The 228123-nt window shown below is 69.5% G+C and carries 216 protein-coding genes, 1 tRNA gene, 1 pseudogene and 4 CRISPR repeat arrays (2 of these 222 running past the window's edge); of the genes and pseudogenes, 101 read left to right on the top strand and 117 right to left on the bottom strand.

Annotated elements, in window-relative coordinates:
- The 8 genes from AB0J97_RS00305 to AB0J97_RS00340 all read right to left on the bottom strand — a co-directional run.
- Positions 1–243 carry the 5' portion of an RNA polymerase sigma factor gene (locus AB0J97_RS00305; protein WP_364082626.1) on the bottom strand. Its footprint begins 339 nt before the window's first position, so the window shows 243 of its 582 coding nt (coding positions 1–243); its start codon is at positions 241–243; its stop codon lies off the left edge, out of view.
- 58 nt (positions 244–301) lie between these two features.
- A complete protein-coding gene (locus AB0J97_RS00310) occupies positions 302–1087 on the bottom strand; it encodes an SDR family oxidoreductase (RefSeq protein ID WP_357692463.1) in 786 nt (261 codons plus the stop codon).
- 71 nt (positions 1088–1158) lie between these two features.
- Positions 1159–2028, bottom strand: coding sequence for a lysophospholipid acyltransferase family protein (locus tag AB0J97_RS00315; protein WP_357693534.1), 870 nt, complete (start codon positions 2026–2028; stop codon positions 1159–1161).
- Between the two features lie 29 nt (positions 2029–2057).
- Complete coding sequence (locus tag AB0J97_RS00320) at positions 2058–3053, bottom strand: NAD-dependent epimerase/dehydratase family protein (protein ID WP_364082629.1); 996 nt, start codon at positions 3051–3053, stop codon at positions 2058–2060.
- A gap of 22 nt (positions 3054–3075) precedes the next feature.
- A complete protein-coding gene (locus AB0J97_RS00325) occupies positions 3076–3174 on the bottom strand; it encodes an AURKAIP1/COX24 domain-containing protein (RefSeq protein ID WP_018654693.1) in 99 nt (32 codons plus the stop codon).
- Between the two features lie 175 nt (positions 3175–3349).
- Positions 3350–3553, bottom strand: coding sequence for a helix-turn-helix domain-containing protein (locus AB0J97_RS00330; protein ID WP_026214222.1), 204 nt, complete (start codon positions 3551–3553; stop codon positions 3350–3352).
- A 312-nt stretch (positions 3554–3865) separates the two neighbouring features.
- A complete protein-coding gene (locus AB0J97_RS00335; RefSeq protein ID WP_357692467.1) occupies positions 3866–4648 on the bottom strand; it encodes a phosphatase in 783 nt (260 codons plus the stop codon).
- Between the two features lie 33 nt (positions 4649–4681).
- Positions 4682–5845 carry an acetoin utilization protein AcuC gene (locus AB0J97_RS00340; RefSeq protein ID WP_357692469.1) on the bottom strand — a complete coding sequence of 388 codons (1164 nt, stop codon included), beginning with the start codon at positions 5843–5845 and terminating at the stop codon, positions 4682–4684.
- A gap of 158 nt (positions 5846–6003) precedes the next feature.
- On the opposite strand from AB0J97_RS00340, the gene AB0J97_RS00345 reads away from it, so the two are divergent.
- The 4 genes from AB0J97_RS00345 to AB0J97_RS00360 all read left to right on the top strand — a co-directional run bounded on the left by AB0J97_RS00345 (position 6004) and on the right by AB0J97_RS00360 (position 9470).
- Positions 6004–7101: a histidine kinase gene (locus AB0J97_RS00345; protein ID WP_364082633.1), complete on the top strand. Its 1098-nt coding sequence runs from the start codon at positions 6004–6006 to the stop codon at positions 7099–7101.
- Positions 7098–7757, top strand: a complete 660-nt coding sequence (locus tag AB0J97_RS00350; RefSeq protein WP_357692474.1) for a response regulator transcription factor — start codon at positions 7098–7100, stop codon at positions 7755–7757. Before AB0J97_RS00345 ends, AB0J97_RS00350 begins: the two co-directional genes overlap by 4 nt.
- An 82-nt stretch (positions 7758–7839) precedes the next feature.
- Positions 7840–8730 (top strand): ABC transporter ATP-binding protein, encoded by an 891-nt coding sequence (locus AB0J97_RS00355; protein WP_357692476.1) that lies wholly within the window; start codon positions 7840–7842, stop codon positions 8728–8730.
- Positions 8727–9470, top strand: coding sequence for an ABC transporter permease subunit (locus tag AB0J97_RS00360; protein ID WP_357692478.1), 744 nt, complete (start codon positions 8727–8729; stop codon positions 9468–9470). Before AB0J97_RS00355 ends, AB0J97_RS00360 begins: the two co-directional genes overlap by 4 nt.
- Positions 9471–9486: 16 nt before the next feature.
- On the opposite strand, the gene proC is transcribed toward AB0J97_RS00360, so the two are convergent.
- Complete coding sequence (proC, locus tag AB0J97_RS00365; RefSeq protein WP_357692480.1) at positions 9487–10281, bottom strand: pyrroline-5-carboxylate reductase; 795 nt, start codon at positions 10279–10281, stop codon at positions 9487–9489.
- Between the two features lie 39 nt (positions 10282–10320).
- Entirely contained in the window at positions 10321–11202 is an 882-nt protein-coding gene (locus tag AB0J97_RS00370; RefSeq protein WP_357692482.1) for a proline dehydrogenase family protein, read from the bottom strand.
- 81 nt (positions 11203–11283) lie between these two features.
- Here AB0J97_RS00370 and AB0J97_RS00375 point away from each other — a divergent pair, with 81 nt between their 5' ends.
- Positions 11284–11727 (top strand): hypothetical protein, encoded by a 444-nt coding sequence (locus AB0J97_RS00375; protein ID WP_357692484.1) that lies wholly within the window; start codon positions 11284–11286, stop codon positions 11725–11727.
- Positions 11728–11797: 70 nt separating this feature from the next.
- On the opposite strand, the gene AB0J97_RS00380 is transcribed toward AB0J97_RS00375, so the two are convergent.
- On the bottom strand, positions 11798–12061 hold the full coding sequence (locus AB0J97_RS00380) for a hypothetical protein (protein ID WP_364082640.1): 264 nt from the start codon (positions 12059–12061) through the stop codon (positions 11798–11800).
- A gap of 334 nt (positions 12062–12395) precedes the next feature.
- Between AB0J97_RS00380 and dnaK the strand changes: the two genes are divergently transcribed.
- The 6 genes and pseudogenes from dnaK (at position 12396) to AB0J97_RS00410 (ending at position 19869) form a co-directional block, all read left to right on the top strand.
- Entirely contained in the window at positions 12396–14267 is a 1872-nt protein-coding gene (dnaK, locus tag AB0J97_RS00385) for a molecular chaperone DnaK (RefSeq protein ID WP_357692488.1), read from the top strand.
- A complete protein-coding gene (grpE, locus tag AB0J97_RS00390) occupies positions 14267–14866 on the top strand; it encodes a nucleotide exchange factor GrpE (RefSeq protein ID WP_357692490.1) in 600 nt (199 codons plus the stop codon). The genes dnaK and grpE overlap by 1 nt, the downstream gene beginning before the upstream one ends.
- Positions 14867–14886: 20 nt before the next feature.
- Positions 14887–16068: a molecular chaperone DnaJ gene (gene dnaJ, locus AB0J97_RS00395; protein WP_364082645.1), complete on the top strand. Its 1182-nt coding sequence runs from the start codon at positions 14887–14889 to the stop codon at positions 16066–16068.
- A gap of 3 nt (positions 16069–16071) precedes the next feature.
- Positions 16072–16353: pseudogene (locus AB0J97_RS00400) on the top strand (helix-turn-helix transcriptional regulator); the annotation flags it as partial.
- A 72-nt stretch (positions 16354–16425) separates the two neighbouring features.
- A complete protein-coding gene (gene clpB / locus AB0J97_RS00405; RefSeq protein ID WP_364082648.1) occupies positions 16426–18996 on the top strand; it encodes an ATP-dependent chaperone ClpB in 2571 nt (856 codons plus the stop codon).
- 186 nt (positions 18997–19182) lie between these two features.
- Positions 19183–19869 carry a hypothetical protein gene (locus AB0J97_RS00410; protein ID WP_364082651.1) on the top strand — a complete coding sequence of 229 codons (687 nt, stop codon included), beginning with the start codon at positions 19183–19185 and terminating at the stop codon, positions 19867–19869.
- A 195-nt stretch (positions 19870–20064) separates the two neighbouring features.
- Here AB0J97_RS00410 and AB0J97_RS00415 read toward each other — a convergent pair whose 3' ends face one another.
- Complete coding sequence (locus AB0J97_RS00415; RefSeq protein ID WP_357692495.1) at positions 20065–20595, bottom strand: tetratricopeptide repeat protein; 531 nt, start codon at positions 20593–20595, stop codon at positions 20065–20067.
- A gap of 172 nt (positions 20596–20767) precedes the next feature.
- Between AB0J97_RS00415 and AB0J97_RS00420 the strand changes: the two genes are divergently transcribed.
- The gene (locus AB0J97_RS00420) at positions 20768–21127 is read left to right on the top strand and encodes a hypothetical protein (protein ID WP_364082654.1); all 360 of its coding nucleotides are present in this window, start codon (positions 20768–20770) and stop codon (positions 21125–21127) included.
- On the opposite strand, the gene AB0J97_RS00425 is transcribed toward AB0J97_RS00420, so the two are convergent.
- The 4 genes from AB0J97_RS00425 to AB0J97_RS00440 form a co-directional block, all read right to left on the bottom strand.
- On the bottom strand, positions 21105–21776 hold the full coding sequence (locus tag AB0J97_RS00425) for a hypothetical protein (protein ID WP_364082657.1): 672 nt from the start codon (positions 21774–21776) through the stop codon (positions 21105–21107). The genes AB0J97_RS00420 and AB0J97_RS00425 overlap by 23 nt on opposite strands.
- Positions 21777–21846: 70 nt before the next feature.
- On the bottom strand, positions 21847–22515 hold the full coding sequence (locus AB0J97_RS00430; protein ID WP_357692501.1) for a TetR family transcriptional regulator: 669 nt from the start codon (positions 22513–22515) through the stop codon (positions 21847–21849).
- Positions 22516–22923: 408 nt separating this feature from the next.
- Positions 22924–23997, bottom strand: a complete 1074-nt coding sequence (locus AB0J97_RS00435) for a CapA family protein (RefSeq protein ID WP_364082661.1) — start codon at positions 23995–23997, stop codon at positions 22924–22926.
- A 59-nt stretch (positions 23998–24056) separates the two neighbouring features.
- A complete protein-coding gene (locus AB0J97_RS00440; RefSeq protein ID WP_364082664.1) occupies positions 24057–24893 on the bottom strand; it encodes a helix-turn-helix transcriptional regulator in 837 nt (278 codons plus the stop codon).
- Positions 24894–25083: 190 nt separating this feature from the next.
- Here AB0J97_RS00440 and AB0J97_RS00445 point away from each other — a divergent pair, with 190 nt between their 5' ends.
- Entirely contained in the window at positions 25084–26406 is a 1323-nt protein-coding gene (locus tag AB0J97_RS00445; protein WP_357692508.1) for an MFS transporter, read from the top strand.
- Positions 26407–26621: 215 nt separating this feature from the next.
- Here the strand turns inward: AB0J97_RS00445 and AB0J97_RS00450 are convergent, their stop codons facing one another.
- Both AB0J97_RS00450 and AB0J97_RS00455 read right to left on the bottom strand, forming a co-directional pair.
- On the bottom strand, positions 26622–26843 hold the full coding sequence (locus AB0J97_RS00450) for a DUF397 domain-containing protein (protein ID WP_357692510.1): 222 nt from the start codon (positions 26841–26843) through the stop codon (positions 26622–26624).
- Between the two features lie 56 nt (positions 26844–26899).
- Complete coding sequence (locus AB0J97_RS00455; RefSeq protein ID WP_357692512.1) at positions 26900–27763, bottom strand: helix-turn-helix transcriptional regulator; 864 nt, start codon at positions 27761–27763, stop codon at positions 26900–26902.
- A 675-nt stretch (positions 27764–28438) separates the two neighbouring features.
- Here AB0J97_RS00455 and AB0J97_RS00460 point away from each other — a divergent pair.
- The 6 genes from AB0J97_RS00460 to AB0J97_RS00485 all read left to right on the top strand — a co-directional run bounded on the left by AB0J97_RS00460 (position 28439) and on the right by AB0J97_RS00485 (position 34047).
- Complete coding sequence (locus AB0J97_RS00460) at positions 28439–28654, top strand: hypothetical protein (protein ID WP_364082669.1); 216 nt, start codon at positions 28439–28441, stop codon at positions 28652–28654.
- Between the two features lies 1 nt (position 28655).
- Positions 28656–29306, top strand: coding sequence for a hypothetical protein (locus AB0J97_RS00465; protein ID WP_364082672.1), 651 nt, complete (start codon positions 28656–28658; stop codon positions 29304–29306).
- A 118-nt stretch (positions 29307–29424) separates the two neighbouring features.
- Positions 29425–31623 carry a molybdopterin-dependent oxidoreductase gene (locus AB0J97_RS00470; protein ID WP_364082675.1) on the top strand — a complete coding sequence of 733 codons (2199 nt, stop codon included), beginning with the start codon at positions 29425–29427 and terminating at the stop codon, positions 31621–31623.
- 1 nt (position 31624) lies between these two features.
- The gene (locus tag AB0J97_RS00475; RefSeq protein ID WP_357692520.1) at positions 31625–32236 is read left to right on the top strand and encodes an HD domain-containing protein; all 612 of its coding nucleotides are present in this window, start codon (positions 31625–31627) and stop codon (positions 32234–32236) included.
- A gap of 120 nt (positions 32237–32356) precedes the next feature.
- Positions 32357–33178, top strand: coding sequence for a Rieske 2Fe-2S domain-containing protein (locus tag AB0J97_RS00480; RefSeq protein WP_357692522.1), 822 nt, complete (start codon positions 32357–32359; stop codon positions 33176–33178).
- A gap of 29 nt (positions 33179–33207) precedes the next feature.
- On the top strand, positions 33208–34047 hold the full coding sequence (locus AB0J97_RS00485; RefSeq protein ID WP_364082679.1) for an NAD(P)H-binding protein: 840 nt from the start codon (positions 33208–33210) through the stop codon (positions 34045–34047).
- On the opposite strand, the gene AB0J97_RS00490 is transcribed toward AB0J97_RS00485, so the two are convergent.
- The 3 genes from AB0J97_RS00490 to AB0J97_RS00500 form a co-directional block, all read right to left on the bottom strand.
- Entirely contained in the window at positions 34044–34274 is a 231-nt protein-coding gene (locus AB0J97_RS00490; RefSeq protein ID WP_352319104.1) for a hypothetical protein, read from the bottom strand. The two genes, AB0J97_RS00485 and AB0J97_RS00490, sit on opposite strands and share 4 nt — an antisense overlap.
- 53 nt (positions 34275–34327) lie before the next feature.
- Positions 34328–35254 carry an SPFH domain-containing protein gene (locus tag AB0J97_RS00495; RefSeq protein ID WP_364082683.1) on the bottom strand — a complete coding sequence of 309 codons (927 nt, stop codon included), beginning with the start codon at positions 35252–35254 and terminating at the stop codon, positions 34328–34330.
- Between the two features lie 95 nt (positions 35255–35349).
- Positions 35350–36138, bottom strand: coding sequence for an ABC transporter ATP-binding protein (locus tag AB0J97_RS00500; RefSeq protein WP_364082686.1), 789 nt, complete (start codon positions 36136–36138; stop codon positions 35350–35352).
- Positions 36139–36206: 68 nt separating this feature from the next.
- Here AB0J97_RS00500 and AB0J97_RS00505 point away from each other — a divergent pair, with 68 nt between their 5' ends.
- Positions 36207–36923, top strand: a complete 717-nt coding sequence (locus tag AB0J97_RS00505; protein WP_364082689.1) for a hypothetical protein — start codon at positions 36207–36209, stop codon at positions 36921–36923.
- A gap of 5 nt (positions 36924–36928) precedes the next feature.
- Here the strand turns inward: AB0J97_RS00505 and AB0J97_RS00510 are convergent, their stop codons facing one another.
- Together AB0J97_RS00510 and AB0J97_RS00515 are read right to left on the bottom strand one after the other, a co-directional pair.
- Positions 36929–39778 (bottom strand): protein kinase, encoded by a 2850-nt coding sequence (locus AB0J97_RS00510; protein WP_364082692.1) that lies wholly within the window; start codon positions 39776–39778, stop codon positions 36929–36931.
- 166 nt (positions 39779–39944) lie between these two features.
- Entirely contained in the window at positions 39945–40139 is a 195-nt protein-coding gene (locus AB0J97_RS00515; protein ID WP_364082695.1) for a hypothetical protein, read from the bottom strand.
- On the opposite strand from AB0J97_RS00515, the gene AB0J97_RS00520 reads away from it, so the two are divergent.
- Positions 40129–40632 carry a hypothetical protein gene (locus AB0J97_RS00520; protein WP_364082698.1) on the top strand — a complete coding sequence of 168 codons (504 nt, stop codon included), beginning with the start codon at positions 40129–40131 and terminating at the stop codon, positions 40630–40632. The two genes, AB0J97_RS00515 and AB0J97_RS00520, sit on opposite strands and share 11 nt — an antisense overlap.
- Before the next feature lie 8 nt (positions 40633–40640).
- On the opposite strand, the gene AB0J97_RS00525 is transcribed toward AB0J97_RS00520, so the two are convergent.
- Positions 40641–41267: a response regulator transcription factor gene (locus AB0J97_RS00525; RefSeq protein WP_364082701.1), complete on the bottom strand. Its 627-nt coding sequence runs from the start codon at positions 41265–41267 to the stop codon at positions 40641–40643.
- Positions 41264–42382 carry a GAF domain-containing sensor histidine kinase gene (locus AB0J97_RS00530; protein ID WP_357692543.1) on the bottom strand — a complete coding sequence of 373 codons (1119 nt, stop codon included), beginning with the start codon at positions 42380–42382 and terminating at the stop codon, positions 41264–41266. The genes AB0J97_RS00525 and AB0J97_RS00530 overlap by 4 nt, the downstream gene beginning before the upstream one ends.
- Before the next feature lie 111 nt (positions 42383–42493).
- Between AB0J97_RS00530 and AB0J97_RS00535 the strand changes: the two genes are divergently transcribed.
- The 4 genes from AB0J97_RS00535 to serB all read left to right on the top strand — a co-directional run bounded on the left by AB0J97_RS00535 (position 42494) and on the right by serB (position 46129).
- Entirely contained in the window at positions 42494–43150 is a 657-nt protein-coding gene (locus tag AB0J97_RS00535; protein ID WP_364082705.1) for an SDR family oxidoreductase, read from the top strand.
- Positions 43147–44157 (top strand): S-adenosylmethionine:tRNA ribosyltransferase-isomerase, encoded by a 1011-nt coding sequence (locus AB0J97_RS00540; RefSeq protein WP_357692548.1) that lies wholly within the window; start codon positions 43147–43149, stop codon positions 44155–44157. Before AB0J97_RS00535 ends, AB0J97_RS00540 begins: the two co-directional genes overlap by 4 nt.
- Positions 44158–44252: 95 nt before the next feature.
- On the top strand, positions 44253–44831 hold the full coding sequence (locus AB0J97_RS00545) for a hypothetical protein (RefSeq protein ID WP_357692551.1): 579 nt from the start codon (positions 44253–44255) through the stop codon (positions 44829–44831).
- A gap of 80 nt (positions 44832–44911) precedes the next feature.
- Positions 44912–46129: a phosphoserine phosphatase SerB gene (gene serB / locus AB0J97_RS00550; protein ID WP_357692554.1), complete on the top strand. Its 1218-nt coding sequence runs from the start codon at positions 44912–44914 to the stop codon at positions 46127–46129.
- On the opposite strand, the gene AB0J97_RS00555 is transcribed toward serB, so the two are convergent.
- From AB0J97_RS00555 to AB0J97_RS00580, 6 genes are all read right to left on the bottom strand, one after another.
- Positions 46119–48377 carry an FUSC family protein gene (locus AB0J97_RS00555; protein ID WP_364082709.1) on the bottom strand — a complete coding sequence of 753 codons (2259 nt, stop codon included), beginning with the start codon at positions 48375–48377 and terminating at the stop codon, positions 46119–46121. The two genes, serB and AB0J97_RS00555, sit on opposite strands and share 11 nt — an antisense overlap.
- Before the next feature lie 15 nt (positions 48378–48392).
- The gene (locus AB0J97_RS00560; protein WP_364082712.1) at positions 48393–48860 is read right to left on the bottom strand and encodes a histidine phosphatase family protein; all 468 of its coding nucleotides are present in this window, start codon (positions 48858–48860) and stop codon (positions 48393–48395) included.
- A 334-nt stretch (positions 48861–49194) separates the two neighbouring features.
- Positions 49195–51507, bottom strand: a complete 2313-nt coding sequence (locus tag AB0J97_RS00565) for a sodium-translocating pyrophosphatase (RefSeq protein WP_364082715.1) — start codon at positions 51505–51507, stop codon at positions 49195–49197.
- 941 nt (positions 51508–52448) lie between these two features.
- Positions 52449–53384 (bottom strand): DUF2332 domain-containing protein, encoded by a 936-nt coding sequence (locus AB0J97_RS00570; RefSeq protein WP_364082718.1) that lies wholly within the window; start codon positions 53382–53384, stop codon positions 52449–52451.
- A gap of 473 nt (positions 53385–53857) precedes the next feature.
- Positions 53858–54283 carry an ATP-binding protein gene (locus AB0J97_RS00575; protein WP_357692567.1) on the bottom strand — a complete coding sequence of 142 codons (426 nt, stop codon included), beginning with the start codon at positions 54281–54283 and terminating at the stop codon, positions 53858–53860.
- Between the two features lies 1 nt (position 54284).
- The gene (locus AB0J97_RS00580) at positions 54285–54635 is read right to left on the bottom strand and encodes an STAS domain-containing protein (protein ID WP_043629845.1); all 351 of its coding nucleotides are present in this window, start codon (positions 54633–54635) and stop codon (positions 54285–54287) included.
- A gap of 259 nt (positions 54636–54894) precedes the next feature.
- Here AB0J97_RS00580 and AB0J97_RS00585 point away from each other — a divergent pair, with 259 nt between their 5' ends.
- The gene (locus tag AB0J97_RS00585) at positions 54895–57384 is read left to right on the top strand and encodes a DEAD/DEAH box helicase (RefSeq protein WP_364082722.1); all 2490 of its coding nucleotides are present in this window, start codon (positions 54895–54897) and stop codon (positions 57382–57384) included.
- 86 nt (positions 57385–57470) lie between these two features.
- On the opposite strand, the gene AB0J97_RS00590 is transcribed toward AB0J97_RS00585, so the two are convergent.
- The 8 genes from AB0J97_RS00590 to AB0J97_RS00625 all read right to left on the bottom strand — a co-directional run bounded on the left by AB0J97_RS00590 (position 57471) and on the right by AB0J97_RS00625 (position 64477).
- On the bottom strand, positions 57471–57854 hold the full coding sequence (locus AB0J97_RS00590; protein ID WP_364082725.1) for an Rv3654c family TadE-like protein: 384 nt from the start codon (positions 57852–57854) through the stop codon (positions 57471–57473).
- A gap of 356 nt (positions 57855–58210) precedes the next feature.
- Complete coding sequence (locus tag AB0J97_RS00595; protein WP_364082728.1) at positions 58211–58591, bottom strand: TadE family type IV pilus minor pilin; 381 nt, start codon at positions 58589–58591, stop codon at positions 58211–58213.
- Positions 58588–58857, bottom strand: coding sequence for a DUF4244 domain-containing protein (locus tag AB0J97_RS00600; RefSeq protein WP_357692576.1), 270 nt, complete (start codon positions 58855–58857; stop codon positions 58588–58590). The genes AB0J97_RS00595 and AB0J97_RS00600 overlap by 4 nt, the downstream gene beginning before the upstream one ends.
- 274 nt (positions 58858–59131) lie before the next feature.
- Positions 59132–59926, bottom strand: a complete 795-nt coding sequence (locus AB0J97_RS00605) for a type II secretion system F family protein (protein WP_364082731.1) — start codon at positions 59924–59926, stop codon at positions 59132–59134.
- 107 nt (positions 59927–60033) lie between these two features.
- The gene (locus AB0J97_RS00610; RefSeq protein WP_364082734.1) at positions 60034–60747 is read right to left on the bottom strand and encodes a type II secretion system F family protein; all 714 of its coding nucleotides are present in this window, start codon (positions 60745–60747) and stop codon (positions 60034–60036) included.
- A gap of 13 nt (positions 60748–60760) precedes the next feature.
- Complete coding sequence (locus AB0J97_RS00615) at positions 60761–61924, bottom strand: TadA family conjugal transfer-associated ATPase (protein WP_357692582.1); 1164 nt, start codon at positions 61922–61924, stop codon at positions 60761–60763.
- Positions 61921–62961, bottom strand: a complete 1041-nt coding sequence (ssd, locus tag AB0J97_RS00620; protein ID WP_364082738.1) for a septum site-determining protein Ssd — start codon at positions 62959–62961, stop codon at positions 61921–61923. The genes AB0J97_RS00615 and ssd overlap by 4 nt, the downstream gene beginning before the upstream one ends.
- 736 nt (positions 62962–63697) lie before the next feature.
- Positions 63698–64477 (bottom strand): oxidoreductase, encoded by a 780-nt coding sequence (locus tag AB0J97_RS00625; protein WP_357692586.1) that lies wholly within the window; start codon positions 64475–64477, stop codon positions 63698–63700.
- Positions 64478–64756: 279 nt separating this feature from the next.
- Here AB0J97_RS00625 and acs point away from each other — a divergent pair, with 279 nt between their 5' ends.
- The 4 genes from acs to AB0J97_RS00645 all read left to right on the top strand — a co-directional run bounded on the left by acs (position 64757) and on the right by AB0J97_RS00645 (position 68723).
- Positions 64757–66730, top strand: coding sequence for an acetate--CoA ligase (acs, locus tag AB0J97_RS00630; RefSeq protein WP_357692588.1), 1974 nt, complete (start codon positions 64757–64759; stop codon positions 66728–66730).
- A gap of 185 nt (positions 66731–66915) precedes the next feature.
- Positions 66916–67356: a phage holin family protein gene (locus AB0J97_RS00635; protein WP_364082742.1), complete on the top strand. Its 441-nt coding sequence runs from the start codon at positions 66916–66918 to the stop codon at positions 67354–67356.
- Positions 67346–68263, top strand: coding sequence for an alpha/beta hydrolase (locus tag AB0J97_RS00640; RefSeq protein WP_364082745.1), 918 nt, complete (start codon positions 67346–67348; stop codon positions 68261–68263). The genes AB0J97_RS00635 and AB0J97_RS00640 overlap by 11 nt, the downstream gene beginning before the upstream one ends.
- A gap of 16 nt (positions 68264–68279) precedes the next feature.
- The gene (locus AB0J97_RS00645) at positions 68280–68723 is read left to right on the top strand and encodes a DUF309 domain-containing protein (RefSeq protein WP_357692594.1); all 444 of its coding nucleotides are present in this window, start codon (positions 68280–68282) and stop codon (positions 68721–68723) included.
- Here the strand turns inward: AB0J97_RS00645 and AB0J97_RS00650 are convergent.
- Complete coding sequence (locus AB0J97_RS00650; protein WP_357692596.1) at positions 68720–69910, bottom strand: MarP family serine protease; 1191 nt, start codon at positions 69908–69910, stop codon at positions 68720–68722. The two genes, AB0J97_RS00645 and AB0J97_RS00650, sit on opposite strands and share 4 nt — an antisense overlap.
- 103 nt (positions 69911–70013) lie before the next feature.
- Between AB0J97_RS00650 and AB0J97_RS00655 the strand changes: the two genes are divergently transcribed.
- Entirely contained in the window at positions 70014–70505 is a 492-nt protein-coding gene (locus AB0J97_RS00655; protein WP_357692598.1) for a HEAT repeat domain-containing protein, read from the top strand.
- A 16-nt stretch (positions 70506–70521) separates the two neighbouring features.
- Here AB0J97_RS00655 and AB0J97_RS00660 read toward each other — a convergent pair whose 3' ends face one another.
- A complete protein-coding gene (locus tag AB0J97_RS00660) occupies positions 70522–71187 on the bottom strand; it encodes a CoA pyrophosphatase (RefSeq protein ID WP_357692600.1) in 666 nt (221 codons plus the stop codon).
- A gap of 49 nt (positions 71188–71236) precedes the next feature.
- Positions 71237–71959, bottom strand: coding sequence for an endonuclease III (nth, locus tag AB0J97_RS00665; RefSeq protein WP_364082750.1), 723 nt, complete (start codon positions 71957–71959; stop codon positions 71237–71239).
- Positions 71960–72035: 76 nt separating this feature from the next.
- On the opposite strand from nth, the gene AB0J97_RS00670 reads away from it, so the two are divergent.
- Together AB0J97_RS00670 and AB0J97_RS00675 are read left to right on the top strand one after the other, a co-directional pair.
- A complete protein-coding gene (locus tag AB0J97_RS00670; RefSeq protein ID WP_357692604.1) occupies positions 72036–72464 on the top strand; it encodes a hypothetical protein in 429 nt (142 codons plus the stop codon).
- 133 nt (positions 72465–72597) lie between these two features.
- On the top strand, positions 72598–73278 hold the full coding sequence (locus AB0J97_RS00675; protein WP_125644033.1) for a Crp/Fnr family transcriptional regulator: 681 nt from the start codon (positions 72598–72600) through the stop codon (positions 73276–73278).
- Here the strand turns inward: AB0J97_RS00675 and AB0J97_RS00680 are convergent.
- The 4 genes from AB0J97_RS00680 to AB0J97_RS00695 form a co-directional block, all read right to left on the bottom strand.
- Entirely contained in the window at positions 73260–74048 is a 789-nt protein-coding gene (locus tag AB0J97_RS00680; RefSeq protein ID WP_364082754.1) for an MBL fold metallo-hydrolase, read from the bottom strand. The two genes, AB0J97_RS00675 and AB0J97_RS00680, sit on opposite strands and share 19 nt — an antisense overlap.
- Entirely contained in the window at positions 74045–74863 is an 819-nt protein-coding gene (locus tag AB0J97_RS00685) for an NUDIX hydrolase (RefSeq protein WP_364082757.1), read from the bottom strand. Before AB0J97_RS00685 ends, AB0J97_RS00680 begins: the two co-directional genes overlap by 4 nt.
- A gap of 109 nt (positions 74864–74972) precedes the next feature.
- Entirely contained in the window at positions 74973–75431 is a 459-nt protein-coding gene (locus AB0J97_RS00690; RefSeq protein WP_357692610.1) for a RidA family protein, read from the bottom strand.
- A complete protein-coding gene (locus AB0J97_RS00695; protein ID WP_357692612.1) occupies positions 75428–75583 on the bottom strand; it encodes a hypothetical protein in 156 nt (51 codons plus the stop codon). The genes AB0J97_RS00690 and AB0J97_RS00695 overlap by 4 nt, the downstream gene beginning before the upstream one ends.
- A 133-nt stretch (positions 75584–75716) precedes the next feature.
- Here AB0J97_RS00695 and AB0J97_RS00700 point away from each other — a divergent pair, with 133 nt between their 5' ends.
- The gene (locus AB0J97_RS00700; protein ID WP_357692614.1) at positions 75717–76721 is read left to right on the top strand and encodes an ArsA-related P-loop ATPase; all 1005 of its coding nucleotides are present in this window, start codon (positions 75717–75719) and stop codon (positions 76719–76721) included.
- On the top strand, positions 76718–77845 hold the full coding sequence (locus AB0J97_RS00705) for an ArsA family ATPase (protein ID WP_364082762.1): 1128 nt from the start codon (positions 76718–76720) through the stop codon (positions 77843–77845). The genes AB0J97_RS00700 and AB0J97_RS00705 overlap by 4 nt, the downstream gene beginning before the upstream one ends.
- A 53-nt stretch (positions 77846–77898) precedes the next feature.
- Here the strand turns inward: AB0J97_RS00705 and AB0J97_RS00710 are convergent, their stop codons facing one another.
- Positions 77899–78195, bottom strand: coding sequence for a WhiB family transcriptional regulator (locus AB0J97_RS00710; RefSeq protein ID WP_090771382.1), 297 nt, complete (start codon positions 78193–78195; stop codon positions 77899–77901).
- A gap of 242 nt (positions 78196–78437) precedes the next feature.
- On the opposite strand from AB0J97_RS00710, the gene AB0J97_RS00715 reads away from it, so the two are divergent.
- On the top strand, positions 78438–80747 hold the full coding sequence (locus AB0J97_RS00715; RefSeq protein WP_364082765.1) for a transglycosylase domain-containing protein: 2310 nt from the start codon (positions 78438–78440) through the stop codon (positions 80745–80747).
- 293 nt (positions 80748–81040) lie between these two features.
- Here AB0J97_RS00715 and AB0J97_RS00720 read toward each other — a convergent pair whose 3' ends face one another.
- On the bottom strand, positions 81041–81496 hold the full coding sequence (locus AB0J97_RS00720; RefSeq protein WP_357692621.1) for a GatB/YqeY domain-containing protein: 456 nt from the start codon (positions 81494–81496) through the stop codon (positions 81041–81043).
- A gap of 89 nt (positions 81497–81585) precedes the next feature.
- Between AB0J97_RS00720 and AB0J97_RS00725 the strand changes: the two genes are divergently transcribed.
- Positions 81586–82449: a metallophosphoesterase gene (locus AB0J97_RS00725; RefSeq protein ID WP_357693535.1), complete on the top strand. Its 864-nt coding sequence runs from the start codon at positions 81586–81588 to the stop codon at positions 82447–82449.
- A gap of 64 nt (positions 82450–82513) precedes the next feature.
- A tRNA-Pro gene (locus AB0J97_RS00730) sits at positions 82514–82587 on the top strand.
- Between the two features lie 430 nt (positions 82588–83017).
- On the opposite strand, the gene AB0J97_RS00735 is transcribed toward AB0J97_RS00730, so the two are convergent.
- The 5 genes from AB0J97_RS00735 to AB0J97_RS00755 form a co-directional block, all read right to left on the bottom strand.
- Positions 83018–83911 carry a hypothetical protein gene (locus AB0J97_RS00735; protein ID WP_364082768.1) on the bottom strand — a complete coding sequence of 298 codons (894 nt, stop codon included), beginning with the start codon at positions 83909–83911 and terminating at the stop codon, positions 83018–83020.
- Between the two features lie 197 nt (positions 83912–84108).
- Positions 84109–86643, bottom strand: coding sequence for an AAA family ATPase (locus AB0J97_RS00740; RefSeq protein ID WP_364082771.1), 2535 nt, complete (start codon positions 86641–86643; stop codon positions 84109–84111).
- Between the two features lie 162 nt (positions 86644–86805).
- Positions 86806–87024: a helix-turn-helix domain-containing protein gene (locus AB0J97_RS00745; protein WP_364082774.1), complete on the bottom strand. Its 219-nt coding sequence runs from the start codon at positions 87022–87024 to the stop codon at positions 86806–86808.
- Entirely contained in the window at positions 87021–88040 is a 1020-nt protein-coding gene (locus AB0J97_RS00750) for a site-specific DNA-methyltransferase (protein WP_364082777.1), read from the bottom strand. The genes AB0J97_RS00745 and AB0J97_RS00750 overlap by 4 nt, the downstream gene beginning before the upstream one ends.
- On the bottom strand, positions 88037–88516 hold the full coding sequence (locus AB0J97_RS00755; RefSeq protein ID WP_364082780.1) for an XF1762 family protein: 480 nt from the start codon (positions 88514–88516) through the stop codon (positions 88037–88039). The genes AB0J97_RS00750 and AB0J97_RS00755 overlap by 4 nt, the downstream gene beginning before the upstream one ends.
- A 276-nt stretch (positions 88517–88792) precedes the next feature.
- On the opposite strand from AB0J97_RS00755, the gene AB0J97_RS00760 reads away from it, so the two are divergent.
- The 7 genes from AB0J97_RS00760 (at position 88793) to AB0J97_RS00790 (ending at position 97958) form a co-directional block, all read left to right on the top strand.
- On the top strand, positions 88793–89986 hold the full coding sequence (locus AB0J97_RS00760; RefSeq protein ID WP_364082783.1) for a hypothetical protein: 1194 nt from the start codon (positions 88793–88795) through the stop codon (positions 89984–89986).
- Between the two features lie 159 nt (positions 89987–90145).
- On the top strand, positions 90146–91495 hold the full coding sequence (locus tag AB0J97_RS00765) for a conjugal transfer protein TrbL family protein (protein WP_364082786.1): 1350 nt from the start codon (positions 90146–90148) through the stop codon (positions 91493–91495).
- On the top strand, positions 91492–92418 hold the full coding sequence (locus tag AB0J97_RS00770) for a PrgI family protein (RefSeq protein WP_364082789.1): 927 nt from the start codon (positions 91492–91494) through the stop codon (positions 92416–92418). The genes AB0J97_RS00765 and AB0J97_RS00770 overlap by 4 nt, the downstream gene beginning before the upstream one ends.
- Positions 92415–94142: a conjugal transfer protein TraC gene (locus tag AB0J97_RS00775; RefSeq protein WP_364082792.1), complete on the top strand. Its 1728-nt coding sequence runs from the start codon at positions 92415–92417 to the stop codon at positions 94140–94142. The genes AB0J97_RS00770 and AB0J97_RS00775 overlap by 4 nt, the downstream gene beginning before the upstream one ends.
- Complete coding sequence (locus AB0J97_RS00780) at positions 94142–96472, top strand: TraM recognition domain-containing protein (RefSeq protein ID WP_364084206.1); 2331 nt, start codon at positions 94142–94144, stop codon at positions 96470–96472. The genes AB0J97_RS00775 and AB0J97_RS00780 overlap by 1 nt, the downstream gene beginning before the upstream one ends.
- Positions 96469–97302 (top strand): replication-relaxation family protein, encoded by an 834-nt coding sequence (locus AB0J97_RS00785; protein WP_364082794.1) that lies wholly within the window; start codon positions 96469–96471, stop codon positions 97300–97302. Before AB0J97_RS00780 ends, AB0J97_RS00785 begins: the two co-directional genes overlap by 4 nt.
- Positions 97299–97958, top strand: coding sequence for an NlpC/P60 family protein (locus AB0J97_RS00790; protein WP_364082797.1), 660 nt, complete (start codon positions 97299–97301; stop codon positions 97956–97958). Before AB0J97_RS00785 ends, AB0J97_RS00790 begins: the two co-directional genes overlap by 4 nt.
- Before the next feature lie 146 nt (positions 97959–98104).
- Here AB0J97_RS00790 and AB0J97_RS00795 read toward each other — a convergent pair whose 3' ends face one another.
- From AB0J97_RS00795 to AB0J97_RS00820, 6 genes are all read right to left on the bottom strand, one after another.
- Positions 98105–98590 carry a hypothetical protein gene (locus AB0J97_RS00795; protein ID WP_364082800.1) on the bottom strand — a complete coding sequence of 162 codons (486 nt, stop codon included), beginning with the start codon at positions 98588–98590 and terminating at the stop codon, positions 98105–98107.
- Positions 98591–98758: 168 nt separating this feature from the next.
- On the bottom strand, positions 98759–99115 hold the full coding sequence (locus AB0J97_RS00800) for a hypothetical protein (protein WP_364082802.1): 357 nt from the start codon (positions 99113–99115) through the stop codon (positions 98759–98761).
- A gap of 337 nt (positions 99116–99452) precedes the next feature.
- Positions 99453–100403, bottom strand: a complete 951-nt coding sequence (locus AB0J97_RS00805) for a DUF932 domain-containing protein (protein WP_364084209.1) — start codon at positions 100401–100403, stop codon at positions 99453–99455.
- 152 nt (positions 100404–100555) lie between these two features.
- Positions 100556–101086, bottom strand: a complete 531-nt coding sequence (locus tag AB0J97_RS00810) for a hypothetical protein (protein ID WP_364082805.1) — start codon at positions 101084–101086, stop codon at positions 100556–100558.
- A gap of 131 nt (positions 101087–101217) precedes the next feature.
- Positions 101218–102276, bottom strand: coding sequence for a DUF4192 domain-containing protein (locus AB0J97_RS00815; RefSeq protein ID WP_364082808.1), 1059 nt, complete (start codon positions 102274–102276; stop codon positions 101218–101220).
- A gap of 420 nt (positions 102277–102696) precedes the next feature.
- Positions 102697–103506: a hypothetical protein gene (locus tag AB0J97_RS00820; RefSeq protein ID WP_364082811.1), complete on the bottom strand. Its 810-nt coding sequence runs from the start codon at positions 103504–103506 to the stop codon at positions 102697–102699.
- Positions 103507–104284: 778 nt separating this feature from the next.
- A CRISPR array of direct repeats spans positions 104285–105902; the repeat unit is 29 nt; unit sequence CCGGTCCCCACGCCCGTGGGGGTGTTCCG.
- Between the two features lie 363 nt (positions 105903–106265).
- On the opposite strand from AB0J97_RS00820, the gene AB0J97_RS00825 reads away from it, so the two are divergent.
- Positions 106266–106505, top strand: a complete 240-nt coding sequence (locus AB0J97_RS00825) for a hypothetical protein (protein WP_364082814.1) — start codon at positions 106266–106268, stop codon at positions 106503–106505.
- 552 nt (positions 106506–107057) lie between these two features.
- Here AB0J97_RS00825 and AB0J97_RS00830 read toward each other — a convergent pair.
- From AB0J97_RS00830 to AB0J97_RS00885, 12 genes are all read right to left on the bottom strand, one after another.
- Positions 107058–107375, bottom strand: a complete 318-nt coding sequence (locus tag AB0J97_RS00830; RefSeq protein ID WP_357692662.1) for a MazG nucleotide pyrophosphohydrolase domain-containing protein — start codon at positions 107373–107375, stop codon at positions 107058–107060.
- 114 nt (positions 107376–107489) lie between these two features.
- A complete protein-coding gene (locus tag AB0J97_RS00835; protein ID WP_364082817.1) occupies positions 107490–107981 on the bottom strand; it encodes an AAA family ATPase in 492 nt (163 codons plus the stop codon).
- Positions 107981–108922 carry a nucleoside 2-deoxyribosyltransferase gene (locus AB0J97_RS00840; protein WP_364082820.1) on the bottom strand — a complete coding sequence of 314 codons (942 nt, stop codon included), beginning with the start codon at positions 108920–108922 and terminating at the stop codon, positions 107981–107983. Before AB0J97_RS00840 ends, AB0J97_RS00835 begins: the two co-directional genes overlap by 1 nt.
- A gap of 19 nt (positions 108923–108941) precedes the next feature.
- A complete protein-coding gene (locus AB0J97_RS00845) occupies positions 108942–109736 on the bottom strand; it encodes a carbohydrate kinase family protein (RefSeq protein ID WP_364082823.1) in 795 nt (264 codons plus the stop codon).
- A 19-nt stretch (positions 109737–109755) separates the two neighbouring features.
- On the bottom strand, positions 109756–110577 hold the full coding sequence (locus AB0J97_RS00850) for a hypothetical protein (protein ID WP_357692670.1): 822 nt from the start codon (positions 110575–110577) through the stop codon (positions 109756–109758).
- Positions 110561–111229, bottom strand: coding sequence for an aspartate/glutamate racemase family protein (locus AB0J97_RS00855; RefSeq protein ID WP_364082827.1), 669 nt, complete (start codon positions 111227–111229; stop codon positions 110561–110563). Before AB0J97_RS00855 ends, AB0J97_RS00850 begins: the two co-directional genes overlap by 17 nt.
- 28 nt (positions 111230–111257) lie before the next feature.
- Complete coding sequence (locus AB0J97_RS00860; protein ID WP_364082830.1) at positions 111258–112802, bottom strand: radical SAM protein; 1545 nt, start codon at positions 112800–112802, stop codon at positions 111258–111260.
- A 311-nt stretch (positions 112803–113113) separates the two neighbouring features.
- Positions 113114–113968, bottom strand: a complete 855-nt coding sequence (locus tag AB0J97_RS00865; protein ID WP_364082833.1) for a helix-turn-helix transcriptional regulator — start codon at positions 113966–113968, stop codon at positions 113114–113116.
- 7 nt (positions 113969–113975) lie between these two features.
- Positions 113976–114494: a DUF6879 family protein gene (locus AB0J97_RS00870; protein ID WP_364082836.1), complete on the bottom strand. Its 519-nt coding sequence runs from the start codon at positions 114492–114494 to the stop codon at positions 113976–113978.
- Positions 114469–114708 carry a hypothetical protein gene (locus AB0J97_RS00875; RefSeq protein WP_357692679.1) on the bottom strand — a complete coding sequence of 80 codons (240 nt, stop codon included), beginning with the start codon at positions 114706–114708 and terminating at the stop codon, positions 114469–114471. Before AB0J97_RS00875 ends, AB0J97_RS00870 begins: the two co-directional genes overlap by 26 nt.
- A 116-nt stretch (positions 114709–114824) precedes the next feature.
- Positions 114825–115316 (bottom strand): hypothetical protein, encoded by a 492-nt coding sequence (locus tag AB0J97_RS00880; RefSeq protein ID WP_364082839.1) that lies wholly within the window; start codon positions 115314–115316, stop codon positions 114825–114827.
- Positions 115317–115455: 139 nt separating this feature from the next.
- Positions 115456–115926: an ATP-binding protein gene (locus AB0J97_RS00885; RefSeq protein ID WP_364082842.1), complete on the bottom strand. Its 471-nt coding sequence runs from the start codon at positions 115924–115926 to the stop codon at positions 115456–115458.
- Between the two features lie 279 nt (positions 115927–116205).
- On the opposite strand from AB0J97_RS00885, the gene AB0J97_RS00890 reads away from it, so the two are divergent.
- The 3 genes from AB0J97_RS00890 (at position 116206) to AB0J97_RS00900 (ending at position 119165) form a co-directional block, all read left to right on the top strand.
- Positions 116206–117591 (top strand): hypothetical protein, encoded by a 1386-nt coding sequence (locus tag AB0J97_RS00890; protein WP_364082845.1) that lies wholly within the window; start codon positions 116206–116208, stop codon positions 117589–117591.
- Between the two features lie 73 nt (positions 117592–117664).
- Positions 117665–118552 carry an aminoglycoside phosphotransferase family protein gene (locus AB0J97_RS00895; RefSeq protein WP_364082848.1) on the top strand — a complete coding sequence of 296 codons (888 nt, stop codon included), beginning with the start codon at positions 117665–117667 and terminating at the stop codon, positions 118550–118552.
- A 4-nt stretch (positions 118553–118556) separates the two neighbouring features.
- A complete protein-coding gene (locus tag AB0J97_RS00900) occupies positions 118557–119165 on the top strand; it encodes a hypothetical protein (protein ID WP_364082851.1) in 609 nt (202 codons plus the stop codon).
- Between the two features lie 165 nt (positions 119166–119330).
- Here AB0J97_RS00900 and AB0J97_RS00905 read toward each other — a convergent pair whose 3' ends face one another.
- The gene (locus AB0J97_RS00905; RefSeq protein WP_364082854.1) at positions 119331–122228 is read right to left on the bottom strand and encodes a hypothetical protein; all 2898 of its coding nucleotides are present in this window, start codon (positions 122226–122228) and stop codon (positions 119331–119333) included.
- Positions 122229–123133: 905 nt separating this feature from the next.
- Between AB0J97_RS00905 and AB0J97_RS00910 the strand changes: the two genes are divergently transcribed.
- The 12 genes from AB0J97_RS00910 to AB0J97_RS00965 all read left to right on the top strand — a co-directional run bounded on the left by AB0J97_RS00910 (position 123134) and on the right by AB0J97_RS00965 (position 133059).
- A complete protein-coding gene (locus AB0J97_RS00910; protein ID WP_364082857.1) occupies positions 123134–123658 on the top strand; it encodes a hypothetical protein in 525 nt (174 codons plus the stop codon).
- On the top strand, positions 123640–124461 hold the full coding sequence (locus tag AB0J97_RS00915) for a hypothetical protein (RefSeq protein WP_364082860.1): 822 nt from the start codon (positions 123640–123642) through the stop codon (positions 124459–124461). Before AB0J97_RS00910 ends, AB0J97_RS00915 begins: the two co-directional genes overlap by 19 nt.
- Positions 124462–124464: 3 nt before the next feature.
- Positions 124465–125109: an SAF domain-containing protein gene (locus AB0J97_RS00920; RefSeq protein WP_364082863.1), complete on the top strand. Its 645-nt coding sequence runs from the start codon at positions 124465–124467 to the stop codon at positions 125107–125109.
- 7 nt (positions 125110–125116) lie between these two features.
- The gene (locus tag AB0J97_RS00925; RefSeq protein ID WP_364082866.1) at positions 125117–125830 is read left to right on the top strand and encodes a hypothetical protein; all 714 of its coding nucleotides are present in this window, start codon (positions 125117–125119) and stop codon (positions 125828–125830) included.
- Positions 125827–127122 carry a CpaF/VirB11 family protein gene (locus AB0J97_RS00930; RefSeq protein ID WP_364082869.1) on the top strand — a complete coding sequence of 432 codons (1296 nt, stop codon included), beginning with the start codon at positions 125827–125829 and terminating at the stop codon, positions 127120–127122. Before AB0J97_RS00925 ends, AB0J97_RS00930 begins: the two co-directional genes overlap by 4 nt.
- A gap of 146 nt (positions 127123–127268) precedes the next feature.
- The gene (locus tag AB0J97_RS00935; RefSeq protein ID WP_364082872.1) at positions 127269–127958 is read left to right on the top strand and encodes a type II secretion system F family protein; all 690 of its coding nucleotides are present in this window, start codon (positions 127269–127271) and stop codon (positions 127956–127958) included.
- Entirely contained in the window at positions 127955–128821 is an 867-nt protein-coding gene (locus tag AB0J97_RS00940) for a type II secretion system F family protein (protein ID WP_364082875.1), read from the top strand. The genes AB0J97_RS00935 and AB0J97_RS00940 overlap by 4 nt, the downstream gene beginning before the upstream one ends.
- A 36-nt stretch (positions 128822–128857) precedes the next feature.
- Positions 128858–129046 carry a hypothetical protein gene (locus tag AB0J97_RS00945; RefSeq protein ID WP_364082877.1) on the top strand — a complete coding sequence of 63 codons (189 nt, stop codon included), beginning with the start codon at positions 128858–128860 and terminating at the stop codon, positions 129044–129046.
- Between the two features lie 26 nt (positions 129047–129072).
- On the top strand, positions 129073–129417 hold the full coding sequence (locus tag AB0J97_RS00950) for a TadE/TadG family type IV pilus assembly protein (protein ID WP_364082880.1): 345 nt from the start codon (positions 129073–129075) through the stop codon (positions 129415–129417).
- Entirely contained in the window at positions 129414–129839 is a 426-nt protein-coding gene (locus tag AB0J97_RS00955; RefSeq protein WP_364082883.1) for a TadE family protein, read from the top strand. The genes AB0J97_RS00950 and AB0J97_RS00955 overlap by 4 nt, the downstream gene beginning before the upstream one ends.
- Entirely contained in the window at positions 129836–130252 is a 417-nt protein-coding gene (locus AB0J97_RS00960; protein WP_364082886.1) for a pilus assembly protein TadG-related protein, read from the top strand. The genes AB0J97_RS00955 and AB0J97_RS00960 overlap by 4 nt, the downstream gene beginning before the upstream one ends.
- Positions 130249–133059 carry a LysM peptidoglycan-binding domain-containing protein gene (locus AB0J97_RS00965; RefSeq protein ID WP_364082889.1) on the top strand — a complete coding sequence of 937 codons (2811 nt, stop codon included), beginning with the start codon at positions 130249–130251 and terminating at the stop codon, positions 133057–133059. Before AB0J97_RS00960 ends, AB0J97_RS00965 begins: the two co-directional genes overlap by 4 nt.
- A 78-nt stretch (positions 133060–133137) precedes the next feature.
- A CRISPR array of direct repeats spans positions 133138–134690; the repeat unit is 29 nt; unit sequence CGGCTCACCCCCACGTGCGTGGGGAGGAC.
- Between the two features lie 18 nt (positions 134691–134708).
- On the opposite strand, the gene cas2e is transcribed toward AB0J97_RS00965, so the two are convergent.
- The 8 genes from cas2e to cas3 form a co-directional block, all read right to left on the bottom strand.
- A complete protein-coding gene (gene cas2e, locus AB0J97_RS00970; RefSeq protein WP_364084212.1) occupies positions 134709–135032 on the bottom strand; it encodes a type I-E CRISPR-associated endoribonuclease Cas2e in 324 nt (107 codons plus the stop codon).
- A gap of 12 nt (positions 135033–135044) precedes the next feature.
- The gene (gene cas1e / locus AB0J97_RS00975) at positions 135045–136028 is read right to left on the bottom strand and encodes a type I-E CRISPR-associated endonuclease Cas1e (protein ID WP_364082892.1); all 984 of its coding nucleotides are present in this window, start codon (positions 136026–136028) and stop codon (positions 135045–135047) included.
- A complete protein-coding gene (gene cas6e / locus AB0J97_RS00980; protein ID WP_364082895.1) occupies positions 136025–136648 on the bottom strand; it encodes a type I-E CRISPR-associated protein Cas6/Cse3/CasE in 624 nt (207 codons plus the stop codon). Before cas6e ends, cas1e begins: the two co-directional genes overlap by 4 nt.
- Entirely contained in the window at positions 136645–137391 is a 747-nt protein-coding gene (gene cas5e / locus AB0J97_RS00985; protein ID WP_364082898.1) for a type I-E CRISPR-associated protein Cas5/CasD, read from the bottom strand. Before cas5e ends, cas6e begins: the two co-directional genes overlap by 4 nt.
- Positions 137388–138509: a type I-E CRISPR-associated protein Cas7/Cse4/CasC gene (gene cas7e / locus AB0J97_RS00990; RefSeq protein ID WP_364082901.1), complete on the bottom strand. Its 1122-nt coding sequence runs from the start codon at positions 138507–138509 to the stop codon at positions 137388–137390. The genes cas5e and cas7e overlap by 4 nt, the downstream gene beginning before the upstream one ends.
- Positions 138506–139153 carry a type I-E CRISPR-associated protein Cse2/CasB gene (gene casB, locus AB0J97_RS00995; RefSeq protein ID WP_364082904.1) on the bottom strand — a complete coding sequence of 216 codons (648 nt, stop codon included), beginning with the start codon at positions 139151–139153 and terminating at the stop codon, positions 138506–138508. The genes cas7e and casB overlap by 4 nt, the downstream gene beginning before the upstream one ends.
- Complete coding sequence (gene casA / locus AB0J97_RS01000; RefSeq protein ID WP_364082907.1) at positions 139153–140751, bottom strand: type I-E CRISPR-associated protein Cse1/CasA; 1599 nt, start codon at positions 140749–140751, stop codon at positions 139153–139155. The genes casB and casA overlap by 1 nt, the downstream gene beginning before the upstream one ends.
- Positions 140752–140853: 102 nt before the next feature.
- Entirely contained in the window at positions 140854–143646 is a 2793-nt protein-coding gene (gene cas3 / locus AB0J97_RS01005; protein ID WP_364082910.1) for a CRISPR-associated helicase Cas3', read from the bottom strand.
- A gap of 318 nt (positions 143647–143964) precedes the next feature.
- Positions 143965–145516: a CRISPR direct-repeat array (repeat unit 24 nt; unit sequence TCCTCCCCACGCCCGTGGGGGTGA).
- Between the two features lie 307 nt (positions 145517–145823).
- On the opposite strand from cas3, the gene AB0J97_RS01010 reads away from it, so the two are divergent.
- The 3 genes from AB0J97_RS01010 to AB0J97_RS01020 are packed head-to-tail and all read left to right on the top strand — an operon-like array spanning position 145824 to position 147757.
- On the top strand, positions 145824–147050 hold the full coding sequence (locus AB0J97_RS01010; protein ID WP_364082913.1) for a hypothetical protein: 1227 nt from the start codon (positions 145824–145826) through the stop codon (positions 147048–147050).
- Positions 147037–147561 carry a hypothetical protein gene (locus AB0J97_RS01015; protein WP_364082916.1) on the top strand — a complete coding sequence of 175 codons (525 nt, stop codon included), beginning with the start codon at positions 147037–147039 and terminating at the stop codon, positions 147559–147561. The genes AB0J97_RS01010 and AB0J97_RS01015 overlap by 14 nt, the downstream gene beginning before the upstream one ends.
- Before the next feature lie 43 nt (positions 147562–147604).
- Complete coding sequence (locus AB0J97_RS01020) at positions 147605–147757, top strand: type I-E CRISPR-associated endoribonuclease Cas2 (RefSeq protein WP_364082919.1); 153 nt, start codon at positions 147605–147607, stop codon at positions 147755–147757.
- Between the two features lie 85 nt (positions 147758–147842).
- Positions 147843–149757: a CRISPR direct-repeat array (repeat unit 29 nt; unit sequence CCGCTCCCCACGCCCGTGGGGGTGATCCG).
- Between the two features lie 87 nt (positions 149758–149844).
- On the opposite strand, the gene AB0J97_RS01025 is transcribed toward AB0J97_RS01020, so the two are convergent.
- Together AB0J97_RS01025 and AB0J97_RS01030 are read right to left on the bottom strand one after the other, a co-directional pair.
- Complete coding sequence (locus AB0J97_RS01025; protein WP_364082922.1) at positions 149845–150522, bottom strand: DUF2637 domain-containing protein; 678 nt, start codon at positions 150520–150522, stop codon at positions 149845–149847.
- Between the two features lie 331 nt (positions 150523–150853).
- Positions 150854–152197: a site-specific integrase gene (locus AB0J97_RS01030; protein ID WP_364082925.1), complete on the bottom strand. Its 1344-nt coding sequence runs from the start codon at positions 152195–152197 to the stop codon at positions 150854–150856.
- 826 nt (positions 152198–153023) lie between these two features.
- Between AB0J97_RS01030 and AB0J97_RS01035 the strand changes: the two genes are divergently transcribed.
- Complete coding sequence (locus AB0J97_RS01035) at positions 153024–153635, top strand: hypothetical protein (protein WP_364082928.1); 612 nt, start codon at positions 153024–153026, stop codon at positions 153633–153635.
- Here AB0J97_RS01035 and AB0J97_RS01040 read toward each other — a convergent pair.
- The 4 genes from AB0J97_RS01040 to AB0J97_RS01055 all read right to left on the bottom strand — a co-directional run bounded on the left by AB0J97_RS01040 (position 153629) and on the right by AB0J97_RS01055 (position 156428).
- Positions 153629–154633, bottom strand: a complete 1005-nt coding sequence (locus AB0J97_RS01040; RefSeq protein ID WP_364082931.1) for a S8 family serine peptidase — start codon at positions 154631–154633, stop codon at positions 153629–153631. The genes AB0J97_RS01035 and AB0J97_RS01040 overlap by 7 nt on opposite strands.
- Positions 154624–155481: a hypothetical protein gene (locus AB0J97_RS01045; protein WP_364082934.1), complete on the bottom strand. Its 858-nt coding sequence runs from the start codon at positions 155479–155481 to the stop codon at positions 154624–154626. The genes AB0J97_RS01040 and AB0J97_RS01045 overlap by 10 nt, the downstream gene beginning before the upstream one ends.
- The gene (locus AB0J97_RS01050) at positions 155478–156029 is read right to left on the bottom strand and encodes an RNA polymerase sigma factor (RefSeq protein WP_364082937.1); all 552 of its coding nucleotides are present in this window, start codon (positions 156027–156029) and stop codon (positions 155478–155480) included. The genes AB0J97_RS01045 and AB0J97_RS01050 overlap by 4 nt, the downstream gene beginning before the upstream one ends.
- 108 nt (positions 156030–156137) lie before the next feature.
- Entirely contained in the window at positions 156138–156428 is a 291-nt protein-coding gene (locus AB0J97_RS01055; protein ID WP_364082940.1) for an SRPBCC family protein, read from the bottom strand.
- A 207-nt stretch (positions 156429–156635) separates the two neighbouring features.
- On the opposite strand from AB0J97_RS01055, the gene AB0J97_RS01060 reads away from it, so the two are divergent.
- A complete protein-coding gene (locus tag AB0J97_RS01060; protein WP_364082943.1) occupies positions 156636–157544 on the top strand; it encodes a hypothetical protein in 909 nt (302 codons plus the stop codon).
- Positions 157545–157559: 15 nt separating this feature from the next.
- On the opposite strand, the gene AB0J97_RS01065 is transcribed toward AB0J97_RS01060, so the two are convergent.
- The 4 genes from AB0J97_RS01065 to AB0J97_RS01080 form a co-directional block, all read right to left on the bottom strand.
- Positions 157560–157913 carry a YbaB/EbfC family nucleoid-associated protein gene (locus AB0J97_RS01065; protein WP_357692743.1) on the bottom strand — a complete coding sequence of 118 codons (354 nt, stop codon included), beginning with the start codon at positions 157911–157913 and terminating at the stop codon, positions 157560–157562.
- 17 nt (positions 157914–157930) lie between these two features.
- A complete protein-coding gene (locus AB0J97_RS01070) occupies positions 157931–158266 on the bottom strand; it encodes a hypothetical protein (RefSeq protein ID WP_357692745.1) in 336 nt (111 codons plus the stop codon).
- A 246-nt stretch (positions 158267–158512) separates the two neighbouring features.
- A complete protein-coding gene (locus AB0J97_RS01075; RefSeq protein WP_364082947.1) occupies positions 158513–158875 on the bottom strand; it encodes a nuclear transport factor 2 family protein in 363 nt (120 codons plus the stop codon).
- An 88-nt stretch (positions 158876–158963) separates the two neighbouring features.
- The gene (locus AB0J97_RS01080; protein ID WP_357692749.1) at positions 158964–159242 is read right to left on the bottom strand and encodes a hypothetical protein; all 279 of its coding nucleotides are present in this window, start codon (positions 159240–159242) and stop codon (positions 158964–158966) included.
- A gap of 228 nt (positions 159243–159470) precedes the next feature.
- On the opposite strand from AB0J97_RS01080, the gene AB0J97_RS01085 reads away from it, so the two are divergent.
- Positions 159471–160751 (top strand): esterase-like activity of phytase family protein, encoded by a 1281-nt coding sequence (locus AB0J97_RS01085; protein WP_364082950.1) that lies wholly within the window; start codon positions 159471–159473, stop codon positions 160749–160751.
- A 4-nt stretch (positions 160752–160755) separates the two neighbouring features.
- Here the strand turns inward: AB0J97_RS01085 and AB0J97_RS01090 are convergent, their stop codons facing one another.
- Genes AB0J97_RS01090 through xylA form a run of 3 tightly spaced genes read right to left on the bottom strand, consistent with a single transcriptional unit; the run spans position 160756 to position 163788 of the window.
- The gene (locus tag AB0J97_RS01090) at positions 160756–161859 is read right to left on the bottom strand and encodes a Gfo/Idh/MocA family oxidoreductase (RefSeq protein WP_364082953.1); all 1104 of its coding nucleotides are present in this window, start codon (positions 161857–161859) and stop codon (positions 160756–160758) included.
- A 37-nt stretch (positions 161860–161896) separates the two neighbouring features.
- Positions 161897–162640 (bottom strand): sugar phosphate isomerase/epimerase, encoded by a 744-nt coding sequence (locus AB0J97_RS01095; RefSeq protein WP_357692755.1) that lies wholly within the window; start codon positions 162638–162640, stop codon positions 161897–161899.
- Positions 162637–163788, bottom strand: a complete 1152-nt coding sequence (xylA, locus tag AB0J97_RS01100; RefSeq protein WP_357692757.1) for a xylose isomerase — start codon at positions 163786–163788, stop codon at positions 162637–162639. Before xylA ends, AB0J97_RS01095 begins: the two co-directional genes overlap by 4 nt.
- Before the next feature lie 90 nt (positions 163789–163878).
- Between xylA and AB0J97_RS01105 the strand changes: the two genes are divergently transcribed.
- On the top strand, positions 163879–164991 hold the full coding sequence (locus AB0J97_RS01105; protein WP_364082958.1) for an ROK family transcriptional regulator: 1113 nt from the start codon (positions 163879–163881) through the stop codon (positions 164989–164991).
- A gap of 3 nt (positions 164992–164994) precedes the next feature.
- On the opposite strand, the gene AB0J97_RS01110 is transcribed toward AB0J97_RS01105, so the two are convergent.
- Positions 164995–165510 (bottom strand): DinB family protein, encoded by a 516-nt coding sequence (locus tag AB0J97_RS01110; protein WP_364082961.1) that lies wholly within the window; start codon positions 165508–165510, stop codon positions 164995–164997.
- An 89-nt stretch (positions 165511–165599) separates the two neighbouring features.
- Between AB0J97_RS01110 and lysS the strand changes: the two genes are divergently transcribed.
- From lysS to AB0J97_RS01130, 4 genes are read left to right on the top strand one after another with little or no spacing between them, the layout of a single operon-like run.
- Entirely contained in the window at positions 165600–167213 is a 1614-nt protein-coding gene (gene lysS / locus AB0J97_RS01115; protein WP_364082964.1) for a lysine--tRNA ligase, read from the top strand.
- Positions 167210–167770, top strand: a complete 561-nt coding sequence (locus tag AB0J97_RS01120; protein WP_364082967.1) for an AAA family ATPase — start codon at positions 167210–167212, stop codon at positions 167768–167770. Before lysS ends, AB0J97_RS01120 begins: the two co-directional genes overlap by 4 nt.
- 60 nt (positions 167771–167830) lie before the next feature.
- Positions 167831–168559: a glycosyltransferase family 2 protein gene (locus AB0J97_RS01125; RefSeq protein ID WP_364082970.1), complete on the top strand. Its 729-nt coding sequence runs from the start codon at positions 167831–167833 to the stop codon at positions 168557–168559.
- 19 nt (positions 168560–168578) lie between these two features.
- Positions 168579–169541 (top strand): 2-dehydropantoate 2-reductase N-terminal domain-containing protein, encoded by a 963-nt coding sequence (locus AB0J97_RS01130; RefSeq protein WP_364082973.1) that lies wholly within the window; start codon positions 168579–168581, stop codon positions 169539–169541.
- On the opposite strand, the gene AB0J97_RS01135 is transcribed toward AB0J97_RS01130, so the two are convergent.
- Entirely contained in the window at positions 169516–170043 is a 528-nt protein-coding gene (locus AB0J97_RS01135) for a DUF6886 family protein (RefSeq protein WP_364082976.1), read from the bottom strand. The genes AB0J97_RS01130 and AB0J97_RS01135 overlap by 26 nt on opposite strands.
- 74 nt (positions 170044–170117) lie before the next feature.
- Between AB0J97_RS01135 and AB0J97_RS01140 the strand changes: the two genes are divergently transcribed.
- On the top strand, positions 170118–170552 hold the full coding sequence (locus tag AB0J97_RS01140) for a hypothetical protein (protein WP_357692773.1): 435 nt from the start codon (positions 170118–170120) through the stop codon (positions 170550–170552).
- A gap of 2 nt (positions 170553–170554) precedes the next feature.
- Here the strand turns inward: AB0J97_RS01140 and AB0J97_RS01145 are convergent, their stop codons facing one another.
- Positions 170555–170968: a hypothetical protein gene (locus tag AB0J97_RS01145; protein ID WP_364082979.1), complete on the bottom strand. Its 414-nt coding sequence runs from the start codon at positions 170966–170968 to the stop codon at positions 170555–170557.
- A gap of 62 nt (positions 170969–171030) precedes the next feature.
- On the opposite strand from AB0J97_RS01145, the gene AB0J97_RS01150 reads away from it, so the two are divergent.
- On the top strand, positions 171031–172932 hold the full coding sequence (locus AB0J97_RS01150; RefSeq protein WP_364082982.1) for a nitrate- and nitrite sensing domain-containing protein: 1902 nt from the start codon (positions 171031–171033) through the stop codon (positions 172930–172932).
- 79 nt (positions 172933–173011) lie between these two features.
- Here AB0J97_RS01150 and AB0J97_RS01155 read toward each other — a convergent pair whose 3' ends face one another.
- The 3 genes from AB0J97_RS01155 to AB0J97_RS01165 are packed head-to-tail and all read right to left on the bottom strand — an operon-like array spanning position 173012 to position 174794.
- Positions 173012–173878 (bottom strand): hypothetical protein, encoded by an 867-nt coding sequence (locus AB0J97_RS01155; protein ID WP_364082985.1) that lies wholly within the window; start codon positions 173876–173878, stop codon positions 173012–173014.
- A 24-nt stretch (positions 173879–173902) separates the two neighbouring features.
- Positions 173903–174643, bottom strand: a complete 741-nt coding sequence (locus tag AB0J97_RS01160) for an MBL fold metallo-hydrolase (protein ID WP_357692781.1) — start codon at positions 174641–174643, stop codon at positions 173903–173905.
- A 10-nt stretch (positions 174644–174653) separates the two neighbouring features.
- Entirely contained in the window at positions 174654–174794 is a 141-nt protein-coding gene (locus AB0J97_RS01165) for a hypothetical protein (RefSeq protein WP_357692783.1), read from the bottom strand.
- Between the two features lie 394 nt (positions 174795–175188).
- Here AB0J97_RS01165 and rho point away from each other — a divergent pair, with 394 nt between their 5' ends.
- The 3 genes from rho (at position 175189) to AB0J97_RS01180 (ending at position 179244) form a co-directional block, all read left to right on the top strand.
- Positions 175189–176301: a transcription termination factor Rho gene (rho, locus tag AB0J97_RS01170; RefSeq protein ID WP_364082989.1), complete on the top strand. Its 1113-nt coding sequence runs from the start codon at positions 175189–175191 to the stop codon at positions 176299–176301.
- A 20-nt stretch (positions 176302–176321) separates the two neighbouring features.
- The gene (locus AB0J97_RS01175) at positions 176322–177332 is read left to right on the top strand and encodes a putative RNA methyltransferase (protein WP_364082992.1); all 1011 of its coding nucleotides are present in this window, start codon (positions 176322–176324) and stop codon (positions 177330–177332) included.
- A 145-nt stretch (positions 177333–177477) separates the two neighbouring features.
- Positions 177478–179244 carry a prolyl oligopeptidase family serine peptidase gene (locus AB0J97_RS01180; RefSeq protein ID WP_357692789.1) on the top strand — a complete coding sequence of 589 codons (1767 nt, stop codon included), beginning with the start codon at positions 177478–177480 and terminating at the stop codon, positions 179242–179244.
- A 49-nt stretch (positions 179245–179293) separates the two neighbouring features.
- Here the strand turns inward: AB0J97_RS01180 and AB0J97_RS01185 are convergent, their stop codons facing one another.
- Complete coding sequence (locus tag AB0J97_RS01185) at positions 179294–180496, bottom strand: SpoIIE family protein phosphatase (protein ID WP_357692791.1); 1203 nt, start codon at positions 180494–180496, stop codon at positions 179294–179296.
- Positions 180497–180958: 462 nt separating this feature from the next.
- On the opposite strand from AB0J97_RS01185, the gene AB0J97_RS01190 reads away from it, so the two are divergent.
- On the top strand, positions 180959–185152 hold the full coding sequence (locus tag AB0J97_RS01190) for a HAMP domain-containing protein (RefSeq protein WP_357692793.1): 4194 nt from the start codon (positions 180959–180961) through the stop codon (positions 185150–185152).
- Between the two features lie 3 nt (positions 185153–185155).
- Positions 185156–185785, top strand: a complete 630-nt coding sequence (locus tag AB0J97_RS01195; RefSeq protein ID WP_357692795.1) for a response regulator — start codon at positions 185156–185158, stop codon at positions 185783–185785.
- Positions 185786–185837: 52 nt separating this feature from the next.
- Here AB0J97_RS01195 and AB0J97_RS01200 read toward each other — a convergent pair whose 3' ends face one another.
- Together AB0J97_RS01200 and AB0J97_RS01205 are read right to left on the bottom strand one after the other, a co-directional pair.
- Entirely contained in the window at positions 185838–187088 is a 1251-nt protein-coding gene (locus AB0J97_RS01200) for an NYN domain-containing protein (protein ID WP_357693539.1), read from the bottom strand.
- Between the two features lie 186 nt (positions 187089–187274).
- Positions 187275–189611, bottom strand: coding sequence for a sigma-70 family RNA polymerase sigma factor (locus AB0J97_RS01205; RefSeq protein ID WP_364082998.1), 2337 nt, complete (start codon positions 189609–189611; stop codon positions 187275–187277).
- 113 nt (positions 189612–189724) lie between these two features.
- On the opposite strand from AB0J97_RS01205, the gene AB0J97_RS01210 reads away from it, so the two are divergent.
- Both AB0J97_RS01210 and pyrE read left to right on the top strand, forming a co-directional pair.
- On the top strand, positions 189725–190423 hold the full coding sequence (locus tag AB0J97_RS01210) for a hypothetical protein (RefSeq protein WP_364083001.1): 699 nt from the start codon (positions 189725–189727) through the stop codon (positions 190421–190423).
- A gap of 10 nt (positions 190424–190433) precedes the next feature.
- Complete coding sequence (gene pyrE / locus AB0J97_RS01215; protein WP_364083004.1) at positions 190434–190967, top strand: orotate phosphoribosyltransferase; 534 nt, start codon at positions 190434–190436, stop codon at positions 190965–190967.
- A 54-nt stretch (positions 190968–191021) separates the two neighbouring features.
- Here the strand turns inward: pyrE and AB0J97_RS01220 are convergent, their stop codons facing one another.
- Positions 191022–191732: a DedA family protein gene (locus AB0J97_RS01220; RefSeq protein ID WP_357692803.1), complete on the bottom strand. Its 711-nt coding sequence runs from the start codon at positions 191730–191732 to the stop codon at positions 191022–191024.
- Positions 191733–191858: 126 nt separating this feature from the next.
- On the opposite strand from AB0J97_RS01220, the gene fbaA reads away from it, so the two are divergent.
- The 6 genes from fbaA to AB0J97_RS01250 all read left to right on the top strand — a co-directional run bounded on the left by fbaA (position 191859) and on the right by AB0J97_RS01250 (position 197900).
- The gene (fbaA, locus tag AB0J97_RS01225) at positions 191859–192881 is read left to right on the top strand and encodes a class II fructose-bisphosphate aldolase (RefSeq protein ID WP_364083007.1); all 1023 of its coding nucleotides are present in this window, start codon (positions 191859–191861) and stop codon (positions 192879–192881) included.
- Positions 192882–192915: 34 nt separating this feature from the next.
- Positions 192916–193326, top strand: a complete 411-nt coding sequence (locus AB0J97_RS01230; protein WP_364083010.1) for a DUF3151 domain-containing protein — start codon at positions 192916–192918, stop codon at positions 193324–193326.
- Between the two features lie 117 nt (positions 193327–193443).
- Positions 193444–194727: an adenylosuccinate synthase gene (locus AB0J97_RS01235; protein WP_357692806.1), complete on the top strand. Its 1284-nt coding sequence runs from the start codon at positions 193444–193446 to the stop codon at positions 194725–194727.
- A gap of 265 nt (positions 194728–194992) precedes the next feature.
- The gene (locus tag AB0J97_RS01240) at positions 194993–195634 is read left to right on the top strand and encodes a hypothetical protein (protein WP_364083013.1); all 642 of its coding nucleotides are present in this window, start codon (positions 194993–194995) and stop codon (positions 195632–195634) included.
- Entirely contained in the window at positions 195631–197271 is a 1641-nt protein-coding gene (locus AB0J97_RS01245) for an N-6 DNA methylase (protein ID WP_364083016.1), read from the top strand. Before AB0J97_RS01240 ends, AB0J97_RS01245 begins: the two co-directional genes overlap by 4 nt.
- Positions 197265–197900, top strand: coding sequence for a restriction endonuclease subunit S (locus tag AB0J97_RS01250; protein WP_357692811.1), 636 nt, complete (start codon positions 197265–197267; stop codon positions 197898–197900). Before AB0J97_RS01245 ends, AB0J97_RS01250 begins: the two co-directional genes overlap by 7 nt.
- On the opposite strand, the gene AB0J97_RS01255 is transcribed toward AB0J97_RS01250, so the two are convergent.
- A complete protein-coding gene (locus AB0J97_RS01255; RefSeq protein ID WP_364083020.1) occupies positions 197893–198429 on the bottom strand; it encodes a GNAT family N-acetyltransferase in 537 nt (178 codons plus the stop codon). The genes AB0J97_RS01250 and AB0J97_RS01255 overlap by 8 nt on opposite strands.
- 268 nt (positions 198430–198697) lie before the next feature.
- Here AB0J97_RS01255 and AB0J97_RS01260 point away from each other — a divergent pair, with 268 nt between their 5' ends.
- Positions 198698–199606 (top strand): glycerophosphodiester phosphodiesterase family protein, encoded by a 909-nt coding sequence (locus tag AB0J97_RS01260; protein WP_364083023.1) that lies wholly within the window; start codon positions 198698–198700, stop codon positions 199604–199606.
- Positions 199607–199672: 66 nt separating this feature from the next.
- Here the strand turns inward: AB0J97_RS01260 and corA are convergent, their stop codons facing one another.
- Positions 199673–200689, bottom strand: a complete 1017-nt coding sequence (corA, locus tag AB0J97_RS01265) for a magnesium/cobalt transporter CorA (RefSeq protein WP_357692817.1) — start codon at positions 200687–200689, stop codon at positions 199673–199675.
- 473 nt (positions 200690–201162) lie between these two features.
- On the opposite strand from corA, the gene purD reads away from it, so the two are divergent.
- From purD to AB0J97_RS01285, 4 genes are all read left to right on the top strand, one after another.
- Positions 201163–202380: a phosphoribosylamine--glycine ligase gene (gene purD / locus AB0J97_RS01270; protein WP_364083027.1), complete on the top strand. Its 1218-nt coding sequence runs from the start codon at positions 201163–201165 to the stop codon at positions 202378–202380.
- Positions 202377–203213, top strand: a complete 837-nt coding sequence (locus tag AB0J97_RS01275; RefSeq protein WP_364083030.1) for a phosphoribosylaminoimidazolesuccinocarboxamide synthase — start codon at positions 202377–202379, stop codon at positions 203211–203213. The genes purD and AB0J97_RS01275 overlap by 4 nt, the downstream gene beginning before the upstream one ends.
- 77 nt (positions 203214–203290) lie before the next feature.
- Positions 203291–204556, top strand: coding sequence for a UDP-N-acetylglucosamine 1-carboxyvinyltransferase (gene murA / locus AB0J97_RS01280; protein ID WP_364083033.1), 1266 nt, complete (start codon positions 203291–203293; stop codon positions 204554–204556).
- Between the two features lie 201 nt (positions 204557–204757).
- A complete protein-coding gene (locus AB0J97_RS01285; RefSeq protein WP_357692825.1) occupies positions 204758–206047 on the top strand; it encodes a GTP cyclohydrolase IIa in 1290 nt (429 codons plus the stop codon).
- A gap of 292 nt (positions 206048–206339) precedes the next feature.
- Here AB0J97_RS01285 and AB0J97_RS01290 read toward each other — a convergent pair whose 3' ends face one another.
- Entirely contained in the window at positions 206340–206798 is a 459-nt protein-coding gene (locus AB0J97_RS01290; protein ID WP_364083036.1) for a rhodanese-like domain-containing protein, read from the bottom strand.
- A 160-nt stretch (positions 206799–206958) separates the two neighbouring features.
- Here AB0J97_RS01290 and AB0J97_RS01295 point away from each other — a divergent pair, with 160 nt between their 5' ends.
- On the top strand, positions 206959–207897 hold the full coding sequence (locus tag AB0J97_RS01295; RefSeq protein ID WP_357692829.1) for an EamA family transporter: 939 nt from the start codon (positions 206959–206961) through the stop codon (positions 207895–207897).
- Here the strand turns inward: AB0J97_RS01295 and hisC are convergent.
- The 7 genes from hisC to AB0J97_RS01330 form a co-directional block, all read right to left on the bottom strand.
- Entirely contained in the window at positions 207894–208952 is a 1059-nt protein-coding gene (gene hisC, locus AB0J97_RS01300; RefSeq protein WP_364083039.1) for a histidinol-phosphate transaminase, read from the bottom strand. The genes AB0J97_RS01295 and hisC overlap by 4 nt on opposite strands.
- 26 nt (positions 208953–208978) lie before the next feature.
- Positions 208979–209494 carry a GNAT family N-acetyltransferase gene (locus AB0J97_RS01305; protein ID WP_364083042.1) on the bottom strand — a complete coding sequence of 172 codons (516 nt, stop codon included), beginning with the start codon at positions 209492–209494 and terminating at the stop codon, positions 208979–208981.
- A complete protein-coding gene (locus tag AB0J97_RS01310) occupies positions 209491–210147 on the bottom strand; it encodes an NUDIX domain-containing protein (protein WP_357692835.1) in 657 nt (218 codons plus the stop codon). The genes AB0J97_RS01305 and AB0J97_RS01310 overlap by 4 nt, the downstream gene beginning before the upstream one ends.
- A gap of 31 nt (positions 210148–210178) precedes the next feature.
- Positions 210179–211975: a DUF4434 domain-containing protein gene (locus AB0J97_RS01315; RefSeq protein WP_364083046.1), complete on the bottom strand. Its 1797-nt coding sequence runs from the start codon at positions 211973–211975 to the stop codon at positions 210179–210181.
- A 43-nt stretch (positions 211976–212018) separates the two neighbouring features.
- Positions 212019–213107 (bottom strand): glycosyltransferase, encoded by a 1089-nt coding sequence (locus AB0J97_RS01320; protein ID WP_357692839.1) that lies wholly within the window; start codon positions 213105–213107, stop codon positions 212019–212021.
- A gap of 19 nt (positions 213108–213126) precedes the next feature.
- The gene (locus AB0J97_RS01325) at positions 213127–214389 is read right to left on the bottom strand and encodes a nucleotide sugar dehydrogenase (protein WP_357692841.1); all 1263 of its coding nucleotides are present in this window, start codon (positions 214387–214389) and stop codon (positions 213127–213129) included.
- A 115-nt stretch (positions 214390–214504) separates the two neighbouring features.
- Positions 214505–216058, bottom strand: a complete 1554-nt coding sequence (locus AB0J97_RS01330; protein ID WP_357692843.1) for a glycosyltransferase family 4 protein — start codon at positions 216056–216058, stop codon at positions 214505–214507.
- 176 nt (positions 216059–216234) lie between these two features.
- Here AB0J97_RS01330 and wecB point away from each other — a divergent pair, with 176 nt between their 5' ends.
- Together wecB and AB0J97_RS01340 are read left to right on the top strand one after the other, a co-directional pair.
- Positions 216235–217365 (top strand): UDP-N-acetylglucosamine 2-epimerase (non-hydrolyzing), encoded by a 1131-nt coding sequence (gene wecB / locus AB0J97_RS01335; RefSeq protein WP_364083051.1) that lies wholly within the window; start codon positions 216235–216237, stop codon positions 217363–217365.
- Positions 217366–217419: 54 nt separating this feature from the next.
- Positions 217420–219456 carry a glycosyltransferase gene (locus AB0J97_RS01340; RefSeq protein ID WP_357692847.1) on the top strand — a complete coding sequence of 679 codons (2037 nt, stop codon included), beginning with the start codon at positions 217420–217422 and terminating at the stop codon, positions 219454–219456.
- A gap of 3 nt (positions 219457–219459) precedes the next feature.
- On the opposite strand, the gene AB0J97_RS01345 is transcribed toward AB0J97_RS01340, so the two are convergent.
- The 3 genes from AB0J97_RS01345 to AB0J97_RS01355 form a co-directional block, all read right to left on the bottom strand.
- Positions 219460–220107 carry a hypothetical protein gene (locus AB0J97_RS01345; protein WP_364083054.1) on the bottom strand — a complete coding sequence of 216 codons (648 nt, stop codon included), beginning with the start codon at positions 220105–220107 and terminating at the stop codon, positions 219460–219462.
- A 107-nt stretch (positions 220108–220214) separates the two neighbouring features.
- A complete protein-coding gene (locus tag AB0J97_RS01350; protein WP_357692851.1) occupies positions 220215–221714 on the bottom strand; it encodes an SPFH domain-containing protein in 1500 nt (499 codons plus the stop codon).
- A 9-nt stretch (positions 221715–221723) separates the two neighbouring features.
- Positions 221724–221942 carry a hypothetical protein gene (locus AB0J97_RS01355; protein ID WP_357692853.1) on the bottom strand — a complete coding sequence of 73 codons (219 nt, stop codon included), beginning with the start codon at positions 221940–221942 and terminating at the stop codon, positions 221724–221726.
- Between the two features lie 230 nt (positions 221943–222172).
- Here AB0J97_RS01355 and AB0J97_RS01360 point away from each other — a divergent pair, with 230 nt between their 5' ends.
- The 6 genes from AB0J97_RS01360 to AB0J97_RS01385 all read left to right on the top strand — a co-directional run bounded on the left by AB0J97_RS01360 (position 222173) and on the right by AB0J97_RS01385 (position 227962).
- Entirely contained in the window at positions 222173–223516 is a 1344-nt protein-coding gene (locus AB0J97_RS01360) for a hypothetical protein (protein WP_364083058.1), read from the top strand.
- Positions 223513–224370, top strand: a complete 858-nt coding sequence (locus AB0J97_RS01365; protein WP_364083061.1) for a PrsW family glutamic-type intramembrane protease — start codon at positions 223513–223515, stop codon at positions 224368–224370. The genes AB0J97_RS01360 and AB0J97_RS01365 overlap by 4 nt, the downstream gene beginning before the upstream one ends.
- 164 nt (positions 224371–224534) lie before the next feature.
- Positions 224535–226646: a nitrate- and nitrite sensing domain-containing protein gene (locus AB0J97_RS01370; RefSeq protein ID WP_364083064.1), complete on the top strand. Its 2112-nt coding sequence runs from the start codon at positions 224535–224537 to the stop codon at positions 226644–226646.
- Positions 226643–227050, top strand: coding sequence for a roadblock/LC7 domain-containing protein (locus AB0J97_RS01375; RefSeq protein WP_357692861.1), 408 nt, complete (start codon positions 226643–226645; stop codon positions 227048–227050). The genes AB0J97_RS01370 and AB0J97_RS01375 overlap by 4 nt, the downstream gene beginning before the upstream one ends.
- Positions 227047–227409 (top strand): DUF742 domain-containing protein, encoded by a 363-nt coding sequence (locus tag AB0J97_RS01380; protein ID WP_364083067.1) that lies wholly within the window; start codon positions 227047–227049, stop codon positions 227407–227409. The genes AB0J97_RS01375 and AB0J97_RS01380 overlap by 4 nt, the downstream gene beginning before the upstream one ends.
- On the top strand, positions 227390–227962 hold the full coding sequence (locus AB0J97_RS01385) for an ATP/GTP-binding protein (RefSeq protein WP_357692865.1): 573 nt from the start codon (positions 227390–227392) through the stop codon (positions 227960–227962). The genes AB0J97_RS01380 and AB0J97_RS01385 overlap by 20 nt, the downstream gene beginning before the upstream one ends.
- Positions 227963–227981: 19 nt before the next feature.
- Here AB0J97_RS01385 and AB0J97_RS01390 read toward each other — a convergent pair whose 3' ends face one another.
- On the bottom strand, positions 227982–228123 hold the end of the coding sequence (locus AB0J97_RS01390) for a DUF742 domain-containing protein (RefSeq protein ID WP_357692867.1). 233 nt of this gene lie beyond the right edge of the window; 142 of the gene's 375 nt are visible here — the last part of the coding sequence; the start codon falls outside the window, past its right edge; its stop codon occupies positions 227982–227984.

The raw sequence follows: 228123 nt of genomic DNA on the forward strand, positions 1-228123 counted from the left end.
AATCCCGAAGAGCCACGGCCTGGCGTCGGGGTACGACAGGTCGTAGCTCTTCCTGCGGGAGAAGGCGACAAGGAACGTCTCACCGACGAGATCCTCGGCGGGCTCGGGGCCGAGGCGTTTGGAGACGTACCGGTAGAGCATGGCGGAGTAGCGGTCGAACAGCTCGGCGAACGCCTCCGGTTCCGTCAAGGAGGCGCTCACCAGCTCCGAGTCCGCCCCTCTGGTGGCGGGTTGCGTGATCATCTCCGCCCTTCTGTGGGGAATCGGTCACGGATGTCTTGCCACAACCCGCCAGGAGGGTTCAGATCTCCTTGAGGAAGCCGCCGTCCACGGCGATGTCGGCGCCGGTCGTGCTGCCCGAACGCGGCGAGACCAGCAGGGCGACCATGTCGGCGATCTCCTGCGGGCTCACCAGACGCCCGGTGGCCAGCTTCATCATGCCGGGGGCGACCTGGGCGATCACGTCGTCCTTCGACGCCCCGGCCATCCCGGCGATGACGTCGGCGGCGCCGCCGTCCTTGGTCCACCAGTCGGTGAGCACCGGGCCGGGCGAGATCGTGTTCACCCGGACGCCCTGCGGGCCGTACTCCTCGGAGACGGCCTTGCTCACGTGGTTCATGGCGGCCTTGGCCGCGCCGTAGTCCACGTTCATGGCGCCGGGCTGGCGGGCCGAGCCGGAGGAGATGTTCACGATCGAGCCGCCGCCGCGCTCCACCAGGTGGGGCACGGCCGCGCGGATCATGCGTACGGCCGAGAACAGGTTGAACTCGAACATGGCCTGCCAGTCGTCGTCGCCCGGCGTCAGGAAGCCGATCCGGGGCAGCGTCACACCGGGGGGCGGCCCGCCGGCGTTGTTGACCAGGATGTCCACGCCGCCGAACTCCTCGACGGCGCGGGCGATCACCTGGGCGGGTGCCTGCGGGTCCATCAGGTCCACCGCGACGTGCGTCACCTTGGCGTCGGGCGCGGTACGCGAGGCCGCCACGACGTGCACGCCCTCCTCCGCCAAGGTGCGCGCCACGGCCAGGCCGATGCCCTTGGACGCGCCGGTGACGACGGCCACACGGCCGGAAAGCTGGAGATCCATCGAAGAGGTTCCTCTCGGGTGTCAATGACTACACCGGGAAGAACACCGGCCATGCGCGACCGGTTGCACTCTCACAGAAGCGGCGGGAAGGCCGGCCCTCTGCGCAGCCGCAACTCGTTGAGCATCTGCTGGATGACCTCGCGCACGTGGTCGGTCAGGTTGAACACCAGCATCGGGTCGTCCGCCGCGGCGGGCTCGTACTCGTCGGTGCGGATCGGCTCGCCGAACTCGATCATCCACTTCGACGGCAGCGGCACCAGCCCGAGCGGCCCGAGCAGCGGGAAGAACGGCGTGATCGGCAGGTAGGGGACGCCGAGCAGGCGGGCCAGGAACTTCAGGTCGCCGATCTTCGGATAGATCTCCTCGGCCCCCACGATGGCCGTGGGGACGATCGGCACGCCCGCGCGGATCGCCGAGGCCACGAACCCGCCCCGGCCGAACCGCTGCAGCTTGTAGCGCTCGGAGAACGGCTTGCCGACCCCCTTGAACCCCTCGGGGAACACCCCGACCAGCTCGCCCTTGCGCAGCAGCCGGTCGGCGTCCTCGGGGCAGGCCAGGGTGTGGCCGGTCTTGCGGGACAGATGGCCGAGCAGCGGAAGCTGGTAGACCAGGTCGGCCCCGAGCAGGCGGACGGCCCGCCCCGCCTCGTCGTGCAGCGCGACCTGCATCATGAGCGCGTCGACCGGCAGCGTGCCCGAGTGGTTGGCCACCACCAGCGCGCCGCCCTCGGCGGGCACGTTCTTCAGCTCGGCCGTCTCCACCCTGAACCAGTGGTGGTAGAGCGGCCTGATCAGTTCGAGCAGCACCTTGTCGGTCAGCTCGGGGTCGTAGCCGAACTCGTCGACGTCGTACTCGCCGGTGATGCGCCGGCGGACGAACGCCAGCACCCGGGCCAGCGGATCGGGCTCCTCGAAGGAGGGCGCGGCGCGGATCGGGATCACGCGGCCCTCCTCTTCGTCGTGCGGCACGCTCACGGACGCACACCTCCGAACGGATGCATACCCCGCGAACGCACGAAGTCGTCGAAGGCCGCCGCGGTGGTGTACTTGGGCCGCCAGCCCAGCTCGGCCTCCAGCTTGGAGGTGTCGACCGCCCGGCCGTAACTCATCAGCCGGAGCTGCTCGGGCGAGTACTCGACGAGGCCCACCCGGCGCACGGTGTTGCCGAGCGCGCGGAAGACCGGCGAGAACAGCGGCAGCGACGCCCGCCCCGCCCGGCGCGCGCACTGCGACAGCAGCAACACGCCTGCCCCGGCCACGTTGAACGTGCCGGGGTGGTCTTCGTTCGCCATCCTGCGCAGCACCTCGACCGCGTCGTCCTCATGGACGAACTGCAACCGCGGATCGAAGCCGAACACCGTCGGCAGGACGGGCTGGGTGAAGTAACGCGTGAGCGGCGAGTCGACGCCCGGACCCATGAAGTTGGCGAAGCGCAGCAGCGACACCGTGACGTCGGGCCGGCGGCGCGCGAACCCGCGCACGTAGCCCTCGACCTCGGCCGCGTCCTTGGCGTAGCCGTGGACGGGGCCTTCGTGCGGCTCCAGGTCCTCGGTGAACACCGCCGGATCGCGCGGGGACGAGCCGTAGACGGCGGTGGTGGAGCGCACCACCACGCGCCGCACGGTCGACGACCGCTGGCAGGCACCGAGCAGTTGCATGGTGCCTATGACGTTGTGCTCCTTCATGGCAGCCCTGCCGTCGCCCTTGGACGGGGCGCTGACCAGGCTCATGTGCACAACGGTGTCGATGTCCGCGGCCGCGATCACCTGAGCGATGTCGGGGCTGCGCAGATCGACCCGGACGAACTCCGTCCGGCCCAGAGTGATGCCGCCGTCCCGCGTCAGCGAGGGGGGCGGCACGGTGTCCACTCCGATGACGCGGCTGATCTCCGGGTCAGCCGCGAGGACGCTCGCCACCCGGGCGCCTATGTGGCGCGAGACCCCGGTGACAAGCACGGTGTGGGTCATCAGCGCCTCGCAGCTGCGTCGGTTACTTCTTGTTACGCCGCTGGATGCGCGTCTTCTTGAGCAGCTTGCGGTGCTTCTTCTTGGCCATCCGCTTGCGGCGCTTCTTGATCACAGAGCCCACGGGACCCCCAGGTACTGATAGCAAGTCTGAATCGATGTGCGAGCGCACACCGGGTGACAGACTACCGGCGATCCGAGGTGGATCGCCCCTTGGGGGGCGAAAGCCCGGCCTCGTGGTGCGCAGGCCGGGCCTCTCCCGCGACCGAATTCACGGCGCGTTCGGGCGCGCCGCTACTTCAACCTGCCTCGATGTAGGCCTCCCGCAGATAGTCGTGGACCGCCTGCTCGGGCACTCTGAACGACCGGCCTACTCGGATGGCCGGCAGCTCACCTGAGTGGACGAGCCGGTACACCGTCATCTTGGACACCCTCATGACCGTCGCCACTTCTGCCACGGTCAGGAACTTCACCTCGCTGAGAGGTCTTTCGCCTGCACCCATCGGACGCCTCTTCCGCACGTGTTTCCGGGTTATCCCCACTGGTGCCATTGCTCACGCACGTGTACTGCCGTCAGCGTAAGTCGGGACTCCGGGTGCGCAAACCCCCTATTTTCTCAGTCCACGGAGCCACCTGTCAGCCGGACCAGTAAAGTCGCTGGTTAGCAGCCAGGCCGAGCACCTCGCCTGGACCTTGGAACTGTCCAAGTTGCCACACATAAGAGTCGCCCAAGCACCATCAAAAGTTGGCAAAGGGACAGCGAGCCTCTTGGAATGCAGGCGCGAAAAGACGGTATGGGGAGGGCCGTTTTCGACTCAAAGGGCTCGTGAGACCAGAGTGACCAACCGCTCGGTCAGCGGAGCGTAATAGCGCGGTAGCACATTGTCGTCGAGTGGCACGACCACGTCGATCTTTCCCTCGGCCTCGCCGAGGAACAGTCCGGGGTCGTTGCTGTCGGCGAAGGCCACCGTCGGCACCCCCGCCTCGCCCGCCGCTCCCGCCCAGCCGTGGTCGGCGATCACCAGGTCGGGCAGCTCGCCTTCGAGCTCGTCGAGCATGTGCCGCATCGGGGCCGAGTCGTGGGTGTGCACGAAGCCGCCGCGGTCGTCCAGCATGGCGACGTCCTGGAGGTAGCGCAGGCGGCGCGGACGGCCGAAGTCGGAGCCGGCGTACGTCCAGCCCTCGGCCGGGGTGAGCAGGGTCGCGCCGCGCTCGACGGCGAACCTGGCCAGCGGCAGGTGGACGGCGAGCAGCCCGGTCGGGTGCCCGGTGGCGAACAGCACGCGCGGGGCCGGCCGCGCCAGCACGGACGCGATCCGATCGGCCATGGCGTCGATCGCGTCGATCGTCAGGTCGGCGTCGATGGTGTCCTGGCCCCGGCGGTGACCGGGATCGGCGACCACGCCCGCCGACTTGGCCATCAGGGCGAGGACGTCCCGGAAGGACCACGGCTGCTCGAACGTCAGACCGAGCATGTAGTAGGGGTCGCGGTTGGCCAGCGAGCTGTAGTGGTCGAGATTGTTCTCGCGCGACGTCGCGACGTCACCGGCGATGCGGGTTCGGATCAGGTGTCGGCGGAGTTCGTCGCGGCTCAGCACAGGTCTTCCTCATCAGGGGCACGTCAAGCGTCGTCAGGGCATCGGGTCGAGGCCGTGCAGGGGGAACACCGCGCGCCGGGTCGCCATGACCGCACGGTCGATGGGGTCCGCTGGGTCATAACCGTCGGAGAAGTCGTGAAATTCCGGGTGTCGTCCATCGGTCATGGTCAGCGGGGGCACCTCGCCGGTGCGCTCTCTGACGTACTGACGCCAGCTCTCGGGGGTGGGCGTGGCCGGATCGACGGGATGGCCGGCGGCCTCGGCGATGAGGTGCGTCCAGATGCGCGGCACGACCTGGACGAGCTCGTAACCGCCGCCGCCCACCGCGATCCACCGGCCGCCCGCCGTCTCGTGCGCCAGCTCGTGCAGGGCGGCGTAGGCGGCGCGCTGGCCGTCGATGCTGAGCATGAGGTTGGCGAGGGGGTCGAGGGCGTGGCTGTCGCAGCCGTGCTGGGTGACCAGGATCTCAGGGTCGAACTCGCGCAGCAGCGGCGGCACGACCGCGTGGAAGGCGCGCAGCCAGCCGGAGTCGCCGCAGCCGGCCGGGAGCGCCACGTTGACGGCCGTTCCGTCCGCGCCGGTCTCGTGGGGGAAGCCGGTGCCGGGGAACAGCGTGCGGGGGCTCTCGTGCAGGCTGATCGTCAGCACGCGCGGGTCGTCGTAGAAGACGGCCTGCACGCCGTCGCCGTGGTGGACGTCGACGTCCACGTACGCCACCCGCGTGGCCCCCTGCTCCAGCAGCCAGGCGATGGCCAGGGCGGGGTCGTTGTAGACGCAGAAGCCGCTGGCGGCGGCCGGCATGGCGTGGTGGAGCCCGCCCGCGACGTTGACCGCGTGCTCGGCCGCGCCCTCCCAGACCGCGCGCGCCGCCGCCAGGGACGCCCCCGCGATCAGCGCGGACGCCTCGTGCACGCCCTTGAAGGCGGGGTTGTCGGTGGTGCCGAGCCCGGCCCGCAGGTCGGGCACGCCGGCGACCGAGACGCCTTTGACCGCCTCGATGTAGCCGCGGTCGTGGACCAGGGCCAGCTCGTCGTCGTCGGCGGGCGCGCAGCCGGCCATCTCGACCTTGTCGAGGACGCCGAGCGCGCGGGCGAGCGCGATCGTCAGCTCGACCCTGATGGGTGCCAATGGGTGGCTTGGGCCGAAATTGTAGGAGGTGAGAGCTTCGTCCCAGATGACCCGTGCCGTTCGGCTCATGCCTCGCCCTTCGCGCGCTCCCTCACCTTGCGCCGACGTTACCGCAGCGCCCTCTTCTGGTTGTAGCCCGGGTGATCGTCGCGGACGCCTTCGGTCGCATCAGCAATTTCGTGACTTAGTGTTTTATGGTGCGCTGGGCGCGACCTTTCCTCAGAATCTTGAATTTCTTCCGACGACCCCGGGTTTTCGACACCACGATCGTGGTCGTGCTCGCCGTGCTCGCGGGCCTCGGGCTGCTCCTCTCGTCCTTCCAGACGGGGATGGCGGGGGCTTTGGGGTCGGCGCACTTCCTGCTGACCAGCGTGCTGCTGCTGGTCCGCCGGAGCAGGCCGGTGCCGGTGGCGGCGGCCGTCACGGCGCTCGACGTGATCGGCATCGCGGCGGGGATGGTGACGTCGGCCACAGTTCCGGAGGCCATCGCCTTCTACAGCCTGGCGCGCTACTCCTCCGGCCGTCCGTCGCTGGTCACGACCGTCGCGGGGATGGTCGCCTACGGCGCGGTGATGGAGATCAAGGGGCCGGGCCTCGGCCAGTTCCTGGCCGGCGCCTTCGTCGTCGCGATCCCGGCCGGGATCGGCGCGCTGGTCAAGGCCAGGGCCGAGCTGAACGAACGCGGCAGGCGGGAGGCCGCCGACGCGGCCGTACAGACCGAGCGGCGGCGCATCGCGAGGGAGCTGCACGACGTCGTCGCGCACCACATCACGGTGATCAACGCCCTGGTCGGCGGCGCGCGGGCCACACTCGCACCCGAGCAGGAGGTCACCCGCGAGGCGCTGGAGAGCGCCCAGCAGACCGCCCGCCAGGCGATGTCGGAGATGCGCCGGCTGCTGCACGTCCTGCGCGCGGACGGCAACGACGGCCCGGACGCCGCGACCGGCGTGGGCGCCGACCGGCTGCCCGCGCTCATCGGCGAGGCCAGGAGCGCCGGGCTGCCCGCCAGCCTGACCGTCACGGGCGAGCCGGTGACCCTGCCCTCGGCCGTGGACCACGCCGTCTACCGGATCGTGCAGGAGGCCCTGACCAACACCCGCAAGCACGCGAGCGGCGCGCGGGCCAGCGTGCTCCTGGCCTACGGGTCCGCGGCGGTCGAGATCGAAGTGCTCGACGACGGGGTGGCCCAGCAGGGCGGCACGCCCGGGTTCGGGCTCGGCGGCATGGCCGAGCGGGTCGCGCTGTGCGGCGGAAGGCTTTCGACCGGCCCGCGTCCCGGGGGAGGATTCCGGGTGCACGCCCGCATCCCCCTGGAGGCAACATGATCACGGTGCTGCTGGTCGACGACCACGAGCTGGTGCGCAAGGGGTTCAGGCTGATGCTCGACGCCCAGCCCGACCTGTCGGTGGTGGGCGAGGCCGCCGACGGCGAGCGGGCCGTCGAGCTGAGCCGGCGGCTGCGGCCCGACGTGGTGCTGATGGACCTGCACATGCCGGGGCTCGACGGCGTGCGGGCGACCGAGCTGATCACCTCGGAGCTGCCGGGCGTGCGGGTGCTCGCGCTGAGCACGTTCGATCTGGACGAGAACGTGGTCGCGGCGCTCAGGGCGGGCGCCGACGGCTTCCTGCCCAAGGACGTCTCCCCCGAGGAGCTGATCGAGGGCGTCCGCGTGGTGCACCGGGGCGAGTCGGCGGTCGCGCCGCGCCTGCTGACCCGGCTGATCGGCACGTTCGTCCGGGCGTCGAGGCCGCCGGCCGCGCCCGTGCCGCGCGTGCTGGAGGCGCTGACCGAGCGCGAGCGGGAGATCCTCGTCCTGATCGCCAGGGGCCGGTCGAACACCGAGATCGCCGGGGAGCTGGCGGTCTCCCCCTCGACCGTCAAGAACCACGTGACCAGCCTGTTCGCCAAGATCGGGGTCAGGGATCGGGCCCAGGCGGTGATCGCCGCGTACGAGGCGGCGCTGATCAAACCTGGAGACTAGGACCAGGCTCCCAGGCGGCGCCCGGCAAGAACGTCCTCACGGCCGAAGAGGAACGCGGGCCGCCGACGGCACGCTTGAGTGCATGACGGCGATTCGCGCAACCAACCTGAGCAAGCGCTACGGCGGCACCCATGCCGTCGCGGACCTGTCATTCGACGTCGAGCCCGGTCAGGTGACCGGGTTCCTCGGGCCGAACGGCGCCGGCAAGTCCACGACCATGCGCATGATCCTGGGCCTCGACCGGCCCTCCGGCGGATCCGTGCTGGTGGACGGGCGGCCGTACCAGGAGCACCGGCACCCGCTGCGCAAGGTGGGCGCGCTGCTGGACGCCAAGGCCGTGCACGGCGGGCGCAGCGCCCGCAACCATCTGCTGGCCATCGCCCAGAGCAACGGCATCCCGGCGAGCCGGGTGAACGAGGTGCTGGAGTCCGTCGGCCTGCGCGAGGTGGCGCGACGACGGATCGGCGGCTTCTCGCTCGGCATGTCGCAGCGCCTCGGCATCGCGGCCGCGCTGCTCGGCGACCCCGAGATCCTGCTCTTCGACGAGCCGGTCAACGGGCTCGACCCCGACGGCATCCTGTGGATCCGCACGTTCATGCGCAAGCTGGCCGCCGAGGGGCGGACGGTGTTCGTCTCCAGCCACCTCATGAGCGAGATGGCCCAGACGGCCGACCACCTGGTCGTCATCGGCCGGGGACGGCTGATCGCCGACACGAGCGTGCAGGAGTTCATCGGACGCAGCTCCCAGGGCTACGTACGGGTGCGCTCCCCGCGCCTGGCCGAGGTCGCGGACCTGGTCAAGGTGGGCGAGCTGTACCCGGACCACCTGCGCGTCACCGCGATGAGCACGCTGGAGATCGGCACCCTGACCGCGCGGGCCGGGATCCCCCTGGAGGAGCTGACGTTCGTGCAGCCCTCGCTCGAAGCGGCCTACATGGAGCTCACCAAGGACAGTGTGGAGTACTCGTCATGACAGACATCCTGAGGTCCGAATGGACCAAGATCCGTTCGGTGCGGTCGACGGTGTGGACGCTCGCCGTCACCGCCCTGCTCATGATCGGCCTGGGCGGGCTCATCTCGTTCGCGTCCAAGGCCACGGCCGACGGGCGGCCCATCCCCGGTGACCAGGCCGTCATGGCGGGCCTCACCGGCATCATGTTCGCCTCGCTGGCCATCGCCACCCTGGGCGTGCTGGTGATCTCCAGCGAGTACCGGACCGGCGGCATCCGCACGTCGATGATGGCGGTGCCGCGGCGGATGAGGCTGCTCGGCGGCAAGGTCGTGGTGTTCACCGCGACGGCGCTGGTCGTCAGCACGATCGCGTCGGCCGCCGCGGTGGCCGTCGGCCTGGCGATCATCCAGCCGGCCTCGGTCGACCTGGGCGCGACGGCGCGGTCCGTGCTCGGGGCCGGGCTCTACCTCACCGCCTGCGGCCTGTTCGGGCTCGGGCTCGGCACGGTGGTCCGGCACACGCCGGGCGCGCTCGTCTCGGCCATCGCGCTGATGCTGGTGCTGCCGCAGCTCACCGGCATGCTGCCCGGCCAGTGGGGCAAGACCGTCTCCCACCACTTCACCACCAACGCCGGCATGGAGGTCGTGATGGACCAGCCCGGCAACCCGCTGGGGCCGTGGAGCGGGCTCGGCGTCTACCTGCTCTGGGTCGCCGTCGCGGTGGTCGCCGGGGCCGTCCTCATGCAGCGGCGGGACGCCTGAGCCGCACGGCCGCCGGTCAGCCCGAGGCGAGCTGGCGCCCCCGGTCGCGGGCGGCCTCGATGGCGGCCAGGAAGGCGGCGCGCACGCTGTGGCGCTCAAGCTCGGCGATGGCCGCGATCGTGGTGCCGCCCGGCGAGGTGACGGCCTCCCGCAGGATCACCGGGTGCTCACCGGAGTCGCGCAGCATCACGGCCGCGCCGACGATCGACTGGGTGACCATGTCGAGCGCGGCCGCCCGCGGCATGCCGAGCAGGATGCCCGCGTCGACCATGGCCTCGACCAGGTAGAAGAAGTAGGCGGGGCCACTGCCGGACAGCGCGGTCGCGGCGTCCTGCTGGGACTCGGGGATGCGCAGCACCTTGCCGACCGGCTTGAGCAGGCCCTCGGTGAGCTTCAGGTGCTCCTCGCCCGCGTGCGCGCCCGCCGAGATCACGCTCATCGCCTCGTCGAACTTGATCGGCGTGTTGGACATGACCCGGACCACCGGCACCTCGACGCCGAGCCGCTGCTCCACGAACGCGGTGGTGATGCCGGCCGCCGCAGAGATGACCAGGCGGTCGGCCGGGACGTAGGGGGCGATCTCGGCCAGCAGGGTCGCCATGTCCTGGGGCTTGACGGCCAGGATCAGGGTGTCGGCCGCCTTGGCCGCCTCGGCGTTGTCGACCGTGCGCACGCCGTAGGTCTCGCGCAGCGCCTGCGCCCGCTCCGGCCTGCGGCTGGTCGCCATGATGTCGCCCGGCTCGAACCCGGCGCGCAGCAGCCCGGACAGCAGGGCCTCGCCCATCTTGCCGGTGCCCAGAATCGCGATCATCTCGACCTCTCGGAGGGGAACGGACGCGGGCCCAGCCTACTAGCCTCTCGACAGCAGCGATCTGAGGAAGAAGGCCAGGTTGCGGGGGCGTTCGGCCAGGCGGCGCATGAGGTAGGCGTACCAGTCGGCGCCGTACGGGACGTACACGCGCACCTGGCCGCCCAGACCGGCCAGGCGGCGCTGCTCGGCGGGGCGCACGCCGTACAACATCTGGTACTCGAAGCCGTTGACGTCGCGGCCGTCGAGCACGGCCAGGGTGGAGGCGATCTGGATCATCCTCGGGTCGTGCGTGGCGATCATGGGGTAGCCGGTGCCCGCCATGAGGATCCTGAGGCAGCGCACGAACGAGCGGTCGATGTCGGCCGGCCTGCTGTACGCGCCGGGGGCGGTGTAGGCCCCCTTGCAGAGCCGTACGCGGGCGCCGACCAGCTTCTCGCAGCGTTCGAGCGCGTCCGGCAGGTACGCCTGGACCACGATCCCGACGTCGGGATGCTCCTTGCGCAGCGTGGCGTGGACGAAGTGCAGGCCGCCGATCGTGTCGTGCTCCTCGGCGTCGAGCGTGACCGTGATGCCGCGGGGCGCGGCCGCCTCGCAGATGGTGGCCGCGTTGTCCAGCGCGACCTGCTCCGACAGCCGCAGCCCGAGCGCGGTCAGCTTGACCGAGGCGTCGCCGCCGGGCGGGAGCCGGTCGAGGAGCGACAGGTACTCGCGCACGGCCTCCTCGGCCTGCCGCCGGTCGGTCACCTCCTCGCCCAGGTGGTCGACGGTCACGAGCAGGCCCTCGTGGGACAGCTCGCGGATGATCCCGCCGACGTCGTCGGCGACGTATCGCTTGACCACGTCCCTGGTCAGCGGCGAAGTGGTGATGACGCGTTCGGCGCGTTCGCTCTTGGAGACGGCCAGCATTGCCTGACGAAGCACGTGACCCACACTAACCGCCCACTTCCTGGGTATATCGCTGAACCGCGGGCCTGCCCTTTTCGTCTTATGGATATGCGCACAATGACGACAGCGACTCTTCTCGCCGGTTCTCTGGTGCTCGCGACGAGTTGTGCCACAGCGCCGCCGGCCGCCCGCCCGTTGCCGCAGGCGCCCGTCGAGCACTCCGTGACACCGGTCACCACCGGCCCGACCAAGGGGCCTGAGCCGGTCAAGCCGGTCGGCGACGCCATCAACGTGCACAAGGTCCGCTGGACCAAGGCCACGCCCGTCTCACGTGGCAAGCAGGTGAGGCTCACCTGGTGGTCGGGCGTCGAGCCGTGCACCGTGCTGGACGAGGTCAAGGTCAAGGAGACCGCCAAGAAGGTCACCATCACCCTGTACGAGGGCACCTCCCCCAAGGCCAAGAGCGTCTCCTGCATCATGCTGGCCGTGGAGAAGACCACGACCGTCAAGCTCAAGCACGCCCTCGGCAAGCGCAAGCTCGTGGACGGCGCGAAGCCCTAGCGTCCGAGGCGCCGGCAGTCCTTGGGAACGGCCGGGCGTGCGTCGGTCCAGCCGTTCCCCGGCAGGTACGTCACGGCCTGTCCCCCGCGGTCGTGGTCGCGTAGGCGGCTGCGGTGAGCGGCTCGCCCGTGCCCTGGTCGAGGAGCAGCACGTTGGGTTGCGGCTCCTCGACGCGCGACGCCTTCGGCTCGATGGCCACCTCCAGTCCCGGCCTGCCCTCGGGGTCACGGACGACGCCGCGCGCGTCGGTGGCGGGCAGGCCCGCCAGGAACCGGAGCACCATGGCCCGCCGGTCGGGACGCAGCGGCAGCCTGGTGAAGCGGGCGGCGTCCACGCGGTCGAGGACGTCCTCCTCGTGACCCGCGTCCTGGCGGCCGGCCGCCCTGCCGAGCGCCCGCCACCGCCTGACGGGGAGGCGGCGGGCGATGTACCGGTGGATCTCGGTGAAGTCGCAGGTCGAACAGGTCCGCCCTGCGATCGGGTGGAACCACCAAGCGTTCGCCCCCGTTACGCGTGTTGTGTGGAATCGCGGTGGTTGTTGCCCGATTGCCGGGAATGCTTTCACGCTCAGAGGGGTTGAGTCGGGTAGGCTCAAGTCGTTTGACAAAGACGACACGCATCCGTAGCTTGAGTCCAACCGACTCAACTTTGACTACAAGGACGTACTCATGGCACGTGCGGTAGGTATCGACCTTGGGACGACCAACTCCGTCGTCTCGATCCTCGAGGGCGGTGAGCCCACCGTCATCGCCAACGCGCAGGGCTCGCGGACCACGCCGTCCGTGGTCGCCTTCGCGAAGAACGGCGAGGTCCTGGTGGGCGAGGTCGCCAAGCGGCAGGCCGTCACCAACGTTGACCGGACGATCCGCTCGGTCAAGCGCGAGATGGGCACCAACTGGTCCCAGGAGATCGACGGCAAGAAGTTCTCCCCCCAGCAGATCAGCGCCTTCGTGCTGCAGAAGCTGAAGCAGGACGCCGAGGCGTACCTGGGCGAGAAGATCACCGACGCGGTGGTCACCGTCCCGGCGTACTTCAACGACGCCCAGCGCCAGGCCACCAAGGAGGCCGGCACGGTCGCGGGCCTCAACGTGCTCCGCATCATCAACGAGCCGACCGCCGCGGCCCTCGCCTACGGGCTCGACAAGGAGCAGGACCAGACGATCCTGGTCTTCGACCTCGGCGGCGGCACCTTCGACGTGTCGCTGCTCGACGTCGGCCAGGAGGACGGCCACGGCTTCGTCGAGGTCAAGGCCACCTCCGGCGACAACCACCTCGGTGGCGACGACTGGGACCAGCGCGTGGTCGACGAGCTCGTCAAACGCTTCCAGAACGCCCACGGCGTCGACCTCGCCAAGGACAAGATGGCCCTCCAGCGCCTGCGTGAGGCGGCGGAGAAGGCCAAGATCGAGCTGTCCAGCCAGGCCGAGACCACCATCAACCTGCCCTACATCACCGCTTCCTCCGAGGGCCCGCTGCACCTCGACGAGAAGCTGACCAGGGCCGAGTTCCAGCGCCTGACGGCCGACCTGCTCGAGCGGACCAAGGGCCCGTTCCACCAGGTCATCAAGGACGCCGGCATCAAGGTCTCCGACATCGCCCACGTGGTGCTCGTCGGCGGCTCGACCCGTATGCCCGCCGTCACCGAGCTCGTCCGCGAGCTGACCGGCGGCAAGGAGCCCAACAAGGGCGTCAACCCCGACGAGGTCGTCGCCATCGGCGCGGCTCTCCAGGCCGGCGTGCTCAAGGGTGAGGTCAAGGACGTCCTCCTGCTCGACGTGACCCCGCTGTCGCTGGGCATCGAGACCAAGGGCGGCATCTTCACCAAGATCATCGAGCGCAACACGACGATCCCGACCAAGCGCTCGGAGGTCTTCACCACGGCCGAGGACAACCAGCCGTCGGTGCAGATCCAGGTCTACCAGGGCGAGCGCGAGATCGCCTCGTACAACAAGAAGCTGGCCACCTTCGAGCTGACCGGCATCGCCCCGGCGCCGCGCGGCATCCCGCAGATCGAGGTCACCTTCGACATCGACGCCAACGGCATCGTCAACGTCTCCGCCAAGGACCTGGGCACGGGCAAGGAGCAGACGATGACGATCACCGGCGGCTCCGCGCTGCCGAAGGACGACATCGCGCGCATGATGCGCGAGGCCGAGTCGTACGCCGAGGAGGACAAGAAGCGCCGCGAGGAGGCCGAGGTCCGCAACAACGCGGACGGTCTGGCCTACCAGACGGAGAAGTTCCTCCGCGAGAACGACGACAAGGTCCCCGGCGACATCAAGACCGAGGTCAACGACGCCCTGGCCGAGCTGAAGAAGGCTCTTGAGGGCACCGACACCGACGTCATCCGCACCTCCGCGGAGAAGCTCGCCACGGTCAGCCAGAAGATGGGCTCGGCGATCTACGCCGCGAGCCAGGGCCAGCAGGCCGGTCCCGAGGGCGCTCCGCAGGACGCCACGGCCGGTCAGGGCGCCAAGGCCGACGACGACGTGGTCGAAGCCGAGATCGTCGACGAAGACCAGCCGAAGAAGGACCAGTGATGCCGGCGCGTGACAACGGGCACGAGGAGCCGGTGATCCGCGACAAGCGCAAGATCGACCCGGAGACGGGTGAGGTTCGGGAGACCTCGGGCGGGCAGCCCGAGGCGCCCGCCGAGCAGGCGCCGGCGGCGGCCCACGACGGTGAGCTGGCGGCCCAGCTCGCCGAGCGGACCGCCGACCTCCAGCGCCTCCAGGCGGAGTACACGAACTACCGCAGAAGGGTCGAGCGCGACCGGGTCGCGGTCCGCGAGCAGGCCGTCGCCGGCGCGCTGACCGAGCTCCTCCCCGTGCTCGACGACATCGGAAGGGCCCGTGACCACGGCGAGCTGACCGGTGGCTTCGCGAAGGTGGCGGAATCGCTGGAATCGGTGCTCACCAAGCTGGGTCTCAGCGCCTACGGCCAGAAGGGCGACCCGTTCGACCCGACGGTCCACGAGGCGCTGATGCACAGCTACTCGCCCGACGTGACGGAGCCCACCGCGATCGAGGTGTTGCAGCCTGGATACCGGATGGGTGAGCGGGTGCTGCGCCCGGCACGGGTCGCGGTGGCCGAGCCCGAGGACGCTCCTCCCGCGTCCAATGACGACGAAGCAAACTGACAAAGGACGAAGGGCCGTAGATGAGCACCAAGGACTACCTGGAAAAGGACTACTACGCCGTCCTTGGTGTGCCCAAGACCGCCACCGCCGATGAGATCAAGAAGGCGTACCGGAAGCTGGCCAGGCAGTACCACCCGGACACCAACCAGGGCGACGCCGCCAAGGAGACCAAGTTCAAGGAGGTCTCCGAGGCGTACGACATCCTGTCCGACGGCAAGCGCCGCAAGGAGTACGACGAGGCGCGCACGCTGTTCGGGTCCGGGGTGGGCGGTCAGCGCCCCGGCGGTGGCGGTTTCCCGTTCGACTTCGGCGACCTGTTCGGCGGAACCGCCGGCCAGCAGGGCGGGGGCGCCGGCGAGCGGCTCGGCGACCTGTTCGGCGGGCTGTTCAACCGGGGCGGGGCGGCGGGCTCCACCCGTACGACGAGCGCGACCAGGCCGCGCCGCGGCCAGGACGTCGAGTCCGAGGTCACGCTCTCGTTCACCGAGGCCGTCGAGGGCACCACGGTGTCGCTCAGGCTGACCAGCTCGGCCGCCTGCACCGGGTGCAGCGGCACCGGCGCCAAGGCGGGCACGACCCCCCGGGTCTGTCCCACCTGCGAGGGCACCGGCGCGGCCAGCCGCAACCTGGGCAACTTCGCCTTCTCCGAGCCCTGCCGCGACTGCAAGGGCCGCGGGCTGCTCGTGGACGACCCCTGCCCCGTGTGCGAGGGCAGCGGCCGGGCCAAGAGCACCCGTACGATCCAGGCCAGGATCCCCGCCGGCGTGGCCGACGGGCAGCGGGTCAAGCTCAAGGCCAAGGGCGCGCCGGGCGAGAACGGCGGCCCGGCCGGCGATCTCTACATCCTGACGCACGTCAAGCCGCACCACGTGTTCGGCAGGGCGGGCGACAACCTCACGATCACCGTCCCCGTGACGTTCACGGAGGCAGCGCTGGGCGCCGAGATCAAGGTGCCGATCCTCAAGGGCATGCCGGTGACCCTGCGCATCCCGGCGGGCACGCCCAACGGCCGCACGTTCCGCGTGCGGGGCAGAGGCGTCACCCGCAAGGACGGCACCAAGGGTGACCTGCTCGCCAGTGTCGAGGTGCTCGTCCCGAAGACGCTCGACGACAAGTCTCGCGAGCTCCTCAACGAGTTCAACACCGCGACCGTGGGCGACGACCCGCGGGCCGATCTCATTCAGCGAGCCAGAAGCGAGTAGCCGATGGACGCCAACTATTTCGACCTGTCCGACGACACTCCTGTTTATGTGATTTCGGTGGCCGCGCAGCTCTCCGGGCTCCATCCGCAGACGCTGCGCCAGTACGACCGGCTCGGCCTGGTCAGCCCCGGCCGCACCGCCGGGCGCGGCCGCCTCTACTCCACAAGAGACATCATCCAGCTCCGCGAGGTCCAGCGGCTCTCCCAGGAGGAGGGCATCAACCTCGCGGGCATCAAGCGGATTCTCGAGCTCGAGAACGAAGCTCTGCGGCTGCGTGAGGAGGTTCACCGCCTGCGCGCCGAGATGCGGATGGTCAGGGCGCTGATCCGCTACGAGCTGCCACCGGGGGCCTAGGTTATGGACTACAAGCTCACCCAGAAGAGCCAGGAAGCGCTCTCGGGTGCCATGCGGCGCGCCGCCGCCGAGGGCAACCCGGAGATCTCACCGGCCCATCTGCTCTCCACGCTGCTCTCCCAGACGGGCGGCACGGCCGTCCCGCTGCTCGAAGCGGTCGGCGCCGACTGGCGCACGCTGCGGGCACGCGTCGAGGAGCAGCTCGCGGCGCTGCCGAAGGCCCAGGGCGCGACAGTGGGCGCGCCTTCGAGCTCCCGGCAGCTCCTCACCGTCATGCACACCGCCGCCCAGCACGCCAACCGGCTCGAAGACCTCTACGTCTCGACCGAGCACCTGCTCGTCGGCCTGGCGGCCGACGGCGGCCCGATGGCCGAGCTGCTGAAGGCGCAGGGCGCGACCCCGCAGGCGCTGCTCGACGCCTTCGAGAAGGTACGCGGCCACGCCCGCGTCACCAGCGAGACGCCCGAGGACACCTACCAGGCGCTGGAGAAGTACGGCGTCGACCTCACCGAGCGGGCCCGCGGGGGCGGCCTCGACCCGGTGATCGGCCGCGACTCGGAGATCCGTCGCGTGGTCCAGGTGCTCAGCCGCCGCACCAAGAACAACCCGGTGCTGATCGGCGAGCCCGGCGTGGGCAAGACCGCCGTCGTCGAGGGCCTGGCCCAGCGCATCGTGGCCGGCGACGTGCCCGAGTCGCTGCGCAACAAGCGGCTGATCTCGCTCGACCTGGGCGCGATGGTGGCCGGCGCGAAGTACCGCGGCGAGTTCGAGGAGCGGCTCAAGGCCGTGCTCTCCGAGATCAAGGAGAGCAACGGGCAGATCGTCACGTTCATCGACGAGCTGCACACCGTCGTCGGCGCGGGGGCCGCCGAGGGCGCCATGGACGCCGGCAACATGCTCAAGCCCATGCTGGCCCGCGGCGAGCTGCGCATGATCGGCGCGACCACGCTCGACGAATACCGCGAGCGCATCGAGAAGGACCCCGCGCTGGAGCGCCGCTTCCAGCAGGTCTACGTGGGCGAGCCCACGGTCGGCGACACGATCGCGATCCTGCGCGGGCTCAAGGGCCGCTACGAGGCCCACCACCAGGTGCAGATCGCCGACGGCGCCCTGGTGGCCGCCGCCGCCCTGTCCGACCGCTACATCACCAACCGCTTCCTCCCCGACAAGGCCATCGACCTGGTCGACGAGGCCGCCTCGCGGCTGCGCATGGAGATCGACTCCCGTCCCGTGGAGATCGACCAGCTCCAGCGGAACGTCGACCGGATGAAGATGGAGGAGCTGGCCCTGACGAAGGAGACCGACGAGGCGTCGGTCCAGCGGCTCGACCGCCTGCGCCAGGAGCTGGCCGACCGCCAGGAGGAGCTCAACGCGCTCGTCGGCCGCTGGGAGCACGAGAAGGCCGGGCTCAACAAGGTCGGCGAGCTGAAGAAGCAGCTCGACGAGGCCAGAGGCGCCGCCGAGCGGGCCCAGCGCGACGGCGACTTCGAGGCCGCCTCCCGGCTCATGTACGCCGACGTGCCCCGGCTGGAGCAGGCCCTCCAGGCCGCCTCCGACGCCGCGCCGCCGGACAACGCCATGGTCAAGGAGGAGGTCGGCGCCGACGACATCGCCGAGGTCATCTCCTCCTGGACGGGCATCCCCGCCGGGCGCCTGCTGGAGGCGGAGACGGCCAAGCTGCTGCGCATGGAGGAGGAGCTGGGCCGGCGGCTCATCGGCCAGCAGCAGGCCGTACAGGCCGTCTCCGACGCCGTACGCCGCAGCCGGGCCGGCATCGCCGACCCCGACCGTCCCACGGGCTCGTTCCTGTTCCTCGGCCCCACGGGGGTGGGCAAGACCGAGCTGGCCAAGGCGCTGGCGGAGTTCCTGTTCGACGACGAGCGGGCGATGACCCGCATCGACATGAGCGAGTACTCCGAGAAGCACAGCGTGGCCAGGCTCGTCGGCGCGCCTCCCGGCTACGTCGGCTACGAGGAGGGCGGCCAGCTCACCGAGGCCGTCCGGCGGCGGCCGTACACGGTGGTGCTGCTGGACGAGGTGGAGAAGGCGCACCCGGAGGTCTTCGACATCCTCCTCCAGGTGCTCGACGACGGACGGCTGACCGACGGCCAGGGCCGCACGGTCGACTTCCGCAACACGATCCTGATCCTGACCTCCAACATCGGCTCGCAGTTCCTGGTCGACCCGAAGCTGGAGAACGACGCCAAGCGCGAGGCCGTCATGGGGGCGGTGCGCGGTTCGTTCAAGCCGGAGTTCCTCAACCGGCTCGACGACGTCATCCTCTTCGACGCGCTCGGCTCCGAAGAGCTGGCCCAGATCGTCGACCTCCAGGTCGACCGCCTGGCCCGGCGCCTGTCCGACCGCCGGCTGACCCTGGAGGTCACCCCGGCCGCCCGCGAATGGCTCTCGCTCACCGGCTACGACCCCCTGTACGGCGCCCGTCCGCTGCGCCGCCTGGTCCAGTCGGCCATCGGCGACAAGCTGGCCAAGGCCGTCCTGTCCGGCGAGATCGCCGACGGCGACAAGGTCGAGGTGGAGCTCGGCGACGACGAGCTGGTCGTCCGGCGCGGCTGAGACCCGCGTCACCGGAGCCCGGGGATCCTCACGATCCCCGGGCTCCCGCATGTCATGGCAGGGTCATCCCGCGTCGCGGCGGGGTAAGGTTCCCGCCACCCTTCGCACAAGCCGCACGCGACCGGTCGGGCAGGTGACTACCTTCGGCGTTCGTCAGATCACCGATTCCGATCAGAGGGACATGCGGTGGCATCTCAGAAGATCCGAAGCATCCTGGCGGTGGCCGCTCTGACCGTGGGCGTCACCTGGCCGGTCGCCGGTCCTTCGGTGGCCGACACCTGCAGGCCGCGGTTCCAGGCGGTCGCCTCGTTCTGCGACGGCCGTACCAGCCTCCAGCTCAACGAGAACAAGACGAACGGCCACCGGGTCGTCACCGAAGAGGTCGGCAAGCTCGCCGTGGCCGCCGGGGCCATGGCCAGGCGGCTCGGTCTGACCGGTCTGGCCGCCGCCAGGTCCGCCATGGGACCGCTGGCCGACCTCGGGGGCGTCGGGGCGACGTGGGGCATGCCGTCGCTGACCAGCGTCTCGCCCGCGCTGTTCCCCATGGCCTCCGGCGAGAGCGGCATGCGGGACCTGGCGACGACGCTCCAGGTGCCCGCTCTGCCCGCGCTCCCCGCGTTGCCGCAGCCGCCCATCGCGGCCCGGGTGCCCGCCGAGATGACGGTCGGCGAGAAGCCGACCGCCCCCGCGTCGGCCCGCTCGGCGCGGTCGGCCGCGGAGGCTCGGCAGCCCGTACGGGAGGTCGGCGGCGACCTCATCTCGAACCTGCTGCCCAAGGCCGTGGAGGGCATCGAGGGCGCCTCCACGCTGCCCGGCGGCTACCCCGCGATCGACGGCTTCAGCCGCCTGCTGCCCAACCTCGACCTGCGCTGAGCCGAAGTGTCCGGGCGCGGGTCGTGCCTGCCGCGCCCGGCTTTCTCAACCGGAGGGGCCGCGTCACACACTGACGCGACCCCTCCGGCCCAGCTCCACAGGCACACGACGGGCAACGCGCTTGCTCCCGCGCGGTTCTTGCGGGCGCGCGACAAGCAGGGCCCCGCGCGGGGCCCACCGGTCCGGCCCCCTCGACTAGGAGACGAGCTCGTCGAGCTCGTCTTCCGGAAGGCCGAGGTCGACCCTGATCCGGTATCGCGTCCGCAGCAGCGCCACCTGCTCGGGGTCGCCCTCGTCACAGCCCAGCACCGCCTGGGTGGCCCATTCGAGGCCGCCCTGGAGATCGCCGTAGGCGACCAGGGTCTCCGCGATGGTGTGGGCGGTCGTCGTGGAGACATCGCCCTCCGCGCGGATGGTCTCGATGAGCTCCCGGGCCTCGTCGGGCCTTTCGAGCTCGAAGAGGGTGTCGGCGATGCCGGCGCGCGCGTCGAAGCCCGCGTCGCCGCCGTCCTCCACGGCGCGCTGGAAACACTCCATCGCGCGTGCGGGCTGTCCCGCCGCTCGCCACTCCTCGGCGGCCAGGACGAGGATGGACGCCCTGGAGACGTCGCCGGACGAATAACCGAGCGCGACGTCGTAAAGCCGACTGGCCAAGGAACTGTGGTCGTCGGCCAGCAGGGCCTGCTCAAGCAGACGATCAAGGTGCTCTCGGGTCACATGCGCCACACCGCGAGACTACCGAGCCGCCAGGCGCTTTGCCCGGTCAATGCGCATCGCCGGTCACATGCAAATTCGGCAACGTCCCGTCAAAGACTGGTTACGCTGCGCGTGTCTGTGCAGGTCATAGGGCATATATCCGATGCTTTGCGTCTCGCGGGCGGAGGGGGCTGTAATGGGCATGTCCAAGCAGATGACCTTCACGCTGGCTTGTGCCGTCGTTCTCTCGGCCCTCGGGCCCGGTGTGGCCGGGTATCTGTCGGCCCGGTTCGAGGCCATCCAGACGGCCGAGCGCAACCTGCACGCGCTGGAGGCCAGGCTCGACGTCAGGCAGGCCCGGGACGTCCGGCCGGTGTCCTTCCCCCTGCCGTGCCTTCGCACGCCGTTGACGCCGCGCATCCAGCAGGTGCCCGCGACGGCGCTGGGCGACCGGGAGCTCATGAGACGCCTGCACCGGGAGGCGGAGGCCCTGGCGCCCGGGTCGTGGCAGCGGACCGAACCGGGCGCTCAGCGGCCGGTCATCGCCGGTACCGGCCGGTGATCCGGTCGATCACCTGTGCGTAGAGGTCGCCGCGCATCTCCTGGACGAGCGCTTCGAGCGGTGAGCGCCCTGGCACGCGGGCGACGTCCAGCTCCCTCAACGCCTCCCTCACCGGCTTCCTGACCGGCACCCTCACCGACGCCCTGACCGGCGCTCGGACCGTAGCCTGCACCTGCGCCTTCACCTGTTCCTTCACCGGGGCCCTGACTGGTGCCTTCACCGGGACCGCCACCGGAGGGGCCACCCGGACGGCGCTCGGGCGGGCGGGCCGCCGGACGCGGGCGCGCTCCCGATGGGCCCGCGCCCCGACGACGACCGCCGGACGCACCCCCGGACGCGCGGGCGCCTTCACGACGACCGCCGGACGCACCCCCGGACGCGCGGGCACCCCCGCGACGGCCTCCGGACGGGCGGGCGCCTCGACCTCGGCGGGCACGGCCACGGGCGGGACGGCGCGGCAGGCGACCACGGGCCGCACGGTCATCACCGCCGGCTCCGTGTCGTCGGCGGCGTACCCGGCCGTGTAACCGATCATCCCGCTGGCGCCCACGGCCAGGACGAGCCCGAGCGTGGCGTAGGCCGGCCCACGCCTGCGACGGGGATCGATGGGAGCACTGCGGTGGAAGGCGGACGGTGGAAGATCGGACATCTTCACCTCCCGAGACCTGTGACGGACAGTGAATGAAAGATCGCTCACTGCTGTCATGCCCAGATCTGCGTCAGCGTCCCACGTCGCCCTCGGTCAGCTCGTGCGGCGACCACGACCTGAGCTGGCGCGACAGGAACCCCCGCACCAGATGCTTGGCGGCGTCGATGATGTCCGGCGCGCCGGCGGGGTCGCGCCGGAAGGCCAGCTTGAGCACCGCGTCGCCGGCCTCGACGGCGACCAGCACGGCCAGGTCGAGCGTCTCGCTGTCGGCCAGCCCGAACCCCTTGAACAGCAGGCCGCGCAGCCTGCCCGCGATGACCGTGTTGTTCTCGGAGTCGGAGTCGAGCAGGTTGAGGTCGACGACGTCGCCGAAGTGCAGGCTCCTGAAGCCGGGGACCGTGCGGTGCATGTCGACGTACTCGTCGATGATCGCGTCGACGGCCTCCCACCAGCCGCGGTACTCCTCCTCCATGAACCGGCGGCCCACCCGCGCCACGAACTGCTCGACGTTGCGCCGGGTGAGCTCCTGGGTGATGGCCCGCTTGTCGGGGAAGAACTGGTAGACCGATCCGATCGCGACGCCTGCCCGCTCGGCTATGCGGGTGGTGGACAGGGCCTCGTAGCCGGTCTCGTCGAGGAGTTCGGCACAGGCGTCGAGCATGCGCTCGACGCGCCGGGCGCTGCGGCGTTGGGCCGGCTGCCGCCGGAGAGCTTTGGGGTGGACGCAGTCATCATCCATTTGCGGCGAGGACACGGATTCATCTTCTCTCGTCGGCACGATCGTTACCTACTCATTTGCGGGATTTCTCGGACGGCTACCGCGCCGCGTCGCCCATGGCGAAATCCGCGACTCGGCATAACCGTATTTCCGCGCTGCTCAACGGGCCGAATGTGCGCTGCGACGCAGGCCCGCAGGGCAGGGTGGACGTCCGTCCGGTCCCCTCGGCGTCCTCGGGACGCCGCTCCGGATAACGTCCCGCGGATCGCCGCCGATGGTGTGTTCGAGAAAGTCCCGGTGGGCGCGACCGTCATATTGTTCGGCACACTATATTGCGAGACGATATTTTGCGAATATTCTTCAATTTGCGGGATATCGGCGACGGCTCTCCCCGGGGTGGCCCGTCGAACCGTCCGGAGGGTGGATCGCTCAGGGGCGCGCGGCCAGCCCCGAGCACGAGCGCAGGGCCTTCCAGTCGTTCACGGCCTGGGTTTTGGCCGTGCCCGTCATGGGGACCGGGATGCCGCCCTGGATCGTGGCCGGGGTCCACTGGTCCTTGAGTACCTTGCGGCCGTTGATGGTCAGCGTCAGCACGCCCGTCCTGCCCGTGGTGCCCGGGGTCGAGTTGTAGAAGACGAAGTTGCCCATGCCGTAGCTGACGTAGGCGTCGTCCAGGTATCCGGCGCCGAGCAGGATGTGCGCGTGCCCGCCGACCACGACGTCGGCGCCCGCCGCGACCAGCTTGGGGGCGAGTGAGCGCTGGGCCTCGTTGGGGCATTTCTGCATCTCGGTGCCCCAGTGCAGGTGCACGATGACGGTGTCGGAGTTCTTGCGCGCCTGGCGTACGGCCTTCAGCAGGCTCGCCTCGTCCTTGGCCGAGGCCAGCCCGCCCTTGTCGGCCGTGGCCGTCCACGACTGGATGAACTCGGCGTCGAGCACCTGCGTCGCGCCGATGATCGACACCCGGTTGCCGTTCACGGTCTTACGGAAGGGTTTGTAGGCCTGCGCCGCGTTCGCGCCGATCCCCACGATCGGGAACTTGCTGCGCTTGATGGCAGCCAGGGAGTCGGTCAGGCCGCTCTCCATGTAGTCCATGCCGTGGTTGTTGGCCATGGAGGCGACGTCCACCCCGGCCGCCTTGAGCGCGGCGAACGCGGTCGCCGGCGCGCGGAAGGTGAACTGCTTGCCCGGCGCGGGCGTCCCGGCCGTGGTGATGGCGGTCTCCAGGTTGACCATCGACAGGTCGGACTTGCGCAGGACGTTCGCGATGGGTCCGAGGGCGGTGCCCGGGTTGGCGAGCCTGCCGCGCAGGACGCCCTCGAAGTGCACGTCGCCGCCGAAGGAGATGGTGAAGGGCTTTCGTACGGGCTTCGGCTTCCGGCTCGGCGACTCGGCCGCCTGCTGGTCGACCTGCTTGCTCTGCGGCTCTTTCTCGGGTGCCGACGAACATGCCGCGAGGGAGGCGGCGACGACCAGCACCGGCAGGACACGGGGGAGTCTCATCTACCGCCATTTCCACTCGATCCAGACTTTTCCGGATCGAGCATTCTATGGGCGGCAGATTAGGACTTGGTATCACCACTTCCCACCAACCATGCCAAAGTGGACCTGGTGGCGTCGTCCTGGGGGCTGTAGACGATCAGTCGCATCTCGGGCGCGGAGGAGGCGTTCAGGCTGGTCGTACTGAAGCGGAGGGCGCCGACGACCTCGTGCTCGAAGTGCTTCACCCGGGGGCCGGGCTCGGCCACGTCCTGCCTGGCCCACATGCGGGCGAACTCGGCGCTCTCGGCGCTCAGCCGCCGGACGAAGTCCTGCCAGCAGGGGTCGTCGGAGTGCCGGCTGTAGGCGCCCCTGAAGACCGCGACCGCGCGCGGCAGCTCCGACTCGCGGTTGACGAGCCTGGTCGGGACCGCGGTGTTGACGAAGGTCTGCCAGAGCGAGTTCCGCTCGCCGTCCGGGGCCTCGACGACGTGCGGGAACAGGGCGGCGTAGGAGGCGTTCCAGGCCAGCACGTCCGAACGGCTGTTGGTGACGGACGCGGGCATGTCGCCGAGCTGGTCGAGGATGCCCTGCATCTCGGCCGGTATGCGGCCGGCGTCGACGACGGCGGGCGCCTCGGCCTGGCCGGTGAGCCGGTAGAGGTGCTGGCGCTCGGCGTTGTCCAGCATGAGCGTACGGGCGACGGCGTCGAGCACCTGGCCGCTGACGTTGATCGGCCGGCCCTGCTCCAGCCACGTGTACCAGGTGACGCCCACCCCGGCGAGCTGGGCGACCTCCTCGCGGCGCAGCCCCGGCGTACGCCTGCGGGGGCCCGGCGCGAGGTCCACCATCTCGGGGGTGATGCGTGCCCGGCGGGTGCGGAGGAACGCCGCCAGATCCGTACGTCTTGCCTCGGTCACGGTCACACCTCCACTATGGGGGCATCGCCGCACACTTATCCAGGTGCCGCCAATACCAGTATAAAGGGACACTCGTTACTGGTACCAGGTACGCACAATAATGAAACACATGACCGAATCCGCCACTGTTTCCTCTCCTGTCCAGGCAACCCCACCGGACAGGGCCAAGGCCAGCGGTCTGCTCCTCGCAGTGATCCTCGTCGGGCAGTTCCTGGCCATCCTCAACGTCAACATCGTCAACGTGGCCACCCCGACCATCGAGGCGGACCTGCACTCCTCCGGCGCGGGGCTGCAGATGATCGTCGCCGGTTACACCATTGTCTATGCCGTCCTCTTGATCACCGGCGCCCGGATCGGCGACCTCTTCGGTTACCGCAACGCCTTCCTCGGCGGGCTGGCCCTGTTCACCGTCACCACGCTCGGCGCCGGCCTCGCGCCCTCGACGGGCTGGCTGATCGGCTTCCGCCTCGCCCAGGGCGCCGGCGCCGCGATGATGATGCCGCAGGTGCTGACCCTGATCCAGCGCAACTACCAGGGCGCGGCCCGGGGCCGGGCGATCGGCCTGTGGTCGCTGGTGATCAGCGGCGGCATCGTCGTCGGCCAGGCGCTCGGCGGCATTCTGCTCGGTTTCGGCGCCGGGTGGCGGGTGGTGTTCCTGGTGCTCGTGCCGGTGGCGGCCGTACTGCTCGGCATCGGGTTCCGCGCGTTGCCCGCCGACGAGGGCGGCGGCAGGACCGGGCTCGACCCGTGGGGCCTGGTGACGCTGTCGGCGGCCGTGCTGCTGTTCGTGGTGCCGCTGGTGCTCGGGCGTGACCTCGGCTGGCCGGTCTGGGGCTGGGTCTCGATGGGGCTCAGTGTCGTGATGTTCGTGGCGTTCGTCCGCGTTGAGCGCTGGGTGACCGGTCGTGGCGGGCGTCCGCTGGTGGACGCCAAGGTGCTGGCGGCGCCGGGCATGCGTCCCGGCCTGGCGATCCTGCTGTTCGGCCCGGCGACCTGGGGCGCGTTCCTGTTCACCTCGGCCCTGCACCTCCAGGGCGACCTGCACTTCTCCCCGCTCGGCTCGGGGATGATGATGGTGCCGTGCGCGCTCGCCTTCGGCATCGTCGGCCTGCTGTGGCCGCGCCTGCCCGCCGGGTTGCAGCGCCCGCTCGTCCCGGTCGGTTATGTGGTGGCCGCGCCGGCCTATCTCGGTCTCGGCCTCGCCGCCGACGGCGGCGTCGTCTACGCGATCATGAGCGCCCTCATCGGCGCCGGTCTCGGCGTGCAGGTGGCGGTGACCAACATGGCGACCGAGCAGGTGGACGGCGCCTACGCGGCGGACGCGAGCGGCGCGCTACTCACCGTGATGCAGCTCGGCCAGGTCATCGGCGTCTCGACCGTGGGCACGCTGTTCATCTCACTGAGCCAGGGCCACGGCACCGTCTCGGCCTCCCTCATGGCCGCCGTCGCGATGGCCGGCCTGGCCGTACTGGCGGGCCTGAGCAGCCTCTTCCTCGTCCGCGCCCGCCGCTGACGCACTCTCCGGCAACGATCCCCTCACGGGACGCGGGCCCGTTCTTCCTCAAGCTGGTCGTCCGCCGCGCTCGGCCTGCCGCGCTGAACGCTGCGGCGGCGGCTGCGGACCGGCTCCGGTGGATACTCCGAGGCGAACCAGGCCGGTGGGCTCCGGCCGGGCCTCGTCATGGGCGGCCCTGAAGGTTGTGTCGTCAACTCGTCAGGGCCGCCTGATCACCCGGCTGCGGCCAAGGTCTGCAGGTCGAACTCCCCGTCGCGGACGCCGGCCGTGAAGGCGGCCCACTCGGACGGCGTGAAGACGAGCACGGGCCCGTCGTCCACCTTGCTGTCCCGCAGGGCGACGTTGCCGTCTCCCAGGGGGGCGACCTCGACACAAGAGGTCGCGCCGTTGCAGAAGGTGCTCTTCCGCCAGTTCTGGATCGTGCTGGTATGCATTTTCTCCCCAAAGGCTATAGACGGGCCCCATTGCCCGCCTCCTGGGACCGCGTGCTCTAGCGTCGCCACATCATGGCTTTGCGTTGGATGAGCACGCGGGATTCGTCCTCGTCGAGCGCCTCTGCCCACATGTGGTCAAAAGCGTTCTCATATCCGGCGACTCGTTCGAGATCGTCCACGAAGTGCGCAGTGTACAAGTGCTCCAGATAGACGACGTCGTCGAAGCCGGTGAATTTCAGGTGAATGAACGCCCCGGTATTGACCGGATGGAGCGAATCCAGCGGCAACACCCGGACGTTGACGTGCGGCAACGTGGAGACCTCGATGAGGTGCTCCATCTGCTCCCGCATGACCGAGGGCTCCCCGAAGCGCCGCATCAGCACCGCTTCGTCGAGCACCACGTTGAGGCGGCAGGGATCGGGCCGGTGCAGGACCCGTTGCTGCCGGTCGAGGCGGGCCTCGACGCGGCTGCGCACGCCGCTGTGCGTGATCCGGACGATTCCGCTCGCGGAGAGAATGACCTCTCGCGCGTAGTCCTCGGTCTGGAGGAGACCGGACACCAACTGGGGTTCCCAGTTGCGCTGAACCGTCGCCTCCGCCTCCAGCCCGAGAAGCCTGATGTACTCCTCGGGCAGGGAGTCTTCATAATCTTCCCACCACCCACGCTGCTCCGCATCTCGCAGCAGGCCGAAGAGTTCGTCAAGTCTGGCGGTGTCGAGGCTGTAGAGCTCGCCGAGCGCCTTGATGTCGGCCGCGCTGGGCATGGTCTTCGCGGCTTCGATGCGGCTGACCTTGCTGGCCGACCAGCCGAGCTCTCTCGCCGCGCGGGCCCCGGTGAACTTCCGTCGTTCGCGAAGGAGGCGCAACTCCTGGCCTAGGCGGAGCCTGCGCACTGTCGGACTGCCCTGCTGCGATGGCACCGTCCACTCTCCTTGTCGGGAATGAAGGCGTGGCGGGAACGGATCGTTTGGCAACCCGGTTTGTGGGCCGTTCACCCGATCTTACACTGCAACTTGCACGAACTCTGCCGCGCGGGGTTGCTCGAAGGCTTTCACGGAGAGAGCGTAGGAGCAAGGCAAGGCTTCACGTAGGTATAGAGGTGGGACGAGGATTTCGGTCGGCGCTGCACCCCTTGAAACCCGTGACAGAATCCGTGCAAGTTGCAGCGCAACTGGAACAGCAATCTGCGAAGAAACTTAAATCTTCCCTTGCTCGATGTATTGCAGCATCCCGGAACCCGGAGGACGATCGAGCCAGGAGGGTTCTCGACCGACGAGGGGAGGCCGGAATGACGAAACGGCCTCGCACGTCGGGCTCTCCGCTCACGATCGGGCGCCCGCGCGAGCGCCGCCTCACCGGCAACGGAGCCGTCCCGGATACGAATGTCCGCCCCAGGGAGGCCGCTTGCCGGAAGGACCGTCCCATCGTCTGAGAGAACGTCGCGACTGTCGCTCGTCTGAGCACGAAAAAAGAATGCCGGGCCGAGACCGGATCCGCGTTCGCCGCATATGGGCTGCCACCCTGCGGCGGGACGGGACCCGACCTGCGACCCGGCGAAGAAGCCACCTCTGGAAATGCCGCGAAAGGGGTCTTCTATGTACTCACAAGGTACCAAGGGGATCGGCCGAATCAAGTCCCGGATCCGGGAATGCATCGCGTATGCCGACCGCGAGATCTGCATGGAGCCGGACGAGTTCGCCATCTACCGGGGCTGGACCGTCACCAGGACGGGCTTTGGCGCCCGCGCCTACCGCGACCCACGCTTCGACCAGCTCACGGTGACGTCGCTGGTGCCCGAGGAGGTGTCCTGAGGTGTCGAGGAACCCGCGCAACCAGATCTACCCGGCCAACGAGGACCTCCCGGGCGCGGGCGGCGGCGGCCTGTTGGTACGGCTCTGGCGCGTCCGCAGCGAGGTCATGGTGCTGGGCGTGGCGGGGCTGTTCGTCCTGGCCCTGCTCGGGGCCACGCGGGACGGGCATTGGGTGCCGTTCGTCCTGCTGAGCAGCGCCGTCTCGGTGCCCGCCGCCACCAGGACGGGCCGCAACTGGGCCGTCGCCCACTTCTGGTGCGTGGTCTCCCGGCACCGCCTGCAGCGGGTCTGCCTGGAGACCACCATGCACACCCGAGCGGGCCGGATCCCGCTGGTGCTCTGGATCACGCCGTCGGCCAGGGGCGAGAAGGCGCTGGTCATGACCAGGGCGGGCATCTCGGCCGAGGAGTTCGAGGCGTACGCCGAGGAGATCGCGGCGGCCTGCTGGGCCAGGAGTGCCACCGTCCACAGGCACCGCGACCGGGCCCAGCTGCTGGTCGTGGAGATCGTCCGGCGGGACGAGCTGCCAGGCGTGACCGCTCCCGGGCTGGAACGCCTGTACGGCCGCCGCTCCTGGACGCCGCTCAGGTCCGACCTCAAGGAGCCGCCCGATCTGCGCACGCCACTGGCGTTGCCGCAAGTCAGCCGGTGATCCAGGAATACCGGGCATCTTCCTGAACCACGCCCCGGGGACCGCGGGGGCTCCCGGGGCTTCCCCATGCGGACGAGACGGTCCAAGATGAGTTCACCCGGCGAACTCAGGAGTCGTGATGACGTCGACCGTCCACCGGACCTGTCCGCTCTGCGAGGCCGTCTGCGGCCTGACGCTCACCCTCGACGACGGCGGCCACGTCACCGATGTCCGCGGCGACAGGGACGATCCCTTCAGCAAGGGGTTCATCTGCCCCAAGGGCGCGAGCCTGGGCCGTCTGGACGAGGACCCCGACCGCCTGCGCAACCCGCTGATCCGCGAGGGCGACCAGTGGCGCGAGGCGAGCTGGGAGGAGGCGTTCACGGCCGTCGAGCGGGGCCTCGGCCGGGTCACCGAGCGGTACGGGCGTCAGGCGGTCGCGATCTACCTGGGCAACCCCAACGCCCACACCATGGCCGGCGCCCTCTACGCCGGGCCGCTGATCAAGGCGCTCGGCACCCGGAACGTCTACACCGCCGCCACCGCCGACCAGATGCCCAAGCACGTCGCCAGCGGCCTGATGTTCGGCCACCCGCTGGCCGTGCCGGTCCCCGACCTGGACAGGACCGACTACCTGCTCATGCTGGGCGCCAACCCGCTGGAGTCGAACGGCTCGCTGTGCACCGCCCCCGACTTCCCCGGCCGGCTGAAGGCCCTGCGCCGGCGCGGCGGCCGGGTCGTCGTGGTGGACCCGCGCCGGACCAGGACGGCCGCGCTGGCCGACGAGCACGTGTTCGTCCGGCCGGGCACGGACGCGTACCTGCTGTTCGGGATCGTCCACACGCTGTTCGCCGAGGAGCTGGCCAGGCCGTGGCAGGAGGTCAACGGGCTGGCGGAGGTGCGCGAGGCGGCCAAGCACTTCCCGCCCGAGGCGGTCGCCCGGCGTACCGGCGTGCCGGCCGCGACGATCGTCCGGCTGGCCAGGGAGCTGGCCGGCGCGCGGACGGCCGCCGTGTACGCCAGGATCGGCACGTGCACGACCGAGTTCGGCACGCTGGCCCAGTGGCTCGTGGACGTGCTCAACGTGCTCACCGGCAACCTCGACCGGCCGGGCGGGGCCATGTTCCCCAAGCCGGCGACCGAGTTCGGGGCGCGGCGGCGGCCGTACACGGTGGGCCGGTGGCGCAGCCGGGTCAGGGAGCTGCCCGAGGCCAACGGCGAGCTGCCCGTGGCCACGCTGGCCGACGAGATCGAGACGCCGGGCGAGGGCCAGGTCAGGATGCTGGTCACGGTCGCGGGCAATCCCGTGCTGTCCGCGCCGCACGGCGACCGGCTGGACGCGGCCTTCGGCGGGCTCGACTTCATGGTGAGCGTCGATCCGTACCTGAACGAGACCACCCGGCACGCGCACGTCGTCCTGCCGCCGCCGCGCGTCCTGCAGTCGGGGCACTACGACTTCGCGCTGCTCGGGTTCGCCGTACGCAACTACGCCCGCTACTCGCGCCCCGCGCTGCCACTGGACGGACGGCCCGGCGAGGCCGAGATCCTGGCCAGGCTCGCCATGATCGCGTCCGGCATGGAAGGGCGTGCGGAGGACCTGGACGAGTTCCTGATCGGCGAGACGCTGCGCAAGGCCGCGCAGACCCCCGGCTCCGGCGTAGAAGGCCGGGACGCGGCCGAGCTGCGGGCCGGGCTGGACGGCGAGACGGGCGGCGAGCGCAGGCTGGACCTCATGCTCAGGCTCGGCCCGTACGGCGAGTGGTCCGGCCAGGGCGACCTGTCGCTGCGCAAGCTGCTCGACCATCCGCACGGCCTGGACCTCGGCGCGCTGGAGCCCCGGCTGCCCGAGGTGCTGAAGACCGCCTCCGGCCTGATCGAGCTGGCTCCCCCGCAGCTCGTCGAGGACGTAGAGCGCCTGCGCGGCAGGCTGGCGGACGAGCCGCCGGAGATCGTCCTGATCGGGCGGCGGCACCTGCGGTCCAACAACAGCTGGCTGCACAACGTGGGCCCGCTGGTCGGCGGGTCGAACACCTGCACGCTCCAGATCAACCCCGCCGACGTGGCCAGGCTCGGCCTGGACGGCAGGGCCGTGGTCACCTCGGCCGCGGGCAGCCTCACGGTGACGCTGGAGCCCACCGACACGATCATGCCGGGCGTCGTCAGCCTGCCGCACGGCTGGGGGCACGCGGGCAGCACGCAGCAGGTGGCGGCGCAACACGCCGGGGTCAACGTGAACGTGCTGACGGACGAATCCGCCCTGGATATCCCAAGTGGTAACGCAGTGTTCAACGGAGTTCCGGTCAGGATTTCACCAACCGGGGTGATCACCGCACATTAGGGTGTCGCGCGTGACTATCGCGCCAGAAGAGGACCGCCTGAACGCCCAGATCGCCTTCGCCGTCGAGATCGACAAGTTGAAGCGGGTCATCCGCCGCAACCATCTGATCGACGGTTCGCGCCGGGAGAACACCGCCGAGCACTCCTGGTACGTGGGCACGCTGGCGATGGTCCTCGGCGAGCACGCCCCGCCGGGAACGGATCTCCAGCGGGTGGTGGCCATGTTACTCGTGCACGACCTGGTCGAGATCGACGCCGGCGACACCTTCGTCTACGACCACGTGGCCGTCGCCGCGCAGGCCGCCGCCGAGACCGCCGCGGCCGACCGCATCTTCGGTCTGCTCCCCGGCGAGCAGGGCGCCCGGTTGCGGGAGCTCTGGGACGAGTTCGAGGCCAGGGTGACGCCGGAGGCCAGGTTCGCCAAGGCGCTCGACCGGTTCGCGCCGATCCTGGCCAACCACCACACCGAGGGCGGCACCTGGCCGCTGTTCAAGGTGACGGCCGGCGAGGTCAGGGAGAAGGTGCGGATCATCCAGGAGGGGTCGGCCTCCCTCGGCGCGTACGCGCTGGAGCTGGTAGAACTCTCCGTGGCCAGGGGACACCTCTCCGAGTGATCCCGTCAAGGCCGGGGTAGGGGACTTGTCGTGAAAGAGACAGTGCGAGCGAGACGTCGGCAATTGCGGGGTTTCGTCGGTCCGGTTGACCTCGCCGATCGACTTGAGAAGTCGAAGGCCATGGACAAACCGATCCGAGGGCTGGCCAAGGTCGTACGCGAGCGCCTGCGTCAGGGCGCCCTGCGCGACCTGCTGCACGGCGTGCCCACGGGCAAACCGCTGCACCCGCCGCTGGCCACGGTCACGCTCGGCTGCTGGCTGTCGGCCGCCGTGCTCGACCTGGCCCACGCCGATCCCCGGGCGAGCAGGCTGCTCCTGGCCACGGGCATCGCCAACGCGCTGCCCACCGCGGCGGCCGGGCTGACCGACTGGTCCTCGCTCCACCGCGAGCAACAGCGCGTGGGGTTCGTCCACATGGCCGCGAACATGGCCGCCCTGGGCCTGATGTCGGCCTCGCTGGTGGCCCGGCTGCGCGGCGCCGAGCGGGCCGGGCGGGTGCTGTCGTACGCGGGGCTCGGGCTGGGCGGGCTGGGCGGCTACCTCGGCGGCCACATGGCCTACCGCCAGGCCGCCGGGGCCAACCACGCCCCGCAGATCACCCATCTCGTCCCGCTGGGCTGGCACGACCTGTGCCCGCTCAAGGACCTGCCGGACGGCCGGCCGGTCGCCCGCAGGCTCGGCTACATCCAGCTCTTCGTGCTGCGCCAGGGCGACGGCGTCACCGTGCTGGCCGACCGCTGCCCGCACCTCGCCGGCCCGCTGCACCAGGGCCGGCTGGTCATGGAGGACGGCGAGGCGTGCGTGGTCTGCCCGTGGCACAGCAGCACGTTCCGGCTGACCGACGGCTCGGTGAAGCACGGTCCCGCGACCGCCCCCGCGCCCATGTTCGAGACCCGCATCCGCCGCGACGGCACGATCCAGGTAAGACCGGGGTTGACCTGAAGTCGACTTGAGGTCTTACCGTCGGGCCCATGAGCAAAATTCTGGTGACCGGCGCGACCGGCAATGTGGGCAGTCATGTGGTCTCCCAGCTCGCGGAGGCGGGCCTTGAGGTGCGAGCGCTGGTCAGGAACCCCGACAGGGCACGGCTGCCCGCGGGCGTGGAGGCGGTGCGCGGCGACCTGACCGTGCCCGAGTCACTCGAACCGGCGCTGCGGGACGTCGAGACCGTCTTCCTGCTGTGGCCCGGCTACTCCGAGGCGGCGACCGCCGGCGCGGTGACGGCGATCGCCAGGCACGCCCGCCGCGTGGTCTACCTGTCCGCCGACGTCGAGGACCTGGCCGACGGCGAGGAGCCGACGCTGTTCCACCAGAGCGTCGAGCGGCTGATCCGGCATTCCACGCTGTCCTGGACGTTCCTGCGCCCCGGCGGCTTCGCGGCCAACACGCTGGGCTGGGCCGGCCAGATCAGGCAGGGGGTCGTGCGCTGGCCGTTCGGGCAGGCGGTCAGGGCGCTGATCCACGAGAAGGACATCGCCGCGGTGGCCGCGCACGTGCTCACCTCCGCCGGGCACACGGGCGGCAAGTACGTGCTCTCCGGCCCCGAGCAGCTCACCCAGGCCGAGCAGGTGCGGATCATCGGCGAGGTGGCCGGGCACGAGGTGCGCTGGGAGGAGCAGCCGCTCGACGAGGCCCGCGAGCACCTGTTGGCCGCCTGGGGCGACCCGGGCTTCGTGGAGGGCGCGCTGAAGGGCTGGGGGGCGGCCGTGCACAACCCCGAGCGGGTGACCGACACTGTCCAGCGGCTGCTCGGCCGGCCCCCGCTGACGTTCCGCCAGTGGGCCGAGGACCACGTGGCGGACTTCCGTTAGTCGTCCCCGGCGGCTTCGTCGGCCGGGTGCTCCACGAGGGCGAGGATCCGGCTGGACATGAAGCGGGCCGTCCGCACGGGCGTGCCGCTGCGGGTGACCTCGCTCACCTCCACCAGTCCGCGCCGGTTGGCCACCTCGACGCGCCGGCCCGCGCGGGTGGCCGTGACTTCGTAGGTTCGCGGGGAGCCGCCCGCGTCGATGACGATCTCCACCCGATCACCCTTCATGTACGGATTTATACCCACTTAGTCCGGTATTTATCCGTACATGTGTTTGAGAATCAGCCGTCGCGGTCCTTCGCGGCGGGCGGGCTGAACAGCCCGCCCAGCCCCTCCAGCACCTTGCCCATCTCCGAGGGCACGATCCAGAGCTTGTTGGCGTCGCCCTTGGCGATCTCGGGCAGGGTCTGGAGGTACTGGTAGGCCAGGAGCCGCTGGTCGGGGTTCCCGTCGTGGATGGCCTTGAACACCATGCCGATTGCGTCCGCCTGACCCTTGGCCCGCATGGCCTGGGCCTCGGCGTCGGCCTGCGCCCGCAGCACGGCGGCCTCCGCCTCGCCCCTGGCGCGCAGCACGGCCGCCTGCTTGTCGCCCTCGGCGGCCAGGATCGCCGCCTGGCGCTGCCCCTCGGCGGCCAGCACGGCGGCGCGCTTGTCCCGGTCGGCGCGCATCTGCTTCTCCATCGAGTCCTGGATGGAGGTGGGCGGGTCGATGGCCTTCAGCTCGACCCGGTTGACCCGGATGCCCCACTTGCCGGTGGCCTCGTCGAGGCTGCCGCGCAGCTCGGTGTTGATCTCCTCGCGGGACGTCAGCGTGCGTTCCAGGTCCATGCCGCCGACCACGTTGCGCAGGGTGGTGACCGTGAGCTGCTCGACGCCGATCAGGAAGCTGGCGATCTCGTACGTGGCCGCCTTCGGGTTGGTGACCTGGAAGTAGATGACCGTGTCGATCGACACGACCAGGTTGTCGGACGTGATCACCGGCTGCGGCGGGAACGAGACCACCTGCTCCCGCAGGTCGATCAGCTCCTTGATGCGGTCGACGAACGGGATCACCACGTTGAGCCCGGGGGTCAGCGTGCGGTGGTAGCGGCCCAGCCGTTCGATGACGGCCGCCGTCGCCTGCGGGATGATCCGGATGCTGCGGGCCACGACGAAGCCCATCGCCGCGACGACGACGAGGGCGACGATGAGCTGCTCGGTCGACATGGCGAAGCTCCGAAGTCGAGGGGACCGACTCGGTGCATGATATTTCGTTTCACCTTTAGGCGACCGATATCCGCATAAATGGCGATACAGCGAGGTCAGTGTGCCCTGGCGTACCAGCGGCCCTCGGCACTCCGGTCGAGCGTCAGCGGCACCCCGAACGTCTGGGACAGGTGGTCGGCCGTCATCACGTGTTCGAGCGGCCCCTGCGCCACGACGGACCCGTGGCGGAGCAGCAGCCCGTGCGTGAACCCGCTGGGCACCTCCTCGACGTGATGCGTCACCAGCACCAGCGTCGGCGAGCGGTAGTCGCCCGCCAGCGCCGACAGGCGGCGCACCAGGTCCTCACGGCCGCCCAGGTCGAGGCCGGCGGCCGGCTCGTCGAGCAGCAGCATCTCGGGGTCGGGCATGAGCGCGCGGGCGATCTGCACCCGCTTGCGCTCCCCCTCCGACAGGGTGCCGAACCGCCGCCGGATCAGGTGGGCCGCGCCCATCATGTCGATCAGCTCGACGGCCCTGGTCACGTCGTTGGAGTCGTACTCCTCCGTCCAGCGGCCCATGATGGCGTACGAGGCGGTCAGGACGAGGTCGATGACCTTCTCCTCCGGCGGGATGCGCTCGGCCAGCGCGGCGCTCGCCAGCCCGATGCGCGGCCGCAGGTCGAACACGTCGGTCTGCCCCAGCCGCTCGCCCAGCACCTCGACCACGCCCTCGGTCGGATAGAGCAACGTCGCGGCGACCTGCAACAACGTGGTCTTGCCCGCGCCGTTGGGACCGATGACGACCCAGCGCTCGTCCTCGTTGACCGTCCAGTCGATGCCGCGCAGCAGGGCCGCTCCGTCACGCCTGACGGCGACGTCCTGGAGCCGCAGCACCTGACCACCCATCCCCGTTCCCTCCTTTGGAGTCTCCCTCGGGACAAACCTATTGCAGGGCGAGCGCTTATCGTGGATCGGTGCGCCCTGAATCACCTGTCTGTCCCTCACTGGTCGCCTGGGGCAACGCGTGGCTCTCCGGTCATGTCGGCCTCGACGAGGCGGCTGACCACGTGGAAGCCGTCGCGGGGCCCGTCGTGGCCGGTGACGTCCCGCTGCGTAAATACCTCGCAAACCTGCGGTCCGACGGACTGCACGAGTTCCGGCTCGCCCTTCCCGCGCCCGGCGACCCGCTGGGGTTGTCGGGGCCCCCGACGTTCAACTCCTCCGCGCTCGACGCCGGGCAGGCCGCGGTCGCCGTGCTGCGCGACCGGCGGCTCGGGCTGGTGCCCGTCCCCGACCGGCGCGGGTCCTCCTACGTGGGGACGCGGCTGGAGGTGCACGACGCCGGGCCGGTACGCCAGGACCTGCCGTCGCTGGCCGAGGCCGAGCACGAGCTGTCGTCCGCCATGCGCGCCGCCACCGAGGCGCTGACCGGCGTCGGCGGGCCCGTCCAGGCCCGTCCCGACCGGCCCGAGAGCGGCGGCGAACTGGCCCCCGGCTATCCCGCCCGCGCCCACCGCGTCTCCACGCTGGCCACCCGGCTGGCCGCCGTGCTCGTCCTGGCCGGCGACCGCGGGCTCACCTCGTCCCAGGTCGCGGCCGGGGCGGCGGCCCTGCGCGACCTCGACCGGGCCGTCCGCCGCGCGCTCGTGGCCGCCCACCACGCCATCTTCGAGCCGGTACGCAACTCGTAGGCGGCTCAGGACCCGGTCTCCTCCTTCGGCCTCCAGACCCGGATGACCTTGTCCTTGCCGGCCGACACGACGACCGGGTCACCGCCCGTGGGGACGATCCCGACCGCGTACACGCCGTGCTTGTGGGCCTTGACCGGTTTGCCCAGCGGCTTGTGGGTGTCGGGGTCCCAGAGGCGGATGGTCCCGTCGGTCGAGCCGGACACCAGGACCGTGCGCCCGCCCAGAGGGCCGAAGGACAAGGAGTAGACGATCTTCTTGTGACCCGACAGGGGTGAGCCGATCGTCTTGCCGGTCTTCGGGTCCCAGATCCGGATCTTCCGGTCCTTCCCGCCGGACGCGATCACGGTCCGGTCGCCGATCCTGCCGACCGCGATCGCGTACACGCCCTTCGTGTGCCCCTTGTACGGCTTTCCGTACGCCTTGTGACGGGCCACGTCCCACATCCGGACGGTGGAATCCTCGCCGGCCGAGATGACGATCTCGCGGTCACCGATGCGGGTGGCGTTGAGCCAGTTCACCGACCTGCTGTGGGCCTTGACGATCCTGCCGGTCGCCTTGCGCTTCTTCACGTCCCAGAACCGCAGCCAGCCCTTGGCGTCCCCGGTCACGGCGATCCACTTGCGGCCCGTCCTCGTCAGCGCGACCGAGTAGACGGCGTCGCCGTGCCAGCCGAGCACCCTGCCCTTGTGGGTCTTGAGGTTCCACAGGCGCACGCTGCCGTCGTAGCCACCGGACACCGCCATGGGGGTCTTGCCGACCATGACGGCGGCCACGGCGTACACCTCCTCGCTGTGGCCCTTCATGGTGGCCAACGGCTTGTGCTTGCCGAGGTCCCACAGGCGGACGCGGCCGTCCTGGCCGCCGGAGACCAGCCAGGTCCGGCCGTCGCCCATGGGCAGGGCCGAGATCGTCTGGACGCCCTTGGTGTGGCCCTTGAGCGACTTGCCGTCCTGCTTGCCGAGGGCGGCGAGCGGGATCGCCTGTGCGGGGGTGGGCGTGGGGGTGGGGGTGAGTGCGGGGCTCGGGGCCGGTGTGGACGGGCTCGCGGACTGGGTCGCGGGCGGGCTCGCGGACTGGGTCGCGGGCGGGCTCGCGGACTGGGTCGCGGGCGGGCTCGCGGACTGGGTCGCGGGCGGGCTCGCGGACCGGGTCGTGGGCAGGACGGTGGGCAGGCCGGGGCTCGGGGCGATCGTGGTGGCTCCGGCCGCGTCGGGGCTCGGCGGGGTTTTCGGGGTGAACATCCTCGGGCCCAGGAACAGCACGCCGCCGGCCAGCGCGAGCGCCACGACGAGCGCGCTGGACACCATGATCGCCCGCCTGCGCCTGGCTTTGGCCTCGTCGGGCGGCACCACGGCGGGGGTGTGCCTGAAGAACGCGTCGTTGCCACTCCCGGGCGGCTGCGGGCGCGGGCCCATGGGGTAGGGCGGCGGAAGCTGCCGGGGCGGGCCGTAGGGCGCGGGGGGCGCCTGCCGTACGTACCGCGTGTCCCCCTCCCGCTCCGGCCCCTCGAACCGCCCCCCGGCACCCCCCGGTCCGGGCACCCACCCCCCTGCCCCGGGCGGCCCCGCCATCGGCCCACCTGGCGCAGGCGAGCCCGCCACCGGCCCGCCAGGCGCGGGCGGGCCCGCCACCGGCCCGCCAGGCGCAGGCGGGCCCGCCACCGGCCCGCCAGGCGCAGGCGGGCCCGCCACCGGCCCGCCAGGCGCGGGCAGGCCCTGGACCGGCGGGCGCCCGGCAGGGGCCACCGGAGGCGGCGGCGAGTAGGACGCCCCCGACGGATTGGCCCACCCGGTCGCCGCCGGCGCAACCTGTGGCGTCCCACCTCCGGGGCCGCCGGGCGCGTGCACAGGAGGCGCAGCCCCCGAAAGCGCGGGCCCCGGAGGCGTTGGGCCTGGAGGCGTGGAACCCGGAGGCGTGGAACCCGGAGGCGTGGGCCCCGGAGGCGTGGAGCCCGGGGGGGTTGGGAGGGCGGGGGTGGGGTGGGGGTGGTCGGCGGCGAGTTGGGAGCCGGTGGTGAGGGCGACCTCGTCGTCCAGATCGGCCGCCCCCTGGTTCTCCAGCAGGGCGAACAGCGCGTCCGCCGCCGTCGGCCGGTCCTCGGCCCGCTTGCGCAGGCACGCCCGCACCAGGGGCCGCAGCTCGTCGGGCAGCACCGACAGGTCCGGCTCCTCGTTCATCACCCGGTAGATGACCGCAGGCAGGCTGTCCTGCCCGAACGCGGGCCGCCCGGTGGCGGCGTACAGCATGGTGAGAGCCCAGCTGAACAGGTCGGCGGCGGGCCCCACGCGCTCGCCCGAGATCTGCTCCGGCGACATGTACGCCGGCGTCCCCACCACCCCGCTGCTGATCGTCATCGCCGAGTCCAACGCCCTGGCGATGCCGAAGTCGATCACGCGCGGCCCGTCGGGCCCGAGCAGCACGTTGCTCGGCTTGAAGTCCCTGTGGACGATCCCGGCCCGGTGGATGGCGGCCAGCGCGGTCACGGTGCCCACGGCCAGCCGGTACAGCGCCCCGCCCTGGCGCGGCCCCTCCCGCTGCACCACGACCTGGAGCGAGACCCCGTCGACCAGCTCGCTCACGATGTACGGCTGCTCGCCGTCCATGTTGGCCCCCAGCACCCGCGCGGTGCAGAACTGGGCGACCCGGCGCGCGGCGGCGACCTCGCGCAGGAAACGTTCGCCGTCGAGCCCTGGCTGGTCGAGCAGCGTGTTCAGCAGCTTGATCGCGACGATCTGCCCGTCGGGCCCCTCCGCCTTGAAGACGACCCCCTGGGCCCCCTTCCCGAGGCGCTCCACCAGCCGGTAGACGCCGAGCGATCGCGGATCGCCGGGCTGTAACGGGTGCGTCTCCGGCACCTGGTCCTCCCCTTGCGCTAAGTCCCCCGATCGCAAGCGTGATGAGCCATGCGAACGCCCGCAAGCCATCCCAAGTCACGAAAGATCATCGCTCTTTGCGAAAAATTTGCCCTACGCAATAATCACGGAGAAGATCGAGGATTTCCAGCACCGTAGGGGGAAGCCGTCACATGCGCAAAAGCTTCAGCCTGTTCTTAGTCAGCGGCCTGGCCGCCGCGCCCTTGGTGGCTCCGGCCCAGGCAGAGGCCGCGACGAACACCACTGTGGCCACCACTGTGACCACGACTACGGCTGCGACTGCGACGACGCAAGCCGTCGCGGCCAAGCCGTTCTCGAACTTCAAAATCTCCTTGAAGTACAACAATCGCACCAAACGTGGCGGAAAGATCACGTACTACCTCAAAGCGAAGAACCTGGGGCCGTACTACGCCGACTATTACTGGATCGGCGGGCAGGTTCCCAAGGGCGTCGTGCCGACGCTGCGCTGGGGGGCGCCGAAGGGCACGAAGTGCACCTGGGAGGACCGCTGGTTCTGGTGCTGGGGCAAGTTCGTCCTGCAGAAGGGCAAGACGGACTGGCTGAACTTCCAGGTCACCATGAAGAAGGGCACCAAGGGCGTGGCCGTCGCCAAGCTCGGCGTCATCGCGTACGACGTCGACCAGGGCATGGAGAACATCGACAAGGAAGAGCTCAAGCGCCTCGGCATCAAGGGCTACTACTGGCTCAGGACCGCCAAGACCACGATCGTGGTGCCGCCGCGCAAGCCCACGAAGCGCTGGACGCCGCCGCCTCCCGTCAAGGAGTTCAACCCGCCGGCCAGCCACGAGGAGTCGAACAAGAAGAAGGACACCTGACCGGCTGATCAGGCCAGGCCGTGCCGTACGGCGTACAGCGCGGCCTGGGTCCGGTCCTGGACGCCCAGCTTCATCAGCACGTTCGACACGTGGGTCTTGACCGTCTTCTCCGCGACGGCGAGACTCCGCGCGATCTCCCTGTTGGACCGCCCGGCCGCGATCAGCGCGAGCACCTCGCGCTCGCGCTCGGTCAGCGGCGCCGGCCCCGGCGCGGCGGCGGACGCGGCCACCGGGGCGGACAACATCGCCTCGGCCGCCTCCGGCGCGAGCAGCACCTGTCCGTTGTGCACCGCGCGCACGGCCTGGACCAGCGCGGACGGATCGACGTCCTTGTAGAGGAAGCCCGAGGCCCCCGCCCGCATCGCCGGGCCGACGTCGGACCGGTCGCTCACCGACGTCAGCACCACCACCCGCGTGGCCGAGCCGGTCAGGCGCTCCAGCGCGCCGAGCCCGTCGAGCACCGGCATCTTCAGGTCGAGCAGCAGCACGTCGGGCGCCAGCTCGCCGGCCAGCTCGACGGCCTGCGCGCCGTCGGCCGCCTCGCCGACGACCGTGATGTCGTCCTGGAGGTCGAGGAACGTCCGCAGCCCCTGCCGGACCACCGGATGATCGTCGGCGATCAGCACCCGGATCACACGCCCACCTCCACGCGTACGGTGGTCCCCTGGCCGGGCGCCGAGGAGACCGTCATGACACCGCCGACCGACTCGGCCCGGTCGCGCATCGACACCAGTCCGAGGCCGCGCGACTCGCCCTGCTCGAAGCCGTCGCCGTCGTCGTGGACGGTCAGCGCCAGCGCCCCGCCCTCGAAGACCAGGCGTACGGAGACCCGCGAGGCCCCCGAGTGCCTGAGCGCGTTGTGCAGCGCCTCCTGGGCCACCCGCAGCACGGCCACCTCCACCGGCGGGTCGAGCGGCGGCAGCTCGTCGCACTCGAACATGACCAGCGAAGGGTGGAGCCGGTCGAGCAGGCGCACGTGCTTGCGCAACGTCTCGGCCAGCCCGTGGCGGTCGAGCTCGGCCGGACGCAGCTCGACGATCACCGCGCGCAGCTCCGACAACGCCTCCCCGGCCAACCGCTGCACGCGCTCCAGCTCGGCCTTGGCCTGCTCGGGGGCCTTGTCCAGCATGGTGGCGGCGGCCTGGGCGGTCAGCCTGAGCGAGAACAGCTTCTGGGTGACCGCGTCGTGCAGCTCGCGGGCCATCCGGTTGCGCTCCTCCAGCATGGCCAGCTCGCGCCCGCGCTCGTAGAGCCTGGCGTTGGTGAGCGCGATGGCGGCGTGCGCGGCGAACAGCGTCAGCAGCTCCTGGTCCTCCTGCGTGAAGCCGCCGGGGGTGCGCTTGTTGGCCAGGAAGATGATGCCGATCACCTGCTCGGCGTCGCGGATCGGCACGCCGAGGAAGTCCTTCATCACCGGATGGGCCTTCGGCCACCACTCGAACCGCGGGTCCTCCCGCAGGTCGGGCAGCCGGGCCGGGGTGCCCTCGCGGAGCATCGCGCCGAGCATGCCGTGCTGCCTGGGCAGCGGGCCGATGGCCTCCCACTGCTTGTCGGTCATGCCCTCGGCGACGAACTCGGCGAACGAGCCGTCGTCGTCGGGCACGCCCAGGGCGGCGTAGCGGGCGTCGAGGAGGCGCTGCGCCGACCGTACGATGACCTGGAGCACCTCGCGGACCGACAGGTGGCGGGTGACCGCGAGCACGGCGGAGCTCACCGCCTGAAGGATCTCGTCTCGGTCCGGTGAGCTCACGGACCCACTCTAGGGTCCCGCTCCGGGAGCGGGGTCCTAGGACGATGTGCCCAGGCGAAGCGGGCCCTGCGCCCGATGCCCGCGCGGCGCGCCGATCCTAGCGTCGAGGGCATGACGAACACCGCTCTCATCACCGGCGCCTCCCGCGGTCTCGGCCTCGCCCTGGCGAGGTCCCTGGCGGAGGCGGGCTGGAACCTCGTGCTCACCGCCCGCGGCGCGGACGAGCTGCGCCGGGTCGCGGACGAGCTGGGCGCCACCGCGATCCCCGGCGACGTGACCGACCCCGAGCACGTCGCCCGGCTGGGACAGGCCGCGCCCGAGCTGGACCTCCTGGTCAACAACGCCGGCGACCTCGGGACGACCCCGCTGCCGCCGCTGGCGGGCTACCCGCTGGAGGCGTTCCGGGTCCTGCTGGAGACGAACGTGACCGCGCCGCTCGCGCTGGTCCAGGCCACGCTGCCGGCCCTGCGCGCGGCGGGCGGGGCCGTGGTCAACATCACCTCCGACGCCGCCACGGGCGCCTATGAGGGCTGGGGCGGCTACGGCGCGACCAAGGCCGCCCTGGAGCAGCTGTCGAACGTGCTGTCCGCCGAGGAGCCCGCCGTACGGGTCTGGTGGGTCGATCCCGGCGAGATGAACACCCGCATGCTCGCCGACGCCGTCGGGGAGCAGGAGGCGTCGTCGGCCGCCGACCCCGCCAAGGTGGCCGCGGCCCTGCGCGACCTGGTCGGCTCCCGGCCGGCCAGCGGGAAGGTGAGCCTGCAATGACGGCGCTGCTGGACTTCGCGCTGCCCGCCGACCTGTCGGCCCACGAGCCGCCCGAGGCGCGCGGGCTGGCCAGGGACGCGGTGCGCCTGATGGTCTCGCGCGGCGAGGCCGAGCCCGTCCACCACCGGTTCGGCGACCTGCCCGGACTGCTCGACCCCGGCGACCTGATCGTGGTCAACAACTCGGCGACGTTGCCCGCGGCGGTCCGGCTCGACCGGCTCGCGGTGCACTTCTCGACCGCCCGCGAGGACGGCACCTGGCTGGTCGAGCTGCGCCGCAGGACCGCCAAGGCGTCCGAGCCGTACGGGGGCGGCGAGCCGGGCGAGTGGCTGCCGCTGCCGGGCCGGGCCACGCTGCGGCTGATCGAACGGGAGACGCCGCGGTTGTGGCGGGCGCGGCTGGACCGGGACGTGCTGCCGTACCTGCGCGAGCACGGCCGGCCGATCCGCTACTCGTACGTGCCGGCCGACTGGCCCATCGACGCCTACCAGACCGTGTTCGCCACCGTGCCGGGCAGCGCGGAGATGCCGAGCGCGGCCCGGCCGTTCACCCCCGAGCTGGTCACCGCGCTGGTCTCGCGGGGCGTGACGATCGCGCCCGTCACGCTGCACACCGGCGTGGCCTCGCCCGAGAAGGACGAGCGTCCCTACGCCGAACGGTACGAGGTGCCCGCCGCCACCGCCCGCCTGGTGAACCTGACCCGGCTGAACGGCGGCCGGGTGATCGCCGCGGGCACGACCGTCGTCCGGGCCCTGGAGACCGCCGTGGGCCCGGACGGCCAGGTCAGCGCCTCCTCCGGCTGGACCCGGCACGTCGTCACCCCGGCCTCCGGCGTACGGGCGGTCACCGGGCTCATCACCGGGCTGCACGAGCCGCGATCCAGTCACCTGCTCATGCTGACGGCGATCGCGGGCGAGAAAGCGCTGGCGCGCGCGTACGAAGAGGCGCTGCGGAAGGGATATCTGTGGCACGAGTTTGGCGACACGCACTTGATTCTGGATAAATAAGCTTTACACGGATTTTGCCCTCGTGATAGGAACAGCCGACATTTACGGGGGCTTGTTCGTGTGCGTCCCCGTGCCACTTCCTCACCGGAGACGTAATGCGCAACTCCCTCACTAAGGTCGCCTCGCTGGCTTTGCTGGCCGGTGCGCTGATTGTTCCGGCGGTGCCCGCCTCCGCCACCACGACGGCCACCGCCGCCCACACCGCCAAGGTCGCCGACGACCCGTTCGCGGTCTTCGACATCAACCTGAAGGCGTCCAAGACGGCCAAGGCGGGCGGCCTGATCAAGTACAGCCTCAAGGCGACCAACACCGGCCCGTACTCGGCCGACGCCTGGTTCGTGGGCGGCCAGTTCCCGAAGGGCGTGGACCTCCGGAAGATCCGCTACAACGCCCCCAAGGGCACCATCTGCGCCCTCGACGGCCGCGCCCTGTACTGCAGCGTCCCCTACGTCCTGGAGAAGGACGACTGGGTCCGTCTGGACTTCTACGCGAAGCTGAAGAAGAGCGCCGCGGGCACGCAGAAGGCGACCCTCGGCGTGATCACGTACGACGTCCAGCAGGGCATGTGGGACCAGGAGAAGGGCACGTGGTCGCTGGCCCAGGAGGAGCTTGAGCGCCTCGGCATCCCCGAGCGCGGCTACGCCAAGACCGCGAAGACCAGGATCGTCCGCTAGTCCTCGCGACCGCTGCGCCCGTGTCCGAATGGCGAGCCTGCTGCGCGGGCACGGGACCGGGCGCAGTACCGTGGCTGGATGTGGACCAGCGCACCCTCCTGATCACCCTGACCGGCCCCGACCGGCCCGGTGTCACCTCCAGGCTCTTCTCCGTGCTGTCCGGGTTCCCGGTGACGGTCGCGGACATCGAACAGGTCGTCATCCGCGGCAGACTCACGCTCGGCGTGCTCGTCGCGTACGCCGGCGGCCCGTCCACCGGCACGGGCACCACCCTCGGCGCGATGTGGACCGCCGTCGAGCGGGTGGCGGAAGACCTCGGCATGGAGGTCGAGCTCTCCACCGGCTCCCAGACCAAGGAACAGCGCCGCCGCGGCCGCCTGTCGGTCAGCGTGCTGGGCGCCACCCTCCAGCCCGCCGCCATCGCGGGCATCGCCGGCCGCATCGCCGCCGCCGGGGCCAACATCGACCGCATCGAACGCCTCGCCCAGTGGCCCGTCACCTGCATCGAGCTGTCGGTCTCCGGCGCCAACCCGACCGCCCTGCGCGTCGAGCTGGCCGCCGAGGCCGCCGCCCAGGAGGTCGACGTCGCCGTCCAGCGCACCGGCCTGTCCCGCCGGGCCAAGCGGCTCATCGTCATGGACGTCGACTCCACCCTCATCCAGGGCGAGGTCATCGAGCTGCTGGCCGCGCACGCCGGCTGCCTCGACGAGGTCGCCAGGGTCACCGAGCAGGCCATGCGCGGCGAGCTCGACTTCGCCGAGTCGCTGCGCCGCCGGGTCGCGCTGCTCGAAGGGCTGCCCGCCGAGGTCTTCGAGCAGGTGCGCCAGGAGGTCGTGCTCACGCCCGGCGCCCGCACCCTCGTCCGTACGCTCAAGCGCCTCGACTACCGCTTCGCCATCGTCAGCGGCGGCTTCACCCAGATCACCGACGCCCTGGTCGAGGAGCTGGGCATCGACTACTCGGCGGCGAACGTCCTGGAGGTCATCGACGGGAAGCTGACCGGCCGCGTCGTCGGCGAGATCGTCGACCGTCCGGGCAAGGCCCGCGCCCTGGAGCGGTTCGCCCGGGAGGCCAAGCTGCCCATCTCCCAGACGGTGGCCATCGGCGACGGCGCCAACGACCTCGACATGATCGCCGCGGCCGGGCTGGGCATCGCCTTCAACGCCAAGCCCGTCGTCCGGCAGGCGGCCGACACCGCGGTCAACACGCCCTACCTCGACTCGATCCTCTACCTGCTGGGCATCTCCAGGGACGAGGTCGAGGCCGCCGACGCCGAGGACGGCGTGCTCACGTCCTGAACCGGGCGGTGACCTCGGCGGCCAGGTCGAGCGCGTCCTTGCAGAGCGACCTGAGCGCCGGGTGGGCGGTCACCGCGTGCCGCAGCCGCCTGCGCACCGCCGTGCCCTCGCCCGCCACCGCCTCCTCCATCAGTGAGCTGACCTCCCGCGCCACGTCGTCGAGCTCCGACTCGAAGGCGTCGGCCGCGGGCGGCGGCTCCCGCTCCCGTACGGCCTGCCCCACGGCGTCCAGCCGGTCGGCCACCGCGTCCAGGACGCCCGCTGTGGCGTCCGAACCCGGCTCGGCCCCGCGCAGCACGGCGCCGAGCAGGATCGCGTCGTCCCTGAGCTTCCTGGCCAGCGTCAGCGCGGCGCGCAGCTCGGCCGGCGCGCTGCCGCCCGGCTCCTTGTCCAGCTTGTCCAGCGACTCGCGCAGCCGGTCGGACGCCGTCCCGGCGGACTCCGTACGGTCGGGCAGCCGGTCCAGGTCGCGTTCGGCCAGCGTGCGGATGAGGTGGCCGTGCTCGCGCAGCAGTTCGGCGGACAGGCCGCGCAGCCGTCCGGCCTGGCCGCGCGGCCACAGCAGCCGCGCCGCCACCAGCGCCAGCACGCCGCCGCCCGCGGTGAGCGCCAGCCTGATCCCCGCCGCCTCCCAGTCGAGCCGGGTCGAGAAGTCGGTGAGCATCATGGCCAGCGGCGTCGCGAAGACCGACCAGTAGCCGTAGCTCACCTCGCGCAGCGCGAACCCGAGCGTGCCGAACACCAGCACCGTCCCCACGATCGTGTACGGCCCCGGCACCGCCGCCAGGATCAGCGCCGCCCCCGCCGCGCCCGCCACGGTGCCCGCCACCCGCAGCACCACCCGCTCGACCGTGTCCCCGTAGGTGGGCCGCACCGCCAGCAGCACGGTGAACACGAACCATTTGCCGTACTGCTCGTGCACCCCCAGCATCAACGCCATCGCCACGGCGGCGGTGATCCCCAACCGCCCGGCATGCTCGGGCCCCGAGCCTCCGGGCGCCGGCTTCCACGCCATCCCCGGCTGCTTCCCCGGCAGCCCGCCGCGGTCCGCCGTGCGTTTCCCGGTCAGCACCCCGCGACCCGCCGCGCTTTTCCAGGTCGGCACCCCACGGCCCGCCGCGTGTTTCCAGGTCGGCACCCCACGGCCCGCCGCGTGTTTCCAGGTCGGCACCCCACGGCCCGCCGTGCGTTTCCAGGGCACGCCGGGCAGGACGCCGCGGCCTGCCGGAGGCGTGTGGCGGGCGGCCAGGGAGCCCACCGTGCGCACTCCCAGCGCGATCCGGTCGAGGCAGCGCCGGGCCTGCCCGAGCACCGCGCCGCTGCGCAGCGCCGCCGGGTCGCCGGCGGGCTCGCGCGCGGCCAGGCGCTCGGCGTAGTCGGCGGTGACGGCCAGCGCCTCCACCGCCCCGGCCCGCCGCCCGTCCGCGGCCACCCGCAGGTCCGCGGCCAGCGTCGTGGCCACGTCGTCGATCCCGTCCTGCTCGTCCGGGGCCGCCGCGCGCAGGGCGCGCAGCGCCACCGTCTCGTGGAAGATGCGGACCAGCGCCTTCACGTACGCGTCGGCGGACCTGCCGGTCGCGTCCATGGTCTCGAACGCCGCCGACGCCGTGGCCGCGGCGCCCAGGGCCTTGGACGCGCGTTCCCTGAGGTCGTCCCAGCCGTCCGGGCCGTCCCGGTCGTCGCGATCGTCCCGGTCGTCGCCGGCCAGCCCGTCGAGCAGCCCGGCCGTCGCCTGGACGGCCTCGTCCAGCGCCGTCGTCAGCGGGTCGAACCGGCGCAGCGGCCACAGGGCCAGGGCCAGCACGGCGTACAGGAGGCCGCCGAGCACCATCAGCTCGGGCGGCCCGAAGCCCGCGGGCACCGCCAGGTAGAACCCGGTGACCAGGGCGAACGCGGGCGGCGTGCCCACCGTACGCCACCTTGCGCCCGCCGCCGCGGCCAGCCCGAGCGCCAGCACCGCCCACCAGGGCCGGTCCGCCAGGAACAGGCCCAGCCAGCACCCGGCCGCGATCAGCACGATCTTGATGGCCATGAACCGCGCCCGCGCCGCGTACGGCTGCCCGTACGTGTCCCCGAACGCCGTCAGGTACGCCCCGAGAGCCAGGAAGGCCCCCGACTGCGGCCGCCCCGCCAGCACCCCGGCCAGCAGCGGCCCCGCCACCGCGAGCCCGCACAGCAGCCCGTAGCCCCAGGGGGGACGCGCGGGCAGCGAGAAGCCGTCACGCAGCGCTCTGGCGGCCCCCCGCATAGGCGTCGCCCCCGGTCAGTGCTCCTTGGGATCCCAGTGGGTGACCAGGCGTCCCTCCCCCGGCCACAGGTCTACCCACGCGGCCTCCACCTGGATCACCGCGAACGCCCCCGGCCGGAAGCCGTAGTCGCCGCCGCCCAGTTGCAGGGCCAGCTCGTGCACTGCGGGATTGTGCCCGCACAACACGACCGTGCCCAGCTCGGGGTCGGTCCTGTGGACCAGTTCGAGCAGTTCCTCCGGATAAGCCTGGTAGATGTCGCGCTCGTAGCTGATCTCCATGCCCGGAAAGGCCAGCTCGGCCGTACGCCTGGTCCGCAGCGCGGGCGAGCAGAGCACCGCGTCGGGGCTCAGCCCGGCCGCCCTGATCTCGTCGCCGGCGCGACCGGCGTCCCGCTCGCCGCGCTCGGTCAGCGGACGTTCGCGGTCGGCGAGACCGGGCACCTGCGCGGCCTTGGCATGGCGGAGCAGTATCAGGGTCCGCATCACGTCATCCCCTCGACGCCCAGATCCCGAGCCCGACGATCACGGCCAGGATGGCCAGCATCGCCAGCAGGATCAGGACCAGCGTCTTGCCCCCCGAGGGCCGGTTGTCGTCTTCCACCCGCCCAGTTTCCCACCGCACCCCCACCCTCACCCGCCCGGGAACCCCCAACCCCCGAGAACCCCCGCCTCGCCCCTCGCCACTCGCCACTCGCCACTCGCCACTCGCCACTCGCGAAAGCGTCGCGTGGCCCTGTGCCCGGAGCCATCCCCTGGATTCCCCCACACGCGAAGACGCCCGCCCCGATGCCGGAGCGGGCGTCTCGTGAAGCGACGGCTACGACGCCACGGGCTCGTGCTCGCGGTCGTTGTTGGCCGGCTCGCTCGTCACCGACCTGCGCTTGGAGACGATGATGGCCACGACGACCACCGCCACCGCCACCACCGTGATGCCGATCCGCAACGGGGCGTTGCCCGCGTACAGGACGACGGCCGGCGCGACCAGCAGCGCGACCAGGTTCATCACCTTGATCAACGGGTTGATGGCCGGCCCCGCGGTGTCCTTGAACGGGTCGCCGACCGTGTCGCCGATGACCGTCGCGGCGTGGGCCTCGGAGCCCTTGCCGCCGTGGTGCCCGTCCTCGACCAGCTTCTTGGCGTTGTCCCACGCGCCACCGGAGTTGGCCAGGAAGACGGCCATCAGGGTGCCGCAGGCGATCGCGCCGGCCAGGAACGCGCCGAGCGGCGCGTAGCCGAGCGCGAACCCGACCGCGATCGGGGTCATCACCGCCAGCAGGCCGGGCGTGGCCAGCTCGCGGAGCGAGTCGCGGGTGCAGATGTCCACGACGCGGCCGTACTCGGGCTTCTCGGTGCCGTCCATGATGCCCGGCTTGTTGCGGAACTGGTCGCGTACCTCGAAGACCACCCGCATGGCCGCGCGGCCGACCGCCGAGATCGCCAGGCCGGAGAACAGGAACACCACCGCGGCGCCGACGATCAGACCCACCAGGACGTTGGGCTGGTCGATGCTGAGGCTGAAGGTCGAGAAGGCGCCCAGCGCGTCCTTGATGTCCTGGCCGGCCCTGGAGAGCTGGTCCTCCACCGCCGTACGGAACGCGCCGAACAACGCCGTCGCCGCGAGCACGGCCGTGGCGATGGCGATGCCCTTGGTGATCGCCTTGGTGGTGTTGCCGACGGCGTCGAGGCTGGTGAGCACCCGCGCGCCCTCGCCCTCGACGTCGCCCGACATCTCGGCGATGCCCTGGGCGTTGTCGGAGACCGGGCCGAAGGTGTCCATGGAGACGATGACGCCGACCGTGGTCAGCAGGCCGGTGCCGGCCAGGGCCACCGCGAACAGCGCGATCGTGACGTTCCCGAACCCGAGCAGGAACGCCCCGTAGACCGCGCCGCCGATGATCAGCGCCGAGTAGACGGCCGACTCCAGGCCGACGCTGATGCCGGCCAGGATGACGGTGGCCGGGCCGGTGGCCGAGCTCTCGCCGATCTCGCGCACCGGACGCCGGTTGGTCTCGGTGAAGTAGCCGGTCAGCAGCTGGATCGCGCTGGCCAGCACCAGCCCGATCAGCACCGCGCCCACCGCGATCAGGCGTGGGTCGGCGTCCGACGTGACGGTCGAGCCCGACAGGGCGCTGAAGCTGCTGGGCAGATACCAGAAGGCCGCCGCGGCGACCAGCACCGCCGAGATGGCGGCCGAGATGAAGAAGCTGCGGTTGATCGCCGCCATGCCGCTGCGGTCGCGGTCGCGCATTCCCGTGACGAAGATCCCGATGATCGCGGTCAGCACGCCGATCATGGGCACGATCAGCGGGAAGATCAGACCCTGCTCGCCGAAGGCCACCTTGCCCAGGATGAGGCTGGCGACCAGCATGACCGCGTACGACTCGAACAGGTCGGCCGCCATGCCCGCGCAGTCGCCGACGTTGTCACCGACGTTGTCGGCGATCGTCGCGGCGTTGCGCGGGTCGTCCTCGGGGATGCCCTGCTCGACCTTGCCCACCAGGTCGGCGCCGACGTCGGCGGCCTTGGTGAAGATGCCGCCGCCGACTCGCATGAACATCGCCAGCAGCGCCGCCCCGAACCCGAACCCTTCGAGAACGTGGGGCGCCTCGCCCTGGTAGATGAAGACGACCACGGCCGCACCGAGCAGCCCGAGGCCGACGGTGAACATTCCGGCGACGCCGCCGGTACGGAACGCGACGCGCATGGCGCGCTTCTCGCCCGACTCGTTGGCCGCGGCGGCGACACGCACGTTTCCGCGCACCGCCAACCACATGCCCATGAATCCGGTCAATGCGGAGAACACCGCACCGACCACGAAGAAGATCGAGCGACCGACGCGTACGTCCATTTCGCCCGGCAGCAAGAGCAACAGGAAGGGAATGACGATCACGAAGATCGCCAGTGTGCGGAATTGGCGCGTGAGATAGGCAGCCGCGCCCTCCTGCACGGCTCGCGCGATGTTCTGCATGCGTTCGGTGCCCTGGCCGGCGGACAGCACCTCGCGTACGAGGCCGCCGGCGACGGCTAGCGCGATCAGCGCGACCGCGGCGACCACGATCACGATGGTGAGATTGTTACCGCTCAGGGACAGATTGGGCGCTGGCTCCAATGCCAGCATGTGCCTGCTCATCGTTCTCCTCGGCAAGACCGGTCGTCCTGCCCGAACGGTGCTGCGGATTTCTCGGCGGGCGGGTGCGGCACCATCCGGGTTGTGGGTGCCGCTTCCGGTTGAATCCGCGGTTCCGCCGGATCACCTTGGCCGGTGCCGGGAGTCTACGCAGGCACTGAACGGATATGAAGGCTCTCGGGGCGGCTATTTGCGCGACCGTTCAGTAATCCCCTGACAGCAGGCCGGTTTGCGATCTGACAGGCGAAATTTCCTCGCGTTTACGGGCATGACAAGCCCCCAAATCGGACCGCCCGAAACCCAGATTTGACCCAGCGACACGCCGACACCCCACCCCGCCCCGCACTCCCACCCGAAACACAGCCGTGCGGCACCACCCGCGCCGGCCTCCTCGATGGCCTTACGCCACCGGGAAGCTACGCAAGCCTCGACGCCGATCCGAAGCTCCCACGCTGGCCACCCTCCCCGACGCCGGCCCGCTTCCCGACGCCGGCTTCGAGACCTGACGCCGGCCACCATGCCTCCGGTTTCAGGGGTTCATGCCCATACACCCCGGCGCCGGCCAAGTGACTCGGCCGGCTATCCCCCGCCTATCCACAGGCTGTGGACAACTATGGGCCATCTTCCACAGGCATCCTGGGACGATCAAGAATCCCGGAGCGCAGACACGCTACCCCCTCAGGCCACGTCAAAGGAGCCCAAGCCGCCAGATATCACGGACCAGCTCCCCGACACCCGGGAAATCCCAGGACCGCCCGGCTCACCAGAACCACGTCGAGTACCACCACGAACCTCCCCCGTCGAGCCCCAGCGCCATGCCTTCACATCAGGCGAGGCCCCAGATCCCTACACACCCGAGCGGTCTGCGGCGCACTGAGCCTCCGCAGCACCACGCCCGATCACACTCGAGACCGTTGAGCTGGACGTCAACCCGTCCCTGCGCATCACGTGAACCAGGTGATCGCCTGGCCGTGCGATCGGGTCCAGGCGAGCGGCCTCCCGTCCAGCGCGAGGACGTTGTACAGCGCCTCGCCCGGCGGCGTCGGGAGCGTGTCGTAGGGCAGCACGTCCGGGGCCTCGTTCGCGATCCAGTGGCCGGGTAGGCCGCGTACCGCCTCGGCGAACGCCACCCGTCGCGGCATCGGCACGTGGTACAGCACCGAGCTGTGGAACACCACCAGCGTCGCATCGGGCGGGGACTGCGCGGCCAGCGCCGGCAGGTCGTCCACCAGATCGCCCCGTACGAGCAGCGGCGGGTCGGCCGCGACCACGGCCGCCGCGGCCCGCAGCCTGGCGCGGCGATGCGTGTGTTCAGGCCAGATGAGGGCGTCAAGCCAGGCGAGATCCGCGGGGACGGTCACGTCAAGCGGGTTCAGATCCAGGCCGGCCCGCCACACCACCTGCGGCAGGCCGGTCGGCGTCGCCATATCGGTGGACGCGCAGGCAAGGACAGGCTCCCCAGAGCCGACCAGGTGATCGCCGTAACGGTAGGCGTACCGGTCGGGGTAGAGGCACAGCCCGGCGGACGCGCCGACCTCCAGCAGCGCGAGCGGCTGCGGTAGCGCGTTGAGCACCGGCAGCAGGACGGCACACCGTCCGGCCTCGTTCGTCTGCGTGGTCCGGGTACGCATCTCCGCTTCGATCACCGGCCAGTTCGCCACCGCGTGATCGTGGAACTCGGCCGGATCCTCCACCGGCCCACCCAGCAGCCGAACTACGCCGAACAGCAGGTTCGGCTGCCGCTTGGCCGGCGGGAGCCCGTCGAGCAACGCCAGGAGCTCGAGATCCCGCGTCACCGCGTATGCCAGCCGCTCGTACGTGGGCGACACACCGTGCGCTTCACGCGCGGCGAAGTCTGCGTAGATCGCTGCGGTCGTCATGTCCCGATGATCGCAGCGAACCCCTTCCACACCCAGCCGACCGCGCTCTCGAACGGATTCATCAGGCCCTCTTCGTCACCCCGAGCCTCGGGCGCCGCATCGGGCCTTCACCCAGCCCGACCCCGGCAACCTGTGACGACTCCCCAAACGGGAGCCCGCCATCTCGCCGCAGCCCATGGCGACCGGGTGTGCCGACTGCGGGCTTCTGGCCCCGATCGGAGGCACCCACCAACATCGCGGCGAGGGCTCTTCGCCCTGCCTTTCACACCGCACCAAGCCATCCAAGGCATGCCGAAAAAGCCCCGGACGCCTGGACCTCGGCGTCCTCATGGGCACAAGAAAGGTGCGATCCGACAGGGAGGAAGGCATGCCATAACCGGACACCCCCTCATCCCCGTCTATCGCCCTCAACAGACCCGACCAGCCCGAACACGACCCTCAGAAAACAAGGGACCGATCCAAGCGCCGTCAGGTCAGGAACCCGCCCCGTTGGAGGCGGGCCAGCTCATCCGGATGTTCGTCCCCTTGGGGCTGGGGAAGACCTCGACGTCATCGGCCAGACCGGTGATCACGGCGAGGCCGAAGCCTGACATGAACGAGTCAGAGAGCATGCCCAGATCGAGCGGCTGCTCCTGCTTGATCTCGTCACTGGGGGCCAGATCGCTGACCGTGACCTCGAAACGCCCGGAGTCGTCACGTAGCTCGATGCGGATGGGCTCGCCCGGACAGTGAAGTCGATGCGCCTCGACCGCCCGGGAACATGCCTCACCCACGGCGAGCCTGACTTCGTCCAGCAGCGATTCCTCGACGCCGGTGCGACGGGCGATCGCCGTGGCCACCAGCCGGGCGGTCCGCACATGCGCGGGGAGAGCGCTGAACGTCAGCTCGACGGTAGCCATGCTACTTGTCTTTGCCGTGAGCTTCCTTGGCCTCGTCGACGGAAGCGTAAATCCCGAAGACCTTGGTCAGACCGGTGATACGGAAGATCTTGAGGATGCGCTCCTGGGTGCACACCAGCTCAAGCGAGCCGTCATGCGCCCGGACCCTCTTGAGCCCTCCGACGAGCACTCCCAACCCCGTGGAGTCGAGGAAGTCGACCTTCTCCATGTTCACCAGAAGGTGGAAGTTGCCCTTGTTCACCAGGTCGATGAGGAGCTCACGCAATCTCGGCGCCGTGTAGACATCGATCTCACCCTCGACCTCCACGATGGTGAGTCGGTCTTCGGTGCGGTGATCCAACTTCAGATCCACAGATCCTCCAGCGCCTCGCCTGCGAAAGTACTCTTGCGGGCCTGGCAATCTGGAGCGTGGCCCCAGACTGTCCGACCCTGACGCGCGGCATTCAACCACGCGTCTGGCTTGTGTCTATACGAAATCACGATTCCCGGCGACTTTGCCCATCGATGCAAGACTGGAAACAGTGACTTCCACGCCATCCTCCCCACAACAAGCAGGTCCACTCCTCGCCCACCTGCTCGGAGTTCCCGCACGTCATGAGCGTGTTACCCATGTGGAGCATGTTCCAGCACGTCAGGCGGGTCAAGCCCGTTGGCCCGACTGGGCGCCGGAAGTCCTCGTTACGCGCTTGGCGAACCGTGGAGTCACAGGACTCTGGCCCCACCAGTACGAGGCCGCCGACCTGGCTTTCCGTGGCCGAAACGTGATCATCAGTACGGGCACGGCCTCGGGCAAGTCCCTGGCGTACCTCACTCCGGCGGTCGCGTCCTGCCTCGACGGCGGCACCGTCCTGTACCTGACGCCGACCAAGGCCCTGGCCGCCGACCAGTTCCGCGGCCTGCGCGAGCTGCGCATCACGCAGGTGCGCGCCGCCTGCTTCGACGGTGACACCCCCTTCGAGGAGCGGACGTGGATCCGCCAGCACGCCAACTACGTCCTGACGAATCCGGACATGCTCCACCGTGGCGTCCTGCCTCGCCACGCGCAGTGGTCTTCGTTCTTCCGCCGTCTCCGCATGGTGGTCGTGGACGAGTGCCACGGATACCGCGGCGTCTTCGGCTCGCACGTGGCCCAGATCCTGCGCCGCCTGCGCCGCGTCTGCGCCCGGTACGGCTCGCGCCCCACGTTCGTGCTCGCCTCGGCCACGGCGAGCGAGCCAGGCGTGTTCGCCATGAGGCTGACGGGGCTTGAGATGGACGAGGTGACCACGGACGCCTCGCCGAAGGGTTCGACCACCATTGCCCTCTGGGAGCCGCCCCTGACGGATCTGCGGGGCGAGGGAGGGGCTCCCGTACGCCGGACGGCGACCGCGGAGACGGCCGACCTCCTCGCGGACCTCGTCCTGGCGAACGTACGGACGCTCGCCTTCGTACGTTCGCGACGCGGCGCGGAGACGGTCGCCCTGTCCGCCCGCGCCAAGCTGGCCGACGTGGCCTTCTCCGTCACCGCTCCCTGGCCTCCGTCCGCCACCTCCGAAACCGCGCCGACCGACGCCTCCGGCTTCCCTGAGGCCACCCCCCACAGCTCCTCTCCCGCTTCCGGAAGCGCCGCTCCCGACGCCATGAGCCCGGTTGCCAACGCCACCAGCGTCGCCGACCCGGGCGCCGACGCGACGGGCCGGCCCGATGCCCTCCAGGACCTCCGTCACCCCACACCCCCGAGCCCTCTCACCTGGGCCATCCCCGACGACGTCGAGGACCTCGCCGCCCTCCCCGACAAGGTCGCCGCCTACCGCGCCGGCTACCTCGCCGAAGACCGCCGCCTCCTGGAGAAGGCCCTGCGCGCCGGCACCCTCATGGGCCTGGCCACCACGAACGCCCTCGAACTCGGTGTGGACGTCTCGGGCCTGGACGCCGTACTGATCGCCGGCTGGCCCGGCACCCGCGCCTCCCTCTGGCAGCAGGCCGGCCGGGCCGGACGCGACGGCCAGGACGCCCTCGCCGTGCTCATCGCCAGGGACGATCCCCTGGACACCTACCTCGTCCACCATCCGCAGGCCCTGTTCGGCCGGCCGGTGGAGGCGATCGTCCTGGACCCGGACAACCCGTACGTCCTGGGCCCCCACCTGTGCGCCGCCGCCGCCGAGATCCCGCTGACCGACGACGATCTGCCCATCTTCGGCACCACCACCCCCGATGTCCTGGACGACCTGGTCGCCCAGAGCCTGCTGAGACGCCGTCCGGCAGGCTGGTTCTGGACCCGCCGCGAACGCGCCACCGACCTCGCCGACATCAGAGGCGGCGGAGGCGCCCCGATCCAGGTGGTCGAGTCGTCGACCGGCCGCCTGCTCGGCAGCGTGGACGAACCCTCGGCCCACACCACGGTCCACACCGGCGCGGTCTACCTCCACCAGGGCGAGACCTTCCTGGTGGAGACCCTCGACCTCGACTCCGGAGTCGCCCTGGTCGAGGCCGCCAACCCCGACTATTCGACGTTCGCCCGCGACATCACCGACATCTCCATCCTCGCCACCCAGCGCTCCCGCCCCCTCGGCCCGGGAACGCTGCACTTCGGCGAGGTGGAGGTGACCAGGCAGGTGGTCTCGTACCTGAAAAGACGTATGCAGTCGGGCGAGATGCTCGGCGACGAACCCCTCGATCTGCCGCCCCGCACCCTCCGCACCCGCGCGGTCTGGTGGACGCTGCCCGCCACGGCGGTGGCCCCGCTCGCGGCGGCCGACATCGACCTGGGCGGTGCCGCACACGCCGCCGAGCACGCCTCGATCGGCCTGCTCCCCCTGTTCGCCACCTGTGACCGATGGGACATCGGCGGCGTCTCCACCGAACTGCACGCCGACACGGGCCTGCTCACGGTCTTCGTGTACGACGGTCACGAAGGCGGCGCCGGCTTCGCCGAACGCGGCTACGCGCGCGCCACCGACTGGCTGACGGCCACGCGCGAGGCGATCGCGTCCTGCGAGTGCGAACGCGGCTGCCCCTCCTGCATCCAGTCCCCGAAGTGCGGCAACGGCAACGAGCCCCTGCACAAACGCGGCGCACTCCAACTCCTGGACATCCTCCTCACCCCTGGCCCTCCGGCTTAGCTCCCGCCCTCCTCCGTCGACGCGGGACATGTCCCGGTTTCGACATATGCCGCAGGTCGACGCGTAGCCCATGCTTCGGCTCGTTGTCATCGGCGGGCCTGTCCGCCCCCGTCAGGCGACATCTCGACCGGCCCCGCACGGGATCTGCCTGTGAGGGTGTGCGTTCCCGCGATCGGCAGGGTGATCGACAGAGAGGTCCGGACGTCCGCGACCTCTCCCGTGATCTCACAGGCGACCAGGCGGACGCCGTTCCTTCTGGCCAACGCGGACGCCCTGCCGCAAGCGCCCTCGGGATCGACGATCGCCGATCTGGCGGCGGCCAGAGCGCTCAGATCGGCCGCGCCGTCAACACGATGGCGAGCCACCCGAACCGCCCCCACGGAGGCCAGCCCGCCGGCAATCGCCATCAGGAGCCCCATGAGGGCCACGCCCCATAAGGTCGCCGACCCTCGTTCCTTGTGTTTGATCATCCTTGTCCTTGGAGTGATTGATCGGCGAGAGTTCATGACAGGTCTGGCGATTCATCATCATTCGCCAGATGCGCCGAACCCCGGTTGCCGTGAGTTTTCGGCACGCGTTTGTGGCTTCCCTGCCGGCGCGTCCACTTCCGCACCAGAAGGTGCCTGCGCGGCGAAGCGTTTTCGCGCCTCGGGGTGCGCCTCCTCGCTCCTTGATGTCGATCTCCGTGCCGTGTCGCGGAGTTGTCGGCTGCTCTTGTGGGTAGGAGACGGCGTAGGGGTTGGAGATTTCGCCCCCCGACTGCCAGGAGGACACGAGGGCTCATGTCCTCCTGGCAGATCTCCTTTCGGCAAGCGACTGTGTGACGTCATGGTTCTGTGGCGGCTGTCGCCGAGGCCGACACACGGATGGCCGGCAGGGAAGTGCCCCAGGCTGGTCGTACATCTACTGCGATCTCTACGTTCGTGATTTCTGCGTCGCGGGCGATCTCTACGTGTGCGTCTGGGCGAGTGGCTGAGCGGGCGAGGTCGCGGACCTGGTCCAGCGGCTCACCTCGGGCTGCGGCACGCGCTGCCGCTCGGGCCGCGTCTACACATTCCAGTTGGACGTTCACCGCTTGTATGGCCCAGAGCGCGGCCGCCAGGACGATCATGAGGGCGGGCAGCATGGCGGCGGTCTCGGCCGTCACCGAGCCGCGTGATGCCGACCGTTGCCCGGTGGTGGCCTTCCGCGTCTGGGGCAGGGTCATCCGGTCGTTTTGAGCGCTCGGTCGATGAGGGACTTCAGCATTTCCTGCACTTCGGGGCTGCTGACCACCTTGAAGAGGAGGGCGGCGAAGGCACAGGCCGCGATGGTTCCTACCGCGTATTCGGCGGTGGACATGCCGCGCTCGCGGTTCGCGACGGCGCAGGCGATCCACTTGCTGGGACGCCATCGGGTGTTGCGGGAGCTGGTCGGCCCGCCGGCGGTCGAGGAGGAGGAAGACTGTGTGCCTTCCGTCTCGACGTTGTCCATGTACGGAGCCGGGCAGGCCGTGATGGGTGGAGCGGGGCTGAGGGGGCCTGGCGTGGTGGCGGGACTTTGCATCGTGCCTCCAGGTGATCGGAGCCGGGTCTTGTCCGGCGGGAGCCCAAGATTCGCCGAGAAGGCGCAGCCGCCGTCTGGCCGAACGGCGTTCTGGGGATTGCCGACCGAGTGACTCCTCGGGCTGTGGACAAGTCCTGCTGCGGACGCGAGAGGGCGGCGAAGGCCCTGCTCGGTGGCCTGTCGGCCCGTTCGCCGGCGAGGGTCACGGCAGGATGATGGTGGACGCGAGGCCGGCGATCACCGGGATGATGCCCAGGAGGACGAAGGCCGGAAGGAAGCACAGGCCCAGAGGGGCCACCGCTTTGACGCCCACGGTTCGGGCGGCGGCCAGTGAGGCGGCTCTGGCTGCGTCCCTTGCGTCGTCGGCCAGGCGGGTCAGGACGTCCGCCAGCGGGGCGCCGGTCTGGGCGGCCCGGCTCATGGCTCTCGACAGCCGGCTCAGGGCCGGGTCCCTCGTCAGGGTTGCCCAGGTCGGTTCGGGGTCGGCGCCCAGGCGGAGCTGGCTGCTCACCCATGCCAAACGCTGACCGAGAGGGCCGCCGATCGTGGTCGCGGCCAGGTCTGTGGCGGCGGTCACCGGTTGTCCGGCGAGGAGGCACGCGGTCATCAGGTCCGCGGCGAAGGGGAGGTCGGCGGTGATCTGTTCGCGTTCCTGGCGGGAGTGAGGGGGTTCCCTTCTGTGCAGGATCAGGGCTGTTGCGGGGGTCAGCAGGAGGGCTACCGCGATTCCTGCGAAACCACCGATCAGGAGGGCGGTGATCACGCCGGTGAGGGCCGCGGTGGTGATGGTTCTGCGGTCCGGGGGACGGTGGAGGGCGTCCTTGTCGAGCCAGTCGGGCTGGGTGGGGGTGTCCGTCGCAGAGGTGGTGGGGCTGGACGGCGGGGCTGAGGGGGTGGGCGGAGGGAGGAGGCGGGTGAGGCGGTCTGCGGGGGTGCGTGGGGCTGACCACAACCAGGTGGCGAGGGCCACGCAGAAGGCGGACAGAAAGGGAAGCATCGGGCAGCGGAATTCCAGTGGTTCGGGTGCGGGAAGGATGCGGCCCGGCGCCCCGCGGGCGACGGCCACGGGGGCGGGGTCGCGGGCGCGGGGTCGCGGGTCGTGGGTCAGGGGTGGGCCTTGGTGGCCATGTGGTGGGTCCACCACAGGCCGCAGGCGTCCAGGGCTGCGCCGGACAGGAGGCAGAGCAGGCCGGGGAAGGTGCCGAGCAGGAAGTTCAGGGGGTGCATGTCGAGCGCTCCCGCCATCAGGAGGCCGAGGATCGGCAGGGCGGCGAGCATTCGCGCCGTGGTACGAGGGCCGGCCAGTTGGGCGGCGACGTCTGCGCGGTGGGTCTGGGCGGCGCGGAGCGTGTTGCCGACTCGTTCGACCAGGGCGGACATGCCTGCGCCCACGGTGATGCTGACGTCCCAGCAGGCAGCGAGGCGGCGGAGGCCCTCGCCGCCCTGAGCCGGGGCCGCTGCCGTGAGGGCTGCGGAGACGTCGCCGCCGTCTCTTGCCGCTGCCAGGGCAGGGCGCAGGGCTTCGGGGTCGGGGAAGTCGACGGCTGTGATGGCCCGGGTCAGGGCTTCGCCCGGGGTGCGGCCCGCGGCGAGCTCGGCCGAGAGCGACTGGCACAGCTCTATGGAGGCGCGGCGCCAGGCGTCGGCGCGGCGGGTGGGGCCGGGGCGGGTGAGGGTGGCTCGGAGCAGGCCCGACCATGGGGGTCGGCGACGAGGTGCGGTCAGGAGCGCGCGCAGGCGGAGGGCGGGCGTGGTCGGGCCGGTCCACAACCAGAGGGCACAGGCTGTGGACAGGGCCGAGATGAGCGCGGCGGTCATCGTCCGGGGGCTTTCATGAGGTCCTTCGCAGGAGGGATTCGTAGCCAGGGCCGGTGTGGGGGCTGCCGTCCGGGGCGAAGGTGAGGGCGGGGACCGATTCGACGAGGCCGGCCGGGGTTCTGGAGAGCAGGCAGATCTCGGCGACGCGCCGTCGGCCGTCGGTGCGGGTGCGGGTCAGGTGGACGACCACGTCGAGGGCCGCCGCCAGCTGGCTGTGCACGGCCTCCCTGGTCAGGCCCGCCGCGCAGCCGAGGGCTTCCAGGCGGGGCGGCACGTCGGCCGCGGCGTTGGCGTGCAGCGTGCCGCACCCGCCCTCGTGGCCGGTGTTGAGGGCGGCGAGCAGGTCGACGACCTCCGCTCCCCTGACCTCGCCCACCACGAGCCGGTCGGGACGCATGCGCAACGCCTGACGCACCAGATCGCGCAGGCCCACTCCGCCCGCCCCTTCGAGGTTGGCCGGACGGGTCTCCAGGCGGACCACGTGAGGGTGGAGAGGGCGCAGCTCGGCGGAGTCCTCCACGAGGAGGAGGCGTTCGGCCGGGTCGGCCCGGGAGAGGAGGGCCGACAGGAGGGTGGTCTTGCCCGTGCCGGTGCCGCCCGTGACGAGGAAGGCGAGCCGGGCGTCGACCATCGCCGTCAGCACCGTGACGGCCGCCGGGGCGATCGTGCCGGCCGACACCAGGTCGGACAGGGTGAAGGTGCGGCGCGGCGGCAGGCGGAGCGACACGCAGGTGCCGCCCGAGGCGATGGGCGGCAGTACGGCGTGCAACCGGACGCCCCCGGCCAGCCTCGCGTCCACGTACGGCGAGGCGTCGTCGAGCCGGCGACCGGCGGCGGCCGCGAGGCGCTGGGCCAGCCTGCGGACCGCTCCGTCGTCGGCGAACGTGACGGAGGTGCGGCGCAGGCCGCCGCCGTCGTCGATCCACACCTCCCGCGGGCCGTTGACCAGGACGTCGGTGACGTCGGGACGGGCCAGGAGCGGTTCCAGCGGACCGGCGCCGATCAGGTCGGCGCAGAGGGCGCGGGCGACCGCCAGGATCTCGGCGTCTCCGTAGACCGAGCGTTCGGCTCTGAGCGCGACGGCCACCTGGGCGGCCGTCGGCTCGACACCGGCGTGGGCCAGGCGGACGCGTACGGCCTCCACCAGCTCCGGCGAGACCTCCCCGGCGGCGCTCATGCCGGAAGGAGGTCTTGGAGCAGGGACGCGCAGAGGGTGCCGAGAACCGTACGCGGGCCGAGCCCGGGGAGCTCGCCCCGGTTGAGGGTGGCGGTGAGCCTCGGATGGTCGGGCAGGTGGGCGGCGACGGGGATGCCGAGTGAGGCCGCGGCCGTCTCCTCGTCGAGGACTCCGGGCCGGAGGATGGCACGCAGGTCGGCGGTGTGCCTGCGGAGCTCGCCCAGCACCTGGACGGTGGACAGGATGCCGCGCAGGTCGGCCGTGGTGACCGTCAGGGTCGTGTCGGCCCTGGTGAGGGCTTCCACGGCGGCCGGGTCGAGATGGCGCGGGAGGTCGACGACGATCAGGTCGAAGCCGCGCCGGCCGGCTTCCAGGACCGAGCGCATGGCCTGGGGCGGGATCGCGGCCACTTCCCCGCGGTGGAAGGACAGGACCGCGAGGTCGCCGAACGACGGGAGCGCCGCCCGCAGGGCGCTGGAGCTGATCCTTCCTTCCCTCGCCACCAGGTCGCCCCAGCGGGCGCCCGCCGCCTCCTCGTGGCCCAGCAGGGCGTCGATGCCGCCGCCCAGGGGGTCGGCGTCGATCAGGAGCGTACGGAGGCGGTCGCCCGAGGCGCGCAGGGCCAGGCAGGCGGACACCACGCTCGCGCCCGCTCCGCCGTGGCCACCGATCACGCAGGTCACCGCGCCGGAGCGGGGCTCGGGCTCCATGGCGTCGGCGAAGCGTTCCACGAGGTGGCGTTCGTCGCCGGGGAGGCGGACGACGGCCTGGGCGCCCACGGCCACGCATTTTCGCCACGTGTCGGGGTCGTCGGGGCCACGGGGCACCAGGAGGACCTGGTCCCGGGTGGGCGGTGAGGTGGCGGCGACGGCGTCGGCCTGGTCGGGGCCGATGGCGACCATGGGGGCGAGGTTCCAGTACGGCCGGGCATGGGCGGGGGTCTGGGCCACGTCGAGCTGGGCGCCGGCGGCGGCTGCGATGCGGACCAGGTCGTCGAGGAGGTCGTGGTCCTCGGTGATGACCAGGGGGCGGTGCACGGGGTCCTCCTCTTGCCGGGGCGTGGGAGGTCAACCCTGCTGGGGAGGAGGCGGCCGGGAGAGGCCGAACGGGATTCTGGGGACGGCGGCCGCGGACATGCCTCACCTGTGGACAACCGGCGGGGTCGGCGAGCCGGACAGAGGCCGGAAATAGGGCGACCCCCGCCGGGGGGGAGAGCGGGGGTCGCCTGATCGGTCCGGCTCCGGGGGGGTAGAGCCGGTCCCGTTTCAGAAGAAAGCTTTCATCACTTCACCAGAGCATGGCAAGAGACTTGCAAACGCATCCCTCACACACACGCTCCAGTTTCGGGCGATACCTCCGTATGCTGCCCGATCCACTCGAGTTTCGTCGAGCAGTAATCTGGCATTTCCGCCAAGTTTTTTCGCTACGCCATAACGATCGCATAAAGACAGTCACTGTCCGTAATCGTCACAGGTAGGTAACGGGTTGGCGCCCGAAGACGGCTCGACGGAACCCTCCCGGCCGCTCCACGTCTGGGTAAAGGTCTTGCTCCAAGGGGTTCCCAGCAGGGCGGATCCGTCGTAGAAAGGTGTTACGGACCTCTTGTCCGGGTGCATCAGCCGGGTACCCACGCGCGACCAGCCGCGGGAGGCGCGTCGTGACGGGCTTGACCCGCTCCGACGGATTTGAGGTGCACGCTTGGTAACCCGGTGTGATGCACCGGCAGACGGCGTCTCGGTCGAGACGCCGTCCGCTATGTGACCAGCCCGTCCGTCAGCCTCGTTGCATCGCTTCGCAGACCGCGGTCGTCTCCCGTACCCCCAGGCTTACCGCCGAGGCACAGTGCTGTACCCACTGGCCGACGCCCTCCGGAGTACCGGTCAGATACGCCCGGAGCGCCTCCGCGTACGGCAGCTCAAGATGCCCGATCTCGACGACGACCAGCGACTTCGGGTCGAGCCCGTACTCGACCAGCGTCAGCCGTTCCGCGGAACGCGCCACGACGCCGTCGCACGTCCCGAACGGACGCAGCACCGCCAGCTCGGCGTGCACCACGGCGGCCAGCACGATCGCGGGCGCCTTGCCCGCCTCTTCCAGCAGCCGGAACAGGGACTCCATGCGCGTCGCGGTCTCCGCCGCCCCCGGGGCGGGACCGAGCCCGAGCGGATCGGGGGCGGAGTCGTCCGTACGGGGACGGCCCAGCGCCGGCTGGTCGGCGAGCCCCGCGGCGGCGACGGTGTGCAGGCGGGCCAGCACCTGCCGCGGCGCCTTCCGCCAGGTGGGACCGAGCCGGCCCATCTCCGCGGACGCCCGCAGCGCCCCCTGTACGAGCGGATCGTGCACCTCGTCGCGGCGCAAGGCGTCCAGTGGCACGTCGACGCCCTCGATCGCGGCCGAGGCCCGCGCGCCGCGCAGGGACGACTCGGTGGACACCGCCGGGCTCGCCCGGCGCAGGACGCGATGCCGATAGAGCCTGTCGACGGCCTGCCGCGCCTCGTCCACTGCCTCGGACACGCCTGGGAACCGCGCGATGACGGCCAATGGGTCACTCACGGAAACCGACCTTACCGGCGGGTACGCCATGCCCCGCCATGGACCGGACCGCCGCCGTATAAGGCGCTACGGCCCCCCCGCTTTTTCCCGCCACGCCGAACCGCATATTCTCCTGATTTCAGGATGACAACAGTTCAATTGCGTTTGTCATGCAAGCTGATAATCATGCGGCCACCCACGCGAATCGGTACAGACCTGTCTAGACCTCTTGTGTGGGGAGGCCGTGAGCTGGTGAAGTGGGACCCGACCTGTCCAACCTGGCCATAGAAGGAGCACGAAGTGGCCCCGGAGACCCCTGGCAACGAGACCCAGGCGCTGTCCAACCTGCTACAGGAGAACCGCCGGTTCGCACCACCGGCCGAGCTGGCCGCGGCCGCGAACGTGACCGCCGCCGCATACGCCGAGGCAGACGCCGACCGTCTCGCCTTCTGGGAGCGCGCGGCCGAGCGGCTGACCTGGGCCAGGCGGTGGGACACGACGCTGGAGTGGAACGCGCCGTTCGCCAAGTGGTTCGTCGGCGGCGAGCTCAACGTCGCCTACAACTGCGTCGACCGGCACGTCGAGGAGGGCCGCGGCGACAAGGTCGCCTACCACTGGGAGGGCGAGCCCGAGGGCGACAGCCGCACGCTCACCTACAACGACCTCAAGAACGAGGTCGGCAAGGCCGCCAACGCGCTGCTGGAGCTCGGCGTGCGCAAGGGCGACCGGGTGGCCATCTACATGCCGATGATCCCCGAGCTGCCGATCGCGATGCTGGCCTGCGCCCGCATCGGCGCGATCCACTCGGTGGTGTTCGGCGGCTTCTCCTCCGCCGCGCTCAAGAGCCGCATCGACGACGCCGACGCCAAGCTCGTGATCACGGCCGACGGCGGCTACCGCCGCGGCAAGCCGAGCGCGCTCAAGCCCACCGTGGACGAGGCCGTCGCCGAGTGCCCGCAGGTGGAGAACGTGCTCGTCGTCCGCCGTACCGGCCAGGACGTCGCCGTGGGCGACAAGGACGTGTGGTGGCACGACCTGGTCGAGCGCCAGAGCGACCAGCACACCGCCGAGCCCCACGACGCCGAGGACCCGCTGTACATCCTCTACACCAGCGGCACCACCGGTAAGCCCAAGGGCATCCTGCACACGACCGGCGGCTACCTCACCCAGACCGCCTACACGCACCACGCGGTCTTCGACCTCAAGCCCGAGACCGACATCTACTGGTGCACGGCCGACATCGGCTGGGTCACCGGCCACTCCTACATCGTCTACGGCCCCCTCGCCAACGGCGCGACCAGCGTCATCTACGAGGGCACCCCGGACACCCCGCACCGCGGCCGGTTCTGGGAGATCGTGCAGAAGTACAAGGTCACAATCCTCTACACCGCCCCCACGGCGATCCGGACGTTCATGAAGTGGGGCGACGACATCCCCGCCAAGTTCGACATGTCCAGCCTGCGCGTCCTGGGCTCGGTCGGCGAGCCGATCAACCCCGAGGCCTACGTCTGGTACCGGGAGCACATCGGCCACGACCGCTGCCCCGTCGTGGACACCTGGTGGCAGACGGAGACCGGCGCGATCATGATCAGCCCGCTGCCGGGCGTCACCTCGGCCAAGCCGGGCGCGGCGATGCGCCCGCTGCCGGGCATCACCGCCGACGTGGTCGACGACCAGGGCAACAGCGTCCCCAACGGGGGCGGCGGCTTCCTCGTCGTGCGCGACCCGTGGCCGTCGATGCTCCGCACGATCTGGGGCGACGACCAGCGCTACATCGACACGTACTGGTCGCGTTTCGAGGGCATGTACTTCCCCGGCGACGGCGCGAAGAAGGACGAGGACGGCGACCTGTGGCTGCTCGGCCGCGTCGACGACGTCATGCTCGTCTCCGGCCACAACATCTCCACCACCGAGGTGGAGAGCGCCCTGGTCAGCCACCCCAAGGTCGCCGAGGCGGCCGTGGTCGGCGCGACCGACCCGGTGACCGGCCAGGCCATCGTGTCGTTCGTGATCCTGCGCGGCAGCGCCGAGGAGAACGACGACATCGCCGCCGAGCTGCGTGACCACGTGGCCAGGACGCTCGGCCCCATCGCCAAGCCGCGGCAGATCCTGGTCGTCCCCGAGCTGCCGAAGACCCGCTCCGGCAAGATCATGCGCCGCCTCCTGCGCGACGTGGCCGAGAACCGCAGCATCGGCGACGTCACCACGCTGGCCGACAGCACGGTGATGAACCTCATCTCCGAGAAGCTGCCGGCGGCCAAGTCCGAGGACTGACCGGCCGTTCAGCCGCTGAGGCGCATGCCCGTACCGGGCATGCGCCTCATCTGTCTGCGGCGGACGGCGTTATCGTGGGCGATCGGGTAGTTCTGGGAGTAGCCGCGTCCTCGGCGTGTTCGGTGGCGCCCAGCAGTTAGTACGGGATGTTTGACACGGCCACCAGGCCTCGATAGGAGACGTTCATGCCGCAGACTCCCGAGGAAGAATCCCTGGGCTCGCTGGTCGCCCAGGCCAGCAGCCACATCTCCGACCTCGTCCGCTCGGAGATCGAGCTGGCCAAGGCCGAGTTCAAGTTCGACGCCAAGCGGGTGGGCATGGCCGCGGGGCTGTTCGCCGCCGCCGCTTTCATGGCGCACCTGTGCCTGATCCTGGCCTCGTTCACCATCGCGTACGTGCTGGCCCAGTGGCTGCCCAACTGGCTGGCCTTCCTCATCGTGACCGTCTTCTACCTGGTGGCCGCGGGCCTGCTGGTGCTGGTCGGCGTGCGCAGGCTGAAGGGCCTGGCCGGGATGAAGCGCACCGCCAGGTCGATCAAGGGCCTCAAGGAGATCGCCACGCCGGAGGAGCAGACGCTCCCCGTGCCGAGCGCCGAGAGTCAGCCGGTGAGCCGTGATGGCACCTGACGAGACGGTCGTCCAGATCGACGGCCCGTGGACACACCGGGCCGTGCACGCCGGCGGCACCCGCTTCCACGTCGTGGAGGCCGGCGAGGGCCCGCTGGTCCTGCTGCTGCACGGGTTCCCGCAATTCTGGTGGACCTGGCGCAACCAGCTCACCTCCCTCGCGCAGGCCGGCTTCCGGGCGGTCGCCGCGGACCTGCGCGGCTACGGCGGCAGCGACAAGCCGCCGCGCGGCTACGACCTGCCCACCCTGGCCGCCGACGCGACCGGCCTGATCCGCGCGCTCGGCGAGACCGGCGCGGTCGTCGTCGGTCACGACTGGGGCGGCCTGCTGGCCTGGACGATGGCCGTGCTCGACCCCAAGTGCGTGCGCCGGCTGGTCGTGGTCTCGGCGCCGCACCCGCTGCGGCTGCGCCAAGCGCTGGCGACCGACCCCGGCCAGCTCAGGGCCGGCCGGCACGCGCTCGGCTACCAGCTCCCGCTGCTGCCCGAACGCAGGCTCACCAGGCACGACGCCGCCCTGGTCGGCAGGATCCTGGCGGGCTGGTCGGCTCCCGGCTGGCCGGACGCCGAGACCGCGCGCACCTACCGGGAGGCGTTCCGGATCCCCGCCGTGGCCCACTCGGCGCTGGAGTACCACCGCTGGTTCGGCCGTTCCCAGCTCCGGCCCGACGGCCGCCGCTATGCCAGGGTCATGCGTACCGAGATCGAGGCGCCGACGCTGCACCTGCACGGCGCGCTCGACCCGTACGCGCTCCCCCGCACCGCCCAGGGCTCCAGCCGGTACGTCGCCGCCCCCTACCGCTGGCGGCTGTTCGAGGGCGCGGGCCATTTCCCCCACGAAGAGATCCCCGACGTGTTCGACACCGAGCTGCTCGGCTGGCTGGCCGATCCCGAACCCGACCGATGAGAGAGCCCCTCGAGCGATGAGAGACCGCGACCCCCAGGGCAAGCCGCGCAACGCCAGGCCACGCGACGCGTACGGCAGGCCGCTCCCCTACGGCTCGCCCGGCGTCGACCGGGTCCCCGACGACTACGCACCCACCTCCGAGCAGGCGCTCGCCGACGCGCGGCACTTCCTGGGAGAGGGGCTGCCGTTCAACGCGCACGAGGTCTTCGAGGGCCGCTGGAAGTGCGCGCCCGAGGAGGAGCGCGAGCTGTGGCAGGGGCTCGCGCAGATCTGCGTCGGGCTGACGCACCTCCAGCGCGGCAACGGCCGCGGCGCGGTCACCCTGTTCAGCCGCGGCGCGGCCAGGGCGCAGGCGTACGGCGGCGACTACGACGCCGTCGGCAGGGCGGCCACCGGCCTGACCCAGGACAGCGACGCCGTCGAGGCGATCGCCCTGATCCTGGCCGCACTGCCCGCCTAGTCGCACTCCTGGGTGCTGGCCGCGGTGGTGTCGTTCCGGCCCTGGCCGGCGTCGGGCGCGACCTCCTCGGCGGTGAGCACGTAGCCGGTGTCCTTCTCGCTGACCGCGGCGGCGAAGATCACGCCGTAGACGCGGCCGTCGACGGTGAGCAGCGGGCCGCCGGAGTTGCCCGGCAGCACCTTGCCGCGGATCGCATAGACCTTCCGCCGGACGTTGCGGTCGTGGTAGATGTCGGGGCCCTCGGCGTCGAGGCGGCCGCCGATGCGGGCGGGCTCGGCGGTGAAGCCCTTGCCCCTGGGGAAGCCGGCGATGATCGCGTTGGCGCCGCGCTTGCCGTCGGCCTCGAAGGTGAGCTGCGGCAGGTCGAGGCCGGGCACGTAGAGGATCGCGATGTCGCGCTGGGGGTTGTAGCGCACGACCTTGGCCGGGTGGCGCACGTTCTTGTAGTCGATGACCTCCAGGTCGCGGGTGACGCCGGCGACGACGTGGGCGTTCGTCATGATCCGGTTGTCGGCGTAGACGAAACCGGTGCCCTCGATGTGCTTGTTGCAGCTCTCGGCGTTGCCCTGGACCTTCACGATGGCCCGCTGGGCCCGGCCCAGCTTGGCGCCCTGCAGCACGCTCTGCGCCGGCGGCGGCACGTCGATCAGCGCGTCGGGGGCGATGGCGTCGAAGACGGGCGGGAACTCCGACCTGTCCACGAACTTCTTGAACGGCTGCTGCCAGTTGCGCGCGGCCTGCGGGATCGCGTCGTCGACCGTGGTCAGCAGCGCGGAGTTCTTGACCTGGTCGACCAGCGGGGTGAACGTCGTCGAGACGATCAGCGACCCGATCAGCCAGGCGATCACCAGCACGGACAGCGCGCTGGCGAACGTGCCGCCCACCGCGTCGGCCATCTTGGCCGGCTCCCACGTGACGTGGCTGCGCACGACCGCGCCGACCGTGGAGGACGCGAACTGGCCGATCGTGGCGGCCAGGAACACGATCACGATCGCGAGCAGGGCCTGCGGGGTGTCGCCGTCGACGACGGCCTTGGCGATCGGCGGCGCGATGAAGATGCCGAGCACGGCGCCGCCCACGAACCCCACGAAGCTCATCGCGCCGATGATGAAGCCCTGCCGGTAGCCGGATACGCCGAAGGCGATCACGAGGCCGATCAATATGAGGTCAAGCAGATCACCGCGCACGCTTCAAAGGTAGCCAGCGATACGGTCAAGTGTGCACGTCTTCCGCCAGGACGGCGTCACCCGGCTGGCTATCTTGGGCGGTATGCCGCCGGCCGAGGGAACAGTGCGCGATCTCATCCGGGCAGCTCTCAGCGACACCGACCCGGACGGGCCGCTGCGCTGGCACGTGATCTGCCTGCTGCGCCAGCGGGCCGACCTGGAGTCGTTCATCGAGGCACGCCGCCTGTGCGCCGCGGACAACGTGGCCGAACGGCTGCTCGGGGTGGACATCATGGGCATGCTGCGGCCGTTCGTGGACCGTACGCTGCCGGTGCTGCGCTACCTGGCGGCCAGCGAGGACGACGCCATGGTCCTGTACGCCGTGCTGATCGCCTTCGGCCACCTGGCCGACCCCCGCTCGCTGCCTTCGGTGATCGACCTTGCCTGTCACGACGACGCCAGAGTGAGGTACGGGGCGGCGTACGCGCTGCAGCACGTGCTGGGCGACCCGCCCGACCGGGCGGGCCTGGAGATGCTGCGCACCCTGGCCGCCGACGACGACGCGGACGTCGCCGACTGGGCCTCGCTCGGCGTCTCGCTCAGAACCCCGGAGTGATCCGCTCGCACAGCCGTCAGGACCCCGGAGTGATCCGTTCGCGCAGGCCCAGTCTGACGACCTCGGCCGGCAGGTCCTCCAGGCGCGCCTGGTCCCAGGGACGTTCGAGGCCGCCCTCGCGCAGCACGGAGTCGAGCACCATCGCGGTGAACCCCCACACCAGCATGCCCCGCACGTGGAAGGCCGGGCCGGCGAGCCCGCTGGGATGCCGCAACATGACTCGGTTGCCCGGATCGACCAGCTCGGCGATCGGCACCCGCTCGACCGACTCGACCTCGTCGGGCGAGGCGGCGTGCACCGCGGAGGGCGTGTGCCACCAGCCGAACACCGGGGTGACCCGGTTGTCGCTGTGGTCGAGGTAGAGCTCGGGCATCGTGCCGAGGACGCGCACGCCGCGCGGATCGACGCCGGTCTCCTCCTCGGCCTCGCGCAGCGCCGCGCCGACCGGGCCGCCGTCTTCGGGATCGACGCCGCCGCCGGGGAAGGCGGGCTGGCCGGCGTGCCTGCGGCCGCGTGAGCTGCGCTGGATGAGCAGCACGTCGGGGCCGAGCGGCCCCTCGCCGAACAGCATCAGCACGGCGGCCAGGCGCCCGCGGCCGGCCGGGGGCCGCAGGTAGCGGGGGACCGTGATCCGCGCGGCCTGCGCCGCGAGCCGTTCGAGCCAGTCGGGCACTTCTGTCACGCAAACCTCCAACACGGCACGGCCTCGATCACTTCCCTGGGCTCGCGGATCAGGAGAAGGGACCGGGCCTGACCAGCTTCTCCGCCTCCGCCTCGCCGGTGGGCCCGGTGCCGAAGGAGGGGCACAGGTTCGCCAGCGGGCACACGCCGCAGGCCGGACGGCGCGCGTGGCACATGCGGCGGCCGTGCCAGATGACCCGGTGGGAGAAGATCGTCCATTCGCGGCGGGGCAGCAGCTCGGCCACGACGTGCTCGATCTTGACCGGGTCGGTCTCCTCGGTCCAGCCGAAGCGGCGCACGAGCCGCTGGAAGTGCGTGTCGACGGTCAGCCCCGGCACGCCGAACGCGTTGCCGAGCACCACGTTCGCGGTCTTGCGGCCCACGCCGGGCAGGGTGACCAGGTCTTGGAGCCGGCCCGGCACCTCGCCGCGGTAGCGCTCGCACACGGCCTGGGCCATGCCGATGATGCTGTTGGTCTTCGCGCGGAAGAAGCCGGTCGAGCGGATGATGTCTTCCATCTCGGCGCGGTCGGCGGCGGCGTAGTCCTCGACGGTGGGGTATTTGGCGAACAGGGTGGGGGTCACCATGTTCACCCGCTTGTCGGTGCACTGGGCCGACAGGATGGTCGCGACCAGCAGCTCCAGCGGGTTGCGGAAGTCGAGCTCGCAGTGGGCGTCGGGGTAGGTCTCGGCGAGGACGCGGTTCATCTTGCGCGCCCGCCGTACCAGGGCTAGCTGGGTCTCCGGCTTGCGCCCCGCCGCGTTCGTGGCCATGCCGCAAGACTATGGGAACCGTTGAACCTTCTACGCCGCGTTCGCGTACAACCTGGCGGCTGGGAGGGCGGCGACCATGGGCGATCAGCACAAGGGCGAGTCACTGACCGACTTCGTACGCAGGGGCGGCCCGTTGCGCGGCGCGGCGCTGCACCGGGTGGCGCTCGGCAGCGCGGCGGCCATGGCCAGGATGCACGCCCACGGCGTGACCGGCCTGCGGCTCACCCCCGACAACGTCGCGCTCGGCACGCGCGGCCAGGTGCTGGTGGGCGTGCAGGGCTCGCCCGGCCGCGGCGGCCCGGCCGACGACGTGCGGGACTGGGCGGAGCTGGTGAGGTTCGCGAGCGGGTCCGGCGCGCTGCCGCATCCGCTGCGCGGCGTCGTCGAGCGGTGCCGCCGTCCGGAGCCCGCCGGCCGCCCCTCGGCGGCCCATGTCGTACGCGTCCTGCTGGGCCACACGATGGCGACGGCGGTCGCCTCGGTGGACGACCTCCTGCGGAAGTAAGCAGGTCACCCGATTTGTTCATACACTTCAGTGCGCCACACACCAGGGCAAGCCACGCCTAACCCGGGCATTCCCATAGCCTGTGTGTGCCGCCCGGAGTGGGGTGAGTCACAATGGCAGCAGAGGAGGCAGAGTGAACACCGAAGATGTGCTGGGCAAGGCCCCCCTGTTCGCCGCGCTCGACCGCGAGAGCGCCGCGGCGCTGCGGACGAGCATCACCGAGGTCCAGTTGTCCAAGGGACAGACCCTCTTCCACGAGAACGAGACCGGCGACCGGCTCTACGTCGTGCTCGAAGGCAAGATCAAGCTCTCCCGCACCTCGCCCGATGGCCGGGAGAACCTGCTGAGCGTGCTCGGCCCGAGCGAGATGTTCGGCGAGCTGTCGCTGTTCGACCCGCGACCGCGCACCGCCACCGCGACGGCGCTGACCGACGTGCGCCTGGCCGGGCTGGGCCACGACGACCTGCGCCCCTGGCTGACCGGCCGCCCCGAGGTGGCGCTGCACCTGCTGCGCGCCCTGGCCCAGCGGCTGCGCCGCACCAACGACGTGCTGGCCGACCTGGTCTTCACCGACGTGCCCGGCCGGGTCGCCAAGCAGCTCCTCGACCTGGCGGAGCGGTTCGGCACCAAGACCGACGACGGCATGCGCGTGCACCACGACCTCACCCAGGAGGAGCTGGCCCAGCTCGTCGGGGCCTCGCGCGAGACGGTGAACAAGGCCCTGGCCGACTTCGCCCAGCGCGGTTGGCTGCGCATCGAGGCCAAGGCCGTGGTCATCCTCGACATGGACCGGCTCTACAACCGTTCCAGGTAGTCGAGCTGGGCCCGCACGGAGACCTCCGCGGCGGGCCAGAGCGACCTGTCGACGTCCGCGTACACGATCTCGACGACCTCCTGCGGCGTGCGCGCGCCCTGTGCCCGCGCCGCCCTGATCTGGTCGAGCCGCTGCCGCCGGTGGGCGATGTAGCCGTCGAGGGCCGCGATCGGGTCGGGCAGCACCGGGCCGTGGCCGGGCAGCAGCGCCCGCGCTCCCAGGCCCTCGGCCGCCGCCCTCAGCCGGTCGAGGCTGCGCAGGTAGTCGCCCAGTCCGCCGTCCTGGGCGATGATCGTGGTGCCCCTGCCGAGGACGGTGTCGCCGGTCAGCATGGCCCGGTCCTGCGGCAGCCAGAAGCAGAGCGAGTCGAACGAGTGGCCGGGCGTGGCGTAGACGTGCAGCTCCAGGCCGTCGACCGTGACCACGTCGCCGTCGCCGAGCCCTTCGTCGCCCAGCCGGTGGCGCGGGTCGAGGGCGCGTACGGGGGCGTCGACCAGCTCGGCGAAGCGTTTGGCGCCGCCGCTGTGGTCGGCGTGGCCGTGCGTGAGCAGGATCTGGGTGACCCGCCGCTCGCCCAGATGGTCGCGTACGCGCAGCAGGTGCGCCTCGTCGTCGGGCCCCGGATCGACCACGATCGCGTCGCGGGTGCCGATGACCCAGGTGTTGGTGCCGTCGAGCGTCATGGCGGACGGATTGGGCACGAGCAGGTTCTCGGCGTGCTCGGTACGGGAGCCGTCAGGCGTGCCGAGCGGGATGTGCAGTCCGCTCACGGCGTCATCAACCTCATCTCCCCCTCGACCTCCACGGCCTCCGGCAGGATGGGCGTGATCTCCCGCTCCTCGGCCAGCACGGAGGCCACGCTGTCGTGCCCGGCCAGCTCGGTGAGCGTGTGGGAGGTGGGCGGCATCAGGAAGATCTCACCCGCGCGCCACAGCTCGATCGCCTCGGCCGGCCGCCGCCACACCACGTGGTCGGCCTCGCCTCCGACGTCACGCGTGCGCTGCCCCTCGGGCAGCACCGCCACGAAGAACCGGGTGTCGAACCTGCGCTGCTCGATCTCCGGCGTGATCCAGTGGGCCCACGGCTTGAGCAGGTCGGACCTGAGCACCAGGCCGCGCCTGTCCAGGAAGTCGGCGAAGGCCAGGCTCCGGTCGATGAGCGCCAGCCGGTCGGCCTCCCAGTCGTCGCCCGTGGTGTCCTCGACCACGCTGTCCGGCCCCGGCCCCGCCAGCAGCACCCCGGACTCCTCGAACGTCTCCCGCACGGCCGCGCACACCAGGCCGCGGGCGACGTTCTCACTGGCGTAGAAGATCTCCCCCCACTCCTTGGGGGACGGCCCGGCCCAGGCCACCGCCTGGTCGGTGTCACGCGGGTCGACGGAACCGCCGGGGAAGACGTAGGCGCCCGCCGCGAAGGCCATCGTGGACTTGCGCCTGAGCAGGTAGACCTCGGGCCCGCCGCGCGGGCCCGAGCCGCGCAGGATCACCACCGTGGCGGCGTCACGCGCCGGGGCGGGAGCGAGCCGCCCGGCGATGATCTCTCTGGCTCGCGCGGCGAGCTCGTCGGGAAGGGGAAGACCGGCCACCTGACCTCCTACTAGAACATCACTCGGTCATGGTGACACATCCTCGCGGTCAGGAAACCTCCGCGATCAGCCCTCTCCGGTCAGGAGACCTCCGCACCCGCCTCTCCGGTCAGGAGACCTCCGCGATCAGCTCCACTTCCACCGGGGCGTCCAGCGGCAGCGCGGCCACGCCCACGGCGCTGCGGGCGTGCTTGCCCGTCTCGCCGAACACCTCGGCCAGGAAGTCGCTGGCGCCGTTGGCCACCTGGGGCTGCTCGGTGAAGCTCGGCGCGCTGGCCACGAAGACCACGACCTTGACGATCCTGCGCACCCTGGACAGCTCGCCCAGCTCGGCCTTCAGCGCGGCCAGCGCGTTGAGCACGCAGATGCGGGCCTGCGCCTTGCCCTCGTCGACACCGAGGTCGACGCCGAGCTTGCCGGTCTGGTGCAGCTTGCCCTCCAGCATGGGCACCTGGCCGGAGGTGTAGACGAGGTCGCCGGTGCGCGCGGTCGGCACGTACGCGGCCAGCGGCGTCACCGGCTGGGGCAGCTCGAACCCGAGCTCGGCGATCCGCTCCTCGGGGGTCACGCCTTCTCCCGCTTGAAGTAGGCGACGAGCTGCTCGGACGAGGCGCCCTGGACGATCTGGACCAGCTCCCAGCCGTCGGACCCGAAGTTGTCGAGGATCATCTTCGTGTTGTGGATCAGCACCGGAGCGGTGAGGTACTCCCATTTCTTCATGCCATGACGATCTCATGGAAAGCCGCTTCCCGGCCTGTCACCCCACCCATCCGGGCGGCGATGACCGCAATGTGAGCAATCTCAAACGGTGGCCGTCGGGTTTCGACAAGTAACCGTTCGGTAGCCTCGAAACGTGGACTCTCCGGACACGGACTGGGACGACGTGCGGCTGCACGTCGTCACCGGCAAGGGCGGCACCGGCAAGACGACCGTCGCCGCCGCCCTCGCCCTCGCACTGGCCGCGGGCGGGCGCAAGGTGCTGCTCGTCGAGGTGGAGGGCAGGCAGGGCATCGCCCAGATCTTCGACCTGCCGCCGCTGCCCTACGAGGAGCGGAAGATCGCCGTGGCGCCCTCCGGCGGCGACGTGTACGCGCTGGCCATCGATCCCGAAGAGGCCATGCTCGAATACATGGAGATGTTCTACGGCATGCGCAGGGCCGGGCGCGCGCTGACCAAGATGGGCATCGTCGACTTCGCCACCACCGTGGCCCCCGGGTTCCGGGACGTGCTGGTCACCGGCAAGACCACCGAGGCCGTGCGCAGGCGCGGCAAGAACGGCCGCCGGGTCTACGACGCCGTCGTCCTCGACGCGCCGCCCACCGGCCGCATCACGCGCTTCCTGAACGTCACCCAGGAGGTCGCCGGCCTGGCCAAGGTCGGGCCCATCAAGAACCACTCCGATCTGGTGAACGGCGTCGTGAAATCCAGGGAGACGATGGTCCACTTCGTGACCCTCCTGGAGGAGATGCCGGTGCAGGAGACCCTCGACGGAGTCGGCGAATTGCGCTCGGCCGGGCTTCCGCCAGGTTGCGTTTTCATCAACATGGTCCGTGAATCACTGCTTCCACAGGCCGCTCTTGACATGGCTGTCAAGGGCCGATTCGACGTGGGCGAGCTCGCGCTCGGGCTCAAGGCGGCCGGGCTCGCCGACACCTCCGACGCCGCCGCCATGGCCGAGGCGCTCGCCGAGGAGGTCGTCGAGCACGCCCGCCGCACCGAGCTGGAGCACGCCGAGCGCGAGTCGCTGGCCGGGGCCGGCCTGCCGCGCGTCGAGCTGCCGCTGCTGGCCGACGGCGTCGACCTGGCCGGCCTGTACGAGCTGGCCGACATCCTCCGCACCCACCGGGGAGCCGCGTGAAGAAGCCCGTCCCCCTGGACATCGACGCCATCCTCGACGACAAGGGCACCCGGATCATCGTCTGCTGCGGCTCCGGCGGCGTCGGCAAGACCACGACCGCCGCGGCCCTCGGCCTGCGCGCCGCCGAACGCGGCCGGTGCGCGGTCGTGCTGACCGTCGACCCGGCCCGCCGCCTGGCGCAGTCGATGGGCCTGACCGAGCTGGACAACACCCCGCGCCTGGTCAGCTCGCCCGAGGGCGGCGGCCAGCTCTACGCCATGATGCTCGACATGAAGCGCACGTTCGACGAGATCATCGAGGCGCACGCCGACCCCGAGCGGGCCCGCCAGATCCTGTCGAACCCCTTCTACCAGTCGCTGTCCTCCAGCTTCGCGGGCACGCAGGAGTACATGGCGATGGAGAAGCTGGGCCAGCTCCGCCGCTCCGACGAGTGGGACCTGATCATCGTGGACACGCCGCCCTCCCGGTCGGCGCTGGACTTCCTCGACGCGCCTGAGCGGCTCGGCCGCTTCCTCGACGGACGGTTCATCCGGCTGCTGACCGCCCCCGCCAAGGCTGGTGGGCGCAGCGCGTTCCGGCTGCTCAACGCCGGGTTCGGGTTGATGGCCGGGGCGATGACCAAGCTGCTCGGCGCGCAGGTGATCAAGGACCTGCAGACGTTCGTGTCCGCGCTGGACGCCGTGTTCGGCGGGTTCCGGCAGCGGGCCGAGATGACGTACAAGCTGTTGCAGGCGCCGGGCACGGCCTTCCTCGTGGTGGCCGCGCCGGAGCGCGACGCGATGAGGGAGGCGTCCTACTTCGTGGAACGGCTCGCCGAGGAGCGCATGCCCCTCGCCGGGCTCGTGGTGAACCGGGTGCACATGTCGCCCGGCTCGGCGCTCTCAGCGGCACGCAGCGCCGCCGCGGCCGAGGACCTGGAGTCCAGGGGCGAACACGAGCTGACGGCCGCTGTGCTGCGGCTGCACACCGGCCGGATGCAACTCGCCACCCGCGAGAGCCGCGAGCAGGAGCATTTCGTCTCGGCTCATCCCACGGTGCCCGTGGCACAGGTACGTGCGATGTCCGGAGATGTCCACGATCTGGCCGGGTTGCGGCAGATCGGGAACCTGTTGGCGAGCGCGTAGAGAAAGCACGGCCGACGGGCGGCGCCGGCCGTGCTCTCCCTCCGCGGGCCCGATCAGCCCGCGATCAGCTCATTGGTCCGTTCGTACTCTTCCTTCGCGGACTCGAGCAGGTCACGCCACGAGTCCACGTCGGGCCGGCGCCTGAGCAGCGCACGGCGTTCGCGTTCGGTCATACCGCCCCACACCCCGAACTCGATGCGGTTGTCCAGCGCATCGGCGAGGCATTCGGTACGGACCGGGCATCCTCGACAGATCAACTTCGCCCTGTTCTGTGCGGCGCCCTGGACGAACAGCGCGTCCGGGTCCGCACCCTTACAGGCGGCACGGGAGGTCCAATCCGTGATCCACATTTTTCGACCCCACTCCCCTTAGGTGGTCAGTCGTCATTTGGGGCCGACGGGCGCGGGCGCCGAGCCTCCGTATTCAGTTGCCGCAGGGAGAACGTACGCAACTTCACGTTCGGGCCGACAGACCCCAGAGGACCAATTTCTCGCCGGACTGTTGACCGGGAATGACTAGTCACCCCTCCCAGTCAAGGCGAAATGGTGTCGTGTTACCGATAAGGACAGTGTTTCGACGTACCCTTAGGAGCGTGCAAGCGAAGGGCAAAGACCGCTCCCACCCGCTCCTCAGCGTCCTGCGTCTGATCATCGCCGGGACGGCGGCGGGTGTGCTGACGGCAGCCGTGGCGCTGCCCGCGGTCGGCGGGGCGGGTGTGTCGGCCAAGAGCGCCATGGACGGGCTCGACCTCAAGCCCAGGGAACTCGACGAGCCGCCCCTGTCCGAGCGCACGAAGCTGGTCGACGCCAACGGCAAGCAGATCGCCCAGTTCTACTACGAGAACCGGCAGTCCGTGACCCTCGACAAGGTCGCGCCCATCATGCAGACCGCGCTGATCGCGATCGAGGACTTCCGCTTCTTCGACCACGGCCCGATCGACGTCGAGGGCACCGCCCGCGCCCTGGTGAAGAACCTCACCGGCGGCGGCGTCATGCAGGGCGGCTCCTCGATCACCCAGCAGTACGTCAAGCAGGTGCTGGTCAACAAGGCCGAGACGCCGGAGGAGCAGCAGGCGGCCATCGCGCCGACGATGTCCCGCAAGCTCCAGGAGCTGCGGTACGCCATGGCGATCGAGGGCAAGTACACCAAGCAGCAGATCCTGGAGAAGTACCTCAACATCGCCTACTTCGGCGCGGGCGCGCACGGCGTCCAGGCCGCGGCCAGGCGTTTCTTCGACAAGCCCGCCTCCGAGCTCAACCTGTCCGAGGCCGCCACGCTGGCCGGCGCCGTCCAGAACCCGGCCCGCACCGACCCCAACGTCGGCCCCGAGGCGCGCGAACGGCTGCTGCTGCGGCGCAACACCGTGCTCGACAGGATGGCCCAGATCGGCAAGATCACCTGGCCCGAGGCCACCGCTGCCAAGGCCAAGAAGCTCGGCTACAAGGACGTCAAGTTCCCCGGCGGCTGCGAGGCCAGCAAGTTCCCGTACTTCTGCCTCTACGTCCAGTACGAGATCCTCGGCAACGAGGACTTCGGCAAGAATGAGGACGAGCGCAGGAAGCTGCTCCAGCGCGGCGGCCTGACGATCAAGACCACGCTCGACCCCAAGATGCAGAAGGCCGCCGAGAAGGCCATCAAGAAGTACGTCAGCCCCAAGGACAAGCCCGTGGCCGCGCAGGCCATGGTCGTGCCCGGCACCGGCGAGATCAAGGCGATGGCGGCCTCGCGCAAGTTCGGCGGCAGCAAGAAGAAGAACGAGATGAGCTACAACATCGTGGCCGACGCGGCGCACGGCGGCGGGCGCGGGTTGCAGCAGGGCTCGACGGCCAAGGCGTACACGCTGGCCACCGCCCTTGAGGAGGGCCTCAAGTACGAGGACGGCTTCCCCGCGCCGGCCGGGTTCACCGCCGGCGGCTACAACTCGTTCAAGGACTGCAAGGGCGACAACGTCGGCGACCCCTCGCACACCGCGCACAACTCCAGCGAGGGCGGCGGCGGTTTCAAGACCCTGCAGAGCGGCACGTGGGGCTCGGTGAACACGTTCTTCCTGAAGCTGGAGCAGGAGGTCGGGCTCTGCAAGGTCGTCAAGCTCGCCAAGCGCCTCGGCGTCAAGCGCGCCGACGGCGGCAAGCTGCGCGAGGTCGAGACGTTCACGCTGGGCGTCAACGAGGTCGACCCGGTGACGATCGCCAACTCCTACGCGGTGTTCGCCTCGCGCGGCCAGTACTGCAAGCCGCTGGCCATCACCGAGATCAAGGACAGGAACGGCAACGCCAAGCAGTACAAGCCGAAGTGCTCGCAGGTCATGGAGGAGGAGGTCGCCGACGCGGTCAGCGGCATCCTGTCAGGTGTGTTCACCAAGGGCACGATGCGCGAAGTGGGCGGAATCGGACGGGACGCGGCCGGCAAGACCGGGACGACCGACGACTACATGTCCGCCTGGTTCGCCGGTTACACGCCGAACCTGGCCTCCGCCGTCAGCCTCGGCGACCCGCGCGGCGCGTCCACCCACAAGCTGATCGGCGTCACGATCGGGGGGCGCTACTTCCCGTACGTGTACGGCGCGTCCATCTCCGGGCCCATCTGGAAGCAGGCCATGATGCAGGCGCTCAAGGGGGTGGAGCCGACGAAGTTCACGTCCGTGGACCACTCGCGCTTCGGCGGCTGCTCCGACAAGTGCGCGCCGAAGCCCAAAAAGAAGAAGAAGCACGAGGAGGACGGGCGGCCGGGCGGCGGCGACCCGTTCGAGGACTTCTTCGGCGACCGCAACGACCGGGGGGACGGCGGCGACGGCGGGCGCGGTGACGGGCCGGGGCCGGGTGACTGGCAGGGGCTGGGCGACGGGCCTGGCGGCCACGCCAACACCGGCCTCACCATCCCGGCGACCCGAACCCGCCCCTGACCCGCCTCCAGCCCGGCCCCTGACCTCACCGTCCCAGGGGCCGGCCGCCGCTCCCGGCCCGGCTCCGACCGCACCCGTCCCAGGGGCCGGCCGCCGCTTCCGGCGCGGCCTCCCATCGCCCCCTAAGGGTGCTACGCGGCTTCTAGACGTCTCCGCCCGCTTCCCGCCCCGGGATGGGCCCCCAGGAGGCCCCACAACCTTCTCGGGGCCCCTCAGCGACGCTCCAGCTTCCGGGGCCCTCAGCCTCAGAGACGCCCACTAACCTTTCGGAGGCGCTCAGCAGGCAGCGGGGGTCAGGCCGTCAGGCGGGCGCGTACGGCGGCGGCGACGCGGCCGCCCTCGGCCTTGCCCGCCACCTTGGGGTTGACCACCTTCATGACCTGCCCCATGGCCTGCGGCCCCGACGCGCCGGTCTCGGCCACGGCGGCGTCGACGATCTGGGCCAGCTCCTCGTCGGAGAGCTGCGCCGGCAGGTACTCCTCCAGCACGGCCTGCTCGTCCAGCTCGGCCTGGGCCTGCTCGGTGCGTCCCGCGTTCTGGAACGCCTCGGCGGCCTCGCGCCGCTTCTTGGCCTCCTTGGTCAGCACCTTGATGACCTCGTCATCGCTGAGCTCCCTGGCCTGCTTGCCCGCCACCTCCTCGACGTTCACGGCCGCCAGAGCCATACGAATCGTCCGGAGACGCACCTCGTCCCGGCTCTTCATCGAGGCCGTGAGATCGGCCTTCAGCTTGTCCTTCATTGCGCTCATGCGGTCCATCTTGCCGTCTGCCGGGACGCCTCGTGCCCGTTGTCAGGCATCATGAGTACGTGAGGAAAGCCGTCGCAGTGCCCCTGTCCATGATCGGTCTCGGCCTGGCCGGGCTGGGCTACGCCTCCGTCGTGGAGCGCAACTGGTTCCGTCTGCGCCGCTTCGACGTGCCGGTGCTGGAGCGCGGCCGGCGTCCCGTACGCGTGCTGCACCTCTCAGACCTGCACCTGACCCCCAACCGCACGATGCTCATCAACTGGGTGCGCTCCCTGGGCGCCCTGGAGCCCGACCTGGTGGTCAACACCGGCGACTCGATCGCCCACCCGGAAGCGGTCCCCGCGCTCCTGCACGCCCTGGAGCCCCTGCTGTCCCGCCCCGGCCTGTTCGTCTACGGGTCCAACGACCTCTACGCCCCCCAGCCCAAGAACCCGGCCCGCTACCTCTGGCGTACGTCCAAGAACGACCGCCGCCAGCACATCCCCAACCTCCCGTGGGAGGAGCTGGGCGCCGGCATGGCCGCCGAGGGCTGGCTGGACATGAACAACACCACCGCCCGCATCAAGATCGGCGACCTCGACGTCGCGGTGGCGGGCATCCACGACTCCCACATCTCCCGCGACCGCTACGACCTGGTCGCCGGCCCGGCCCCCGCCGACGCCGACCTCCGCCTCGGCGTCATGCACTCCCCCGAGCCCCGCAACATGACCCGCTTCGCCGACGACGGCTACCAGCTCCTGCTTGCCGGCCACACCCACGGCGGCCAGCTCTGCGTCCCGTTCTACGGCGCCCTGGTCACCAACTGCGGCATCGACCGCGCCCGCGTGAAGGGCCTGAGCCGGCACGAAAGCGCCTGGTTGCACGTGTCCGCCGGCCTCGGCACCTCGCCGTACGCACCTGCCCGCTTCGCGTGCTTCCCGGAGGCGTCGTTGCTCACGCTGGTCCCGCGACGCTGAGGCGGTCACGAGTACCCGCGAAGTCCGCTAGACTTTCTCAAGCACGCGCAAGACGGGCGTGCATCGGGGTGTAGCGCAGCTTGGCAGCGCGCTTCGTTCGGGACGAAGAGGTCGTGGGTTCAAATCCCGCCACCCCGACACTGTAGTTGCAGGTCAAGGGCCTGATCGCTGGAAACAGCGGTCAGGCCCTTGATCGTTCGTTAGCGTGGCGTTAGTGGTTTGAACCCGATCACGTAACCGTTAGCAGCCCCAGGCAGCCCCAAAAATCACCCGGCCCCGCGCCCAATTGAACTCGGGCCTGGGGTGCCGGAGAGCCAGGGGCTAGGCACCGTCCGCCTAAATAACACTGCGGGCATCACGACCGACGACGGATCCCTTCCAAGAGCTCGCGCGACAACTTTCTCGCGATACGACCGTTTCCGGGCGAGTGCTTGAAATTCCTTCTCATCCATGCAACCCAGGACGAAGCACCCCACGAGTCATGGCCGACCTGGGCGACCAGGGTAAGCTTCTGACTTCCAATCCCGTGATCGCCCGGCTTGCTAGCAGGTCCCCCTGGCCGCCCGGATCACGCGAACTGCGCGAGCGAGGTCGCCAGACTGGACAGTTCTGCCGAGAGAACGAGGCCGTCCTCCTCGACGACCTCACGCACCTTCTGACGGTTGCGGCCCATGCACCGACGAGCCTCGTCGTCGTCCACGCGCTCGATCACCCATTTGCCGCCATCGGGATAGAAGTACGGATGGCCACCGGTGTCGACGACGGCGACACGGCCGACCTTCAGCTTGGAGCCGCCGTCCTGGATGAGCTCCACGTCCGCGACGAAGATCAGGGGAGTCCCTCCGTCTGCGATGAGCTTGGGGCCGATCGTCAGGGTGAACCGCTCGTACTTGTTGCTGGGGAATTCGTAGGCCACGTCCTTCGTTACGACGAACGGCGTGGCCGGTGGAGGTTCGGGGATGGCGATGTCGTAGTTCGCTGACACTCCCAACGGCCCGCCGACCGGCACACACGGTTCCAGATGGAACGCCTGCGAGAACGTGACGGATATCCGTGAGGCGAGAGTCGCCAGGCCGCCAGAATTCTTGATCGTCACGTCGAGGACGGGGCCATATCCCACCGTTTCCTCGCCGTACTCCTTACGGACCTCTTCCTCGGTCCAGGTCGATCTGACGGCCTTGCGGATTCCGACGGACAGCTCCGTCACTTCGAGCCGGGCGGCCGGTGTGGCGGCGGAGTTGTTGTTGCAGACGATGAAACTGTCCGCCCCCTTGACGTTGCAATTGCCGTTCACGACATTGGGCTGCGGGCTCTTGTCCGGAGCCTCGGTCGAGCAGGACACGAGCTGTGCGATCAGCGCGACGCCGGCGATCACTGCGGCGATCCCCTGCCACCAATGGCGTCCGAGGAAATGGAGGAACCGCCCCCATCCCCTGGTCGGCGCACGATCCTTGGAATCCATCGACTCAACCCCATCCATCACCGGGCTCTGTTCCGTGCGACCCTCCGTAGAACCCGGGTTCGGCCCTGACGGCACGACGTCCCAACAGTGTCGGGGGATGGCCGGGTCCGGGCCAGAGCGGTGTGGAAAGGCTGCGGACTCCTTGCGGAATTGCGCATTCACGGGGCAGGCCGGCTGCCGTGGTGAGCGAACGTCGGCTACAGGCGGGCGGCTTTCTCCAGAGCCCGGGCGAGCCCCAGCGATTCGCCCAGCCGATACGCTTCGTCGAATCGCCCGTCCCCGAGCCGCCGCCGGATCTCTGTGACGCTACGGTCACGGCCGTCGACGAGATGGGCGAAGCCCCACAGCTGCGGGGCGCCCGCCGGCTTCCAGGCGATGTGCGCGGCGCCGAGCAGGAGCGCCCCCAAGTACGGCTGACCGCTCTGCGCCAGGGCCCAGGCCAGAGCCTCGCTCACCGTGGCCGCCCCGAGCTTGTCCCCGAGCCGCCGCTTGAGGTCGAGACTCTGCCACAGCAAGGCCATCGCCTCCCCGGTCTCACCGGTCTCGACGCACTCGATGGCGAGCGTCCACAGCAGATAGGAGCGGTGCCAGATCTCACCGCAGCTCTCCGACAGGTCGAGGCCCTCCCGGAAGAAGTCGCGGGCCGCCTGGCGATCGCCGTTCATCGACGCGGCAAGGCCGAGCTGTGCGAGCGCCTGTTGCCTGGTCAGCATGCCGGCACGGCAGGTGCCGGCCAGCAGCGCCGCCCTGGAGTGCTCCTCCACCCCCTCGACATCGCCGACGAACAGTGCGAGGAGCCCGCGGAGCTGGTGGACCCCGGCGCGGATGGCGGTCCACCCGTCACCCGTGCCCTCCAGGCGTGCTTCGATGAGGCTGAGCGAACGCTCGGCGCCTGCCCTGTCGCCATGCAGCATGAGGACGATCGCCGCGCACCAGTGTGCCCGGCACCACACCTGCGACAACTCAGGGCCGGGTGGTTCCGGATGGCGTTCGGCGATTCGGCGCATCCAAAGCGCGCCTTCCCCGACGTTGCCGCTGGCTACCCAGTACAGCCACAGGGCGTAGGCTCCGGCGAAGAATAGGTCGGACTCGACGTCCGCGCCCGGGGCGGCCGCGAACAACTGCCGCAGGTTGCCATGTTCCTCCCCGAGCCGGACAAGCCAGAGCCCTTGCTGAGGGGTGGCGTACAGTTCCTCCGCCTGGCACGCGAGCCACAGGTAACGGTCGTGGTGACGGCGCCGTGCCAGGCCCTCGCCTCCAGAGGAGGCGAGCCGCTCCCGTCCGTAGAGGCGTACGGTCTCCAGCATGTGGAGCCGGGTCCGTCCTCCGGTCTCCATCCGTCCCAGCAACGACTTGTCGACGAGCGCTGTGATCGCCTCGAACACCGCGTACGACCTCGGCGTGCCATCCCCGCAGATCACCTCGGCATCGCCCAGCGACACGCTGCCCGCCGACACAGACAACCGCTCCCACACCCGACGCTCGTCCGGCGTGCACAGCTCATAGCTCCAGTCGAAGACCGCTCGAAGCGTACGGTGACGCGGATGGGCCGTCCGGTCCGCACCTGCCGTACCCAGGAGAAGGAAGCGCTGGTCCAGGCGTTTGAGCAGATCACCGACGGAGAGCGTGCGCAGGCGGCGGGCCGCCAGCTCCAAGGCCAGCGGCAGGCCGTCGAGTAAGCGGCAGACGCGGGCCACTGCCGCCCGGTTCTCCGCCGTCAGGCGGAACTCCGGCGCGACAGCACGCGCGCGTTCACAGAAGAGCTCCACGGCCACCGAGTCCGTACCGCCCTCCGCGGGCAGCGGGAGCGGAGACACCTCCAGGACGTGCTCCCCCACGACCCCCAGCGTCTGACGACTGGTGGCCAGGACGGACAGGCCCGGCACGGCCTGCAGCAACGAACGAGCCAGGTCGGCGGCCTCACCCAGCAGGTGCTCGCAGTTGTCCAGCACCAGTAGCACCTGCTGCCCACTCAATGCCCTGGCGATGCCCGCTCGAGGCTGCTCGTCAGCCCTGAGCGGAACCCCCATGACGGCGGCGACAGCGTGGTCGACCATTGCCCGGTCGGTGACCGCCGCCAACTCCGTCAGCCATACCCCGCCGGGAAACCGGTCGGCGACCTGCTCGGCCAGGCGCAGGGCGAGCCGGGTCTTCCCCACGCCACCGACCCCGGTCAGCGTCACCAGCCGAACCTGCCGCATGAGCCGCCTTCCCTCGGCCAGCTCATGCCGACGCCCCATGAAGCTCATCAGTGCCACCGGTAGGTTGCCGGGGACGTCCGAGAACCCTTCGGCGCCCGGCTCCGGCCGGACGTGCCCGCCGGCGGGCACGTCGTCCGAGATCGACATCTCGCGCCAGCAGGTGGTCCATTCGTCCAGCAGCACCTGGACGTCCCAGCCACGCGCTGCCGCATCGGCTCTGTGCGGATGCTCGCTGGCGAAGGCCACGCAAGCGCGGATGAACATCTCCACGACCTCCCAGGACGGCCTGAACCGTCCGGAGGCGGCGTTGCGGAGCGAGGTCTCGGAGTAGGGAGAGCCCGACCGGGCGGTCTCACGGGCCAGCAATCTGTAGCTCGGATCGCCAGCCTGGTCACGCAGCTCGCGCAGTGACTGGGCAAAGCGCCCGAGAACACTTCCGGGATCGGGGATCGGGGTCTGCCGACGCCCTGGACGCGCCAACCGGCTCATGTGGCCTCCGCCACGTACCACCACGACAAGAAGATCCAGCATAGCTGGAAAGACGGTGGTCGACCCGCGTTTCAGGCCGCTGCGACGAGGCCCGCCAGGCTCAACGCCGGACATCGACCGGCGTGCCGCCAGACCCGGTGAACGTTCCTGATCAGCGAGATGCGGAGGCGCGGCCATGCCTGTCGACATGACCGCGCCCAGAGCTCAACTCGCGCTCTCGCCCGTGTCCATCCCGAGAACCGTCATGAGATCGGCAGTGGAGACACGGTAGAGGTCGCCGATCCGGATGATACGAACGGGAAACTCGCCATCACGCGCGAGCTGGTACGCCTTGGATCGGCCGATGCCAAGGGCACGGGCAGCAGTCATCAGGCCGATCGTGGGCGGCAGATCCTGTAGGTCGCGAACTTTCATCGGCTTCATGAACTGCCTCCCGATGCCGCTCCAGCCTCTCGGAGCCTCCCGACAGCAAGTCGGATGAACGGCTCGTTCAGTTCGATGCCGACGAAGTCTCGGCCGAGTTGTCGGGCGGCGATGCCGGTCGTGCCGCTGACCATGAACGGGTCCAGGACCGTGCCGCCCGAGCGGCAGCCGGCGGCAATCGCCCGTAGCGGGATGTCGATCGGAAAGGCAGCGAAGTGTGCCGCCCGCAGGGGGCGCGTAGGTATCGACCAGACGTCTCCTGGGTTTCGGCCGTTTGGGTGGCAGGCGGCATGCTGCTCCCCTGTAGGGCGCATTGCCGCCCCATGACGCGGGCCTGCCGCGTCGCTGCCGGTCATGCCGTACTTGCCGAGTGGCGGCCACGCGGTGGCAATGCTGTTCGGCTTGTTGCCACCTGAGCGTGCCCTTCTGGTGATCGGGCGGTCTCCTGTGTATGGCTCGCGGATCGGGTCCAGGTCGAACTTGTAGTGGCGCTGTTTGACTAGGAGGAAGATCAGCTCGTACCGGTTGGACAGGCGGTCGCGGACGGACTGGGGCATGGCGTTCGGTTTGTGCCAGACGATCGCGTTGCGCAGGATCCAGTCGTCGTCCTGGAGGGCGAAGGCGACTCGCCACGGCATGCCGAGCAGGTTCTTCGGCGCCACCGACTGGCGGGCCTTGGGGCGTACGAGAGGCTGGCGCGGGTTGTAGTCCGCCCCGCGGGCGCACCCGTCGGAGTTGGCGGCGTAGACGTCGCCAAGGTTGAGCCAGCAGGTACCGTCGTCGGCCAGGACCCGGCGAGCCTCGGCGAAGGTGGAGCTCAGGGTCTCCACGTACGCCTCGGCTGTGGGTTCCTGGCCGTACTGGCCGTCGCAGTAGTGCCGTAGCCCCCAGTACGGCGGGCTGGTGACGATGCAGTCCACCGAACCTGCGGGCATCTCGGCCAGCACCTGCCGAGTGTCGCCGTGGTAGATGGCCGTCTGGCTATCGCTCCAGTACGGATCGCGCAGCGCGGTCATCGGCGGCCTCCCACCGCACTGGCCTCCCACACGACGGAGGCCGTGCGACCACCGACGAGCTGAATGGGGCGGAAGCCGGCAGCGCGCAGACTGGTGCCCGGCTCGGCAAGGCGGGTGCGGGCGATCAGCCGCCGGTAGCCTGCCGCGCGTGCTGCCCGTCGGGCGGCGCCCAGCAGGGCTGAGCAGGCGTTGGGCGTGCTGTCGGTGGACAGGCAGACGATCTCGGCCGTTGCCTCGTCGTCGCAGTGCCAGCCGCTGACGAACACGACGCCCACCAAGGTGCCGTTGCCGGTCTGAACCCCGAGGACGATCTCGGCCTCGGGCGGTGGGGCGAGGTGACGGTGGGTCCAGGCGGCGAATGCCCGCGCGGTCTGAATGGCGACCGGAGAAATCGCCAAGCGCTGGTTTCGTCGCCGAGACGACCTGGTCAGGCAGCCGTTTTCCGTGTCGGCACAGATCTCATTGAAGTTCTCCATTGCTGTTGTCGGGACACGTTTCCGGATGCATGCCGCACAAGGCGCTGAGATGAGCCCTGAACGGCAGGTGACCAGGCAAGCAGCAAGCTCAGAACCCGCTCAGAAGCCATCCGCAAAGCTCCACAAGACCGGCATACCGGAACCGGGAGCCAGCCAGAGAACGTGAGGTTCTGACGAAGTTCTGAGCCGGTTCCCAGCACATTTCTCAGCCGCTTCTGACCAGGTGCGTAGACCGGTTTCGAGACCACAGAGATTCTTCTCGACCCGGAGCACGACATGACCGCGCCTCGCCTCGCCGAATCGCCCTTGGACACCGCCGAGACCTCGTTCCGACTGCTGACCACCGGCCCAGGGAGCCTGTCCCTGAACTGCGCCGCCCTCGCACCCGGCCTGCCCCGAGGCCCGGTCGTGCTGCCGAAGCTGCGCGAGCTGCTGACCAGCTGCGAGATCACCGATGACGCCCGCGATGCCGTCTGGCGAGAACTGGTCGTACGAGCTCGCGGATCAGGCCCGTCCTGGACGGTCGCGGCGGTCGGCATGGCGATGCCCGCACTCCGCCGGATCGCACTCACGCTGACCCGTGACCTGCCCTGCGGGGATCCCATCGATATCGACAGCGCGATCCTGGCGGGCTTCCTGCGGGGCGTGCACCGCGTGGACACACAGCTGCGGGACATCCGTCCCCGCCTGTGCGAAGCGGCGCTCTACTCCGGGGAGAGAGCCCGCCGCTACCTCATCGGCAGAGGCCCGACGGGTGAGTCACCGCCGGTGCCGCGCTCCTGGCACCATCCTGAGCTGGCGCTGATCGACGCGATCGCCGACGGCGTGCTCAGCGAGCACGAAGCCGACCTGATCATCCTGACCCAGCTGGAGCGCGCTCCCCTGCGCCCAGTCCTGGAGCAGGCCAGTTCCCCCGCCCTTGATCTCCCACCCGCTTCCCCGTCCCAAGAGGAAGCGCCCATAGTTTCCGCGCGGAACCAGGCAACACCGGATGCCGACAAGACAACCGACAGCAAAGGAGGCAGGGACACTGACCCTGGTTCCGCGCGGATCTCCCCCAACCACCCGTCCGTTGCAGGCCGTGCCAAACGGCGGCACACGCCGCGGCAATCCCGGCACAGGAAGCGCCACCCGTGTGGCATTGCCGCGTTGCTCGTGGCCGCGGCGGCAATCGCCGCACTGCTCGTTGCCGTGGTGGCAACCAAGGCTCTGGCCACGGTTCTGGCGGCGGACGCTCCCGCGAATCTGAACGCGGTTTTCACCAACCTGAGGAACTGGCTGATCGGGCTGCTGGCCACCCTGGCCACGCTCATGTTGACCGTCGGCGGGCTCCGCTACCTCATCGCGGGCGGCGACCCGGGCGAGGTCCAGAAGGCCAAGGCAGCGCTCAAGGCCGCAGCCTTCGGCTACGCGCTCGCCATCCTGGCGCCGCTGCTCGTGAGCGTCCTCAAGCGAATCGTGGGTGGGTGAACCCCGATGCCGCGCCCTGTCTTGCCGCACTCGGCCACCGTCGTTGCCGTTCGAAGAGGTGTCACACGGCTGGCCGTTACCGCAGCCGTCACTGCCGTCTGTGTTGCCACAACGGCAGCCGCGGCGTCGCCTTCACCCGAGCCATCCCCGTCGCCGTCGGTGGAGGTCGCGCCGCTCGATTCTCCTGGACTCGGGTCCACCATCGGCGACTGGGTCGCGGGCTGGATCAACTCGTGGTTCGCCCAACTGGTGGGGCCGGCCATCGAATCCATCCTGAAGGTCCTGTCGGTGACGCTCCTATCCACCCCGGACGTGACCGCCAACGGCAGGGTTTTCGACCTGTGGAAGGCAAGTGCTCTGATCGCCAACGGCGCGTTCGTGCTGCTGGCCACCATCGGCGCGATTGCGGCCATGGGGCACGAGACGGTCCAGACCCGGTACGCGGTCAAAGAGGTGCTGCCGCGCCTCCTGATAGCCGTCCTGGCCACCAACACGAGCTTCACCATCTGCGGCAAGATCATTGAGCTGGTCAACGCGCTGTCGCAGGCGCTGCTCGGGCAGAACGTCGACGGTCAGCGTGTGTTGACGACACTGCGATTCATGATCTTGCCTCCGACGCAGACTCAGAGCTTCTACATCCTGCTCACGCTGGTCGCGGTCATCCTGCTGATCCTGCTGCTGATCACCTTCGTGATGCGCTCAGCCCTGGTGCTGCTGCTGGTCGTGGCCGCGCCGCTGGCTCTGGCCTGCCTGGCGCTTCCCCACACCGATGGACTAGCCCGGTTCTGGTGGCGTGCCTTCACCGGGCTGTTGATCGTACAAGTGGCTCAGTCACTCACCCTGGTGATGGCGGTACGGGTCTTCCTCAACCAGGACGGGCGGCTTCTCCTGGGGCTCGTACCGTCCGGTCAGCTCATCAACCTGATCCTCAGCCTCTGCATGCTGATCATTTTGGTACGCATTCCCCGCTGGGTCTCACGCCGGATCTTCGCCCAGACGGCGGGGCGTGGCTCGATGGCCACCCGGATCATCAAGTACGCCCTGCTCCACAAGCTCACCTCACCCGTGCTGGGCGCCCTGCACCTAGGCAGGGGCGTCGCTCGCCGCCGAGCTGTCACCAGTGTGCCGACGGCCCACAGGGTCCAGGGTCGGGCGCTGCCCCCACGACGTCCACCCGGCTCAGGAGGTCCCGCCGGTTCGGGCGGCCCGCATCCGCCCACCGGACCGACGCCCCACCGCGGACCAAGCCAGGGGACCGGTGCGCATCAGCCGAACCCGGTCTCGACCGGCCGGTCCTCGGCGCCCGGCCTGCGCATGACACGCCCTCAGCCGCGCCCCGGGACCAATCCCGGCCAAGCACCCCTCGGCCACAACCGGCCTGGCCGCCCTCCGGCTCCGCCTGCGATCTTCCTGCCGCCTGTCTATCCCGGCAGCGTCGTGAGCGACACATCACGGCGACGCACTCCGCCCTCTACCCGCCCGAACGATGCCGGAGGTGAACGCCGATGAGCTGGTCGGTACGTATCCCCGCCGATGTGGAGCAGGACGACCACGTCGTAGGCCGCTTCACAGCACGTCAGATGGCCATTCTCGGCACTACCACCACACTGCTGTACGCCGCATACCTGACCATCGGTGAGCACATCGATTTGCTGGTGTTCGCCGCCGGGGCTCTGCCGGTCGCGGTCGCCGGTTTGCTGTTGGCGATCGGCCAGCGCGAGGGTGTCTCGCTGGACCGGTACTTGCTCACCGTGATGCGCCACGTGGTTTCGCCCAAGGCACTGTCCTCCTCTCCCGAGCAACCACCTGCAGCTCCGGGGTGGGTGGCCTCGCGCTCCGATGCCCGTCCAGCACCACTTCGGCTGCCTGCTCGCGGGGTGACCGGTGACGGGCTGATCGACCTCGGCCCGGATGGCGTCGCTGCGGTGGCTGAGGTGTCCACAGTCAGTTTCGCCCTGCGTACGCCTGACGAGCAGGACGCGCTCGTGGCGACCTTCGGGCGGTGGCTCAACTCGCTGTCCGGCCCAGCACAGATCTTGCTGCGTGCCCAGCGTGTAGACCTAGCTCCGGCGATCAACCACCTGGTGGAGAGCGCCGACGCCCTCGCTCATCCAGCCTTGACGGCGGCAGCGCACGAGCATGCCGCGTTCCTGGCGGATCTGTCCGCTCGCCATGACCTGCTGCGCCGCCAGGTCCTGCTGATCGTCCGCGAGCCCGCCAACGGCGGAGTGGATGCGGCGGCGGCGCGGGCGCTGCGCCGGGTGGAGGAGGCCGCCCGGCTGCTGCCGGCGTGCGGCGTGACGGTCCGGCTCCTGAACGCCGAGGCCACCAACGCCGTGCTCGCATCCTGCTTCGACCCGGCTGCGCCTCCCCTGGCCGCCGATCTGCTCGCCGGCTCGGGTGAGGTCATCACGAGGACGGAGGATCGGTGAAACTCCCACGTAGACGCACGAAGTCCGCTCGGGGCAGGTTCGGGCCGGACGCGGTCCTGGTCCGGCCGTCCCATCTGAGGGTTGGCGATGGGCTGTGCGCGACGCTGGCCGTCAGCGGGTATCCGCGCGAGGTCTCCCCCGGTTGGCTGGAGCCGCTGCTGACCTATCCCGGCCGCCTGGACGTGTCGCTCCACGTGGACCCGGTTCCCTCCATGGTGGCTGCCGATCGGCTGCGCAGGCAGTTGGCCCGGCTGGAGTCCGGGCTGCGCAGCGACCAGCAGCACGGGCGGCTTCTCGATCCGAGCGCCGAGGTGGCCGCCGAGGACGCTCAGGAGCTCGCGTCCCGTATCGCCCGCGGGCAGGCCCGCCTGTTCCGCGTCTCGATCTATCTGACCGTTCACGCGGCCACTCAGGGCGAGCTGGAGGATGCCTGTGGGCAGGTTCGCGCGCTGGCTGCATCCCTGCTCCTGGACGCCCGTCAGGTCACCTTTCGTCAGCTGCAGGGCTGGGTGTCCTCGCTTCCGGTGGCATTCGACAACCTCGACGCCACTCGTACTTTCGACACCCCGGCTCTGGCCGCCGCCTTCCCCTTCACCAGCCCGGACCTGACCGCCCCGACGGGGCCGACTGCGGTCCTGTACGGGGCGAACGCGGCCAGCGCCTCCCTGGTGACGTGGGATCGGTTCGCCCAGCCCAACCACAACTCGGTCATCATCGCCAGCAGCGGTGCAGGCAAGTCATACCTGGCCAAGCTGGAGGCGCTGCGCTCGTTGTACACCGGGGTCGAGGTCGCGGTCATCGACCCCGAGGACGAGTACGCCCGGCTGTGCGAGGCGGTCGGCGGCGCCTACCTTCACCTGGGCGCATCGGACGTCAGACTCAACCCCTTCGACCTGCCCGCCGACGGGCGGGACGCACTGACCCGCAGGGTGCTCTTCCTCCACACGCTGATCGCGGTCATGCTCGGCGAACCGTTGGACAAGTCGGGCAAGGCCGCACTCGACCGGGCCATCCTCGCCACGTACAAGCAGGCGGGGATCACTTTCGATCCGGACACCTGGGACCGGCCCCCGCCTTTGATGCGGGATCTGGTAACCGAACTTGCCGAATGCGCCCCCGAGTTGGCTGCCGGGCTGGCTCCGTACGTGACCGGCAGCCATCGCAGGCTCTTTGACGGCCCGACGACCACGCGACCGGACTCCCACCTGATCGTGTTCTCCCTGCGAGACCTGCCCGACGAACTGAAGACCGTCGGCACCCTGCTCACCTTGGACGCCGTCTGGCGCCGCGTGACCAACCCAGCAGAGCGGCGGCCCCGTCTGATCGTGGTCGATGAGGCATGGCTCCTGATGAAGGATCCCGAAGGCGCGAAGTTCCTCCTGAGGATGGCGAAATCGGCCCGCAAGCACTGGGCGGGGCTGTCGGTCATCACCCAGGACGCCGCCGACCTGCTCGGCTCCGACCTCGGACAGGCGATCGTCGCCAACTCCACCACCCAAATCCTGCTGCGCCAGGCACCCCAGGCCATTGACGCGGTCGCCGAGGCATTCCGCCTGTCTGACGGCGAACGCCAGGTCCTGCTGACCGCAGACAGAGGTTTCGGGCTCCTGACCGCCGATTCCGGGGCTGCCCGTGTGGCCTTTCAGGTGCTGGCCAGCGAACAGGAGGACCGTCTCGTGACCACGTCCCCCGAGGAGCTCGCCCAGTACGAGGAGGATCTGTGATGCCTTACGACCCAGAAGCCCTGTTGGTGTGGCTCGACCGTCACTGCTGGCACATCGCGCTGTCGGGTTCGGCTGTCGCGCTGGTGACGTGCTCGGGCCGGTTCCTGCTTACGCGGCTGCGCCACCGTGCGGCGAGCAAGGGGGCGCGCTGTCTGGAGATCCTGGCTCCACCGATTGCGGACCTGTCCGGGGCCAGTGTCTTGTGGGGCAACCTGCTCGGACTGCTACGCCCGCCGTGGAAACGCGTCGTGTTCGGGCAGCCGCACCTGACATTCGAGTACCTCTTCGGTGCCGGTGGTGTCCGGATCCGCATGTGGGTTCCCGGCTCCGTAGCCCAGCACCTTGTGGACCATGCGATCGAAGCCGCGTGGCCCTCCGCCCGCGCCACCGTCATCGAAGCCGTTCCTCCGCTGCCGCTGACCGGCAGGGCCACGGGCGGCCGGCTGCTGATCGCCCGCCAGGAGCGGCTGCCGATCAGGAGCGACCACGACCACGATCCCCTCCGCGCCCTGCTCGGCACCGGGGTGGGGATGCCCGCCTGGCAGCACGCTGCGGTACAGGTCCTGGCCCGTCCAGCCACCGGACGCCGTCTCTCCCGCTCAGGGAACCCCTTCCCGCTGCTGCGCGCCGCTCTCGATCTCGCCACACCGGATCATCCACGTCAGCACCGGGAGATGGATCACGCGCTACGGCTGGAGCAGTATGCCGAGGCCCGTGCGATTCGCGACAAAGCCCTCCAGCCGCGTTATGAAGTGGCGATCCGCTATGCCGTCCAGGCAGAGGACGGCGGTGAGGTCAGGCTGCGCCGCCGGGCCATTCGGGGGCGGGCACACGCGGTCGCCGCCGCGTTCGCCCTGTACTCGGGGCACAACCGGCTGGAACGGCGTCGGTTGCTCCGACCGACACAGGTGCTGGCGTCCCGCCGTCTTGGGCGAGGCTTCCTGCTGTCCATTCGCGAGCTTGCCGCGCTCGCGCACCTGCCGACCGATCCCGCCGTTCCAGGTCTGCAGCGGGCCGGATCGAACACGGTCGCTCCCACGCCGCAGGTCGCCCAGCAGGGCAAGGTCCTCGGTACGGCGGACGCCGGCCACCAGCGGCCCGTTGCGCTGCGCGTACCCGACTCCTGCCACCACGTGCACGTCCTTGGCCCGAACGGCACCGGAAAGAGCACGTTGCTCGCCCAGATGATCCTGTCCGACATCCGGGCCGGGCGCGGGGTGGCCGTCATCGACGCCAAGGGCGACCTCGTCGCCGACCTGCTCGGGCTCGTCCCCGAAACCACCGGGCAGCGCATCGCGCTCATCGACCCCGATGACCCTCATTCGAGACCCGCACTCAATGTCCTGAGCGGTCCGAACCCGGACACCCTGGTGGACAACCTGGTCGGCATCTTCCACAAGATCTACGCCGACTCATGGGGGCCACGCAGCGACGACATCCTGCGGGGCTGCGCTCTCACGTTGTCCCGCAGCGGCGGAACCCTCGCCGACATCCCCTCCCTGCTCACCGATGCCCACTACCGCCACCAGCTCACCGAGCGCCTCAACGATCCCTTCCTGGCCGGCTTCTGGACCTGGTACGAACGCCTGTCGGAGCAGGCCCAATCTCACGTCACCGCGCCCATCATGAACAAACTCCGCGCGCTCCTGCTCCGCCCGTTCGTCCGCGACGTCCTTGGCTCGGCTCAGTCCACGTTCGACATCGGCGACGTCCTGGACGGCAAGATCCTGCTCGCTCGACTTCCCAAGGGTGTGCTCGGCGACGACACCGTCCGCCTGCTCGGTTCCCTTCTGCTTGCCCAGGTCTGGCAGGCCGCCTCCCACCGCGCCCGCCTCGGCCGCAGCCGTGCCCCTTCCGCCCTGTATGTCGACGAGACCCAGAACTTCCTGAATCTCCCTCGCGCCCTGTCGGAGATGCTCGCCGAAGCCCGGGCCTACGGGCTCTCGATCGTTCTGGCCCACCAGCATCTGGCCCAGCTCCCCCGCGACCTCCATCAGGCCATCAGCTCGGACGCCCGCAACAAGATCTACTTCACGCTCTCCCCCGAAGACGCCCGCGACACCGAACACCACTTCAGCCCTTACCTCACGCGCCACGACCTGGCCAATCTGGGCGCCTACCATGCCGCCGCCCGCCTCATCGTCCGTTCCGGTGAGACTCCGCCCTTCACCCTGCGCACCCGCCCCCTCTCCACCCCGGACCTCGACCTCGCACAACGCATCCGGGCAGCCGCCGCCCAAGCCCACGGCCGTACCCCGGTCCGTCCCAAAGCCCTGCCGCACGACGACCCGCGGCAACAACCCAACGCCGAAGGAGACGTTCACCCATGAACGAGCACTACACGCCCGCCGTCATGGCCTCGCTCGCCACTCAACTCACCAGCCGCGACCGGCGCCTGCTCCGCCTCGTCTGGACCCACAAGGTCCTGACCAGCCACCAGATCACCCGCATCGCCTTCCACGACCCGACCACGGCCCGTCATCGCCTGGTCAAGCTGCATCACATCGGCGTCCTGAACCGCTTCCGCCCCAAACCACCGACCGGTTCCGCCCCCTGGCACTACGTGCTCGGCGAACCCGGGGCTGCCGTGCTGGCCGCCGAAGACGACACCGATCTGGCCGAGTTCGGCTACCGCCGCGACCGTGTCCTCTCCATCGCCTACAGCCAGCGACTTGCCCACACCGTCGGCACCAACGATGTCTTCGCCTACCTGTCCGGCGCTGCCCGCCAGACCAGCGGATGCCAGTTGCACGCCTGGTGGCCAGAAGGGCTCTGCGCCACCCAGTGGGGCACGCACGTCCGCCCCGACGCCTACGGCCGATGGACCGAGAGCGGCCGAACAGTGGACTTCTTCCTTGAATACGACACCGGTTCGGAGACCATCAGCCGAGTGGCGGCCAAACTGGACGGCTACGCCGCCCTCACGGCCGCTACCGGCATCACCACGCCCGTTCTGTTCCTGACCAGCTCTCCGCGCAGAGAAAGCACTCTGCAGGACCGCCTCCGACTGCGCGCCATCCAGACATCGGTGCCGTGCGCAACTGCCGTCATCGGCCCCGGCCCACATGGCCCCGTCTGGCTCCCCCATGACCGCCGAAGCGAACGGCTACGGCTGGCCGAGCTCGCGGGCCACTGGCCCCAGCCGGAGGCTCCCTGTTGATCGCGGAAACCGGACTGGCCTCGATCTTCGCCGCAGCCGCCGGCTTGATGGGCACCGTTGTCCTCCTCACCGTACTCGCAGGAGGCGCCCGCCTCACGGCCACAACGACCGCCACAACCTGCAACGAAACCAGCCCAACCGAACCCCTCTCAGCGGAACCATGTGGACAGTTCCCCGACGTGATGCCTACTGGGGGGTTCGCAGAACGCGGGGTGATCGCCGTGTTGGCCGCGCTGCACATGCGTGGCGTCCCGTACTCCTGGGGCGGCGGCAACGCCAACGGGCCCGGCTTCGGCATTGACCAGGGCGCGCATACCCGCGGGTTCGACTGCTCCGGCCTGGCCGAATACGCCTGGGCAAAGGCCGGAGCCCGAATCGGCGGACAGACCTCCACCCAATGGGACGCGGGCGTCCGCGTCCCCAGAAGCCAGGTCCGCCCAGGAGATCTGATCTTCTTCGCAACCGACCCCGCCCGGCCTGCGACCATTCACCATGTCGGCATCGCAATCGACACGACCCGCATGGTGCACGCCCCCTCCACCGGCAGCACTGTACGCATCGATACCTGGGCGGGCGATCCCTACCGAGAACATGAATTCATCGGCATCATCCGGCCTGCCACCACCCGAACAACCGCAAGCCGTACGACACCGTAGACACGAAGATGAGGACAGCTCTCCGCCCTCCCGCCGACATCCTGGCGGCCCCCACGAGCAGGCAGTAAGCTCGCGTCGACTGACTCCGGTCTGCCTTTGTTCACAGATGTGAAGTCGGTCAAGGGCCGGCTCCTCAGAGTCGGCCCTTACTCTTCGGTCAGGAATCGCTGCAGCAGAGCGAAGCCGGGCATGGTCTCCGCTGGCCGGATGCCGACGTCGAAGATTTCTGGGTCTTCGAACACGGGCTCTTGGTTCGGTCGACGCACGTACGCCACTCGTCCGTAATCGACACCGTCTTCTCTGTCGAAGCTCATCCAAGTGATGGCCTCTTGCTCCCCCTCTCTCAGAGCGTGGTTGGAGACGGCCCGGACGGCGATCGTACTCGGCGGCTTGAACAACCACACTTGCGGAACGGCCAGCACCCATCGAACGGCGCCGATCTCCAGGGCCTTCTCCGCCGCGCTATTCTCGATCTCCTCCGCCGTTTCGACGTCACGCAGGTAGTCGTAGTAGTTCAAGGCAAGCTTGCCTCTGCCCTCTAAGAGGACGATGGCTGGACACTCCCGGGCGATGATGTTCTTCTCCATGCGCTCCACCGCGTCGAACAGCAGATGCGCCGTCGCCTCGTTCATGTCGTCTCCGCCCCACCTTGTCCATAACCTGCTCCCCAGCATCAGTCAGGGTTTCAGAAACGGCCGGAGGCGGGATCAGAACTTGCGAAGCTTTCCGCAGTAGCACCGAACCGGATGCTGACTGGCATGGATGCCCTGTGGCCGGACGGTCGGCGCCTGTAGGCGCCATCACCGCTCCAGGTGGTCGGGCCTGATGGTGGTGCTCGTGGCATGCAGGACCACATCGCGCACATGGAGAAGATCCACGTAGCAACGGGCGCACCGGAGCAGCCGTGTCTGGTGTCCTGACCAGCGGTTGATGTGGGTGGCGTCCGCCCACAGATGGGTGTCCCGCAGACATCCCATGCATGTGATCACGTCGGCGCCGGTCGGCATCGGAGCCAGCCAACGCGCGATCGCGTACTCGCGTTCTGCGTCTGGATCGGCCGCCGAAACCAGCGTCGCCGTGTCGTCCCGAAGTTCCCCGATCGCCACGATGCGCATCACGCGTCCGCCACCGGCCACGGCCAGATCACCGACCGTCATGCTCGTCCTCCTCCTTGATCTGGGTTGGGCGTAGGTACCGTGCAGACGTACGACGGCTCAAGCTGCGGACTTACAGCGGGCGACCTACACCGATGCCTGACATGCCTGATCAGCAACTCAGACCTTGCCGTCGGCCAGAAACCAGCTCTGCCAGGCGCGAAGCGCGCGCTGTTCCGCGCTCCTGCGTCGTTTCTCACGAGGGCGCGGATGGCGCCGCCAGGCATGTCGTACACCAGGCGCGCGAAGGCTCCTTGCAAGGGGGTACGTCCACAACACGGTCTCTCCCTTCGGGAGGCTCCCGGCTGAACCTGGAGCCGCACCACATCATCAGCGGGTTTCAGACAGAGATGGCGAGTGAGCGGTCCAGCACCGTGGAGAGGGTGCTCAGGGTGTCGCGGTCGAGTTCGTCGATGCCGCCGGTGATCGCGCGCAGCATGTTGCGCTCGGCCCGGTCGGCGCCGCGCACCTGCTGCTCGTGGTGGATATAGGTGTTGACCGCCTGGACCACGCCCCAGGCCGTCCCCTTCCAGGGCGACACTCGCAGGTCGTGGTTCCAGAGCCTGGTCAGTGTGTCGCGCTTGTTCTCGGCCATGGTCCGGCTGCGGCCTGGATGGTCTGGCATCGGAAGGTGGGCGTCCAGGAAGGCGTTCCACTGCCATCGGCTGACCGAGATCCGGCACAGGTCACCGACGGCCCGCGAGAATTCGTCGGCCAGGGTATAGACGATGTTGAGCGCCTCGCGTGCCTCGGTGAGCCGGAACTTCGAGTGCCGCGAATGCTTGATCTTGACCTGCTGGCCGCGTTCGGCGAGTCCGGCGGCCATCGTGTTGTCGCACACGATGTTGGTCACCGCCCGTTTGAAGGTGGTGGCCAGGGATCCGTCGAAAGACGTGGCCCCGAACAGATGGGGGCGGAACTCCACCCCTTCAGGCGTGTGGATGTTGTCGGGAACCTCGACCGACACCCAGGCGACCGCGCCGCTCCTCAGCAGACCGGCCGATCCGATCGAGAGATCGGAGTCCAGGAGCCGAGAGATATTGCCGACCAGCCATTCCACGTACGGATGTGGTTCGTAGCCGTCGGAGAAGATTCCCATGACGTGGCCGTTGTCGCTGCGCAGAATCGCCTGCCGTCCGGGAATCTGGGCGAGCCCTCCCCGTGGGTCCTCCGCGTAAATCGGACTGGAGAGCGCCTGCCAGCCGAACAGGCGTCGCTTGACATCATCGACCGGGATCGGGCCCGGTAGTGGTTCGGCTCCTCCCCCTGCATGCTGGCCCGGTGGTGCCAGGCGGTACCGCGTTTGCCGGTGTGGCCTATCAACGTGTTCGCGTTCAGCCGCTCCAGGGACTCACGGGACATGATGCGTTTCCTCTCTGCCGGCCGTGCTGAAACGGGAAAGACACCGGCCCGAACCGGGGCCCGTCGGTTCGTCTGGCACGCTCACTCGGCGCGCTGGCTGATCGCGTAAGCGACTCGTTCGGCGAGTTCGCGGTCCGCGTTGCGGATCTCGATGCTGGCGTCGTGGTCGCGAACCTCGAAGACCCCGTACATACAACCGAGTCGCCACCGGATGACTGCTTCCTGTTCAGCTGCGGTGACGGTGTTGCCAGGCAGGAGAGCCGCCAAGGTTGCCACCAGGCCGGTTCGCTTGGTGTGCAGGGCCGCTCTGGCGTGATGCCGCTTGAGGTCGCGCAGATACTTCGGCAGGAGTCGGCGAACGATCTTCCTAGCGATGTGTTTCGGCCCTCGCCTGGTGGTCACCGTGATGGAGCGGCCTCGCAGATCGGGGGAATTCATGGGGTAGAGCCCCGTCACCACGATCCACTCTGTTCGTCCCATCAACAGATGCACAGCCAGGCGTGCGCCGTCAGGTCCCATCAGGTACGGCGTCCCCCGGAGGGTCTGCGGGGCGAACCCGTCCAGGTGCCTGGCGATCAGGGGTAGCAGGTCATTCACGTTGAGGTTGTCCATCGAAACCCTCTCGCTTCGGTGCATGGTGGACAGCAGTCGTTGATCGCCCGCTGTGCCCCTCCCGGAGCGCAGCGGGCGGCGTCATTGGGCGTGCGTTGTCGGCCCGCTGGTTCAACCCGCCGACGGGGAGGTCACCAGCCCTCGGGAAGCAGCGGCCAGGCAGTCGAAGGGCACTCCCGGACCTGCTCGGTGATCTCGTCGGCCAGCTCGTTCCAGTCACGAGCGAGCACCTCAGACGGCGACAGCCCCACCATGAGCCCCTCGATGAGTAGAAGCGCGAGACTGTAACGAGGGTTGACCGACAGCGCCCGTTCAAGCGCAATGCTCGCCAGCGGCCCATATCCCTGGCACATCGCGGTGAAGGCCAGCAGAGTCGCGGGACCCGCTGCGAACGCGGATGGAACCTTGCGTGTGACCTCGGTCCACAAGCACACGTGCGTCTCGATGCCGTACTGCTGCACGAAGGTCATGGCCATGTCGCGTACGGGCTTCGCGGTCAGGCACACACCGAGCCAGGCCACTCCCTCAAGATCGAGATCATCCCCGGCCTGGACGCGATCCAGAGCAGCGACGACCCGCTGAACACCTTCCGCGAACCACTCACCGCCCGCCTTGCTGACTTCCTTCGCCTGAGAGCACACCTCCCGCGTGACACTCTCTGCATGGTGCTGATCGAACCCCTGGGGCGGATCCAGGCTTGCGACCAGGGCCGCCCGGTCAGGAAAGGCGTGTCTCCCGGCCACCACGGCCGCAGCGGCGGGCGCGCTACAGGACAGGTCCACTGGCACCCCATCCGGAGGACAGCACGCGACATCCCCGCAGATGTAGGACCAATAGCGCCCGTCATCGACGCGGATCGCCTCGGCGAGGACGATCCCAGCTCCACGAACGGCCGCCATGGCCGCGTCCATCATGGGCGTGACGTTGGAGCCCGACCCGTAGCCGAGGAGCAGCGTTTCGCGGATGTCATTGCCCTCCAGGACCTTGACCAGATATGCCGTCCGCTCCGCCATCTCAGCCGAGTCCTGTGTTAGATCGAGTCGCACGACTCCCTTCAGTTTCTCGTCGTCGACCACCACCGCCACCAGACTCTTGGAGGGGTGGAACCCGAGCAGGTAGGGCACTATGGCGACAACATCGGCCAGTTTCCTGATCGTGATTGCATGGGTGTGGTCGGATGCGGTGCTCATGGAACCTCCAGGACATGAGAAAACCCCGGCCGATGACCGGGTGGATCAGCCGGATTCAGCACCGCGCTACGAAGGCGCCTGCTGCACGGGATTGCCGAGTGCGTTACACGCGGTGCCAGCTTCGGGCACCGCGATGTTGCAACCACGCAATGTTGCTCTCACTTAAATACGGTGAGCTAATCAGCTCAACCGTCCGCGATCAGGGATTTCCTTCACGAGAATCTGGCAGTGAAAGCAACGCCGCTCACGCTAGGCGCATGGCAGCAAACTTCGCTCTCATCTAAATACGGTCACACTGCCAGCTCAACCGTCCACCCCGATGACTTCTCTTAGAAACCTCCCGTCCGGCCGTTCATTACATCGAAACCCACAGAAAAGGGCCTCAGAGAAACTCTGAGGCCCTTTTCCATGTCTCTTCGCCTACTCCTCCGAGGATCCGCCGTCGTACACGAGGGCGCCCCTGGCGTCCTCTATGCGCTCGGACAGCTCGCCCCACTCCACGCGAGCCGCGTCACGCGTCCGGATCACGGCCCGCCGGGAACCGTACGCACCGCCGTACCGCTTCTGAGCGACCCTGCTCAGAATCCCCGCCCGCCCCAGATCGTCAGCATGTGCCGCGACCTCCATCACGTCTCGAAGGACCGGGAAGTCCTGACCGTCTCCGAACGCCTGCCGGAAGACAGCCGCACTGTTCTGAGCGGAACAGAAAGCCGTCGCCGCCCTCGTGACGTTCACCGCGCGCGGCACCGGCCGCATGAGCTGAGCACCGGGCGTGGCGTCGAGCTCACTCGGGGGCACATCCATCCGGTAGCCGTTCCGCGCGGCCGCGTCCCGGACCGCCCACCTGTGTAGCGTCGTACGCGAGATCGTCATCTCGCCCCCATCGCGCCGAACGTAGACCCACGCGGGAGCATCCGCCGTGCTCTCAGGAGCCTCACCGCACGAAGCGGAGATGTCCCTGAGCCGCTGCGCGAAGAGAAGAAGCGCATCTTGGGTGACGTCATCCGAAACGTCGTCGGTGCCATACGGCGCGTGCCCCTGCTTGACGATCGTGGCGCTTCCATCCATTCGTTTCCGGGCTCGCGTGGCGTCCACCGTGCGGCAGTAGCCGCGCGCCAGCCGTCGAATCGCCACCCAGTCCTCCGGCGCGACCCGCGCCATGTCTTCCGGCGTGAGATTCTCGCCAGGAACGTTGGCGGGAACGCTCTTACCAGGAGCCGCATGCGACATGATCTGCCTCCATTTTCTGCGACACATTTCGCATCGCACTGCCTTTGTTCGATTCAATTACATCCCGAAACGGGGTCCAGATCAACGACATTCGGTGAGTCTTTACCAATACTCTTGAGGCGAACTTGCGACAGGCTTAATCATCGAGAGCCAGGGAAAACGAAAAAGAGCCATCCATTTATAGCTCCGAAAAGGCGGGAAAGGTAAATCAGGAAAACAATATTAGTGGAGGAGCGATTTGAACTCAGAGCGCCGAGATCCCGCCACCTCTTCTTAATGCTGACGTCCGCCAGCACAGTCGGGGCGGCGACTGGCCGCCCCTCATTCCGCACCGACCTGGGGTTATGCCGCAACCCCGGTCGGCCGCGCTAAAGCGGCCACTCATCGGCCTACGACCGGTCACTCGACTGGCCAAGCCTGGACCAGGGCTGAAGCGTTCTCGGCCGGCGAGACGCGCGAGCAAGAACTCCTAACAGCATGATCTCTCAGCGCGTCGCGACGGTACGGTGTGCCGGTGGGGGACACCTACGAACTCGTGCTGTCTGTGGACATTCGCGCTGACGTTACTGACGACGAGCTTGCCGAGCTGCGGTGGCATGTGGGATACAGGCCACGACCTGAGCGAGCCGTCTAGGCTCAGACCGAACCGGAACATCTGTGCCCTCAGACCTTGATAAGGGACAACCATGGCTGCGGCTAGATCCCATATTGCTCAAGTGCGACAAACCCCGACACCGGAATATCCCCTGGTCGCAGACATATCCCCAGGTCAGTAAGTCCGGTCCCCACGCCCGTGGGGGTGTTCCGATGACGTCGACCACCTGCACGGCATGGCGATGCCGGTCCCCACGCCCGTGGGGGTGTTCCGCTGACGTCCTCGCGGGCGCGCTCGTCGGTGGTCCGGTCCCCACGCCCGTGGGGGTGTTCCTGTGGAAGACCAGCAGCGGCTGGGTGACCTTCGCCCGGTCCCCACGCCCGTGGGGGTGTTCCGCTTCGGCCCCCCAACAACACATGCATGAACTGCCGGTCCCCACGCCCGTGGGGGTGTTCCGGCCCACCAGAAGTAGCCCACCCGACCAAGAACCCGGTCCCCACGCCCGTGGGGGTGTTCCGCTCCGCGCGATCGCACGGGCGGGCAGCGCGGCCCGGTCCCCACGCCCGTGGGGGTGTTCCGCCACCATGGGCCGCACCATGCTCGACCTCCTCCCGGTCCCCACGCCCGTGGGGGTGTTCCGCTGCAGGAGCGCTGGCGGGACAACGCCCGGGACCGGTCCCCACGCCCGTGGGGGTGTTCCTCTCCGCGTGGCGGGGATGGTGCGCAGCATCGTCCGGCCCCCACGCCCGTGGGGGTGTTCCAGCGGCTCGCTGACCTGGACGGACAGACCTCCAGCCGGTCCCCACGCCCGTGGGGGTGTTCCGGTCCTCAGCGAGCCACCTTGGACCACTCAGGTCCCGGTCCCCACGCCCGTGGGGGTGTTCCGCCTATTCACGCCTATTCGCGCTTATGGCTGAACCGGTCCCCACGCCCGTGGGGGTGTTCCCGTGGAGGTGCTGCCCAACAACCAGGTGGCGATCCGGTCCCCACGCCCGTGGGGGTGTTCCGGAAATTCAACGGCGTTGAGCAGCCCGCCGGCACCGGTCCCCACGCCCGTGGGGGTGTTCCGCTCGACGCGCGGATCAAAGCGGCGGTGCGCGCCCGGTCCCCACGCCCGTGGGGGTGTTCCGGTCACCCCCGAGCGGCTGCTGATCAAACTTGGCCGGTCCCCACGCCCGTGGGGGTGTTCCGGCCAGCGCGGCAACGCTCATGAGAGCCCAGAACCGGTCCCCACGCCCGTGGGGGTGTTCCGATCGACATCCAGGCCGACACGTCCGAGCCGGACCGGTCCCCACGCCCGTGGGGGTGTTCCGGCTGATCTCCGAAGGTGTCCGCGTAGTACTGCCCGGTCCCCACGCCCGTGGGGGTGTTCCGGTGCTGGAACGAGAGCACCCCGTCCGCCTCTTCCGGCCCCCACGCCCGTGGGGGTGTTCCGGTTTTGCTCCTCCAGGTGGAGATAGAGCGGACCCGGTCCCCACGCCCGTGGGGGTGTTCCGACCACCGGATTGTCGGCGCCGGTCGCTCCGGTCCGGGCCCCACGCCGTGGGGGTGTTCCGTCGGACCACAATAAGAGAGCGAGAGATCAATGCCGGTCCCCACGCCCGTGGGGGTGTTCCGCCCAGGCCCGCCCGCACCGTTCCCGCCCGTCACCGGTCCCCACGCCCGTGGAGGTGTTCCGGCGTCGTTGCAGTGGAACGTCTTACGCAGGGTCCCGGTCCCCACGCCCGTGAGGGTGTTCCGTAGATCCGGTCAGCCTGCCAGATGGCATCCTCCCGGTCCTCACGCCCATGGGGGGTATTCCGGCTCCCGTGCCCACCAGGGCAAATAAGATGATCCGGTTTCCACCGCCGTGGGGGTGATCGGGGAGTTGGATGCCGGATGCCGGATGCCGGATGCCGACTGATCGCTGCCGCTCCCACGCCCGTTGGGGTGTTCGGTTTCGAGATGCTCGCGCGCGGCTCGCGTGAACTGGTCCCCACGCCCGTGGGGGTGTTCCGCAATGGGAGGAGGGCCCCACCTACTGGGAGATCCGGTCCTCATGCCCGTGGGGATGTTCCGAAGCTCGCGATGCTCGACCCGCTGCCTGGCGGCCTCGTCATGACCGCCTGGGCCGCTGGGCTGCTTGCCGTCGCCGCCTGCCTATTCATTCGGCGGGACGCCTAACATGACCAACGATTTCCGGAACATCGTGGCGGCGGAGCTCGTCAAGCTCCGCACCCTGCCCGCAACGCTGATCACCACCGCCACGACCATGATCGGTACGGCCGTGCTCGCAGCCGTCTTCGCCGCGGGGCAGGAACGGCTCAGCGACTCCCCCTCGGCGGCCGAGGCCGCGCCTCGCGCCGTTGAGTACAGACACATTGGGTTTATCCTGCTCGGAATCCTGGCTGTCGTCTCCGAGTAGGGCGGCAGTACTTCGGGGGTCGCTGGTGGCGGCACTGCCCGGGGCGCGGCCCAGGGCATGCGGAGATAAGCGCAGATCGCATTCACGATGGTCTGCTGGAGAGCGGGGGTGTCCTGGGCAAGGCGTTCAAGGGCGTACAGGCCAGCCAGCTGGACCGGGGCTTGATCGCTGCCGAGTTGTTCGGCGGCGTTGTGCATGGTGTGCGCAGCGGCCAGTTCCTGGTGTCGCTGTGGACGGGCAGACAGCCTGGGAAGTCCCATACACCCAATTCCACCCCTGCAGGACACCGCTCTGGGGCGAGTTGCTCAACTCGCGATGGGACGCTCTCTGGCCTGCGATAATACCTCTACCTTGCGGCTCAGCGAACCGACGCGAGCGAAGGTTTACACAAATTGCGCGGCCAGCGTGTCAGCTCTGGCCTGGTCGGCTGAGTTCACGGCGAAGTTCCAGATTCTCCGCCGGCAAGCACATCTCGACCAGCACGCTGATCACGTTCTACGCCAAGAAGTACGGCGAGCAGTCGCATACGAGGCGGAGCAATGTGGGGAAGCTTTAGCCCTGCTGGTTCTGTTCGCCAATCTTGATCAAGGTCCCATTTGGGCCACGCTCGTACCGGCGGGCCTCGTTCTTCGCCATCTTGGTCTCGACGGCGGAATCGAGGTCGATGCCGGACATCTCCGCGATGCTGGCCAGGAAGATCAGGACATCGGCGAGTTCCTCACCGAGGGTCTCGGGGCGCTTGCGAGCGGCTTCGAAGGCTTCAGAGAGTTCACCATGGGCGAGCGCGAACTCCAGCGGCATGTCAGAGGTGTTGAACCCCTTGGCCAGCTTGTTCTCCCAGGCCCGCTTCTGGACGTCGCGGAGGTGCACCCGATTCTCCCGTGGCAGTGGAGCCTCATGCGCTCCGTGAGGATGACAGACGGCTGCGAGCCTAGCGGCCATCATCCCCGCGGGTCAGGCGAACAGCTTCTCTCGTACGTCGTGTCAGGCCGCCTGTTCGTTGTCCACGGTGAGGACTTCCGTATGCCGAGCCAGGTCCGCGAACACCGTGAAGTATCGGGCGATGAGCGTCCGCAGCTCGTCAAGGGTGGGTGCCGTTCCGTCGCGGGCGAGAAGGCGGGCTTGGATCTGCTCCGGCGTGGCGGTGAGGTGAATGAGGACACCTCGGCGGGCGGCCACCATGCCGAGCAACTCGGTGGTCTGTGACATGGCGAGTCGGCAGCGGCCGTGCAGTAGCGGGCCGTAGACGAGTTCGCTGATGAAGCTGCGGTCCAGGACCAGGCGGCCGGGTCGCGTCAGAATGGCCTGGTGGCGCTGGAAGAGGTCTGCTCCTTCGGGGGTGCGGTCGGCGTGGACTATCCGGTAGCCGTATTTGGTGGCGAGCGCCGTGGCGTAGGTCGTTTTGCCCACGCCGTCGCAGCCTTCCAGGACGATCACCTCGTAGCGGTCAGCCCATATCTCGTGGTCGGTTGCCATCAGGCCTCCAGACGCTTGGTGAGTTCGTCGAGGTCGCTGAAGGTGCCGGTCAGGCCGTACTGGATCATGAGGTTGCGGTGGTTGGGCTCGCGTCCGTGTGCGAAGGTCCACCAGCAACCGGGCTCAGGGGCGAAGACGGGACGGCCGGTGGCCGCGCACGCGCCGATGACCAAGGCCGCGCCAGGAGGTGTCTCGGGTCCTCGGACGTCCACCACGGCCAGGCTCGCCCGCGCCAGGGCGGTCCAATCGGCTGCGGCCTCCGAGGCGTTGCTGAACCGCCCGGCGTGGTGAGTGACGATCCCGTGGGCGCGTAGAGCATCGGAGACCTGAGCCGTCCACCCCTTGTCTCCGTACAGGGGAGGCTCCAGATAGGCCAGCCGCTGGCCATAGACTGGGGCAGGCGGCAGGGCTGGACGTGAGGTGAGTTCGCTTGCCAGAGCGTGAACTGCCTCGGTGACTGCTCGGTTGACGGCGTGCAGGTTCTGGGCGAGGAAGCGCTCGAACCGATCGCCCTCAGCGCCCACGGGACCGAGGTGAGGCACGGAGATCATCCGGCTCACCACATGCTGGAGGAGCGGGTCGGGGAACGGCGAGCGTCGTGTGGTGTCGGCGGCGGGGCCGTAGACCTGGAAATCGGTGGTGACCGCAAGGACGGGAACGCCTCGGCCGGCTGCGTAGCCGATTTCCATGCAGACGCCGTCGTCGAGGCTTGGGCCGTGGAGGATGGCGACCATGGCGTCGATCCGGGCCAGGCGTTCGCTGTCGAGTTCGAACAGGCGTCGGCCCTTGCAGGGGTGGTCGAGGTTTTCCTCGTCTGTGTCGCAGAAGGGTAGGAACACGGCGTCCGGCCCGAAGCGGCGGGCGAGGTGGCGCGCGACGTAGGCGCCTAAGGCGCGGTCATGGGCGGCGAACAGACGGTGGGCCACGTAATAGAGCGCCACGGTGAAGCCTCCCTGTGATCTACGGGGATTCGTATGGCAGACCTGCGTCACGAGCCTGGTGAGTGGCCGCGGTCACGGCCGACGCGAGCGCTTCCCGTTCCGTCGAGCCTTGAAGGATGCCGGCCAGGAAGGCGCCGGCGAGGGTGTCTCCTGCGCCGGTCACCTCCGTCACTGGGCCGCTTTGCGGGGATTCGGTGGTGATCGCGTGGCCGTAGCGCAGCAGGATGACTGCGCCCGGCCCATTGGAGACGACCACGGTGGCCAGCTCGTTCACGGCGATGAAATCGTCCAGGAGCCGGTACTCGGCGGCGTTGACGAACACCGTCCGGGCATGCGGTAAAGCGTTCTTGGCCGCGTGGATCTGCTCGGCGGCGGAGGTGAGGTGAAAGTCCAGGCTGAACGAATGCCCCGCCGTCACGAGCCGCTCCAGGATTGGTCCGATGTCCAAGGGGCGGCGGCAGCATACGTGCCAGTGATCGCAGTCTGATCCGTTCAGCACGTCCAGTGCGTGCGTGGTGAGAGCCGCCGCGCAGCCAAAGGCGGCGATCAGTCCGATGACCTGACCGTCCGTGCCGTAGGTGATGTCGAACCGGCATGATGCTCCGGCGACCGTGGCCACATGGGACAAGCCAAGCTCCTCGGGCCATGGGAGAGCGTGTAAGCGGGTGAGATCCGCGCCGATGACCGCAGCTGGACGGGCGGTCGTTCCGGCTCGGGCGGCGCCCAGGGCGACGTGTAATGCGGCGCCGCCGATCAGGACGTAGGTGCGGCCGTCGGGGTACCGGGTGGTGTCGATCGAGATGTTGCCGATCACGCCGAGACAGGGCACCTGGTCACCTCAACCGTGGTTGGGGCGGATGGCCGCAGTCGAGGACGGTGGAGCAGGCGGGCCGGTCCGCGCACAGCCTCGGGCTGACCGGCGGGTTGAGGAACAGGCGCTTGAAGTAGATCAGGACCAGGTGCAGCCACCATGTGGGCGTTGCCTGGTCAGGAATGGTGACTCGATAGCCGCGGGTGGTGACGAGGTCTCGGTAGCGGGAGCGGTCCGCGGCGGCGCAAGCCTCCAGCAGAAGCCGCATCCGCTCGTGAGCGAACGCCCCGCTGCCCACCTCCATGCCGAGCAGCGGGGCGAGCTTACTGACCATGCCGGAGTCGACGGGGATGATGCCGCAGTGGTAGCCGCGGGCATAGAGGGCGGTGCACTGAGCGACCTTGTACGAGGCGCCGTTCACCTCGGCGGCGAACGCCTCGATGAACTCGTCAACCGGCATGGTGGCAGGGCGCCGGCCGCGAATCTCCGAGGCGACGACGAAGTCCTCCAGCGAGCGGAGGTAACGGACGCGGGCGTCCGCCAGGCCGAGCGGGCGTACGAGCTCGACAACCTCGGAGTCCTGGAAGCCGATGAGTTCTTCCCAGCCATAGGCGTCGGCCTTCTTCACCACCTCGGCGTAGACGCCCACCATCGCGTAGGACACGCGGGTGCTCCATCCGGCCACGAGCATCCGTATCCGCCAGTCGTCCACATGCAGTGGCCACCATTGGTTGTTGTCGTGGTTGGCCTCGACCGCCGCCTTCACCTCCTCCTGCGCGCTGACGACCGAGACCAGGTCGTACAGGCGGGGGGCTAGTTCAGGGGTCTCATCGGTGGTGTTCACGGGCGCTCCCGAGGGCGTGCAGGGCGATGGCGGCGTTCGAGGAGGTCACGAGCCGTCCCAGCCGACGCCGCAGCATCGTGATCGCGGCCTGGGTGGGCCAGCCCGTACAGGACAGTACGATCGCGTCCGCTTGCCGTACCGCCTCCCTTCCCAACTGATCCACGAGCGCAGCCTGTTGGTTGAGGGTGACCTCGGCGTATCCGTCGGCCAGGCCGAGGCTCGCCGAGCCCGTGACAAGGACGCCCCGCTCGGCGAACTGGGTGACCTCTACCTCCGTGATCTCACGCGGGTAGGGCGTGGCCAACGCGATCTTCCGCACGCCGCGCTTCTGAAGCTGGGCCAGGATTGCCTCGAACGCGCTGACCACGCGCACCTGGGAACCGGCCGTGAGTTCGGTGAGGCGGTTGAGCTGGGTGAAGGCTGCCGATGTGCACGCCAGGTAAACCCGGTCGAGCGATAGCCGGGACAGCTGGTGGAGTGCCTGCGGGACAGCTTCGACCAGGCCGGACAGGAAGTCCTCATCCAGCGCCGTACCGCCGTGGGCGGGCACCAGACGCGCATGGTGCCATACCGTTCGCCCACGGCTCCACTCCGGCAGTTCGGTCTCCACGACCGCGTTGGCCCAGGGCACCAGCACCCCGACGTGCGACACGGAGGGACGTAAGGAGGTGCGGCGTTGGTCAGACTCCTGTCGGAGCGTCATCCCGTTCTCCGTAGATGTGGCGGGGCGCGTGGGCGGTGACGGCCATGTCGGCGATCTCGTACAGCGGGCGGACGGCGTCACGTTCCACGATCTGGATCGGGTAGGAGCCGAGACGCCGATGCCAGGTGCCGCGGGTCGTGACGAAGAAGGAGTGCAGGTCAGTGATCTTTCGGCCCTTGGGGTAGACGCGCTGCTTCATCGGCTGGTCGAAGACATGGTCGATGTCCGCCTTCCAGCTCGTGAAGTACTCGGCCGAAGGTGGCGGCTCCTGCTCCTGTATCGCGGCCAGTGGTGTGCCGGGGTAGGCGCGGGCCTGCCGGACGTTGATGCGGTGGCACAACAGCCCGCCGTCCAGGATGCGCGCCAGCCCGGCGAGGTTCTCGTAGTGGGTGCGATGTGTCTCGCCAGGGAGTCCGTAGATCAGGTTGAGGCCGGGGAGCAGGGTGCTCAGTCCGCTGGGGCCGACTTGGGCGCCCGCCTGGTTCACGTGCTCGACGGCTCGGACGAGGATGTCGGGCGTGCAGGTGAGGGTGTTGCGCTTGATGACCGCCGGGTCGAAGGACTCGATGCCCATCGGTGCGCAGTTGCCCTCGGTGCAGTGTGCTGCGACGAGGCGGGCGATCTTCGCTCCAGCCGGTGAGGCGACGGCGAGTGGATCGGCGTTGTCGATGTGCAGTGTCACCAGGTCGGGGGCGGCGGACTCCCGGATGCCGGCCAGCAGCTTCTCGATGGCCCCGGCGTCGCGGTTCAGGTAGGAGAAGAAGCAGGTCTGCTGCCCGAGCCGGAAGTGTCGTACGCCGCCGGCGTGCAGGATGGCCACCTCGGCCAGGACGTCCTCGACCGGCCGGAAGTCCACGACCGGGGCTTTGACGGGCTCGTTGCAGAAGTCGCAGAAGCGGCGCCGGGTACAACCCCGGTAGAGCTCGATCTCGGCGACCGGCGTCCAGCACAACTGGTCGACCAGGTCGCGGTAGTCGACGCGATCGGCGGCCAGCCGTTCGTACGGGGCTGCCTGACGGCTTCCGGCGGTGATGTCGGCCGAGGTGAGCGTGTGCGTGTGGACAGCGTCGAACAGCCCGCCATAGGTAGCCGGGTCGGCCAGTGCGTAGGTGGCCAGTGGGCCGAGCAGCACGCGGCGTCCGCGCGTGCAGGCCAGGGCCCGCGCGATCTCCTCGACCGAACCGTTCTGCGCCTGCAGATGTACCGAAGGCACGGCATCCCCGGCGATCACCACGGTGAGGGCGGCGTCGTGGAGCAGGCGCAGCGCATCCTCCCGGTTGGCGGTGGCCGAGTAGGTGAGCCGATCCGACAGCGGAGGCCGCTCGTACGGCCGGCCGCCGTTCAGGCACCAGCGGACGTCGTCAATCGTGAGGTAGGCGACCCGGGCGCGCGGTTGCGCCGTGCGCAGCGCGCCGTAGGCGGCTCGGGCGTAGGTGGACAGGTACGGCGGAACCCCCAGGCCAGAGGGTTCGACGGTGTAGCAGTCCAAGATCAGCAGGGTGGTGCGCGATGTCGTGCTCATGTGCACTCCAATCGTCAGCTTGCCCGTGTAGGGGCGGGGCTCAACTGCTCTTGGTCCTCGCTCACTGGTAGGTCTTCCCGCTCTGACGCGGTCGGCTTCTCGATATGCGAGGTGGATGAGAAGCATGGCTGGATCATGGCGGCCAGCATGACGCTGTTCATGGGAGGTCCCAACCGCGTCAGGAACCGGCGTGCTCGTGGCGCGCAGTTCGTTGACGGTGTGGGTGTGTGGACCCGTGACGGTTCATGTCTTGGACCGTAGGAGCGCGCGCGGCAACGCCTCAACGAGTGTGCACGAGTTTGCGCGCGAGTTCAGGCCCTGGCGGTGATGGCCTTCGCGATGAGGACGCGCGCGTTGTCGCCGTACGCGGTGACGGCGGCCAGCTCGGCGAAGTAGCGCACATACAGCTCGATCTCCCGCGGCGCGGTGATGGTGACCGCGGCGGAGAGAAGCTCGACGAACACGCGCGACTCGTCATAGATCGAGAACGTTTCCTTCTCGGCGAGGGGCCGGCGTGCGGACATCGGCACGATGCCGAAGGAGAGGTTGACCTGCTGCATACCGGTGAGGAGATGGAGAAGCTGTTCACGCATGACGCCGTCGTCGCCGACCCGGCTGTACAGCACCGACTCCTCCACGATCATGGCGCAGCGGCGGCGGCTGGCCGGTCCCAGGTAGCGTTCCTGCCGGGCCATCCGTGCCTGCACCCCTTCGTCGACATCCGTGGCCCCGGTCCTGCGAAACTCCGTGCCGCTCGCTATCAGCGCCCGCATATACCGGGGTGTCTGCATGGGCCAAGGGATGACGGTGGAGCAGTAGAAGCGGAAGAGCGTGGTCTGCTCGTACAGGTCGAGCCGCAGCTCCTGAAGGCGCTTCACGCTCCGGTTGACCCTGCGCCACTCCACGTAGGCGTTCTCGACCGTACGGCTGGCGGCGATCAGGTTGGGGATCTCCTCCGGCACGCCGCAAATAGTGCACCATGCGCGAATGTCCTCGTCGGAGGGCGCCGTCCGCGCGTGGATGAAACGAGAACACTTCGCTTCGTGCCAGCCGGCCCGCCTGGCGAGTTCGCGATTGTTCAGCCCGGCGTCACGCATGATCTCGCGCAGCCGGGCGGCGATGGCCTGGCGGGCCTGCTGAACACTGGACGACTGCGGCTTGGACACGTGCGGACTAGACGGGCCGGTAATCCTGATGATCGATGGCCCGTTCCCATACGGCCTCGAACGCCGACGCGCACAGGTCGATCACGACGGGATCGTCCGACAGCTCGTTTCCGGCTTTCTCGCCATCGCCGTCCTGGAACGCGAACCGGACCAGGCCGCCGTCGAACTGCCAGAAGTCGCAGCCTGGCAGGGCCAGGTCGCGGGCGCGTGGGCGGGGCAGCCAGCGAACCTGCTCGCCGGCGGCCAGGTTGGCCGACGGGGTTATGCCGTGCTCGTACCGGATGTAGTCACTGACCGGCTCGGACACGATCCGCGCGCGGCGAAAGCCGACGCCGCGAGCGACATGACCGGCGACCAGCTCCACCCACGGCTTGAGATAGTCGTAACGGGAGATCTCCTCGACCGGGACGCCGTCGCGCCACGCCCGGTAACCCCGGCTGACGCCGTAGATGTCGCGCATCTCCAGATGCGTGACCGAGTGCTGAGCCTTCGCGAACAGCTCAGCCAAAGTCGGGATGGTGGCCACCCAGTGCCTCCCAGATCGCCTTGCGCAGCTCTTTGGGGATGAGGAACGCCTGCTCGGTCGAGTAGATGCGGCTGTGCTTCTCGATCTCGGCGATCACGTCGGAATCGTCGATCGGGATACCGACGAAGACGAGGTCGAGGGTGTCCTCGTCCACCGAGACCGAGGGGCACTCGTCCTGCTCGCTGCCGCCCTTGCCGTAGAACCTTAGCTTCATGACGCCTCCATATCGGGAGTCTGTGCACGGCCTTGCACGGCAAACCAGAGCCTGAGTGCGGAACCATGCGGAGTTAAGTTACGAATCGATGCGTCAGTACGAGACATCTGACGTGGTCATGGCTGTATCCCGAGGACGCGCTCCAAGCACGTGTCCTTGCACGCGAACACGAGCCCCGTGCTTGAGGACAGCCCGATCTGGCGGAGAGGCCGGTCACTGCGCTGGCAGACCACGCAGGCGGCTCCCCTCTCGCCCGGGAGCCGCCCCAGGACAAGCTGCGCCAGGCAGAGCAGATAGGTCACCTCGTCCATACGGGCTTCGAGCCAGTGGTCACCGTCGGCGTCGCCAACCGCCAGCACGGCACGGGCCTCGGCCAGCAGCGCCTGAACCCGCGTACGGACCTTGTCGGGCGTCACCTCCTCCCCCGACTGTCGGTACATGATCTGTTTGCCCTTCTCGATGTCCCGCCACATGATGTGCCGCAGCGCCGTCGCAGCGTCGATGATCAGCTCAGGAAGGTCGGAGATGGCCCACCGGCCACCACCGAGGTGATGAGCGACGGTGGAATGAATGTCGCTGTGGATGTACTCGGACGTGGCGCTGATCATCGCGGTCTCTCTGCTACGAAACTCCTCGTCGAGGCAATGAAGCCGGCCTCGGAAGCGGGGTGCACGTACACGTGGCCGCTCCGCGGGGGGATACAGGAGCGGGGACATTCGACGTACGAGACCTGCCCTCGGGAACCGCTCACCACGACGTCACCTCCAGGCACGACGCATCGGGCAGCCCCTCTGACACGGCTTCCTTCGTCGGAACCTCCGCCCAGACCCGCTTGTGCCCGTACGGCTCCAGGCGTATCCCCCACCGTTTCGACACCTGTTCGACCAGGTACAAGCCCCGCCCATGGGGATTGCCATCGTCCGGCGTTCGTGGGCGGGGAAGGGTCGCCGATCCCTCATCGATCACCTCGATGCGCGCCAGGCCGTCGCCGCTCGCCATCAGCTCTACGACGACCAGCCCTCCCGGCCTTCCCGAATGGGTATGGGTGAGCGCGTTGGTGAACAACTCGCTGGTCACGAGCTGCGCGTCACTCACACACTGATGTCCGGCGGCCATCAGTGCACGTCCCACAAAGTGCCGAGCCACCGGCGTCGAGCTGTCTCTCCCCGGCAGCACTATTTCACCAAGGAATTCGCCATTTATGGCGAAACCACCCACACACCCCTCGTGCCTACAACGCGGCTCCGGCGGACATGCTGCCCGCTTCCCTTCGGTCGTCATTGGCATCTCCTCAGGTACCAGCGAGGACACCGACGTCCCGCTCGCTTGCCGGGGCCCAAGGAAATCTCACGGACAGCCCCCTGACCAGGCTTTTCAAGTCGGGCACTCGTGCAGGAGGAACGTATTGTTCATCCCTGAACATCGCCGTGATTGATCGATAACGCAGTGTTATCCTGCAGACCCGTTTGTCCTCCTGATGGCGAAGGAAAGGACGAAATGAACGGACTTTCGCGTCTATATGCCGCGGCCGGTTTCAGTAAGCAAGAAAGCTTCGCCGCGGCAGTCAACGCGCATCCGCTCGCCCGTGAAGCCGGGGTGAGCGTGAGCAGGGTCAGCATCGGGCGCTACCTGTCGGGATCAACAGCACCGGAGTTGGCGGTAGCCCGCGTGATCGTTGCGGTGCTCGCCGCCCGCTTGGGGCAGCCGGTCACACTGAACGACGTCTGGCCGGTGGCCTTCGCACCTGCGATCTCCGACCTAGCCCTGCGCTACGAAAGATCTCTGTCCGTCACGGTCGAGTGCGTCGCCGAACTGCTGGCGTGCGAGATGGATTACGCCCGTGCCCAAGCCCTGTCCGCGCTCGGCTTCGCCCCTCCCGCCATATCCGAGGCCATCGCCGGATGGCGGTACGGGCTCGCCGACTCGACTCCTGGCAGGCAAGCGAACAGCAGACAGGTGACGCACCGCCAGGTCGCCCAGATCCAGGAGACATGCGCCTGGTTCGCCGGCCTCGACCACGCCCGAGGAAGCGGGCTGGTACGCAGTGCGGTGACAACGTACCTGCACGACCACGTGGCTCCCTTGCTACGCGCCAGCTACACCGACACCGTGGGCCGCGACCTGTTCGCCGCAGCCGCCCAGATGCTCCAGTTGTCCGGGTGGATGGCCTACGACCTCGAGCGACACGGCTTGGCCCAGCGCCACTACATCCAAGCCCTGCGCCTGTCCAAGGCCTCGGGCACCCAGGCGCGCGGATTCGATGCCTTCGTCCTCATACGGCTCAGCCAGCAGGCCCTGAACCGAGATCACGCCGACGAGGCCCTCTACCTCGCCCGCGCCGCCCACGACGACATCGCCCACTCCACCACCACCCCAGCCGTACGCGCTCTCGCACATGTGGCCGAGGCCCGCGCCTGTGCCCGGCTGTACGAAAAGGGCGACACGCACGCGGCCACCGCCTGCCGCCAAGCCCTCCTTGCCGCCGAACGCGAACACAACGCCAGCGACCTCGCAGAAGAGCCAGCCTGGATCGGCTACTTCGACGCACCCGAACTCGCGGCCGAGATCGCCCACTCCCTGGTCGGAATAGGTGACGTGACCGCCGCACTTCCCCGCCTTGACGAGGCGCTGACGGGCAAGAGCACTGATCGCGCCCGCGACCGGCTGTTCTGCCTGCTGAACCTGGCCACCGCCCACGTCAAAAGTGGGGATCTCGACGCCGCGCTGGCCGTAGCCGAGCAGACGACCCCCAGCATCGCGAGCGTCACGTCCACGCGGACCCGCAGCCGATTCCAGGGCTTCCACCGATCGCTGCCCGCCAGGGATCCACGTGTTGCCGCCTTCACCGAGCGCGTACATGATGAGTGGGCCGACGTTGCCTAGAGTTCCGGAGATCAGACGGCAGAACGCCGATCGTCTGACCAGCCGGGCCCCGCTGGGAGCACCAACCTCCGCGATGAGCACACAGCCAGTCGATGCCCCCTACAGAACAACCTTGTCCGATGCCTGCCGACAGGCCGGGCTCGACTCCCGCGGCGCCCGCCTCCTCCGCGTCCACGCCAACGCGATCTACCACCTGCCGCAGGAGAACGCCGTCGCCCGGATCCGCAACGCCTCAGTGCTGGAACGGATGCGCGTCGCTGTCCGAACCGCCGGCTGGCTCGCCGACCAAGGCTTCCCCGCCCTCCGGCCACTCGACGTAGCCCAGCCCATCGTCATCGGCGCCCATCTGGCGACCTTCTGGGAGTACCTCCCTCAGACCAACGCGAGCCCCGCCGACATCACCCCCCTGGCCCGCCTGTTGCGCACCCTTCACCGACATCCGTTGCCCTCGTTCCCGTTTCCCCCTATCCGGCCTATGGGGAGCACCGCGGCTGACGCGAGCGCATCGACGGTCCTGTCGGAGGGCGAACGGGACTGGCTGATCACACGATGCACCGAACTGGAGGAGAGCTTCGCGCAGCTCGCCGCCACGCTGCCAACGGTGCTGGTGCATGGGGACGCCCATACCAACAACCTGCTCGCCCACCCTCACAAGGGCTGGGTCCTCATCGACTGGGACTCCGTCGGCATCGGACCGCCCCAATACGACTTCATGCCCATCTACCTGCGCCCCCGCCGCTTCGGACACCCGCCTTCCCTGTGGAGCGAGTTCAGGAGGGCCTACGGAATCGACAGAGACGAGGACTCCAGCTTGGCGCAGCTGGCCGAGATCCGCGAGGTCCGCAGCCTCAGCGCCTTCATCCGAGGAGCCGAACACAACCCCGCGGCCCGCGCCGAGCTGGCCAACCGCTTGTCCTCCCTCGTCACGAGAGATCCCTCACGCAGGTGGCATCCTCTGTAGGCCAATGTCGACCAGCCAGTCGATCAACTGGCCGAACGATCAATCAACTCCTGAAGGGGAGCGGCTGGCGGAGTCTCGCTCATGCTCCACTGGTGAGATGGGAAACGCTTTAGCAAGTCTGATCGCGATCGCCGGCACGCTGTTGGGTGCTTCGGCCACCTATGTTTTCCAGCTGCGTACCGCCCGGCAGGCGAGGCGGCATGCGTGGGATGAGCGCCTGTGGCAGGAACGGTTGGCTACTTACGGCGCGTTCGCCGATGCCCTGACGTCGTATCGCTACAGTCAAAACGATCGGTGGCATCGGCACAGGGAGGATCTCGACGGGCCGACCGATGTGGCGGCACGTGATATCTCGTTCGCGCGGCGAGCGAGCGCCAAGTCTGCGCTCTTCAGACTCCAGCTCGTCACAGCAGATCCGGCGCTGAATCACCTGGCTACCCAGGCACTAGATGCCGCGTGGAGGATCTCTTCCTCGGAAGATCAGGTGGAGCTGAACGCCCGCCGTGACCAAGCACTCAGCGCTCTGGAAGAGTTCATGAATGCAGCCTCGCAACAGATGCTGGAGGCCGCGCGAGGGCCAGCCCAGCGGGCGACCCTTTACCTTTCCCCGTGACCCTGCGGAGGGGCGACTCCCGACCAGGAGGCGAGGGTTCCCCTTCTGTTCGCCATGTTAAATAGCGGTTTCGCTGTCGGCTTGCGCTGGCGGCCGTTCAGCGCGTACATGCCCCGGTTACGCGTTTCGGAGGGCATGGGCGGGACGTTACCACCACGAGTGACGCTACGGCCGGGCTGTCGGCAACGTCGAAGGATTGGAGTCTTGCGGAGGCACCTGAACCGTGGGCAGTGGTGCGATCACATTGTTCACCAGCGCGGTCGCTGCGGCCGTCGCGATCGCGATGGCCACGGCAGCCAGCGGCGCGGCCAGGGCGCGCAGGGTGCGGACGTTCCTGACCCGCGCCCACGGCTCCCCGGCCAGCGACACCAGCCGCCACTCCCACCACAATCCGAGCCCGATACTGACGACCGTGATGTTGCCCACCGCCACCAGCACACCGATGAGTGCCTCGCTGGAGATGGGCAGCGGTGTGACGTCCGGGTTCGCGTTCTGGGGGGCGGCGATGACCAGCGGCTGGACGAACATGGGCAGTTCGACGAGCAGCGCCGCCAGCAGGAAGGTCAGCGACTTCGCGATCGGCCCGGCACCGCGGACGCGCGGGTAGAAGTAACCGAACACCATGCACAGCACCGGCAGCGACAGCACCGCCAGCACCGCGATCACCAGCTCGTTGGCCGCCGTCTGCCCGCTCCGCACCGATTCCACGATCCGCACGGCGGAGAACGGCAGTGACAGCACCGTTCCGACCCCGAACGCGGCCATCGCGTTGTGCCACGGGCTGCGTCCGGCAAGGGTGGCGAGTGCGAGATCGGAGTCGACGGGTCCGAACCGCTGGTCGCCGGCCCGCTCCAGCGCCGCGTGCTGCTCCTCGAAGCCGTCGCCGGCCTGCCGTTGCCGCAGCAGGTCCGTCAGGGCGCGCCGGGCGAACCTGCGCCTGATCAGGTCGCGTACGAGCAGGCGGTGCTCGTCCGGGGAGACCGGCCGACGCACCACATCACTGCCCAGGCCGGCGGCTGGCAGCAGCCAATGCGCCCCGGCCCAGGCCAGGACCACCGCAACCCCAAGGAACCCGGACACGGTCAGTGCCGGCGCTCGCAGCAGAAGCAGGAAGAGTACGGCCGTGTGGAAGGCGGTCGCGTCGGTCACCCCTTCTGGCCTCTGTCCGGCCCGCCGTGCGCGGAGAACAAGCATGGCCAGGGCCAGCAACGGTGGCCCGTACGCGATGAGGCCGAGCAGCGACCAGTCGTAGTGGGACTCTCCCCAATCTCCGAAGTCCCACATGGTGGGAATGAGTATGGACGCCACGACACCAAGCGCCAGCGACACAGTCACGGCACAACGTAGCGCGGCGCGCGACGACCAGCGGCGGGCCACCTCGGTGGTCCAGGCGAACGCCACCACCGACCAGGCCACGGCAACCAGCGTCGCCATCACGGCGGTGTCCAGGCCGACCCCCGCCACCAGCGCCCTGCCGCCCAGCAGCGCTCCGGAGCCGAATATCACGAAGGCGACCCCCGGCAGCCATACCCGCCACCGCGGAACGACCGCGGCAGCGCCCCCGACGATCGCCAGGCCGATCGTCGCCACGAGGACCGGCGTCCCAGCGCCCAGCACCATCAGCGCCCACAATGCGGCGGCCGCACCCGTCGCAGCCGCCGCGGCCGAACCCACCGCGACCGCCGCCCGGCCGCCACCGGGCACCGCGCGGGCCGCCGAGACGAGCGTCACCACAGGAAGGACAGGCACCAGGAGCAGCGTCGCCCACCCCAAGCCGTATTCTTGGCCAACTCCGGCAAAGGGAAGATACGCCGTTACCAGCACGGCCAAGAGCAGCCAGTTGCGCCGCCGGCGCCACCACGCGCCGCCGACCGCGCGCACCAGGCTCTGCAGGAGAAAGAGCGATCCAGCCGCCCCGCACACCCACTCCAGTACCGTCCACCCCTGGGCCAGAAGCCCAGGTTCCGGCTCCTCCGGCGTCTCCTCGTCCTCATCCGGCCCTTCGATGTAGCCGCCCATCTGGTCATCATTGGTGAGATAGCCGGCGACGGACTCGGCCTTCCCGTCCTGCGCGAAGGCCGCGCGCGCCGCGCTGCCTCCGCTCAGGCGCAGGAACCGCGTGTCCTGGGCGAGCGGGGCGGGCCCGCTGACCCCGGCCACCATCCAGTCAGTGGCGGAAATGACGACCTCGTGGCCGGTCAGCGGAGGCACGTTTCCGTCCGTGGCTGGAGGGGTGTACTCGACGCCGATGTAACCGCCCACCTCGGAATTGAAGCTGCCGTACGCAACGCCGGTGAAGGTGACGACGGCCTCGCGCGCGCCGGCTTCAGCCTTGACGACCGGTGTGCCAAAGGCGGTCGGCAGAACGACATTGCTCTCGTCGATGTTGACGACGCCCAGCCTGCGCTCGGCGAACTGGGTTGGCGAGCCGCCCGCGGCACCCGCGCGCAAGGCCGTCACGTCGGGATCGTCGATGGGCACTCGCAACACGTGCGTCACCTTGAGTTCGAAGACGATCAGGCCGGGAGCGTCGGGGACGGCGGTCTCAACGACCATGCGGTCAGGAGCAGGATATGAACGCCAGGACCCCGGCCTGGCCTTGGCGAGCGTGACCTGGGTCGTCGCGATCCGCGCTGGGCCGGACGGCTTGGGCGTGTTCGTGGCCTTGGCGACCATAAGTTCAGCGGTGCCGAACGTCACCCTCCCCTTGCAGCCGACGATCACCCAGTATCTGCCCGGGGGGAGTGCGGAATCGACTTCGGTGTCCGCGTACAGCGCTCCGGACGATGACTTGTCGAGGTCCAGCTTCCCGAATGCGCCGGAGACGGCGCTCGCGCCGGTATCGGCGCCGGCGACGGGATCAGGGCAGAAGGCAGTCACCCGCACCGTGCGGCCGGCGGGGAGGGTCGGCGGGTCGACGATGACGCGGATCGGCGCGGGCGTGGATGTCTCGGACGGCTCATCCTCCAGCACGGCCTGCGGGCGGGGGAGCGGATCGATGCGCGAGACCATCCACAACCCGGCCATCAGAGCCAGGAGCACCGCCGCCGCGACCACGCCCACGCGGCGGCCTCGGTGCCGAGCAGCCCTGAGAAACGACTCGCGGGGAGGAGGACGCCACCCGGTCGGCGCGACAAGCCGCGCTCTGCGGCCATGACGGCGCGCCGCGACGAGTCGCGAACGGCGGGGAGATGCCTCCACAACCGCATAATCCATCCCCATTCGGAAAATCTGCAGATCTATGCGCAATCGTGATGTCGGCCGCCTGCCCGCCACCGATCATGAGATCCGCCAGCGTACCGGCGCACCTGCTGGCCAGGATGCGGATCCGCAGGATGCGTCAGCCACCAGTTTCTGATGCCCGCCCCGACTCGAACTTCACCCCCGCCGGCACCGCCCGATTGCTCGAAGCGATGCCCCGGTTGATCCGCCGGAACGAGCGCGGTGTGCTGCGACGGATGCTCGGCTTCGCCGAAGCAATGCAGTCCATAGGACCAAGGCGCAGTCGACTCGCTGAACGACGTCGCGCGTTCAGCCGCGTCTCCCGGCCAGGCTGGCGGCGATCTGGGCGGGGGGACTTCTCGGCAAAGGGCGACTTGGTCACGCTCGACCGCCTCCCGCTCCCGCCCCCGGTCGAGTCGCTGGCCGCACAGACAGCGGGCGCACCGGTCACCGTGCTACGCGGCGCAATGGCGTAATGCAATAGCTGATGCAATCCCAGAGCGCAGTCATGTTGTGCAAGGAACAACCCTCGAGCTTCGCGGATCGCCGACCGGAGCAAGGAGTACGCACCAACAGAGCTGCGAATAAATATCGGGTAATGATCGACTGTCCTGGCCGTTAGGGCACGGAGAGCGATGGCACCCTAGCCTCACCACCATGAGTAGCGAATCAATTCCTCCACGTAAGGATTCTGGTCGGTGAGAGTCCATTCTCCAAGATCCAGACGAGTCATGCCCTGGGCGGCGATGCTCCTCACGGCAGCAAGCGCCGTGGTCGCATGCCAGTCCGGCGGTTCCTCCCCCGAACCAGCTTCAACGGCGGCGCTACCCTCAGCCGCCCCAACACCCACTCCCCAGCCCACCCGGGGCAAGGACGCCATCCTGGCCATCTACCGGGAGCTCTACCGTGTCGGGCCACAGGCCGAACGTGCTCTTGCCGAACAGCGCCGAGCGATTCTTGAGCCGGTCGTGACCCAGCCCCTTCTGGACACGATGTTGAAAGGCATCGAAGCCCTTCGCGCCAGAGGCCGGGTTACCTACGGATACCCCATCCTGCACACCTTCGATGTGCAGATCCGAGGCACCAGTGCCGTCCTGCACGACTGCCAGGACGGTAGTAAGGGCGGCCAAGCGGACTACCGGACGGGAAAGCACCTCACTCATGGCATGCCCGGCACCCACATGATCGCCGCCTTCGCCAAGGAGGCGGACGGCGGGTGGCGGGTCGCGAAGGTCGACCAGTTGGATACGCCATGCTCGCCGGATACATGACTCATCTCCTGTTGGCCGGAATCGCTGTCGTCCCGGCCGGAAACGACCACGGGGACGGCGTCGGCGTGTCACGCAACTATTTCGACTACCTCATCTCGGCCCGCGACAAGCCCAGTCGCACACCCGCTGTCCAATCAAAGGCGAAACCGAAGGTCACCTGTTCCTACCAACGATGGTGGTACGCGAACGGGCTGCAGAAGGTGGGCCAGGGATCCGCCGATCCCGACAGGACCCTCAGCAGCGAGCCGGTCAAGGACGGCGCCTGGTACCTGCTCAAATGCTCCAATGGGAGCCAGAAGCTCGTCTGGCTCGACAACCAGCACACCAAGGCGGCTGCCGAGCAACTCGCTCAGCAGGCGTACAAACGAATCCCCATCACGCTGCCGAGGGTACTCACCGCTCCGCCGCGCGGCAGGGACGCGCTGGTCGGGCTCCCCCACTGGTTCTACCTGGCCAAGGGGCAGTGGGCGCCCAAAGCCAAGCGGCTGAGCACCGGGGCGGTCTGGGCCGAGGCGACCGCCAGGCCGCAGCGGATGACCGTCGATACCGGCGAGGGCCACAGCTTGATCTGCAACGGCCCCGGCACCGCCTACGACCCCGCCCGATCGGCCGGGCAACAGAGCTCAACGTGCTCGTATCAGTATCAGCAGCCAGCTCAGGCCCGCCAGGTAACGGTGTCGGTGACCTGGGGCGGTACGTGGCACGGCTCAGGCGGCGCCGGTGGAACCCTGCCACCGATCACGAGGTCGGTCACGTTCCCGGTCCGGGTTGTCGAAGCCCAGGCGCTTGTCACGGAGGGATAGACGTTGACATTGCTTCAGCGGCTCTCGCCGCCCAGAGAAACGACCCAGCTGCGACCGCTGCCGGGGCGACGCAGCCCGATGATGCTCGTGGCCGGCGTCGCGTTGACCGCGCTCGGCGCCCTGGTCGCCTGGCAGGTGTACGGAGTCGCCAGTGAGCGGGTTCCGGTGCTGGTCATGGCTCGTGACGTACCGGTCGGCCAGTCACTCCAGGCTCAGGATCTACGTACGGTCGCGCTCGGGCTGGACGCGGCGGTCCAGACAGTGGATGCGGCCGGTAAGAGCATGGTGATCGGAAAGCGGGCCGCGATCGACTTGAAGGCGGGCAGCCTCCTGTCACCCACGCATGTGACCGAGACGCTGGTGCCGGCGCCAGGTGAGGCAGTGGTACCGGTGGCGCTGAAGCCCAGCCGACTGCCAGCAAGGGGCATCCAGCCCGGTGACCGCGTCGTAGCTACTGCGGTCTCGCCCAATGAAGCAGGCCATGGGCCCGCGCAGGATCAGGCGGCCAGGGTGGATCGGGTCGGCCAGCCGGACGCGGACGGGCTGGTCGTGGTCGACCTGATCGTCCCAGCAGCGGCCGGGACGACTCTGGCCCGCCAGGCGGCTGAGGGCCAGGTGGCCATCGTGTTGCAGTCGCGGGCCGGGTGAGCCGCCCATGTTGATCGTTCTGTGTTCGGGTGGACACAGCCCCGGCGTCACGACAGCCGGGCTGGCCCTGACGCTCACCTGGCCACGTGAGGTGCTGTTCGCCGAGTGCGACCCCGCCGGTGGCAGCGTCCTGTCCGGGTATCTGGTCGGTCACCGACAGGACCGCGGCCTCGGTGAATGGGCAGTGCAACTGAGGCGCGGCGCGGATGTGTCGGCCACCTTGGCTGAGCAGGCGCTTCAGCTGAACGGCCTGGAAAACCGCCGAATTCTGCCGGGACTGGCCAGTCCCTCTCAGGTGCCGTCGGTCCAGCCGCTGTGGCCCGGCATCGCCGAAACCTTCGCCACCATGGCCGGAGACGTGATCGCCGACGTCGGGCGGATCGGCGGAGCGGATACCCCGAGCCCGCTGCTGGCCGGAGCAGATCAGATTCTTGTCATCGCCCAGCCCACGCTACGAGATCTGTCCGCGCTCGCTCCTCGTCTGGCGGAGATCAACCACCGAGCCACTCCGCAAATGCTGCTGACCGGCGACGGACCCTATGGGCGCAGGGAGGTGGCCAAGACTCTGGGAGTAGAGGTAATCGGCCACCTTCCGCGTGATCCGAAGGCGGCGACGGTCCTGACGCACGGTTCCGGAAGCGAGCGGTATCTGTCGCGTTCGCTGCTACTGCGGGCCGCACGCTCGCTCGGCACCAAGCTGTGCGAACGGGTGACGGCGTGAGCTTCGACGTGCAGAGGGCGGTGCGGAAGATCCTGCCGCAGGTGACCGAGGCGCTCGACAACGCCACGGTGACCGGTGACGAGGCTGTCCGGGAGTACGCACGGGCGGTCATCATCGACCTCGTCCGCGAATACGCAGACAGCAGGACGCTGGCCGGCCGGAACGTTCCCACCCTGTCAGAGGAACGGCTGCTGGCCGAGGCGATCTACAACGAGATCTTCGCCTTGGGACGTCTGCAGCCGTTCGTCGACGACCCCGACGTGGAGAACATCGACGTCAACGGATGCGACCAGGTGTGGATCACCTATCGGGACGGCCGCAAGCTGCCCGGCCCACCGATCGCCGACAGCGACGAGGAACTGGTGGGTGACGTCCGCCGGTGGGCCGCCTACCAGGGCCAGACCGCTCGGGACTTCTCGATCGCCCGCCCGCGTCTGCACCTGTCCGTCGGGCGGACGCGTATCGCCGCGCTGATGGGCGTCACCCCGCGCCCGAGCCTGTCGATCCGCAGGCACGGCATGCTTCACGCCGACCTGGACGACCTGATGGCGGCCGACACCCTGGACAAGGGCTGCCGCGCGTTCCTGGCCGCCGCCGTACGCGCCCACAAGGACATCGTGATCACCGGCGGGATGGGCGACGGAAAGACCACCTTCGCCCGAGCCCTGGCGGCCGAGATCGACCCGGACGAGCGGATCGCCACCATCGAGAAGGAGTACGAACTCTTCCTCCACGCCCAGCCCGACCGGCACCGAGATGTGCTCGCACTGGAGGCCCGCGAGGGCAACACCGAAGGCTTCGGCACGATCACCCTGCACCAGCTGATCGAGGACGCTCTCCGCTTCAACGCCCGCCGCATCATCGTCGGCGAGGTCCGCGGGGACGAACTGGTCCCGATGCTGGAGGCGATGAACACCGGCGGCGCCGGCTCCATCTGCACCATGCACGCCGACTCCGCCGACCAAGTCTTCGCCCGGATGCTGATCCTGGCCGGATCAGGTGGCCTGTCGATCGCACCGGAGACCCTGTTCCGGACCATCGGCATGGCCGTCGACTTCGTCGTCCATCTACGGCACGAGCTTCGCCACGACCTGGACGGCCTGGTCAACCACCGCTACGTCGCCGAAATCCACGAGGTCCTGCCTCCGGCCGACGGCCTGGAACCATCGGTCAACCGCGTCTACGTACCCGGACCGGACGGACGTGCGGTGCCGAACACGATCCCGCAGTGCATGGACGAGCTGGTCGCGGCGAGCTTCGACGCCAACCTGTTCACCGGGGGCTGGGCATGACCGGCTGGCTGGCCGCCCTGGCCGGGGCGGCGCTGATCGCGGGGCCGCTGATCACCGCCGCCGGATCACAACGGGTTCCGGTACGACCGCCCCGCCCGCCACGGCGCCGGATACCCCGGACCACGGTCATTCCGTTGGCGTGCGGGATGGCCGCATTCTGTGTGACGTGGTGGCTGACAGGCTGGCCGGTCGCCGCCGCCGGAGCCGCAGCGGGCGCGGTGGCGCTGCCTCGCATGCTGAGCAGCCGTGACGCCGTCCGGCGGATCGAACGACTCGAAGCGCTGGAAGCCTGGATCCGCCATCTGGCTGACGTCCTGGGTGGCAGTGCGGGCATCGAGGAGGCGTTGCGCTCCAGTGCCGACCATCCGCCCGCGCCGATCGCCACGGAGGTACGGGCACTTGCTCGTAGGCTGGCCTACCGCACACCCACCGAGCAGGCACTACGGGCGTTCGCTGACGACTTGACCGACCCGACCGGCGACATGATCGCCGCCGCGCTCATCCTGGCGTGCCGGGCCCGCGGGCAAGGACTGCGCGAGGTCCTGCAACGCCTGGCCCGTACGGTCGCCAAGGACGTCGCCGCCCGGCGCGAGATCAACGCCGAACGCGCCACCCACCGCGTCACCGCCCGCTGGGTCGTCGGCGCGCTGCTCGGCTACACCGCCTTCGCGCTGCTCAACACCACGTACGTCGTTCCGTTCGGCACGGTCGGCGGGCAGCTCGTACTTACGATCGTCATCGGCCTGTACGCCAGCGCGTTCTCGTGGCTGCACCGCCTGGCCAAGCCACCCAAGGGACACCGCTTCCTCAACAACACCGCCGGTGAAGCATCATGATCGGGCTCGTGTTGGCCAGCGGCGCGATCAGCGGCCTCGGGATCGCTCTCACCCTGGCCGCCGCCTTCCCTGCCCCTCCCGCGCTCGCCCTCGCGATGGAACGCCTCAGGCCGGGCGCACCTGCGGAACCTGACGAAGGCTGGAAAACACGGCTGGTCAGCAGGCTCGCGAGAACGCTGATCGGCGCGCGGGTGCCGCACACGGATCTCGCCGTACTCGGCAAGACGCCCCACGACTACATCGCCCAGAAGGCGCTGATGATCGCTCTGGGGGTGGCCGGTCCGTTCGTGTTCTGGGCGTGGTGCTCGCTGCTCGGCGTCACCCTGCCCTGGCTCGTCTCCTGGGCCGCGTGTCTGGCGTTCGCCGTCGCGGTGTTCTTCGCTCCCGATGCCGCCATCCGCGGTCAGGCCGCAGAGGCGCGTGCGGCGTTCCGGCAGGCCATCGTCGCCTACCTCGACCTGGTCGCGCTCGCCCGCGCCGCGGGAGCCGGACCAGCCGAGGCCCTGGAGTCCGCAGCCAAGATCGGCCATGGGTGGACCTTCCAGCGACTGGCCCAGGCACTGGATCCCGCGCGCCGAGGCTCCGGCAGCGCGTGGGACGAACTCACCCGCCTGTCGGCGGAGATCGGAGCCCCCGAACTGGCGGACATGGCCGCCATCGCCCAGCTGGCCGGCACCCGAGGCGCGAGCATCCTCGACACCTTGATGGCCAAGGCCCAGTCCCTGCGCGAGGCCGATCTGTCGGCCGAGATCTCCAAGGCCAGATCCCGTACCGAGACCATGACCGTCCCGATGGCCCTGTCGGTCCTCGGATTCCTGCTGCTGCTCGGCTACCCCGCCTTCGCGCGGATGACCGGCGGCTGACCCGCTCTCCGGAGGTTCTCGTTGATCCATAACCGCGTGCTCGCCATCGCCGTACGACTCGAAGTGCTGCTCAACCGTCATGCCGTACGACGCGGCCTCGACCCCGAACGCGGCGCATCGACCGTGGAATGGGTGATCATCGCGGCCGTGGTCTTCCTGCTGGCCATCACCGTAGGCACAAAGATCACCTCCGTCGTGAACGAACAGCTCGCCAAAATCAAATGAGCGCACGTGAGCGAGGATCCGGGACTTTGGAGGCCGCCCTGGTCTATCCGGCGGTGCTCCTACTCGTCCTGCTCACCCTGAACACCGCGTTGTGGTTCCACGCCAGAACCCTCGCCATGGCCGCCGCCCAGGAAGGACTGCGTGCCGGCCGGACCCATGGTTCAAGCCTGTCAACCGGCCAGACGACAGCCGAACGCTTCATTCACCAGGTCGGCGGATCGTTCCTCAACAATCCGGCTGTCACTGTCACGCGCGACGCGAACACCGTTGAAGTGTCGGTCACCGGCCAGGCCATCACCCTGGTCCCCCTGCTGACGCTCACCGTGACCCAGGTCGCCCGCGCTCCCGTCGAAAGGTGGACCACGGGATGACTCGTCAGCGTGGCTCCATAGCCCTGGAGATGGCGATCATCGCGCCAGCGCTGATCTCCCTGCTGCTGATGGTCATCGGGCTGGGCCGCGTCGCCCTCGCCCGCAACGCCCTCGACGCCGCCGCACGCGACGCCGCCCGCCAAGCATCCATCGCCCGCGATCCAGCCACTGCGAGATCGGCTGCTGTGACGAGCGCACGAGCGGCACTCGCTCGTGAAGGAGTGGCGTGCGCGCCGTCGGTGACCGTGGACACCACAGGTTTGTCCGCATCGCTGGGCAGGCCGTCTGCGGTGGTCGCACGTGTCTCATGCGAGGTGGAGTTGGCAGACCTCGCCATACCGGGAATCCCCGGCACCAAGAACATCACCAGCAGTTTCACCAGCCCGGTCGATCCTTATCGCGCCCGAGGAGACCAGCAGTGAACCTGGGCGACGAGCGGGGTTCCGTCACGGTGTTCACCGCAGTGATCACATTCGCGCTACTGCTTTGCGCCGGCCTCATGGTGGATGGCGGCACCAAGATTCAGGCATACCGCGAGGCCTACGCCACGGCCGAGGAAGCCGCTCGCGCCGGAGCCGGACAGATGAACGCAGGTCGCGCCTACGCCGAAGGCCGGTTCGAGATCGACGCGGCTCAGGCGCTGTACGCCGCCCGCGCCTACCTGTCCGCCGCCGGCCACACCGGCACCGTCTCCACGGCCGCCAACCAGGTGCAGGTCACGGTCACCGTGTCCAAGCCCACCACACTGATCTCCCTGATCGGCATCGGAACCGTCACCGCCACAGCCACCGCCGCCGCGCGGATGTTCCACGGCATCGAACAAGGACAACCATGACGATGTACGGGCTACGTCATCCTCTGCTCGCCAGAACCGCCGCCGGCGCTGCGCTGATCGCCCTGGTGGCCGGGATCCCCGTGATCCTTCTGATCTTCTTCTGGCCGATCGACCTGCCGACCATCGACGACCTGGCCACTCCGGGCGAACCCGTCGTCATCAAGACCCTGCTTCTGGCGACCGTGTGGGCGTGCTGGGCCTTGTTCGCCCTCGCGGTGGCGGTGGAACTGGTAGGTGCGGTCCGCGCGCGGCGGAGCCAGGTACGGCTGCCGTTTCAACGACTGGCCGCGTACCTGATAGCCACGATCACCGTAGCCGCGACCGCCCCCATCGCCGCACCCCGCGACCTGATCCCAGCCGCAGCGATGGCCGTCACCTTCACGGACATGCCCGAGCACACCGCATCTGCGGAGCCGGACAAGGTTGAGACGCCGAAGCCCTACGTGTCCTACGTCGTCCAGCAGAGGGATACCCTCTGGACGATCGCCGAGAAGCGGCTCGGCGACCCGATGCGCTACCAGGACATCATCGCCCTGAACCAGGGCCGCACCATGAACGACGGCCGCCCCTTCACGCGCGGCGAGTGGCTGCAACCCGGCTGCATCCTTCACCTGCCCGCCGACGCCAAGCAACCCGAGCACGCACGGCCACGGACGCATACCGTCGCTCCTGGCGACACCCTGTGGGGAATCTCCAAGCAGCACCTTGGCAAGGGAGCCCAGTACAAGAAGATCTTCAAGCTGAACAAGGGGCGCCCGCAGCCCGGCGGAACACGGCTGTCTGACCCCGACGTGCTGGAACCGGGATGGCGACTGATTCTGCCCAAGCGTGGGGACGACGCTCAGAAGGCCAAGCCGGTCCACCGCCGCACCCTCTCGCAGCACACAGCCCAGGTGACTCGCCGTCTTCCTTCGTCGCGCCTCGCCGAGGAACCGCCTCACCGCCGGGGCCTCGCGTCGCGGCTCATATCTGAGACAGGGCCGCGCCAGTGGTCCCTCAGCGAGATGGTCCCGCCTCACCTCAGCACCGGGTCTGTCGTCGACTTCCGCGCGCCCCGCCCTTCAGCTGAACCCGCGCCGCGGATTCTCGGGCCCAACGTGGAGGTGGCCTCTTCCGAGGTAGTCGTCCTGCCCCAGGGCGGGATGATGGCACTCTCCTTCGCCGCGGGGATTGCCGTCGCGCTGGCCGCCACCCGGCTCCATCGCCGGCGCCGTCTTTCCGCCCCTGCCATCGACGAACCCATCAGCGTGCTCGCCCCAGAGCCTCAACACCCGGCCGTACGAGCTCTGGAACACGCACACCGCAATAGCGACCCCGAAGCGGCCCGCCCGGACGATCTCGAACTGGTCAGCTCCGCGTTCGAGATCGATCCACCTCTCACGCTGAAAGCCGGGATCCTCAACGACGCACTCGTTCACCTGCCCCTGTCCGGGCTGCACCTGGCCCTCACGGGCCCGGGAGCCGATGACTGCATTCGGGCCATCGTCCTGGACCTGCTCACTCAGGCCGATGCCTACCGCGCCACCGTCATCATCCCCGTTCAAGACGCCGAACGCTGGTTCGGCGACAACCTCACCACCCTGGTCGCATATCTGCCAGAACTCTGCCTCACCGCGACCCTCGATGAAGCCGTCAACCACCTCGAAGAACAACTCGTCGCCCGCCACGGGCTTCTCCAGGACTACGAGGCAGACGACATTCATCAACTTCGCCAGGCCGAGCCCGGCGAGCCCCTGCCCGCGCTGCTACTGACCGCCTCCTGCCCAGACGGCCACTCCTACCTGGAGACCCTCCTGGGCGTGTCAGCCCGTCTCGGACTCGGAGCCGTACTGGCTGGGCGCACAACTTCGGGAACCACCTGCGAACTCGACCAGAACCACCGCGTTACCGAGGCATCTGGACCACTCACCGCAGAACTTCTCGGCACCGCGCTCTTCCACCTACCGTCAGACGCCGCGTCATCAATGCTCCATACGCTCGCCACCGGCAACGGCATGCCCGTCGACCACCCTGAACGGCCCATCGACCTCCCTGTCCCGCCATCCAGCGCGACACTCCGACCAGTACAGTTCACACTCCTCGGGGAGCCCGCCATCGACGTATGCGGCAAGCCCGTGGACCTGTCCCGACGTACCAAGTCGCTCGAACTCTTCTTCCTGCTCGCTCTTCATCCGAGAGGGCTGGACCGCGAGGTGATCTGCGAGCACCTCTGGCCCGACCTGGAAGAGACGCTGGCCGGCTACCGCTTCCACGCCGCTCTCAAGGACCTTCGCACCGCACTCCGCGACGCCTCCACCCCAGACGACAGGAACACCCACTTCATAGAACGCAGCGGCAAGACCTACCGCATAGAAGCCCAGCACATCGACGTGGACCTGTGGGCCTTCCACCAAGCCCTCGCAGCCGCCCGCACCGCTACCAATCAGCAGGAGAAGCTCACCGCTCTGGAAACCGCCGCCGCCCTATGCCAGGGACAGCTTGGCCAGGGCCTCAGATACGACTGGCTCGACCAGGAGCATCGTTGGCCGCTCACCATCGCCAGCATCAAGGCCCTGCTTCAACTCGGCGCCCTCAACGAGCAGGCGGGACGCAACGAGCGAGCTCTGGAGGTCTACGACCAGGCATGCGCCCTCGATCCGGACATGGAGAGCGCCGCCCGATCCGCCATCCGCCTCCTGAGCGCCCTCGGACGCACCGACGAAGCCCGCCAACGCGCCCGCCACCTCAAAGCCCGCCTCAACACCCTCGGCGTCAACCCATCCCCAGAAACCCAAACCATCCTGCAGCAACTGACAGCACCACATTGACTACACCAGGAGGGTCTGCCCAACCGCAGATATGCATGTTGATCTTCCTTTTAGGGGTCACAGGTCGGGCCCCGGCCCCCACGAACCCTCACGTGTGTGAGGAGGACGGCCTGTGGTGGTGGCGTGCCCGCGGTGGTCATCGGCTCACCCCCACATGCGTGGGGAGGACTACCACCCCGGCGACACCGCCTACAGCCCGCACGGCTCACCCCCACATGCGTGGAGAGAACTGCCTGGTGCGACATGTTTCAGTCATACTGCGCGGCTCACCCCACGTGCGTGAGGAGGACCCGACGTGGCCAGGGTCGAGGCGGCCCCGCTCCGGCTCACCCCCACGTGCGTGGGAAGGACGAATTGGCATCGCCCCACTCAACGGCAATCGCCGGCTCACCCCACGTGCGTGGGGAGGACTCCGCAATCACCTGCCCGAGCTCGTGCGCTCGCGGCTCACCCCCACGTGCGTGGGGAGGACCTCGAGACCGTGGCCGTGGCCGTGCTCGCTCACGGCTCGCCCCCACGTGCGTGGGGAGGACGCGGCCCGGTCGGGGGAGGACAGGCCGCGCTCCGGCTCACCCCCACGTGCGTGGGGAGGACGCGCTGGTCGAGTACGTGATCGACGCCCCCGGCGGCTCACCCCCACGTGCGTGGGGAGGACACCACGGTGCTGTTGTTCTGCACCGTGACGTTCGGCTCACCCCCACGTGCGTGGGGAGGACCTGTACGTGAAGCGGACCGTACGTCGCCCGTACGGCTCACCCCCACGTGCCTGGGGAGGACCGCCGTGTAACAGCACTTGGGTGCTGGAGCGTCGGCTCACCCCCACGTGCATGGGGAGGACGGCTTGTGCTCCTTCAGCAGGTCAGACCACCCCGGCTCACCCCCACGTGCGTGGGGAGGACCTGCTGCCGATGACCGACTGGCCGTTGTGGACCGGCTCACCCCCACGTGCGGCGGGAGGACGTCTTCTCCAGCCGCTGCACAGCCTGACGCACCGGCTCACCCCCACGTGCGTGGGGAGGACACGGGGCTGCCGTCCCGGTTGCGCGGGTGCTCCGGCTCACCCCCACGTGCGTGGGGAGGACCCGCCCTCCGGCCCGGCCGGGCCCGGGTCGCCCGGCTCACCCCCACGTGCGTGGGGAGGACGCGGACGGCAAGTGGACGGACGGGGAACCGTCCGGCTCACCCCCACGTGCGTGGGGAGGACCCGGTGACCCTGCCGGACGTGCCCGTGGACGACGGCTCACCCCCACGTGCGTGGGGAGGACATCATCGCGGTGGCCGACGAAGGCGCCCACCGCGGCTCACCCCCACGTGCGTGGGGAGGACAGGGGAGTCCGGCATGTGTGGGGATCTGCTGGCGGCTCACCCCCACGTGCGTGGGGAGGACCAACCCCGGTCCCTGAGCCACCGCACCCACCGCGGCTCACCCCCACGTGCGTGGGGAGGACCAGTCGGTTCGGTTGACGTCGAGACGCCTGGACGGCTCACCCCCACGTGCGTGGGGAGGACCCGTATCGGAACTCCCCCAATGCAAGGTCGAGCGGCTCACCCCCACGTGCGTGGGGAGGACCGAACGGGGAGCCATCAGCCCCAGGTAGACGTCGGCTCACCCCCACGTGCGTGGGGAGGACACTTCGCGACCTGCAGTTTCACAAGTTCACTTGAATTTCCTCTTGATCGGATTGAGGACTGCCCGCGTCAGCGGCGAACCTGATCAACTGGAGGCCGTCGAAGTCGACGACGTGACGCCGCCGTTGCCCTGATGTCCGCATGGCGAACCCTTGCTCGTTGTCGGCAGGATGGACAAGTACTGCCATGCCGTCGCCGACGCTCGCGCTCACCGCTGCCCACAGCTCGTCGCGTACCCGAGCCGACACAGTTCCGACGAAGAGCCCAGGGCAGGGCTCGATGAGCCAGCGCGACAGTGCGCCACCGACATGGTCGGGGACGGCAGTGGTGGAGATTAAGATCATCGATGCCACCGGTCACTCCAAAGGGACGTCGATGAACTCGTATCCGTAGTTCACACCCGCAGGCAGCGCTCCGGCGTCCGGGTCCCACAGGTGGACCAGGTCGGCTGTTCGGTCGCTCACCTTGTCGCCAGCGCTGCTGTCGGGATCCAGCAGCGTCTGGATGTCCGTGACGATCTGCGGCATGAGCTTGAACGCCCGGAACTCCTCCCGCAGCCGCCTGCGTGCCTCTCGCTCGGGATCCTGGGAACTGTGCAACGAAAAGGCCATTGGGATGGTGATTCGGGCCTTATACAAGTCCGCCACGTCGTAGACAAAGGCCATTTGGGTGCCGCTGTGAATGAACCCGAGCGCTGGGGAGCAACCCAGCGCCAGTACGGCGGCGTGGACGACGCCGTACATACAGGAGTTGGCCCCTGACAGTGCCTTGTTCACGGGATCCTGGTCGTCCCAGGAGTCGGGATCGTAGTTGCGGGTGAAGCGCTTGATTCGGTACTTGGTGGCCATCATCCGGTACAGCGCTTTGATTCGCTGTCCCTCCAGGCCGCGTAGCTGTGCGAGCGTAGCGCCTGCGGGAGCGGAGGATCGGCCGAACCGCATCTCGTACATGCGGACCGCCACCTGCAGGCGCAGATCGTCGCTGGCCCAGGCACGAACCTGCTTCTCCAGCCAGGTAGTGGTGAGCGACGAAGGCACGATGCCCGCGTAGCTGCGCACGCCGCCGGCACCGACGCACACCAGCGAGGTGCCGTGCCGGGCGATCGTGGCCATGGCCGGTTGTGTGATGGACGTTCCGGGGCCAAGCAGAATGCACGCCAGGGAAGCGGTCGGGAGGTAGACACGGTCGGTCCCGTTGCGGGAGGCGACCTGAGCACAGACTCCGGTGTCGTCCTGCACGATGCGCACCGCCTCGGAGTACAGGAACGACAGGGAGTCGGCCACCCGGGGCAGCATGGCCAGCGTGGGGGAGGCCAGCTTGCGCCGCGCGTTGCCGCTCACCGGGCCACGGCCAGGCTGAGCAGGCCGCAGCCGTAGCTCTTTCCACGGCCGATGCCGGCCAGAACGGCCGCGCGAAGAGCGTCCGGGTCGGTGACCACGCCACTGCCGTCGAACCGGACCACTGCATGACGTACGTTCCCCTTGGCGCGAATGTCGCGCTCGGATTGCGCATGCACCGTCGTGACGGCCAGGCCGTGGCCGGCGGCCTTGGCCACCCACCACTCCTCGGCGGCAGCGCCGCGCAGGGCTTTGATCTTTCCGGCGCCTGCGCCGGCGGTCGTGCCCAGCCGCTTGGACGGGTTCGCGGCGATGCGGTAGTGCACCCGTAGGCCGGGCCGCAGGGTGCCCAGGAGAGCGCCGAGTTCGCGCACGCTGATCTCGCCGTAGCCGTCCGGCAGGCGCTCCAGCTCAGGTTTCATGCAGCTCTGCACCAGCAGTTGGGTGCCGTGGCGAGTCTCTTCAATTCGGAACAGCACTCCCGCCTTGGCACGGGCCTGCTCGCCGATGTCGTCCGGCACGATCGACATCAGCCGTTTGTGTAGTCGATCCGGGTCGCGCAGGTCGTTGTTGACGTCCCGACGCCTGAGATCAGGGAGGATGCGCATGAGCCAGGCTGTCATCGCCCCTCCTCCTCTTTGACGTAGGCGGTGAGGCGGTCCCAGTACTCTTCGCCGCTGACGAACAGGTCCGCGGGCATGGCATGCGTGGTGATGCTGACGGTTCGTGTCCGGTAGCGCCGGTCGTAGCGGTTGAAGCTCTCCGGGACATCCGCCAGCTCGGTGACGGCGTCAGCCGTGTTCTCGGCGGTCTCGGTGATGAACTCCGCCTCCGGCTGATCGTGCTCGCGCAGCGCCCGCGCTATAGGGACCCGGGTGCGCAGGTCGGCCACCGGGTCGGTGACGCTGCTGCGGAGCAGCAGAGGGTGGTCCGGCGGGCACGAGCGTCGCCCCAGATACGGTTGCCAGCGTGGTTGACGCAATGCCGCGGCGATCTCAACCAGCCGGTCGTCCGGACCTTGGATCGCCACGGTGAACGCCGCGTCGGCCAGGTACTGGCGCCGGGTGACCATCGTCGCTTTCTCCTGCGGTCGTTGTGTGCCGTCTGGCCGGGGCACGCCACGGGGCAGGCCGCCGCCGATCGTGTGAAAGTCCAACATGCGTACCCCGGGGCGATCGATCCGTACGGTGAACCGCAGTTGCTCATAGCCGGCCAGGGAACGGCCACGTTCGAGCCCCTCGGCACTGGCGAGCAGGCCGATGAGGCCGGAGCGGGTGGGGAAGCGCAGCGTGTCCCGCTGGGTGAAGACGCTGTGCTCACCCCAGGACTGCAACGGCGCGGCCAGTCGCAGCACCAGACCGCTCATGCCGCAGCTCCGCCGTGCGCCGCGGTCACCGCCCGCTCGACGAGCTCAAGGTAAGAGTCCACGGGGTCGCCGAGCCCTGCCAGAGGCTTTTCGTCGATGCACGCATAAGCGTGGTCGATGATCCCGGTGGTGTTCCACAGCCTCTCCAGTCGGGTGGCGTGGAGACTGAGCTGCTCGCGTGAAGGAACCGCGAGGCCGCGTTCGGGACGTACCGGAGCTTCGAACGCGGCGGCGAAGGAGATCGGCCGGTCGGCGCGTACCGCCACGTGAACCAGGTCGGGCAGGGTGTTGGCGGCCGAGGCGGTCTGCTTCCCCGTGGGAAGAGACGAGATGAACGCGGTCAGGAACGCCTTGGTCAGCTCCTCAGCCATGGCCACGTCGTCACCCAGGTTCTTGCGCAACCCGACGAGATCCAGGCTGGCGTAGCGGTAGAAGACGCCGGCGCTGAACTCGGCGCTGTTCATGTGCCCGCTGCCGACCTCGTCCTCAGGAAGGCAGTCGTCCACTGCCGTGAAGAAGTCGATCTCTGAAGCCACCTCGTGGGTGGTGAAGGCATGTGCGACCTGGACGACACCGGGAACCCCGGCACCGGGAAGCTCGGCCAGCATCCGGCCGAACAGATTGATCACGCCGTTGCGCTCCGACAGCAGTTCGCCGATCTTGTCCACCGGCAGCACGGCCTTGGGCTTCTTGACGCCGATCGTCTGCTCGATGGCCTGCCGATGCTCCTCGGCCAGGTCCGCGAGCGCGTCCAGCGCTGCCTTGGGGAGGTACAGCAGCACCGATGTGCCACCCTTGTCTTCGAGCTTGAGTCCCTCCTTCTTGTTGGCCGAAAGCACTATCTGAGCTCCCGCCGCTGCTGCTGCATCCTCGGCCCAGCCCCGCTCTTTGAGCCGGGCGGCGACCTCGGCTGGAACGCGCCGCGTCCGCACCGCCGGGTCACTGATGGCTCGTTCCACGTCCAGACGTATGGCGCGCTTCCAGCACTGACTGGAGACACGGGTACGGGTCGCGCCGCCGTAGATCAGGCTCTTGGGAGATCCGAGGTCGTCGCGGTTGAGGTTGGCGAACGGCACGGTCTGGAGGATGTGCACGTCAAGGTATCGGGGGTTGCTCACTGGTCCTCACTCTCAGGTTGATCGTCGTTGTCGTTCGACTCAGAAGCGTCGGTGATGCGGTAGAAGTCCTGCAGCCACCGCTTGGTCACCAGGTTGCGGTCGTACTCCCACCGGCTGAGGTCGCGGAGCAGGCGACCCCAGTCGGGTTCAAGCTCCTTGGCGGCCAGCTGGCCGACCACGGCGGGCAGCTTGCGATGCAGGCCGGAGACATCCTGACGGCACAGCAGATGAAGGCGGTCCTCGACTGTGTCGCGATTCAGTTTCTTGTCGCGGACAGCATGGCCGAGCGTCGCTCCCAGACTGAGGGACGGGCGTTCGGACCTCGTCGCCTTGCTCGCGACTTCCGGGGCGCTCGCAGGCTCCTCCAGGACAGGCGGAGCGATGTCCTCGGCGTCGGCCTTCTCGCCTCGACGGCGGGGTTGGGCCGCGATCAACGCCGCTACTCCGTAGTAAGCGTTCTCGACGGCAGGCCGCACCCGATCCGACGGCAGCCACGCGGCAACCACCGAATGTGCTCTGCGCGTAGCGGCGTCATCCACCGGCCGCCCCAGGCCTCGCCGCAATGCTGCGCGGCTGCCGGGAACTCTGACCTTCTTGCGGATGTAGGTGACGTACTTGTCCGCTGTCTCCAGCGAGACGGCCATCACACCATCTCCTTCGACTGATTCCGTTGTTCTTTCCTTCTCAGGGCGTTGCGGATGAGGCCGCGCTTGAGTTCGACAGCTCGCCTGGCGCGAGGGAGAACGGCAGCCTGGTCGGTCACCTCGTCGTAGACGGTCAGGGCCAACCTGAGGAACTGTTCAGCGGCGCCGTCGAAATCGCGTGTGCGTACCCGCGCCCAGAAGAGCCGTTCTGCTCGGGGCCAGTAGCGGAAAGAACCCTCAGCGGGCCAGGGTCCTTCGGAAATATCTTTGCGCTGCGGCTTGCCACTTCCGTTGGACGGATCATTGATCGCAATCCAGACCTGCCGTAGCGCGTACCGAAGCTGCGATTCCAGCTTCTCGGCCGCCTGCCGCATGGCGCTGATCGCCGCAGGTGCGCCGTCCTCGTTGGCGAGGGTGAGCAGCGCCGGCGTGATGCTGACCGTCCACTCCTTGTCGCGCGTCTGGCCGTCCTGGTCGAAGCCGAAGGCACGGGCCCGCAGGCTGGGCAGCAGGAACAGGCGCAGGTCCTCGACGGCGGCCAGGACCATGGGACGGCGTGCATGGTTGTCGCCGGTGTCTTCCATGATCAGGGCGTCGAAGTCCCGCCACAGTGCGCGAGTACCATCCGCATGGCGAGCGTAGAAGGCGCCCTCCTTGCTCTGCTGGTAGATCAGGTAGGGATCTTCCGCCGGGAACTCCTGGTCGCGCCACGCCCAGGTGATCCAGGCGTCGGTCACGTACGCCCCATCTGGGGAACCCTGCAGTAGGACCGCGTGCTGGAAACGCCCTGTGAGCACGCCGCCCACGCCACTGGGACGGGGCGCCATGCCTGTGGGATCGGGCAGCTCGTCCGCCTCCCAGGGAGCTTGATCAAGCCCGCCGGTGGCGTAGTGGTGCGCCGGCGGAATGCCCGCGACCAGGGACTCGAAGACATTGGTACCCACGGGATGGAAGGAGACCGTCCGCCGCAGCGGCCCCGCCTTGCTGTTCCCCCCTGACAGAGTGCCGACGGTTCGAGGGGTGCATTGCCCCGATGGTCCGTAGTACAGCTGCGTCAGCAGGTGGAAGATCGCCTCATCCGTGGGCAGCGGAGGAGGGTTCAGCACCGTCGAATGGTCAAACCACACCTGGTTGTTGCCGGCCGGCCTGGACATGACGAGCTTGTTCACCCCGGAACTCGTCTTGCATTGATCCCGCAAGCGAGGGTCCTGCAGCCACGGCCGGCTTGAGTCGAAGAGATCGAAGCGGTCGGCGTATCGGTTGAAGTAGTCGTCGACCTTCTCCGGATCGAAACGGCCCTCTGCCAGTACGTCGGCCTGGCGCTCGTTCCACCTGTCGCTCCCGCAGGTCATGTCATCCAGCCCGGTGATGCGGGCGGCGATCACCGTGAGAACTCGCCACAGTCCCGCTGCCGCCGGTGGAGGTGACGCCTCGATATCTGTCAGCTCGTGCGCCGCGCTGAAAAGTTCTCGAAGACCGACCTTGCGCTGCTTTTCCTCCTTTCTGACCGGGACGCAGGAACGCTCCAGGACGTTGTAGCTGGCGATCGCAGGCGGAGCCAGAGGTGACAGCTTGTCGGAGATCGGGGGAGAAGGCACGGTTCGGACGACCTTTCGATCGGTACGGCAAGGAGGTAGCTCAAGGTGGCGGCAACGTGACGCAAGGCAGCGATATGGATTTCGAGTGTCCTCACTGGTTCGTTACGTCTCGTTGTGATCGAGAGCGCCGACACGCGGAGATGGGTCGCGATCGCTGCTGAATTCCGACAGACCTACTTCTGGGGACAGCCATACCTCTCGATCGCCCAAGACTCCGGACGACTGCTGGTCAGTCAGCCGGACCACGACGAGGTCACGCAGGTGCGGGCTGTCGGCCCATGCTTCGGGGGCGGCATTGGTGTCCGATCGTCCCCGTAGCCAGGTGCCGGGGACCGGGATCGCGTGGAGTAGCGCCTGGCGGACCTGCTCCTTTGTGAACCAGGTCCGGTTGCCCTTATTGCCCCTCGGCTCTGTCGGTAGCGGCTGGTCTCCGAGCATGAGGCGTCCGTCGGAACCGACCGTGCAGCACACAACCCGGCCGGAGTCCGCGCCCAGTCGAGTCGAGTACTCGGTCACGAAGTCATCGCCGGTGAGCTGGCTCAGGTCATCCACCGCACTCGGCACGGGGATAGAGGCCATCTGGGCATACAGATCCTTGGTCTGCTCGTCCGCGAGCCGCGCCAGGTCTTCCTTCGTCAGAGGCGAGGCCACATCGCCGAAGCTGTCGTCGTAGACCTGGTCAACGAGTTGCTGGACGTCACCCGGGATGGTCACCTGTCGGTCGGAAAGCTCTGTAAGCGCCTTCCAGGTACGGCGTAGTAGCGCTGTGGGGTACACGAACGGCCACGAACGCGGTATCTGCACCTCACCGGTGTCGTCGGTCGGAGTCAGCACTACCAGCCGCATTCTCGGCCGAAACTGCGCGCCTCCGTCGGTGTCCACCCTCTCGACTGCCCAACTGCGCCGCCACCCGTCGTACCGCGTGTGTCGCTGGCAACGACCGGCGCGTTGAAGCAGCATGGCCATCGGTGCCAAGTCGCTGACGACAAGATCGAAGTCCAGATCCAACGACTGCTCGATCACCTGAGTGGCGACCAGGATCGCCGCGGTCGGCCTAGCGCCTTGAGCGTCCTTGCCGTACCAGCGCACCGCCTCCTCGGTGATCTCTGTCCGTCGGTAGGCGGGGAACCGGGAGTGCAGCAGCCGGAGCACTGGGACTGCGCCCTCCTGATCGCCGAGCCACGCCTTCAAGTCCAGGTAGGTTCGCTGGGCCTCGGCCACGGTGTTGCAGATGACCGCCGCGCAACCGCCCTGCTGCACCAGCGGCCGTAGCGCCTGGCGCAATGCCGTCGAGCGGATGGGACGCTGCTCACCGTCGAGCGAGATCTTGTGAAGCTCGACGTGGAGCGTCCGTTCCCGGCTCCCGACCGGCACGGACTCGGCCGCAGTTGGGCTCACGTACAGCCAGCCCGGATAGGTCACCTCCGGCACCTTGCTCTCCACGCAGCCGGCGCCAGCCAGGTATGCCTCTGCCAGGCGCCGTCCCGTGGCCACCGGCAGCGTCGCCGACAGCAGGACGACGGGCACTTTCAAGAACCCTAGCCACTCCAGCAGCACCTTGAGCAGGCCCTGCATGTAGGCGTCGTAGGCGTGGACCTCGTCGACCACCAGCACCTTGCCTGCGAGGCCGAGCATTCGCAGCACGTTGTGCCGCCCCCTCAGAACGGCCATGAGCGCTTGATCGATGGTTCCTACCGCCAGATTCGCCAGGAGTCCCCGCTTGCTCCCGCGCAACCACGGCATCGCCATCGGATCGCCGGTCACCACGGCAGCTTCATCACCCTCGGCCGTGTATGCGCTGTTCAGCCAGGCCATCCCGTGCAAGAGCGTGAGAGAGTCGGCTCCCTGGATTCGGCGACGTCGAAACTCATCCACCCGCCACAGCATCTGATCTGAGGTCGCCATCGTGGGCAGGCCGATGAAGTAGCCCGGCATCCCTGCCGCTTCGCCCATCAAGCGTCCCGCGTGCAGCGCGGCCTCCGTCTTGCCCTCACCCATCGGTGCGGTGATCAGCAACAGGCCGGGCTCGCTGCTGATCAGAGCGGGCAGTCGTTCGCTCACGGAGCGCTGCAGATCGTTCGGAGTGAATGGGAAATCATGACTGAACCCGCCTGCCGAGAACGTCAATCGGCCAAGCCCGGCTTCACGCAGGAGGGCGGGAGCCAGCGTGCGACTCTGCTGCAGATGCGCCCGCAAGGTGTCGACATCCCCGAAGGCGGGGACTCCCGCCTTCAGTCGCTGCAAGAGAAAGTCATCTTGGCTGGCCAGCCAGTCCGCGAGAATCACCAACGCACAGGCCAGCGCCCCACCAGCGGCAGACACCGTTGCCGGTGGCCGTGGGTCATTCAGCAACGTCCGCATCAGCGAGGCGATCGTGCGCCGCTGCTCCTCCCACTTCCCCCGTCCCAAGGCAGGGAGCGAGTCCAGCGGATTGGTGAACTCCAGGCGGTTGAAGGGTGCGAATGTGCCGTGGTGTCCGCCCAGTAGCTGAGCGACCCGGAAGGCCGGGGAGTTTTTCCGGACCATTGCGTATCCGCTGGACTGCAAAAAGCGCCCCAGCCAAACGTGCGCAGCGAAGTCATGTTGTACGGCAACGTCCGAAAGCGCCTCATATCCAGACAATCCGGAAAAAGCTTTCTGATCTTGCTCTTGGAAGCAGGACATGCATTTACAGACATCGTGCAGAGCTGCCCAGTACGCCAGCAGGCTCCGTGCCTCCTCCATACTGCAACCGAGGTCGGAGGCAAGCATCGCCCGAAGACCGGGCGACAGATAGGAGTCCCACAGGGCCTCCACCGTCGCCGCGGCATCGAGCAGGTGGCAGGCCAACGGGTAAGGGGACGGCAGTCCTCGCGACTTGCCCCACAGTGCGAGGTCGATGTCCGATTTGCTCATCCGAGCCCCTCAACTCAGCGCCTATAAAGACGATCGGCGGACAACTCCACGACCGCCAATCGAGATCCACACTGTAGAGTCGGGATCCGACATTTTGGCGAGGATCGGCAAACATGAGGAAATCTCATCTTGGGGCCGGGGAGAGTAGACGCCATAGCGACAGAGCGCAAACGATCAGTTTTCCGCTCACGCTGCTGATCACGAAGGTCGTCCTGCCCTGCCGAGGTCCACTCCGATAAGCGCCCAACAGCCGCTATGAATGCCGTCAAAAGCCGACATCGTTTTGCCGGGCGGCCGACTAACTGCACCTCACGAAGTGTCCTCCCCACGCCCGTGGGGGTGAGCCGGTTCTGCTCTTCCAGGTGGAGATAGAGCGGACGTCCTCCCCACGCCCGTGGGGGTGAGCCGGAGTCTTCCTTGACGTCGATCAGGACTTGAGTGTCCTCCCCACGCCCGTGGGGGTGAGCCGGTGCTGGAACGAGAGCACCCCGTCCGCGTCTTGTCCTCCCCACGCCCGTGGGGGTGAGCCTCCCGCTGGGAGTAGGGCGACGCCAGGGACCGGGTCCTCCCCACGCCCGTGGGGGTGAGCCGAATTGCGGTCCGCGGGCGCGGTTCCACCTGGCGTCCTCCCCACGCCCGTGGGGTGAGCCGCCTCGTGGGTGCGCATGAACGCCTGGACGCCCGTCCTCCCCACGCCCGTGGGGGTGAGCCAATGGTGCCCATGTTGGAGACCTCCGCCCGGCTGTCCTCCCCACGCCCGTGGGGGTGAGCCGGCGCGAGAGTGGGACGTAACCCGCTGGTACGCGTCCTCCCACGCCCGTGGGGGTGAGCCGACACGACGCCCACCACGCTCAGGGCGGTACTCGTCCTCCCCACGCCCGTGGGGGTGAGCCGACCCAAGAGCCCTCCCTTGTGGGTGGCTGACGGTCCTCCCCACGCCCGTGGGGGTGAGCCCCGCGGGTCCGGCGTTCGCCCGGGGGCTCAGGAGTCCTCCCCACGCCCGTGGGGGTGAGCCGGCCTCCATTCGGCTCTCGGGGAACGCGGTCCCGTCCTCCCCACGCCCGTGGGGGTGAGCCGTCGAGCTGGTGCCCGGCCCGGAGGTGGACACCGTCCTCCCCACGCCCGTGGGGGTGAGCCGCCACTTCCTCTGGTTACAGGTGAAGTGCGCCAGTCCTCCCCACGCCCGTGGGGGCGAGCCGTAGCCGATCTCGTCACGGTAGACCGCCGTGTCGTCCTCCCCACGCCCGTGGGGGTGAGCCGGTGACCACGTGTGTAGGGACGAACGCGGGAACGTCCTCCCCACGCCCGTGGGGGTGAGCCGTCGTTCTTCGTCCTCCAATAGCGCGGTGAGCTGTCCTCCCCACGCCCGTGGGGGTGAGCCGGTGGCGTGGCGCAGCATCACCAACCCTGGAGGCGTCCTCCCCACGCCCGTGGGGGTGAGCCGCTGACATTTGACGTAGCGCATGGGGGTTCACGGTCCTCCCCACGCCCGTGGGGATGAGCCGCGGAACGTCTCGCTGTGCTCGCGCATCTCCGCGTCCTCCCCACGCCCGTGGGGGTGAGCCGCCTCCGGAGTTGAACCCGGATCCTCATATGACGTCCTCCCCACGCCCGTGGGGGTGAGCCGGATTGGTGGCAGCCACACCGCGACGCCACCCCATCCTCCCCACGCCCGTGGGGGTGAGCCGCTCGGCAGCGAACGGGGTGATGGGCCACGCCGGTCCTCCCCACGCCTGTGGGGGTGATCCTCCTCCAGCCGTGGCGGCACCGTCGTGCGGTTCCCGCTCCCCACGCCCGTGGGGGTGATCCGCGCACGCTGCCGGACCTCTATGTGCCTGTCCGCCGCTCCCCACGTCCGTGGTGGCCGTACTGTCTGCTCCGCCAGCTTCACACGAAGGCGGCTCCACCTACTCTCGGAATCTCGATAACCCTTGGTCACTCGCTACAACCAGCCAGCGGTACCTCAGGAGACGGCGCCGCTAGGCCGCTCGCCCTTCCGCGTTGCATGAGCGCGAATTGTCTCCGACAGGTTCAATCTCATACCTGATTGCTAAATAAGGCAAACAAACGCACTACGTCCTAATACGTTCAGGCTTGAGCCATCATCATTAACCTCAACCAAGAAGAGGCTTCGCTTACGGCACGTCACCTCCCCTCCTTAGGAGGAACGAAAGGCCATGAGCACATCCGAAGAGGCTCGGGCTGCGCTTGGCGCGATCACACGCCTCATGGAGGAGCACGGGCCCGCGGCGGACAAAGCCCTTCGCCTGCTCACGCAGGGAGCGCTCGTCGGTCCCGCGGGCACGGAACTCTACAACAGCCTGGTCGAGCAACGTGATCTGGTACGTAATGCCTTCACCGCCGCATTCCTGACCGTCCAGCGCATGGTGCGCGAAGACAAACAGCCGGTGCCGCAGTTGCCAGATCTTCGTACGGGGACCGCACCACCGCCCTCATCCGTTCGTGGCCTGATCGGCGGGAATGCCGATCTTCTGACCGCGCTGGCGAACGAACTGCGCACAGCGGGAGGCGACCTGCAGGACGCGGGTCAGGCGCTCGCCTCCACTCTGCTCCGCATCGGTCTGGGTGGCACTCCCGGCGGCGACATCGGACGGGCGGGCCAATGGATTCACGATCAGCACAGCCAGATCCTGCGACGCCGCGACGAACTCCTGAAGCAGCCCGTGCAGCCGGAGCCGCCCGCCACCAGCACCGAGGGCCTGGAGGGCAACGGCGAGGACTCCGGAGACGATGGGAACATCCTGGCCGATGTAGCCAACGCCGCCGCCTCTGTGGGCAACGCGATGCTGCACCATCCAGAAGACATGGCCCTCGCCGCGGCGGGCGCCGCACTCATGGCGGCGAGCATCGGCGGCGAAGCCGGCGGCCTGGCCTTGGACGCCACCGGTGTAGGAGCAGTAGCCGGGGTACCACTGAACATCATCTCCGCCGCCGGCATCGCCGCGGGCGCGACCATGACCGGCGCCGCGATGGCCGAGATCGGCAAGCACGCGGCCGGCGAGAACCGGGTCGAGGCCGCGGGCTCGGGAGGTTCCGGCTCGCCACACGCAAGCGGGTACTCACCTGGGGACGTCGCACGGGTGCAGCAGCATCTCGGGAGGCTGGATCACTCGGGCGCCAACGATGAAATGCTGGAACGAATCGGCAAGTCCTTACAGGAAGGGCATCCCCTTACCGAAGGCCAGACCAACTTCATGCGGCACGAGATGGCCGAGGCCAAGCTGATGGACCAAAATGTGGGCTACGAGGAGGCGCACGCCGCAGCGCTCAAGACGCATCCACCTGGCCGCAACTACGATCCCGACATCATCGACAAGTACCCAGAGTTCGGCCCTTGGTGGCGGAAGATGAACGGATTGGGCCCGCGACATGATCCTGATTGATGTTGAGGGGGGCGGTCAGATCGCCGTCGCCGACGACCTGCCCGAGGCTTCCTATGCCGCAACAGGACGGCTGACAGCAACCCGTCCTGCGGGCCAGATCTCTGCCGGTCCGGCGCGAGTGGTGGTGGAGGTACTGCGCCGCTTCGGCGGGCATGCTCCTCGCGCACTGTTGGGCGGGCAATTCACACCCAGCGCGGGAGCGAGTACCAGCTTCGAAGTCACCTACGCGGCAGACTCCGACCATTCCTCATGCCCCAGCATGCTGTGGAACCAGGCGTACGCGGCGGGCCTTGCTGCGGAGTTCGCTCCAGCTGTCTTGGACGGGCTCCTCGAGGAGGCCGGGGCACTGCCTGCCGGCGTGCTGCTGGTGGACCGAGCCGGCATCGATGAGGTGGAGGCTTCTGAGTGGGTCTTCAGGCAGGCGGCCGTGATGCTCCGTGGCGCGCTGTCGGCGACCTTGCGGAGAGCGGATCTCGAAGCCGAGATCCGATCATTGGCCGAGAAGTGGTGATCCGATGCTCACCAATGCGGTCCGTCGGGCACCGGATCGTCACATGACCTGTACGGCTGGGAGCAGCGTCTTCTGCCCCGCGGACAACGAGCAGGACTTCGTGGTGCGCACGGCGGGCGAGCGCCGCCGTCACGTCGCCGACTTCGACGGCCTTCAACTCATCCGCTTCCTGCCTGAAACACCAGCTCAGCACTGATGCCTGCGTTCCGGCCGACAGGGCGGCGACAAACCCCGACATTCGCATATCCGCAGGTCGGCCATATTTTCGCAGGTCAGTAAGTCCGCTCCCCACGCCCGTGGGGGTGATCCGTCCATCGCATCCCCTGGACTGGGGTGTTGCAACCGCTCCCCACGCCCGTGGGGGTGATCCGGCCGTCTTCGCCGCCGCCGGCACCTGGCTGCTCCGCTCCCCACGCCCGTGGGGGTGATCCGAATGTCCGATTTGTTCGAGCTGGTTCCCTCGCCCGCTCCCCACGCCCGTGGGGGTGATCCGTCTACGTGACTGCATGCCCATCTTCGGAATGCCCGCTCCCCACGCCCGTGGGGGTGATCCGGCGGCCAGGAGACGCCCACCCGCGGGCAGATCCCGCTCCCCACGCCCGTGGGGGTGATCCGCGATCCACCGCCGGGGCGGAGCGGTCGAAGAACCGCTCCCCACGCCCGTGGGGGTGATCCGCTCTGTTCGACGCAATGGCAGGAGCCCGCCGGCCGCTCCCCACGCCCGTGGGGGTGATCCGCAGCGGGGCCGCCTCGACCCCGGCCCCGAGCCGCTCCCCACGCCCGTGGGGGTGATCCGAAAGGCGGCCAGGCTCCAGACCGCGCGCTGGGCCGCTCCCCACGCCCGTGGGGTGATCCGGTGCGGTACTGGCCGATTGGCTGGACTCGATCCCGCTCCCCACGCCCGTGGGGGTGATCCCTACCTGCGCAGCGTGATCTTCGTGTGCCGTGACCGCTCCCCACGCCCGTGGGGGTGATCCGATGCTGGTGGTGCCGCTGTTGACGACCGGATCCCGCTCCCCACGTCCGTGGGGGTGATCCGCCAGAGTCCCCGGTGGTGCTCAAGTACATCCGCCGCTCCCCACGCCCGTGGGGGTGATCCGTTCGAGGACTCGGTCGAGCGTGCTCGCGTTTCCCGCTCCCCACGCCCGTGGGGGTGATCCCACGCCCTCACCAGGAGCGGCGGCCCCTGGTACCGCTCCCCACGCCCGTAAGGGTGATCCGTTCGGGCCATCGGCCGGGTTGATCGCCGCGTTCCGCTCCCCACGCCCGTGGGGGTGATCCGTCCTGCGGGTCCGGGACGGGCACCATGCGGTCCCGCTCCCCACGTCCGTGGGGGTGATCCGGAGACGCCCGCCCAGCCGTGCTGGGTGAGCAACCGCTCCCCACGCCCGTGGGGGTGATCCGCCCCGCGGGATCTCGCCCCACAGCCACCCGGCCCGCTCCCCACACCCGTGGGGGTGATCCGGTCAGTGAACCGCTGCTCGATCCGATCCACACCGCTCCCCACGCCCGTGGGGGTGATCCGGTACAGGTAGCGGCCGGGGCGCTCCTGCGCCTCCGCTCCCCACGCCCGTGGGGGTGTTCCGCGGAGAGAGGGGAGGCCCCGCCCCTGCTCGCGCCGCTCCCCGCGCCCGTGGGGGTGTTCCGGCGCTCCGTTCCAACTTCATGGACAACGTGTCCCGCTCCCCACGCCCGTGGGGTGTTCCGCTGGTCGTACTTCTCCGTGATGTCCTTGAAACCCGCTCCCCACACCCGTGGGGGTGATCCGCCCAGGCCCGCCAGGTAACCGCAGGCGATCCAACGCTCCCCACGCCCGTGGGGATGATCCGGCCCGGGTTCGCCCGTCGTCACGTCTCCTCGTCTGCTCCCCACGCCCGTGGGGGTGATCCGCTGAACGTCGTCGGCCCGCTCCTCTGCCCCGTCCGCTCCCCACGCCCGTGGGGGTGACCCCGGCAAGGGCGGGGTCAGAAAGACCATGCTCACGCCGCTCCCCACGCCCGTGGGGGTGATCCGCTTTACGAGACCGTGGTTGATATGACGGTTGACCGCTCTCCACGCCCGTGGGGGTGATCCGCTGGTCGCGCGGCGTTCGGATGCGCGCGGTCCCCGCTCCCCGCGCCCGTGGAGGTGATCCGCTGGTCGCGCGGCGTTCGGATGCGCGCGGTCCCCGCTCCCCGCGCCCGTGGAGGTGATCCGATACCGAGGCTGCGCGTTGCTGGCCGTGATCGTGGCGGCGGTTCGTTGGCTAGCAACGGCATGTCCCACACGTACACCTGCAACTGTTCAAACCGCAGGGAAGCGATCCGGCTCCCCCAGCTTTCCTTCAAGACCTTCTCGCTTGATCCATCGTCCCCATCGAGCACTCCGAGCGAACTGTTCAGCGATGGCCCGGCCCGAGGGTAGTGCTCCATCAGGCAGACGGTTTTCCCGTGCCCAGTTCCAGGCTGTCCGACGAAGATCCTCCGTTCCCTTCTCAGGAAAATCCGCCTGCTTTAGGAGGTCGTGGACATCGCTGCCGCCCACCTCCCCTTCTGCTACCACCTGGCCTGGAGCAGCGGCAGCCGCCCGAGAAGCTCTACGGATCTGCGACATCAAGAGCTCGTAGCTGCCAATCAAGGCGGCGCTCGGCCAGGCGGCGATGATGCGGCCGGTCAGGCTGGGCTCGGCAATGGCGATGTTGGCGCCCAAGCTGGCGAGGCTGCCAACAAGCAGCATCGCCCAGGCCAGGGAACCACCTCGGGAGCCGTACCGGTTAGCCATGAGAATGGACATCGAGGCGACGACGATCGTGCCGTCCACAGCGAGTGGGATAAGTACCGCCGCGAGATGGTCTTCGCCGTGGCGGAGGCACAGTTCATGCATGTGGCGGAATGACACGACGGCCGCGATGGTCGCGAGGAGGAGGACTCCGGTTATCGTCGTGCGCTGGATGCGGCGCACGGCCCGCACGTTCGGTTCCATGTCGGCTCAGCCCTCCCACCCTGGGAGGAGGAGCGTGGTGGAGGCGGTGAACGGCATGTACGTATTGAGCGTGTCCCCTCCACCGTCATGGACTCCCATGGGCACCTGTCCCGAGTCGATGGGCCGACTACCCAGCACCAACGGGCAGCGCTGGCGAACCAGGGGGAAGCACCACCATGGAGCTCGTCGTGCCCGAATAACCTTGTCCAACGACCCGGCCCCTTCTCGACCGAAATCGACTCCTGCCTTTCCCTTGATCAGATCCTCCTCCTCTTCAGAAATCGAGATCTCGGTGTCTCGGTCTTCGCCCCCCTCGCGCGGGGCTGCTTTCTCACCTCGACGACCTGTTCCGGATCTTCGAGAACGCCTCCAGCGCGGTCTCGTCGGCGTCGTCCAGAGTGTGTAGGTACTTCTCGGTGGTGGCGATGGAGGCGTGGCCGAGCCGCTCCTTGACCACTTGCAGGTCCGCGCCGCCAGCCAGCAGCCACGAGGCATGTGCGTGTCGCATGTCGTGAATGCGCACCTTGATTCCCAAGGCGGCTTCTTTGAGTGCGGGCTTCCAGACCTGCCGCCGGAACCAGTCGGCCGGGATGTGGCCGTCGGTGTCGCGCTGCCGGGGCTGGCGTGGGTCGTCCTTACCTTCCTCGCCTCGGCGTTTCGCCCTGTAGTGCGCGAAAGCCGCGCGGCAGTACTCGCAGCGGCACTTGCCCGCGTTGTAGGCGGACAACGTCCCGTGCTTGTACGTCCTGCTGTGCTCGTTCGGCTTGGTCCAGCCGAGCGTGTCCACGTCGGGAAGCGCCTTCGTCGACGAACGAGCCCGCGGAACGTGCTTCCAGGTGAAGAACAGGTCGTCGCGATCCAGCCCTTCACTCCTGACGTGTTCCTCGAGTTTGTCGACCACCTGCCGGCTCAGCTTGAACCGACGGAACTCCTTGTCCTTGGGATACTCCTTGGCGATGAAGCGCCCACCGGTCGGGTGGAACTTCGGGTTGACCTCGACCACGGCACGGCTCACGGTCAGGATCCGGGTTCTTGTGTTCAGGTCCTTCACCCGGAGTTCGGACAGCTCTCCCCACCGAAGCCCGGTCTCGATCGCGGTCTCGACGAGCAGTTGCGTGTCGCTGTCGGGCAGGGCTTGGTAGAGCACGTCGAACTGCTCGGGCGTGATCACAGTCCGGGGCTTCACCGCAACAGTCGGCGTTCTTACACCACGGCACGGGTGGATGTACGTCACCTGGTCGTTGAGCGCGGTCGTGAAGATGACGCTGAGCAGGACCTTGGCGTACTTGATAGTCGGCGGCTTGACGCCGTCGTCCTTCAGCTTGGCGACCCACGCCCTCACGTGCTCGGGAAGGATGTCGACCATTCGCATGGGTCCGAAGCTGGGCAGGATGTGCCTGTGCAGCGTGTACGTGTAACTCTGCATGGTCGACGGCTCCACCTGATGGTTGGGGAGCCAGGTGTTCTTCACGTACTCATCGAAAGTCTGCTTCCCCCGACTGGGATGGCCGATCTTCCCCTGGTCCAACCGGGCTTCGGCCTGCTGCCAGGCCTTGTCTGCCGCCCGCTTGGACGAAAATGTGCCTGCTGAGACAACGTTCCCGCGTATGTCCTTGTAACAGGCGGTGTAGCGAACCCGACCGCGCGAGTCGAGCCGTTTGAACGAGTAGCCCAAGCCACCTCCCTGATCATCCGTTAGCGCCGCGTTAGTGGACCCTGCACCAGCACCTGTCATTCAGCAGGACCACGCGACACTCACACTAGGGCTTCTACCTGGGATTTTGCACAAATAGTGATGCCTCAAACACTTACTGTTGAAGCGCTGCTCGCGGTTCGGGACGAAGAGGTCGTGGGTTCAAATCCCGCCACCCCGACACAGTTTGACCAGGTAGAGGGTCTGATCCGCTCAGCGGGTCGGGCCCTTTTCCATTTCTGGAAGTCGATGGGAGCCGATCGGGGAGCCATCTCACGCGGAGTCAACCCGTCGGCCTGTCGCCGAAGATCGTGTCCATGGCGTGGGCGCCCTTGGTGATCAACGGCTTGAGCCCGGTAGCCCGCCTCTGTGACGCTGGTGCCCGACGAGATCGGCTTCCGTCTGGCGTGCAGTTCGGACGACCCTGCACCCCTGAGCATCGCGTCCACCTGGTGCTTCGCGAGCGCCTTGCTGGGCCGTCCTGGCCCGTGGGCGTGGTGACCAGCTCGGCGACGTTCCGGACCACCGGGTCCCGCGTCCTCTCGGATCGGCCGTTGTGGCCTTTGCCGAGCCGGTCGTTGACGGTGTCGCGCTCCCCGTAGGTCTCCGGCGCGGTGATGCCTGCCTCAAGGGCATTGGCGGCCTTGACCGCTGTCTTGGCCTTGGCTTTTCTGTTGAGGCGTCGGTGCCTGCCGTCCGGGCCGGTGGCGCGTCCATGGCTATGCGACGAAGAGGCACCTGATCTGACTGACATGAATGTCAGTCATGTGATATTCCTGTCTTCCCAGCATCATCCATGAGGTGAGTGATGAACTTCTCGAAAAACACCTCTGTCAAAGTCGGATTATTGATAGCGGGCGGCATCGTCGTCAACAAATTGTCCGAATTTGTTGACGCCTCTGCACCCATCATCCTCATAGGGTCGTTTGTGGTTCTCGTTGGGATGCTTGTTTACGAACAGCATTCCGAATCCGCCGCCGACGATCCACAGGTTGCGAATCTGGTCAAGTTCGGCCTGGCATCGATCCTGCTCGGCGCGGCGATAGGTGGCCTGTCCATGCTGCCGCTCCTGCCGAACCGCGAATATTCTGCGCCTTGGATCGACGAAGGCACGACATTTCACGGCTACGAACTTCTTTCCGTCGGGATTGTTTCGCTGCTGTCGTCGATTGCCGCGTTCAGGCGCAGGCCCGTTCTCCAGTTGACCACTTTTCTTGTCACCGCTTGTACCGGGATGACGCTGGCCATCGTCTCACTTGGTACAGACCACATATTCTCGATAACTTTTGTCGGTTGGACCGCCGCAGCGGCAGCAGTGACCGCGATCGTTTATTGGGCTCGCGATGTGATCAAACTCTACAGAGAGTTCTGGGGGGCGGGCGATTCCCTGCCGAGTGAGAATGAAACAGCGGATCACTGAGACAGGCTGAAGGCTGCTTCCGTGGCTCGGGCCGTATGGGTGGACACCGCCTGCTCGACCGGGTCGAGGCCCAGGGTGTCGGGAGCGCCGAAGCTCAAATTGACGATCTTGGCCTTGACCTCGGCGGCGGCCCACTCCATGCCCGCCAGGATGGCCGACTCGGTCAGTCCGAAGGCGGTGCCGGCCTTCGCGACGGCGAGCTTCGCACCGGGCGCGATCCCTCGGTACTTCGCGTCGGCCCCCGCGATGATCGAGGCGACGTGAGTGCCGTGGCCGGTGTTGTCGCGGATGTCGGGGTCGTCGGTGAAGTTCTTCTCCTGGGTCACCACGCCCTTCAGGTCGGGGTGGTCGGGGTCGTACCCGCTGTCCAGGACGGCCACCGTGACGCCCTTGCCCGTCATGCCCTGTTTCCAGGCTTCGGTGGCGCCGATCTGCTCGGCGCTCCGGTCGAGGTTGTAGGAGCGGCGGCCGTCCAGCCAGAGCTTGGTGGATCCGGCGGTGAGGGAGTGGGCGCCGGCCGCCAGGTCCTGCCAGGTCCGCCCGGCGGACGCCTTGGGAACGCTCATCGCGCTCATCCCGAGCCCGCCGAGCCGCCGGGCCGCCTCGGCCCCCCGGAACGTCGGGGCCGTCCCCTGGGACGACTGGACGATCAGCGGGATGTCGGGCCGGTCGGCGTCGCCGTACCGCCAGGCCAGCAGTTGGGTGACGTCGAACAGCCGCCGGTCGAGGAGGTCCGCGGCGACCAGCGGCCGGGCGTCGGACGGGATCACGTACAGGTGACCGTCCTGGATCTGGCCGCTGAACCCCACCCGCCTGCCCGGCCCCGGTCGCACGCGGTATCCGCCGCCGCCGGTGACCATCACGCGGTCCCCGGTGATCAACGTGACACCGCCCGCCCGGCCCACATCCGGAGGCTGCGGAAGGTCGGGCGCGGGCACGACGCCGACCGTCGCGGCCACCAGGACGGCGGCCAGTGCCTTGTGCACGATCACGGGCACCCGGTCTTCTCCTTCATCGTCCGTACGAGGTCGGCGGGCAGGTCCGAGTCGCTGACCTGGACTGCCGCCTTGCCGGCCATCGTCAGGTAGCCGCCCACGACGTGCATGGACTCCGGGACCGACGCCTTGGTCACCGGCTCGGTCTCCTTGCCGTCCTTCGTCCAGAAGGCGGGACCGAGGACGTCGAACGCCTGGATGTCCACCCCCCGGTCCTTGAGCAGGGCGCGCACCTCGCTGACGGGCCTGTTGTAGTACGGCGCGCAGTGCATGGGCTCGCCGGGCACGTCGAAGCCGGTGATGATCTGGTATTCCTCACCGGGACGCGCCTCCCGGCCGAGGACGAGCTCGGCCGAGCCCTTGAAGTCCCGGCGGACCTTGATGCTGATCGGGCAGCCGCCCGCCGTCTCGCAGCCTTCCTGACGGTCGATCACCTCGATCCCGTCCGGTTCCACCGTGCTCGGAGCGACCGAGCCGACGCTGCTGGGCGTGGAGGGCAACAGGCGCAGCTTGATGTCGAGCCCGGCGTCGCGCAGTTGCTGCTGATACTCCTCCGGCTTGGCGAACATGTCCTTGACCTCGATGACGAAGTAGCCGCCCTCGTCCTTGACGTCGAGGGCAGAGGCCGAGGCGGGCCCGAGGGTGACGACGACGGCCAGCGACGCCGCGAGGGCGCCCAGCGCGGCCGGCAGCGCGAGCAGGGCGCGCCGCCTCCTGCGCGTGGGCAGGGCCGGGGCCGGGGCCGGCTCCTCCTCCATGATCTTGTACATCGTCTCCCTGGCGCCGGGCGTCAGCCCCGGTCCGGCGGGCGGGGCGAGCCGCCTGACGACGTCGTCGAGCTGCGGGTTCATGAGGTCTCCTTGGCGAGACGGACGGCCCGCGGACCGTACCGGGCGAGATCGGGGTCGTCGGCGGCGAGCTCGGTGGCCAGGCGCTTGCGGGCGCGGTGCAGGCGCTGCCGCACGGCGAGGCGCGAGCAGCCGAGCACCTGGGCCAGCTCGGCGTTGCCGAGCCCCTCCCAGGCGACGAGCGACAGCACCTCCCGGTCGTCGGCCGACAGCCGCATGAAGGCCGCGCGGGCGGTCTCGGGCACGGCCTCCGTCGCGGGGCCGGTCCATTCTTCGAGTTCGGTGCGCAGGCGCGTGGTGAGGGCCGCCCTGCGGGACTCGCCGCGCCGGTGGTTGGCCAGGGTGCGCCGGGCCACGCCGTACAACCAGAGCCGGGCGCGGTCGCCGGACGGCACGTCGCCGAGCCGCCGCCACGCGGTCGTGAAGGTCTCGGCGATGACGTCGGCGACGTCGTGAGGGTCGCCGGTACGCCGTCGCACATATCCGGAGACGGCCTCGTAGTGCTCGGTGTAGAGCTCCTCGAAGCGTCGCCGGGGGTCCGGTGGGCCCACGCGGTCGTCCCTTCCGTAGGGGTATGTCACAACAAGCAGGTGTCCGGATGGTTGCAGGCGTGACAGACGAAGACGCGGAAGCGGCCTTTCGCGTCGGGGCTGTGGGCCCTATGGCCGTTGTTCGAGATGGCGGCGGTAGGCGTCCAGGATCAGGCCGTGGAAGTGGTGGACGACGTGTTCCGACAGGCCCGAGCCGTCGGGGTCGTAGACGATCTTGCCCTGGGTGAACGCCGGGGTGCGCATCCCTCGCTGGACGCTCTCCACCAGGGCGATGTCCTCCACCTGGAGCACCTCGTCGATGTAGCGGATGCTGTCCCGCTCGCTCTCGTCGGGCTCGGCGGCCTCCAGGGAGAAGTCCCAGGTCTCGCGCCCGGTGTCCGCAGTCGTTCCACGTGACACATCGAGAGCGCCGGATCGGGATGGTAACCGGCGGAGATGTGAGCGAATTCGGGGGTTACCGATACCTCCGATGCAGAACCTGAGCCGCCTTGAGGCTATTGAGCAATTGCGTGCCGATTCAAGGCTTCAGTTCTGCCTGGGGCTGGCGTAATCAATGAGATTGGTGGGATGATCCTATGATTAACGCCAGAAGAATGGAGTTGTCCAATGAGTCCGTCTTCCAGAGCGCTGCCGATGGCGGGGTTCATGTTCTCGGCCGTCGGGGTCGGGGGCGTGGTGCTGCAGATGTTGAGCGTGGCCTATCCCGACGGCGATCCGGCCAGAGCGCGGGCGGCCGCCGAATTGTTGCGCCAGCTGGCGGGACGGGTGGACGCGAGCCTGGACGACGTGGAGGAGGTGGCGAGCAGGGTTTGGCGGCCACCGAGTTCCGGCGCGGGAATTGACGCGTTCAGGCGGTATTTCACCAAGGAGATCGCGCCCTATCCGCCGCGGGTTTCCGCCTACATCCGGGGATTGGCGGACGCCGTCGAGGATTATGCGGAGTTGCTGGAGCGGACCCAGCACACGTTGCGCACGATGGCCATGATCCAGTGGATGGAACTGCTGATGTTCTTCTGCTGGCCGGCGATCGACAAGAAGGTCCAGGTGATGATCAACTGGGCGATGCGCAGGTCGCAGGCGCGGCTGTTGATCAGGATGTTCGAGAACGCCGTGGGGAAGCGGTTCATCTACGCGGTGGGGGGCAGCTTCGCCTACACCGTTCTCGACCAGGCGGTCGTCGACGGGTTCAAGCTGGCGAGGGGCGAGGACACCGGGTCGTGGGGCGACCGCGGCGAGTACATGCTGAAGAACTTCGCGGCGGCCATGGTCTTCTACCACGTGGACCCCGCCAACTTCGGCAAGGCCGCGAACGTGCTGCCGAAGAACCCGGCGGCGCGGAACGCGGTCGTGTTCCTGACCGGATCCACCATCTTCAGCACCACCGCCAACGCGCTCAACAGGCCCGGAGACGTCGTGGACGACCCGGTCAGCCTGTTGCCGACCTGGCAGCAGATGCTCGCCAAGCTCGGGGTCGCCGCGGGCCAGGACCAGTTCAGGAGATGGCGACGGTACTGAGGGCCGGTCACGTCGTCACTCCCGGGTGAAACGCCGGATCTCGTCGGCGAAAGGGGTCAGACCGGTCGTCATCAGGCCGGTCATCTGGGCGGCGAGGTCCTCGGCGGCGGCGTTCGCGGCGGCCAGGACGGCCTCGGCCAGGGCGTCGGCGCCCAGTCGCATGGCCCGCGGGTCGATGTGCAGGCCGCCGAGCGCGCCGGTCGGCGTCACCTCGGCCCTGACCTGGCCGTCGGCGGCCTCACCCCGGCCGCGGACGGCGTCGAGGCTCTCCTGTAACTCCTCCAGCGGGCGGACGTCGGCCTGGAACCGGTCGAGGAGGTGGCGCATCTCGTCGTCGAGATAGGGAGTGGGGTCTTCGGGGGTGGTCATCGGGGGCTCCTGGGGTGTCAGGTGAGCTTTCCGTCCTTGGGGGAAAGCTTGGGCGGGTCGGACACTTCGGGCAGGGATTCGATGGTCGCCCAGTTCGCGACGTCGAAGCTGGTCTTCATGTCGTCCAGGCGGTCGGCCACTGCCGGGTATACGTCGCGCAAGGCTTCGACGTAGGTCTCGGCCTTGTTCAGGGCCGTGGAATAGCTTTTTCTGAACGTGTTCGCGGTCCCGTCCGTGCCGGCGAAGTCGCCCAGTGCGGCTATGGCGTCGAGGATGCGGCGGATGTCGGTCGCCAGCTCGGTGCGCTCCGCGAGCAGGGCGCCGGCGGCCTTGGTGAAGGTGCTGCCGTACACCTCGGTGGTCGGCAGCCCGGGACCCCGGGGGGCCGCCGGGCTCGCGCCGGAGGCCGGGAACGGGGGCGCTGGGCGCGGCGGCGGGGGCTCGCTGGGTGACGGATTGCTGGGGCTCGGGGCGGGGGTGCTGCTCGGGGTCGGGGTAGGAGGAACGGGGGTGCTCATGGCGGTTCTCCTGTCGGTACGTGGCCACCGGGCGGGGCCCACGAGGTTGTCCACAATACCGACAGGAATAGGGGGCAGGGGCTAGGGTTCGTAGACCGGGGCGAGATCGGCGAAGATGCGGTAGTCCGAGATCAGGCCGTCGTCCCGGGTGCGCCAGATGGAGACGGCCACCACTGCGGCGTCCTTGCCGTCCAGCCGCCGGTACGTGACCTCGGTCTCGGCGATCGTGTCGGGGCCTGCCTGCCAGTCCCTGACGATCCGGTGCCGGAGGCCGCCGATGGTCGAGTAGAACGTCCGCAGGCCGTCGGCGACGGCGTCGCGTCCCACCATGGGCTCGGCGTTGCCGAACACCAGGGTGGCGTCCTCGGCCAGCAGTTCGGCGAACTTGTCGGGGTCGAACGAGTCGACCGTGCGGAAAACGCGTCGTACCACATCGTGGGACATGTTGATCATTCCTCACGTGGACGGGGTCGCTGGTGCGGACGATACGGGACGACGCGTTCCCGTGCGACGGACCGGCCGCGTCCGGCGCTCAGGCCGGCGAGGCGCCGCCGGGACCGGCCGGCGGCTCGAAGGTGATCGACACGATCGCGCTGATGGCGAGGTTGTGCTCCCGGACGCCGCCCGACGCCCGGTCCGAGGACTCGACCGTGACCACCGAGTCGCCCCGGCGGGTGACGTGGCCGGTGAAGGAGTCGCCGCTCAGCAGGCGTACCGAGATGACCCGGTTCTCGTGGCGGGCGTTGTCGAGGAGGGCGATCCAGGACGTGATGAGCCCGGTTCCTGGGGGTTCGAAGGGGTCTTGGGTCATGCTTCCCCTTCTTCCCTCAACAAGGGGAAGGGAACGACCGGATCGGCGACCTCACCGGCAGGCAAGGGCTCGGAAACCGGCTCAGCGTCAGACCGTGCGGCATGTCACCGGTCGTCACGAAATTTCGTGTGATGTCGTGGGGTGAATTCATTTGCCCTTCAGCGGTAGGACATCAAGCGTCGATACCTTTCGACCCTTGTCTGTAGGTTTGCTGCCAAGGGAAGCGTTATGTCTCGTTCGTTCATCGCCATGCTGGCCGTCGGCGCGGCCCTCGCCACCACCGTCGCCGCGCCCGCCGACGCCGCCTCCGGACGGCAGCCGCGCGTCCTGTCCGACGTGACGCTGCCCGCCCCCGACCTGGCCGCCTTCGAGCCGGGCCTAGTCAAGGACTCCCGCGGCGTCAAGCTCGGCGGCCTCGGCAGCGGCCTGTTCCCGGCCCGGCGCGCGGGCGAGTTCTGGATGGTCACCGACCGGGGCCCGAACGGCGAGCCCAAGGTGAACGGCGAGAAGCGGCGCACGTTCCCGGTGCCGGAGTTCGCGCCGGCGATCGTCCGCGTGGCCGTACGGCAGGGCGTGGCGCGCATCGTGGAGAGCATCCCGCTGAAGACCTCCGACGGCACCCCGATCACCGGCCTGTCCAACCAGCCCGGCCACGACGAGGTCCCCTACACCTGGGACGGCCTGACCCAGCTCACCTACGACCCGAACGGCCTGGACACCGAGGACATCGTCACCGACGGCCGCGGCGGCTTCTGGCTCGTGGACGAGTACTCCCCCTCGCTGCTCCACGTGGCGGGCGACGGCCGCATCCTGGCCCGGTACGTCCCCAAGGGCCTGAACCTCACCGGCGCCGGCTACCCGGTCCACGAGACGCTGCCCGCGATCCTCGCGACCCGGCAGCAGAACCGCGGCATCGAGGCGCTCGGCGTCTCGCAGGCCGAGCGCGCCCTGTACCTGGCCGTGCAGAGCCCGCTCGCCAACCCCGACAAGAAGACCGGCAAGGCGTCGAGCACGGCCCGCATCCTGCGGGTGGACCTGCGTACCGGCCGCCCGACCGGCGAGTGGGCCTACACCATGGAGAACGTGGCCACCTTCGACCCGGCGGCCGAGCAGGGCGACATGAAGATCTCGGCCCTGAACGTGCTGAGCCCCGGCCGCCTGCTCCTCCAGGAGCGCACCGACGCCGTGGCCCGCCTCTACACCGTGGATCTGCGCCGGGCGACGAACCTGCTCGGCGGCCCGCACGACGACCCGGCCACCACGCCGTCGCTGGAGGCGTCGCTGCCGTCGAACGTCACCGTCGCCACCAAGGCGCTGTCCGTGGACCTGGCGGCGATCGCCGGCCTGCCGGGCAAGATCGAGGGCGTCGCCCTGCTCGACCCGGTGACGCTCGCCGTGGCCAACGACAACGACTTCGGCCTCGGCACCTTCGACGCCGACGGCCGCCTGGTGGACTCCGGCGTGACCAGCCGGATCCTGACGATCCGCCTGGCCAAGCCGCTCTTCTGAGCTCCTAGGACAACGTGCTCGCGTACGGGTCCCAGTCCGCGGGCAGGGGTTCGGGAGCCGTCACGGCCGAGGTGATCGGGCGGAACTCGGCGCGTTCGCCCGACTCGGTGATGGCCGTCATGAGCTCCAGCACGTGCAGCGTCAGCTCGCCCGAGGCCCGGTGCGGCGTGCCCGCGCGCAGCGACCGGGCCAGGTCGAGCACGCCGATGCCGCGCCCGGCCGTGCCGTCGGCGACGGGCAGCTCGCGCCAGTCGGCGTCGTGCGGGCCGCGGGCCAGCAGCGGGCCGCCGAAGGTGTTGGGATCCGGCAGGAGCAGGGCGCCCTCGGTGCCGACGACCTCGATCAGCTTGCGGCTGACGGGCGAGTCGAAACTGAAGGTCGTGGTGGCGGTGGCCGTGCCGGGGAAGTCCAGCAGGGCGTTGACGTGGGTGGGCACGTCCACGGGGAACAGGGTGCCGGCTTTGGGGCCCGAGCCGATCATCCGTTCGGCGCGGGCCCTGCGCGTGCCGCCCGCGACCCGGGCGACCGGGCCGAGCAGGGAGACCAGCGCGGTCAGGTAGTAGGGGCCCATGTCGAACAGGGGGCCGCCGCCGGGCCGGTAGTAGAACTCGGGATCGGGGTGCCAGGACTCCGGGCCCAGGTTCTGGAACGCGGCGGTGATCCCGACCGGCTCGCCGATCAGGCCGGAGCGCAGGGCGTGCGCCGCGGCCTGGAGTCCGGGGCCGAGGAAGGTGTCGGGGGCGCCGCCGACGCGCAGGCCCAAATTGGCGGCCTCGGCCATGACCTTGGCCGCCTGGTCCATGTCGAGGGCGAGCGGCTTCTCGCCGTACACGTGCTTGCCGGCGCGCAGGGACTCCAGCGCGACGGCCGCGTGCGCGGCCGGGACCGTCAGGTTGACCACGATCTCGACCTCGGGCAGGGCGAGGATCTCGGCCAGGCCGCCCGAGGCGGGCACGCCGTGCTCGCGGGCCGCCGCGGCGGCCCGATCGGTGTCGAGGTCGGCGACGCCGAGCACCCGCACGTCGGGGAAGGCGGTGAGGTTGCGCAGGTACTGGGCACTGATCATCCCGGCGCCGACGACCGCGACACCGACGGGTCCGCTGCTCAAAAGCCCTCCAGGCGGGTAAGACGGACAAGCCTGCTGCTCAAGAGCGCTCCAGGCGGGTGAGGTGGGCGTGGCTGTCGGCGAGCGCGGTGAACAGGTCGGTCGCGCACGTGTCGAGCTCGACGATGCGCCAGGCGTCCGGCGCGGCGGCCAGGATCTCGGGCACGGGCATCGCGCCCGACCCGACGGCCGTGTGCGGCTCCTCCTTCACCACCGGCCCGTCCTTGACGTGCAGCGCGAGCGTGCGACCGGCCAGGCGGCCGAGCAGGGCGGGCACGTCCGCGCCGCCCACGGCCGCCCAGTACGTGTCGATCTCCAGGAACACCTCGGGGGCGAGCAGGTCGGCCAGCGCCTCGATGGCGTGCCGGCCGTCGATCCTGGGCTCGATCTCCCACCAGTGGTTGTGGTAGCCGATGCGCATGCCGTGCCCGGCCGCCTGCTCGGCCAGGCCGTTGAGCAGGTCGGCGGTGCGCGAGAGGCCGTCGCGGGTGGTGAACTCGGCCTCGGGGACGCCGCCGGGGATGATCACCAGGTCGGCGCCGACCGTGGCGACGGCGTCGAAGACCTCGGCGGGCTCCCTGCTGAGCAGCGCGTACGCGTGCGTGCTGCTCACCGCGAGCCCCAGGTCGTCGATCACCTGGCGGAAGCCCTTGGGGTCGTCGGTCGGGTCGAAGGGCTCGACGGCGCCGTACCCGATGCCGGCGATGCGCTCAAGAGTGCCGTCGCGGTCGGCGGCGAGCTGGTCCCTGACGGTGTAGAGCTGGACGCTGAGCGGCCGGGTCATCCGCGGACCCCCATGAGGTGCTCAAGGGCGAGCTGGTTGAGCCGGGTGAAGTGGAAGCCGCGCCGGGCCGCCGCCTCGGGGTCGAAGTCGTCGCCGGCCAGGTCCTGCCAGGTCTCGCCCTGGGCGAGGGTGGGCCGGGCCAGCTCGTCCACGCGGGAGGCGCGCAGGGCCTCCTGGACCTCGGGGTCGGCGCGGAAGGCGCGCGACTTCTCCTTCAGGATCAGGTACGTGCGCATGTTCGCGGCGGCCGAGTCCCACACGTCGTCGGGGTCCTCGGTGCGCAGCGGCTTGTAGTCGAAGTGGCGGGGGCCGTCGTAGCCGCCGTTCTCCAGCAGGTCGACCAGGAAGAAGGCGCTCTTGAGGTCGCCGTGGCCGAAGATCAGGTCCTGGTCGTACTTGGGGCCGTGCTGGCCGTTGAGGTCGATGTGGAACAGCTTGCCGTGCCAGAGCGCCTGGGCGATGCCGTGGACGAAGTTGAGCCCGGCCATCTGCTCGTGGCCGACCTCGGGGTTGAGGCCCACCATCTCCGGGTGCTCCAGGTCGTTGATGAGCGCCAGGGCGTGGCCGATGGTCGGCAGCAGGATGTCGCCGCGCGGCTCGTTGGGCTTGGGCTCCAGGGCGAAGCGCAGGTCGTAGCCACGGTCGAGGACGTACTGGCAGAGCAGGTCCAGGCCCTCCTTGTAGCGGTCGAGGGCCGCCTTGACGTCCTTGGCCGCGTCGGACTCGGCGCCCTCGCGGCCGCCCCAGCACACGTACGTGGTCGCGCCGAGCGAGGCGGCCAGGTCGATGTTGCGCAGGACCTTGCGCAGGGCGTACCGGCGGACGTCGCGGTCGTTGCTGGTGAACGCGCCGTCCTTGAACACCGGGTGGGTGAACAGGTTCGTGGTGGCCATCGGGACCTTCATCCCGGTCTCGTCCAGGGCCTTGCGGAAGGCGGCGATCGCCTTGTCCCGGTCGGGCTCGACGGCCAGCAGGTCGTCATCGTGGAAGGTGACGCCGTACGCGCCGAGCTCGGCCAGCCTGTGCACGCTCTCGACGGGGTCGAGCGCGGGACGGCTCGCGTCCCCGAACGGGTCACGGGCCTGCCAGCCCACGGTCCAGAGTCCGAAGGTGAAGCGGTCGGCGGGTGTCGGAGTGAAGGATGACATGTGTCGGTGTCCCCAACCTTTAGTCCATAATCTGCACATAATCCTGAGGAGGCATGCATGGTGGCGTCAAGGGGGGTCCGGCATGATTCCATGCGTGCCCGCAATCTGGCCGTGGTACTCCAGGCCGTCCACCGGCAGGGGCCGCTCACCAGGGCGGGGCTGGCCGAGCGCACCGGGCTGACCAAGACCACCGTGTCCAGCCTGGTCGCGGCCCTGCTGGAGGCCGGGGCGGTGAGCGAGTCGGGCGCGGTGCGCGATGGCGAGCGCGGACGGCCCGGCGTGGCCGTGGAGCTGAGCGGGCATCGCGTGGCGGCGCTCGGGCTGGAGGTCAACATCGACTACCTGGCCGCCTGCGTGGTCGACCTCACCCGGTCCGTACGCCTGCGCCGCACCCGTCCGGCCGACAACCGCGGCTCCGACCCGGCGGGCGTGCTCCAGCTGCTGCGCGACCTGGTGAAGGAGGTCACCGCCGAGGCCGAGGGCGCCGGGCTGCGGATCATCGGCGCCGCCCTGGCCGTACCCGGCACGGTCGAGGGCGGCCTGCTGCGCAACGCCCCCCACCTGGGCTGGCGCGACGTACGGGTGGCCGACCTGCTGGACCTGCCGTGCGCGGTCGACAACGAGGCGAACCTGGCGGCGCTCGGCGAGCTGTGGTTCGGCTCGGGGGCGACGGACTTCCTCTACGTCTCCGGCGAGATCGGCGTCGGCGCGGGCCTGGTCGTGGACGGGACGGTGTTCCGGGGGACGTACGGGCTGGCCGGCGAGCTGGGCCACGTCGTCGTGACCCCGGACGGCCCCGCCTGCCGCTGCGGCGGCCGGGGCTGCCTGGAGGTGTACGCGGGCCAGGACGCCCTGCTCGGCGGCCTGGACTCGGTCGCCGCCCTGGTGAACGCGCTGGCCGCGGGCGACCGGCGAGCGCTGGACGCCTGCGCGCGGGCGGGGGACGCGCTCGGGGTGGCGCTCACCTCGGCCGTGCACCTGCTCGACCCCGGCAGGATCGTGCTCGGCGGGATCTTCGCCCCGCTCTTCCCGTGGCTGGAGTCGCCGGCCCGGGACGTGCTGGGGGCCCGGCTGGGGCAGATGCGCGGCGCGCCGCCCGCCCTGGTCGTCTCGTCCAACGGCGCGGACGCGGCGGTGCTCGGGGCGGCCGGGATGGTCATTCAGCGGATCATCGCCGACCCGGCGGGCGTGCTGGGCCTGTGAAGGTCAGTAGTAGCCCTTGTTCCCGTCGACCAGCTCTCTGACGATGTCGAGGTGACCGGCGTGCCTGGCGGTCTCCTCGACCATGTGGATCAGCACCCAGCGCAGCGAGGACGCCGCCGACCGGAAGTCGGGGTGCTTGCCGACGTCGTCGAGCGAGTGGGCGGCGACGATCTCGTTGGAGCGCTCGCACTGCTTGGCGTAGTCGTCGAGGAGCTGGGCCAGCGTGACGCCCTCGACCAGCATGTCGGCATCCTCGGGCTCCTCCAGGAACTGCGGGTTGCCCTCGGAGCTGCCGCCCATGAAGAGCACCTCGAACCAGCAGTGCTCGGTCCAGCGCATGTGGGCGACCAGGCCGGCCATCGTCATCAGCGGCGAGCTGGGCAGGACGACACGGTGGGCGTCGGCCTCGGACAGGCCCTCGCACTTCCAGTGGACGATCGCGCGCTGCATGTCCAGCCAGCCGACGAGCTGGGTACGTTCGTCGGCCACGAAAGGCGGACGTACACGGGGTGGCGTCATGCGCGGGAGACTACTGCACGGCTTCTCTGCAACGCACCGCATTTTCGGCTGGTTCGCGCATGACCCGGGCGAGCCGCGACAATGGCTCGATGGCGGAAAGTGCAGAGGCCGACTGGGTCTCCAGGTTCGCGGACGAGGTGATCTCCGAGGCGGAGCGTCGTGCCCCGGGCAAACCGATCGTCTGCGCCTCCGGGCTCAGCCCCTCGGGCCCCATCCACCTGGGCAACCTGCGCGAGGTCATGACCCCCCACCTCGTCGCCGACGAGATCCGGCGGCGCGGCCTCGAATGCGTGCACCTGCTGTCCTGGGACGACTACGACCGCTTCCGCAGGGTGCCCGCGGGCATCGACCCGGCCTGGGCCGAGCACATCGGCAAGCCGCTCACCTCGGTGCCGGCCCCGCCGGGCAGCCCGCACGCCAACTGGGCCGAGCACTTCAAGGCGCCGATGGTCGCCGCGCTGGCCGAGCTGGGGGTCGACTACCGGGGCATCAGCCAGACCGAGCAGTACACCTCGGGGGCCTACCGGGAGCAGATCCTGCTGGCCGTGCGTGAGCGGTCGAGCATCGACACGATCCTGGCCGCGTACCGGACCAAGGACGGCGGGCGGGAGGTGGAGGACTACTTCCCGTACAAGCCGTACTGCGAGTTGTGCGAGCGCGACCTCACCAAGGTCACCGCGTACGACGACGAGACGACCGAGCTGGCCTACACCTGCGAGTGCGGGTTCGGCGAGACCGTGCGCCTGGCCGAGCACGACCGCGGCAAGCTGGTGTGGAAGGTCGACTGGCCGATGCGGTGGGCGTACGAGGGCGTGGTCTTCGAGCCGTCGGGCGTCGACCATCACTCCCCCGGCTCGGCCTGGATCGTCGGCGGGAGCATCGTGGGCGAGGTGTTCGGCGGCGAGCAGCCGATCGGCCCGATGTACGCCTTCGTCGGCATCACCGGCATGGCCAAGATGAGCAGCTCCAAAGGCGACGTGCCGACCCCGGCCGACGCGCTGGCCATCATGGAGGCCCCCGTGCTGCGCTGGCTGTACGCCCGCCGCAAGCCCGCCCAGTCCTTCAAGATCGCCTTCGACCAGGAGATCCAGCGCCTCTACGACGAGTGGGACGCCCTGGCCCGCAAGGTCGCCGCCGGCCAGGCCCAGCCCGCCGAGCTGGCCGCCCACGGCCGCGCCGTGGGCACCGCCGCCGGGCCGCTGCCGGTCACGCCGAGCCCGGTGCCCTACCGCACGCTCGCCTCGATCCTCGACATCACCACCGGCCACGACGAGCAGGCGCTGCGCATCCTGCGCGACCTCGACGCGGTCGACGACCTCGGCCAGGCCCGCCCCCGGCTCGACCGGGCGCGGCGCTGGGTGGCCGACCACCTGCCCGCCGACCAGCGCACCCGCGTGCGCGAGACGCCCGACCACGCCCTGCTGGACTCCCTGGGCCAGACCGAGCGCGAGTCGCTGCGGCTGCTGGCCGAGGGCCTCGACGACTGGACGCTCGACGGCCTCACCGCGCTGGTCTACGGCGTGCCGAAGCTCCAGGCCGGCCTGGACGCCGACGCGAAGCCCACGCCGGAGCTGAAGGCGGCCCAGCGCGCGTTCTTCGTCCTGCTCTACCGGTTGCTGGTCGGCCGCGACACCGGGCCCCGGCTGCCCACGTTGCTCATGGCCGTGGGCGCCGACCGGGTGCGGAAGCTCGTCGGCGGGTGAAGGGCGTCGTCCTGGTCACCGGGATCTCGGCCTCGGGCAAGTCCACGGTCGCCCAGGCCCTGGCCGAGCGCCTGCCGCGGTCGGTCCATGTCCGGGGCGACGCCTTCCGCCGCATGGTCGTGCGCGGCCGGGCCGAGATGACGCCAAGGGCGGAGGAGGCGGCGGACGAGGCGGCGGACGAGGCGGTGCGCCAGCTCCACCTCCGCTACCGGCTCGCGGCCCAGACGGCGGACTTGTATTTCCAAGCCGGATTCACGTCAATTGTGCAAGATGTGGTTCTTGGTGAAGACTTGGAGCGGTTCACCACGTGGATCCGCACCCGTCCGCTTCGGGTGGTCGTGCTCGCCCCCGACGCCGCCGCCGTCGAGCGCCGCGAGCGCGAACGCGCCAAGACCGGCTACGGCGCCTGGACGATCGCCCAGCTCGACGCCACCCTACGGGCCGGGACACCGCGGATCGGCCTGTGGCTGGACACCTCCGGCCAGACCCCCGACGAGACCGTCTCCGAGATCGTCGCGCGGGCCGACGAGGCATTGGTCAGCGGAGATCGCATATAAGTAGGATCACTGCAAGGCAGTGTCAAGTGGGCTGCATGTGTGCAGGTGCACCTTGTACCCATGAACAAGCAGCCCTTCGCCGCCAGTGTCAGTGTCATCGTCCCCGCGATGAACGAAGCCGAGAACCTCCCCCACGTCTTCGCCACGCTGCCCGACTGGATCGACGAGGTGATCCTGGTCGACGGCAACTCGACCGACGACACCATCGCCGTCGCGCGCAGGCTGCGCCCCGACCTCCGGGTCGTCGTGCAGAGCCGGCGCGGCAAGGGCAACGCCCTCATCGAGGGCTTCCAGGCCGCCAGAGGCGACATCATCGTCATGATCGACGCCGACGGCTCGACCGACGGCAAGGAGATCCGCTCCTTCGTCGAGACCCTCATCGACGGCGCCGACTTCGCCAAGGGCTCCCGGTACGCCCCCGGCGGCGGCTCCGACGACCTGAGCCCCATCCGCTCGCTCGGCAACAAGTTCCTCACGGGCCTGACCAACCTGTTGTACGGCACCCGCTTCACCGACCTGTGCTACGGCTACAACGCCTTCTGGCGCGACCACCTGGACGCCATGGAGCTCGACTGCGACGGCTTCGAGATCGAGACGCTCATGAACGTCCGGGCCGCCCAGGCCGGTCTGGTCATCCACGAGGTGCCCAGCCACGAGCGCTCCCGGATCCACGGCGCGAGCAACCTGCACGCCGTGCGCGACGGCTGGCGCGTACTCAAGACGATCATGCGCGAGCGGACGCGCGGCACCGCCCTGGTCCCGCAGACCGAAGTGGCGCTGGCGAAGTAAGAAGTGACATTCTCGGACAATGCGCTACATAGTGATCGGAGCAGGAGCAGTCGGCGGCACCATCGGCGCCCGCCTCCACCAGGGCGGGCACGAGGTTCTGCTCGTCGCGAGAGGCGCGCACTACGAGGCGCTCAAACGTGACGGACTCCGCCTGATCACCCCCGATTCCGACGAGACCCTGCACATCCCCGCCACCTCCGGCCCGGTCCCCACCCGCGACGGCGACGTGCTGATCCTGGCCACCAAGTCGCAGGACACGACGGCCGCCCTCGACCCCTGGCCGGCGGACCTGCCGGTCGTCTGCGCCCAGAACGGCGTGGCCAACGAGCGCACCGTCCTGCGCAGGTCCGAGCACGTCTACGGCATGTGCGTGTGGCTGCCCTCCCAGCACCTCGAACCCGGCGTCGTGGCCGCCTACGGCCACCCGTACTCGGGCCTGCTGCACGTCGGACGCTATCCCCAGGCTGTGGACGACCTGGCCGGGCGCATCGCCGACGACCTCGGCAAACACGGCCTGCTGGCCAGCGCCACCCCCGACGTCATGCGCTGGAAGCACGGCAAACTCCTCAGCAACCTCGGCAACGCCGTCGAAGCCCTCGTCGGGCACGCCGACGGCATGGTCGAGCTCTTCGACCGGGCCCGCGCCGAGGCCATGCGCGTGTTCGACCACGCGGGCATCCCCTACTCCACCCCCGAGGACGAGCGCAGGGTCCGCGGCCACCAGGTGGACGTCGTCCCCATCGAAGGCGTCGAGCGCGGCGGCGGATCGTCCTGGCAGAGCCTGGCCAGGGGCAGCGGCTCGATCGAGGCCGACTACCTCAACGGCGAGATCGTCCTGCTCGGCCGCGAGCACGGCGTGCCCACGCCGGTCAACGAGGTGCTGCGCCGCGAGGCCAACAGGTACGCCCGCGAGAAGCTGCCACCCGCCTCGATGCCGGTGGAGGAGCTGACCGCGCTCATCGACGCGCGTTCCGCAGCCTGATCCCGCTGAACTGCATGCTGCTGCCCGTCACCTCGTGCCAGAACGGCCACAGGTTGTCCAGCACGCGGAGCTGGATCCCGGCCTGCTCGTGCAACTCGAACAGATCGCCCACCGGCTCGGGAGGGCCGACCGGGACGACCGGCGCCCTCGACACCACGGCGTGCGGCGGGTCGCCGATCGGCGCGAACCCGGTCGCGGGCAGGCGGTAGGCGTACAGCCGGACGTCCATGATGGCCTTGAGCCAGGCGTACTCGACAGCGTGGACGCGGTCGCCGCAGCCCGCGCCGACGATCCTGGTCACGTCCTCGTCGGCCGTGTCCGGACCGCGCCAGGCCATCGCCCGCGGGCAGGCGCGCGGGAACCAGTAGTCGGGGCAGCGGTCGTGGGCCACCGCCCACACGTACGGCTCGACGAGCGAGGACGTCACCGCGACATGGGGCACGAACCGCTCGATGGTCGGGTCCTCGGAGAAATGCAGCACCTGGCCTGGCTCGGGTCTCATACCCGCCATCATGCGCATACCCCGCCCGCGTCAGGGCAGAAGAAACGCGCTCTGACGACAAGGGGTGAGTTCGGATGGTCTTATTGGGTCTGATCCTGGTCCTGCTCGCCGGCGGCGCGGTCGCCCTGGTGGCGACCGAGGAGAGCTCCAGGTACATCTTGTTCGGCAACACCTACCAGCTCGACCACGTCCAGATGTTCGTCGCGGGGGCGGTCACCGCGGCCGCCCTGCTGGCGGGGCTCTGGCTGATCGGCTCCGGGTCGCGCAGGACCGCCAGGAAGCGCCGCAGGCTGCGGGCCGCGCGAGCCGAGGCGTCCGACCGGGTCTCCCGGCTGGAGGGCGAGAAGCGCGACCTCGAACGACGGCTCGAACGCGACCGTGCCGCCGAGGCCGCCGAGGCCGCCGAGCGGGCCACCGATGACGGCGTGACCGGGCGTCACGTGGCGCACGAACCGGCGGAAGGCGACCGGCTCGTGGCCGGCGGCCGTACCGACGACACCAGGCCGTGAGCTCATGAGCGCGAGGGCAGCAACTTGCCCTCGCGCCAGAGCGCGAACCCGGTGACCAGCGCCCCCGCCCCTTCCCAGAGGCCCACGCCGAAGAACTCGCCCGGCGCCGCCCCCGTCAGCACCAGCGTCGTGAACACCGCGAACGTCACCAGCCTGAACGGCACGGTCCACCGGAAGAACGGCGTGTAGTCGGCGGATGCCGCGAAAACGTAATAGACCCCCATGTTCACCGCCGCCATCGACGAAGCAGCCATGTAGACCAGCGTGTAGTCGCCGGACGGGCGTACGTCGAGCACCTCGAAACCCAGCAGGACCAGCAGGGAGTCCGGCGACAGCAGCCCGACGAGCCCGAGCGCGAAGGCGAGCACGCCGAAGACGCCGATGGTCCAACCGGCGGCGGAACGCGGAAGACGCACAGAAATCCTTCCAAATGGGGGTGTAATCTGCGAGGCGATCTCATCATGCACCCGGAGGTCGCATGCCCCCCACGCGTGGCCGTCCCATTGCTCTGAAGCTCCTCATCCTGCTGCTCGTGCCGCTGCTGTCCCTGGTCGGGCTGTGGGCGTTCGCGGCGGCCCTGACCGGCGGTGACGGCCTGCGCCTGCTGGAGATCAACAAGCTGGCCTCCCACCTGACCACGCCGTCGGAGCGGGTCAACGTCGAGCTCCAGGACGAGCGGCTGGCCTCGGTCGAGTTCCTGGCCACCCGGCGCGGCGCGGACAAGCTGGCCAGACAGCGCGGGCAGACCGACCGGGCCGTGGCGGCCTTCCGCAAGCTGGCCAAGGACCAGCGTGACATGTCGCCCGAGATGCGCACGCAGCTCGACGCCCTCAACGGCAAGCTCGACCTGCTGTCCGGCATCCGCGCCGAGGTGGACGGCGACACGGTCGCGCCGCTGGCCGTCATCGACGGCTACAGCCAGATCGTGGACGCCTCATTCCGCATGTACGACGCGATGGTGCTGGTGCCCGACATGTCGCTGTACCGGCAGGCCAGGGCGGTCACCATGCTCGGCGAGGCCAAGGACCTGGTCTCGCGCGAGCGCGCGATGATCGTCGTGGTGCTGGCCAGAGGACGGGTCGAGGCCGTCGAGCGCGAGGCGTTCACCGGGATGGTGGCGACCCGGCGGCTGCTGTACTCGCAGGCGCTCTCCCACCTGGACGACGGCCTGCGCGGCCCGTACGAGGAACTGGCCGCCTCGCCCGTCTACAAGGAGTTCCTCGACGCCGAGGACGCCATCAGAGGCCAGGCCGCGATGAACGGCCTGCCCGCCACCGCCGCCACCTGGGAGGTGGACGGCCAGAACCTGTGGGCGGTGCTCGAACGCGACCAGGGCCGGGCCGTCGAGGGCATCGTGGCCCGGGTGACGCCCGCCGCGGAGAGCATCCTGATCAAGATCGGCGTGGCCGGGGGCGCGGGCCTGCTCGCCGTGCTCGCCTCGATCCTGCTGTCGCTGCGCTTCCGCAAACGGCTGGTCCGCGAGCTGGCCGGGCTGCGCGACGCGGCCACCGAACTGGCCGAGGTGCGGCTGTCCGGGCTGATCGAGCGGCTGCGTACGAACACCCGCCCGCCCTCGGCCGCCGAGGTCGCGCCGCTGGAGGTCAGGACGGAGACCTCCGAGGTCGCCGACATCGTGCGGGCCTTCAACCACGTGCAGTCCACGGCCGTCGAGGCCGCCGTCGACCAGGCCAGGCTGCGGCACGGCGTCAGCCAGGTCTTCGTGAACCTGGCCCGGCGCAACCAGTCGCTGCTGCACCGCCAGTTGCTCCAGCTCGACGGCATGCAGCGGGCCACCGAGGAGCCCGAGATCCTGTCCGACCTGTTCAAGCTGGACCACCTCACCACCCGCATGCGCAGGCACGCGGAGAGCCTGATCATCCTGTCCGACCAGGCCCCCGGGCGCGGCTGGCGCAACCCGGTGGCGATCCTCGACGTCCTGCGGGCCGCGGTCGCGGAGGTCGAGGAGTACGAGCGCGTCGAGATCCTCCAGCCGCCGCAGGCCGCGCTGCTCGGCGCGACCGTCACGGACGTGGCCCACCTGCTGGCCGAACTGGTCGAGAACGCCACGCTCTTCTCACCCCCGCGGACCAGGGTGGACGTGCGCAGCGCGAGCACCCCGAACGGCCTGATGATCGAGATCGAGGACCGCGGTCTCGGCCTGCCGAGGGTCGAGCTGGACGAGCTCAACGACCGGCTGGCCGAGATGCCCGAGTTCGACCTCGCGCAGAGCGACCGGCTGGGCCTGTTCGTGGTCGGCCGGCTGGCCGCCCGGCACGACATCAAGGTCACCCTCGCGCCGTCGCCCTACGGCGGCCTGACCGCGATGGTCTTCCTGCCCGCGGCCCTCCTGGCCGACCAACCGGCCCTCACCGGAAGCTAGACGAGGGCCGACCAGCCGGCCCTGGCCGAAAGCAGGATGCGGGCCGGCCAGTCGGCTCTTGAAGGAAGCCGGGCCCGCGTTACGGCAGCACCTGCAGCAGCGCCTGGGTTCTGGCCTTGGCCGGTTCCTCGATCCGCTGGGTCTCCTTGCCCGCCGCGTCCAGCACGACCAGCGTGTTGTGCGCGCCGCCCGCCACGCGGACGACCAGCCGCCCGTCGGCCAGGTAGAACGCGCCGATCAGCCGGCCCTTGACGGCCGGGGTGAGCTTCTTGCCCGTCACCAGGTCGACCACGGTCGGCCTGAAGGCGGCCGGCCAGCTCCCGTCGCCGAGCGCGTTCGGGTTCGCGGGGAACTCGACGACGGCGGCGCGGCCGTTCGGCGACAGGCTCTGCACGTGCGTGACGAGCTTGACGCCCTTGGCCCTGACGGACTTCCCGGTCCTGACGTCGAGCCGGTAGACGGCGTCGGCCTCGCCGGTGTAGCCCGCGAGGTAACGGCCGCCGGCCGCCCACGCCAGGTGGCACACGCCCTTGGACGTGCCGAGCCTGCGCGCGCCGGTGCCGTCGGCCTTGACGGCCACGATGGTCTCGCCCTTGCCGACGTAGGCGACCTGGGTGGAGTCGGGCGACCAGACGGGGGTCAGGCAGGGCGTGCCGCCCTGGAGCTTCGTGGCTGCGGTGACGGTCTTGGCGCCGTCCTTGACCTGGAGGTTGCCGCCGCCGGTCACCCAGGCGGCCTTCTTGCCGTCCGGCGAGGCGGCGAACTGCGGCAGCGCGCCGATCTTGGCGAGGGTGCTCCACTCGCCGCCTTCGTAGCGGGCGAGTTGGTTGCCGGCGCCGGCATAGACGGCGGCGCCCGAGAGCTCGGGCGCGGTGGCCGCCGACGCCGCGGCGGGGGCCACCAGGGCGGCGCCGAGAGCGACACCGGCCACAACACGAATCTTCATGAGAGCCAATGGTGCCGTAACGGATCAAAGACGCATGAACGGCTCGCTGAAGTGCGCGGTGGCGATCGTCGCCCGCTCGGCCCGCAGCGCCGCCAGGACCTCGGTGCGCGTGCGCGCGGCCGTCTCCTGGTCGTCGTCGTAGGCGTAGTGGACGCCCGGATCGGCCAGCTGCACCGGGTGGAGCACGAGGTCGCCGGTGATGGCCAGGTCGCCGACCCTGGCGATCTGGTGTCCGGGGGTGTGTCCGGGCGTGTGCTGGACGTGGACGCCCGGCGCGACCCGGGCCTGCCCCTCGACGATGTGCAGCTGGTCCTTGAGCGGGGTCAGGAGCCGGTCGGCCACGACCCCGGCGGCGGCGTCGACCTCGGCCCGCTGGAGCACGTAGCGCGCGTTCTCGAACACCGGGGCGCCGTCCGCGACCGCGCCGCCGGCGTGGTCGCTGTGCAGGTGGGTGAGGATGACGGTGCCGATGTCGGCGGGCGTGACGCCCGCCGCCGCCAGCTCGTCCGTCAGTACGCCGGGGACGGGCGCCCAACTGGCCGCCGGGGAGTCCTCCCCGCCGATGCCGGTGTCGACGAGGGTGAGGCGGCCTGCGCCGTCACGCAGCAGGTAACAGTGGAAGTGCAGGACCCACGGATCGTCCCCCGAGCCGGAGCCGGGGAACATCTCGGCGAGCGGGAGGCGGATCGCGGGGCCCATCGGGCCCACCGCGTCGCAGAGCGGCGTCACCTCGACGCCGGAGACGGTGATGGGGTTGTGCTTCATCCCGCCAAGGTTAGGCGGCGACGGGCTCGCGCGGCACGTACTCGTTCTCGAGGTCGGCGGCGTAGACGGCGCGGCAGCAGTGGGCGCACCGGTACATGATCGGGCCTTCGTCGAGGGTGTGGTGGCACTGCGGGCACTGGACGGCGTTCATGGTGATCCCCCAAGGAGCTGTGATGTGTCCATGGAACCCCCGACGAGTTGCAGGGGTCCTGCATGTCACTTGACACGGTGCCGCTGCGCTGGACGGGGATTCTGTGGCGTTCGGGCGCACCGGTGGCCGGCGGTTTCCTCACGGCGCGGTGCGATGAAGAACATTGTCACGCGTACGGGCCGTCTCGCGCGGCAGAACACACCAGAACCGTCCAGGAATAGTCCAAGAGGGCTAGACGTTTCATGGGGCGGAACGTGTGGTATCTTCCCCACAAGCGTTGAGCTGTCAGCTCCGCTGGTCTTCCACACCGAAGCCCGCCTCGGTTTTCCGGGCCCGGCTTCCTCATCGAACTCGCCGGCCATGGTTCGGCGCATCTCCCCCAAAGGGGCTCTTCATGACTGTTCACACCATTCCGCAACAGCGCGCGGAAACGCCCGTACGGCAGGTGAGCGGGCTTCTCGACGTGCACGAGAAGTCCGCCTTCATCCGCGCGGAACACCTTCCGGGGCCGGGCGACGTCCGGGTGCCTCCCGAGAAGGTCAAGCAGCTCGGCCTGCGGCGCGGCGACCACGTCGTCGCCTCCGTGGCCGGGAACAGGCTGGCCGGCGTCGAGTCGGTCAACGGCCTGACCGAGTGGCGGGGCCGGCCGCACTTCGAGGAGCTGACGCCCGTCCATCCGGACGAGCGGCTGGTCATCGAGGCCGGATCGCTCAGCACCCGGGTCATCGACCTGGTCGCGCCCATCGGCAAGGGACAGCGCGGTCTCATCGTGGCGCCGCCCAAGGCCGGCAAGACGATGGTCCTGCAGGCGCTGGCCGCCGCGGTCAGCCGCAACCATCCCGAGGTCCACCTCATGGTCGTGCTCGTGGGCGAGCGGCCCGAGGAGGTGACCGAGATGCGCGGCTCCGTCCAGGGCGAGATCTTCGCCTCCACCTTCGACCACCCCGACCGCGACCACGCCGCCGTCGCCGAGCTGGCCGTCGAGCGGGCCAAGCGCCTGGTGGAGGGCGGCCGCGACGTCGTGCTGCTGCTCGACTCGCTGACCCGGCTCGGCCGGGCCTACAACAACCTCGCGCCCGGCGGCGGCCGGGTGCTCACCGGCGGCATCGACGCCCGCGCCCTCTACCCGCCCAAGCGCTTCTTCGGCGCGGCGCGCAACGTCGAGGACGGCGGCTCGCTGACCATCCTCGCCAGCGCCCTCGTGGACACCGGCTCCCGCATGGACAACAGCCTGTACGAGGAGTTCAAGGGCACCGGCAACATGGAGCTCCACCTCGCCCGCGACCTGGCCGAGCGCCGCCTGTTCCCCGCGGTCGACCTGGAAGCCTCCGGCACCAGGCGCGAGGAGATCCTCATGCACCCCGAGGAGCGGCAGGCGATCTGGCGGCTGCGCCGCTCGCTCGCCGGGCTGGAGCGGCAGCAGGCCCTGGAGACGCTCATCGGCAAGCTGCGCACGACGCCGTCCAACGCCGCGTTCCTGCTGGAGGCGCTGCGCGCGGCGGCGTGAGGCCGCTGGAGAATGGGCGCATGCTGGCCGACATCGTCGAACACCTGATCTGCCCCGTCTGCCGCGCGGACGTGGAGCTCGCCGACGGCGCCCTCCGGTGCGCCCAGGGACACTCCTTCGACGTGGCCAAGCAGGGGTACGTCAGCCTGCTCACCGGGTCACGCCCGCCCGGCACCGCCGACAGCCCGGCGATGGTGGCCGCGCGGGCCGCGTTCCTGACGGCCGGGCACTACGCGCCACTGGCCGAGGCGCTGGCGGAGACCGTGCGCGCCAGGGTGGCAACTCCAGAAAAACGTGAATCTTCTACTGAATCGAATGACGAAACCGGGTCGAGAGCGTACGGTGGGGCGGGAGTGGAAGCCGGTTCAGAAGGTGAACCGGCGGCCGTCGAGGATCGCGGCGCGGCGGGCAGGGCCATACCGGTGATCGTCGACGCCGGCACGGGCACCGGGCACTACCTGGCGGCCGTGCTGGACGCGGTGGACGATGGCATCGGGATGGCGTTCGACGTGTCCAAGCACGCCGTACGGCGGGCGGCGCGGGCGCATCCGAGGCTGGGGGCGTTCGTGGCGGACGTGTGGCGGCCGCTCCCGATCCGGCATGGGGTGGCCGATGTGGTGATCGATGTGTTCGCGCCCAGGAACGGGCCCGAGTTCCGGAGAATTCTGCGTCCTGGCGGGGCCGCGGTCGTCGCGACGCCGGCGGCGTCGCATCTGAGCCCGCTGGTCGAGGAGCTGGGGCTGCTCTCGGTGGACGAGGAGAAGGATCGCCGGGTCGCCCGCAGCATGGACGGGTTCGCCCAGACCGGGCGGCGCACGATCGAGTTCGACATGGACCTCGGACAGGATGAACTGATCCAGGTCGTGGGAATGGGACCGAGCGCGTGGCACACTGATTCCGCCGAGCTGACAGCCCGCATATCAGGCTATTTCAGCCGGCATGCCAAGAATAGCCAGAATAAAGTTACGGTCAGAGCCGCGTTTCATCTGTCTATCTTCGAGCCTGAGCCCCGTTCAAGACCTGTTCCTTGACGGGCATCTGCGACTGGTGTTACTGATGGGGCATTTAGTACGAAATTCCCCCACATTCCCCGAGTATTTCCCGGACTCAGGCGCAATACTGGACGGCATCCCGCACCCAGAGGGCGCGGGCCATCGATGGGAGGGGGCGCGCCGGATGAAGGCGGAGGAACGCTGGCAGGCCAGGTTCCGCGCGTCACGCATGACGTTGCCGACGTGGGCCCGCCAGGCCCCCAACCGCTCCATCTACCGCTCCAACGCCACAGGCACGTGGGAGGTCTACGCCTGGGACCGGGGCACCGGCGTCGTGCGCCAGGTCACCGACCGGCCCAAGGGCACCGCGTACGCGGCGATCGACCCGGCGGGACAGTGGATCTACTGGTTCGCCGACACCGACGGCGACGAGTTCGGCACCTGGTGGCGCCAGCCCTTCGCGGGCGGTCCGAGCGAGCCGGCCGCCCCCGGCCTGCCGCCGGGCCAGCCGGGCGGCATCGCGCTGTCGGCGACCGGGCTGGCCGCCATCAGCCTGGCCAGCGAGGGCACGTTCAGGATCCACCTGGTACGCCCCGGCGCGCCGGCCGAGCTGCTCTACGAGCACGCCGAGGCCGCCTGGGTGACCGACATGTCCCTCGACGGCTCCCTGATCGCCATCAACCACGGCGAGTACGGCGACTTCCGCCGTCCGGCGTTGCGCGTGGTCGACCAGCACGGCGAGACCGTCGGCGAGCTCTACGACGGCCCCGACAGGGGCGTGCACGGCCTCCGCTTCGCCCCGGTGGTCGGCGACCGCCGCCTGCTGACCCTGCACGAGCGCCGCCAGCGTCACGAGCCCCTGGTCTGGGACCCGGTCACCGGCGAGCAGCGCGAGATCTGGCTGAAGGACCCCGGCGACCTGGCCGCCGAGTGGTTCGACGACGGCCGCGGGCTGCTGATCGTGCGCGACCACCGCGCCCGCAGCTACCTGCACCGCTACGACCTGGCAGGCGGCGTCCTGACGCTCATCGACACCCCGCACGGCGTGATCGACGAGGCCGCGGCGCGACCCGGCGGCCACATCGAGTACTCCTGGTCCAGCGGCTCCCGCCCGCCGGTCATCCGGTCGAGCAACGGCCAGGTCGTGCACAACGCGGGCGGCCCGACGGCGCCGCCGAGCGTCCCCGTCGAGGACCTCGACGTCGAGGGGCCCGGCGGGCGCATCCACGCGCTGGTGTCCAAGCCCGAGATCGGCGCGGCACCGTTCCCGACGGTCTTCCTCATGCACGGCGGCCCGACCGACCACGACCGCGACTGCTTCTCCCCCGAGGTCGCGGCCTGGGTGGACGCGGGCTTCGCCGTCGTCCGCGTCAACTACCGCGGCTCGACCGGCTACGGCTCGGCCTGGCGGGACGCCCTCCACGGCGACGTGGGGCACATCGAGCTGGCCGACATCGCCGCCGTGCGCCGGGCGCTGGTGGACCGGGGCACGATCGACCCCGCCCGGCTGGTCCTGTCCGGCACCGCCTGGGGCGGCTACCTCGCGCTGCTCGGCCTCGGCGTCCAGCCCGGCCTGTGGGCCGCGGGCATCGCCGCGGTGCCCATCGCCTGCCACCAGACCTGCTACGAGGACGAGGCCGAGAGCCTGCGCGCCTACCAGCGCGCCCTGCTCGGCGGCTCCCCCGACGAGCAGCCCGAGCGGTACGCCTTCTGCTCGCCGATCACGTACGTGGACCAGATCAAGAGCCCCCTGCTGATTCTCGCCGGCGAGAACGACACCCGCTGCCCGCTGCGCCAGATCGAGAAGTACGTGGCCAAGCTGGCCGAGCACGGACGCGAGCACGAGCTCTACACGTACGGCGCCATCCGCGGCTCGCTCGTGGTCGCCGAACGCATCGCGCAGACGGCCCTGCAACTGGAGTTCGCCCGCAAGCACGTACACATCGGCTGACTTCTCGCGCACGTTTTGGGAGCGCTCCTGCGGGGGCGCTCCCGCGCGGTCAGCGTGCGCGGAGGACCACGATGGCGAGGTCGTCGGCGCTCGGCTCGGCGGCGAACTCAGCCGCGCCCCTGCGGATGCGCTCGGCCACCGCCCTGGCCGACAGCCCGGCGCACTCGGCCAGCAGCTTGGCCAGGCCGCCGTCGTCGTCGAGCAGCCGGCCGCCCGAGCGCCGCTCGGTCACGCCGTCGGTCACCGCGAGCAGCACGTCGCCGTGGTCGAGATGGATGGTGTCGGCCTCGAACACGACCTCGTGGAAGACGCCGAGCAACGACTGGGGCGTGGTCACCGCCTCCACCTTGCCGCTCGGCCTGAGCCGCAGCGCCTCGGGATGGCCGGCGGACACCAGCCGCACCTCCAGGCCGGACTCCACGGGCGTGATGTCGCCGTGGAGCAGCGTGAGGAACCGGGCCCGCTCGCCCTCCTCCAGGATCGCCTGGTTGAGCCGGCCGAGCACCGCGGCCACGCCGTAGCCCTCACGAGCCAGCAGGCGCAGCGTGTGACGGGCCAGGCCGGTCACCGCGGCCGCCTCCGGGCCGGTGCCGCAGACGTCGCCGATCGCGAAGCGCCAGGAGTCGTCGCCCGCCTTGAACAGGTCGTAGAAGTCGCCGCCGACCTCGTTGGCCTCGCCGGCGGGCTCGTAGATGACGCCGTAGTCGAGGCCGGGCACCTCGGGCTCGTTGGGCGGCAGGAGACTGCGCTGCAGCGCCCGGTTGGCGGCGGCCTGCTGGGCGTAGAGCCGGGCGTTGTCCATGGCCAGCGCGGCGCGCCTGCCGATGTCCTCGGCGAACTGGATGACGTCGTCGGGGAAGCGGTCGGACCGGCCCAGGCACATCATGCCGAGCCCGCGGCCGCGCGCGGTGAGCGGCACGGCCAGCACCTGGGAGTCGTTCAGGTGGATGATGGACGTCGCCCTGGTGTCGGCCGCGCCGATGTTCATGTCCGTGAGCTGCTCGCGCAGGCCGTCGATGCGGGCCTCGTCGGCGTGCCACAGGTAGACCAGCCGCAGCGGGCCGCCCGAGCTGTCGGCGGTGTAGACGGCGCACCAGTTCGACAGGCGCGGCACGACGATCTGCGCGATGATCGCCGGGACCATGTCGGGGTCGAGGGTGCCGGCCAGCAGGTCGCTCGCGTCGGCCAGGAATCCGAGCCAGTGAGGGCCCCGCGCGCTCTCCTCCAGCCATTCCGCGGCCACCTGGTCCACCGAGCCGGGTAGCGTGAGCCTTGCCCAATGGACACGGGAATCGCCCGCGAAGGTGACTCCCCACTCTTCCACGTGCACGGAAGGAGCCTTCGGATCACCGTGAGCGGTGATCCGCTGCCGTAGTTCGACCTGGACGGCATCTCCATAATGCTTCCAAATCACCTCAAACGGCTCGTCAGAGACCTGCTCCGTCAGATCTCCGGCCACCTGCTCGGCGGCGTGGAGCACGCTGACAGTGGCCCACGCGGTCATCACCTCGCGCGTGAACCTCATCGCAGCCGTCACAGCGGTATCGCCAGGCGCGAAGGTCGCGGCCAGCACCGCATGGGGAGATGCAGTCATCCCATCGTGCCTACCACACTTCTCACTGACTTGGGGTAAATCCAAGGGCAGGACTACGAGCTACTCATCGTGACAGACTTGAATCACTCGCCGGGACCCGTCGCGAGTGAAGGAGGCCCCATGACCACGGCCAAGGCCGCATCAAGCCCGGAGGAGAGGACCTATACAGAATCGGATCTCGTTCCCGTGCTGGAGACACTTTTCTCCTGGCGTGACGGCGATTTCCGGCGTCGGGTCCCTCACGCGCCCCCCGGCATCCTCAGTGAAGTGCGTCTGTTGCTGAACGAAGTGGCCGATCGCCGCGAACATCTCGCGAACGAGCTGGCAAGAGTTCGCAAGGAAGTCGTCAAGGAAGGGCGCTTCGGGGAGCGGCTGACGCCCGGCCCCGGCGTCGGGGCCTGGTCGGAGAGCGTCGAGTCGGTCAACATGCTGATCGACGCCCTGGTCAGCCCGGTCAGCGGCGCGGCCGACGTGATCGACGCGGTGGCCAAGGGCGACCTGTCGCGGCGCATCGACCTCGACCGGTCGGCCCGCGGCGAGGTGCGCCGCCTGGGCAAGGCCATCAACGGCATGGTCGACCAGCTCGCCCTGTTCAACTCCGAGGTCACCCGGGTCGCCCGCGAGGCGGGCACCGAGGGCAGGCTGGGTGGCAGCGCCAACCTGCGCGGCATGTCGGGCAGCTGGCGCGACCTCACCGAGGCCGTCAACACGATGTCCTCGCGCGTGGCCGCGCAGGTCCGCGACATCGCCGTGGTCACCACCGCGGTCGCCAAGGGCGACCTGAGCCGCAAGGTCACGGTCGACGCCGTGGGCGAGATGTTCGAGCTGAAGAACACCGTCAACACGATGGTCGACCAGCTCTCGGGCTTCGCCGAGGAGGTCACCCGCGTGGCCCGCGAGGTCGGCACCGAGGGCCAGCTCGGCGGCCAGGCGCAGGTCACCGGCGTGTCGGGCGTCTGGAAAGACCTCACCGACAACGTCAACTTCATGGCCAACAACCTGACCTCGCAGGTGCGCTCGATCGCGACCGTGGCGACGGCGGTCGCCCAGGGCAACCTGTCGAAGAAGATCACGGTCGACGCCGAGGGCGAGATCCTGCAGCTCAAGGACACCCTCAACACGATGGTCGACCAGCTCTCGTCCTTCGCCGACGAGGTCACCCGCGTCGCCCGCGAGGTCGGCACGGAGGGCAAGCTCGGCGGGCGCGCCGAGGTGAAGGGCGTGTCGGGCGTCTGGAAGGACCTCACCGACAACGTCAACTCGATGGCCAACAACCTGACCTACCAGGTGCGCAACATCGCCCAGGTGACCACGGCCGTGGCCAACGGCGACCTGACCCGCAAGATCGACGTCGACGCCCAGGGCGAGATCCTCGAACTCAAGTCGACCATGAACACGATGGTCGAGCAGCTGTCCTCGTTCGCCTCCGAGGTCACCCGTGTGGCCCGCGAGGTGGGCACCGAGGGGCAGCTCGGCGGCCAGGCTCAGGTGCGCGGCGTGTCCGGGGTCTGGAAGGACCTCACCGACAACGTCAACTCGATGGCCAACAACCTGACCTCGCAGGTGCGCCAGATCGCGGCCGTGTCGTCCGCGGTGGCGCAGGGCAACCTGTCGAGGAAGATCACCGTTGACGCGCAGGGCGAGATCCTGCAGCTCAAGGACACCCTCAACACGATGGTCGACCAGCTCTCGTCGTTCGCCGACGAGGTCACCCGCGTGGCCCGCGAGGTGGGCACGCAGGGGCAGCTCGGCGGCCAGGCGCGGGTGCAGGGCGTGTCGGGCGTCTGGAAGGACCTCACCGACAACGTCAACTTCATGGCCAACAACCTGACCTACCAGGTGCGCAACATCGCCGAGGTCACCACGGCCGTGGCCAACGGCGACCTGACCCGCAAGATCGACGTCGACGCCCAGGGCGAGATCCTGGCGCTGAAGACCACCATCAACCGGATGGTCGACCAGCTGTCCTCCTTCGCCTCCGAGGTCACCCGCGTGGCCCGCGAGGTGGGTTCGGAGGGCCAGCTCGGCGGCCAGGCCCGGGTCGAGGGCGTCGAGGGCACCTGGAAGCGGCTCACCGAGAGCGTCAACGAGCTGGCCGGCAACCTGACCACGCAGGTGCGTGCCATCGCGACCGTGACCAGCGCCGTGGCCCGGGGCGACCTGACCCGTTCGATCGCCGTCGAGGCGCAGGGCGAGCTGGCGGAGCTGAAGGACAACATCAACTCGATGGTGGCCAACCTCCGCGAGACCACCCAGGCCAACCAGGAGCAGGACTGGCTCAAGTCCAACCTGGCCCGCATCTCCCGGCTCATGCAGGGCCACCGCGACCTGTTCGAGGTGGCCAAGCTGACGATGAGCGAGCTGACGCCGCTGGTCTCGGCCCGCTACGGCGCCTTCTACGGCATCGACCCCGAGGGCGACCACGAGCTGACGCTGATCGGCGGCTACGGCGTGCGTCCCGACCGGGGGCCGCGCCGGCGGTTCGCGATCGGCGAGGGCATCGTCGGCCAGGCGGCGGCCGAGGGCAGGCACATCATCCTCGACGACGTGCCGCCGCAGTTCATCACCATTGACAGCGGGCTCAGCCAGTCCACGCCCGCCCAGATCGTGGTGCTGCCGATCCTGTTCGAGAACCGCGTGCTCGGCGTGCTGGAGCTGGCCTCCTTCACCCCGTTCGGCGAGGTGCACCTCGACTTCCTGACGCAGCTCGTCGAGACCATCGGCGTCACGATGAACACGATCATCGCCAACTCCCGCACCGAAGACCTGCTGACCGAGTCCCAGCGGCTCACCCGTGAGCTCCAGGAGCGCTCCGACGAGCTCCAGCGGCAGCAGGAGGAGCTGCGCAGGTCCAACGCCGAGCTGGAGGACAAGGCGGCGCTGCTGGCCAAGCAGAACCGCGCGATCGAGATCCAGAACTTCCAGATCGAGCAGGCCCGCCGCACGCTGGAGGAGCGCGCCGAGCAGCTCGCCGTCTCCTCGCGGTACAAGTCCGAGTTCCTCGCGAACATGTCCCACGAGCTGCGTACGCCGCTCAACAGCCTGCTGGTGCTGGCCAAGCTGCTGACCGAGAACGCCGAGGGCAACCTGACCTCCCAGCAGGTCGAGTTCGCCCGGACGATCCACAGCGCGGGGTCGTCGCTGCTCCAGCTCATCAACGACATGCTCGACCTGTCGAAGGTCGAGGCCGGCCGGATGGACATCCATCCGATCCAGGTGTCGTTGCCCAAGATGGTCGACCTGCTGGAGGCGGCCTTCGCGCCGCTGGCCCAGGACAAGGGGCTGTCGTTCGGCGTGGAGGTGGCCTCCGACGTGCCGAGCGAGCTGCGGGCCGACGAGCAGCGCCTGCAACAGGTGCTGCGCAACCTGCTGTCCAACGCGGTGAAGTTCACCCCGAAGGGCGAGGTCAAGCTGCGGGTCGCGGCGGCGCCGCGGGGCGTCGACTTCGACGACGACACCCTCCACGACGCCACCGACCTGCTGGCGTTCCAGGTGATCGACACCGGCATCGGCATCGCGCCCGACAAGCGCGAGGTCATCTTCGAGGCGTTCAGGCAGGCCGACGGCACCACCAGCCGCAAGTACGGCGGCACCGGTCTCGGCCTGGCCATCTGCCGCGACATAGCGCGACTGCTCGGCGGCGAGATCCACGTCGACAGCGAGCTGGGCAAGGGCAGCACGTTCACCCTCTACCTGCCCGCCTCCTACACCGGCCCGCTGGCCGCCACCGACGGCAGCACGGCCCCGCGCCGGCAGCTCATGACCTCGCCCGCCGAGGAGCAGGCCGCCGCCGCGACCATGCCCGAGCCGCCCATGCCGCTCGACATGCCGATGCCTGAGCTGGTCGAGGCGCCGGTGGAGACGCCCGCCCAGTGGCAGGGCGACGACCCGCTCAACGGCGCCAAGATCCTCATCGTCGACGACGACATCCGCAACGTGTTCGCCCTCACCAGTGTGCTGGAACGGCACGGATCGACGGTCGTCTACGCTGAGAACGGCCGTGAGGGGATCGAACAGCTCGAACGGAACGAGGACGTCGCGCTCGTACTGATGGACATCATGATGCCGGAGATGGACGGCTGGGCCACGACCTCGGCCATCCGGCGCATGCCGCAGTTCGCCGATCTGCCGATCATCGCGCTGACCGCCAAGGTCATGCGAGGTGATCGCGAGAAGAGCATCGCCTCGGGCGCGTCCGACTACGTGCCCAAACCGGTCGACGTGGACCGCCTGCTCGAACGGCTGCGCGGCTGGCTCAGCCGTGGGCGAGGAGCCACGAACGACTCGTCGCCCTCAACCGCCGAAGGGTCGTGATCGATGCCTGACCGTGCCAAGATCCTCCTGGTCGACGACCGCGAGGAGAACCTGATCGCCCTGGAGGCGATCCTCAGCTCGCTCGACCTGGTGCCCGTACGCGCCAGGTCCGGCGAGGAAGCGCTCAAGGCGCTGCTCAACACCGAGTTCGCGCTGATCCTGCTCGATGTCCGGATGCCGGGCATGGACGGGTTCGAGACGGCCGCCCACATCAAGCGGCGGGAGCGGACCAGGAACATCCCGATCATCTTCCTGACCGTGGTCGACAGCGCTCCCGACTACGCCTTCCGCGGCTACGCGGCCGGGGCGGTCGACTATCTCACCAAGCCGTTCGACCCGTGGGTGCTGCGGGCGAAGGTGTCGGTGTTCACCGAGCTCTACAACATGAACAAGCGACTGGCCGAGCAGGCGTCGTTGCTCCGGGAGCGGCTGACCGCCGAGTTGCCGCCGGGAGCGGGTGACCACGCCTCGGTCCTGCCGGAATTGTCCCGGCGGCTCACCGCCGCGGAGGACGAGCTGGCCCGGGTACGGGAGCTGGCCCGCAAGTCGCAGGATCCGGCGCTCGCCGTCCCGCTGGGCGACCTGGCCGACCGGCTCACCCACCTGCGCGCGGGCTTCGACGCGCTCTCCTGACGCCGTCCCACCGGACGCCCGGGCCGCCACCTACGGCGCCCGGGCGTGGCGGTCAGTGGCGGGCGCGTTCGAGGGCGTCCCAGAAGCCGCGGCGCAGGGCGTGGCGAACCTCGTCGTGCAGGAGGAAGTCGATCGGCAGCGAGGAGCCCTGCAGCAGGCGGGCCTCCAGGTCGGAGGGCATGCGGGGCTTGCGGGCGAGCACGGCCTCCAGCCACAGCGCGGGTGCGTCGCGGGCCACGGACTCGCCGAAGTCGTGCCCCTCGCGGTGGGCGGCCTTGACGGCGTCGGCCAGCGTGGTGGCCCCGGCGGTCGCCGCGGACGGCGGCGAGACCGGGGCGGCCTGCGGCCCGGTGTAGGGCCCGAGCTGCGACGGCTGGTACGCGCCCCCCGACGACGGCGTGGCGAACTGCCCGGTGCTGGGCGAGGCGGACTGCGGCTGCTGCAACGGCCCGGTCGCCGGCGCGGCGGACGGCGGGATGGACGGCGGCTGCTCCTGGTACCCCGAGTAGGACGGCAGCACCGGCGGCGTGGACGCCTGCCCCCGCCCGGCCGACGACGCGGGCCCGTTGGCGGACGGCTGCCCGGCGGAGGGCGCCGCGTGGCTCCCGGAGGGCGGACTGGCCGCGTGGCTGCCCGAGGACGACGAGCCCGGTGGCAGCGAGGCCGTCGGGGACGGCGGCGCCGAGGCCGGCGGGGCGGGCGGCAGCGAGTGCGCGGCGTGCCCGTTGCTGAGCGGCTGGTGGTGACCGTTGGAGGACTCGGTGACGCCGCTCACCATGGTGACGTAGGGCCGCAGGTGGACGCCGCCCAGCTCGACCAGGTCGTCGCACTCCTGCCGAAGCGACCGGGACACGGCCCACCCGCCGTCGGCCGCGATGTGGATGACGGTGACCCTGATGCCGAGGTCTTGGGCGTCGCACACCACCTGGGCGAGGTCTTCGTCGCCGCTGACGACGACGGCGTCGCAGATGGCGTTGTTGCGGGCCAGGGTCATGAGGTCGCGATGGACCTGGGCGTCGACGCCTTCGCGGCGGCCCGGCCGGATGCGCGAGAGCCTGAGCTTGAGGCCCGGGATGTCGGCCAGCGCGTCGTGTTCCGGGGTGCGGCGGCCCTCGACGGTCGCCTCGTACCAGTAGCACCGCAGCAGCGGCAGGCCCGTGCGCTCGCGCGACAGGTTGGTCATCAGCTGGAGGAGCCCGGGATAGTCCCAGGCGACGGCTTCGCGATGGCGAGTGCCGTGCACGGCCATCGCTCCGTCTGCCAGCAGATAGCCGGCGTCCACGAACAGCGCGCAGCGATCCACTGACACCGCCCCTTTCCTGGTGGTCCGACCTTGCTGGCTCTGCACCGTCAGAGACCGGACTCGGCGGCCCTCTCTCAGGGTAATGAAAGCAGGTGATCGCGCGAGGGTGAATCCCGACGATTCGACCGCGGGTCGCCGTCCGACCGGAGGTTTTAGGCAGACCGTACCAGTTTGTCCTGTTCATGGTCATGAGCGCGCCCTGACGCTCAGTGCGGCCACGCCGAACAGCACGACGTCCCGGTCGGCCACGATCGTCAGCCCCGGGTCGCGGCCCAGCTCGGCGTCGACCGTGTCGACGTCGACGCCGAAGGTCATCCCCGTGGCGCCGTTGGAGGAGCCGTCGAAGACGTTGGCGCGGTCGCGGTCGCCGCCCGCCGGGGTGATCGCGCCGGTGCCGAGCGAGACCTTGTCGCCCCCGAGGTCGGCGTCGCCCTCCCAGGTCACCAGCTCGGCCCTGGCGGGCGCGGCGGCCGGGCTCAGGCCGCCGAGCGGCATGCGCACCTTCCTGACCGGACCGCCGATCACGGCGGCCGTGTCGAGCACCACGGCCTGGCTGTACGGCTGCCGCGGCCCGGACACGATCACCACCAGGCTCCACCCGGCGTGGCTGGAGGCCCCCTCCGCCATCGGCGGGTCGGCCGCCCACCACAGGCCGCTCGGCCGCGCCTGCCCGGCCAGCGCGGTGACGTCGGCGAACGCCTGGTAGGCCGGGCCGAGCGGCATGTCGAGGGTCGTGACGTGGTCGGGCCGGACCGACACGTACGTGCGCCGCCCAGGCGCCCTGACCTTGACCGGCCCCGCCGCCGCGCCGCTCGCCGACCAGTAGAGGCCCGCCCACACGACCCGGCCGTCCTTGGGCAGGGTGAGCCGGGCCGCGCTGGAGGCGGTGGTGGCCGGGCTGGCGTCCTGGTCGAGGGCGGTCATCGGCCACAGGTCGTTGTCGCGCTGGTCGCCCTGGCGGCGCCTGGCCTCGGCACAGCCGTCGTGCTCCTCGGGGCAGGTGAGCAGCGTGTTGCCGATCGCCCTGACGGCGACCCTGCCCTCGGTGGCGAACCTGGCCGACGCCCCCGCCGTGCGCACGCCCTGCTCGGCCCGCGCCTTGACGTGCAGGCCGGCCGCGTCGACGCGCACGGCGGGCCCGGCGCCCTCCGGCGCCTGCTCCGACACCAGCACGCGCAGGAACAGCGCCGTGCCCTGCCCGGCGGCGAGCGGCTGCCTGGCGCACCGCGCGCCCTGACCGGCCTGCCGGCAGGACCAGCCGTCGACCGTGCCCACGGGATCGAGCAGCGCCACCCCCTGGCCGCGCCGGGCGGACGGGAGGAGCGTCACGCCGGGCGGCAGCTCGACGGTCGCGGCCAGCTCGCCGCTCGGGCCGTCGCCGTCGTTGCGCAGGCGCATGCCGACGATGCCGGGCTGGGCGCGTACGAGGGCGCCGAGCGCGCCGATCGTGGCCCGCAGCCGCGGCCTGCCCGACGGTTCCTCCGGCGGCGGCACGCGCGCGGGCGGCTCGCTCGGCACGGGCAGCGGCACCGGCCGCACCGACGCCGGAGGCCGCTGGGCCACGGGCGCGGGCGGCGGCACCGGCTGCCTGACCGCCGGCGACTCCCCGGACACCAGCACGAACGCCGCCACCGCCGCGGACGCGACCGCCACGCCGCCCGCCACCACGACCTGCTGCCGCGAGGGCGTCCGCCGCAGCAGCCCGAACAGCCGCAGCAGCCAGCCCGTGCCTCCGCCGGCCGCGCCCACCTTGGCCAGCGCCGCCGCGTAACCGCCGAACACCGGCCCGGCGATCAACGGGCCGACGATGACGCGCAGGCCGCGGTTGACGTCGGTCAGTTCGAGCAGCACGCCGTGGCATTCCTCGCAGCCGTTCACGTGGTCGTCGACCGCCCGCGAGTCGCGCCTGGCCAGGCCGCCCCTGACGTAGGCGCCCATCTTGCCGAGCACCGGACGGCACTCGTGCTGCGGCGCCGCGCGCAGATGCATCTGCAGGTACGCCTGCCGCAGCCCCTCGCGCGCCCGGTAGGCCAGCGCCGCCACCCCGTTGGCCGACAGCCCGAGCAGCGGCGCGACCTCGGCGGGCTTGCACTTCTCCACCTCGGTGTGCCAGAGCACCGCCCGCCAGCGCTCGGGCAGCGACAGGAACGCGCGGGAGATCATCGACCGTTCGAGGCCGACGAGCGCGGGATCGGCGAAGGGCACGCCCGGGTCGTACCGCTCGATCTCGCCGGTGGTCACCTGGCGGCTCTCGACCCGGCCGCGGTCGTAGACGGTGCGGCGCACGACGGTCAGCAGGTACGTGCGGAACCCCGATTCGGGCCCGCCGCCCCTGCCGACCAGGTCGAGGATCTTCGTGAACGACTCGGCCACGACGTCCTCGACCTCGGACTCGCCCCTGACCAACTGCCTGGCCAGCGCGCGGGCCGCGGCCACGTGACGCTCGTAGAGCCGTCCGTACGCGGTCGCGTCTCCGGCCCTGACCTCCTTCAGAAGGTCGGCATCGCTACGCGGCGATTCCACACTCATTGTGACCTCACGATTACGGTGGGTTGCCCCGCGCAATCATTCCGCATTCTCCGTCATGACTAAACCGCATGGCCGTCTTTACCTCTGAGGACCTAGGGGAGGCACGCATGGGCGAGGACGTGCGGACGCGCTGGCGCGGCCGGAGCACGGCGGAGGGATGGTCGCTGGCCGACGACTGGTGGGCTCCGGCCGTGGAGTACGCGATCAAGGCCGCGACGCGCGGCGGCGACCTGCCGCGCGCCTGCGAGGAGCTGGGCGCGGCGCGCGCGGAGGCGGGTGTGGGGATCACCGAGGGGCTGAACGACCTGGCGGCGCTGTTCGCCGTCACCGACCGGGGCGAGCCGTCGTTCCCCCTGGTACGGGCGTACGCGGCGGGGTGGGCCGAGCAGAGCTTCGCGCCCATGAACGACCTGCGGTGCGAGGACCCGCTGACCGGGCTGGCCACGGTGGGCTACCTGCGTACCAGGCTGGGCGAGCTCTACCGGGGGGCGGCCGCGGGCGGGCACCTGCTGGTGGTGGCCGAGCCGTACGGGCCGATCGGCGAGCCGGCCGAGCGGCTGGCGGCGGCGCTCAACCTGGCGACGGCGCTGCGCAAGGTGTTCACCGGCGGCGAGACGCTGGCGCTGCTCGCGCCCGTCCGCGTGGGCGCGGTGACCACGGAGGACGAGCGGCTGCCCGACCGGCTCGCCCGCCTGCGCACCACCGACATCCTCTACGGCCGCCACCCCCGCGTCCGCGTGCGCCGGCTCCCCCGCGCGCACGCGCAGGCCCTCGCTCTCATCAGGACGCTGACCCTGGGACCCTAAGCTTGGGCGCATGACAGACCGCGACAACCTGCTGGCCGAGATCAAGCGCAAGGCCGTCGTCCACGGCAAGGTCACGCTCTCCTCGGGCAAGGAGGCCGACTTCTACCTCGACCTGCGACGCATCACGCTCGACGGGGTGGCCGCGCCGCTCGTCGGCAAGGTGATGCTCAACCTGACCGACGATCTCGACTTCGACGCCGTGGGCGGGCTCACGATGGGGGCCGACCCGGTGGCCTGCGCGATGCTGCACGCGGCGGCGGCGCGCGGGCGCACGCTCGACGCGTTCGTGGTGCGCAAGGCGCAGAAGTCGCACGGCATGCAGCGCCGCATCGAGGGGCCCGAGGTGAAGGGGCGCCGGGTGCTGGCCGTGGAGGACACCTCGACGACCGGCGGCTCGCCGCTGACCGCCGTCGAGGCGCTGCGGGAGGCGGGCGCCGAGGTGGTGGCCGTGGCCACGATCGTCGACCGGGGCGCGGGCGCGCGGATGGCGGAGGAGGGGCTCGACTACCGCACCGCCTTCACCCTCCAGGACCTCGGACTGTGACGGCCTCCCTCGCGCCCTGCTCACCCGGGGCGCGAGGGACGGTGGACGGCGGGATCAGTGCTGAGGGTCGGTGCTGGAGGGCACGCGGTGGTGCTTGCCGTTGGGCAGGGGCATCCGCTTGCGCTCGCGGCGCTTCTTGACGACCTCGATGATGATCGGGATCAGCGAGATGAAGACGATGATGAACACGCCCGGCAGGATGTACTTGTCGATCTGCTTGGGGTCGACCTTGCTGCCGAGGAAGTAGCCGAGCAGCACCAGGCCCTCGACCCAGACCACGCCGCCGATGACGTTCCACAGGAAGAAACGCCTGGCGGGCATCTCCAGCACGCCGGCCACCGGGTTCATGAACGTGCGGACGATCGGCACGAACCGCGCCAGCACCACCGCCCTGGCCGGCCCGAACTTCTGGAAGAACTCCTCGGCCCGCATCACGTGTTCGCGTTTGAACAGCCGGGAGTCCGGCCTGTCGAACATCTTCCTGCCGAACCTGGCCCCCAGGAAGTGGCCGAGCTGGGCGCCCGCGATGGCGCACAGCGGTGTGCCGATCACCAGGACGGGGAAGGAGATCGGCGGCGCCTCGCCCACGACCAGCGACGCGGAACTGAAGATCCCCGCCGCCACCAGCAGCGAGTCGCCCGGCAGGAAGAAGCCGAGCAGCAGACCCGTCTCGGCGAAGATGATGGCCAGCACGCCGATGGTGGCGAAGGCGCCGAGGATGGTGAGCCACCACGTCGGGTCGAGGAGATTCCAGAGCCAGTCCACCCCGTGAGCCTACCTGGAGCCGAGCGAATCGGATGTGGCCATCCGGCTCGCGTTGTCACTACCAGTTGAGGTGGGGAGCCGGGATACTGGGCAGGCGCGAAGCCGTACTTCTCAGGGAGATGACTCATGCCCATCGCGACTCCAGAGGTCTACGCCGAAATGCTCGACCGTGCCAAGGCGGGCGGGTTCGCCTATCCGGCGATCAACGTGACCTCTTCTCAGACCTTGAACGCCGCCCTGCGCGGGTTCGCCGAGGCCGAGAGCGACGGCATCGTGCAGGTGTCGACCGGCGGCGCCGAGTTCCTCTCCGGCACGACGGTCAAGGACATGGTGACGGGCGCGACCGCCCTGGCCGAGTACGCGCGGGTCGTCGCCGCCAAGTACCCGGTCACGGTGGCGCTGCACACCGACCACTGTCCCAAGGACAAGCTCGACGGCTACATGCGGCCGCTGATCGACATCTCGCTGGAGCGGGTGTCCAAGGGCCTCGACCCGCTCTTCCAGTCGCACATGTGGGACGGCTCGGCCGTACCGCTGGAGGAGAACCTGGAGATCGCCAAGGAGCTCCTGGACAAGTGCGCCCGCGCCCGGATCATCATGGAGATGGAGATCGGCGTGGTCGGCGGCGAGGAGGACGGCGTCGTCGGCGAGATCAACGAGAAGCTCTACACCACCGCCGAGGACGCGCTGGCCACGGCCGAGGCCGTCGGCGTCGGCGACCGGGGCCGCTACATGCTGGCCGCCACGTTCGGCAACGTGCACGGCGTCTACAAGCCGGGCCACGTGAAGCTGCGGCCGAGCGTGCTGAAGGAGATCCAGGACGCGGTCGGCGCCAAGTACGGCAAGGACAAGCCGTTCGACCTGGTCTTCCACGGCGGCTCCGGCTCGCTGCTGGAGGAGATCCACGAGGCCATCTCCTACGGCGTCGTGAAGATGAACGTCGACACCGACACCCAGTACGCCTTCACCCGGCCGATCGCCGACCACATGTTCCGCAACTACGACGGCGTCCTGAAGGTCGATGGCGAGGTCGGCAACAAGAAGGCGTACGACCCGCGCGCCTACGGCAAGAGCGCCGAAACCGGCATGGCGACCCGCGTGGCGGAGGCCTGCCACAACCTCAAGAGCAGTGGGACGAAGATCTCCTAGCCACTTGGGCGGCACGGCGGGTATGACTTGTCCTATGGATAACCTTCTCGCCGGGCCGCCCCCGACTCACCTGCCGGACCTGCCCGAGGCCAGGGAGGCGCTCGAATCAGGGGCCAAGGCCGCCGACGTGGCCGCCCGCTTCCCGGCCCACCCGGCGGCCTGGGCCGCGCTCGCGGAGGAATACTTCGCGCAGGGCCACGCCGTCACCTCCTACGCCTTCGCCCGCACGGGCTACCATCGCGGCCTCGACCAGCTGCGCAGGAGCGGCTGGAAGGGCCACGGTCCCATCCCTTGGGAGCACGAGCCCAACCGCGGCTTCCTGCGCTGCCTCTACGCCCTGTCCAGGGCCGCGCAGTCCATCGGCGAGAAGGACGAGGCCGAGCGTTGCCTGCAGTTCCTCAAGGACAGCACCGACACCGGATATGAGGCACTGGCCAAGGGTTAGCACCCCATTGGGGGCACGCGCCTTGGGACGAATAGGCAGACTCGGGTAGTCTCTCTACGCAAGAGCCCCTGTCGCACTTGCGCCAGGGGTTTCGTTTTGTGCTCGGGAGACTGAACAATGCCGGCTGCCGTTCTCGTTGGGGCCCAGTGGGGCGATGAAGGCAAGGGCAAGGCCACCGACCTGCTCGGTGGCGACGTCGACTACGTCGTCCGTTATCAGGGTGGCAACAACGCGGGACACACCGTCGTCATCGGTGACCAGAAATACGCTCTGCATCTCCTGCCGACAGGGATCCTGTCGCCGGACGTCGTACCGGTGATCGGCAACGGTGTGGTGATCGACCCGGGGGTGCTGCTGAGCGAGATCGACGGGCTGGCCGCGCGGGGCATCTCCGCCGAGCGCCTGCTGATCTCGTCCAACGCGCACCTGATCATGCCGCACCACAAGGCGCTGGACAAGGTCACCGAGCGCTATCTGGGCAAGGCCAAGATCGGCACCACCGGACGCGGCATCGGCCCCGCGTACGGCGACAAGATCGCCCGGATGGGCGTGCGGGTCCAGGACCTGCTCGACCCGGGCATCCTGGCCAAGAAGATCGAGGTCGCGCTGACCGAGAAGAACCAGGTGCTGACCAAGGTCTACAACCGGCGCGGCATCGACCCGGCCGCCGTGCTGGAGGAGTACCTGGCCTACGCCGAACGGCTCAAGCCGCACATCGCCGACACCTCGCTCGTGCTCTCCAAGGCGCTGGACGAGGGCAAGTTCGTGCTGCTGGAGGGTGGTCAGGGCACGCTGCTCGACATCGACCACGGCACGTACCCGTTCGTCACCTCCTCCTCGCCTACGTCCGGGGGCGCGTGCGCCGGGGCGGGCATCCCGCCGAACCGGCTCACGAAGATCATCGGCATTCTGAAGGCGTACACGACCCGCGTGGGCTCGGGGCCGTTCCCGACGGAGCTGACCGACGAGACGGGCGAGTGGCTGCGCCAGACGGGCGGCGAGTACGGCGTCACCACCGGCCGCAACCGGCGCTGCGGCTGGTTCGACGCGGTGATCGCCCGCTACGCGACCCGGATCAACGGCATCACCGACTACTTCCTCACCAAGCTCGACATCCTGTCGGGGCTGGAGAGCATCCCGGTGTGCGTGGCGTACGAGGTCGACGGCGTCCGGCACGACGAGATCCCGATGACCCAGACCGACTTCCACCACGCGGTCCCGGTCTACGAGGAGCTGCCGGGCTGGAAGGAGGACATCTCCAACGCCAAGTCGTTCGACGACCTGCCGCCGAACGCGCAGGCGTACGTGCGGACGCTGGAGGAGATGAGCGGGGCGCCCATCTCGGCGATCGGCGTCGGCCCGGGCCGGGACCAGACCGTCGTGGTCCGCTCGCTGGTCTGAGGCTGACGTAAGGGGGACGGCGTTGCTGTCCCCCTATCGTCGAGGGTTAACAGTTTTTGTATTGCCATACGCTTGATCGCGGGAAGGGCGCGGTGTACCGTCAAGGCACAGCGAATGCCCTCTGAGGCGGCAGCTCGTACAACTGCGATCGCAGAAAAAGCCGTGCCCCGGGCGGCATGCGGAGCAGAGGCGGACCCGGGGCGTACGAGCTACAGCATACCCCGAGGTGCCGCTATGAGTCAGCCGTGCTCTGGAGGGTTTCGCCATGCGTACTGACGTGCCTGGGTGGATCGAGCGAACGATCTCCGAGCCACGCTTCACGCCGTACCTTGCCGCGTTCAGCGGAGACAGTTCGCCTGCTTGGAATCTGTACCAGTGGAACGTCGAAGTGTCCGAAGCGTTCTACCAGCCGTTGCATTGGTTGGAGATCAGCCTGCGAAACGCCGAGCATCGTGAACTGTGCGAGAGGTTCGGGCGAGCCGACTGGTGGCACGTGGCTCCGTTGCAGGAGCATGACGCCGACAAGGTGCTCAGGGTGGAGAACGAGTTGCACCGCAGGAACAACCGTCGCCCCGGCGCGGACAACGTGGTCGCCGAGTTGTCGTTCGGCTTCTGGGTGTCGCTGTTGGGACGTCGGTATGACCGCCACTTGTGGGTGCCCGCTCTCCACCGCGCCTTCCCGCACTACAAGGGGGCCAGGGAGCCGCTGCGTGACAACCTCCAGGCCATGCTGCTCCTGCGTAACCGGATCATGCATCACGAGCCCGTGCACCACCGGCATCTGGCTGCCGATCATGCCAAGATCTATCGCCTGCTCGGCCACGTCGAACCGAAGCTCGTCACATGGCTCCAAACCATCGACCGCCTGCCCGGCGTGCTGGCCCGCCGTCCGGAAGGCGCGCGGTGACGGCCGCACCCGACGGTTACGTGTCGCGGCCCGACATTGCTCGGCTCGCCCAGGTGAAGCGGCCGGCGGTGAGCAACTGGGAACGCCGTCACAAGGGGTTCCCCCAACCGGAGCGCATCGGCGGCGAGGACTACTTCCCTGTCGACTCGATCGCGTCCTGGCTCGACCACCGGCCGATCGCGGTCAATCGACTGCTGCCTGACGAACAGTTGGGAACCACCTTCGGCCAGCGCTTCCGGAGAAACCTTGCGGCGCCGAAGCCGGGTGGCACCGTGGATGCCCCACCCGCGCTGCCGGCCGCCGCTTCTCTGGTGACCCCCGAGGACGACTTGTGGAGGGACCTGGAGCGCTTGCGCGGCGTCCATGACGTGGGCTCTTACCGCAATCTGGTACTTGGCCTGATTTACGCGCGGGAACGCGACGGGGCCGGCTGGACAGATGCATCTGGTGACAGAGGACGCGAGTCGGCGTGGGCCACCGACGCCCTGCGAAAGCTGGCATGGGAGATGGACGGCATGCTGCCCGACATCAAGCGCGGGCACAGGATGCTCGCCGAAGTCGCCGGCATCGTTGACAGGGCGGTCCGTACGATGGGCGCCGCCGAGGCCTTTCGCGTCTTCATGGATCGCTTCGCACTATGGGAAGGCAAGCGTGGCGGCGAATTTCACACACCACGCTCTGTGGCGCGTGTCTTGGTCGACGTCACCGCAGCCGAGGCGCCGGCACAGGTCTATGACCCGAGCTGTGGATCCGGAGAGCTGCTTCTCGCGGCCGTCGAGCGCGCGCAGGAGACGGATCCCGAACAACAGTTGACGGTCCGTGGCGACACGCTCCAGCGGGACAGCCTGCCCCTGGCCCGGATGAACATGGAACTGCACGGCGTCGACGCCCGACTCGGCATCCAGACCCTGGAGGCGCTGTGCGACCCGCGGCCTCCTCATGAGCGCTTTTCCCACATCATCACGAACCCTCCCTTCAACGTCAGAAACTGGTGCGAAGACGATCCGGCGTACCGGCGGCCATGGCGCTATGGCCCCCCTCCACGCGGAAACGCGAATTTCGCCTGGTTGCAGTATGTGCTGGAACGCCTGTCGCCCGGCGGGAGAGCCGCGGTTCTCATGGTGCCCGGCACCGCCTTCTCCGAGAACCCGCGCGAGCGCGCGATTCGCAAGGCTCTCGTGAACGACGGCATGGTGGAAGCACTCATAGCCCTGCCTCCACGCCTCTTCCCCACAACGGGCATCGGCGCCACCGTCTGGGTGCTGGGCCGGGAGGAAAGGCCGCGACAGGAGGTTCTGTTCGTGGACGCGACGGCGATGGGGCGGCTCTCCCGCCGCTACCAACGTGAGCTGTCGAACGAGGATCACGAAGCGATCGCCGGCGTCCTCGCCGACTGGCGCGCGGAGAGGGCGCCGCGGCGCGAGGTGCCGCCCTCTTCGGCAGAGACCATCGAGGAGCTGGGGCGACAGAACTACAACCTCAATCCCAGCAGGTACGTCAGACCAAAGCTTCCAAGCCGTTCGGAGCACGGAGGGCAGGACGTCGAGACACTGCTCCGAGAACTGGACCAGTTGCATGTGGCAGCGGCGAAGGCGGACGCCGAAGCCGACCAGGCGTTGAAGAGACTCACATGGTGAGCGCGTTGATCGGTGAGTTGCCCGCCGGCTGGACCGAGACCAATCTCGCCGAGATCTGCGAACTCACGGCCGGTGCCGCGCTGCAGGAGAGCCCTGACGGGCGCACTACCGTGATCAAACCCAAGAATCTCGTCGGCGGCCGCATCACTGGAACCTTCGATCACGTGAGCGACGAGGAAAGCGGAAGGCTGGCCCGCTACCAGCTCAAGCCCGGAGACATTGCCTGTGTGCGAACCGGCGCGATCGGCCGACACGCGTCGGCGACCTCGGAGCATGAGGGCTGGGTGTTCGGCACCGGCATCATCAGGATCCGTCCCAGTGGCGACGTGGACGCGCGCTACCTCGACTCCTACCTGAGCCATCCGGCTGTTCTGGACTGGTTGGAGCGCAACGCGGTACGCAGCCCCATTCCCAATGTCAGCACCGGCGTCCTCGGCACCCTGCCTGTCGCGCTCGCCCCCTTCGAGGTCCAGAGGTCGATCGGCCGCACCCTCCACGTCCTGAACGAGAAGGTGGCGGCCCACGAACGGATCGCCAGGACCACCGCAGCTCTTCGGGACGCGACGATTCCGCTGTTGTTCTCCGGAACGGTCACGATCGCGGCCGAAGAGGAAAGTCCTCTCAGGTGAGGACGGCGGCGGTCATCGGGGTGTGCAGGGTCCAGCCGAGGGTTTCGTAAAGGGCCTGGCCCGCGGCGGTGGCGACCAGGACGCCGGTGCGGGCGCCACGGGACACGGCGGCGGCGGCGACCGCGTTCATGACGACCGTGCCGAGGCCGCGGCGCCGGTGCTCGGCGGCCGTCTCCACCTGGTCGACCACGGCGGCGCGGCCCGCGACGGCGAACTGGCCGCGCGCCGCCACCTCGCCCGCCGCCGTGACCAGCCGGGCCACGGTCACCCCGGCCCTGGTGGTGATGGCCAGGGTGTAGCCCGCGGGGGCCTTCGGGGTGATGCGGGGCAGGGAAGCGGTGGTCATCATGTACTCCTGCTCCTGCACGGACCACTCCGGGGGCAGCGAGGGAGTGACCGACTCGGCCGGGGCGCAGAGCTTGAGCCAGGTGCCGGGGACGGTGAGCGTGCCGGTCAGGTGGGCCAGGATCTCCGGGGTCGGGGTGGCGACGATGTGCCGCGCCACGTGGCCGGGGAGGCCGACGTCCACTCTGAGGCCCCATGGTTCGGGGACGGGCCGCGGTGCGCTGCGGGAGATCGCCCAGCCGTCCACCCATGCCCGGACTGTTGCGGAATGGGCGTGTTTGAGAACCTCCGTCATGGGTTCCAGCTTATTGCAAGGTAGTTGCATTTATCGTGTAATAAGCGGCCGGAGGGTCCGCTTGGCGGCCTTCAGCCTTCGACCAGGGCGTAGCAGGATAAAAAGGACACGGCGTGGCACTGCCTCAGCGGGGCTCGCGCCGGGTAGTGTCCCCGGTGTGCGCGTTGAGATTCATGGTCACCGGGGAGCGCGGGGCCTGTGGCCGGAGAACACCCTGCCAGGGCTGAGCCGCACGATGGAGCTCGGCGTCCATGCGCTTGAGCTCGACGTCGCCCTCACCGCCGATCGCCGCCTCGTGCTCACGCACGACCTCACCGTGTCGGCCGTCACCAGTGCCGACCGCCGGCCGCTGCGGCAGGGCGATCCGCTCTTCCCGTACGTGGGCAAGCCGATCAACGCGCTCAGCCTCGCCCAGCTGCGTACGCTCGACGTGGGCGTACGCCTGCCGCGCCACCTCGACGACCCGTTCGCGCTCACCCAGGTCGCCATGCCGGAGACCAGGATGCCCACGCTCGGCGCGGTGCTCGGGCTGGTCAACGCCTACGAGGCCGAGCACGTACGGCTGCACGTCGAGCTGAAGTCCGACCCCACCAGGCCGGAGCTGACGGCCGACCCCGAGATGTTCACCGAGCTGGTGATCGAGGAGCTCGACCGGCACGGCAGGCTGGGCAACGCCGCCGTCCTCAGCTTCGACTGGCGCGTCATCGGGCACGCGGCCCGGCTCGCCCCGGCGACCAGGCGGTTCGCGCTGATCGAGCTCGACACGCTCCACTGGCACGAGGGCGGGCTGGGCGACGACGTCCCCGCCGCCGCCCGCGAGGCCGGCGCCACCACGCTCTCGCCCGAGCACGTGATGGTCGACGAGAAGCTGATGGCCCAGGCGGCCGCGGCGGACCTCGACGTGGCGGTCTGGACGGTCAACGACCAGGCCCTGGCCGGGCGGATGATCGACCTCGGCGTGGCCGGGATCGTGACCGACTATCCCGACCGCATGCGGGAGGTGTGGCGCGAGCGTGGCCTTGAGCTGCCGGAGGGGGTTCGGCCGCTCAAGCCCGTGAGCGTCTGAGCGCGGCTCGGAGCCGGCCGTCACGGCGGAAGCCGCTCGGAGTCGACCGTCGCGGCGGAAGCCGCTTCAGAGCCAGCCGTTGCGGCGGAAGCCGCGGTGCAGCAGCACGCAGGCGGTGATCATGACGGCCAGCACCGCCGGATAGCCCCAGACCTGCTTGGTCTCGGGCATGAAGTCGAAGTTCATGCCGTAGATGCCGGCGATCATCGTCGGCACGGCCAGGATGGCGACCCACGAAGAGATCTTGCGCATGTCCTCGTTGGCCAGGGCGTTCGAGCGGGCCAGCGCGGCCTGAAGGATCGAGCTGCACAGTTCGTTGGAGGCCTCGACCTGCTCGCAGACGCGTGACAGGTGGTCGCCGACGTCGCGGAAGTACTCGCGCATCTCCGAGGGGATGACGCGGCGCTGCGGCAGCGCCGACAGCGGCGACTGCAACGGGGTGACGGCCCGCTTCATCTCCAGCATCTCCCGCTTGAGCTGGTAGATCCGGTTGATGTCGCGGGAGCTGACGTCGGCGAAGACGGTCGCCTCGACCTCTTCGAGCTCCAGCTGCATCAGGTCGGCCACCTGGAGGTACTGGTCGACGACGTGGTCGGCGATGGCGTGCAGCACGCCGGCCGGGCCGCGGTTCATCAGCTTGGGCTTGTCCTCAAGGCGCTCGCGGACCAGGGTGAGCGGGCAGTGCTCGCCGTGGCGCACGGTCACCACGAAGTCGACCCCGAGGAACACCATGATCTCGCCGGTCGCGATGATCTCACTGTTGGCGGTCAGCTCGTCGTGGTCGAGGTAGGCGACCGTCTTCAGCACCATGAACAGCGACTCGCCGTAGCGCTCGACCTTGGGACGCTGGTGGGCCTTGACCGCGTCCTCGACGGCCAGGGGGTGCAGGCCGAAGACCTCCGACAGCCACTCCACCTCGGGCGCCTCGGGCTCGTGCAGGCCGACCCAGACGAACGCGTTCGCGCCGTCGGCCTTGTTGTTGTGCTCGCGTACGAGTTCGAGGGACTCGACGATGCCCGGGGCACAGACCTTCTTGCCCTGGATGTAGGCGCCGAATTCGACGATGGAGTCGACAGGGGGCACGCAGACCTCACGCGCCGGCTTGGCCGACGGACGTGCGACGTGCGGCTGAACAGGGTGACGGTTGATGCGACGGAAAAGCGTGGACGAGCGCATGGCAGTCCCTTTCCGCCCGACCTGGCACGCTCCACGCGCGATGAAAAGTCACCTCAATCGACACAAATGCGTGGAGGCACGATCAGGCTGCCGGATTGGAGTGGTCGGGGGTAACTGGGGCGTACGTGGGAGAGCACGTACTGCTGGGATCACCAGGATTCATCCCGGACCACCTCCAATCACAAGAGACGCCGCAAAGCCGCCTTAACCTACCACAGGCGGGTGAACCCAAACGACGATACTCGCCGGAGGGCTCTGGGATCAGGTAGAACCACACAAAGATGCGGACTTGTTCCGGCATCAGCGGTGCCCGCGAAGTCCCCGGGACGTGCCCGAGACCCGCGCCGGGCGGGGCGGCGGGGCCTGCGACAATGGGGCACGTGCGCGTTCTAGTCATTGGTTCCGGAGGGCGTGAGCACGCCCTGTGCCGTTCGCTCAAACTCGATCCCCAGGTCAGCGAGCTCCACTGTGCTCCCGGTAACGCGGGCATCGAAGGCGTCGCGACCGTTCATCCCGTCGATCCCGTCGATCCCGCGCAGGTGGCCGGGCTGGCCGCGCGGCTGGGGGCCGACCTCGTCGTGGTCGGGCCGGAGGCGCCGCTCGTCGCGGGCGTGGCCGACGCCGTGCGCGAGGCCGGCATCGCCTGCTTCGGGCCGACCCGCGAAGCGGCCATGCTCGAAGGCTCCAAGGCGTTCGCCAAGGAGATCATGAAGGCCGCCGACGTGCCGACCGCCCGGGCGCGCACATGCGAGACCGAGGCCGAGGCCGCCGCGGCGCTCGACGAGTTCGGCGCGCCCTACGTCGTCAAGGACGACGGTCTGGCGGCGGGCAAGGGCGTGGTCGTCACGCGCGACCGCGACCAGGCGCTGGAGCACGCGCGGGCCTGCGAGCGGGTGGTGATCGAGGAGTTCCTCGACGGGCCCGAGGTGTCGCTGTTCGCGCTCTGCGACGGCAGCACGGCGGTGCCGCTCCAGCTCGCCCAGGACTTCAAGCGGGCCTACGACGGCGACGAGGGGCCCAACACCGGCGGCATGGGCGCGTACACGCCGCTTCCCTGGGCTCCGGAAGGGCTCACCGAGCAGGTCATGCGCGAGGTCGTGCATCCGACGATCGCCGAGCTGGGGCGGCGCGGGCTGCCGTACCAGGGGGTGCTCTACGTGGGGCTGGCCCTGACCTCGAAGGGGCCGAAGGTGGTCGAGTTCAACGCCCGCTTCGGCGACCCCGAGACGCAGGTGCTGCTCGACCGGCTGGAGACGCCGCTCGGCGGGCTGCTGATGGCGTGCGCGACCGGCGAGCTCGGCCTCGACCCGGTGTTCAAGGACGGCTCGGCGGTGACCGTGGTGATCGCGGCGGAGAACTACCCCGACGCGCCGGTGAAGGGCGACGTGATCACCGGCCTGGCCGAGACCGAGCACGCGTACGTGATCCACGCCGGCACCACGCGCGGCCCCGGCGGCGAGGTCGTCTCCAACGGCGGCCGCGTGCTGACCGTCGTCGGCAGCGGCCCCGACCAGGAGAGCGCCCGCCGCAACGCCTACGACCTCGTTGATCGCGTCGAGCTGCGCGGCTCGCACCACAGGACGGACATCGCCCGATGAAGCACCTGCACTCCGGCAAGGTACGCGACCTCTACGAGACCGACGAGGGCCTGCTGCTGATGGTCGCCTCCGACCGGATCTCGGCCTTCGACTACGTGCTGGAGCCGGACATCCCCGACAAGGGCGCCATCCTCACGCAGATGTCGCTGTGGTGGTTCGACCAGCTCAAGGACGTCGTGCCCAACCACATCGTGTCCAGGGGCGAGGAGGCGCGCAGCGTGGTGTGCAAGCCGCTGCGCATGGTCCAGGTGGAGTGCGTGGCCCGGGGCTACCTGACCGGCGGCGGCCTGTCGGAGTACCGCGCGACCGGCACGGTGTCCGGGGTGCCGCTGCCGGCCGGGCTGGAGGACGGTTCCCGGCTGCCGGAGCCGATCTTCACCCCCTCGTCCAAGGCCCCGCAGGGGGAGCACGACGAGCCGATCTCCTTCGAGCAGGTGGTCGCCGAGGTCGGCGCGGAGACCGCCGAGGAGCTGCGGCGCATCACCATCGACGTCTACACGCGCGGCGCGGAGATCGCCCGTGAGCGCGGCATCATCCTGGCCGACACCAAGATCGAGCTGGGCTGGGACGCCGACGGCGTGCTGACGCTGGGCGACGAGGTGCTGACGCCGGACTCGTCGCGGTTCTGGCCGGCCGACGAGTGGAAGCCGGGCCGGGCGCAACCTTCTTTCGATAAGCAATATGTACGTGATTGGCTGCTCTCGCCCGAATCTGGATGGGACAAATCCTCCGGAAACCCCCCGCCTCGACTTCCCGACCATGTTGTCGAGCGCACGAGGCAGCGATACCTGGAAGCGTATGAGCGCATCACGGGGGCTTCCTTTAGCGGATGATTCGGCTGGGCCACCTGGTGTTAGCGACTACTGTTGGCCCGATCGAGCCTCACCGTTGATTTCAAGGAGCCGCACGAATGGTCCGTTACCGCGTGCGCGGTGGCAACGCACTGCGTGGAACCGCGTTCATCCAGGGCGCGAAGAACGCCGTGCTTCCCATGATCGGCGCGGCTCTGCTGGCCGCCAAGGGCCGTACGGTGCTGCGGAACGTGCCGATCATCGAGGACGTCCGGCGTGCCATCGAGCTGGCCGAGGCGATCGGCGCGTACGTGGAGCTGCACGAGTCCGAGCGCACGCTGGTCATCGACGCCTCCAGGCTGAGCAGCCCGGTGCTGCCCGCCGAGATCGCGCGCCGGTTCCGCGGCTCCGTGCTGTTCACCCCGGCGCTGCTCCACCGGCTGGGCGAGGCGATCGTCGAGGGCGTCGGCGGCTGCAACCTCGGCAGCCGCAACCTCGACTTCCACTACCTGGGCTACAAGCGGCTCGGCGCGGTCGTCGACGAGGGCGAGACCGTCATCCACGTCAAGGCCAGCGGCCTGACCGGCGCGACGCTCTACCTCGACACCCCCTCCCACACCGGCACCGAGAACCTGATCATGGCCGCCGCCCTGGCCAAGGGCACTACGGTGATCGAGAACGCGGCCCTTGAGCCCGAAGTGCTCGACGTCATCGACATGCTCACCAAGATGGGCGCGCGCATCAGCGGCGGCGGCACCGGGTTCATCACCGTCGAGGGCGTGGAGGAGCTGCACGCCGTCGAGCACACCGTGATGCCCGACCGGCTCGACGCGGGCGTGTTCGCGATGGCCGCGGCGATCACCGGCGGCGAGCTGAGCCTCGTGGGCACTGGCCTCGACCTGGGCGTCGTCCGCTACAAGCTGGAGCAGATGGGCGTCGACTTCGCCCGGCAGGGCGCGGTGCTGCATGTGCGGTGCGACCGCCCGCTGCGGCCCATCAACATCATCACCGACACCTACCCGGGGTTCGCGACCGACCTGCAGTCGCCGATGATGACCGTGGCCGCCCTGGCCGACGGCACCAGCTACATCCACGAGCGCATCTTCGACGGCCGCTTCGCCCTGGCCGGCGAGCTCAACAAGATGGGCGCCGACGTCGAGGTCGACGGCAGCCGGGCCGTCGTACGCGGCCGCACGCCGCTCGCCGGCGCGCAAGTCACGGCGCACGATCTGCGCTCCGGTATCGCGCTCGTGCTCGCCGGTCTGGCGGCCGAAGGAGAGACCGTCATCGAGTCGGGATACCTCATCGATCGCGGCCACGCACATCTCGCGTCGCGAATGCGCGCGCTCGGCGCGGACATTACACGAGAGATTTCTGAGCGCTAAAAAAGATGAGAAAAACCGCGTTGAGCTGCTGAGACTTCTTGTCGGGCGGTCAACCAGAACGACTTTCCGGAAAAGTCGGGCGTGACATTACGGCCCCCGCGAGCGATCGTTCCAAAAGAGAGCACTGCAACGGACGGCAGGATGGGACGAACATTGGTCGAGAGGGCCGAAGAAACTCCCCGAGTGTCACGCCCGGGCGCCATGACACCGGACCTCACCATCGGCGTGGTCGGACCCCACGACCTGGTCGAGCGAGTCATGCTGATGGGTCACGCCGCGGCACCGCTGCCGTGTCGCCTGGTCGCGGCCGCGTACCGCGACGAACAGGAGGCGCCCGACAAGGTGACGCGGCTCGGTCCCGGTGTCGACGCATGTCTGTTCGCCAGCCCGGTCCCTTATGACCTGGCCAGGCGATCAGGCGTGCTGACGATGCCCGCGACCTACGTGCAACTTGGTGGAGCGGCATTGGTGGCGGCGCTGGCCAAGGCGGCGCTGGACACCCGGATGGACCCGCAACGGGTCAGCGTGGACGTGGTCAGCAGGGCGGACGTCGAGGAGGCGTACACCGACCTCGGCATACCGGCCACGGACGTGCACAGCCGCGACGAGCCCGGCGCCACGGGCACGATCGCGGCCTACCACGAACGGCTGGCCCGCCAGGGCGCCACCTCGGGAGCACTGACGTGCCTGCCCGCGGTGGCCGAACGCCTGCATGCCGCGGGCGTACCGGTCATCAGGATCAGGCCGACCTCGGCGGCGGTCCGGACGGCGCTGCACACCGCGGCGCTGCTCGGGGCGCATCACCGGCTGGAGGAGTCACAGCTCACCGTGGTGCTGGTGGAGGTGCCGACGCTGCGCGAGCCCGTGCGGCGCGCGGCGCCACGCTACTGGCGCGACGAGCTGCGGCTGTCGCTGCACCGGTTGCTGGTCCAGGAGGCGAACCGGATCAACGCGACCGTCTGGCCGATCGACGATCACAGTTACCTGGTCACCGCGACCAGGGGCTCGATCGCCGCGGCCACCGACGGGTTCAGGGTGTTGCCCTTCGCGGCCAGGATCCGGGACGAACTGGGGCTGGCGGTCGAGGTGGGCGTCGGGATGGGGCGTACGACACACGACGCGGAGTCGCACGCGCGGGCCGCGCTGGCCCGCACCCAGGCGGGCAAGCAGGCCCAGGGCTTCGCGGTGGACCGCGAGGGCCGGGCCCTCATCCCGGCCCCTCGGATGCCACCCACTGGGTCGAACGCGCTCAAACCGAAGGGCGTGGAGGTACTGGCCAGGCTGGCGGCCAAGCTCGAAGGCGGCGACACGGTGGTCGACGCCGAGGGCGCGGGCAAGATGCTCGGGGTGACGCCACGCACGGCTCGGCGGTTGCTGCGCACGCTGGTTGACGAGGGACTCGCGTGGCCGCTACCGCCGAACCGCACCCCGCAGCCGGGGCGTCCGCGTCAGCTCTACCGGCTCATCGTGGAGAAGCTCGGACCGCGGTGACCGTACGGGGCCCGTCGCCCCCTTTCCGGGGCGACGGGTGCCGAATTCTTGACCTCGGGAGTCAAAGGTACAGACAATCCTGTTGACTCTTGGGGACTTATTGGTTGACCCGAGTAGATCCGGGTATGTTCACAACGCCCCCGATCGACGGGATTCGGACGGGGGCGCCAAACTTTCCCCTCCCCTTCACACGGAATACGTCTGCAAGGGGCTGTGGGCCACCTGACGGGGCTGATCAGCCGACCGACATGTCTGGATATAGCCGGTCGTTTCGGCTGGACTGGGGGCGCTTTCAGCAGGCGCACGCGATCCCGGACACCGGCGCCGTCAGCGCGTCGATCGGCCGCCGCGTGACGCCGGACGCGGTCTCGACCGGAAAACCCTCTCTGGCCCAGTACTCGAAGCCGCCGAGCATCTCCTTGACCGCGTACCCGAGCCTGGCGAACTCCAGGGCGGCCCGTGTGGCGCCGTTGCAGCCGGGGCCCCAGCAGTAGGTGACGACGGTGACGTCCTCGGGGATCAGCGCGGCGGCCCCCATGGCGATCTCCGCCGTGGGCAGGTGCACCGCCCCCTGGACGTGTCCCTGGTGCCAGCTCTCCCGGCTGCGGGAGTCGACGACCACCACGCCCGGCGTGCCGGCGGCCAGGTCGGCGGCCACGTCCGAGACGTCGGTCTCGAAGGACAGGCGGGCGGCGAAGTGGGCAAGGGCGGCGGCGTTGGGGGCGGCCGGGGTGGAGGTGACGGCTGACATCTACGACATATCCCTTCATTGCTGGACAGTCGCGATCGTCTCAGCCGGCCCGCCCTCCTCAACAGTGGCGCGAAAGCCGCCTATCGCTAATATCCCGCCAGGGTCCGAAGTCTGATACTCGCCGGTGTTATGTCCGAGTGGCCCGGTAAGGTCATGACCCATGAGTGCGAACACCACTGACAGCCGGGCTACCCTCCTGGTCTGGAGCGCCCTGGCGATCGTGTACGTGGTGTGGGGCTCGACCTACCTCGGCATCAGGATCGCCATCGAGACCATGCCCCCGATGCTGAGCGGCGCGCTGCGGTTCGTGACGGCCGCGCTGCTGCTGGGCGGCTTCCTGATGATCAGGAAGGGCCTTGAGCCGTTCCGGGTGTCGTGGCGGCAGTTCTGCGGGGCGGGGCTCGTCGGCCTGCTCCTGCTGACGAGCGGCAACGGCATGGTCGCCGTGGCCGAGCAGCACATCTCCAGCGGCCTGGCCGCGCTGCTCGTGGCCTCCGTGCCGCTCTGGCTGGTCGTGTTCCGGATCATGGTCAGGGACCGGCCGGCCGTGCTGACGCTGGCGGGCGTGCTCGTCGGGTTCGGCGGCGTCGCCGCGCTGTCGGTGACCGGCGGCCAGTCGGTCGACACCACCGGGATCGTGGTGATCCTGGTCGCCTCGTTCTCGTGGTCGATCGGCTCGTTCCTGTCGGCGCGCATCCCCATGCCCGCCAACCCCTTCGCGGCCAGCACGATCGAGATGCTGGTCGGCGGGGCCGGCCTGGCCGTGACCGGCACCGCGCTCGGCGAACGGCTCGACCTGACGGCGATCTCCGGACGCTCCTGGATGGCGCTGGCCTACCTGGTGCTGGTCGGGTCGCTGGTCGGCTTCACCGCCTACACCTGGCTGCTGGGGAACGCGCCGATCTCGCTGGTGTCCACATACGCGTACGTCAACCCGGTCGTCGCCGTGCTCCTCGGCGTGCTGATCGTGAACGAGCACGTCACCCCGCAGATCATCGCCGGGGGCGCGGTGATCCTGGTCGGCGTCGCCCTGGTGGTCTCCACCGAGCGACGCGCCAGGACCAGGGCCGCGGCCCTCGCCCAAGAGGTCAGCGCCTAACCGCGGAACTCCTTGGCCGCGGCGAGGAAGGCGTCGTTGGCCTCGGGGTCGCCGATGGAGACCCGGGCCCCCTCCCCCGCGAACGGCCGCACGGCCACGCCCTCCACCGCGCAGGCGGCGGCGAAGTCGAGGGTGCGCTCGCCGAGCCGCAGCCAGACGAAGTTCGCCTCGGTCGGCGGCACCGTCCAGCCCTGCTCGATCAGCGACTCGCGGACGCGGCTGCGCTCCTTGACCACCCGCTCGACCCGCTCCAGCAGCTCGTCCTCGGCCTTGAGGGAGGCGACGGCGGCGATCTGCGCGAGGTGGTTGACGGCGAACGGGATGATCGTCTTGCGGACGGCCGCCGCCACCGGCTCGGGCCCGATCAGGTAGCCGACCCGCAGGCCCGCCAGCCCGTACGCCTTGGAGAACGTGCGCAGGACGCAGACGTTCGGGCGGTCGCGGTAGAGCGTCAGGCCGTCGGGGACGTCCTCGTCGCGGACGTACTCGCGGTAGGCCTCGTCCAGCACCACGAGCACGTTCTCCGGCACGCGGTCGAGGAAGGACAGCAGCGCGTCGCGGCGGATCGCGGTGCCGGTGGGGTTGTTGGGGTTGCACACGAAGACCATGCGGGTACGGTCGTTGATCGCCTCCGCCATGGCGTCCAGGTCGTGGTCCTCGCCCGCGAGCGGCACCTGGACGGACGTCACCCCGGACAGGTCCGCCAGCAGCGGGTACGCCTCGAACGACCGCCACGCGTAGACGACCTCGACGCCGGGCTCGCCGACCGACTCGAACAACTGCTGGGCGACGGTGACCGAGCCCGCGCCGAGCGCGATGTGCTCGAACGGCACGTCGTACCGCTCGGCGATGGCCTCGGTCAGCTTGACCGCGCCGGGGTCGGGATAGCGGTTGATCTGACGGGCGCCCTCGGCGACTGCCTCCACCACGGAAGGCAGCGGGTCGTAGGGGGATTCGTTCGAGGACAGCTTGTACGACCGGCCGTCGGCGGAGACCACGGCCTTGCCCGGCTTGTAGGGGGGCATGGTGTCCAGGATGTGGCGGAAACGAGGCATACAACTACCTTAGGCCAGGCGCTTCATCAGCACCGGGACGGGAGCGGGTGGCGGCGTTCCCAGCGGGTCTCGCCGTCGTGGACGAGGTCGGTGGCGTGCAGACCGGCGCGGGCGGCGACGGCGGCGGAGGCTGCGTGGTCGGGGTGGACGTGGGCGACGACCGTGCCGATGCCCTGGGCGTCGCACCAGGCGACCAGGGCGCGGGCGGCCTCGGCGGCCAGGCCTCGGCCCTGCCACGGCACCCCGATCACCCAGGCGATCTCGGCCGTCCCTTCGTCGACGGTCGCCTGCACGTAGCCGGTCAGGCGGCCGTCGGCGCGCAGGCGCAGCACCCAGTTGTGCCAGCCGGACGGGCCCGCGACCAGGCGTTCGTAGCGGGCGCGCAACTCCTGCTCAGTGGCGGGGACGCCGCCGATGAACTCGTGCAGGCGCTGGTCGGCGAGCACGGCCGCCATCTCCGCGGCATGCTCCACCCGCAGGGGCACGAGGGCCAGGCGAGGGGTCTCGATGACGTCCGCGGCGCGATCCGGGTGGGAGGTCATTCCTGCAGCATAGGGGGGTGGAGGAGTTCGGCCGGGCCGCGGCGGTAGAGCTTGGCGGGGCGGCCGCCGTCTCTGGTGGTGGTGGCGCCCGTCTCCACCAGGAAGCCCTCGGCCTTGGTGACCTTCCGGTGGAAGTTACGGGGATCGAGGGGGCGGCCCCAGACGATCTCGTACACCCGGCGCAGGTCCGCGACGGTGAACTCCGGCGGGCAGAAGGCCGCGCCCAGGGACGTGTACTCCAGCTTGGCCCGGGCCCGCTCGACCCCGTCGAGCATGATGCGGCGGTGGTCGAAGGCCATGACGTTCAGCGCCTCGACCGGCTGCCAGCTCATGTGCGCCTTCTCCGAGGCCGGCAGGTCGGGGGCCAGGCCCAGGTAGGCGACGCTCAGGACGCGCTGACGCGGGTCGCGGTCGGGGTATCCGTACGTCTGGAGCTGCTCCAGGTGCACCGGGGCGCCCGGGAGGCCGGCGCGCTCGGCGAGGACGCGGTGGGCGGCGGCCGGCAGGTCCTCGTCGAGCTGGATGAAGCCGCCGGGCAGCGACCATCGGCGCAGGAACGGCGGGTTGTCGCGCCGCCACACCAGAGCGCTGAGAGCATGGTTGCGTACGGTGAGCACGACCAGGTCGACGCTGACCGGGATGCTCGGGACCATGGACGGCACGTTACACGGAGTCCCGTCTGCCCTATGCGGATATGCGTACGTGGAGCGGCGTCGTGGCCTGCTTACCCGACGCCCCCTTGATCCCTATCTTGACCCATTCCCCGGGCGGCACCTGGGTCCAGTCGAACGGCACCCAGGCCGTCGCCATCCGGGCCGGGTGCTCGTCCAGCGGGTCCTTGTCCAGCCAGCCGACGGCCGAGACCACCAGCTCCTTGGTGCCGCCGGACCATTCGAGCAGGACCGTGCTGCCGTCGAGGTTGTAGCCGCGCACCTCGACGCCGTCCTGGGGGTCGCGGGGCCGCCTGATGGCGTCCACGGCGATCGGGCGCTGCCAGTCGGAGGCGATCTCGTCCTGGAGCGAGGGGTCGCCGCAGGTCATGAAGTCGCTCCACATGTAGGAGACGATCTTCTGGACGTACCGGCCGGCCATCGTGACGGCCTGGTCGAGGCGCTTCTTGTCGGTCTGGCCGCGGGTGCCCTGCGGGGCGCACGGCTGCTTGCCGGACGGCTCGAACGCCTCCACGTTCGCCCACAGCTCCACCTCGTGACCGGCCTGGAGCATCTCGTCGCGCGCCTTGGCCATCTCCCGGTAGTAGTCGCGGGTCGAGCCGTGGTACGCGGTGCCGTACGCGGCCTCGCCCACCACCGGACGCAGCCGGTCGTCCACCTCGGTGTCGCGCTCGTCCGGCCAGAACAGGCCGACCTTGCCCGTCCCGCGGCTGTCCTGCGGGGCGATGATGCCGACACCGGTCCTTGCCAGCGCCTTGAACGCCTCGGCCACCTGCGCCGGCGTCTGGCCGAAGCCGACCCGCTTGCGGGCGTCGAGGTACGGGCTGATCAGGATCGGTTTGCCCAGCTCCTGCTCCACGATCCGGTGCTGGTCGGCGTACACCTCAAGGGTGGGATTGGTGGCCAGCGTGGCGCCCATCTGCACCTCGAACGGCTGGTAGACGCCGCCCAGCGCCTGCCGGTCGGCGAAGCGCACGCCGTAGTCCTGGAGGATGCGCCGGGTCAGCGTGGTGAGGGTGCCGATGTGCCGCTTGTTCGCCCTGGTCGGCGTCGCGGGGTCGCGCGGGGCGAGCGGCAGCGCGGGGAACACCCGCATGCCGAACTGGTCGGCCAGATCGAGCAGCTCCTTCAGGCTGTCCTTGGCCGAGCCGGCCACCAGGATCATGTCGTAGGAGGTGGCCTTCTTGCTGAAGTCGCAGGTGGAGTCGTCGGAGCCGTCGGGCGGGGTGACCATGCGGTAGTAGATCCGGTCGCCGACCTTGACCCGGTGTTCCATCTTGGGGCAGCGGAACAGGTCGTCGCCGAACGCCTCGTCGGTGCGGTAGACGTACGTGCGCCCGACCCGGTTGCCGGGGTTGGCCTTCCTCAGGTCCTGCTCAAGCGCGTCGCGGCAGCTCAGGCCGTCTTCCTCGCACGCCTTGTACAGCGGGTCGAGCGAGCCGTCCTTCGCCAGCACCTCGCCGGTGTCGGAGACGCCGCGGAACTGCAGGCCGTACCCGATCCTGATGATCGTGTCGCCGCCGGCGCGGTGGATCTCCTGGAGCTGGTGACGCCAGGTGCAGGGGTTCGACTTCGGCGTGATCCAGTAGCCGGTGACGGCGTAGAAGTTCTTGGTGGTGGTGTCGAACGTTCCACAGGGGTCGGTGAACTCCTTGACCTTCGGCGGCGGCGGCTTCGACACCGTCCTGGACGGCTTCGGCGTGCTCGACGAGGACGCGACCGGCCGCTCGGACGACGACGGGAAAAGGATGATCACCACCGCGACCACCGCCAGGACGGCTGCGCCCACGAGCAGGAAGAGCCATCGCACGTTCAGGAACCTACCGCTCTCGTGATCTGCCGGAGATAAACCGCTATCGCGTGATACCGGCCCATGCCTCAAGCTGGGACACGAACCGCTTGGCAGAGTTCGGCCAGTGGTGGTTCGCGCGGGCCGCCGCGTAACCGCGAGCGCCCTGCGCCCGCCGCTCACGCACGTCGTCCCGCAGCGTCAGCACCGCCTGGGCGACGGCCTTGGGGTCCTCCCAGGGCACCACGACCCCGCTGTCGTACCGCTCCACCAGCTCGACCGCGCGCGGCGACGGCGTCGTGATGACCGGGATGCCGTGCGCCATGTACTCAATGATCTTGGTGGGCATCGAGTGCCGGTAGTTGGGCTCGTCGTGCAACAACGACAGCCCGGCCAGCGCACCGTCGAGCCGCTTGAGCGCCTCGTCGTTGGGCATGAAGTCGCGCCACTCCAGCAGGCCGTCGGCGACGGCCTGGTTGAGCATGGGACGGCTCTGCGGATCGGCGTACCCGATCAGCTCCACCGCCACCCGGTACGGCTGGAGCAGCTTGGCCACCTCGACGGCCTCGAACACGCCGCGCGCCCGCGACAACCATCCGAGGTAGACCACCCGGTCGTCGCCCGGAGGCGTCACCGAGTCCGGCACCCACGTCTCGTTCGGCACGATCAGATGGGCGTGCTTGAACCGGCCCGCGTAGGCGGTCTCGGCCAGCAGCAGGTTCATGTGCCGCTCGGCCGTGCCCTCCAGCATGCGGGCGAAGAAGCGCACCGGCGGGCGCAGGAACGAGGGCAGCCACGGCTTGAGCGAGAGCGTCGCCGGGGTGTCCTCGTGCACGTCCCACACCACGGGCGGCCGGTTGCGCACGCCCCAGACCGCGAACAGCAGCTCGGGGTCGTGGATCAGGACCAGGTCGACCTTGTTCCGCATGCGCTTGAACAGCCGCCGGGCAGCCCAGACGGCCGCCATGCGTTTGCGCTGGGCGGCCCTGGGCAGATCGACCCCGTTGACCCATGGACGCGGTACGACCCCGTGCGCCGTGAAAGAGGCGGCATACGTGACCTCATGACCGGCATCCACGAGGGCACGGATCTGCCGATGCAGAATTCTCGCGTCCTCGGGGTTATGCACCACCGTCATGACGAGCACGTGCACTGCGCGCAGCCCTCCGTCGCTACAGCCGCTCGACGCGTTCACCCTCGGTGAGCACACCGCGGGTGTCCAGCACGAGCTTGGCCTTAGCCTCGACCATGGCCAGATCGAACGCGGCGTGCTGCTGCAACAGCAGCGACACGTCGGCGTTGACCACGGCCTCGGTCAGGTTCTCTTCCCGTGGCACCGGAGTACCGTCGACCGACCACTCCTTGACGTACGGATCGGCGAACGAGAGCTCGGCCCCCAGCTCCAGCAGCGCACGCGCCACAGGCAGAGCCGGAGTTTCCCGTTCGTCGGCGATATCCGGTTTGTACGTGACGCCGAGCATAACCACTCGGGCGCCGTTCACGGGCTTCTTATGTCTGTTCAGCAGTCGCTGGACGCGGGCCACCACGTAGGACGGCATGCGCTCGTTGATCTCCTGGGCCAGCTCCACGAACCTGAACGGGTACCCGAGCTTGCGCACGGTGTACGACAGGTACGAGGGGTCCACGGGGATGCAGTGACCGCCGACGCCCGGCCCCGGCAGGAACTTCTGGAAGCCGAACGGCTTGGTGGCCGCGGCCTCGATCGACTCCCACAGGTTGATGCCGAGCTCGTCGCAGAAGATCGCCATCTCGTTGACGAGGGCGATGTTGACGTGCCGGTAGGTGTTCTCCAGCAGCTTGGCCATCTCGGCCTCGCGGGTGCCGCTGACCGGCACCACCTGCTCGATGAACTGCTTGTAGAACGCCGTCGCCCGGTCGCGGCAGACCGGCGTGTAGCCGCCCACGACCTTCGGGGTGTTCTTGAGCCCGAACTTCGGGTTGCCCGGGTCGATGCGCTCGGGCGAGAAGGCCAGGTGGAAGTCCACGCCGGCGGCCAGGCCCGACTGCTCCAGCAGCGGGCGGGCCACCTCGTCGGTGGTGCCGGGCCAGGTGGTCGACTCAAGGACGACGAGCGTGCCCTTGCTGAGGTTGCGGGCGACGGTCTGGGTCGCGCCCTCGACCGCGGACAGGTCGGGACGGTGGTCCTCGTCCAGCGGGGTGGGAACGCAGATGACGATCGTGTTGCTTCTGGCCAGCACGGACTCGTCCAGCGTCGCGCTGAATCCGTTCGCCAGCATGTGATCGAGGTCAGCGTCGGTCAGGTCATCGATGTAGGACTGCCCGGCGTTGAGCGCGTCGACCTTCCGGGGGTCCACGTCCACGCCGACGACCCGGAGCCCGGCGGCGACCGCTTCCTTCGCGAGCGGCATGCCGACGTAGCCCAGGCCGATGACAGCCAAGTCGATTTCTGTCACAGCAGTGCCTTCGAGAGCCGGAAACAACACTTCATGGTCGCAAAGGTTATCTCAAGTCCACCTAGCTCACGCCTAATGCGACCGAACCCGTCACAACGTACAGGCAACGTGGAGGTCATCTTTCGGCAAGCGATCGGTATAGAGCTTGATAAGTCTCGGCAACGCGACTCCACGTCCGCTTCGCCGCGACTTCGGCCCGTCCGGCCTCGCCCATCTCCGAGCGCCTGGCCGGGTCCTCGCGGAGGCCGGCGATCGCCTTGGCCAGCTCGGCCGGGTCGCCCGCCGGGACCAGCAGGCCGGCCCCGTCGGAGCCGACCAGCTCCGACAGCGCGGGCAGGTCGCTGAGCACCACCGGCTTGCCGAGCGCCATCGCCTCGACGGGCTTCAGGGGCGTGACGAGCCGGCAGACCCGCAGGTCCTCGCGCGGGCAGGCGAAGATGTCGATGGCGTCCTGGGCCTGCAGCGCCTCGTCGGGGCCGACCCGTCCGGGCAGGACGGCGTCGCGCAGCCCGAGCTCCTCGACCAGGGCGAGCAGGTTCTCCCGCTCGGCGCCGTCGCCCACGATGAGCACCCGCACCGGCGTGCGCTCGTCGCGCAGCAGCGCGGCGGCGCGCAGCAGGGTCGCGAAGCCCTCGTAGGCCACGATGCTGGACACCGAGCCGACCACGATCTCGCCGGGGGCGATGCCGTACGCGTCGCGGAAGGACGCGCCGTCGTAGTGGGCCGACAGCAGGGTGTCGTCGACGGCGTTGGGCGCCAGGTGGATGCGCTCCCTGGGCACGCCCCGCTCGACGATCTCCGTGGCCATCGTCTCGGCCAGCGTGACGACCGCGTCGGCCTCGCGCATGAGGAACGCCTCGCGCTCGCGCTGGAGCACGTGCCGCTGGCTGCCGACCCGGATCGGGTCGCGCGAGGCCCACGTCTCCTCCAGGAAGCCGCGTACCTCGTAGACGAAGGGGGTGCCGGTCCGGTCGCGGACGGCGTGGGCGACCGAGCCGTTGCGGTGGTCGGTGGCGGCGTGCAGGACCTGCGGCCGCAGCTGCTCGACCAGGCGGGTGACGCCCTCGGCGCCCTTGACCATGCGGCCGCGCATCTCGAACGGCACCTCGCCGTGCCCGTCGGGCAGCAGGCGGTAGTACGGGATGCCGTCGATCTCCTCGTGCGGGGGCGCGTCGGCGTGGCCCTGGAGCATCGGCCAGCCCCAGCTCGTCACCACGTGCGGGTCGAGCCCGGCCGCCTTCTGGGAGGAGACGATCCGGTGGGTGCGCACGGTGTAACCGGCCTGCGTGTACGGCAGCGCGTTGGTGACCAGGTGCAGCACGCGACCCGCGACGCGCTCACCGATGGCGATCTTCGGCGCGGGCGGGATCGGGTCGGGGCTGATGGCGGCCAGCTCACCGCGGTAGTAGGCGGCCCTGCGCTTGACGAAGGGGTACTTCGTGTGCGCGTCGAGCACGTCGGCGGCCTCGGAGACCCGGCCGGCGTCCCAGTGGGCCTTGGCCTCGTTCCACGGCGCCTTGATCATGCGCATGCCGAGCTTGCGGACCATGCGCCGGGCGCCACGGGCGGCGGGCCAGGCCACGCTGCCGACGATCGGGCGGAGCTTGGGCGGGAGCGCGTCGGCGGCTGCCTGCGCCACGCGGACGGGGTCGGACTTGACCTTCGTCACGACGACGCGGGAAACGATGACGGGGTGCTGGACGAAGCCTTTGAGAAGTCCCCCGACGCCGGCCCGGGCGGACTTCGCGGAAACCTTGGAGGAGTCTTGACGACTGGCGTCGGATGCCACGCTGGGACCGTACCATAGGCAGCGTTTTTTCCCTTCCGCTATGAAAGGCGAGGTCAATGAGGGAGAACCCCCTGGTCCTGCACGTTTTGGGTGCTCGTCCCAATTTCGTGAAAGCGGCCCCGGTGGTGCGTGCACTCGGTGAACTCGGCGTACGGCAGGGCATCATCCACACCGGGCAGCACTACGACGCGCTGATGTCGGACGTCTTCTTCGCCGACCTCGGGCTGCCCGAGCCGGTGGCCAACCTGGCGGTGGGCTCCGGCACGCACGCCAGGCAGACCGCGGCCCTGCTCGTGGGCCTGGAGGACGTCTTCGTCGCCCAGGAGCCCGACCTCGTCGTGGTCTACGGCGACGTGAACTCGACGCTGGCCGCGATCCTGGTCGCCGCCAAGCTCGGCATCAGGACCGCGCACGTCGAGGCCGGGCTGCGCTCGTTCGACCGGGGCATGCCCGAGGAGGTCAACCGGGTCGTCACCGACGCGCTGGCCGACCTGCTGTTCGTCACCTCGCCCGAGGCCCTGGCCTACCTGGCGTCGGAGGGCGTTCCGCCCGCGAAGGTGCATCTGGTGGGCAACCCGATGATCGACAGCCTGTTCGCCGCGTTGCCCTCGCTGGACCCGGCGCCCGTGGTGGCGCGGCTGGGCCTGCCGGCCCGGTACGCCGTGGCGACCCTGCACCGCCCGGCCAACGTGGACACGGCCGAGGCCGCCAGGGAGCTGGTCGAGGCCGTGCTGGAGGTGTCGCGGCGGACGCCGGTCGTGGTGCCGGTGCACCCGCGCGGCAAGGCGCGGCTGGCCGAGGCGGGCCTGGTGGACGGTGACACGATCAAGGTCATCGAGCCGCTGGGTTATGTGGACTTCCTCTCACTCGTCCGGGGCGCGGCGCTGGTCGTCACCGACTCCGGCGGTGTGCAGGAGGAGACGACCATGCTGGGTGTCCCCTGCCTGACGCTGCGGCCCAACACCGAGCGGCCGATCACGATCACGCACGGCACGAACCGCCTGGTCACGCCCGCGCTGCTGCCCGCAGCGGCGGAGAAGGCGCTCGCCGACGGGGCCGCCACACCGGCCGGCGAGCTGCCGGCGATGTGGGACGGCAAGGCCGGTCCGCGCATCGCGACGGTGATCGCGGCGTGGCTGAAGGGCGACAACCTCTCCCCTGCTTCCCAGGCCAAACGCCCCGAATAGCGGCTGAATCCGCCGTACTATGACATACCTCCGCTGAGCGATAGGCGTATCACCATGGCCGAAAACCCTGAGCCCCCCGCATTCCAGCGACTGGGTCCCGTCAACTGGCTGCCCGAGGAGCGCAAGCTCGTCGAGCGGTACGAGACCGAGGTCAGGGAGCTGCGGCGGCGACTGGAGATCGCCGAGGCCAAGGCCGCGTACGCCGGCTGGAAGCTGGAGGCCACCCAGGCCAAGCGCACGTTCAAGCTGGGCGAGGCCCTGGGCTCGAAGAGCCCGGGGAAGATCGTCGAGGCGGTCAGGTCGAAGGACAGGGCCCCCAAACCGCCCATGCCGGTCACCGAGGCCGTCGAGCTGGCCAACCACCGGCCCCCGCTGGTCGAGGTGCCCACGGCGAAGTGGCCGCTCGGCCCGGTCAACCGCCCCGACCTCAAGGTCGCGGTGATCCTGGACGACTTCTCCAGGATGGCCTTCAGGTACGAGTGGGACCAGATCGAGTTCGGCCTCAAGGACTGGCCGGAGATCTTCGCCGAGAAGCGCCCCGACCTGCTGTTCTGCGAGTCGGCCTGGCACGGCAACCAGGGCCGCTGGCGCTACCAGATGACCGGCACGAACGCCCCCAAGGACCCGCTGCGCGACCTGGTCGCCTGGTGCCGCTCCGAGGGCATCCCGACGGTCTTCTGGAACAAGGAGGACCCGCCGAACTTCGACTTCTTCATCGACACGGCCAAGCTGTTCGACTACGTGTTCACCTGTGACGGCGACATGGTGCCGAAGTACCGCGAGGTGCTGGGCCACGACCGGGTCGACGTGCTGCAGTTCGCCGCCCAGCCGCGGGTGCACAACCCGATCCAGCAGAAGCAGGGCCGCCTGCACGACGTCGTCTTCGCCGGCATGTACTTCCGCGACAAGCACCCCGAGCGCCGCGAGCAGATGGAGACCGTGCTCGACCCGGTGCGCGAGCTGGGCCTGCACATCTTCGCCCGCAACGGCGAGGTGGACGAGAAGTACGCCTGGCCGGAGAAGTACCGGCCGCACATCGTGGGCGAGCTGCCCTACGACCAGATGCTGGCCGCGTACCGGATGTACAAGGTCTTCCTCAACGTCAACTCGGTGCTCGACTCGCCGACCATGTGCGCCCGCCGCGTCTTCGAGCTGTCCGCGTGCGCGACCCCGGTGGTGACGGGGTGGTCGCGGGCGATCGAGGAGACGTTCGGCGGGCTGATCCCGATCGCGCGGGAGCCGGTCGAGTCGTACAACCAGGTGCTGCACCTGATCAACAGCCCCGAGCTGCGGGCCAGGATGGGCCACCTGGCCATGCGGGAGGTCTTCGACAAGCACCTGTTCTCGCACCGGGTGGACCAGATCCTGCAGAATCTCGGCCACGCCACCGCGCCCCGGTCGCGTTCGATCTCGGTCGTGCTGCCGACCAACCGGGCCGCGCAGATCGAGCACGCGATCTCGTCCGTGGCCCGGCAGCTGCACCGGCCGCTACAGCTGATCATGGTCCTGCACGGGCTGGACATCGACCCGGTGGTCGTGGCCGACAAGGCGCGCATGGCCGGCATCACGGACGTCGTGGTCCTGCCCGCCGCCCCGGAGCTCTCACTCGGCGCCTGCATGAACCTGGGCATCGCCGCCGCCGAGGGCGATCTGATCGCCAAGATGGACGACGACAACCTCTACGGCGAGCACTACCTGTCGGACCTCGTGCGCGCGTTCGACTACTCCGACGCCGAGCTGGTCGGCAAGGGGGCGCACTACGCGTACTTCGAGGGGAGCAACACCACCATGCTCCGCCTGCCCGGCCTGGAGCACCGGTACTCCTTCCTCGTCCAGGGCGGCACGTTCCTCGGCAAGGCGGACATGTTCCGCTCGTACGGCTTCGCGGACATCACGCGGGGGGAGGACACGCACCTGGTACGCCGGCTGAAGGAGGACTCCGTCAAGATCTACTCGGCGGACCGCTTCAACTTCGTCTACTGGCGCAGCGCCGACGCCTCCATGCACACCTGGCAGGCCGACCACATCAAGCTGACCCGCAACGCGCAGTTCTCCTTCGTCGGCCGCCCGGACGACCACGTGCTCATCTGAGACTCAGCGGGTGACGCGGGCCAGGTTCTGGTCGGCGAGGCGGGCGAGCTCGTACAGGCCGGCGGCCTTCACCTTCTGGCCGACGACGAGCATGCTCATGATCAGGTGGGCCCGCCTGATCACGACCGACCCGATCTGGGCGCGCTTGTCGCCGCCGGAGGCCGTCGTCAGGTACGCCCGCGACTCGTCGCCCTTGGCCGGCATGGCCAGCTTCTCGGTGCGGTAGGTCACGTCCGCGCCCTCGACGGTCGCCTTGTACAGGGCGCACTGCGGCGGCAGCGGCGCGGGCATCGACGCCTCCGGCATCGACACGACGGCCTGCGTGATCGAGCCGCGCGCGGCGGAGAAGGCGATCACGGCGGCGGGCGCGCGGGCGACCTCCGGCTTGGCCGCGTCGAGCTGGGCGGCCCCGGCGCACTCCGGACGTTCCAGCTTGGCCTGCTGGATGGCGGCCAGCCCCTCCTGGGTGGACTTGAGCGAGCCGAACGCCCCCATCTCCGGCCCGTACGCGATGCGCATGCCCTTGGGCACGGGCAGCAGGGCGGATCGCAACCTGGCGGCCTCCACCGCCGAGGAGGACGCGGAGGGCTGCGCCGACCCGGCGGCCTGGTCACCGGCCTCGCCGGAGGAACATCCGGCGAGGACCATCATGCTCAGACATACCCCCGAAATAGCCTTAAGCACGAATTCTCCCCTTGCTCTAGCGGCTTTTTGGAAAACGCTAGAGGAGGCGGCGAGTAAGGAGCCGAGTAACGTCGCTATTCGCGGGATTCAGCGGGTTCGCGAGGGATTTCGGGTTCGCTGCCGTTCCCGCTTCGTCCGTGAGGTTCGGCGCCGTTCCGAGGTTCGGCGCCGTTCCGGCCTCCGCCGTCGAGCAGCGCCCTGGCCAGGCCGAGCCCGGTGCCGCCGAGCGTGAGCGCCTTGGCCAGAAGCTCCTCCACGCCCTGGGCGCCGTTCAGCACGACCATGTGGTCCACGTTCCCGAACGCCTTCGCGCCCGCCTCGACGACCTCCGGCCAGCGTTCGGCGAGCTGCTGGGCGATGACCGCCTCCTGGTTCTCCTTCAGCGCCTCGGCCCGCGCCCTGATCGCCTCGGCCTCCGCCAGGCCCAGCGCCCTGGCCGCCTGCGCCTCGGCCAGCCCGCGCGCCTGGGCGGCCTGGGCCTCCGCCTCACCGGCGATCTTGGTGGCCGCACCGGCCGCCTCGCCGCGCAGCCGTACGGACTCGGCCTCGGCCGCGGCGGCCAGCTTGACCTGGCTCGCCTGGGCGCCGGCGCGCAGCTCGGTCTCCTGGGCCTCGGCCTGGGCCTGGGCGATCCGGGCGTCCCGGTCGGCCTGCGCCAGCGTGACGGTCTCGTACGCCTTGGCGTCGGCGGGCTTGCGCACCTGCGACTGGAGCCGCTGCTCGGCGAGCTGGGCCTCCAGCTCGGCGGCCCTGGTCTCCTGGACGACGACCTCCTGCCGGGCACTGGCCTCCGACAGCGGCCCCGACTGCCGGGCCGTGGCCTGGGCCCGGTCGATCTCGGCCTGGTAGGCGGCCCGCTTGATCTGCGCGTCACGCTGGGCCGCGGCCTTGTTCGCCTCGGCGATCTGCTCGGCCTCCGTGGCCTCCTGGTCGCGCTGGGCCTGGGCGATGCGGGCGACGGCGGCGACCCTGGCGGCGTGCGGCTTGCCGAGGTTGGCGATGTAGCCGGTCTCGTCGTCGATCTCCTGGATCTGCAGCGAGTCGACGATCAGCCCGAGCTTGCTCATCTCGTCGGCGGCCGAGGCCCTGGTCTCGCTGGTCAGGCGTTCGCGGTTGAGTATCAGGTCCTCGATGGTGAGGTTGCCGATGATCGAGCGCAGGTGCCCGGTGAACAGCTCGTGGATCGCGCTGGTCATGAAGTCCTGCTGGTCGAGGAAGCGGCGGGCGGCGTTGGCGATCGAGGACAGGTCGTCGCCGACCTTGTAGATGACCACGCCGCGGATGTGCACGGGGATGCCCTGCTGGGTGACGCAGGAGACCTGGAGGTTGGCGGCCCTGGTGTCCAGGCGCAGCCGCCGGGCGGCCTGGAAGCCGGGGAGCACGGCCGCGCCCTTCCCTGTGATGATCTTGAAGCCGAGGCTGTCGACGCCCTCGCCGCGCCGACGCGCCCCGAGGCCGGAGATGATCAGCGCCTCGTTGGGCTCGGCGACCCGCCAGACGGCTTTGAACAGCAGGATCACGATGACGACCGCGACGACCACGGCTGCGGCGACGATGAAGACCTCGGGGGACATCGGCCCTCCCTAGACGAGTGCTCTGGCCACGTAAACCGTCCGCGGGGGGAAGTACTCCACCACGACGACGATGGTTCCGAGGCCGAACTCCTCGTCGGGCACGCTGGGATGGGCGTAGAAGGCCTCCACCCCGCCCCTGACCGGGACCATGACCTCGCCGACGAGCCCAGGGCCGATCTTTCCGGTGACCCTGCCCTGCTTGCCGACCACCGCGCTCCCCCCGCTCACTTCTCTTCCGGACGCTACTCCAAATGGGCATTCGCGGTAATAGGCCACGCAAAATGTTTCTCGAACCGCTGCGCGCCCCTGTGGGGCTTTTGGCCGAAGTGCCGATGATCGCCCTCATGAGCATGAATCCGCGCGACCTCGGGATGGATGTGCCCATTTCCCGCCGGGACTTGTTCGACGGGATAACGGTGAGCGCTCTGGGATGCTCGGCGGCGAAAGCCGTTGTCAATGTGACGGAGCCGGCCGGCGGGCTGCGCGGGGACACCGCTCAGGCGGTCGCCGTGCCGCACGCCCTGCGCGACGGCCGTTTCTGGCGGCACGCGGGCCCGCCCGAGCCCACCGGCGAGAGCTACGACCTCGTGGTGGTGGGCGGCGGTCGCAGCGGCCTCAGCGCGGCCGAGGAGTGGCTGCGCGGGCGTCCGGGGGCCCGCGTGCTCGTGCTGGACAATCGCGACCCCGGTGAGCACGGCGGCCCGGCGGGGTTCGACGCGCGCCCGGCCGTACGGGTGATGTGCGACAGGGAGAGCTTCGGGGCCGACACCCTGGTCCCGGCCGGCCGGCTGGAGGACCTGCCGCTGCCCGCGCGGGCCGTCGGCGACCTGCGCAGGTTGCGCGACGACCCGCCCGACTGGTTCCCCGGCCTGTCGCAGGAGGACAAGCAGGAGCGCCTGGCCGGGCTGACCTACTCCCGGTTCCTGCTGGAGGTCTGCGGCGCGCACCCCGACGCGGAACGCTTCTGCCGGACGCTGCCGTGCGCCGAGCGGGCCTACGACGGCCGGGCGCTCGGCGCGGTGGACGCCTGGGCCGCCGGATATCCGGGGTTCGGCGGCCTCGGGCTCGACAAGCCCTCGCGGTACGCCTCGGCCGCCGGGCCCCTGACCGGGAGCCTCAGGGCCGGGCGGGCGTCGCTGCGGCCGTCCAGCCCGGTGGTGTCGGTGCGGCACGGGGACGCGTCCGTGGTCGTCGCCTACTTCGACGGGCATCGGCTCAGGACCGTCGGCGCCGAGTCGGTGATCATGGCCTGCTGGAGCGCGGTCGTGCCGCACCTCGTGCCCGACCTGCCCGAGCAGCAGCGGCGGGCGTTGGGCCAGGCGGCCCGGCTGCCGGTCCTGGAGGCGACCGTACGGCTGCGCGGCGGACGGGCGCCGACCGGCCGCACCCGGTGGACGGGCGCGTTCTGGTGCCTGAGCGAGCCCGCTCCCGAAGGGCTGCGCCTGCTGGCCACGCCCTGCCTGTCGGAGCTGGGACCCGTCGCGGGGGCGGCTGCGGGCAGGCGGGAGATGATGGCGACGCCGTACGACCGGCTGGCGGACGGCGTGCGCGACCAGGTGACGCGGCTGCTGGGCCCCCGGACGGGCATCGAGGCGATCACCGTCCACCGCTGGGGGCACGGGCGGCCGGTGGCGTACTGCCGGCCCTGGCACCCCTTCCACCCCGACGGCCCCTACCCCGCCGACGTCGCCCGCAGGCGGTTCGGGCGGATCGCCATCGCCGGGTCGGACACCGAACCGGCGGCCGGCGCCGACGCGGCGGTGGTGGCCGCGCGCAGGGCCGTGCGGGAACTCACCGCGTGAGGCCCTGGCTGCGGGTCTTCCTGGGCGGCCTGGTCCTGTGGGCAGCCACGGTCGCCGTCACGGCCTGGACGGCCAACTCCAACCTCGTGCCGACCGTCGTGCTGTTCGGCAGCTTCCTGATCCCGGTGACGTTCGTGGTGTGGGCGCACGGGCGCGACCGCTCGCCGGTGGTCACGGTCGAGCTGCAGTTCAGGGCGTTCGTGGTCGGCGGCGTGCTCGGGGTGCTCGGCGCGTCGCTGCTGGAGAGCTGGCTGATCAGGCCCTCGCTCCTCATGTACGCGCTGGTCGGCCTCATCGAGGAGGGCGTGAAGCTGGCCGCGCTGATGTACGTCACCCGGCACGCGGTCCGGCGCTCGGCCAAGGACGGCGTGGTGCTCGGCGCGACGGTCGGCTTCGGCTTCGCCGCCTTCGAGAGCTCCGGCTACGCCTTCAACGCCCTGTTCACCGCCGACGGCCTGTCGCTGGCGCAGCTCGTCGAGACCGAGATCCTGAGGGGCATCCTGGCCCCCGTGGGCCACGGCCTGTGGACCGCGATACTCGGCGGCGTGCTGTTCGCCGCCCACGGACGCCTCACCGGGCACGTCGTGTGGTGCTACCTCGGCGTCTCGCTGCTGCACGCGCTCTGGGACTCGATGAGCGCCATCGCCATCGCGATCACGCTGGTCCTGACCGGGCGGGCCTGGCAGTTCGAGCTGCTGCGGATCGGCCGGGTCCCGCACGTGAGCGAGTGGCAGGTGCACGTGTACACGCTGGTGAACTGGGCCGGGCTCATCGTGATCTCGCTGGTCGCGCTGGTCTGGCTCTGGCGGGTGCTGCACGCGGCCCGCCGGGAGACCGAGATCAGGCCCCAATAATCACGGTAATCATCCTGTTCCTCCCACTGCGCCGGAACCATAAACGGTGCTAGTCTCCTGTGCGATCTTCCGGAGGTGTATTTACACAAGGTGTGGAAATGCCCCCGACTCGAGGTTGGGACATGGGCTCGCGAAACCGGTCAATTCGGTTCAAGATCTTTTTATTGCTGCTGCTACCCCTCCTGTCTCTCAGTGCGCTGTGGGGTTTCGTCCTCAACCTGACCATGGGCGACGCACAGTCACTCCTCCGGGCCGACACGCTCTACGAGACGCTCGGCGTCACCTCCACCGACCTGGGCGTACAGCTCCAGGCCGAACGGGTGCGCTCCGCGGAGGCGCTCACCACCCGTGAACTCACCGAGGACCTGGGCGCGCAGCGGGCCCGCACCGACAGCGCGGCGGCCGACTTCGAGGAGGCCGTCACCGAGGCGGGCGACGCGATCGGCGACGACCTCCGGATACCGCTCGAAGCCCTGACCTCCCACCTCGACCGGCTCAGCTCCATCCGCGCCGACATCGACGGCGGCCTCAGCTCCCGCCTGGCCGGCCTGGACGCCTACAACCAGGTGCTCGACACCGTCTTCTCGCTCTACGACCACCTGATCTCCGTCTCCGACCTCAGCGTCTTCCAGCAGGCCTCCTCGTTGCAGGCCATGGGCGGCGCCAGGGAGTACATCGCCAGGGAGCACGCCCTCATCGTCGGCGCCCTGGTGGACAGGCGGCTGACCGAGCCCGAGCGGTCGGCCTTCACCGAGTACGCCGCCTCCAGGAAGTTCCTGCACGCCCGCGGCCTGGCCGGGCTCGACGTGCCGCTGCGCAGGCCGTACGAGCAGGCGTTCGCGTCCCAGCCGTTCCTCACGTTCGCCTCGATGGAGGCCAGGGTCGTCAAGACCGGGACGCCGCCCGCCGACGCCGAGGCGTGGAAGAGCGCGGTGGACCGGCTCACCACCGAATTGGACCGCGACAGCGCGGCCGCCGCCAAGGCGCTGGCCGCCCGGACCGCGAAGGGCGCGACCGGCACGATCGTCAAGATCGCCGTCGCGGGCGGCCTCGGGTTGATAGCGGTGCTCGCGTCGATCATCATCTCTGTACGCTTCGGTCGGCGCCTGGCGGGCGAGCTCTACGGGCTGCGCACCGCCGCGATCGAGCTGGCGGAGGTGCGCCTGCCCGACGTCGTGGACAGGCTGCGCAAGGGCGAGGACGTTGACGTGCGGAAGGAGGCCAGGGCCATCAGGGTGAGCGGATCGGCGGAGATCACCGACGTGGGCAGGGCCTTCGCCTCCGTGCAGCGCACGGCGGTGACGGCGGCCGTCGGGCAGGCCGCGCTGCGCCGCGGGGTCGGCCAGGTCTTCCTCAACCTCGCCAGGCGCAAGCAGGGCCTGCTGCACCGGCAGCTCGGGCTGCTCGACGGCATGCAGCGCCGCACGCACGACCCCGACCGGCTGGAGGAGCTCTTCCGCCTCGACCACCTGACCACCCGCATGCGTCGGCACGCCGAGAGCCTGATGATCCTGTCCGGGTCGGCCCCCGCGCGGGCCTGGCGCAGACCGGTGCCCGTGATCGACATCGTCCGGGCCGCGGTCGCCGAGGTCGAGGATTACACGAGGGTCAACGTCGAGGCCATGCCGGACGGCGCTGTCGACGGCGGGTCCGCGGCCGACCTCACGCACCTCGTGGCCGAACTGGTCGAGAACGCCACCATCTACTCACCGCCGGACACCGTGGTCCAGATCCGCGGCGACCTGGTCAGCAACGGCTACGCCATCGAGATCGAGGACAAGGGGCTCGGGCTGTCGGCGGTCGAGTACGCCGCGACCAACAAGCTGCTGGCCGCGCCGCCCGAGTTCGACCTGGCCGACAGCGACCGGCTCGGCCTGTTCGTGGTGGCCAGGCTGGCCGAACGCCACGGCGTCAAGGTCCAGCTCCGCCGCTCGCCCTACGGCGGCACCGCGGCCATCGTGCTCGTCCCCCGCTCGCTGGTGACCGAGCCGGCCGCGCTGACCGCGGGCGGCGGCGACGACCGGCCGCAGGAGCTGCCGAGCCGTACGAAGAAGGCGCTCGCGGTGGTCACCTCGGGCACCCACGCCGGACTGCCCAGGCGCGTGCGCCAGGCGAACCTGGCGCCGCAGCTCAAGGACGAACCGCCGGAGCCGGAGCCGCAGACCGAACGCTCTCCCGACGAGGTACGCGACCTGTTCTCCGCGTTCCAACGGGGAACCCAACGTGCCCGAGAAGAAGCCTCTGAGGAGGAGCCCATGAGCAAGGGGGACGCATGACTGCGCAAACCACCAACACCGGTGAGCTGAACTGGCTGCTCGACGACCTGGCAACCAGGGTCGCCGCCGTCCGCCAGGCGGTCATCCTTTCCACCGACGGCCTGGCCGTCGGGTACTCCAAGGGATTGACCCGCGAGGACGCCGAGCACCTGTCGGCCGTGGCTGCGGGCTTCCAGAGCCTGGCCCGGGGCACCGGACGCCATTTCGGCGGCGGCGACGTGCGCCAGACCATCGTGGAGATGGAGAGCGCGTTCCTGTTCGTCACCGCGGCCGGACAGGGCACCTGCCTGGCCGTGATCGCGGAGGCGAACGTCGACGTCGGGCACATCGCGTACGAGATGGCGATGCTGGTCAAGCGGGTGGGCCAGCACATCACCACCAACCCGCGCGCGGGAACGGCATGACCGACGCCCCTCGCTGGTACGACGAGGAGGCCGGGCCCGTCGTCCGGCCCTTCGCCCTCATCCGGGGCCGGACGCGTTCGTCGGGCGACGCCTTCGACCTCGTCTCGACCGTGCGCGCGCTCGCCGACCAGGCGGACGACCTCGGTCCGGAACAGCAGCTCATCCTGCGGGCGGCGCGGAGCCCGATCTCCGTGGCCGACCTGGCCGTCGAGCTCGACCTGCCCGTAGGCGTCGTCCGGGTGCTGCTCGGCGACATGCGTGACCACGGCCTCATCTCGGTGACGTCGCCCTCGGCAACGGGGTCGCGTTCCAATGAGCGCATTCTCAAGGAAGTGATCAATGGACTCCGTGCTCTCTGAGGACCCCGTCGCGCTGAAGATCCTCATCGCGGGCGGGTTCGGCGTCGGCAAGACCACCCTGGTCGGGTCGATCAGCGAGATCAAGCCGCTGCGCACGGAAGAGGTGCTCTCCGACCGCGGGATCGGGGTCGACGACCTCGACGGCGTGGAGGGCAAGACGACCACCACCGTGGCGATGGACTTCGGCCGCATCACGATCCGCGACGGACTGGTCGTCTACCTGTTCGGCACGCCCGGCCAGGAACGGTTCTGGTTCATGTGGGACGAGCTGTCCTACGGCGCGCTGGGCGCGGTCGTGATCGCCGACACCCGGCGGCTGACCGACTGCTTCCCGTCGGTGGACTACTTCGAGCAGCGCGGCACGCCGTTCGTCGTCGCCGTCAACTGCTTCGAGGGCACCGCCCAGCACAGCGTGGACGACGTGCGCATCGCGCTGGACCTCGACGACGACGTCCCCGTGATGCTGTGCGACGTGCGGCGCAGGGCCTCGGCCAAGGAAGTGATGATCACCCTGGTCGAGCACTCCCTGCGGACGCTCACCGCCGCGAACTAGCGCGCGGCCCGTCGCCGGGCTACAGCGCGCGCAGCCCGTTGATCACCTCGCGGAGCAGGCTCTCCGTCGGGGTGGCGGTCTTGTCGCGCGGCGGGCGCACGTCGATCAGGTCGTACTCCAGCAGGTCGCCGAGCAGCACGCGGATCACGCCCACGGGCAGC

Source organism: Nonomuraea sp. NPDC049607, assembly GCF_040675375.1.
Classification (GTDB): domain Bacteria; phylum Actinomycetota; class Actinomycetes; order Streptosporangiales; family Streptosporangiaceae; genus Nonomuraea.

Coding starts and splice junctions, on each gene's coding strand:
- AB0J97_RS00310 (WP_357692463.1), bottom strand. CDS start 1,087: ATGGATCTCCAGCTTTCCGGCCGTGTGGCCGTCGTCACCGGCGCGTCC.
- AB0J97_RS00925 (WP_364082866.1), top strand. CDS start 125,117: ATGTTGATCGTTCTGTGTTCGGGTGGACACAGCCCCGGCGTCACGACA.
- AB0J97_RS00645 (WP_357692594.1), top strand. CDS start 68,280: ATGAGAGACCGCGACCCCCAGGGCAAGCCGCGCAACGCCAGGCCACGC.
- AB0J97_RS01160 (WP_357692781.1), bottom strand. CDS start 174,643: ATGAAGCACAACCCCATCACCGTCTCCGGCGTCGAGGTGACGCCGCTC.
- AB0J97_RS00755 (WP_364082780.1), bottom strand. CDS start 88,516: ATGGAGAACTTCAATGAGATCTGTGCCGACACGGAAAACGGCTGCCTG.
- clpB (WP_364082648.1), top strand. CDS start 16,426: ATGGACTACAAGCTCACCCAGAAGAGCCAGGAAGCGCTCTCGGGTGCC.
- AB0J97_RS00360 (WP_357692478.1), top strand. CDS start 8,727: ATGACAGACATCCTGAGGTCCGAATGGACCAAGATCCGTTCGGTGCGG.
- AB0J97_RS00545 (WP_357692551.1), top strand. CDS start 44,253: ATGCGCAACTCCCTCACTAAGGTCGCCTCGCTGGCTTTGCTGGCCGGT.
- AB0J97_RS01235 (WP_357692806.1), top strand. CDS start 193,444: ATGCCGGCTGCCGTTCTCGTTGGGGCCCAGTGGGGCGATGAAGGCAAG.
- AB0J97_RS01175 (WP_364082992.1), top strand. CDS start 176,322: ATGCTGGCCGACATCGTCGAACACCTGATCTGCCCCGTCTGCCGCGCG.
- AB0J97_RS00780 (WP_364084206.1), top strand. CDS start 94,142: ATGCCTTACGACCCAGAAGCCCTGTTGGTGTGGCTCGACCGTCACTGC.
- AB0J97_RS00795 (WP_364082800.1), bottom strand. CDS start 98,590: ATGAACGAGGCGACGGCGCATCTGCTGTTCGACGCGGTGGAGCGCATG.
- casB (WP_364082904.1), bottom strand. CDS start 139,153: ATGGCCGTCTCGCTGGAGACAGCGGACAAGTACGTCACCTACATCCGC.
- AB0J97_RS00485 (WP_364082679.1), top strand. CDS start 33,208: ATGAGCAAAATTCTGGTGACCGGCGCGACCGGCAATGTGGGCAGTCAT.
- AB0J97_RS01075 (WP_364082947.1), bottom strand. CDS start 158,875: ATGTCCCACGATGTGGTACGACGCGTTTTCCGCACGGTCGACTCGTTC.
- AB0J97_RS00820 (WP_364082811.1), bottom strand. CDS start 103,506: ATGTCGCATGCGGCTCCTGGTAAGAGCGTTCCCGCCAACGTTCCTGGC.
- AB0J97_RS00610 (WP_364082734.1), bottom strand. CDS start 60,747: ATGACCGCCGCGCTCATCTCGGCCCTGTCCACAGCCTGTGCCCTCTGG.
- AB0J97_RS01105 (WP_364082958.1), top strand. CDS start 163,879: ATGCGTGCCCGCAATCTGGCCGTGGTACTCCAGGCCGTCCACCGGCAG.
- AB0J97_RS00695 (WP_357692612.1), bottom strand. CDS start 75,583: ATGAAGAAATGGGAGTACCTCACCGCTCCGGTGCTGATCCACAACACG.
- AB0J97_RS00590 (WP_364082725.1), bottom strand. CDS start 57,854: ATGATCAAACACAAGGAACGAGGGTCGGCGACCTTATGGGGCGTGGCC.
- AB0J97_RS01385 (WP_357692865.1), top strand. CDS start 227,390: ATGGACTCCGTGCTCTCTGAGGACCCCGTCGCGCTGAAGATCCTCATC.
- AB0J97_RS01135 (WP_364082976.1), bottom strand. CDS start 170,043: ATGAGACCCGAGCCAGGCCAGGTGCTGCATTTCTCCGAGGACCCGACC.
- lysS (WP_364082964.1), top strand. CDS start 165,600: ATGGCGGAAAGTGCAGAGGCCGACTGGGTCTCCAGGTTCGCGGACGAG.
- AB0J97_RS01085 (WP_364082950.1), top strand. CDS start 159,471: ATGTCTCGTTCGTTCATCGCCATGCTGGCCGTCGGCGCGGCCCTCGCC.
- hisC (WP_364083039.1), bottom strand. CDS start 208,952: ATGCCTCGTTTCCGCCACATCCTGGACACCATGCCCCCCTACAAGCCG.
- AB0J97_RS00560 (WP_364082712.1), bottom strand. CDS start 48,860: ATGCGGACCCTGATACTGCTCCGCCATGCCAAGGCCGCGCAGGTGCCC.
- AB0J97_RS00815 (WP_364082808.1), bottom strand. CDS start 102,276: ATGAGCACCGCATCCGACCACACCCATGCAATCACGATCAGGAAACTG.
- AB0J97_RS00875 (WP_357692679.1), bottom strand. CDS start 114,708: ATGAAGCTAAGGTTCTACGGCAAGGGCGGCAGCGAGCAGGACGAGTGC.
- AB0J97_RS00565 (WP_364082715.1), bottom strand. CDS start 51,507: ATGAGCAGGCACATGCTGGCATTGGAGCCAGCGCCCAATCTGTCCCTG.
- AB0J97_RS01340 (WP_357692847.1), top strand. CDS start 217,420: ATGGCCGAAAACCCTGAGCCCCCCGCATTCCAGCGACTGGGTCCCGTC.
- AB0J97_RS00965 (WP_364082889.1), top strand. CDS start 130,249: ATGACGATGTACGGGCTACGTCATCCTCTGCTCGCCAGAACCGCCGCC.
- AB0J97_RS00910 (WP_364082857.1), top strand. CDS start 123,134: ATGCTCCTCACGGCAGCAAGCGCCGTGGTCGCATGCCAGTCCGGCGGT.
- AB0J97_RS00735 (WP_364082768.1), bottom strand. CDS start 83,911: ATGGATTCCAAGGATCGTGCGCCGACCAGGGGATGGGGGCGGTTCCTC.
- dnaJ (WP_364082645.1), top strand. CDS start 14,887: ATGAGCACCAAGGACTACCTGGAAAAGGACTACTACGCCGTCCTTGGT.
- AB0J97_RS00890 (WP_364082845.1), top strand. CDS start 116,206: ATGAACGGACTTTCGCGTCTATATGCCGCGGCCGGTTTCAGTAAGCAA.
- AB0J97_RS00570 (WP_364082718.1), bottom strand. CDS start 53,384: ATGACGACCGCAGCGATCTACGCAGACTTCGCCGCGCGTGAAGCGCAC.
- AB0J97_RS01350 (WP_357692851.1), bottom strand. CDS start 221,714: ATGTCCCCCGAGGTCTTCATCGTCGCCGCAGCCGTGGTCGTCGCGGTC.
- AB0J97_RS00710 (WP_090771382.1), bottom strand. CDS start 78,195: ATGTGGATCACGGATTGGACCTCCCGTGCCGCCTGTAAGGGTGCGGAC.
- AB0J97_RS01015 (WP_364082916.1), top strand. CDS start 147,037: ATGATCCTGATTGATGTTGAGGGGGGCGGTCAGATCGCCGTCGCCGAC.
- AB0J97_RS01345 (WP_364083054.1), bottom strand. CDS start 220,107: ATGATGGTCCTCGCCGGATGTTCCTCCGGCGAGGCCGGTGACCAGGCC.
- AB0J97_RS01375 (WP_357692861.1), top strand. CDS start 226,643: ATGACTGCGCAAACCACCAACACCGGTGAGCTGAACTGGCTGCTCGAC.
- AB0J97_RS00605 (WP_364082731.1), bottom strand. CDS start 59,926: ATGCTTCCCTTTCTGTCCGCCTTCTGCGTGGCCCTCGCCACCTGGTTG.
- AB0J97_RS00750 (WP_364082777.1), bottom strand. CDS start 88,040: ATGACCGCGCTGCGCGATCCGTACTGGAGCGATAGCCAGACGGCCATC.
- AB0J97_RS01180 (WP_357692789.1), top strand. CDS start 177,478: ATGAAGGCGGAGGAACGCTGGCAGGCCAGGTTCCGCGCGTCACGCATG.
- AB0J97_RS01065 (WP_357692743.1), bottom strand. CDS start 157,913: ATGACCACCCCCGAAGACCCCACTCCCTATCTCGACGACGAGATGCGC.
- AB0J97_RS00760 (WP_364082783.1), top strand. CDS start 88,793: ATGACCGCGCCTCGCCTCGCCGAATCGCCCTTGGACACCGCCGAGACC.
- AB0J97_RS01240 (WP_364083013.1), top strand. CDS start 194,993: ATGCGTACTGACGTGCCTGGGTGGATCGAGCGAACGATCTCCGAGCCA.
- grpE (WP_357692490.1), top strand. CDS start 14,267: ATGCCGGCGCGTGACAACGGGCACGAGGAGCCGGTGATCCGCGACAAG.
- AB0J97_RS01250 (WP_357692811.1), top strand. CDS start 197,265: ATGGTGAGCGCGTTGATCGGTGAGTTGCCCGCCGGCTGGACCGAGACC.
- AB0J97_RS00895 (WP_364082848.1), top strand. CDS start 117,665: ATGAGCACACAGCCAGTCGATGCCCCCTACAGAACAACCTTGTCCGAT.
- AB0J97_RS01045 (WP_364082934.1), bottom strand. CDS start 155,481: ATGAACCCGCAGCTCGACGACGTCGTCAGGCGGCTCGCCCCGCCCGCC.
- AB0J97_RS01035 (WP_364082928.1), top strand. CDS start 153,024: ATGAACTTCTCGAAAAACACCTCTGTCAAAGTCGGATTATTGATAGCG.
- cas3 (WP_364082910.1), bottom strand. CDS start 143,646: ATGAGCAAATCGGACATCGACCTCGCACTGTGGGGCAAGTCGCGAGGA.
- cas5e (WP_364082898.1), bottom strand. CDS start 137,391: ATGAGCGGTCTGGTGCTGCGACTGGCCGCGCCGTTGCAGTCCTGGGGT.
- proC (WP_357692480.1), bottom strand. CDS start 10,281: ATGATCGCGATTCTGGGCACCGGCAAGATGGGCGAGGCCCTGCTGTCC.
- AB0J97_RS00935 (WP_364082872.1), top strand. CDS start 127,269: ATGGCCGCATTCTGTGTGACGTGGTGGCTGACAGGCTGGCCGGTCGCC.
- nth (WP_364082750.1), bottom strand. CDS start 71,959: ATGGCCACGAACGCGGCGGGGCGCAAGCCGGAGACCCAGCTAGCCCTG.
- AB0J97_RS00540 (WP_357692548.1), top strand. CDS start 43,147: ATGACGGCGCTGCTGGACTTCGCGCTGCCCGCCGACCTGTCGGCCCAC.
- AB0J97_RS01195 (WP_357692795.1), top strand. CDS start 185,156: ATGCCTGACCGTGCCAAGATCCTCCTGGTCGACGACCGCGAGGAGAAC.
- AB0J97_RS00350 (WP_357692474.1), top strand. CDS start 7,098: ATGATCACGGTGCTGCTGGTCGACGACCACGAGCTGGTGCGCAAGGGG.
- AB0J97_RS00915 (WP_364082860.1), top strand. CDS start 123,640: ATGCTCGCCGGATACATGACTCATCTCCTGTTGGCCGGAATCGCTGTC.
- AB0J97_RS00955 (WP_364082883.1), top strand. CDS start 129,414: ATGACTCGTCAGCGTGGCTCCATAGCCCTGGAGATGGCGATCATCGCG.
- AB0J97_RS00600 (WP_357692576.1), bottom strand. CDS start 58,857: ATGGACAACGTCGAGACGGAAGGCACACAGTCTTCCTCCTCCTCGACC.
- AB0J97_RS01190 (WP_357692793.1), top strand. CDS start 180,959: ATGACCACGGCCAAGGCCGCATCAAGCCCGGAGGAGAGGACCTATACA.
- AB0J97_RS01025 (WP_364082922.1), bottom strand. CDS start 150,522: ATGGAACCGAACGTGCGGGCCGTGCGCCGCATCCAGCGCACGACGATA.
- AB0J97_RS00450 (WP_357692510.1), bottom strand. CDS start 26,843: ATGCATACCAGCACGATCCAGAACTGGCGGAAGAGCACCTTCTGCAAC.
- AB0J97_RS01155 (WP_364082985.1), bottom strand. CDS start 173,878: ATGAAGATTCGTGTTGTGGCCGGTGTCGCTCTCGGCGCCGCCCTGGTG.
- AB0J97_RS00940 (WP_364082875.1), top strand. CDS start 127,955: ATGATCGGGCTCGTGTTGGCCAGCGGCGCGATCAGCGGCCTCGGGATC.
- cas6e (WP_364082895.1), bottom strand. CDS start 136,648: ATGACAGCCTGGCTCATGCGCATCCTCCCTGATCTCAGGCGTCGGGAC.
- AB0J97_RS01060 (WP_364082943.1), top strand. CDS start 156,636: ATGAGTCCGTCTTCCAGAGCGCTGCCGATGGCGGGGTTCATGTTCTCG.
- AB0J97_RS00640 (WP_364082745.1), top strand. CDS start 67,346: ATGGCACCTGACGAGACGGTCGTCCAGATCGACGGCCCGTGGACACAC.
- AB0J97_RS00460 (WP_364082669.1), top strand. CDS start 28,439: ATGTACTCACAAGGTACCAAGGGGATCGGCCGAATCAAGTCCCGGATC.
- pyrE (WP_364083004.1), top strand. CDS start 190,434: ATGACAGACCGCGACAACCTGCTGGCCGAGATCAAGCGCAAGGCCGTC.
- AB0J97_RS01125 (WP_364082970.1), top strand. CDS start 167,831: ATGAACAAGCAGCCCTTCGCCGCCAGTGTCAGTGTCATCGTCCCCGCG.
- AB0J97_RS00340 (WP_357692469.1), bottom strand. CDS start 5,845: ATGAGCCGAACGGCACGGGTCATCTGGGACGAAGCTCTCACCTCCTAC.
- AB0J97_RS00635 (WP_364082742.1), top strand. CDS start 66,916: ATGCCGCAGACTCCCGAGGAAGAATCCCTGGGCTCGCTGGTCGCCCAG.
- AB0J97_RS00810 (WP_364082805.1), bottom strand. CDS start 101,086: ATGGACAACCTCAACGTGAATGACCTGCTACCCCTGATCGCCAGGCAC.
- fbaA (WP_364083007.1), top strand. CDS start 191,859: ATGCCCATCGCGACTCCAGAGGTCTACGCCGAAATGCTCGACCGTGCC.
- murA (WP_364083033.1), top strand. CDS start 203,291: ATGGTCCGTTACCGCGTGCGCGGTGGCAACGCACTGCGTGGAACCGCG.
- AB0J97_RS00330 (WP_026214222.1), bottom strand. CDS start 3,553: ATGGGTGCAGGCGAAAGACCTCTCAGCGAGGTGAAGTTCCTGACCGTG.
- AB0J97_RS00420 (WP_364082654.1), top strand. CDS start 20,768: ATGTCCAAGCAGATGACCTTCACGCTGGCTTGTGCCGTCGTTCTCTCG.
- AB0J97_RS00745 (WP_364082774.1), bottom strand. CDS start 87,024: ATGAAGCCGATGAAAGTTCGCGACCTACAGGATCTGCCGCCCACGATC.
- AB0J97_RS00785 (WP_364082794.1), top strand. CDS start 96,469: ATGAACGAGCACTACACGCCCGCCGTCATGGCCTCGCTCGCCACTCAA.
- AB0J97_RS01150 (WP_364082982.1), top strand. CDS start 171,031: ATGCCCCCCACGCGTGGCCGTCCCATTGCTCTGAAGCTCCTCATCCTG.
- AB0J97_RS00555 (WP_364082709.1), bottom strand. CDS start 48,377: ATGCGGGGGGCCGCCAGAGCGCTGCGTGACGGCTTCTCGCTGCCCGCG.
- AB0J97_RS00500 (WP_364082686.1), bottom strand. CDS start 36,138: ATGGGTGGTCAGGTGCTGCGGCTCCAGGACGTCGCCGTCAGGCGTGAC.
- AB0J97_RS01275 (WP_364083030.1), top strand. CDS start 202,377: ATGAAGCACCTGCACTCCGGCAAGGTACGCGACCTCTACGAGACCGAC.
- AB0J97_RS00470 (WP_364082675.1), top strand. CDS start 29,425: ATGACGTCGACCGTCCACCGGACCTGTCCGCTCTGCGAGGCCGTCTGC.
- AB0J97_RS01165 (WP_357692783.1), bottom strand. CDS start 174,794: ATGAACGCCGTCCAGTGCCCGCAGTGCCACCACACCCTCGACGAAGGC.
- AB0J97_RS00860 (WP_364082830.1), bottom strand. CDS start 112,802: ATGAGCACGACATCGCGCACCACCCTGCTGATCTTGGACTGCTACACC.
- AB0J97_RS00595 (WP_364082728.1), bottom strand. CDS start 58,591: ATGACCCTGCCCCAGACGCGGAAGGCCACCACCGGGCAACGGTCGGCA.
- AB0J97_RS01080 (WP_357692749.1), bottom strand. CDS start 159,242: ATGACCCAAGACCCCTTCGAACCCCCAGGAACCGGGCTCATCACGTCC.
- AB0J97_RS00740 (WP_364082771.1), bottom strand. CDS start 86,643: ATGCTGGATCTTCTTGTCGTGGTGGTACGTGGCGGAGGCCACATGAGC.
- AB0J97_RS00800 (WP_364082802.1), bottom strand. CDS start 99,115: ATGACGGTCGGTGATCTGGCCGTGGCCGGTGGCGGACGCGTGATGCGC.
- AB0J97_RS01290 (WP_364083036.1), bottom strand. CDS start 206,798: ATGTCAGCCGTCACCTCCACCCCGGCCGCCCCCAACGCCGCCGCCCTT.
- AB0J97_RS00575 (WP_357692567.1), bottom strand. CDS start 54,283: ATGGCTACCGTCGAGCTGACGTTCAGCGCTCTCCCCGCGCATGTGCGG.
- AB0J97_RS00880 (WP_364082839.1), bottom strand. CDS start 115,316: ATGATCAGCGCCACGTCCGAGTACATCCACAGCGACATTCATTCCACC.
- AB0J97_RS01380 (WP_364083067.1), top strand. CDS start 227,047: ATGACCGACGCCCCTCGCTGGTACGACGAGGAGGCCGGGCCCGTCGTC.
- dnaK (WP_357692488.1), top strand. CDS start 12,396: ATGGCACGTGCGGTAGGTATCGACCTTGGGACGACCAACTCCGTCGTC.
- AB0J97_RS00615 (WP_357692582.1), bottom strand. CDS start 61,924: ATGAGCGCCGCCGGGGAGGTCTCGCCGGAGCTGGTGGAGGCCGTACGC.
- xylA (WP_357692757.1), bottom strand. CDS start 163,788: ATGTCATCCTTCACTCCGACACCCGCCGACCGCTTCACCTTCGGACTC.
- AB0J97_RS01305 (WP_364083042.1), bottom strand. CDS start 209,494: ATGACCTCCCACCCGGATCGCGCCGCGGACGTCATCGAGACCCCTCGC.
- AB0J97_RS01230 (WP_364083010.1), top strand. CDS start 192,916: ATGGATAACCTTCTCGCCGGGCCGCCCCCGACTCACCTGCCGGACCTG.
- AB0J97_RS00490 (WP_352319104.1), bottom strand. CDS start 34,274: ATGAAGGGTGATCGGGTGGAGATCGTCATCGACGCGGGCGGCTCCCCG.
- AB0J97_RS01310 (WP_357692835.1), bottom strand. CDS start 210,147: ATGGTCCCGAGCATCCCGGTCAGCGTCGACCTGGTCGTGCTCACCGTA.
- AB0J97_RS00430 (WP_357692501.1), bottom strand. CDS start 22,515: ATGGATGATGACTGCGTCCACCCCAAAGCTCTCCGGCGGCAGCCGGCC.
- AB0J97_RS00770 (WP_364082789.1), top strand. CDS start 91,492: ATGAGCTGGTCGGTACGTATCCCCGCCGATGTGGAGCAGGACGACCAC.
- AB0J97_RS01295 (WP_357692829.1), top strand. CDS start 206,959: ATGAGTGCGAACACCACTGACAGCCGGGCTACCCTCCTGGTCTGGAGC.
- AB0J97_RS00320 (WP_364082629.1), bottom strand. CDS start 3,053: ATGACCCACACCGTGCTTGTCACCGGGGTCTCGCGCCACATAGGCGCC.
- AB0J97_RS00425 (WP_364082657.1), bottom strand. CDS start 21,776: ATGTCCGATCTTCCACCGTCCGCCTTCCACCGCAGTGCTCCCATCGAT.
- AB0J97_RS00900 (WP_364082851.1), top strand. CDS start 118,557: ATGTCGACCAGCCAGTCGATCAACTGGCCGAACGATCAATCAACTCCT.
- AB0J97_RS00375 (WP_357692484.1), top strand. CDS start 11,284: ATGACGACAGCGACTCTTCTCGCCGGTTCTCTGGTGCTCGCGACGAGT.
- AB0J97_RS01285 (WP_357692825.1), top strand. CDS start 204,758: ATGACACCGGACCTCACCATCGGCGTGGTCGGACCCCACGACCTGGTC.
- AB0J97_RS00670 (WP_357692604.1), top strand. CDS start 72,036: ATGGGCGATCAGCACAAGGGCGAGTCACTGACCGACTTCGTACGCAGG.
- AB0J97_RS01130 (WP_364082973.1), top strand. CDS start 168,579: ATGCGCTACATAGTGATCGGAGCAGGAGCAGTCGGCGGCACCATCGGC.
- AB0J97_RS00720 (WP_357692621.1), bottom strand. CDS start 81,496: ATGAGCGCAATGAAGGACAAGCTGAAGGCCGATCTCACGGCCTCGATG.
- rho (WP_364082989.1), top strand. CDS start 175,189: ATGACTGTTCACACCATTCCGCAACAGCGCGCGGAAACGCCCGTACGG.
- cas2e (WP_364084212.1), bottom strand. CDS start 135,032: ATGATCTTAATCTCCACCACTGCCGTCCCCGACCATGTCGGTGGCGCA.
- AB0J97_RS00825 (WP_364082814.1), top strand. CDS start 106,266: ATGACCAACGATTTCCGGAACATCGTGGCGGCGGAGCTCGTCAAGCTC.
- AB0J97_RS01010 (WP_364082913.1), top strand. CDS start 145,824: ATGAGCACATCCGAAGAGGCTCGGGCTGCGCTTGGCGCGATCACACGC.
- AB0J97_RS00355 (WP_357692476.1), top strand. CDS start 7,840: ATGACGGCGATTCGCGCAACCAACCTGAGCAAGCGCTACGGCGGCACC.
- AB0J97_RS00435 (WP_364082661.1), bottom strand. CDS start 23,997: ATGAGACTCCCCCGTGTCCTGCCGGTGCTGGTCGTCGCCGCCTCCCTC.
- AB0J97_RS01110 (WP_364082961.1), bottom strand. CDS start 165,510: ATGACGCCACCCCGTGTACGTCCGCCTTTCGTGGCCGACGAACGTACC.
- AB0J97_RS01020 (WP_364082919.1), top strand. CDS start 147,605: ATGACCTGTACGGCTGGGAGCAGCGTCTTCTGCCCCGCGGACAACGAG.
- AB0J97_RS00835 (WP_364082817.1), bottom strand. CDS start 107,981: ATGGCAACCGACCACGAGATATGGGCTGACCGCTACGAGGTGATCGTC.
- AB0J97_RS01095 (WP_357692755.1), bottom strand. CDS start 162,640: ATGACCCGGCCGCTCAGCGTCCAGCTCTACACCGTCAGGGACCAGCTC.
- AB0J97_RS01210 (WP_364083001.1), top strand. CDS start 189,725: ATGGGCGAGGACGTGCGGACGCGCTGGCGCGGCCGGAGCACGGCGGAG.
- AB0J97_RS00480 (WP_357692522.1), top strand. CDS start 32,357: ATGGACAAACCGATCCGAGGGCTGGCCAAGGTCGTACGCGAGCGCCTG.
- AB0J97_RS00725 (WP_357693535.1), top strand. CDS start 81,586: ATGATCGGTCTCGGCCTGGCCGGGCTGGGCTACGCCTCCGTCGTGGAG.
- AB0J97_RS00495 (WP_364082683.1), bottom strand. CDS start 35,254: ATGTCGACCGAGCAGCTCATCGTCGCCCTCGTCGTCGTCGCGGCGATG.
- AB0J97_RS00535 (WP_364082705.1), top strand. CDS start 42,494: ATGACGAACACCGCTCTCATCACCGGCGCCTCCCGCGGTCTCGGCCTC.
- AB0J97_RS01140 (WP_357692773.1), top strand. CDS start 170,118: ATGGTCTTATTGGGTCTGATCCTGGTCCTGCTCGCCGGCGGCGCGGTC.
- wecB (WP_364083051.1), top strand. CDS start 216,235: ATGAGGGAGAACCCCCTGGTCCTGCACGTTTTGGGTGCTCGTCCCAAT.